161 protein-coding genes are annotated in these 173240 nt (G+C 73.1%); 88 read left to right on the forward strand and 73 right to left on the reverse strand.

Going from position 1 to position 173240, the window contains the following annotated elements:
• The first annotated feature begins 71 nt into the window (after positions 1–71).
• The 5 genes from ITX44_RS17030 (at position 72) to ITX44_RS17050 (ending at position 7217) form a co-directional block, all read left to right on the forward strand.
• Complete coding sequence (locus ITX44_RS17030; protein ID WP_205358083.1) at positions 72–551, forward strand: MarR family winged helix-turn-helix transcriptional regulator; 480 nt, start codon at positions 72–74, stop codon at positions 549–551.
• A gap of 133 nt (positions 552–684) precedes the next feature.
• Entirely contained in the window at positions 685–1872 is a 1188-nt protein-coding gene (locus ITX44_RS17035; protein ID WP_205358084.1) for an ROK family transcriptional regulator, read from the forward strand.
• A 145-nt stretch (positions 1873–2017) separates the two neighbouring features.
• The gene (locus ITX44_RS17040) at positions 2018–3859 is read left to right on the forward strand and encodes an alpha-galactosidase D (RefSeq protein ID WP_205358085.1); all 1842 of its coding nucleotides are present in this window, start codon (positions 2018–2020) and stop codon (positions 3857–3859) included.
• Between the two features lie 118 nt (positions 3860–3977).
• Entirely contained in the window at positions 3978–6395 is a 2418-nt protein-coding gene (locus tag ITX44_RS17045) for a glycosyl hydrolase family 95 catalytic domain-containing protein (RefSeq protein ID WP_205358086.1), read from the forward strand.
• A 135-nt stretch (positions 6396–6530) separates the two neighbouring features.
• Positions 6531–7217 carry a hypothetical protein gene (locus ITX44_RS17050; RefSeq protein WP_205358087.1) on the forward strand — a complete coding sequence of 229 codons (687 nt, stop codon included), beginning with the start codon at positions 6531–6533 and terminating at the stop codon, positions 7215–7217.
• A gap of 34 nt (positions 7218–7251) precedes the next feature.
• Here ITX44_RS17050 and ITX44_RS17055 read toward each other — a convergent pair whose 3' ends face one another.
• A complete protein-coding gene (locus ITX44_RS17055; RefSeq protein WP_205358088.1) occupies positions 7252–8097 on the reverse strand; it encodes a helix-turn-helix domain-containing protein in 846 nt (281 codons plus the stop codon).
• 138 nt (positions 8098–8235) lie between these two features.
• Here ITX44_RS17055 and ITX44_RS17060 point away from each other — a divergent pair, with 138 nt between their 5' ends.
• Positions 8236–8997: an SDR family oxidoreductase gene (locus ITX44_RS17060; protein WP_205358089.1), complete on the forward strand. Its 762-nt coding sequence runs from the start codon at positions 8236–8238 to the stop codon at positions 8995–8997.
• An 18-nt stretch (positions 8998–9015) separates the two neighbouring features.
• On the opposite strand, the gene ITX44_RS17065 is transcribed toward ITX44_RS17060, so the two are convergent.
• The 3 genes from ITX44_RS17065 to ITX44_RS17075 are packed head-to-tail and all read right to left on the reverse strand — an operon-like array spanning position 9016 to position 12048.
• On the reverse strand, positions 9016–10182 hold the full coding sequence (locus tag ITX44_RS17065) for an epoxide hydrolase family protein (RefSeq protein WP_205358090.1): 1167 nt from the start codon (positions 10180–10182) through the stop codon (positions 9016–9018).
• A complete protein-coding gene (locus ITX44_RS17070; protein WP_307795314.1) occupies positions 10148–11470 on the reverse strand; it encodes an MFS transporter in 1323 nt (440 codons plus the stop codon). The genes ITX44_RS17065 and ITX44_RS17070 overlap by 35 nt, the downstream gene beginning before the upstream one ends.
• A complete protein-coding gene (locus ITX44_RS17075; RefSeq protein ID WP_205358091.1) occupies positions 11467–12048 on the reverse strand; it encodes a TetR/AcrR family transcriptional regulator in 582 nt (193 codons plus the stop codon). Before ITX44_RS17075 ends, ITX44_RS17070 begins: the two co-directional genes overlap by 4 nt.
• Positions 12049–12277: 229 nt before the next feature.
• Here ITX44_RS17075 and ITX44_RS17080 point away from each other — a divergent pair, with 229 nt between their 5' ends.
• Positions 12278–12925, forward strand: coding sequence for a dihydrofolate reductase family protein (locus ITX44_RS17080; protein ID WP_205358092.1), 648 nt, complete (start codon positions 12278–12280; stop codon positions 12923–12925).
• Between the two features lie 28 nt (positions 12926–12953).
• On the opposite strand, the gene ITX44_RS17085 is transcribed toward ITX44_RS17080, so the two are convergent.
• The 6 genes from ITX44_RS17085 to ITX44_RS17110 all read right to left on the reverse strand — a co-directional run bounded on the left by ITX44_RS17085 (position 12954) and on the right by ITX44_RS17110 (position 17942).
• Entirely contained in the window at positions 12954–13811 is an 858-nt protein-coding gene (locus tag ITX44_RS17085) for an SDR family oxidoreductase (RefSeq protein WP_205358093.1), read from the reverse strand.
• Between the two features lie 41 nt (positions 13812–13852).
• Positions 13853–14392, reverse strand: coding sequence for a TetR/AcrR family transcriptional regulator (locus ITX44_RS17090; protein WP_307795315.1), 540 nt, complete (start codon positions 14390–14392; stop codon positions 13853–13855).
• Between the two features lie 165 nt (positions 14393–14557).
• Positions 14558–15145, reverse strand: a complete 588-nt coding sequence (locus ITX44_RS17095; RefSeq protein WP_205358095.1) for a YbhB/YbcL family Raf kinase inhibitor-like protein — start codon at positions 15143–15145, stop codon at positions 14558–14560.
• A 13-nt stretch (positions 15146–15158) separates the two neighbouring features.
• Positions 15159–15611 carry a MarR family winged helix-turn-helix transcriptional regulator gene (locus ITX44_RS17100; protein WP_205358096.1) on the reverse strand — a complete coding sequence of 151 codons (453 nt, stop codon included), beginning with the start codon at positions 15609–15611 and terminating at the stop codon, positions 15159–15161.
• The gene (locus ITX44_RS17105; RefSeq protein WP_236060782.1) at positions 15608–17047 is read right to left on the reverse strand and encodes an MFS transporter; all 1440 of its coding nucleotides are present in this window, start codon (positions 17045–17047) and stop codon (positions 15608–15610) included. The genes ITX44_RS17100 and ITX44_RS17105 overlap by 4 nt, the downstream gene beginning before the upstream one ends.
• A 19-nt stretch (positions 17048–17066) precedes the next feature.
• Entirely contained in the window at positions 17067–17942 is an 876-nt protein-coding gene (locus ITX44_RS17110) for a LysR family transcriptional regulator (RefSeq protein ID WP_205358097.1), read from the reverse strand.
• A 94-nt stretch (positions 17943–18036) separates the two neighbouring features.
• Between ITX44_RS17110 and ITX44_RS17115 the strand changes: the two genes are divergently transcribed.
• Positions 18037–18354: a hypothetical protein gene (locus ITX44_RS17115; RefSeq protein ID WP_205358098.1), complete on the forward strand. Its 318-nt coding sequence runs from the start codon at positions 18037–18039 to the stop codon at positions 18352–18354.
• An 88-nt stretch (positions 18355–18442) separates the two neighbouring features.
• Here the strand turns inward: ITX44_RS17115 and ITX44_RS17120 are convergent, their stop codons facing one another.
• Positions 18443–19324, reverse strand: a complete 882-nt coding sequence (locus tag ITX44_RS17120) for an SDR family oxidoreductase (RefSeq protein WP_205358099.1) — start codon at positions 19322–19324, stop codon at positions 18443–18445.
• 85 nt (positions 19325–19409) lie between these two features.
• Between ITX44_RS17120 and ITX44_RS17125 the strand changes: the two genes are divergently transcribed.
• Entirely contained in the window at positions 19410–19988 is a 579-nt protein-coding gene (locus ITX44_RS17125) for a TetR/AcrR family transcriptional regulator (protein WP_205358100.1), read from the forward strand.
• Between the two features lie 85 nt (positions 19989–20073).
• Here the strand turns inward: ITX44_RS17125 and ITX44_RS17130 are convergent, their stop codons facing one another.
• On the reverse strand, positions 20074–20376 hold the full coding sequence (locus ITX44_RS17130; RefSeq protein ID WP_236060784.1) for an anti-sigma factor family protein: 303 nt from the start codon (positions 20374–20376) through the stop codon (positions 20074–20076).
• Entirely contained in the window at positions 20376–20942 is a 567-nt protein-coding gene (locus ITX44_RS17135; protein WP_307795316.1) for an RNA polymerase sigma factor, read from the reverse strand. Before ITX44_RS17135 ends, ITX44_RS17130 begins: the two co-directional genes overlap by 1 nt.
• A gap of 135 nt (positions 20943–21077) precedes the next feature.
• On the opposite strand from ITX44_RS17135, the gene ITX44_RS17140 reads away from it, so the two are divergent.
• Positions 21078–21380: an anti-sigma factor family protein gene (locus ITX44_RS17140; RefSeq protein WP_205358101.1), complete on the forward strand. Its 303-nt coding sequence runs from the start codon at positions 21078–21080 to the stop codon at positions 21378–21380.
• 129 nt (positions 21381–21509) lie between these two features.
• Here the strand turns inward: ITX44_RS17140 and ITX44_RS17145 are convergent, their stop codons facing one another.
• Both ITX44_RS17145 and ITX44_RS17150 read right to left on the reverse strand, forming a co-directional pair.
• A complete protein-coding gene (locus tag ITX44_RS17145) occupies positions 21510–22871 on the reverse strand; it encodes a dihydrolipoyl dehydrogenase family protein (protein WP_205358102.1) in 1362 nt (453 codons plus the stop codon).
• A gap of 116 nt (positions 22872–22987) precedes the next feature.
• Positions 22988–23374 carry a DUF427 domain-containing protein gene (locus tag ITX44_RS17150; RefSeq protein WP_205358103.1) on the reverse strand — a complete coding sequence of 129 codons (387 nt, stop codon included), beginning with the start codon at positions 23372–23374 and terminating at the stop codon, positions 22988–22990.
• Between the two features lie 218 nt (positions 23375–23592).
• Here ITX44_RS17150 and ITX44_RS42210 point away from each other — a divergent pair, with 218 nt between their 5' ends.
• Both ITX44_RS42210 and ITX44_RS17155 read left to right on the forward strand, forming a co-directional pair.
• Positions 23593–23715 (forward strand): hypothetical protein, encoded by a 123-nt coding sequence (locus ITX44_RS42210; protein ID WP_265934231.1) that lies wholly within the window; start codon positions 23593–23595, stop codon positions 23713–23715.
• Complete coding sequence (locus tag ITX44_RS17155) at positions 23712–25130, forward strand: dihydrolipoyl dehydrogenase family protein (protein WP_205358104.1); 1419 nt, start codon at positions 23712–23714, stop codon at positions 25128–25130. The genes ITX44_RS42210 and ITX44_RS17155 overlap by 4 nt, the downstream gene beginning before the upstream one ends.
• Positions 25131–25151: 21 nt before the next feature.
• Here the strand turns inward: ITX44_RS17155 and ITX44_RS17160 are convergent, their stop codons facing one another.
• On the reverse strand, positions 25152–25904 hold the full coding sequence (locus ITX44_RS17160; protein WP_307795317.1) for a class I SAM-dependent methyltransferase: 753 nt from the start codon (positions 25902–25904) through the stop codon (positions 25152–25154).
• 326 nt (positions 25905–26230) lie between these two features.
• Between ITX44_RS17160 and ITX44_RS17165 the strand changes: the two genes are divergently transcribed.
• The 18 genes from ITX44_RS17165 (at position 26231) to ITX44_RS17250 (ending at position 49231) form a co-directional block, all read left to right on the forward strand.
• Complete coding sequence (locus tag ITX44_RS17165; protein ID WP_307795318.1) at positions 26231–27628, forward strand: radical SAM domain-containing protein; 1398 nt, start codon at positions 26231–26233, stop codon at positions 27626–27628.
• Between the two features lie 103 nt (positions 27629–27731).
• Entirely contained in the window at positions 27732–28523 is a 792-nt protein-coding gene (locus ITX44_RS17170; RefSeq protein WP_205358107.1) for an MTAP family purine nucleoside phosphorylase, read from the forward strand.
• Positions 28520–29185 (forward strand): TIGR04282 family arsenosugar biosynthesis glycosyltransferase, encoded by a 666-nt coding sequence (locus ITX44_RS17175; protein WP_205358108.1) that lies wholly within the window; start codon positions 28520–28522, stop codon positions 29183–29185. The genes ITX44_RS17170 and ITX44_RS17175 overlap by 4 nt, the downstream gene beginning before the upstream one ends.
• A complete protein-coding gene (locus ITX44_RS17180; RefSeq protein ID WP_205358109.1) occupies positions 29182–29982 on the forward strand; it encodes a TIGR04283 family arsenosugar biosynthesis glycosyltransferase in 801 nt (266 codons plus the stop codon). The genes ITX44_RS17175 and ITX44_RS17180 overlap by 4 nt, the downstream gene beginning before the upstream one ends.
• The gene (locus ITX44_RS17185) at positions 29979–31445 is read left to right on the forward strand and encodes an MFS transporter (RefSeq protein ID WP_205358110.1); all 1467 of its coding nucleotides are present in this window, start codon (positions 29979–29981) and stop codon (positions 31443–31445) included. Before ITX44_RS17180 ends, ITX44_RS17185 begins: the two co-directional genes overlap by 4 nt.
• A gap of 25 nt (positions 31446–31470) precedes the next feature.
• Positions 31471–33150: a radical SAM protein gene (locus tag ITX44_RS17190; protein ID WP_205358111.1), complete on the forward strand. Its 1680-nt coding sequence runs from the start codon at positions 31471–31473 to the stop codon at positions 33148–33150.
• Between the two features lie 130 nt (positions 33151–33280).
• Positions 33281–35971 (forward strand): hypothetical protein, encoded by a 2691-nt coding sequence (locus ITX44_RS17195; protein WP_205358112.1) that lies wholly within the window; start codon positions 33281–33283, stop codon positions 35969–35971.
• 144 nt (positions 35972–36115) lie between these two features.
• On the forward strand, positions 36116–36589 hold the full coding sequence (locus ITX44_RS17200; protein ID WP_205358113.1) for a hypothetical protein: 474 nt from the start codon (positions 36116–36118) through the stop codon (positions 36587–36589).
• Between the two features lie 95 nt (positions 36590–36684).
• Positions 36685–38151 (forward strand): aminotransferase class I/II-fold pyridoxal phosphate-dependent enzyme, encoded by a 1467-nt coding sequence (locus tag ITX44_RS17205; protein ID WP_205358114.1) that lies wholly within the window; start codon positions 36685–36687, stop codon positions 38149–38151.
• Positions 38152–38248: 97 nt separating this feature from the next.
• A complete protein-coding gene (locus ITX44_RS17210; protein WP_205358115.1) occupies positions 38249–38551 on the forward strand; it encodes a DUF8129 domain-containing protein in 303 nt (100 codons plus the stop codon).
• Between the two features lie 191 nt (positions 38552–38742).
• Positions 38743–39885, forward strand: a complete 1143-nt coding sequence (locus ITX44_RS17215) for a Rieske 2Fe-2S domain-containing protein (protein WP_205358116.1) — start codon at positions 38743–38745, stop codon at positions 39883–39885.
• A gap of 58 nt (positions 39886–39943) precedes the next feature.
• Positions 39944–41425 (forward strand): hopanoid C-3 methylase HpnR, encoded by a 1482-nt coding sequence (hpnR, locus tag ITX44_RS17220; protein WP_205358241.1) that lies wholly within the window; start codon positions 39944–39946, stop codon positions 41423–41425.
• A 137-nt stretch (positions 41426–41562) separates the two neighbouring features.
• The gene (fdh, locus tag ITX44_RS17225) at positions 41563–44829 is read left to right on the forward strand and encodes a formate dehydrogenase (protein ID WP_205358117.1); all 3267 of its coding nucleotides are present in this window, start codon (positions 41563–41565) and stop codon (positions 44827–44829) included.
• The gene (locus ITX44_RS17230) at positions 44826–45881 is read left to right on the forward strand and encodes a 4Fe-4S dicluster domain-containing protein (protein ID WP_205358118.1); all 1056 of its coding nucleotides are present in this window, start codon (positions 44826–44828) and stop codon (positions 45879–45881) included. The genes fdh and ITX44_RS17230 overlap by 4 nt, the downstream gene beginning before the upstream one ends.
• Complete coding sequence (gene nrfD, locus ITX44_RS17235; protein WP_205358119.1) at positions 45878–46918, forward strand: NrfD/PsrC family molybdoenzyme membrane anchor subunit; 1041 nt, start codon at positions 45878–45880, stop codon at positions 46916–46918. The genes ITX44_RS17230 and nrfD overlap by 4 nt, the downstream gene beginning before the upstream one ends.
• A 268-nt stretch (positions 46919–47186) precedes the next feature.
• Positions 47187–47894: a methyltransferase gene (locus ITX44_RS17240; protein ID WP_205358120.1), complete on the forward strand. Its 708-nt coding sequence runs from the start codon at positions 47187–47189 to the stop codon at positions 47892–47894.
• Complete coding sequence (locus ITX44_RS17245; protein ID WP_307795319.1) at positions 47878–48222, forward strand: CDGSH iron-sulfur domain-containing protein; 345 nt, start codon at positions 47878–47880, stop codon at positions 48220–48222. Before ITX44_RS17240 ends, ITX44_RS17245 begins: the two co-directional genes overlap by 17 nt.
• Positions 48203–49231: an iron-containing redox enzyme family protein gene (locus ITX44_RS17250; protein ID WP_205358121.1), complete on the forward strand. Its 1029-nt coding sequence runs from the start codon at positions 48203–48205 to the stop codon at positions 49229–49231. The genes ITX44_RS17245 and ITX44_RS17250 overlap by 20 nt, the downstream gene beginning before the upstream one ends.
• 36 nt (positions 49232–49267) lie before the next feature.
• Here the strand turns inward: ITX44_RS17250 and ITX44_RS17255 are convergent, their stop codons facing one another.
• The 10 genes from ITX44_RS17255 to ITX44_RS17300 form a co-directional block, all read right to left on the reverse strand.
• Positions 49268–49594, reverse strand: coding sequence for a gas vesicle protein K (locus ITX44_RS17255; RefSeq protein ID WP_205358122.1), 327 nt, complete (start codon positions 49592–49594; stop codon positions 49268–49270).
• On the reverse strand, positions 49591–49881 hold the full coding sequence (locus ITX44_RS17260; protein WP_205358123.1) for a gas vesicle protein: 291 nt from the start codon (positions 49879–49881) through the stop codon (positions 49591–49593). The genes ITX44_RS17255 and ITX44_RS17260 overlap by 4 nt, the downstream gene beginning before the upstream one ends.
• Entirely contained in the window at positions 49878–50672 is a 795-nt protein-coding gene (locus ITX44_RS17265; protein WP_205358124.1) for a GvpL/GvpF family gas vesicle protein, read from the reverse strand. Before ITX44_RS17265 ends, ITX44_RS17260 begins: the two co-directional genes overlap by 4 nt.
• Positions 50669–51139, reverse strand: a complete 471-nt coding sequence (locus tag ITX44_RS17270) for a gas vesicle protein (RefSeq protein WP_205358125.1) — start codon at positions 51137–51139, stop codon at positions 50669–50671. Before ITX44_RS17270 ends, ITX44_RS17265 begins: the two co-directional genes overlap by 4 nt.
• 7 nt (positions 51140–51146) lie before the next feature.
• The gene (locus ITX44_RS17275; protein ID WP_205358126.1) at positions 51147–51467 is read right to left on the reverse strand and encodes a gas vesicle protein GvpO; all 321 of its coding nucleotides are present in this window, start codon (positions 51465–51467) and stop codon (positions 51147–51149) included.
• A gap of 3 nt (positions 51468–51470) precedes the next feature.
• Complete coding sequence (locus tag ITX44_RS17280) at positions 51471–51722, reverse strand: gas vesicle protein GvpG (RefSeq protein ID WP_205358127.1); 252 nt, start codon at positions 51720–51722, stop codon at positions 51471–51473.
• Between the two features lie 45 nt (positions 51723–51767).
• The gene (locus ITX44_RS17285; protein ID WP_205358128.1) at positions 51768–52592 is read right to left on the reverse strand and encodes a GvpL/GvpF family gas vesicle protein; all 825 of its coding nucleotides are present in this window, start codon (positions 52590–52592) and stop codon (positions 51768–51770) included.
• A 66-nt stretch (positions 52593–52658) separates the two neighbouring features.
• Positions 52659–53120: a gas vesicle protein GvpJ gene (gvpJ, locus tag ITX44_RS17290; RefSeq protein WP_205358129.1), complete on the reverse strand. Its 462-nt coding sequence runs from the start codon at positions 53118–53120 to the stop codon at positions 52659–52661.
• Positions 53117–54178, reverse strand: coding sequence for an SRPBCC family protein (locus ITX44_RS17295; protein ID WP_205358130.1), 1062 nt, complete (start codon positions 54176–54178; stop codon positions 53117–53119). The genes gvpJ and ITX44_RS17295 overlap by 4 nt, the downstream gene beginning before the upstream one ends.
• 3 nt (positions 54179–54181) lie before the next feature.
• On the reverse strand, positions 54182–54802 hold the full coding sequence (locus ITX44_RS17300) for a hypothetical protein (RefSeq protein WP_205358131.1): 621 nt from the start codon (positions 54800–54802) through the stop codon (positions 54182–54184).
• A 331-nt stretch (positions 54803–55133) separates the two neighbouring features.
• On the opposite strand from ITX44_RS17300, the gene ITX44_RS17305 reads away from it, so the two are divergent.
• Both ITX44_RS17305 and ITX44_RS17310 read left to right on the forward strand, forming a co-directional pair.
• The gene (locus ITX44_RS17305) at positions 55134–55550 is read left to right on the forward strand and encodes a hypothetical protein (RefSeq protein WP_307795320.1); all 417 of its coding nucleotides are present in this window, start codon (positions 55134–55136) and stop codon (positions 55548–55550) included.
• Between the two features lie 57 nt (positions 55551–55607).
• Positions 55608–56006: a hypothetical protein gene (locus ITX44_RS17310; protein WP_205358133.1), complete on the forward strand. Its 399-nt coding sequence runs from the start codon at positions 55608–55610 to the stop codon at positions 56004–56006.
• A gap of 223 nt (positions 56007–56229) precedes the next feature.
• Here ITX44_RS17310 and ITX44_RS17315 read toward each other — a convergent pair whose 3' ends face one another.
• A complete protein-coding gene (locus tag ITX44_RS17315; protein WP_205358134.1) occupies positions 56230–56496 on the reverse strand; it encodes a DUF4235 domain-containing protein in 267 nt (88 codons plus the stop codon).
• A gap of 154 nt (positions 56497–56650) precedes the next feature.
• Positions 56651–57055, reverse strand: a complete 405-nt coding sequence (locus ITX44_RS17320) for an ArsR/SmtB family transcription factor (RefSeq protein ID WP_205358135.1) — start codon at positions 57053–57055, stop codon at positions 56651–56653.
• A 113-nt stretch (positions 57056–57168) separates the two neighbouring features.
• Here ITX44_RS17320 and ITX44_RS17325 point away from each other — a divergent pair, with 113 nt between their 5' ends.
• Positions 57169–59142, forward strand: a complete 1974-nt coding sequence (locus ITX44_RS17325; protein WP_205358136.1) for a heavy metal translocating P-type ATPase — start codon at positions 57169–57171, stop codon at positions 59140–59142.
• Between the two features lie 179 nt (positions 59143–59321).
• Here the strand turns inward: ITX44_RS17325 and ITX44_RS42635 are convergent, their stop codons facing one another.
• Complete coding sequence (locus ITX44_RS42635) at positions 59322–62021, reverse strand: PKD domain-containing protein (RefSeq protein ID WP_307795321.1); 2700 nt, start codon at positions 62019–62021, stop codon at positions 59322–59324.
• Between the two features lie 248 nt (positions 62022–62269).
• On the opposite strand from ITX44_RS42635, the gene ITX44_RS17345 reads away from it, so the two are divergent.
• The 4 genes from ITX44_RS17345 to ITX44_RS17360 all read left to right on the forward strand — a co-directional run bounded on the left by ITX44_RS17345 (position 62270) and on the right by ITX44_RS17360 (position 68983).
• Complete coding sequence (locus ITX44_RS17345) at positions 62270–62695, forward strand: TetR/AcrR family transcriptional regulator (protein WP_205358137.1); 426 nt, start codon at positions 62270–62272, stop codon at positions 62693–62695.
• A gap of 65 nt (positions 62696–62760) precedes the next feature.
• On the forward strand, positions 62761–64266 hold the full coding sequence (locus tag ITX44_RS17350) for an alkaline phosphatase family protein (RefSeq protein ID WP_205358138.1): 1506 nt from the start codon (positions 62761–62763) through the stop codon (positions 64264–64266).
• A 125-nt stretch (positions 64267–64391) separates the two neighbouring features.
• Positions 64392–64721, forward strand: coding sequence for a CU044_2847 family protein (locus ITX44_RS17355; protein WP_236060786.1), 330 nt, complete (start codon positions 64392–64394; stop codon positions 64719–64721).
• A gap of 5 nt (positions 64722–64726) precedes the next feature.
• Positions 64727–68983 (forward strand): S1 family peptidase, encoded by a 4257-nt coding sequence (locus ITX44_RS17360; protein WP_205358139.1) that lies wholly within the window; start codon positions 64727–64729, stop codon positions 68981–68983.
• A 38-nt stretch (positions 68984–69021) separates the two neighbouring features.
• On the opposite strand, the gene ITX44_RS17365 is transcribed toward ITX44_RS17360, so the two are convergent.
• The 3 genes from ITX44_RS17365 to ITX44_RS17375 form a co-directional block, all read right to left on the reverse strand.
• Entirely contained in the window at positions 69022–69708 is a 687-nt protein-coding gene (locus ITX44_RS17365) for a UdgX family uracil-DNA binding protein (protein ID WP_205358140.1), read from the reverse strand.
• A gap of 32 nt (positions 69709–69740) precedes the next feature.
• The gene (locus tag ITX44_RS17370) at positions 69741–69938 is read right to left on the reverse strand and encodes a hypothetical protein (protein ID WP_205358141.1); all 198 of its coding nucleotides are present in this window, start codon (positions 69936–69938) and stop codon (positions 69741–69743) included.
• Between the two features lie 135 nt (positions 69939–70073).
• Positions 70074–70487, reverse strand: a complete 414-nt coding sequence (locus ITX44_RS17375) for an SsgA family sporulation/cell division regulator (protein ID WP_307795322.1) — start codon at positions 70485–70487, stop codon at positions 70074–70076.
• 287 nt (positions 70488–70774) lie between these two features.
• On the opposite strand from ITX44_RS17375, the gene ITX44_RS17380 reads away from it, so the two are divergent.
• Complete coding sequence (locus ITX44_RS17380) at positions 70775–72475, forward strand: SpoIIE family protein phosphatase (RefSeq protein ID WP_205358142.1); 1701 nt, start codon at positions 70775–70777, stop codon at positions 72473–72475.
• A 97-nt stretch (positions 72476–72572) separates the two neighbouring features.
• Here ITX44_RS17380 and ITX44_RS17385 read toward each other — a convergent pair whose 3' ends face one another.
• Both ITX44_RS17385 and ITX44_RS17390 read right to left on the reverse strand, forming a co-directional pair.
• The gene (locus ITX44_RS17385) at positions 72573–74666 is read right to left on the reverse strand and encodes a ricin-type beta-trefoil lectin domain protein (protein ID WP_205358143.1); all 2094 of its coding nucleotides are present in this window, start codon (positions 74664–74666) and stop codon (positions 72573–72575) included.
• Between the two features lie 327 nt (positions 74667–74993).
• Positions 74994–75740 carry a TetR/AcrR family transcriptional regulator gene (locus ITX44_RS17390; RefSeq protein ID WP_205358144.1) on the reverse strand — a complete coding sequence of 249 codons (747 nt, stop codon included), beginning with the start codon at positions 75738–75740 and terminating at the stop codon, positions 74994–74996.
• Between the two features lie 112 nt (positions 75741–75852).
• On the opposite strand from ITX44_RS17390, the gene ITX44_RS17395 reads away from it, so the two are divergent.
• Positions 75853–76716: an NmrA family NAD(P)-binding protein gene (locus ITX44_RS17395; protein WP_205358145.1), complete on the forward strand. Its 864-nt coding sequence runs from the start codon at positions 75853–75855 to the stop codon at positions 76714–76716.
• A 43-nt stretch (positions 76717–76759) separates the two neighbouring features.
• Here the strand turns inward: ITX44_RS17395 and ITX44_RS17400 are convergent, their stop codons facing one another.
• Together ITX44_RS17400 and ITX44_RS17405 are read right to left on the reverse strand one after the other, a co-directional pair.
• On the reverse strand, positions 76760–77536 hold the full coding sequence (locus ITX44_RS17400; RefSeq protein WP_205358146.1) for an SDR family NAD(P)-dependent oxidoreductase: 777 nt from the start codon (positions 77534–77536) through the stop codon (positions 76760–76762).
• 228 nt (positions 77537–77764) lie between these two features.
• A complete protein-coding gene (locus ITX44_RS17405; protein WP_205358147.1) occupies positions 77765–78313 on the reverse strand; it encodes a carboxymuconolactone decarboxylase family protein in 549 nt (182 codons plus the stop codon).
• A gap of 125 nt (positions 78314–78438) precedes the next feature.
• Here ITX44_RS17405 and ITX44_RS17410 point away from each other — a divergent pair, with 125 nt between their 5' ends.
• Positions 78439–79059 (forward strand): CGNR zinc finger domain-containing protein, encoded by a 621-nt coding sequence (locus tag ITX44_RS17410; protein ID WP_236060788.1) that lies wholly within the window; start codon positions 78439–78441, stop codon positions 79057–79059.
• Between the two features lie 178 nt (positions 79060–79237).
• On the opposite strand, the gene ITX44_RS17415 is transcribed toward ITX44_RS17410, so the two are convergent.
• Entirely contained in the window at positions 79238–82912 is a 3675-nt protein-coding gene (locus ITX44_RS17415; protein ID WP_307795323.1) for a Kelch repeat-containing protein, read from the reverse strand.
• A gap of 158 nt (positions 82913–83070) precedes the next feature.
• On the opposite strand from ITX44_RS17415, the gene ITX44_RS17420 reads away from it, so the two are divergent.
• Positions 83071–83217 (forward strand): hypothetical protein, encoded by a 147-nt coding sequence (locus ITX44_RS17420; RefSeq protein ID WP_205358148.1) that lies wholly within the window; start codon positions 83071–83073, stop codon positions 83215–83217.
• Positions 83218–83555: 338 nt separating this feature from the next.
• On the opposite strand, the gene ITX44_RS17425 is transcribed toward ITX44_RS17420, so the two are convergent.
• The 3 genes from ITX44_RS17425 to ITX44_RS17435 form a co-directional block, all read right to left on the reverse strand.
• The gene (locus ITX44_RS17425) at positions 83556–85709 is read right to left on the reverse strand and encodes a SpoIIE family protein phosphatase (protein WP_205358149.1); all 2154 of its coding nucleotides are present in this window, start codon (positions 85707–85709) and stop codon (positions 83556–83558) included.
• A 198-nt stretch (positions 85710–85907) separates the two neighbouring features.
• A complete protein-coding gene (locus ITX44_RS17430) occupies positions 85908–86351 on the reverse strand; it encodes an NUDIX hydrolase (RefSeq protein ID WP_205358150.1) in 444 nt (147 codons plus the stop codon).
• Between the two features lie 271 nt (positions 86352–86622).
• Entirely contained in the window at positions 86623–87417 is a 795-nt protein-coding gene (locus tag ITX44_RS17435; RefSeq protein ID WP_236060789.1) for an SDR family oxidoreductase, read from the reverse strand.
• A gap of 101 nt (positions 87418–87518) precedes the next feature.
• On the opposite strand from ITX44_RS17435, the gene ITX44_RS17440 reads away from it, so the two are divergent.
• A complete protein-coding gene (locus ITX44_RS17440; RefSeq protein ID WP_205358151.1) occupies positions 87519–88139 on the forward strand; it encodes a TetR/AcrR family transcriptional regulator in 621 nt (206 codons plus the stop codon).
• Between the two features lie 10 nt (positions 88140–88149).
• Here ITX44_RS17440 and ITX44_RS17445 read toward each other — a convergent pair whose 3' ends face one another.
• A complete protein-coding gene (locus ITX44_RS17445; protein ID WP_205358152.1) occupies positions 88150–88704 on the reverse strand; it encodes an HAD domain-containing protein in 555 nt (184 codons plus the stop codon).
• 234 nt (positions 88705–88938) lie between these two features.
• Between ITX44_RS17445 and ITX44_RS17450 the strand changes: the two genes are divergently transcribed.
• On the forward strand, positions 88939–89469 hold the full coding sequence (locus tag ITX44_RS17450) for a hypothetical protein (RefSeq protein WP_205358153.1): 531 nt from the start codon (positions 88939–88941) through the stop codon (positions 89467–89469).
• A gap of 42 nt (positions 89470–89511) precedes the next feature.
• Here the strand turns inward: ITX44_RS17450 and ITX44_RS17455 are convergent, their stop codons facing one another.
• Entirely contained in the window at positions 89512–90417 is a 906-nt protein-coding gene (locus ITX44_RS17455) for an alpha/beta hydrolase (protein ID WP_205358154.1), read from the reverse strand.
• A gap of 71 nt (positions 90418–90488) precedes the next feature.
• On the opposite strand from ITX44_RS17455, the gene ITX44_RS17460 reads away from it, so the two are divergent.
• Entirely contained in the window at positions 90489–90965 is a 477-nt protein-coding gene (locus tag ITX44_RS17460) for a MarR family winged helix-turn-helix transcriptional regulator (protein ID WP_205358155.1), read from the forward strand.
• A gap of 4 nt (positions 90966–90969) precedes the next feature.
• On the opposite strand, the gene ITX44_RS17465 is transcribed toward ITX44_RS17460, so the two are convergent.
• Together ITX44_RS17465 and uvrA are read right to left on the reverse strand one after the other, a co-directional pair.
• Positions 90970–92010, reverse strand: a complete 1041-nt coding sequence (locus ITX44_RS17465) for an alpha/beta hydrolase (protein WP_307795324.1) — start codon at positions 92008–92010, stop codon at positions 90970–90972.
• 383 nt (positions 92011–92393) lie between these two features.
• A complete protein-coding gene (uvrA, locus tag ITX44_RS17470; RefSeq protein WP_205358156.1) occupies positions 92394–94862 on the reverse strand; it encodes an excinuclease ABC subunit UvrA in 2469 nt (822 codons plus the stop codon).
• A 707-nt stretch (positions 94863–95569) separates the two neighbouring features.
• Here uvrA and ITX44_RS17475 point away from each other — a divergent pair.
• Positions 95570–95932: a hypothetical protein gene (locus tag ITX44_RS17475; RefSeq protein WP_205358157.1), complete on the forward strand. Its 363-nt coding sequence runs from the start codon at positions 95570–95572 to the stop codon at positions 95930–95932.
• 148 nt (positions 95933–96080) lie between these two features.
• On the opposite strand, the gene ITX44_RS17480 is transcribed toward ITX44_RS17475, so the two are convergent.
• On the reverse strand, positions 96081–96554 hold the full coding sequence (locus ITX44_RS17480) for a YxiG-like protein (protein WP_205358158.1): 474 nt from the start codon (positions 96552–96554) through the stop codon (positions 96081–96083).
• A 659-nt stretch (positions 96555–97213) separates the two neighbouring features.
• Between ITX44_RS17480 and ITX44_RS17485 the strand changes: the two genes are divergently transcribed.
• The 24 genes from ITX44_RS17485 to ITX44_RS17600 all read left to right on the forward strand — a co-directional run bounded on the left by ITX44_RS17485 (position 97214) and on the right by ITX44_RS17600 (position 120900).
• The gene (locus tag ITX44_RS17485) at positions 97214–98278 is read left to right on the forward strand and encodes a LacI family DNA-binding transcriptional regulator (RefSeq protein ID WP_205358159.1); all 1065 of its coding nucleotides are present in this window, start codon (positions 97214–97216) and stop codon (positions 98276–98278) included.
• 106 nt (positions 98279–98384) lie between these two features.
• Complete coding sequence (gene araB, locus ITX44_RS17490) at positions 98385–100061, forward strand: ribulokinase (RefSeq protein ID WP_205358160.1); 1677 nt, start codon at positions 98385–98387, stop codon at positions 100059–100061.
• Between the two features lie 134 nt (positions 100062–100195).
• Positions 100196–100912, forward strand: coding sequence for an L-ribulose-5-phosphate 4-epimerase (locus tag ITX44_RS17495; RefSeq protein ID WP_205358161.1), 717 nt, complete (start codon positions 100196–100198; stop codon positions 100910–100912).
• Entirely contained in the window at positions 100909–102414 is a 1506-nt protein-coding gene (araA, locus tag ITX44_RS17500) for an L-arabinose isomerase (RefSeq protein WP_205358162.1), read from the forward strand. The genes ITX44_RS17495 and araA overlap by 4 nt, the downstream gene beginning before the upstream one ends.
• Before the next feature lie 655 nt (positions 102415–103069).
• On the forward strand, positions 103070–104176 hold the full coding sequence (locus tag ITX44_RS17505) for a substrate-binding domain-containing protein (protein ID WP_236060790.1): 1107 nt from the start codon (positions 103070–103072) through the stop codon (positions 104174–104176).
• Entirely contained in the window at positions 104176–105786 is a 1611-nt protein-coding gene (locus ITX44_RS17510; protein WP_205358164.1) for a sugar ABC transporter ATP-binding protein, read from the forward strand. The genes ITX44_RS17505 and ITX44_RS17510 overlap by 1 nt, the downstream gene beginning before the upstream one ends.
• 86 nt (positions 105787–105872) lie before the next feature.
• The gene (locus tag ITX44_RS17515) at positions 105873–106889 is read left to right on the forward strand and encodes an ABC transporter permease (RefSeq protein ID WP_205358165.1); all 1017 of its coding nucleotides are present in this window, start codon (positions 105873–105875) and stop codon (positions 106887–106889) included.
• Positions 106890–106967: 78 nt separating this feature from the next.
• Positions 106968–108536: an alpha-L-arabinofuranosidase B gene (locus ITX44_RS17520; RefSeq protein ID WP_205358166.1), complete on the forward strand. Its 1569-nt coding sequence runs from the start codon at positions 106968–106970 to the stop codon at positions 108534–108536.
• 193 nt (positions 108537–108729) lie between these two features.
• Positions 108730–109707, forward strand: a complete 978-nt coding sequence (locus tag ITX44_RS17525; RefSeq protein WP_205358167.1) for an NAD-dependent epimerase/dehydratase family protein — start codon at positions 108730–108732, stop codon at positions 109705–109707.
• A gap of 118 nt (positions 109708–109825) precedes the next feature.
• Positions 109826–110119: a gas vesicle protein GvpO gene (locus ITX44_RS17530; RefSeq protein ID WP_205358168.1), complete on the forward strand. Its 294-nt coding sequence runs from the start codon at positions 109826–109828 to the stop codon at positions 110117–110119.
• Positions 110120–110221: 102 nt separating this feature from the next.
• Entirely contained in the window at positions 110222–110671 is a 450-nt protein-coding gene (locus ITX44_RS17535) for a gas vesicle structural protein GvpA (protein WP_205358169.1), read from the forward strand.
• Positions 110672–110674: 3 nt separating this feature from the next.
• Positions 110675–111388: a GvpL/GvpF family gas vesicle protein gene (locus tag ITX44_RS17540; protein WP_205358170.1), complete on the forward strand. Its 714-nt coding sequence runs from the start codon at positions 110675–110677 to the stop codon at positions 111386–111388.
• A gap of 97 nt (positions 111389–111485) precedes the next feature.
• The gene (locus tag ITX44_RS17545; protein WP_205358171.1) at positions 111486–111740 is read left to right on the forward strand and encodes a gas vesicle protein GvpG; all 255 of its coding nucleotides are present in this window, start codon (positions 111486–111488) and stop codon (positions 111738–111740) included.
• A 75-nt stretch (positions 111741–111815) separates the two neighbouring features.
• The gene (locus ITX44_RS17550; protein WP_205358172.1) at positions 111816–112439 is read left to right on the forward strand and encodes a hypothetical protein; all 624 of its coding nucleotides are present in this window, start codon (positions 111816–111818) and stop codon (positions 112437–112439) included.
• Positions 112432–113703, forward strand: a complete 1272-nt coding sequence (locus ITX44_RS17555) for an SRPBCC family protein (protein WP_205358173.1) — start codon at positions 112432–112434, stop codon at positions 113701–113703. The genes ITX44_RS17550 and ITX44_RS17555 overlap by 8 nt, the downstream gene beginning before the upstream one ends.
• Before the next feature lie 36 nt (positions 113704–113739).
• Positions 113740–114222 carry a gas vesicle protein gene (locus ITX44_RS17560; protein WP_307795325.1) on the forward strand — a complete coding sequence of 161 codons (483 nt, stop codon included), beginning with the start codon at positions 113740–113742 and terminating at the stop codon, positions 114220–114222.
• Positions 114219–115133: a GvpL/GvpF family gas vesicle protein gene (locus ITX44_RS17565; RefSeq protein WP_205358174.1), complete on the forward strand. Its 915-nt coding sequence runs from the start codon at positions 114219–114221 to the stop codon at positions 115131–115133. The genes ITX44_RS17560 and ITX44_RS17565 overlap by 4 nt, the downstream gene beginning before the upstream one ends.
• Positions 115130–115378, forward strand: a complete 249-nt coding sequence (locus ITX44_RS17570; protein ID WP_372440938.1) for a gas vesicle protein — start codon at positions 115130–115132, stop codon at positions 115376–115378. Before ITX44_RS17565 ends, ITX44_RS17570 begins: the two co-directional genes overlap by 4 nt.
• A 23-nt stretch (positions 115379–115401) precedes the next feature.
• Complete coding sequence (locus tag ITX44_RS17575; RefSeq protein ID WP_205358175.1) at positions 115402–115806, forward strand: gas vesicle protein K; 405 nt, start codon at positions 115402–115404, stop codon at positions 115804–115806.
• Between the two features lie 46 nt (positions 115807–115852).
• Positions 115853–116341, forward strand: a complete 489-nt coding sequence (locus ITX44_RS17580) for a hypothetical protein (protein ID WP_205358176.1) — start codon at positions 115853–115855, stop codon at positions 116339–116341.
• A 672-nt stretch (positions 116342–117013) separates the two neighbouring features.
• A complete protein-coding gene (locus ITX44_RS17585) occupies positions 117014–118018 on the forward strand; it encodes a DUF1996 domain-containing protein (protein ID WP_307795326.1) in 1005 nt (334 codons plus the stop codon).
• A 98-nt stretch (positions 118019–118116) separates the two neighbouring features.
• Positions 118117–118689, forward strand: coding sequence for a sigma-70 family RNA polymerase sigma factor (locus tag ITX44_RS17590; RefSeq protein ID WP_205358177.1), 573 nt, complete (start codon positions 118117–118119; stop codon positions 118687–118689).
• Positions 118686–119417 (forward strand): zf-HC2 domain-containing protein, encoded by a 732-nt coding sequence (locus tag ITX44_RS17595; protein WP_205358178.1) that lies wholly within the window; start codon positions 118686–118688, stop codon positions 119415–119417. Before ITX44_RS17590 ends, ITX44_RS17595 begins: the two co-directional genes overlap by 4 nt.
• A 244-nt stretch (positions 119418–119661) precedes the next feature.
• Entirely contained in the window at positions 119662–120900 is a 1239-nt protein-coding gene (locus ITX44_RS17600) for a lytic polysaccharide monooxygenase (protein ID WP_236060799.1), read from the forward strand.
• 75 nt (positions 120901–120975) lie between these two features.
• Here the strand turns inward: ITX44_RS17600 and ITX44_RS17605 are convergent, their stop codons facing one another.
• The 9 genes from ITX44_RS17605 to ITX44_RS17645 all read right to left on the reverse strand — a co-directional run bounded on the left by ITX44_RS17605 (position 120976) and on the right by ITX44_RS17645 (position 129437).
• Positions 120976–122049, reverse strand: a complete 1074-nt coding sequence (locus ITX44_RS17605; RefSeq protein ID WP_205358180.1) for an MSMEG_0565 family glycosyltransferase — start codon at positions 122047–122049, stop codon at positions 120976–120978.
• Positions 122046–122882, reverse strand: coding sequence for a carbon-nitrogen hydrolase family protein (locus ITX44_RS17610; RefSeq protein WP_205358181.1), 837 nt, complete (start codon positions 122880–122882; stop codon positions 122046–122048). Before ITX44_RS17610 ends, ITX44_RS17605 begins: the two co-directional genes overlap by 4 nt.
• Positions 122879–123730 (reverse strand): carbon-nitrogen hydrolase family protein, encoded by an 852-nt coding sequence (locus tag ITX44_RS17615; RefSeq protein WP_205358182.1) that lies wholly within the window; start codon positions 123728–123730, stop codon positions 122879–122881. The genes ITX44_RS17610 and ITX44_RS17615 overlap by 4 nt, the downstream gene beginning before the upstream one ends.
• Before the next feature lie 25 nt (positions 123731–123755).
• A complete protein-coding gene (locus ITX44_RS17620) occupies positions 123756–125207 on the reverse strand; it encodes an MSMEG_0567/sll0787 family protein (RefSeq protein ID WP_205358183.1) in 1452 nt (483 codons plus the stop codon).
• 4 nt (positions 125208–125211) lie between these two features.
• The gene (locus ITX44_RS17625; RefSeq protein WP_307795327.1) at positions 125212–126297 is read right to left on the reverse strand and encodes an MSMEG_0568 family radical SAM protein; all 1086 of its coding nucleotides are present in this window, start codon (positions 126295–126297) and stop codon (positions 125212–125214) included.
• Between the two features lie 10 nt (positions 126298–126307).
• Positions 126308–126847, reverse strand: coding sequence for an MSMEG_0572/Sll0783 family nitrogen starvation response protein (locus ITX44_RS17630; protein WP_205358184.1), 540 nt, complete (start codon positions 126845–126847; stop codon positions 126308–126310).
• A 124-nt stretch (positions 126848–126971) separates the two neighbouring features.
• Positions 126972–127808, reverse strand: coding sequence for an amidohydrolase family protein (locus ITX44_RS17635; RefSeq protein ID WP_205358185.1), 837 nt, complete (start codon positions 127806–127808; stop codon positions 126972–126974).
• Positions 127809–127821: 13 nt separating this feature from the next.
• Positions 127822–129135: an MSMEG_0569 family flavin-dependent oxidoreductase gene (locus tag ITX44_RS17640; RefSeq protein ID WP_205358186.1), complete on the reverse strand. Its 1314-nt coding sequence runs from the start codon at positions 129133–129135 to the stop codon at positions 127822–127824.
• Positions 129132–129437, reverse strand: a complete 306-nt coding sequence (locus tag ITX44_RS17645; RefSeq protein ID WP_205358187.1) for an MSMEG_0570 family nitrogen starvation response protein — start codon at positions 129435–129437, stop codon at positions 129132–129134. The genes ITX44_RS17640 and ITX44_RS17645 overlap by 4 nt, the downstream gene beginning before the upstream one ends.
• Positions 129438–129716: 279 nt before the next feature.
• Here ITX44_RS17645 and ITX44_RS17650 point away from each other — a divergent pair, with 279 nt between their 5' ends.
• From ITX44_RS17650 to ITX44_RS17660, 3 genes are all read left to right on the forward strand, one after another.
• Positions 129717–130901 (forward strand): sensor histidine kinase, encoded by a 1185-nt coding sequence (locus tag ITX44_RS17650; protein WP_205358188.1) that lies wholly within the window; start codon positions 129717–129719, stop codon positions 130899–130901.
• Positions 130898–131617, forward strand: coding sequence for a response regulator (locus ITX44_RS17655; protein ID WP_307795328.1), 720 nt, complete (start codon positions 130898–130900; stop codon positions 131615–131617). Before ITX44_RS17650 ends, ITX44_RS17655 begins: the two co-directional genes overlap by 4 nt.
• 145 nt (positions 131618–131762) lie before the next feature.
• Positions 131763–133223 (forward strand): MFS transporter, encoded by a 1461-nt coding sequence (locus tag ITX44_RS17660; RefSeq protein WP_236060801.1) that lies wholly within the window; start codon positions 131763–131765, stop codon positions 133221–133223.
• Here ITX44_RS17660 and ITX44_RS17665 read toward each other — a convergent pair whose 3' ends face one another.
• Positions 133224–134171 (reverse strand): FadR/GntR family transcriptional regulator, encoded by a 948-nt coding sequence (locus ITX44_RS17665; RefSeq protein WP_205358189.1) that lies wholly within the window; start codon positions 134169–134171, stop codon positions 133224–133226.
• 121 nt (positions 134172–134292) lie between these two features.
• Between ITX44_RS17665 and ITX44_RS17670 the strand changes: the two genes are divergently transcribed.
• The 6 genes from ITX44_RS17670 to ITX44_RS17695 all read left to right on the forward strand — a co-directional run bounded on the left by ITX44_RS17670 (position 134293) and on the right by ITX44_RS17695 (position 141450).
• Positions 134293–135399: an enolase C-terminal domain-like protein gene (locus ITX44_RS17670; RefSeq protein ID WP_205358190.1), complete on the forward strand. Its 1107-nt coding sequence runs from the start codon at positions 134293–134295 to the stop codon at positions 135397–135399.
• Between the two features lie 138 nt (positions 135400–135537).
• Positions 135538–136596 carry a substrate-binding domain-containing protein gene (locus ITX44_RS17675; protein ID WP_205358191.1) on the forward strand — a complete coding sequence of 353 codons (1059 nt, stop codon included), beginning with the start codon at positions 135538–135540 and terminating at the stop codon, positions 136594–136596.
• A 93-nt stretch (positions 136597–136689) separates the two neighbouring features.
• A complete protein-coding gene (locus tag ITX44_RS17680; RefSeq protein ID WP_205358192.1) occupies positions 136690–137778 on the forward strand; it encodes a mandelate racemase/muconate lactonizing enzyme family protein in 1089 nt (362 codons plus the stop codon).
• A gap of 2 nt (positions 137779–137780) precedes the next feature.
• Complete coding sequence (locus tag ITX44_RS17685; protein ID WP_205358193.1) at positions 137781–138875, forward strand: ABC transporter permease; 1095 nt, start codon at positions 137781–137783, stop codon at positions 138873–138875.
• Entirely contained in the window at positions 138872–139867 is a 996-nt protein-coding gene (locus tag ITX44_RS17690) for an ABC transporter permease (RefSeq protein WP_205358194.1), read from the forward strand. Before ITX44_RS17685 ends, ITX44_RS17690 begins: the two co-directional genes overlap by 4 nt.
• Positions 139864–141450, forward strand: coding sequence for a sugar ABC transporter ATP-binding protein (locus tag ITX44_RS17695; RefSeq protein ID WP_205358195.1), 1587 nt, complete (start codon positions 139864–139866; stop codon positions 141448–141450). Before ITX44_RS17690 ends, ITX44_RS17695 begins: the two co-directional genes overlap by 4 nt.
• 150 nt (positions 141451–141600) lie before the next feature.
• Here ITX44_RS17695 and ITX44_RS17700 read toward each other — a convergent pair whose 3' ends face one another.
• Positions 141601–142068: an Lrp/AsnC family transcriptional regulator gene (locus ITX44_RS17700; RefSeq protein ID WP_205358196.1), complete on the reverse strand. Its 468-nt coding sequence runs from the start codon at positions 142066–142068 to the stop codon at positions 141601–141603.
• A 78-nt stretch (positions 142069–142146) separates the two neighbouring features.
• Here ITX44_RS17700 and ITX44_RS17705 point away from each other — a divergent pair, with 78 nt between their 5' ends.
• Complete coding sequence (locus tag ITX44_RS17705) at positions 142147–143184, forward strand: Glu/Leu/Phe/Val dehydrogenase dimerization domain-containing protein (RefSeq protein ID WP_205358197.1); 1038 nt, start codon at positions 142147–142149, stop codon at positions 143182–143184.
• A gap of 180 nt (positions 143185–143364) precedes the next feature.
• On the opposite strand, the gene ITX44_RS17710 is transcribed toward ITX44_RS17705, so the two are convergent.
• The 4 genes from ITX44_RS17710 to ITX44_RS17725 form a co-directional block, all read right to left on the reverse strand.
• Positions 143365–144888: an MFS transporter gene (locus ITX44_RS17710; protein WP_205358198.1), complete on the reverse strand. Its 1524-nt coding sequence runs from the start codon at positions 144886–144888 to the stop codon at positions 143365–143367.
• Between the two features lie 229 nt (positions 144889–145117).
• Positions 145118–145687: a TetR/AcrR family transcriptional regulator gene (locus ITX44_RS17715; protein WP_205358199.1), complete on the reverse strand. Its 570-nt coding sequence runs from the start codon at positions 145685–145687 to the stop codon at positions 145118–145120.
• Between the two features lie 294 nt (positions 145688–145981).
• Positions 145982–146656 (reverse strand): ATP-dependent Clp protease proteolytic subunit, encoded by a 675-nt coding sequence (locus ITX44_RS17720; protein ID WP_205358200.1) that lies wholly within the window; start codon positions 146654–146656, stop codon positions 145982–145984.
• A 43-nt stretch (positions 146657–146699) separates the two neighbouring features.
• Complete coding sequence (locus tag ITX44_RS17725) at positions 146700–147323, reverse strand: ATP-dependent Clp protease proteolytic subunit (protein WP_372440941.1); 624 nt, start codon at positions 147321–147323, stop codon at positions 146700–146702.
• Between the two features lie 213 nt (positions 147324–147536).
• Here ITX44_RS17725 and ITX44_RS17730 point away from each other — a divergent pair, with 213 nt between their 5' ends.
• A complete protein-coding gene (locus ITX44_RS17730; RefSeq protein WP_307795329.1) occupies positions 147537–148082 on the forward strand; it encodes a hypothetical protein in 546 nt (181 codons plus the stop codon).
• Between the two features lie 100 nt (positions 148083–148182).
• On the opposite strand, the gene ITX44_RS17735 is transcribed toward ITX44_RS17730, so the two are convergent.
• The gene (locus ITX44_RS17735; protein ID WP_205358201.1) at positions 148183–149130 is read right to left on the reverse strand and encodes a YhjD/YihY/BrkB family envelope integrity protein; all 948 of its coding nucleotides are present in this window, start codon (positions 149128–149130) and stop codon (positions 148183–148185) included.
• A 143-nt stretch (positions 149131–149273) separates the two neighbouring features.
• Between ITX44_RS17735 and ITX44_RS17740 the strand changes: the two genes are divergently transcribed.
• Entirely contained in the window at positions 149274–150635 is a 1362-nt protein-coding gene (locus tag ITX44_RS17740) for a phosphoribosyltransferase family protein (RefSeq protein ID WP_205358202.1), read from the forward strand.
• Between the two features lie 65 nt (positions 150636–150700).
• Here the strand turns inward: ITX44_RS17740 and ITX44_RS17745 are convergent, their stop codons facing one another.
• Entirely contained in the window at positions 150701–150946 is a 246-nt protein-coding gene (locus ITX44_RS17745; protein ID WP_205358203.1) for a DUF6296 family protein, read from the reverse strand.
• Positions 150947–151182: 236 nt separating this feature from the next.
• On the opposite strand from ITX44_RS17745, the gene ITX44_RS17750 reads away from it, so the two are divergent.
• The gene (locus ITX44_RS17750) at positions 151183–152964 is read left to right on the forward strand and encodes a SpoIIE family protein phosphatase (RefSeq protein ID WP_205358204.1); all 1782 of its coding nucleotides are present in this window, start codon (positions 151183–151185) and stop codon (positions 152962–152964) included.
• Positions 152965–153026: 62 nt separating this feature from the next.
• Here ITX44_RS17750 and ITX44_RS17755 read toward each other — a convergent pair whose 3' ends face one another.
• Together ITX44_RS17755 and fahA are read right to left on the reverse strand one after the other, a co-directional pair.
• Positions 153027–153782: a YoaK family protein gene (locus ITX44_RS17755; RefSeq protein WP_205358205.1), complete on the reverse strand. Its 756-nt coding sequence runs from the start codon at positions 153780–153782 to the stop codon at positions 153027–153029.
• A complete protein-coding gene (gene fahA, locus ITX44_RS17760) occupies positions 153779–155032 on the reverse strand; it encodes a fumarylacetoacetase (RefSeq protein WP_205358206.1) in 1254 nt (417 codons plus the stop codon). Before fahA ends, ITX44_RS17755 begins: the two co-directional genes overlap by 4 nt.
• A 234-nt stretch (positions 155033–155266) precedes the next feature.
• Here fahA and ITX44_RS17765 point away from each other — a divergent pair, with 234 nt between their 5' ends.
• Positions 155267–156901, forward strand: coding sequence for an SDR family NAD(P)-dependent oxidoreductase (locus ITX44_RS17765; protein ID WP_236060803.1), 1635 nt, complete (start codon positions 155267–155269; stop codon positions 156899–156901).
• A gap of 120 nt (positions 156902–157021) precedes the next feature.
• Entirely contained in the window at positions 157022–157426 is a 405-nt protein-coding gene (locus ITX44_RS17770; RefSeq protein WP_205358207.1) for a VOC family protein, read from the forward strand.
• A gap of 14 nt (positions 157427–157440) precedes the next feature.
• On the opposite strand, the gene ITX44_RS17775 is transcribed toward ITX44_RS17770, so the two are convergent.
• From ITX44_RS17775 to ITX44_RS17795, 5 genes are all read right to left on the reverse strand, one after another.
• Positions 157441–158721, reverse strand: a complete 1281-nt coding sequence (locus tag ITX44_RS17775) for a LacI family DNA-binding transcriptional regulator (RefSeq protein ID WP_307795330.1) — start codon at positions 158719–158721, stop codon at positions 157441–157443.
• Positions 158722–158860: 139 nt separating this feature from the next.
• On the reverse strand, positions 158861–159781 hold the full coding sequence (locus ITX44_RS17780) for a carbohydrate kinase family protein (protein ID WP_205358208.1): 921 nt from the start codon (positions 159779–159781) through the stop codon (positions 158861–158863).
• 216 nt (positions 159782–159997) lie between these two features.
• Positions 159998–162382 carry a phosphoketolase family protein gene (locus ITX44_RS17785; RefSeq protein ID WP_205358259.1) on the reverse strand — a complete coding sequence of 795 codons (2385 nt, stop codon included), beginning with the start codon at positions 162380–162382 and terminating at the stop codon, positions 159998–160000.
• 281 nt (positions 162383–162663) lie between these two features.
• Positions 162664–164292, reverse strand: coding sequence for a N,N-dimethylformamidase beta subunit family domain-containing protein (locus tag ITX44_RS17790; protein WP_236060805.1), 1629 nt, complete (start codon positions 164290–164292; stop codon positions 162664–162666).
• Between the two features lie 200 nt (positions 164293–164492).
• The gene (locus ITX44_RS17795) at positions 164493–165371 is read right to left on the reverse strand and encodes an alpha/beta fold hydrolase (RefSeq protein WP_205358209.1); all 879 of its coding nucleotides are present in this window, start codon (positions 165369–165371) and stop codon (positions 164493–164495) included.
• 34 nt (positions 165372–165405) lie between these two features.
• On the opposite strand from ITX44_RS17795, the gene ITX44_RS17800 reads away from it, so the two are divergent.
• Positions 165406–167469 (forward strand): AfsR/SARP family transcriptional regulator, encoded by a 2064-nt coding sequence (locus ITX44_RS17800; RefSeq protein WP_307795331.1) that lies wholly within the window; start codon positions 165406–165408, stop codon positions 167467–167469.
• 12 nt (positions 167470–167481) lie between these two features.
• On the opposite strand, the gene ITX44_RS17805 is transcribed toward ITX44_RS17800, so the two are convergent.
• Complete coding sequence (locus ITX44_RS17805) at positions 167482–168153, reverse strand: hypothetical protein (protein WP_205358210.1); 672 nt, start codon at positions 168151–168153, stop codon at positions 167482–167484.
• A gap of 215 nt (positions 168154–168368) precedes the next feature.
• On the opposite strand from ITX44_RS17805, the gene ITX44_RS17810 reads away from it, so the two are divergent.
• The 3 genes from ITX44_RS17810 (at position 168369) to ITX44_RS17820 (ending at position 171213) form a co-directional block, all read left to right on the forward strand.
• Positions 168369–169070, forward strand: a complete 702-nt coding sequence (locus ITX44_RS17810; RefSeq protein WP_205358211.1) for a hypothetical protein — start codon at positions 168369–168371, stop codon at positions 169068–169070.
• Between the two features lie 302 nt (positions 169071–169372).
• Positions 169373–169768: a TOBE domain-containing protein gene (locus tag ITX44_RS17815; protein WP_205358212.1), complete on the forward strand. Its 396-nt coding sequence runs from the start codon at positions 169373–169375 to the stop codon at positions 169766–169768.
• Between the two features lie 212 nt (positions 169769–169980).
• Entirely contained in the window at positions 169981–171213 is a 1233-nt protein-coding gene (locus ITX44_RS17820) for an L-talarate/galactarate dehydratase (protein ID WP_205358213.1), read from the forward strand.
• A gap of 65 nt (positions 171214–171278) precedes the next feature.
• Here the strand turns inward: ITX44_RS17820 and ITX44_RS17825 are convergent, their stop codons facing one another.
• Genes ITX44_RS17825 through ITX44_RS17835 form a run of 3 tightly spaced genes read right to left on the reverse strand, consistent with a single transcriptional unit; the run spans position 171279 to position 173069 of the window.
• Complete coding sequence (locus ITX44_RS17825) at positions 171279–171689, reverse strand: DUF6510 family protein (RefSeq protein WP_236060807.1); 411 nt, start codon at positions 171687–171689, stop codon at positions 171279–171281.
• 40 nt (positions 171690–171729) lie between these two features.
• The gene (locus ITX44_RS17830; protein ID WP_205358214.1) at positions 171730–172500 is read right to left on the reverse strand and encodes a ferredoxin reductase; all 771 of its coding nucleotides are present in this window, start codon (positions 172498–172500) and stop codon (positions 171730–171732) included.
• Positions 172470–173069, reverse strand: coding sequence for a sulfite oxidase-like oxidoreductase (locus tag ITX44_RS17835; protein ID WP_205358215.1), 600 nt, complete (start codon positions 173067–173069; stop codon positions 172470–172472). The genes ITX44_RS17830 and ITX44_RS17835 overlap by 31 nt, the downstream gene beginning before the upstream one ends.
• Positions 173070–173240: the final 171 nt, after the last annotated feature.

A 173240-nucleotide genomic window follows, 5' to 3' on the forward strand; every position in this document is an offset into this window, starting at 1 on the left:
TGTGATTGACGTATCAACCACTGCCATCATGCGGCGATATGATTGACGTGTCAATCAGCGAAGGGGTGACCATGACGCACACCACAGGAGCCCGGTCCGGCCGGTGGCTGACCCCGTACGAGCTGGCCACCTGGCGGGCCTTCATCGAGACCGCGGAGCAGCTCAGGAACGTCCTCGGGGCGCGGCTGCGGGAGGACTCGGGCCTGTCGGAGGGGGACTACGCGGTGCTGCTCGCGCTCAGCGAGGCCGAAGGGCGCCGGCTGCGCTCCTCCGCGCTCGCCGCGCACATCGACTGGGAGCGCAGCCGGCTCTCGCACCACCTCGGGCGGATGGAGCGGCGCGGGCTGATCGCCCGCGAGGAGTGCGAGGACGACAACCGCGGGGCGGAGGTCGTCGCCACCGCCGAGGGAATGAGCGCCTTCCGCCGGGCGACCGTCCCCCACCTGCGTGCCGTCCGCGAGCTCTTCCTGGACGCCCTCACCCCCGAGCAGCTCGACGCCGTCGCCGAGATCACCGCGGTCCTGCGCGACCGCCTCCCGCCGCGGCCCTGACACCCTGTCACGACGTCACGCCCTCACGTCCCCGTCCCGAGCGGGGCCGGCCCCACCCCAAGAAGCGGGACATCGGCCGGAGTTCTGCTTTTTTCATTGACAGCGGAAAAGAACTGCACCTACGTTTCCGGCCATGCGCTCCGCCTCCCCGAACGAGGCGGTCCCGGCGACGACGCCGGCCGCCTCCCTGGTCTTCACGACCGTGCTGTCCCACGGCCCGATCACCCGGACCGAGATAGCGCGGCGGACCAAGCTGTCCTCCGCCGCGGTCACCAAGGCGGTACGGCCGCTGATGGAGATCGGCTATCTCGTCGAGGACGTGGGCGAAGGGGCCCGGCGCGCCATCGGCCGGCCGGCCAACCCGGTGCGAGTGGACGGGAGCAGGGCCCTCTTCGTCGGCATCAAGGTGACCGGCGACGCGATCATCGCGGTGCTCGCCGACCTGTGCTGCCGGATCCTGACCGCCCGGACCGTACCGCTGTCCGGACGCCGGCCGGCCGCCGTGCTCGCGGACATCGTCGCGGTGCTGCACGACCTGCTGACCGAGGCCGACGCCATCGGCGGCCGGGTGCGCGGTGTCGGCATCGCCGTCTCCGGGGACGTGGACCGCGCCGAGGGCGTGGTCCGCTACTCACCGTTCCTGGAGTGGCGCGACATACCGCTCGCCGAGATCGCCGGGACCGCCACCGGGCTGTCGGTCACGGTCGACAACGACGTACGGGCACTGACCCGCGCCGAGCACTGGTTCGGGGCCGGCGTGGGACTGTCCGACTTCGCGCTGGTGACCGTGGGCGCCGGCATCGGCTGCGGCCTGGTGGTGCACGGCCGGGTGGTCTCCGGCGCCCACGGCGTGGCCGGCGAGATCGGCCACCTGCCCATCGACCCGCAAGGGCCCCTGTGCTACTGCGGCAACCGCGGGTGCGTCGAGGCCGTCGCCGCGGACCCGGCCATCCTGCGGGACGTCCGCGCGGCCACCGGCCTCCCGGTGGCGGACCTGGCCGAGGCACTGGAACTGGCCCGCGGCGCAGACCCGCGGGTCCGTGCGGTCTACGCCCGGGCCGGCGAGGCCATCGGCCGGGCCATCGCCTCGGTGGTCAACATCCTCGGCCCCGAGCGGGTGATCATCTCCGGCGAAGGCCTTGCCGCCTACGACCTGTTCGCCGCCGGCATCAGGGACGCCTTCACCCGGTCCGCCTTCGGCATCGCGGAGCAGTGCGACCTGACGACCCGTCCGCTGCCGTTCGAGGAATGGGCGCGGGGCGCCGCGGCGACCGCGATCCAGTCCTTCATCGGATCCATCACATTACGCGCGACGACGTAAGGAGTAGCGCTGACGCTGCCGAGCCGCGGCAGAGGCTGAGCCCCCGACCGTATCCGGGCACACGCAGGTCCGGTGCCCGGACGGTCCCCCCTGCCCGGCTGCCACCGCACGATGATCGCCCCGCTCCTTCACCAGGAGGTCCTCCATGCCGTCATCCTCGTCCTCCCCACTGCCACCGACGTCCGCGGGCCCGGCCCGGCGGGCCGCCAGAACCCTGCTCGTCCTCGCCGTCACCGCGGGCCTGGCCGCCGCCGTCCCCGCCGCGGGCAGTGCCGCCTCCGCGCCCACCACCCCCCAGCCGTCCGCCACCACCGGCGTGGCCGCCAAGCCGTACATGGGCTGGTCCAGCTGGAGCATGCAGTCCTCGAAGTACCCGGGCCTGAACCCGGACGGCGACTACAGCTACCTCACCGAGGCGAACGTGCTGAAGCAGACGGACGCCCTCGCCGCCAAGCTCAAGGACTACGGCTACACGTACGTCAACATAGACGCCGGCTGGTGGCGCAAGAACGACTGGACGCCCGAGTACGACCAGTACGGCAGACAGGCGGCCGACCCGCTCCGCTTCCCCCACGGCATGAAGGCGGTGGCCGACCACATCCACGCCAAGGGCCTCAAGGCGGGCATCTACCTGCCCGTCGGCCTGGAGAAGGAGGCGTACGGCGGCGGCAGCGTGCCGATCTGGAACGCCCCCGGCTGCACCACCGCCGACATCGTCTACCCCGACCTGCGCACCACCAACGGCTGGGACAGCTCCTACAAGCTGGACTTCGACAACCCCTGCGCGCAGAAGTACATCGACTCCCAGGCGCAGCTCCTGGCCGGCTGGGGCTACGACTTCCTCAAGCTGGACGGTGTGGGCCCGGGCTCCTTCAAGTCCGGCGACAACTACGACAACGTGCCCGACGTGGCCGCCTGGCAGCGGGCCATCGCCGCCACCGGCCGCCCGATGCACCTCGAACTGTCCTGGTCGCTGGACATCGGCCACGCCGCCGACTGGAAGCAGTACTCCAACGGCTGGCGCATCGACACCGACGTCGAGTGCTACTGCAACACGCTGGTCACCTGGGAGAACTCGGTCAACGACCGGTGGAACGACGCCCCGGCGTGGAGCGACAAGGCGGGGCCCGGCGGCTGGAACGACCTGGACTCGCTCGACGTCGGCAACGGGCAGATGGACGGCCTCAGCAACGCCGAGCGGCAGAGCTACATGACCCTGTGGGCGATCAACAAGTCCCCGCTGTTCACCGGTGACGACCTGACCAGTCTGGACAGCTACGGCCTGTCCCTGCTGACCAACCAGGAGGTCATCGGGGTCGACCAGAGCGACTCGCCGGTCGCCCGCCCGGTCACCTCGGTCGGCGACCAGCAGGTGTGGGGCACCCGGAACTCCGACGGCAGCTACACCGTCGCCCTGTTCAACCTCTCCGGCGCGCCCGCCTCGGTCACCGCCGACTGGGCCGACTTCGGCTTCACCGGCAACGCCGCCGTCCGTGACCTGTGGAACAAGCAGAACCTCGGGTCGTACAGGAACGGGATCACCGAAGCACTGCCGGCCCACGGCTCGCGGCTGTTCACCGTCAAGCCCCGCACCGCGCTGGCGACCACGGGTTACGAGGCGGAGTCCGCCGCCAACACCCTGAGCGGCAACGCCTCCGTCGCCGGATGCGACGCCTGCTCCGGCGGCCAGAAGGTCGGCAACCTCTACCTCGGCGGCAAGCTGACGTTCAACGGCGTCCAGGCGCCCAAGGACGGGATCTACACCGTCCAGATCTCCTACGTCAGCGGTGACCCCCGCTCGGCGACCGTCTCCTCCAACGGCGGCAACGGCACCGGCGTGAACTTCCCCTCCACCGGGGACTGGAACACGGTCCACGCCATCAGCGTCCAACTGGCCCTGAAGGCTGGCCCGAACACGATCACCGTCGACAGCGGCAACTGGTACGCGCCCGACATCGACAAGATCGCCGTGCCGCAGACCCTGTGAGGGCGCGCGGCCCTCGGCGCCCGGGCCGTACGCGCCCCCGCCCGACGGCCGCGCCCGCCGCACCCCCCCCCACACGTCGCACCCGCATCCGCCGTTCCCCCGATAGGGAGTGCAGAACGTGGACATCCAGCACACCGATCCGACCGAGCACCCCACCAGCCGCAGGCGCTTCCTGGCCCTGGCCGCCGCGGCCGGTACGACCGCCGCGCTGGGCGGCCTGAACGCCTTCACCGCGTCCGCCGCCCCGCTGCGTCCCACGCAGTCGCCCATGCTCTCGGCGGCCGACGCCGCGAAGAACCAGCTCTGGTGGCAGGCACCCGGCTCGTCCACCTCGATGATCGGGCAGGGGCTGCCGGTCGGGAACGGGCGCCTCGGGGCGCTCGCGAGCAACGATCCGGGCACCGAGTTCCTGACGGTCACCGACGCCGGCCTGTGGACCGGCGGACTCAACGACACGCTGCAGGACGACGGCCAGTTTCCGTACGGCCGCGACGACTTCGGCTCCCTGACCCTGCTGGCCGAGCTCACCGTCGCCGTCCCCGGCCACGACCTGGGCCGGGCGAACAACTACCGCCGCGTCCTCGACCTGGCCCAGGGGCTGGTCAGCGCCTCGTACGACATCGGCGGCGTCACCTACCAGCGGCAGATCTTCGCCAGCCGTCCGGACGACGCGATCGTGCTGCACTTCTCCCAGCAGGGCGGCGGCACCTACACCGGCACGGTCTCCCTGGCCGGCACCCACGGCGAGTCCACCGCCGCCGGTGACGCGGCCCGTTGCGTCTCCTTCGGCGGCACGCTCGGCAACGGCCTGAAGTACGGCGCCGCCGTCACCGCGTACAGCGGCAGCGGCAAGGTCGCCGTCGACGGCACGACCCTCTCCTTCACCGGCTGCAAGGACCTCACGGTCGTCCTCAGCGGCGGCACCGACTACGCGCCCGACGCCGCCGCGGGATTCCGCAACCCCTCCGTGGACCCGCGGGCGCTGGCGATCTCCAAGGTCCTGGCCGCGGCCGGCCACTCGTACGACACCCTGCTGCACACTCATGTCGCCGACTTCCGCCCGGTGTTCGGGCAGCTCGACATCAATCTCGGTACGTCCTCGGCCGCGCAGCGCGGCCTGGACACCTGGGAGCGGGTGCAGGCGCGCTACCGGGACAACGTCCCCGACCCGGAACTGGAGGCGGCCTACCTCCAGTTCGGCCGCTACCTGATGATCTCCGGGTCGCGGGGCACCCTGCCGATGGGCCTGCAGAGCGTGTGGCTGGACGGCAACGACCCGGACTGGATGGGTGATTACCACACCGACATCAACATCCAGATGAACTACTGGATGGCGGACCGGGCGGGCCTGTCCGACTGCTTCGACAGCTTCGCGGACTACTGCCTGGCGCAGTTGCCGTCCTGGACGGACGTCACGCAGCGGCTGTTCAACAGCCTCACCAACCGCTACCGCAACTCCAGCGGCAAGATCGCCGGCTGGACCGTGGCCATCTCCACCAACCCCTACGGCGGGGGCGGCTGGTGGTGGCACCCGGCCGGCAACGCCTGGTTGTGCCACAACCTCTTCGACCACTACGAGTACACCCAGGACCGTGCCTACCTGGAAAAGGTGTACCCGCTCATCAAGGGTGCCGTGGAGTTCTGGGAGGCGCGCCTGATCACCACCACGGTGACGGACGCGTCCGGGGCCTCGCGCGAGGTGCTGATCGCCGACAGCGACTGGTCGCCCGAGCAGGGCCCGCTCGACGCCAAGGGCATCACCTACGCCCAGGAACAGGTGTGGAACCTCTTCGGGCATTTCCACACCGCGACCGAGGTGCTGGGCCGCGACGCCGCCTACCGTGCGACCATCGACGGCCTGCGTGACCGCCTCTACCTGCCGGTGGTGAGCCCCACCACCGGCTGGCTGGAGGAGTGGATGTCCCCCGACAACCTGGGGGAGACCACCCACCGGCACCTGTCCCCGCTGTTCGGCCTCTTCCCCGGCGACCGGATCCGCCCGGACGACTCCACGCCCAAGGACATCCTGGACGGCGCGACCGCGCTGCTCACCGCCCGCGGCATGAACAGCTTCGGCTGGGCCAACGCATGGCGCGCCCTGTGCTGGGCCCGGCTGAAGGACGGCGACAAGGCGTACCAGCTCATCGGCACCAACCTGCAGCCGTCGGTCAACGGCAGCAACGGCAGCGCCATGAACCTGTTCGACATCTACCAGACCGAACCGGGCCGCGGCATCTTCCAGATCGACGCCAACTTCGGCACGCCGTCCGCGATCGTGGAGATGCTGGTCTACTCCCGTCCCGGCCACGTCGAACTGCTTCCCGCGCTTCCCGCCGCCTGGGCCGCCTCCGGCTCGGTCTCGGGCGTCGGCGTACGCGGCGGCTTCACCGCCGACTTCACCTGGAAGAACGGCAAGGTCGTCCAGGCCACGCTGACCAGCGTGCGCGGCGGCACCACCACCCTCGTCGCCGGCGCCGCGACCCGCAAGGTCAGCCTGAAGCCCGGTGAGTCCGTCACCCTCCGCAACCTGGCCTGACCCCCCGCCCGCCGCGAGCCGACCATCCCGTTCACGGTCGCCGGCTCGCGGCGGGCTCCGGACCATCCGTCCGAGGGCCGTCCGAGGCCGGAAAGACATTGGACGCAAGATCGTGGGATCGGCCATGATCCCGGCGTGCACATACCGAGACGACACGCCGAGGTCCTCGCCGCAACCTTTCTGACGGCAGTGCTGGCCGGCTGCTCGACGCCACCGGCCTTCCAGGCCGTGCCGGTGACCACGGGCTCGGCGGCTTCGTCCCCGTCGGCCCCCGCACCCCCCTCCTCGACCCGGGGCGCACCTGCGTCCGGGGCGGGAGCACAGCTCCTGGCCACCATCCTGCCGGTACCGGCGGGCGCGCATGCCTGGACCGTCCGCAACGGCGTCCTGGACCTGGACGGCTTCGCGCGCGGGCTCTTCGCCGCAGACGCCGTCTCGGGGGAGAAGGCGGTGCTCGCACGGCGACGCTTCGTCGTGGCCGCGCGGCAGAGCTGGTTCGGTACCGACGGCAGCCAGGCCGACATCTTCCTCGTCCGGTTCGCCGCACCCACCGGCGCCGAGAGCATGTACGAGTCCATGGCACACACGTGGCAGACCGGAAACACGCCGCATCAGACGATCTTCGCGGACCCCGCGGACCACGCCACCGGCGCCGTCAACAGCGCCGTCGACAAGCTCGGCAACGCCGGTGTCAAAATGATCAGTGTCCGCGGCGACGTGTTCGTCTACGTCCACTACTTCACCGCCGCCACGCCCGACCGCAGCGGGGCGCAGCACCTCTTCCGTCGCCAACTCGACGCCCTCCACGCCCTCGAGAAGTAGGGGGCGACCCGTCGCCCCCGCCGACGGCAGGCGGCTAGTGCTCGGCGGTCCGCGTCGGGGCGGGGGTCGTCCGGGCCATGGAGGCGAGGAGGCGGAGTTTCTCGTCGCTCTCGCTGCCCTGGTCGGCGTAGTAGAGGACCAGGAGCACGTCGTCGACGGGGAGCTTGTCGCGGTGGAGGTGGAGCTCACCGACGACGGGGTGGTTCACGGTGGCGGTGCCGCCGTCGAGGTTGCGGACGTCGTGGCGGGCCCAGAGGGTGCGGAAGCGTTCGCTCGACAGGGCGAGCTCGCCGACCAGCTCCACGAAGCGCGGGTCGTCGGTGTCGTCGCCGACGGATTTTCTGAAGGCGGCGACGAATCCCTCCGTGGAGCGGGCCCAGTCCTGCTGGAACGCCCGCTCCTCGGGATCGAGCAGCAGCGAGCGGAGCCGGTTGTGCGGGGGCTGGAGGCGCGGGGAGAGCGCGACCGCGAGCCGGTTCGACGCGAGCACGTCGAAGGCGCGCCCTTCCACGAAAGCGGGCACCTGCACGCTCGCCAGGAGCTGATGCAGCCGTGCCGGTACGCGCTCGGGCCTGCGGCGCCGCTGCGGCCTCGGGCGCGCGGCGGCCAGGCCGAGGAGGTATTCCTGTTCGAGCTCGTCGAGGTGCAGGACCCGGGCGAGCGATTCGAGGACCTGGAGTGAGGGGTTCTTGTCGCGGCCGCGCTCCAGCCGCAGGTAGTAGTCGGCGCTGATGCCCGCGAGCATGGCCACTTCTTCCCGGCGCAGCCCCGGGACGCGGCGATTCGCGCCCGCCGGAAGCCCGGCCCGTTCGGGAGTGACCAGGGCTCTGCGGGCCCGCAGGTAGCCGCCGAGCAGGTTGCCGCGGTCGTCGTCGGTCATATTTCGGATCGTAGTTCAGGGCCGCGTCGGCAAAGGGGGCCCTGACAGGACCCCGGAAAACGGGGGCACTGCCTCCACCCGGCGAAGGGATCGACACTGGAGGTGTTCCTTCGTATCCGTGCTGATCAGGAGCCACCCATGGATATCACCAACCGCACCGTCTTCATCGCCGGAGCCACCTCGGGCATCGGTCTGGAGCTCGCCCGCCGCTTCGCCGCGGCCGGCAGCACCGTCGTCGTCGGCGGACGGCGGACCGACCAGCTCGAGCACATCGCGGCCGAGGGGTTCGCCACCGTCACCATCGACGTGACCGACCAGGACAGCGTCGACCACGCCCGCGACACGATTCTGCGCGACCACCCGGCCCTCGACACGATCGTGACGATGTCCGGGGTCATGCTCCCCGAGGACCTGCGCGACCCCGCGCACTTCAGTGCCGCGCGGACCACGATCGACACCAACCTCCTCGGCACCATCCGCGTCATCGACGCCTTCACCCCGCACCTGATCGGGCGCGGCGCCGGCACCATCGTCACGGTCACCTCGGGCATCGGGTTCCTGCCGTTCCCGCCCATGCCGACCTACGCCGCCTCGAAGGCCGGCGTGCACGCCTACTCCGAGGCGCTGCGCGCACAGCTGGACGGCACCGGCGTCGAGGTCGCCGAACTGGTCCCGCCGGCCGTCGCCACCTTGCCGGAGCACGCCCGGGCCAACCCCCGCGCGCTCAAGCTGGACGACTTCGCCACCGAGGTGATGGACCTGCTCCAGGCCGACCCCACCCCGCACGAGATCCTCGTCAAGGGCGTGATGATGCACCGGTGGGCCGAGCGCGACGGCACCTACGACGAGCTGGTCGCCCAGCGGTCGCAGGCGCTCTCGATGCTCCCCGGCCGTCAGTGACGGCAGTCGGTGAGGCCGTCAGTGACCGGAGCGCGGGGCCGGCGGCCGGGCGGAACGGCGGTCGCGGAAGAACTCGGTGATGTCGTCCGCCAGCAGGCCGGGCTCTTCGTGGGCGGCGAAGTGCCCGCCGCGCGGCATGTGCGTCCAGCGCGCGATGGCGTAGGTCCGCTCGGCCCAGCTCCGCGGCGGCCGGCTCAGGTCGGCCGGGAACAGGGCGACCGCCGTGGGCACACTCACCCGCTCGACCCGCCTGGTCAGGCCCTGCGCGTACTCGTAGTAGGGGCGGAACGAGGTGGAGATCGTGCCGGTGAACCAGTAGAGGGACGCCTGCGTGAGGAGGAAGTCGTCGGTGAAGCGCGCGGACAGCTCGCCGCCGCTGTCGCTCCACGCGCGGTACTTCTCGGTGAGCCAGGTGAGCAGGCCTGTGGGGGAGTCGGCCAGGCCCTGGCTCAGGGTGAGCGGGCGGGTGCTCTGCTGGTGCTGGTAGCCGCCCTCCCGCGCCTGCCAGGCCGACACGGCGTCGAGGTGGGCCTGCTCCTGCGGGGTGAGGCCGGCCGGGTCGTAGGACGCCGGGGCCGCCACGGCCAGCACATGGATGCCGACCAGCGCCTCCGGGCGGGCCTCGGCGAGCCGTGAGGTGACGCCGGCGCCCAGGTCGCCGCCGTGCGCCGCGTACCGCTCGAAGCCGAGTTCGTCGTGCATCAGCCGGTGCCAGAGGTCGTGGGTCTGCTCCGCGCCGGTGAGCGCGGGCCGCTGCGGTGAGAACGCGAATCCGGGCAGCGACGGGACGATCACGGTGAAGGCGTCCTCGGCCGCACCGCCGTACCGGGAGGGGGCGGCCAGCCGCTCGGCGAGGGCGGTGAGCTCGAGGAAGGAACTGGGCCAGCCGTGGGTGAGGACGATCGGCAGCGCGTCCGGGTGCTCGCCGTCGTAGCGGAGGTAGTGCACGGGGGTGCCGCCGAGGTCGGCGAAGCGGGAGGGGAGGGCGTTGATCGCTGCTTCGTGGGCCCGCCAGTCGTAGCCGTCGGCCCAGTACGCGGCCAGGCGGCGGATCTCCACCGGGTCCGTACCGGCCGCCCAGCCGTCGACCGGCCACGGCTCGGCCCATCGTGTGTCCTTCAACCGGGCGCGGAGCCCGGCCAGTTCGGCGTCACTGACCGAGATCACGGGTGGGTTGCTCGGCATGGCGTTCTCCTTGGCGTGTTGCGGTTCCCGCCGTGACGGGTGGGTCTGTTGGGTTCGCCGGGGTGGTACGGACCGGTGGGCGGTCGGCGCGCGGGTCGCGGCGGGCGGCGCCGGCCAGGGCGGCGGACCCGGTCATGAGGACCGCGACGACGAGCAGGGCGGGGGCGAGACCGGTCCGGCCGGCGAGGAATCCGATCAGCGGAGGGCCGCCGACGAAGCCGCCGTATCCGATCGAGGTGATGACACCGACCCGGTCGGCGGCACGTACGGGCTCGTCCGCGCCCGCGCTCAGCGCGACCGGGAAGCCGAGCGCCGCGCCCCCTCCCCACAGCAGCACACCGGCGACCGCCGCCCAGGCGCCCGGCCCGAACGCGAAGAGGACGACGCCGGTGGCCGCGGCGGCGGCAGCCGCGCGCAGCGCCCCGGGCCGGCCCAGCCGGCCGATGACCGCGGGCCCGAACCAGCGGCCCAGCGTGATCGCGGCGAGGAACACGGCATAGGTCAGCGTCCCGACGGCAGCCGTGGCGTGGTGGCGGTCGATGACGGTGAGGCTGATCCAGTTGCTGCCCGCGCCTTCCGCGACCGCGAAGGCCAGCGCGATCAGGCCGATGGCCGGCGTGCGCGGGTCGCGCCAGGGAGCCGGGCCGAGGGGTGCCATCGCCCGGTGCGGACCGGCCGTGCGGGGTGCGGACCCGGGGAGCTCGGGGAGGAAGTGCCGGGCGGCCGCGGGCGTCGCGAGGGCGACGAGTACGGCGACCGCGGCGATGTGCAGGCTCACCGGAATCCGCCAAGCGGTCATCAGGGCGCCGAGACTCGCTCCGGCGACCGTACCGAGACTGAACCCGGCGAAGAAGCGCGGCATCACCGGACGGCCGAGCCGGCGTTCGACGGCCGCGGCGTGCACGGTCATCGCGACGTCCCAGATGCCGGTGGCCGCGCCCTGCAGGAACAGGCCGGCCATCAGCAGCGGCGACCGGAGGGCGTACCCGAGCGCCACCACGCCGAGACCGGCGCCGACCAGTACGGCCACGGCGCTGACCGCCCGGCGGGGCCCGATCCGGCCGACGACCCTCCCGGCCGGCGGCAGCACCAGCGCGCCGCCGGCGGCGATCACGAGGAGCATCAGCCCCAGCGACGCCGGGTCCAGGCCCATCCGGGCACGTATCTGCGGCAGCCGGGAGGTCCACGTCGCCCCGGCGACTCCCAGGGCGGCGAAGACCGCGTACGTCGATCTCACCGCGGCCGCGGTCTCCCGCGCCCGCGGATCGGCGGCGGCGGTCGCGGTCACGATTCCGGTCCGATGGCCTGGGCCAGGGCCCGTACGATCGCCGCCCGCGTCGTTTCCCGCGGCTCCGGATCCGCCGCGAGCAGCGCATGCATGATCAGCCCTTCGAGCAGGGCGTCCAGCGAGGCGGCGACCTCCGGTCCGGTGAAGCGGGCCAGCACCGCCCGGCTGTCCCGGGTCCACCGCTGCGTGAGCGCGCGCAGCGCCGGATCGCGCAGCGCGGCCAGGTGCAGTTCGAAGCCGAGCACCGCACTGCGGCGCCGGGACGGTCCTCCCCGCACGAGTTCCACCAGGACCTCGACCAGGTCCTCCCGCGCCTCCACCCCCGTGAACAGCCCCTCGAACTCCGCGGTCCGCCGCTCCACGTACCAGCCGAACGCCTCCGCCTGCAGCTCCGCCAGGCTCGCGAAGTGATACGTGACCGATCCGAGGGGTACGTCCGCGCGTGCGGCCACCTTCCGATGCGTGATCCCGGCCGCCCCGTCCGTCACGAGCACGTCGAGCGCGGCGTCCAGAATGCGGGTCCTCCGCTCCGGATCATGCCGCCGAGCCCGTCTCCCGCCGCCTTCCGTCCTCTCCATAGGAACAAATGTACATCCCTTGAGGAACAGATGTACGTAACGGCGGCGCTGTCGGTGGGAGGCGCTATGTTCTGGCCCGTGGAGACCTCACCGACAACCGTCCGGCTCACCGGAGACCGCGGCCGGAAGAGGTCCAATAATTGCGTCCGGCCGGCCCTGAACCTAGGCTCCCCCACGGCTGGCGATCACAGTCTGCAATCACATCGTTCCGAGGGCGGGAGGCCCTGGCGTGTCCCGAGTGAGAGTCCACAACTTCGCCGTCTCCATCGACGGTTTCGCCACCGGTGAAGGGCAGAGCCTCGACGCCCCGTTCGGCCATGCCGGCACGCGGCTGCACGAGTGGTTCTTCGGGACCCGGACCTTCCAGCAGCAGGTGCTCGGCAAGCCGGACGGGAGCACCGGGGCCGACGACGCCATCGCCCGCACCTGGAACGACGGCATCGGGGCGGAGATCATGGGCCGCAACAAGTTCGGCCCCCAGCGCGGGCCGTGGGAAGACCACGACTGGAACGGCTGGTGGGGGCCCAACCCGCCCTTCCACACCCCGGCGTTCATCCTGACCCACCACCCCCGCCCCTCGGTGGAGATGGAGGGCGGCACCACCTTCCACTTCATCGACGCCACGCCGCAGGAGGCACTGCGTCAGGCGCGCGAGGCCGCGGGCGACCTGGACGTGCGGATCGGCGGCGGGCCGACCACGGTCCGCGCCTTCCTCGCCGAGGATCTCGTCGATCACCTGCACATCGTTGTCGTCCCCATCGTCCTGGGCCGGGGCGAGCGCCTGTGGGACGGACTCGAAGGACTCGACCAGCGCTTCCAGGTCGAGTCCGTGACGACCCCCAGCGGCGTCACTCACATGACCTACACCCGGCCGTAAGCGACTGTCCGCCCGGTCCGCGGCCCCGCTAGCGGGCGATGCCGGCCGCGAACCGGTCGGCGACGGTGCGGGGTTCGCGGCCGAGCAGTTCGGCCAGTGCGGGGCCGACGCCGGCGAAGCGCCCTTCGCGGGCGGCCCGGAACGTGGTGAGCGTCATCCGTGCCATCGCCTCCGGCGTGCCGGCCGCGACCTTGTCCGCGATCCACTCCTCGTCGTCCACCACGACGCGCTTGACCTCCCGGCCGCCGACCCTGGAGGCGATGGCGGCGACGTCGTCGAACGTCACGGCCCGGGACGCGGTGAGCGTGACCGGCCCGTCGAACGTCCGGTCACCGGCCAGGACGACCGCTGCCGCTTCGGCCACATCGGCGCGGTCGGTCCAGGAGACCGGCCCGTCGGCCGGGGCCGTGATGGTGCCGGTCCGCTGCCAGGGGCCGAGCAGCCAGCCCAGGCTGTGGGCGTAGAAGCCGTTGCGCAGCGAGGTCCAGGCGACCCCGGAGCCGGCGAGGAGCGTTTCGGTGGCGGCGTGATCGCGGGCCGGGGGGAAGGGGCTGTCGGCCCCGGCGCCCTGGTGGCTGGTGTAGAGGATGCGCCGGACTCCCGCCGCGACGGCGGCCTCGATGCCGGCGCGGTGCAGGGCGACCGCGTCGGCGTGCGGGTCGTTGGAGGAGACGAGCAGGACCTGCTCGGCGCCTTCGAAGGAGTGGCGCAGCGCGACCGGGTCCTCGTAGGAGCCCTGTCGTACCCGTACGCCGCGCTCGGCGAAGCGTCGTGCCTTGTCGACGTCGCGGACGCTGACGCCGATCCGCTCCGCGGGGACCCGCTTCAGGAGGTGTTCGACGGTGGCGCCGTTCAGCGCGCCGGTCGCACCGGTGACAACGATCACGAGGGGGTTCCTTTCGTGCCCGCTCCGCGCGCGGGCGTGTCTCATCGGCCGCGCAGGAGCGGCAGCAGGATGTCGTCGACGAGGTGCTCGACGAAGCGCTGGTCGCACGGCTCGCCGGCGACGACCACGCGGTGCACGATCACGGCCGGGGCCACCTCGGCGAAGAGCTCGGCGGCGCCGGGCACCAGGTGTTCGCCGCGCCCGATCGCCTTGCGCAGCGGCTGGTCGGTCATCGCGGCCTCGTCGCGGCGCAGGATGCGGCGCATCTCCTCGGCGAGCCTCGGGTCGCTGCGCATGCCGGCGAACAGTGCCCCGAGCAGCCCGATCTCCTGCTCGGCGATCTGCCCCGCCAGCCAGGCGACGAGCGCGAGCAGGTTCTCGCGAAGGTCGTCCGCGGCGGGCTCGGGCGGCGTGGCGTGCGAGCGATGTTCGACCGCGGCCGCGACCAGGGCGGCCTTGTCGCGGTAGCGGCGGTAGATCGTCGTCTTCGCCGCCCTGGAGCGGCCCGCGACCGCCTCCATGGACAGATGCTCGTAACCGACCTCGACCAGCAGGGACAGCGTCGCCTCGAGGATCGCCACGTCACGACTCGCGTCACGCGGCCTGCCCGTTCCGGACGACTTGTCCGGCCCGCCGGCGCCCGGGCCACCCGATGCATTCACCAAGGGACGACCTCCTTACTTTCGCTACGCTACTGTAGCGTATCGAAAGTAGGCGGAACGGGGTCATGCCCCAACGGCGGCCCCCTAACGCTCGTGGATCCCGCTGATGCGGCCGCGTGCGAGGACCGGGGCCTCGATGGCGGCGAGCAGGGGGCGCGGCCGGGTTTTGAGGAGGGCGTCGCGGTCCGGGCGGTTCAGGAGGGTGCGGCCGAGTGCGTAGAGCTGGACGACGTAGCGGTGCGGGCCGTGGCCCTTGAGGGGTTCCGGTCCGTGGTAGCCGCGGCCGATGGTGGAACGCAGCAGGGTGACGCCCGGAGCGGGGTGCCGCTTGGACAGCGCGCCCGGCGGGAGTTCGTGCGGGCTCCGGAGGCCGGCCTCGTCGATGATTGCGAGGCAGTGGACGGCGGGCTTGCTGCCCAGCGGGCTGTCGATGTCCTCGATCAGGAGCAGGAGTTCGGCGGTTCCGGCCGGCGGCTCGCTCCAGGACAGGTGCGGCGAGAGGTTCTCGCCGCCGACCCGGGAGCCGGCGTGCCGGGGCGGGAGCGGGTGCGAGTCGGTGAAGTCGCCGCTGGTGATCCGAAGCGTTTCCGGTGCGGACAGGTTGGGTTGGTTCCACGCGTAATTGCCCTCGTCGGGGCGGCTGTTGCGCAGAAGAGTGCCCAGGAGTGTCATGCGTCTGCCTTGCCTAACTGGTCGGGGGTTCGGCTTCGGAATTCAGGGCCGCGAAGATGCGGGTAAGGGCGGACAGGTCGTCCGAGTCGAGGGCGGCGAGGGCGGGCGGCGGGTCGGTGAGGATCCGCTGGGCGGTCGCGGCGGCCTGCCGGCCGGCGTCGGTGAGGTGCACGAGTTTGCGGCGGTTGTCCTCGGGATGCGCTCCCCGGCGGACGAGGCCGCGTCGCTCCAGCCGGTCCACCGCGACGGTGGCGGCGGAAGGGTCGACCTCGACGGCCTGCGCGATCTCCCGCAGCGTCATCGGAGCGTCGGCGAGCCTGATCAGCAGTTCGGCCTTCCCCACGCCGAGGTCCAACTCGACGCGCAGCGCACGGCGGCGGTCCTCGCCCGCGATGAATTTCTGCATCCCCGCCCAGGCCTCGGCCGCCGGGGCGTCGTTGCCTGCGGTGCTCGCGTCGGAGTTCATCGGGTCATCTCCAGGGCTTTGGCGCTCAGCTGCGCACGGGTGCGTTCGGCATGGGCGGTGGCCCACCGCCCGGTCGAGATCAGGCCGAACAGTACGGTCGCACCGCCGCAACCGGCGAGTAGGGCCCAGGCGGCACGGCTCGACGCCACGAACCCGGCCGAGCCGCCCGCGACGATCGAACCGCACACCGCCACGCCGATCGCCGCACCGGTCTGCCGGCATGTCGAGGCGATCGCCCCGGCGACCCCGGCCTGGTCCCGGGGCAGGCCCGACAGGGCGGTATTGGTGACCGGGGTGCCGACCAGGCCGCATCCCGCGCCGAACAGGACGTAGGCGAGCACGAGGTACCCGGCACTCGTCCCGCGCCCGGCCCCGGTCAGCAGACCCGTACCCGCCGCCAGGAGCAGTCCGGCGAGCACCAGCGCGGGCCTGGGGCCCCGGGCGGCCACGACGCGTCCGGAGACCGTCGAGCACACCGCGAGCGCGGCCGCCATCGGAATCGTGAGCACTCCCGCGTGCAGTGGACTGAAGCCGCGCACATCCTGCAGATACAGCGTGTTGAGGAACAGGAAGCCGCCGAGCGTCATCAGCGCGACCAGCGCGATGAGCGTCGCTCCGGAGAAGGCCGGGCTGCGGAAGAACCGTAGGTCCACCAGCGGCTCGGACCGACGGGGCTCCAGCAGCACCAGCCCGGCCACCGAGGCGCCCGCCACGACGAACATCACGACGATCAGCGGGGAACCCCACCCGTGCCGCGGCCCTTCGATCACCGCGGCCGTGACCGGACCGAGGAAGGTCACGACGAGCGCCTGTCCGAGCGGATCGAACCGCTTGCCGCGCGTGGCCTTGGACTCGGGGACGTACTTCTTGGTCAGATACATGGCCAGCGCGCCGACCGGCACGTTGATCCAGAAGATGGAACGCCACCCCAAGGCGCTGACCAGCAGGCCGCCGAGCACGGGACCGCTCGCCAGGCTCAGACCCGCCACCGACCCCCAGGCGCCCACCGCGCGGGCCCGCGCGGCCGGCTCGGTGAAGGTGGTGGCGATGATCGACATCGCGACCGGGTTGAGCATCGACCCGCCGACGGCCTGGAGCGCGCGGAAGGCGACCAGGGCGCCCAGGGAGGGCGCGATGCTGCACAGCAGGGAGCCGAGCGAGAAGATCGCCAGCCCGGTCAGGAACACCCGCCGTCGGCCGAAGCGGTCGGCGAGCGAGCCCGAGAGCATCAGCAGACACGCGATCACCAGCGTGTAGGCGTCGATCGCCCACTGCAGACCGCTGACCGGCGTGTGCAGCGCCCGCTGGATCGAGGGGAGGGCCACGTTGACGATCGTCGCGTCGAGACCCGCCACGAACACGCTCAGGCAGCAGGTCAGCAGCACGACGGTCTGCCCGCGGGGCGAGAGCCCGCGCGGCATCACTGAGTCGCTCATAATGGTTAATGTACAACAACTATTGTTCGCCGACTCGCCGACACCTGAGCGCGGCGGTGACGAACGAGGTGACGAGGGGACGGCGGTCCTGCTCGTTCCAGGCGAGGACGAGGCGGCTGGGGGGCGCGTCGGACACCGGGACGCAGTGCAGGCCGGGCGGGAGACGTTCGACCAGCGAGCGGGGCAGCACCGCGATCATCCGGCCCACCGTGATCATGTGCATCATCTGGACCACGTCCGCGACCTCGGGACCGGCGCCGGGACCGGTCATGGCATCGGCGCCGTCACCGTTGTGGATGCCCTTCCAGAGCGGCAGCGTCTCCCCGTCCAGATCGGCCGTCCGCACCGACGTGTGCCCGGCCAGCCGGTGCCCGGACGGGACGATGACCACGCGGTCCTCGACGTGGAGCGTCTCGTGGGCCAGGCCGTCGAGATCGTCGAAGGGGGCGTAGAGCAGGCCCACGTCGGCCCGGCCGTCGCGCAGGAAGTCGGTGCGGTCGGCCGGGCCGCTGAACAGGATGTCCACCCGGCGGGCATCGGGCCGGCGGGCGTATTCCGCCAGGATCCCGGACAGCAGGCCGGCGTCTCCGCCGGGCTTGAGCACGAGCTGGAGGTGTGCCGGGCTGTCACCGGCGCGCCGGGCGTTGCGTACGGCGGCGCCGACCGCGTTCAGCGCGTGCCGCCCATGCTCCTGCAACGCCCGCCCGGCCGGGGTGAGTTCGACGTGCCGGCTGGAGCGGACGAAGAGTGCGACGCCGAGCCGGGCCTCGATCCGCCGGATCGCCTTCGACAGCGCCGGCTGGGCGATGGAGAGCCGGCCGGCGGCCCGGCCGAAGTGCAGCTCGTCGGCGACTGCGATGAAGTACTCGAGCTCGCGGGTCTCCAGTTCGATCATGCCCGCAGGTTATCGCCGATCCATTCCCCTGGGTTATCGGCGGATGTCGAACCGGTCTTGGACGCCTGCGGCGTACGCGATCGAGAATTGCCGCATGATCAACCACACGATGATCGTCTCCTTCGATCAGCCCCTCCCTGACACCGAGCTCGATCAATACCTCGCGGATATCGAACGCGTCATGCTCGACTCCGGTCTCGTGCAGTCGTTCGCGGCCCGGCGCCACGTCCCGATCCCCGGCGAGGAGGCCGTCCCGGCGCTGATCGCGACCGCGATCGTGCAGTTCGCCCTCGCCGACACCGAGGCGCTGGCCAAGGCGTTCACCGCGCCCGGCCTGCACGAGGTCATCGACCACTGGCAGTCGCGGCACCCGTACAAGGTCGCGTGGGCGAACCACGAGCCGCTGGCCTGACCGTCTCGGCACGGGTCCGCTGCCGGCGCCCGCGCCCGCGGCGGACCCGGCCGGCCCGGCGGACCCGGCCACTGGTCCCGGTCCCCGGTCAGGGCTGGATGTTCTCCAGGTCCTCCAGCAGGCTCGGGTGCTTCGGCTCCCAGCCGAGGGCCTGCCGGGTGTGGGCGCTGGACGCGGGCTGGTCCGTCGCGAAGATCTGGCCGAGCGGGCCGTACGTCTCCGGCGGCACCGACTGGACCGGCAGGCCCAGCCGCCGCCCGATGACCGCGGCGATGTCACGTACCTTGTCTCCCTCGTCGGCCACGGCGTGCCAGGCGGTGCCGGCCGGCGCCTGCTCCAGGGCGAGCCGGAAGAGGACCGCCGCGTCGAGCGCGTGCACGGCCGGCCAGCGCTGTTCGCCGTCGCCCGCGTAGCCGGACACTCCGCTCTGGCGTGCGATGTTGGTCAGCAGACCGGCGAACCCGCCCGTGCCCTGGTTGTGCACGGTGCGCGGCAGGCGTACGGCCGAGCTCCGCACCCCGCGCGATGCCAGGCCCAGAACCGCCGTGACCGCGCGACCGCGACCACCGACCGGTCCCTCCACCGCCGCCGGGTCGGCCTCGGTGGAGGGGCGGCCCGGCGCGTAGGGCGTACCCGAGCAGGCGACGAAGGGACGGTCGCTGCCGACGAGTTCCTCGCCGATGGTCGCGAGGGCGGCACTCTCCTCGGCGACCGCGTTCGCCACGGCCTCGGGGCTGCTGAAGTCGTTGGCGAACGCCAGGTGGATCACGCCGTCGGCCCGGGCGACGCCGGCGCGAATGACGTCCAGGTCGGCGAGACCTCCCCGCAGCGGCTCGGCGCCGGCCTCCTCGGCGGCCCGTGCGGACGCGTCGGAGCGGGCGAGTGCGAGGACGGTGTGGCCGTTGCCGAGCAGTTCGGCGACGACGGCGGACCCGATCAGACCGGTGCCACCGGTGACAAAGACGTGCATGGAACTCTCCCGCAAGTGATGGGACTCTTGTCCCATCAGCCTAGCAGGGTGATGGGACAAGAGTCCCATCGCGTAGGATGGGCCCATGGGGCGATGGGAACCGGGGGCGCGTGAACGGCTCGTCCTGGCTGCCGTCGACCTGTTCACCGAGCAGGGGTACGACGCCACGACGGTGGCGCAGATCGCCGAGCGTGCCGGGGTCACCAAGAGCACGTTCTTCCGGCACTTCCCCGACAAGCGTGAGCTGCTGGTGGCCGGACAGGAGACGCTGAGCCGGCTGCTGGCCGAGGGGATCGCCGAGGCACCCGGTGACGCCGGCCCGCTCGAAGCGGTCGCCGCCGGTCTCGAGCGCGCCTCGACCGCCATGGGCCCGATGAGCCGCGAGCTCGCCCCCCGCCTGAAGGCGGCCGTCGCCGCCAGCGCCGAGCTCCAGGAGCGGGACGCCCTCAAGACCGTCAGCCTCGCGGCCGCGATGACCAACGCCCTGATCGCCCGCGGCATACCCGACCCGACCGCGGCTCTCGCCAGCGAGATGGGCGTCCTCGCCTTCAAACGGGCGTTCGCCCAATGGTCCGAGGGCGACCGCGCCGCCGAGGACGAGTTCGCCGGGTACGCCCTGGCGGCCCTGGACGAGTTGCGCGCGGCGAGCGCGTCGCTGGGCTGAGCGGTCCTTTCACGGGGTGACCCGGGCGGGTCAGGCCCGGTCAGGTCGGATCACACGGTGTCAGGTCAGCCCCGGCCCGGCGCCGTCATGGCCGCGGCGGCCGAGAACCGTCGCCCGGGCTCCCCGGCGGGTCCATGAGCGAGCGGCCCCACTCGGTGAGGCGTTCCACGGCGTCGCGGTCGGGGGCCTCGCGGCGGGTGAAGGCGGCCTTGATCTCGCGATGGACCGCGGCCTCCAGGCCGCAGCGGCGGCAGTCCTCCAGATGGGCCTCGACGCGGCGCACGGTGGCCGCGTCGGTCTCGCCGTCCAGGTAGGACTGGAGCACGCGCTGCACCCGTAGGCAGTTCATCCGCCGGTGGCCGGCGCTCCCGGGCCGGAACCGGCGCATCACAGCGCACCTCGCTTCGGCGCCAGTCCGGCCGCGGCGAGCCGGATCCTTATCCGTTTGCGGGCCCGGTGCAGGCGGCTCATCACCGTGCCCTCGGGGATGCCGAGGAGTCGCGCGGCCTCGGCGTAGGTCAGGCCGTCGACGTCCACGAGCCGGACCACCTGCTGGTGCTGGCGGGGAAGCGCGGCGAAGGCGGCGTCGACGACCTCGTCGAACTGCTCGCCGACGACGACTTCCTCGGGAGTGGGGGGCGCGCCGTCCGGAGCGACGGACAGGCGTGTCAGATCGGCGTCGGGGTCGTCCAGCAGGTGCGGGCGGCGCCGCCGGTGCCGGTTGACCTCGGCGTTGCGCATGATCGTCAGCAGCCACGCGCGCGGGTGCCTGCCGTCGAACCGGTCGGCGGACCGGTAGGCACGCAGCAGCGTCTCCTGGACCAGGTCCTCGGCGTCCGCGGGCTGGGAGGTCAGCGACAGGGCCACCCGCAGCAGCACTTGCACCTCGGGCAGCACGTACCGCGTGAACATCCGATCGCGGGTGGCGGCCGGCGACACCACGTCCTCTTCCACGCGCCGGAAACCCGATGGCCGCCCCGGACATTCCCTCCGGCGCCGGATCGTCCCGCCGACCGGCCGCCGCGGGAGACCGGCCGCAGCCGCGCCGGCGGGTGGAATGCCGCCGCGCCGGCCGCGGGTTCCTCCTGCATGACATGGCAGGCGGGCCGGGGCCGGCTCCGGGAGATCAGGGCGCAGTGCCGCGAAGGGGTGCGCCACCTGCGCCTGCGCCGCTGTGTCGGCGCCTACGTCGACGGTGAGCTGCCGCCCGCCCGCCGCGCGGAACTGACCGCCCATCTGGTGCGCTGCTGGACGTGCAGCGGCCATGCCGAGACGCTGCGGCTGATCAAGCACTCCCTGGGCAACGGCCCGGTCCGGGCGCCCTCCGCACTGACCGAGGCACGGCTGCGCCGGTACGCCGTCCGGCTGGGCGCGGACTCCACGGACCGGTGACCGGAGCCCTGCCGTAAAGCCAGGAGCCCTGCCGCAAAGCCAATGGGGTGGACGGCCGGCGGGCGTCCCGTACCCGCCGAAAACATCGGCTCCGGGACGCCCGCCGTCGTGATCGCGCCGCCCGCCGGGTCAGCCGAGCTTGGCCAGGGCGTCCTCGACGGCGCGGTGGAAGGTCGGATAGGCGTAGATCATGTGGCGCAGCCGGGAGACGGGCACCTCGGCCTGGACGGCGACCGCGAGCCCGTACAGGACCTCGCCGCCGGCCGGGCCCATGCTGGTGGCGCCGACCAGGACACCGCGGTCGGCGTCCTCGACCAGCTTGATCAGGCCCTGGTTGCCCGCCTTGTGGATCCAGCCGCGGGCGGAGTACGGCAGCGGCGCGGTGCCGGTGCGCACCCGCAGCCCCTTGTCGCGGGCCTGGGCCTCGGTCAGTCCCACGGAGCCGATCTCGGGGTCGGCGAAGGTGACCTTCGGCAGCGCCCCGTAATCCGCGTCCGGGCCCGGGGTGCCCAGGATGTCGCGGATGGCGATCTCGGCCTGGTACATCGCCACATGCGTGAATGCGCCCTTGCCGGTGACATCGCCGACCGCCCACAGCCCGTCGCCGGCCCGCAGCTGCCCGTTCACCGCGACGGCGCGGGCCATCGGGTCCAGGCCGGCGTGCTCCACCCCGAGGCCGCTCAGGTCGACGCGGCGGCCGGTGGCCACCAGCAGCCGCTCGGCGGTCACCGTCCCCCCGTCGGACAGCCGCACCGAGAACCCCGAGGCCGGGCTGTGGTCGACCTGCTCGGCCCGCACACCGGTGTGCACCTGGACGTCCTCGGCGCGCAGCACCTCGGTGAGCAGGTCGCCGGCCTCCGGTTCCTCGGCCGGCACCAGGTGGTCGAGGACCTCCACCACGGTGACGCGAGTGCCGAAGCGGGCGAAGACCTGGGCGAGTTCGACGCCGATCGAGCCGCCGCCCAGCACGATCAGCGACGCGGGCGGCTCCTTGGCCGAGACCGCGTCCCGGTTGGTCCAGTACGGGGTGGCGTCCAGGCCGGGGATCGGCAGGATCTGCGGCCGGGTGCCGGTGGCCAGCACGACGCCGCGCCGCGCGGTGAACTCCTCGCCGTCGACGCTCACTTGGCGCGGTCCGGTGAGCCGGGCGCGGCCGCGCACGAAGTGACCGCCCTTGCCGGTGAAGCGGTCGACGGCGACCTGGTCGTTCCAGTCGTCGGTGGCCTCGTCGCGGATCCGGTCGGCCACCGGCTGCCAGTCGGGCACCACGTCGGCGCTGCCGGCGATGCCGGGAATCCGGCGGGCCTCGGCGATCAGGTTCCCGGCGCGGATCATCATCTTGCTGGGCACGCAGCCCCAGTACGGGCATTCGCCGCCGACCAGTTCGGCCTCCACCCCGGTGACGTGCAGCCCGGCCTCGGCGAGCCGTCCGGCGACATGCTCGCCGCCCGGGCCCATTCCGATCACCACCACGTCGGTGTGCTGCGTCATCAGCAGATCCCCTTTCTCGGCGCGTACGGGGCAGGTGCCCGCCCTGGGAACCCGTCCCGCACGCCCCGTCTTCCCTCCCGCCCGTGACCTCTCCTCTTCTGCCGCCCCACCTGCCGTCAGCGGCGCGCGCCGGCCAGGCGGCGCCACCAGGGGGTGCGGGGCGCGGCCTGCTCGCCGGACCCGGACCCGGTGGCGGCCTGGTCGCCGGACGCCGTGACGCGCTCGACGCGCACGCCGTGCCAGAAGGCGACGTGGCCCTTGATGTGGCCGGCCGCGGGGGAGGGGTCGGGGTAGTACCAGGCGGCGTCGCGGTTCTCCTGCCCTTCCACGACGACCGTGTAGTAGCTGGCGTTCCCCTTCCAGGGGCAGGTGGTCCGGGTGCGGCTGGTGCGCATCAGGTCCCGGTTGACCGACTCCGGGGGGAAGTAGTGGTTGCCCTCCACCCTCACCGTATGGTCGCTCTCGGCGAGGACCTGACCGTTCCAGACGGCGCGGTAGACCATGGGTTGCCTCCTCGGCTGATACGGCGCCCCGTCGCGCGGGGCGGGAAGAGGGAACCCGGTGGGCACCGGCCCGGATTCCCCCCGTCTGCCGGAATCGCGGGCGCGCCGTACGGTGAGGCGGCCGCATGATGACGGGAGGCGGTCGGCGGAAGGGTGCCCGCGGGTGATCGGGTTCCCCACCCGGACCGGAACGTCGCGGGCGAACGAAGAGGCGGATCATGATGCGAGCGGAACCGGCGGTGACCGCCGAGGCGACCGGGACCCGGGCGGTGGCGGGCAGCGACGACGTCCGCCCGACGGGCGCAGACGCTCTCGAGCGCACCCGGGAGCCGCGCGCGTGACCGCGGACGTCGACCTGGTCGTGATCGGTGCGGGCAGCGCCGGCCTGACCGCTGCCCGCACCGCTGCCCGGCTGGACGGCAGGGTGCTGCTGGTCGAGCGCGACCGTATGGGCGGGGACTGCCTGTGGACCGGCTGCGTGCCCTCCAAGGCCCTGCTGCACGTCGCCGGCCAGGTCGCGGCCGCGCGGCGGGCCGGCGACTTCGGCCTGACGGCCGACCCCGGGCCCGCGGACCTCGCACGGGTGATGGCGCGGGTCCGCGCGGCCATCGCGGCGATCGAGCCGCACGACTCGGCGGCCGAGCTCACTGCGCTGGGCATCGAGACCGTCCACGGCGACGCCCGGTTCACCGGCCCGCGGACCCTCGAGGTGAACGGCCGCCGCGTCGCCTTCCGTTTCGCGATTGTCGCCACCGGCTCCGCGCCCGCCCTGCTCCCGGTTCCGGGCCTGGCCGAGGCCGATCCGCTGACCAGCGACACCGTGTGGGAACTCGACGCCCTGCCCGGGCGGCTGGCGGTGCTGGGCGGCGGCCCGACCGGCTGCGAACTCGCCCAGGCGTTCGCGCGCCTCGGCTCGACCGTCACGATCGTGGAGGCCGCCGACCGGCTGCTGCCGCGCGAGGAGCCCGAAGGCGCCCGGCTGTTGCGCGAACGCCTGGAGAGCGAGCAGGTCACCGTGCTGACCGGCGCGCCCGCCGACCGCGTCGAACCCGGCCTGCTGCACACGGCGGCCGGGACCGTGCCGTTCGACCGGCTGCTGGCCGCCGCCGGCCGCACTCCGCGCACCGCTGGCCTCGGCCTGGAGGAGGCGGGCGTCGAGGTCACCGCACGCGGGCACACCCGGGTCGACGCGCGGCTGCGTACGACCAATCCGCGGATCTACGCCGCCGGTGACGTCACCGGCCGGTCCGCCTCCACCCATCTGGCGGGCGTTCAGGCCGCGGCGGCCGTCGCCGACGCCCTGCTCGGAGTGCGCCGCCGGATCGACTACCGGGCCGTCCCGTCGGTGACGTTCACCGACCCGGAGGTCGCCCGCGTCGGCCTGACCGGGGCCGAGGCCACCGAGCGGTACGGCGCCCGGGCCCGGACCCGTACGCTGCGGCACGACCGGGTGGACCGCGCGGTCGCCGACCGCCGCACCGACGGGTTCACCACCCTGGTCCTGGGCCCGCGGGACCGCATCGTCGGCGCGACCGTCGTCGCACCCCGTGCCGGAGAGACCATCGCCCACCTGGCCGCCGCCGTACGGCTGGGGTGGACGGCCTCCCGGTACGCGGCGACCGTCCACCCGTATCCCAGCTACGCCGACGGCCCCTGGAACGCCGCCATCACGGAGGCCACCGCGCGCCTCGACGCTCCTGTCCTTCGCCGCTCCGTCGCCGCGCTGCTCGCCGTACGCCGCCGGACCCGCCCGTGACCGCGGCCGTGAGCGCGGCCGTCACCCGCGCCGGGCGACGACCCGGCGCAGGGGGAGTTCCAGGCGGCGTCCGGAGGCCGCCCACGAGCCCAGCTTCTTCTTCGCCGCCCGGGTCCGGTCGGCGCTCAGGTGAGGCAGGTAGAGGGCGTCGACCAGCAGGTGTCCGTCGTCGGTGCCGGTGAGTGCGAGGGTGAAGACCCGCGGCTCGTCGGCGATCACCTCGAAGCCGGCGTGCCGCAGCAGGTGGGCCAGGCCGTCGCGGGCGTGCGGGTCGGGCCACGGCTGCCGGAGGGTGCCGAGCGTGGCCATCACCCGCGCCCAGCGGGCCAGCCCGGCGGGGGACAGGCCACGGGTGGCGGGGACCAGCGCGGCCAGCATTCCGTCAGGCCGCAGCACGCGCCGGATCTCGGCGAGGACCCGGTCCCGCGGGGTGAGCACGGGCAGGCACATCGCCGCGCAGACCGCGTCCACTGTCCCGTCCACCACGGGCAGGCGGGCGGCGTCGCCCCGGATCAGGGGGCCGCGGCCCGCCCGCGCGGCGGCGGCCAGTTCGCCCGGCGAGGCGTCGACGCCCAGCCAGTGGGCCCCGGCCAGCAGCGGCCGTACGGGGGCGGACCCGCACGCCAGGTCGAGCACCGGGCCGTCCCGGCCGCGCAGCGGCTCGGCCAGCCAGGCGTAGGGGGAGGTGTCCGCGCGGCCCAGGAACCGCTCGGTGATGCCGGGGCGCTCGTCGTGGTAAGCGGCGAGGTAGTGCCGCCACCTGTCCTGGTCCACTCCGGCCCCTTCCTTCCGTGATTCCTTCCGTACCGCTTCCCGTACCGCTTCCTTCCCCACCGCGCCGCCCGGGCCCGGCCGCCGGCGGGGAACCCGTACCTCGTACGTGGTCATTCCCGGCACATCCGCCCGCCCGAACCACCCGGTCCGCCTGAACCACCCGGGATCGGGGGAAGGATCACCCGGCGGCAGCGGGTTCCTCATGCGTGCCCCTGCCGGGCGCGACCAGGAAGGCGAGTCGGGAGCACGAGTCGGGAGCTGCGACGGCGATGGGGACGAGACGACCGTTGGCCACGCTACGCCACGGCTGGCGGGCATTCGAACGGGTGACACGGCCGGTGGACGAGCGGATCGCGGCCGCGCTGGACCGGCGCTGGGCGGAGCTGCCCGACGGGGTCAAGACCCCGGAGCAGGTGCTGGGGCGGCACGCGGTCGGCTGCGAGGGCACCCACGGGGTGTTCCCCAAGTGCGACCTCAAGTGCACGCCCTGCTACCACTCCCGCGACGCCAACCAGGTCCGCGTCGACGGCGCCCACACCATGGCCGAGGTCGAGGCGCAGATGGCCCTGCTGCGCGAGCGGCGCGGCCCGGTCGCCCACGCGCAGCTCATCGGCGGCGAGGTGAGCCTGCTGCCGCCGGACGACCACGCCGCCACGCTGGCCGTGATGCGCGCGGCCGGGCGGGAGCCGATGAGCTTCACGCACGGCGACTTCGACTACGCCTACCTGGAGCGCCTCGCCCTCGGCCCCGACGGCCGCAGACGCTTCGACCGGCTCTCGTTCGCCGCGCACTTCGACAAGTTCATGTACGGGCGGCGCGGCATCGAACGCCCGCCGGACGAGCGGGCGCTGAACCCCTACCGGCAGCGGTTCGCCGCGATGCTCGCCCGGCTGCGCCGCGACCACGGGGTGGCGTATTTCATCGCCCACAACATGACGGTCACCCCCGGCAACCTCGACGAGGTCGCCGGCGTGATCCGGGACAGCCACGCCATGGGCTACCGCATGTTCTCCTTCCAGCCCGCCGCCTTCCTCGGCGACGAACGCCGCTGGAAGGAGCACTACCGCGCGGCCACCCCGGACGCGGTGTGGGCCGAGATCGAACGCGGCGCCGGCGCCCGGCTGGACTGGCGGGTCGTCCAGCACGGCGACCTGCGCTGCAACCGCGTCGCCTACGGCTATTACGTGGGCAGGCGCTGGTTCCCGCTGCTGGACGGCGACGATCCGCGTGACGTGGCCGCGCGCGACGCCGCGTACCGGCACTTCCACGGCATGGCCTTCACCGGGGTGCCGCCCCTGCTGCTGGCCGCCCGGCTGGCCCGGCTGGTGGTACGCCACCCCGGCCTGCTCGCCACCACGGCGGGCTGGCTCACCCGGGCGGTGCGCCGCGTCGGCCTGCTCCGCCTGGCCCGCAACGGGTTCCGGGCGCGGCCGGTCACCTTCGTCATGCACCAGTTCATGGACGCCGAAGCCGTCGCGCCCGCCTGGGAGCTGATGCGGCGCGGTGAGACCGCCACGGACCCGGAGGTCCGCGCGACCCAGGAACGGCTGGCCGCCTGCAACTACACCATGGCCCACCCCGAGGACGGCACCCTCGTGCCGGCCTGCGTCCAGCACGCCGTCCTCGACCCCGGCGAGAACATCGCGCTGCGGCGCCTGCTGCCCCTCGTCGAGGTACGTACCGGCGCCCGCCCGGGCTCCACGGCCGCCGGACACGACGGCTGACCGACCGCCGGACCACGACCCCAGGACCGGCGCACCCAGGACCGACCGCCCCAGGACCGGCGCACCCAGGACCGACCGACCGGCGACCCAAGGAGAGGCACACGTGCGGGTAGGCATCATCACGGGCTCCGGCAGCTACAGTTGGCCGTTCCTCGACGAAGCGACAGCCCGGAGCGTCGACACCCCCCACGGGTCGGTCGACGTCACCGAGGGCACCGTGGGCGGCGTCGAGGTGGTGCACCTGTCCCGTCACGGGAAGGGCCACCAGCGGCTCTCCCACCAGGTCGACCACCGCGCCAACCTCGCCGCGCTGCTGGCCCTGAAGGCCGACGCGCTGCTGTCGTTCACCGTGTGCGGCGCGGTCGACCCCGCCGCCGCGCCCGGGTCGCTGGTGGTCTTCGACGACCTGTACTTCCCCTCCAACCGGCTGCCGGACGGCAGCCCGTGCACCTGGTTCGACACCCCCGGTCAGCAGGGGCGCGGGCACTGGATCCTGGACGCCGGGCCGTTCAGCGAGCCGCTGCGCCGTACGGTCGCGCGGGCCGCCCGCGACGTCCACGACCGGGTGGTGGACGGTGGGGTCTACGGGCACGTGGACGGGCCGCGGTTCAACACCCGGGCCGAGATCCGCGCCCTGGCCGCCGCCCAGGTCACCGCGGTCAGCCAGACCGCCGGGCCCGAAGTGGTCCTGGCCGGCGAGGCCGAGCTGCCGATGGCGCTGGTGGGCTACGTCACCGACTACGCCAACGGTGTCGCCGCCACGCCCGAGCCGGTGTCCGCGCTGCTGGAGCGGATGGCCGCCTCCACCGGGATCTTCGCCGCGCTGGCCGCCCGTACGCTGGCGGGCGTCGACCGCGTGCCGGCGCCCGGGTTCGTCCACCGGTTCGACGCGTGACCGGGCCCCGCGGCGCGGCCCTGATCATGGCCAAGGCCCCCCGGCCCGGCCGGGTCAAGACCCGCCTGCACCCGCTGCTCGGCCCGGCCGGCTCCGCCCGCCTCCAGGCCGAACTCATCCGCCACACCACCGCCCTGACGCTTGCCCAGGGCCTGGACACCTTCGTCGCGTTCGATCCGCCCGACGCCCGCGCGGACCTGGACCTCCTGATCTCCGACGGGGTGCGGCTGCTGCCGCAGCGCGGCGCGGACCTGGGGGAGCGCATGGCCGCGGCGGCCGGCGACGTCCTGAGCGGGCATGCCGGGCCGCTGCTGGTGATCGGCACCGACGCCCCCACGCTGACCCCCGGCCTGCTCGACCGGGCGGTGGCCGCCCTGCGCGAACCGGCCGACGTCGTCCTCGGCCCGGCCCTGGACGGCGGCTACTACCTGATCGGCCTCCACCGGCCGCAACCCGGCCTGTTCGCCCTCGACCCCGGCCTGTGGGGCGGTGACCGGGTCCTCGCCGCCACCCTCGCTGCCGCGGACGCCGCGGACCTGACCGTACGACTGCTGCCGCGGGTGCGCGACCTCGACACCCCGCAGGACGCCGCCGCCCTGCTCGCCGACCCGCTCCTGCCCGAGCCGATCGCCCGGCTGCTCACCCCCATGGAGGCGGCGTGACGCACCCCAGCGTGTCGATCGTCGTACCGGTCCTGAACGAGGCCGCCACGATCACCGGGGCACTGGCCCGGCTGCGCCGCGACTTCCCCGACTGCGAGCTGGTCGTGGTCGACGGCGGCAGCACCGACGGCACCGCCGAGCTGGCCGCGCCGCTGGCCACCGTCGTACGCGGCGAACGCGGCCGGGCCCGGCAGATGAACGAGGGCGCCCGCCGCACCACCGGCGAGGTGCTGTGGTTCGTCCACGCCGACACCGTCCTCGAACCCGCCGCCCTCGCCCAGCTCCGTACCTGCCTGACCGGCGACCCGGACGCGGTCGGCGGCGGACTGGCGCTGCGCTTCGACCGGCGCGGCCCCGGGCTGGACTACCTGGCCTGGGCGTCCAATCAGCGCGCCCGGCGGCTCCATCACATCTTCGGCGACCAGACGATGTTCGTGCGCCGCAAGGTCTTCGACGAGCTCGGCGGCTTCCCCGACCTGGCCCTGATGGAGGACCTGGAACTGTCCCGGCGCCTGCACCGGCGCGGCCGCCTGCACCTGCTGCCCGCCACGTCCACCGCCTCCGCACGCCGCCTGACCGCCCACGGGGTGTGGCGGATGATCGCGTTCATGCAGTATTTGAAGCTGCTGTACTTCGCCGGCGTCGACCCCGAGCGCATCGCCCGCCGTTACGCCGCCGGACCGCCCCGCCTGCCCCTCGGCCGTCTCTCCTTCGGCCGCCTGTCCCTTGCCGGCCGGGGCCGGCCGGCCCGGCGCTCGCGGAAGGGGGCCGCCGCCCGGCGGGTGACCGGACCGTGACCGACCACAGCCCGGCCCCCGCTCCCGCGGCCGCCGCCACCCTCGCCGCGCGGCTCGACCGGCTGCCGTGGAGCCGTACCCACACCGCGATCCTGCTCGCGCTCGGCGCGGGCTGGCTGTTCGACTCCCTCGAAGTGTCCCTGTTCGGCAGCGCGGTCGGCCCGCTGGGCAGCCACTTCCACGCCACCGTGTTCGAACAGGACGCGATCCTCGCGGTCTGGCTCGGCGGCATACTCATCGGCGCCCTGGCCGGCGGCCACCTCGCCGACCGCTACGGCCGCAGGCGCCTGTTCGTCCTCACCCTGCTGTGGTACGCGGCCTTCACCGTGCTCACCGGCGCGAGCTGGGCCCTCGGCGTCGTCTACGTGCTGCGGTTCCTGGCCGCGCTCGGCGTCGGCGCCGAGTACGCGATCATCAACGCGGCCGTCGCCGAACTCATGCCCGCGCGCATACGCGGCCGGGCCGGCGCGGTGGTGATGAACTTCTGGCCGGCCGGCGGCGTCCTGGCCGGCCTGCTGGCGTACCTGCTGCTGAACACCCTGGCCCTGTCCGACGCCGTCTCCTGGCGCTGTCTGTTCATCGGCGGCGGGCTGCTGGCCCCGGTCGTGCTGTGGTTCCGCCGCCACGTCCCGGAGTCCCCGCGCTGGCTCGCCGCCCGGGGCCGCCGCGCCGAGGCCGAGGCGATCGTCGCCGGCCTGGAGCGGGCCTGCGGGCTTCCGCCGCTCGAAGCTGCCGCAGGCGGCCGCGGCGCCTACGGCCAAGGCACGGACGGCCGGGGCGACGACGGTCCCGAGCTACGGCCGGGCGGCCTTGCGGCGCTGGGCGAACTGGTCCGCCACCACCCCGGCCGCCTCGCCCTGGGCGCCGTCCTGGACCTGGCCGAGGCGTTCGGTTACTACGGCATCTTCGCGCTGCTGTCCGTCGTGGTGCTGCCCAAGGTGCACATCGCCGACGCGCAGGTCCCGTTCTTCTACATCCTCGGCAACCTCGGGGCGCTGATCGGCGGCCTGGTCATGGCGCTCTTCCTGGACCGGCTCGGCCGGCACCGTACCGTCGCCGTCTCGTACCTGCTGGCCGCGGCGGGCGTCGGCCTGCTGGCCTGGGCGACCGCGTCGGGCAGCGGCACCTGGGTCACCCTCGCCTTCATGGCCGCGAGCGGCTTCGCCACCGCCGCCTGGACCTCGGCCTACCCGACCTTCACCGAGCTGTTCCCCACCCACCTGCGCGCGGCGGGCGTGGGCACGTCCGTCGCGGTCGGCCGTATCGGCGCCATCGTCGGCACCCTGTCCCTGCCGTCCCTGGCCACCCACCTGGGTGCCACCGCCTCCTACCTCCTCGTCGTCGCCTTCTGGCTGGTCGGCGCCGCCGCCGTCGCGGTCTTCCACCGGCGCGGCGGCATCGAAGCGGCCGGCCGCCCCCTGGAAACCCTCACCCGGCCCGCGCACCTGCCCGCGCGGGCCTGACCCCCCGTCCCTGGAGGGAACCGACATGCGGATCGCGGTATCCGGTGGCCCGTACGGCAACCCGTACGCCCTTGCCGCCTTCGTCGCCGACGCCCGGGCCCGCGGCTGCGAGCGCCTGTACTGCCTGGGCGACCTCGGCGGCTTCGGCGCGGAGGTCGACGCCCTGTGGCCCATCCTGACGGAGCACCAGGTCACCTGCGTCGCGGGCAACTACGACGTGGCGATCGCCCGGGGGGACACCGACTGCGGCTGCGGCTACCGCGACCCGCTCGACAACCACTACGCCCAGATCGTCTACGACCACACCCTCGCCACCACCGGCCGCGACTTCGCCGCCTGGATGGGCGAGCTGCCCACCGAACGCCGCGAGACCCTGGGCGGCCTGGACGTCCACTTCGTCCACGGCTCCCCGCTCGCCCTCAACGACTTCTGGTGGCAGTCCCTCCCCGACGACGAACACCGCGCGAAGGCGGCGGCCAGCGGCGCGGACGTCGTCCTGTGCACGCACAGCGGCCTGCCCTGGCAGCGCCGCGTCGACGACACCCTCGTCGTCAACGTCGGAGTGCTCGGCAAACCCGCCAACGACGGCCGGACCAACGTCTGGTACGCGGTCCTCGACGTCGACGACGGCCGGGCCACCGCCGAACTCGTCCCGCTCGACTACGACTTCCGTGCCCAGGCCGCCTCCATGCGTGCCGCCGGGCTGCCGGAGACCTTCGTGGAGACCATCGAGACCGGCTGGTGGACCACCTGCCTGGAAATCCTGCCGCCCGCCGAACGCTCCCGGGGCCGCTTCCACCTCTACCGTTCGACCCTGCCGACCGGTTTCCGCCCTGCGGACGACGGCTGGGGCGCCGGCGCACCGCCCCTGGACGAAGCCCCCGACCGCCCGGTCGTCCCGCTGTTCGGCACCCCGTGGTTCCCGCCCCGGCTGTGGATCTACACCAATTTCCACTGCAACCTGGCCTGCGACTACTGCGCCGTGGCGTCCTCGCCCCGCGCCGCCGCCCGCACGCTGCCCGCCGGCACCGTCCACGCCCTGGTCGACGAGGCCGTCGACGCCGGATTCACCGAGCTGTACCTCACCGGCGGCGAGCCGTTCCTCCACCCGGACATCACCGACCTCCTCGACCACGCCAGCCTCCGGCTGCCCACCGTGGTCCTCACCAACGCCATGCTGCTGCGCGACCGCCGGGCCGCCCGCCTCGCCGACCTGGCCGGCCGCAAGCTCACCGTCCAGACATCCCTCGACGGCGCCACGTCCGCCACCCACGACCGCCACCGCGGTGCCGGATCCTTCCACCGCACCCTGGACGGCATCCGCCACCTGCTCGACATGGGCCTCACCCCGCGCGTCGCCCTCACCGAAACCCCCGACAACACCGCCGAGATCCCCGCCACCGCCGACCTCCTGGCCCGCCTCGGCATCCCCGCCGACCACTTCGCCGTACGCCCCATGCTGCGCCGCGGCTTCGCCGACCACGGCGTCGAGATCGGCGAGGACACCACCGTCCCCGAACTGACCGTCACCGCCGACGGCCTGCACTGGCACCCCGCCGGCGCCGACCGCGCCACCAGCCCCGACTTCCACCTCGCCCCGGCCGGCACCTCCCTGAAGGAGGGCAGGCGCCGCATCACCGAACGCTTCTTCACCGCCCGCCTCGCCGACGGCACCCTGCCCCGCCCCGTCCACTGCGCCGTCTGAACTGCCCTTGGCCTGGCTGCCGTTACCCGCTGCCGATACCTCCCGCCCCGCCGTCCGGTGCGCGGGCTACTGTGCGGTACGACAGCGGTCGCGAGGCGGGCCGCGGGGGGCGGCCCGGAGGGAGAAGGCGTTGGGGGGCGTACGGGCGTGGCGTTTCGGCATCGGCCTGGCCGGGTGCCTGCTGCTGGTGGCGGGCGTCGTGAACTGCGGGTTCATGGCGCGTGCCGTCTGGAGTGCCGGTGCGGCCCGCGACGCGCACCACAAGAGTGACAGCGGGACATCCGCCGCCGATCAGCCGGACGAGTCGGATCTGCCGGCCGTGCCGGCCGACATCAGCGGCTCGACGCTGGTCACCGTACGGAAGGCGAACGCCCACCACTGGCGCGTGACGACGCGGTACCGGTTCACCCTCGGTGCCCGGGCCCCGCTGCTCGGCTGGCTGCGCGACAACCCCGAGGGGTTCGCCGACCTGCTGCCGCACCTGCCCGGTGGATACGCCACCGAGCACGCCGACACGAGCGGAAAAACCGACCTTCCCCGTACTTCCGGGATCAGCCAGCCTTCCCGGACCGCCAATGCCGTGGTCACGGCTTCCTCCAGCCGGCTCCTGGGCGCCGGGGAGATCCCTTCGCTCGCGTACGACTTGTCCTGGACCGACGCGAACGGGAACGAGGTGTCCTGGGCGCGTGCCCGGTGGACTTTCGCCTTCGACGCTCCCGGCCTGTCGGCGAGTGTCCACGGACAGCCGGACGCACAACAGGAGCACCGCGCGACGTTTCAGCTGGGCGGACCCGGGGTGGCGCGCGAAAACCTCTACATCCAGTTGTACGACCCCCGCACGTGGGCCGATCCAGGGCCTTTGCAGGGCTTCCTCCCGGTCCTCCTTTCCGCCCTCGTCGTCGCGGTGACCGCTGTCGTCGGCCGGTCGCTGCTGTCCCGTGCCGCGGAGCCGCTCCTGCCCGCCGCCACGCGTCCGCGGTGGCAGGCCGCCCTCTTGATCGGCGTCCTGCTGCTCGCCTCGGTGACCGTCCTCACGGACGTCGAGATCGTCGACTGGACCAAGGGCGCCATCAGGGCCGACGGCGCGGAGTTCACCGACATCTCGCCGGCGGCCGGCGCACAACAGGCGCTGATGGCCGTCAACTGGTTCGCCCTGCCGGTACTCGTGCAGGCGGTCCTCGTCCGGGCGGTGACCGGGCGACCGCCGCGAGCGGAGGACATCTGGCCGGTCACCGCGCCCGCGATCTGTCTGCTGCTGATGGAAACCGCGGTGGCCGGCTTCCCGGGCTGGGCCGGGGTCTCCTGGCTGTTCGTCATCGTGTCGGCCGCGGGAAGCGGGGTGCTGCTGCGCCGGGGGCCACGAGGGCGCCCCGGCCACCGCTGGGCGGCAACGGCCGCGGCTACCTCTTTGGCGGGCACCGCGGGCATGACCGCGCTCATCCGGTTCCCCGACGCCGCGGGGGCGGATCCGGGAAGAACCTTCTGGTCCCTCGCGGCCGGAGCCACCGCCGTCCTCCTCGTCCTGCCGTGGGCCATGACTTTCCTGGCCGGCAGTCGCCGCCTGGCGGGCGCACCTCGATGGTCACCGGCCGCCGTACTCCTGGCCGTTGCCGCGGTCGGCGCCGCCCTGCTGCCCTGGCGCACCGAGTCCTACGGCTGGATCGACCCGCAGCGGGCGAGCCTGGGCATATCCATGCTGGCCGACCTCGGCGGGCTGGCTCCTCCGGGCGCCACGCGTGTCACCTCCCTGCAACAGCTCACCGCTGCCTGGCAGATCGTCTGGATCGGCTGCGCCGTCCTCCTTCTCACCGTCCTGCGCCGCGCCGGGCAGGGCGCGGGCCGATGGGCGCCGGGCGCCCGGCTCTGGTGCACCGCACTGGTGTGGCTGGCCGCGACGTCCTCCCTGTCCGGCAACCCCATCACCGTGTTCGGCCGGTGGACGAGCCCCGTCCTGACGGTCCTGGCCGCGCTGTGCGTTCCCTGGCTGGTGCCGCTGCCCCGCGCGGCGCAGGCCCGCCGGCTGCACCGACTGTCGCGCGCCGCCCACGTACGCCTGGTGAACTCGCTGCTGGCCGGGCAACTCCTGGGCGCCGGACGGGGCGGATTCCTGCGCGATTCCAGCGCTCAACTGGCCGACGGCTCCCTCACTCCCGCGGACTGGAACGCCCGCTGGCAGTCCCTCAGCGGCACCGCCCCCGACCCGGCCGGTGCATTGACCCGCTTGCGCGGCGCGGCCCTCGGCTCCTCCGGCGGCTACGCCCCGTGGGCCAACGGGGCGACCGCGGCCGTGGTGACCCTTCTCCTCGGCCTGCCCTGGTCGGTGTCGCTGTGGTGGCAGGCGTGGACTCCGGACGGACTTCCGCAGGCGCTCACCACCACCTTGTCGGCCGTCACCGTGTGGGCCGCGTTCGGTTTCACCTACGGCTATCTCTACTCATGGCTGCGCGGCAGGGACCCCCTGACCAAGGCCGGATACCTGACCGCGGCCATGCTGCCGGTGCAACTGCTGCTGATGCCTTCCCAGTTCGACGGGATCCCGGCCGCCACCCAAGTGCTCTCTCTTTGCGGCCAGACCGCCCTGATCGGCCTGGGACTCGGCCTCTACTGGGAAGCACGCCTGGTGCGCGCGGCGGGCATGCCCTGGGGGTACGTACGCAACGCGCGGCGGGCCTCCTCCCTCGTCGTCCCCGCCACCACCGTCCTCCTGGCCGCCGCGACCACCCTCGCCACCGTCTTCGCCGACAACTGGGCCAACTCCCTCACCGATCAGCCCAGTCGCCCTCCGGCCAGTGTCAGCACCCCGACCCCGGGCGCGCCCTGACGCGAACACCGCGTCGGCCCCGGCCCGGCAATTCGACCGGCATGTCCGCGGTGGACCGGTCAATGCGTGAACCGTCATGGACCCACCGCTTTGCGCTGATTACCGTCGTGACTCCACATCCGACCCAATTTCGGAGGTACGTCGGTGAAAACACCGATCAGACGGCGTATCGCGGGCGCGCTGGGCACGGCTGCCGCGTTAGCGGGCGGCATCCTGGTGGCGCCCACCCCGGCGCACGCCGCCTGGGGCGCGACGTCCCCTGTGTCGATCCAGGTCACCTACCAGTACCCGACCGGCACCACGGTCCAGCTCGGCCACATCGACGGCTGGGTGCAGTTCGACGACGGCGGCGACTCGTTCCAGTACTCGCTGAACGTGTGCCAGCAGTCCAGCTACACCACCCCCAAGATCCAGGTCGCGGTGAACGCCGGCTGGGTCGGCAACACCTGGCAGCAGACCTTCCTGGAGTACCTCACGCCCCCCAACGGGTGCACCACGGTCACCGGCCAGGACACCTACGCCGACTTCAGAAACGTCGAGTTCGTCCTCTACGGCGACACCTTCACCCCCGCCCACACCACCGTGAGCAAGCAGGCCGTCCTCACCAACCCGTACTGACGCCCCCCCGGGCCCGGGCGCAGGCAAGGGCACCCGGGCCCGTCCATCAGGAGCGGGCACTGTTTGAAGGGGACGGGCCAGGGCAGCCGCAGGGCGTGGATCAGACGCAGGCACCCGTACTCGAAGCCCTGGCCGCCTACCACGCCAACGGCCATGTGGCGTTCACTCCGCCCGGTCACAAGCAGGGCCGCGGCGCCGATCCCCGGACGCTGGCCACCCTCGGCGCGGACGTGTTCACCGCCGATGTGCTGGCCAACGGAGGGCTGGACGACCGGACGTCGTCACGCGGCATCCTGGAGCACGCCCAGCAGCTCATGGCCGAGGCGGTCGGGGCCGAGCGGACCTTCTTCTCCACCTGCGGCAGTTCGCTGTCCGTGAAGGCGGCGATGCTGGCCGTGGCGGGGCCGCACGAGTCCCTCGTGGTCGGGCGCGACGCGCACAAGTCGGTGGTGGCCGGCCTGATCCTGGCCGGGATCAGGCCGCTGTGGGTCGATCCGCAGTGGGATCCCGGCCTGCACCTGGCCCATCCGCCGTCGGCGCAGGGCTTCGCGCGGGTGCTCGCCGAGCACCCCGAGGCCCGCGGCGCGCTGATCACCTCGCCGACCCCGTACGGCACCTGCGCGGACCTGGCGGCCGTCGTCGAGGCGCTGCACGCCCGCGGCAAGCCGCTGATCGTGGACGAGGCATGGGGCGCCCACCTGCCCTTCCACCCCCGTCTGCCGCGCTGGGCGATGGACGCCGGCGCCGACGTGTGCGTCACCTCCGTCCACAAGATGGGCTCGGGCCTGGAGCAGAGCTCGGTCTTCCACCTGCAGGGCGACCTCGTCGAGGCGTCGGTGCTCAAGAGCTGCGAGGACCTGCTCGGCACCACCAGCCCGTCCGTCATCCTCTACGCCGCGCTCGACGGCTGGCGTCGGCAGATGGTGCAGCACGGCCGGGCGCTCTACGACTCCGCGCTCGACCTGGCGACCGACCTGCGGGCCCGCATCGAGCAACTGCCGGGCCTGCACGTCCACGGCCGCGACGACTTCTGCGGGCCGGACCGGGCGGCCGACCTGGACCCGCTCCAGCTCGTGATCGATGTGTCGGGCCTGGGCATCACCGGCTACACGGCGGGCGACTGGATGCGCTCGCACCGTCAGGTCGACCTGCATGTGTGCGACCACCGCCGGGTCAGCGCCCAGCTCACGCACGCCGACGACAGCACCGGCGCGTCCCGGCTCGTGGCCGGCCTGGAGGAACTCGTCGCGGTGGCCGGGGACCTGCGCCCGGCGGCGAAGGTCGAGGTGCCCGACCCCGCCGCGCTGCGGCTGGAACAGGCGCTGCTGCCGCGCGACGCCTTCTTCGGCCCGGTCGAGCACGTGCCGCTGGACAAGGCCGCCGGGCGGGTCGCGGCGGAGATGCTGACCCCGTATCCGCCGGGCATCCCGGCCGCGATCCCCGGCGAACGGCTGGACGCGGCGGTCCTCGCCTACCTGCGCACCGGTCACGACGCCGGCATGTTCGTGCCCGACGCGGCCGACACCGAACTCGGCACCGTACGCGTGGTGGTCGAACAGTAAGGACAGCAAGGGCCTGGCCGTACGGCATGTTCGCACAGATGTTTGATCATCGGGTCGCGGGAAAGGCACGAAACGAGTCGACCTGAGGTGAATGCCGATGCTTCGTGCCAGTCGGGACGTAAACGATTCCGGTGCGGGGGAGGAGCCCCCGATCGCCGACTACGACCACATGACCGTGCGCGCCGTCGAGGGGTGCGCACGGTCGCTGACGTACGAGCAGCTGACGGCGGTGCTGGACTACGAGTGCGCGCACCAGGCCCGCACCCCGGTGATCCGGCTGCTGACCGCGAGGTTGCGGCTGCTCCGGGAGGAGCGGTCCGCGGGGGAGCGCAGCGGGGGGTACGGACCCGCGCCGCGGTCGTCCGTTCCGGGCCGGCACATCGGGGGCGCCGAGCCGTAGGCGGCCCGGCGGCCCGGCGGCCCGGCGGCCCGGAGCGGATCACCCGTACGGACGCGTTCGACGGGTGCCCGGGCCCGGCGGGCGGCAAGCATGGGGGAGGGAACGTGCGCCCTCGTGCCGTACCGGCACGCCCCGCAGGGCCCGGGCGGGACCTCGTCGTCCACCCGGAACGCCAACCGTGAGGGAGACGTATGACCGGGATCGAATCCGCCGGAGGCGTGGGCCCCGGTGCGCAGGCGGGCGTCGGCGGGCCCGCCGTCGAGTTCGACGCGCCGCGGGCGGACCTGCGGCGCGTGGGCATCGGCCGGGACTTCTGGTATCCGGTGGCCGTCTCGGGGAGCGTGCGCAAGGGCAAGGTGTTCGCGACGTCGTTCGCGGGCGAGCGGATCGCGCTCTACCGCGGGGAGAGCGGCGGTGTCCACGCGCTGGAGGACCGGTGTGCCCACCGCCAGGTGCCGCTCAGCATGGGCGTGGTGGAGGGCGACGCGCTGCGCTGCGCCTACCACGCGTGGGCGTACCGGGGCGACGGGCGCGTGTCCCAGATCCCGTACCTGTCCCGGGAATGCGCCCGGCCGCCGCGCGGTGTGCGGGCCTTCCCGGTGCGCGAGGCGTACGGCCTGGTCTTCGTCCACCCCGGCGATCCGGCCCTGGCGGAGGCGACCCCGCTGCCCGAACTGCCGTTGCTCGGCTCGCCGCGGTACACGACCATGACGTTCTCCCGCACGGTGCGCTGCCACTACTCCTTCATGCACGAGAACCTGCTGGACATGAACCACCAGTTCCTGCACCGCGGCGTGGTCGGCAGACTGCGCCCGGAACTGCTGGGGCACCGCAGCGACGCGGTGTCGGCGGAGGCGCGGTACCTGTTCACCCACGACGGGGGCCGGCGCGACCGGGGCGCCGGGCTGCTGGCCGGCGAAGGCGTCGGCCGCGGCGGTTCCGCCGACGTGATGACGATCCGTACCGAGTACCCGTACCAGCGGCTGGAACTGGTGCCCCAGGGCGCGCAGCGCCCGGCGCTGAGCCTGTGGGCGGTGTACGTGCCCGAGGACGCCGAGCAGCGCACCTGCCACGCGTACGGGCTGCTGACGATCGAGAAGCCGCGCGTGCCGGGGCTGCTGCGGATGGGCTGGCCGTTGATCAGGCGGTTCACCGAGCGGGTGTTCGCCGAGGACCGCGCGGTCGTCGAGGCCGAGCAGCGGGCCTGGCAGGAGCAGGGCGAGGACCGCAACCACGAGGTCTTCCCCGTCGTTCTCGACGTCCGCCGGGTGCTGCGCGCCAACGGCGTGCCGATCCGTCCCGCACGTCCCGCGACCGCCGACCTCGTCCACTGAGACCTCGTCCACTGAGACCTCGTCCACTGAGACCTCGTCCACCGACCGCGAGGTGACCATGCGCCTGCTCCTCGTCCATCCCAGTGCCCTGATGTACTCCGAGATCTTCCTGCGGCTGGAGCCGCTCGGCCTGGAACGGGTGGCCGGGGCGGCGCGCGACGCCGGCCACGAGGTCAGGATCGTCGACCTCCAGGTGAGCGACGGGCGGGAACTGGCCCGGGAATTCGCCACCTTCCGGCCGCACGCCATGGGCGTCTCCCTGAACTACCTGGCCAACATCCCCGAGGCGATCGGCCTCGCCCGCGCGGCCAAAGGCGCCGCGCCGCACTGCTTCGTCTTCTTCGGCGGCCACAGCGTGTCCTTCGTCGCCGAGGACGTGCTCGAACAGGCCGAGGGCGCCGTGGACGCGGTGGTGCGCGGCGAGGGCGAACCGGCGGTGGTCCCGCTGCTGGAGGCACTGCGCGACGGCGGCGTGGACGGGGTGCCGGGCATCGTCACCACCGCCGGCCGCGGCCCCGAACCGCAGATGATGCACAGCATCGACAGCCCCCTCCCCGCCCGCGACCTGATGCGCCACCGCCGCAGGTACTTCATCGGCGAACTGGATCCCTGCGCGTCGATCGAGTTCACCCGCGGCTGCCCCTGGGACTGCTCCTTCTGCTCCGCCTGGACCTTCTACGGCCGCAGCTACCGCAAGACCTCCCCCGACGCGGCCGGCGCGGAACTGGCGAGCATCCGGGAGCCGAACGTCTTCATCGTCGACGACGTCGCCTTCATCCGCCCCGAGCACGGCCACGCCATCGCCGCCGAACTCGAACGCCGCCGGATCCGCAAGCGCTACTACCTGGAGACCCGCAGCGACGTGCTGCTGCGCAACGAAGAGGTGTTCCGCCGCTGGACCCGGCTCGGCCTGCGGTACATGTTCCTCGGCATGGAGGCCATCGACGCCGAGGGCCTGGACCTGTACCGCAAACGGGTCAGCCCCGACGAGAACTTCCGCGCCCTGGAAGTGGCCCGCCGGCTCGGCATCAACGTGGCGATCAACCTCATCGTGGACCCCGGCTGGGACGAGGAGCGCTTCCGCCTCGTACGCGAATTCGCCCTGGCCGTCCCGGAGATCGTCCACCTGACCGTCATGACGCCCTACCCCGGCACGGAGATCTGGCACACCGAGTCCCGCCGGCTCACCACCCGCGACTACCGGCTGTTCGACATCCAGCACGCCGTGGTGCCCACCGCCCTCCCGCTCGACGCCTTCTACCGCGAACTCGTACGGACCCAGGCGGTCATCAACCGCAAGCACCTGGGGCTGCGCACCGCGGTGGGCGCCCTGCGCGTCCTCGGCGGCAACCTGGCCCGCGGGCAGACCAACTTCGCCCGCATGCTGTGGAAGTTCAACCGCGTCTACAACCCGGCCCGGCAAATGGCCGACCACCGGCGCCCGGTGCGGTACGAACTCCCGCTGCCGCAGCCGGTGGACATCGGCAGCCGCCGGCAACTGTTCGTCCACACCCGCCCGTCCGGTCGCCGCACGCAGTAGCCGCCGTCTTCCTCAACCAGCCGGTCGTACGCGTGGGCCACGTGTGGATCCCCGGTCCCGGGGCAGCCGTGGGCTGCGAGAGCGCCACCGCTGCCGCAGGCACGGCGGAGCACCTGGACGACCGTGGAGGAGCCGCTATGGGCGTGCGCGCCTGGGTACAGGACTGGCCGGTGTACCGGCAGTTCACCGGCCGGGACCCACTGGGCCGGGGGGCGACGGCGGTCTCCCCGCACACGCGCGAGCTGCGACCACGCACGGCGACGGCCGACCGGGTGGTGAAATCCGTCTGCCCCTACTGCGCGGTGGGCTGCGCGCAGAACGTGTACGTGAAGGACGAGCGGGTCGTGCAGATCGAGGGCGACCCCGACTCGCCGGTCAGCCGCGGCCGGCTGTGCCCCAAGGGGTCCGCGACACTCCAGCTGACCACCGGCAGTGCCCGCCGGTACGAGGTGCTGTACCGGCGCCCGCACGGCACCGACTGGGAACGGCTCGACCTGGACACGGCGATGGAGATGGTCGTCGACCGCGTGCTGCGCACCCGGCGGGAGACCTGGCAGGACGAGCAGGACGGGGTCCGCGTCAACCGCACGCTCGGGATCGCCAGCCTGGGTGGGGCGACGCTGGACAACGAGGAGAACTACCTCATCAAGAAGCTCTTCACGGGGCTCGGCGTGATCCAGGTGGAGAACCAGGCCCGGGTGTGCCACAGCGCCACCGTCGCCGGCCTCGGCACCTCCTTCGGCCGCGGCGGAGCCACCACCTTCCTCCAGGACCTGCAGAACGCGGACTGCATCGTCATCGAGGGGTCCAACTTCGCCGAGGCCCATCCGGTCGGCTTCCAGTGGGTGATGGAGGCCAAGGCCCGCGGCGCCAAGGTCATCCACGTCGATCCGCGCTTCACCCGCACCAGCGCGCTGGCCGACCTGCACGTGCCCATCCGGGCCGGCAGCGACATCGCCTTCCTCGGCGGCATCATCCGGCACGTCCTGGAGACGGAGGCGGACTTCCGGGAGTACGTCCTGGCCTACACCAACGCCGCCACCGTCGTGAGCGAGGACTTCCGGGACACCGAGGACCTCGACGGCGTCTTCTCCGGCCTCGACGAGGACAGCGGGCACTACGACGAGACGAGCTGGCAGTACGAGGGCGCCGACGTGCAGGCCGCGTCCGGTGAGCGCGACGAGCAGTACGAGCGGCGCACCGGCGGCGGCGCGACGATCTCCGCCGCCGGCCACTCCGAGTCCCACGGCTCGGGCGGCGCCTCGGTCGGCACCGAACCCCACCGCGACCCGACCCTGCGGCACCCCCGCTGCGTGTACCAGATCCTCAAACGCCACTACGCCCGCTACACCCCGGAGATGGTCGAGGAGGTGTGCGGCGTCCCCCGGGACACCTTCCTGGAGGTGTGCCGCGCCCTGGTCGACAACTCCGGCCCGGACCGCACCAGCGAATTCGTCTACGCGGTCGGCTGGACCCAGCACACCGTGGGCGCGCAGTACATCCGGGCGGCGAGCACCCTGCAACTGCTGCTGGGCAACATCGGCCGGCCCGGCGGCGGCATCCAGGCGCTGCGCGGCCACGCCTCCATCCAGGGCTCCAGCGACATCCCGACCCTGTTCAACCTGCTGCCGGGCTATCTGCCGATGCCGCACGCGCACGCACATGAGGACCTCGACACGTTCGTCGAGGCGGTGAAGGCCGACAAGGGCTTCTGGGGCAACATGCGCGCCTACATGGTGAGCCTGCTCAAGGCCTATTACGGCGACGCGGCCACCGCCGGCAACGACTTCTGCTTCGACCACCTGCCGCGGCTGACCGGGTCGCACAGCACGTACGAAACGGTGCTCGCGCAACTGGACGGCACCTGCAAGGGCTACTTCCTGATGGGCGAGAACCCCGCGGTCGGCTCCGCGAACGCGAAGATGCAGCGGCTCGGGATGGCCAACCTGGACTGGCTGGTCGTCCGGGACTTCTCCCTGATCGAGTCCGCGACCTGGTGGAAGGACGGCCCGGAGATCGAGACCGGGGAACTGCGCACCGAGGACATCGGCACCGAGGTGTTCTTCTTCCCCGCGGCCGCCCATACCGAGAAGTCCGGCTCGTTCACCAACACCAACCGCTGGCTCCAGTGGCATCACGCCGCCGTCGAACCGGCCGGCGACGCCCGCAGCGACCTGTGGTTCATGTACCACCTGGGCCGGCGCATCAAGGAACGGCTGGCCGGCTCGACCGCCCCGGAGGACCGCCCGGTCCTGGACCTGGCGTGGGACTACCCGACGCAGGGGCCGCTGGCCGAGCCCGACGCGCAGAGCGTGCTCGCCGAGATCAACGGCAGGACGGCGGACGGCGCGCCGCTGAGCGCCTACACCCAGCTCGAGGACGACGGCTCCACCTCCTGCGGCTGCTGGATCTACTGCGGGGTCTACGCCGACGGCGTCAACCAGGCCGCCCGCCGCAAGCCGCACACCGAGCAGGACTGGGTGGCCGCCGAATGGGCCTGGGCCTGGCCCGCCAACCGGCGCATCCTCTACAACCGCGCCTCGGCCGACCCCGAGGGCCGCCCATGGAGCGAACGCAAGGCCTTCGTGTGGTGGGACGCGGACGCCGGACGATGGACCGGCCACGACGTACCCGACTTCGTCCCCGACCGGGCGCCCTCCTACCGGCCGCCGCGCGACGCCACCGGCCCCGACGCCCTGAGCGGGGTGGACCCGTTCATCATGCAGGCGGACGGAAAGGGCTGGCTGTACGCCCCCGCCGGCCTGGTCGACGGGCCGATGCCGACGCACTACGAGCCGCAGGACTCCCCGATCCGCAACCCGCTGTACGGCAGGCAGCAGCGCAACCCCGCCCGCCAGGTGATCTCCCACGAGCTCAACCGCTTCCACCCCGGCGCCGACCGGCCGGGGGGCACCGATCCCTTCCCGTACGTGGTCACCACCTACCGGCTCACCGAGCACTTCACGGCCGGCGGCATGACCCGCTGGTCGCCCTACCTGGCCGAGCTCCAGCCGGAGATGTTCTGCGAGGTCTCGCCCGAACTCGCCGCCGAGCGCGGCCTGGAGCACGCGGGGTGGGCCACGGTCGTCACCGCCCGCGGCGCGATCGAGGCACGGGTCCTGGTGACCGCGCGGATGAGCCCGCTGCGGGCCGGCGGCCGCACCATCCACCAGATCGGCCTGCCCTACCACTGGGGACCCAACGGCTACACCAAGGGCGACGCCGCGAACGAGCTGTCGGCCATCGCTCTCGACCCGAACGTGCACATCCAGGAGGTGAAGGCGCTGACCGCCGACATCCGTCCCGGCCGCCGCCCGCGCGGACCCGCCCTGCCGGCCCTGCTCGCCGAGTACCGGCTGCGCGCCGGCATCACCGAGCGGACCGGAACGGAGGTCCGGGGATGAGCTCCCTCATCGGCCGCAACCTGCTCGCCGGCCCCGAGCCCGACCCCGCCGGCGACGCCGGGCACGGCCCCGGCCACCCGCCGCGGATGGGCTTCTTCACCGACACCTCGGTGTGCATCGGCTGCAAGGCCTGCGAGGTCGCCTGCAAGGAGTGGAACGCCATTCCGGAGGACGGCCTGGAACTGACCGGCATGAGTTACGACAACACCCAGGGCCTGGGCGCGGACACCTGGCGGCACGTCGCCTTCATCGAGCAGAGCAAACCGCTCGGCCATGCTGTGACCGCGGCCGACCACAGCGACATCGACGTCCTCGCGCTCGCCGCCCAAGGCTCGGGCACCCCGCCCGCCGAGGCGGCGGTCACGCCGACCACTCCGGCCGCCTCCGCCGCGTCGGCGGCCCCGGACGCGCCGCCCGCCCCGGACGCGGCGGCCGTTCCCGGCCCGCCCGCGCCCGACGGCCGCACCGAGCTGCGCTGGCTGATGTCCTCCGACGTGTGCAAGCACTGCACCCACGCCGCCTGCCTGGACGTGTGTCCCACCGGCGCCCTCTTCCGCACCGAGTTCGGCACGGTCGTGGTGCAGGAGGACGTCTGCAACGGCTGCGGCTACTGCGTGCCCGCCTGTCCCTACGGCGTCATCGACCAGCGCAAGGACGACGGCCGGGTCTTCAAGTGCACCATGTGCTACGACCGGTTGGGTGCGGGCCAGGAACCGGCCTGCGCCAAGGCGTGCCCCACCGACTCCATCCAGTTCGGGCCGCTGGACGAACTGCGGGAGCGGGCCGCCGCCCGGGTCGAACAGCTCCACGAGACGGGCGTGGCCGACGCCCGCCTCTACGGCGCTGACCCCGAGGACGGCGTGGGCGGCGACGGCGCCTTCTTCCTCCTCCTGGACGACCCCGAGGTCTACGGCCTGCCGCCGGACCCCGTCGTCACCACCCGCGACCTTCCGTCGATGTGGCGGCACGCGGGCGTGGCCGCCGCGACCCTGCTCGGCGGCCTGGCCGCCGTCTTCGCCGCGAACCGGATGCCGGGAGGAGGCGGACGATGAGCGACTCCGAGGTCCGCAGGGACGGCGTCCACGGCGAACGGCCCGGCCGCGACGCGCTGGTCGGGCAGGGCTTGGGGGAGGGCGGCCGGACCGCCCGCCGCCGCGGTCGCCGCCGCGGCCGGCGTGGTGAGCAACTGATGGTGCCCGAAGCCGAGTTCACCTCCTACTACGGCCGGCCCGTGATCAGCCGGCCCACCTGGCAGCCGCGTGACATCGCCGGCTACTTCTTCCTCGGCGGGCTGGCCGGCGCCGGCTCCGTCCTGGCCGCCGGCGCCGAGGTCACCGGGCGTCCGGTCATGGCCCGCGCCCTGAAGATCAGCTCGCTGGTCGCCGTCAGCGGGTCGGCGGCGGCGCTGGTCCACGATCTCGGCCGGCCGGAACGCTTTGCCAACATGCTGCGGGTCTTCCGGCCCACTTCCCCGATGAGCATGGGCTCCTGGCTGCTGTCCGGGTACGGCCCCGCGGCCGGCGCCGCCGCGCTGCTGGACGTCACCGGCCGGCTGCCCCGTACCGCGCGTGCCGCGACCGCAGGCGCTGCCCTGCTCGGCCCCGCCGTCGCCGCCTACACCGCGGTGCTCGCCGCGGACACCGCCGTACCGGCCTGGCACGACGCCTACCGCGAACTGCCCTTCGTCTTCACCGGCTCGGCCGCCACCGCGGCCTGCGGCATGGCCCTGATCGCCTCACCGGTCGCCGAGAACGGCCCGGCGGTCGGCGGGGCCCTGTTCGGCGTGGCGCTGGAGACCGCAGCGGCCAAGGCCATGGAACACCGGCTCGGCATGGTCGCCGAGCCGTACCGGCAGGGCCGCGGCGGCCGCCTGATGCGGGCGGCGCAGGGGCTGTCCGCGGTGGGCGCGGCAGGCGCGGCCCTGGCCGCACGCCGCAGCCGCACCGCCGCCGTGCTCAGCGGCGCCGCCCTGCTCGCGGCCTCCGCCTGCACGCGCTTCGGCGTCTTCCACGCGGGCGTCGCCTCGGCCGAGGACCCGAAGTACACCGTGGTCCCGCAGCGCGAGCGGCTGGCCCGGCGGGCCAGCTGACGGCTCCGGCACCGGTTGCGGGCTGGGCGGTCCGCCGGACGGGGTTGCCCCGGCGAGAGCCGGGTAGCCGCCACTTTGTGGCCGGAGTGAATCGCGGCATTCGCTCCGATTTGCGAGCAGTGCGTCTCGTGCGCCGGGCTCGTACGGCAGGCGCGGTCGGTCACCCACGGCCGACCGTACCCGCCGCCGGCGCTCCGGCCCGTCCGCACGCGCCCACCGGCGCCGCCCACACGCGAGGAGTACCCATGACGGACGACGAGGTCGTACGGTGACCGCCACCGCGGAGGCCGCGACCGAGCCGGCCCCGATCCGCCTGTGGCGGCTGCCCGGGGTGTATCCGCCGCAGGCGGACACCGGTCTGCTGGCGCAGGCGCTGTCCCGGGAGATCGTGGCGCCCGGGACCGAGGTGCTCGACGTGGGCACCGGCACCGGGGCGCTCGCGGTGCTCGCCGCCGGGATGGGCGCCCGGGTGGAGGCCACCGACATCTCCTGGCGGGCCGTGCTGACGGCCCGGCTGAACGCTGCGCGGGCCGGCCACCGGGTCGCCGTCCGCCGCCGCCACCTCGCGCATCCGCCCGACGGCAGGACGTACGACATGGTGCTCGGCAATCCGCCCTACGTCCCCGGGCCGCCGCCGAGGGGCGCGGCGCGCACCCGCCGGTCCGCCCGGGCCTGGGACGGCGGGGCGCGGGGCCGTGACCTGGTCGACCTGATGTGCGTGCGCGCGGCCGCTCTGCTGCGCCCGCACGGCGTGCTGCTCATGGTCCACTCCGGGCTGTGCGGCACCGGGCGGACGCTGGACACGCTGCGGCAGTGCGGCCTGAGCGGGCAGGTCACCGCCCGCGCCCGGATCCCGTACGGACCGGTCCTGCACTCCCGGCTCGGGTGGCTGCGCGCCCAGGGTCTGGTCGGCGCCGAGGAGCGGGCCGAAGACCTGATGGAGGAGCTGGTGGTGATCCGTGCCCAGCGCCCGTGACCACCCGCGCGCCCGTGACCACCCGCGCCGCATCTCCGTGGACCGCGAAGGCCCCCTCCTGATCGAGGGGCCGGTGGAGGTCGTCACCGACGACGGCACCGTGGCCGCCTCGGACCGGTTCGTCGTCGCGGTCTGCGCCTGCGGCCTCAGCGGCACGTACCCCTGGTGCGACACCAGCCACCGCGCCCGCGAACCCCGCCACGACAGGCACGCACCCTGCCCGGGGAAGAGCGCGGGCGAGACCGCGGCCGAGGGCCCGACAGCGGCGGCCGGGAGCGAGCCCCCGAACGAGAAGGGAACGCAGAAGGATGTGGACCACCCCGGCTGACCCCCCGACCGACCCGGGCCCGGCCGGCCCCGCCGTCCCGGCCGCCCGCGGGGCCCTGTCGCGGGCCACGGCGGACTGCCTGCGCGATCCCCACCTGCCGGTGCCCGACCTGCGCGCGGCGACGGCGGCCGCCGACCCGTACGGCGACGACCTGCAGCTCGCGCTCTACCTGCTGTACGAACTGCACTACCGGGGCCTGGCCGGCGTGCGCGACGACCGCGAGTGGGACCCCGCGCTGCTGGCGCTGCGCGCGCTGCTGGAGGACCGGTTCCTGGCCGCCCTGCGCCGGGACGTCCCGGCCGGACGCGGTGTCGACGAGGTCTTCGCCGATCTGCTGGCCGAGCCCGCCGACACCTCGGGCTCCGTGGCCCACTACCTCCAGCGGCAGGGCGACGTGGAGCTGTTGCGGGAGTACGTGGCGCTGCGCTCGCTCTACCACCTCAAGGAGGCCGATCCGCACGCCTGGGTGCTGCCCCGGCTGAGCGGACGGGCGAAGGCCGCGATGGCGGCCGTGGAATACGACGAATTCGGCGCCGGCCGCGCGGAGGACGTCCACGCGCGGCTCTTCGCCGACATGATGGACGACCTCGGCCTGGACCACACCTACGGCCACTACCTCGGCCGGGCCCCCGCCCCGGCGCTGGCCGTCGTGAACCTGATGTCCCTGTTCGGCCTGCACCGCCGGCTGCGCGGCGCGCTGGTGGGCCACTTCGCGTGGGTCGAGGTCACCTCCTCGCCCGGCTCCCGCCGCCTGGCCCAGGCCATGCGCCGTACGGGCGCCGGCCCGGCCGCTCAGCGCTTCTACGACGAGCACGTCGAGGCCGACGCGGTGCACGAACAGGTCGTGCGGCGCGATGTCATCGGCGGGCTGCTGGCCGACGAACCCGGGCTCGCCCCGGACGTGGCCTTCGGCGCCGAGGCGACGACCTTCCTGGAGGACCGCCTCGCGGAGTGCCTGCTGGACGCCTGGCGGAACGGGCGCTCCGCGCTGATCGACCGACGGTCCTGAGGGTGCGGGTCAGGGGCGCGGGAGAAGCGGTGCCGGTCAGTCGCGGGGGAGCAGCGGGCCCAGCGGACCGAGGTCGATATTGAGGTCCTCCGGAGTGAGACCGAAGTGCTCGCGCAGCTCGGTCACGCGCTCCTCCAGGGCCATCAGGGTCAGGCCGAGATCCTCCACCTGGTCGTCGGTCAGGCCGCCCTGGTCGATACGGCGCAGAGCCTGACGCTCCATCAGCTGCCGCAGCAGCTCGACGACGGTGAGGACCAGGCCGGCGAGGCCGCGTTCCACCGATTCGCGGTCCACGTCCAGGTGCCGCGGCACCGAACGGGACTCCGGGTCGCGACGTCCACGGCGGGGCTCGGGGGACGTCATGGCGGCTCCCGTCGTCCGTCCGCCTCTGCGGCAGGCGGGGGCGCCTCCCGGCTCACCGCGTCGTCCCACCCGGCCCGGATGGAGGCGACCAGCGCGCGCAGGGAGATGCGGACGAGGTCCACGTCCGCGATGCGCAGCGTGATCTCGCCGCTGATCACTACGCCGCCGGCCAGCACGCGGTCCAGCAGGTCGACCAGGGCGATCTCGCGTCCGGCGCCGGGACCCGCCCGCTCCGGCACGGGCGCCCGGGGCGCGGGCGCGGACTCGCCCGCGGGGACGACGGTCATGGCCGCTCCTCCCGGTTCTCCCGGCCGACGAAGGAGTACGGCGGCCACGGCCCGCTGACCTCCAGGCGTACGTCGGGGAACTGCTCCCGGCAGGCGGTGACGCAGGTGCTGAAGTCCTCGGCGCCGGCCCGCGGCACCAGGAAGGAGTCGTTGAGGATCATCCAGCCCTCGTAGCCGGCCAGCCGCTGGTCCTGCGGCCGGTGTGCCACCTCCTGTTCGGCCGTGTCGGCCAGGGCGGCCCGCAGTTGCTCGGCCCGCTTCTCAGCCCTGCCGTACGCGTCCTCGCGGCTGCGCTGCTCGGCCTTCCGCCGCAGCAGGTACGCCGTCCCCGGGGTGCCGCCGCCGGACTCCTCCGGTTCCGCGGCCGGGGCCGGCGCGCCCGGATCGACGTACGCCTTCACGCCCCACTCGTCGCGTCCCCGGGTCCGCGCGAAGGCGGCGGCGAAGTCACCGGCCCGGCCGGCCAGGACCGCCCGTACCGCGTCGTCGTCGTGGTAAACGGTGGCGAACTGGAGCGGGACGACGTCCGTGGCCCGGTGCAACTCCTCGATGACCTGGTGGTGGGCGCGTGCCGCGGCCTCCAGCCATCGCAGGTCCTCCAGGTGTTCCTTCAGCGGCTCCTCGGCGAAGTCGCTCAGCGGCACCGAGCCGGTCGCCGCCGCGAGACCGCCCTCGGCGACCAGCCGTACGGACTCTCCCGCGACCCCGGTCGTGTCCCCGGACAGCAGGTCCGTACCGTTGTCGCCGGCCGGCTCGGGCACCACCGCGTACACCCATACCGCGCCGTTCACGGCCGCCTCCCGCGGTCGGCCGAACGCCCGCCGTCCGGGCGGGAGTCGGGCTCGCCGGCCGGCTCGGGCCGCCGGTGCTCCTCCTCGGCCGCCGGCTCGGTCGCCTCTTCGGCGCCGGATGCGGTGACCTGGGCCGGTCCGGCGGACCGCTCGGCCTCCAGGTCGCCGACCCGCCGCCGCAGCCGCCGGTTCTCCTCCACGACGTCGCGCTCCTGCGAGGACAGCGCCGGGTCGTGCTCCCACCAGTCGATGCCCATCTCCCGGGCCCGGTCCACCGAGGCGACGATCAGCCGGATCTTGATGGTGAGCAGTTCGATGTCCAGCAGGTCGACCCGGATGTCCCCGGCGATGACGATGCCCTTGTCCAGGACCCGTTCCAGGATGTCGGCGAGGCTGGACGGCTCGCCGCGGCCGGGCTGTGCCGGGGCGCGGGTCGAGTTCGGTCCGGTCCACGCGGGCTGGTTCATGTGCGGGTCACTCCTTGTCCGCCCGTCCGCGGTAATAGCGTTCGTCGCGCCGGTACGACAGCAGTTCTCCGTCCTCGTCCAGGTCCACCCGGTACACCGCGAGGATGTCGGTGGAGTCGGGGATCCGGTGGGTCTCCACCACCTCGACGCCGACCCGCCAGCCCTGGTCCGTACGGTCCAGCGAGGTCACGCCCTGCGGCTCCCGGCCGGTCAGGTCCATGACCTGCTCGGCGGCCAGGCGTGCGGCGGTCGCCGCGGAGACCGGCCGCCGGGTGCCGCCGCCGTCCGCGCCCCGCCCGCCGCCTTCCTTGCGGCGCTCGGCCGTCACGGGTCAGACCTCCAGGCCGCCCAGCGGAGGCCCGGCGGCCAGCAGCCGCCGTACCAGGTCCTCCTCCTCCCGGGCGGCCTCGTCCGCCGAGAGCTCCCCGGACGCGCGGGCGCGGTCGACCTCGGCGAGGCGGCGGCGGATCGCCGCGGGATCGTCGATCTGGTGGCGGGCTTCCTCCTCGATCCGCTCGGCGACCCACGCCACGCCGCGCACGGGTGCGAGCGGCAGGGTGAGAAGTCCGGTGAACAGTCCCATGGTCTTTCCCGTCCGTCCTCTTGCGTCTCCCGCCGGTCTTCCGGCCTACTTCCGCGCCCGCTGCCGTCCGCTCCCCGAGTCGCCGGCGCGGGTGGGCCGGGCCGGACCCGGCGCCTCTGTCATGGCCTCGACCACGAAGTCGTACGGCGCCAGCGGGCCGAGCAGCCGCAGCCGGGCCCGGCCGCGCCACTCGGCGGCGAGCTGCTCCGCCGCCTGCTCGAAGGCCGGCCGCCCGGAGTCCGGCACCAGGAACGAAAGGTCCGCGATCGCGTCCTCGTCGGCCGGCTCCAGGGCCACCACGGCGTCGGCCGCCGGGGCCAGCCGCTCGCGCAGCCGCGCCGCGTCGGCCTCCCGCTTGCCGTCCAGGGCCTGGGCCACCAGCTCGCCGAGCCGCATCAGTTCGGACCGGCCGGCCACCTCGGACAGGCCCGCGACCCGCTCGCGCAGCTCCACGATGTCCGGGCGCTCGTCCAGCACCTCGAGCAGCACCGTGTCCCGCTCGTAGCGGGCCCGTACGGTGAACTGCGTACGTCCGCGCAGCCGGTCCAGCGCCGTGGTGAAGGCGTCGTGGCCGTCGGCCAGGACCCCCTCGGCCACGCTCGGCTCGTCGTCGAGGACCGTGCCGAACCGGAAGGGGAGCACCGGAACACCACTTTCCGCGAGGCTGTCCAGCACGCCGGCGTGCGCCCGCAGGTCCGCCGGGGTGCCCAGTGGCCGGTCGATGGTCAACGCGCTCACCGCGGCGGCGAGCCCGGCGGACCGTACCCAGCCCACGTGAACTTGCGGGTCGTCGCCCACCACGGGGTACGCCGTGACGTCCGGGCCGGTGTCCGGCTCCGCCACGACGCCGTAGACGTAAAGCGTGCTCATGGCCGACCTCCTCGTCGGCGTCGTCGGGTTCGCGGTGCCGCGCCGGTCCGGGGGCCGGGGCCGGAGTCACCGGCCGCGCTCCTTGCGGCTGGCCGGGCGGGTGCGGCGGGGACGCTCGGCGGGTTCGGCCTCCGCTTCCTCGCCCTCGGCGTCGTCCTCGTCGTCACTGCCGAGCACGCCACCGACCGTGTCCTTGACGGTGTCCTTGGCCCCCTCCAGCGCGCCCTTGGTCTTCTTCTCGGCGCCGCCCTCGCGGATCTCCTCCATCATCCCGGGCAGCCCCTTGGTCTCGGTGCCGCTGCGGGCCAGGTCCAGCCGGTTGACCGCCTCGGCGAAGCGCAGGTACGTGTCCACGCTCGCCACGACGACGCGGGCGTCGATGGTCAGCAGCTCGATGCCCACCAGGGACACCCGCACGTAGACGTCGATCACGAGGCCCTTGTCCAGGATCAGGTCCACGACGTCGACCAGGCCGCCCCCGGACGGGCGGTCCAGGTAGGTGCCGGTCTGGCCTCCGGCCATGGTCATCGTCGTTCACCCCCGTCCTCCTCCTCTTCGTCCTCGGGCTCTTCGTCCTCGTCGTATTCCTCGTCCCCGATGTCCTCGGAGTCGTCGTCCTCCTCCGGCTCCTCGTCCTCCTCGTCCCGGACCTCGTCCTGGTCCTGGTCCTGCGGCTCCCGCTCCTTCTCCTCGCCGCCTTCTTCGCCCTCCTCCTCGGCGCGTACCTCCTCGTCGCTGCGGGTCACCTCGCCGTCCATGACCTCGCCGCGCCAGCCGCGTATCTCGTCCTGGTTGAGGGTGGCCTCGGTCATGGCGTGGCGCCGGAAGTGCTTCAGCTCCAGCCGGGCCCGGCGGCCCTGGGCTCGCCAGATGTTCCCGGTCTTCTCGAAGAAGCCCTGCGGGTGGTAGACGAGCACCAGCAGGATCCGGGTGAGGTCGGGTGTGACCTCGTGGAAGGTGACGGCGCCGTCGACCTTGCCCTTCTCGCCCTCGGACTCCCAGAGGATGCGTTCGTCGGGCACCTGCTCGATCACCGTGGCCTTCCAGGTGCGGTGGGACCAGAGGACCTGCGCCTTCCAGTCCATTTCCGTCTCGGACTGCTGCTTGACGTTCTCCACCTTCTTCATGAAGGTCGGGAAGTCCTCGAACTGGGTCCACAGGTTGTAGACCACCTTGACCGGCAGGCCGACGTCGATGCTCTCGACGATGTTGCTCGCCTTGAGCGTCTTGCCACCGCCTCCACTGTCGCTGCCTCCGCCACCCCCGGTGACCTTCTGGGCGGCTTCCTTGGTCTTCTCCTTGGCCTGGGTGAAGCCGGCGCTCATCATCGACTTCGCCGGCGACTTGCCCTCGGTCAGGTCGCGGGCCCCGGAGAGGGCGGCCTTCAGGCCCGACCCGCCACCGTCCTCGGCGAAGTCGGTCAGCCGTTCGGTGACCTCGCCGAGCCGCCCCGTGACCCGGCCGACGGCCTTTTCACCGAGCGCGCCGATCAGGTCGCGGGCCTCCTTCATCAGGCGATCGGTGGGCAGTGCGCCGGCCAGTCCTCCGGCGGTGTCCTTGGCGGACCGCGTCGCTTGGTCAGTCATGCGTCAACGCTCCTCACGCCCCGATGTACGCGCACCACCGCGCTCGGTGCTCCCCGTACGACGCGACGGGCCGCGGCCTGCCGCCTTGCGGCTGTCGCCCTCGCGCGCGGTGCGCGAACTCCGTGCGGGTGCTCGCTTGGCCGGGCTCCGCTTGGCCTCGGCGTCACCCTTCTGCCGCGCGGCCTCGGACCGGCTCCCGCTCCGGGGAGCGGTACGCCGCTTGCCGCCTGCCTCGCGCTTCTCGCCGCGGTCAGGGGCCTCCTCACCGGTGTCCTCGGCCTCGGTTTCCGCGGCCTCCCCGTCACCCTGGTCCTCCGGGCCGGTGTCGGCCGTGCCGCGCAAGGCGGCGGTCCGCTCGGCGATCCGATCGCTCAGGGCGTCCATACGGTGGGCCGCCGCGGCCATCGCCGCCGCCTTCCCCGCCGCCGTCACGTTCCCGCGCAGATCCTCGCCGAGCTTCCCGAGGCCCGGCGACTGCAGGATCCCGCCCAGAGCGTCCCCGCCCTGCGCCCGCAACCGTCTGGCCACCACCGCCCCGGCCACCGCCAGCGCCCACTGTGGCTTGCGCATCCGTCCCAGCACATAACTCCCGGCCAGGGCTACAGCTGCCGGTCCCGTCTTCATGGCACCACTCCTCCCGGAGACCGTTCTCTGATCCGCTGCCCGATGAGACCGCAAGAAAACGGCACAAGCCGCGCTTTTCGCCCACCGATTTCCCACACCCAGGGTGACGACTGACGTGCGCTGTGTCGTGTGCGGCCCCCATGTCCGCCCTGGCACGCAAATGGCTGGCGCCGCCAATGCGATACGGTCCCGTCGCCGCCCCGCTTCCGCCTGAGGGGCGACCACGGGAAGGGGGACGCGGGTGGGGTACTGGGGATATTTGGTCGTGGCGAAAACCGAGCGCCGGGCGGAGGAATTGAGCGCGCTGGGTGAGGTACATGGACGCCTCAGGGTGAATGAACGGCTTCCCGGGCGCTGGCTGGTGTGGGAGCACCCCGGGGAGCCCGGGATCAACGGCGAGCAGTTGGCGGCCGCGCTGGCTCAGGAGACGGGTGCGCCGGTGCTGGTCGGCTTCGTCATGGACGGCGACTGTGTGGTCATCGAGGCTGCCGGTCCGGTGAGCGGGGCGTGGACGGCGTGCCTGGGGCCGCGGCTGATGGCGGGTTACCTCGCCGAGGACGGGCACCTGCTCGAGGACTGGTTCCTCCCGCCGGGGCAGGCGGCTTCGCGGTCCGCGGACTGGGCCCGCGAGGCAGGGCACACCGTTGATCCGGCCCCGCTGGCGGACCTCTTCCGGGCCGATGTCCACCCATGGGCCCAGGACAAGTTCCTCGGCCTCCTGGACGCGATCGGCCTCCGCCGGGCCTGAACCGGCCCGCACGTCGAACCCACCGGCGGAATGACCCTCTGCGGTGAAAGGATCACGGTGTACGCCCAGCGTGTCCGGCTGTTTCTGAGCTTCATCAGGCTCCTTGACGTCATGGCCGCGGAGCCTGCGGTTCAGCTGGAATATCTGCGGCTGAAGAACTTCCCCTCTCCTGAATCCGCCATGGTCGAATTCTTCGAGGATCTCGAAGGGTTTCAAGCATTTTTCGGGGACATGCTGGACGCGGGGACATTCGGCGCCGGGGAGCAAGAACTCTTCGAGCGACTGCTCCGCCTCGGCGACGCGATCGACTCGCAACCGGACTCGTGTACGCGGGGGGCGATCCTCTACGGCCGGCAGTGGAACGACGTGCGGGACACGGCGTTGCTGCTGAAGCTGTCCGTTTCCTCGAAGCCGGTGCCAACACCGCTGTACGACGGGGACGTTGACGCCCACTGAGGGAAGGCGCCCCCGGCGCGGGCCCGTTCGAGTTCGGCGTCGAACTCGAGGCCGAGGAGGATGACGGTGATCGCGGCGAGGCGACCACCCGGAGCAGCACGGCCAGCGGACTGCCGGGGCTGACCCGGCGGAAGCCGCGCTTGACGTTGGGCGGAAGTGTCCCGTGTCATCGAGCACTGCCTTGGTGCGTCGGGTTCGGTCGTCCGCGGTCGCGAGGGATGTCTCAGCCGGATGACGTGCCGGTCATACGGTGTGTCGCGGTGGCACCGGCCCGGTCCACGGTGGCCTTCACCACGGCGAAGATGGCCCCCTGAAGTGCGGCGGCGAGCAGCACCTCGCCCCAACTGCGGTCGATGTCCTTGGCGTCGGGGGCGTCGGCCTCGTGGCCGACGATCTTCCACACCTGCTTGAACACGAGTCCGGCCAGCATGCCGCTGCCGAGCCCGAGGGCCAGTCCGACGGGTTTGTACGCGATGGCCGCGGCTTTCATGACGAACCTCCACCGGAAGACGAGCGCCTTTGCGTTTGTCGTGCGTCGCCTGCCCGGCACGGACGGCGCAATGCGTTTGTCCGGCAGCAAGCGATACCCGCGTCGCACGTCAGGGCGCTGATCACGGGTGCGCCGGCGCCCCCGGCGGATCTCGTCAGGCGCTCGGGGCGGGCGTGGTCTCCGGAAGCGGCGCTTCGAGTGGGGGCGGGGTGTCGGTCAGGCCGAGGCGGAGGTGTTCGACGTGGTAGAGGGCCTGGTCGAGGAGTTCGGCGACGTGGTTGTCGTAGAGGGCGTAGACGACCGATCGGCCCTTGCGGGTGCCGGTGACGAGGCCGAGGTTGCGCAGCAGGCGCAACTGGTGGGAGCAGGCCGACTGTTCCATGCCCACTTCGGTGGCCAGTTCGGTGGCCGGCAGCGGCCCCTCGCGCAGGCGGGCGAGGATGAGCAGGCGGGAGGGGGTGGCCAGGGCCTGGAGGGTGGTGGCGACCTTGGCGGCGCCGGCCGCGTCCAGGCGTGCGCGCGGGACGTTGCTGGCGGCTGGTGCGGCTCCGTGACCCATGCGCCCATGGTACGGACGCCACGCCATGAATGCATGAATCAGTGTTCATCTGTTCCTGTTACCGTGGACGCGTCCGTGCACCGCCCGCCGTCTCGCGCAGGGGGCCCCTTTCGATGTCGTCCACCCTCACCCGCCCGGCCCCGGCCGCCACCGCCCCCGGGCCGGCGGCCCCCCGGCGCCGTACCCGGATCCTCGCGCTGCCCGAGGCACGCTGGGCCGCCACGGCACTGGTGCTGTTCCTGATCGCGCTGCCGCTGTACCTGACCGGTGCACCGGCCTGGGCCTGGGCCCCGCTGTTCGCCCTCACCTACGCCACCGGCGGCTGGGAGCCGGGCTGGGCGGGCCTTCAGGCGCTGCGGAACAAGACCCTGGACGTGGACCTGCTCATGGTCGTCGCGGCCCTCGGCGCCGCGGCGATCGGGCAGGTGCTGGACGGCGCGCTGCTGATCGTCATCTTCGCCACCTCCGGCGCCCTGGAGGCGATCGCCACCGCCCGTACCGCCGACTCGGTACGCGGCCTGCTCGACCTGGCCCCGGCCACCGCCACCCGCCTGCTGGACGACGGCACCGAGGAGACCGTCGCCACCGCCGGCCTGGCCGTGGGCGACACCGTCCTCGTACGGCCGGGGGAGCGGATCGGCGCCGACGGCCGGGTGCTGGACGGGGCCAGCGAGGTCGACCAGGCCACCGTCACCGGCGAACCCCTGCCGGTCGCCAAGCTGGAGGGCGACGAGGTCTTCGCCGGCACCCTGAACGGCACCGGCGCCCTGCGGGTGAAGGTCGAACGCGACCCGTCCGACTCGGTGATCGCCCGGATCGTGGCGATGGTCGAGGAGGCCTCGCGGACCAAGGCCCCCACCCAGCTGTTCATCGAGAAGGTCGAGCAGCGCTACAGCCTCGGCATGGTCGCCGCCACGGTGGCGGTGTTCCTGGTCCCGCTGGCGTTCGGCGCGGCGCTGACCGGGGCGCTGCTGCGCGCGATGACCTTCATGATCGTCGCCTCGCCCTGCGCGGTCGTGCTGGCCACCATGCCGCCGCTGCTCTCCGCGATCGCCAACGCCGGCCGGCACGGCGTGCTGGTCAAGTCCGCCGTGGTCATGGAGCGCCTCGGCCAGGTGGACGCCGTCGCCCTGGACAAGACCGGCACCCTCACCGAGGGCACCCCGTACGTGACCGACATCCGCCCGCTGGCCGCCACCGGCCTGACCGGGGACGCACTGCTGCGGCTGGCTGCGGCCGCCGAGCACCCCAGCGAGCACCCGCTGGCCCGCGCGGTCGTGGACGCCGCCCGCAGTCGCAGCCTGGACATTCCGCCGGCCGGCGACTTCGGCTCCACCCCCGGCGCCGGTGTGCGGGCCACCGTCGAGGGCCGGAAGGTCGCGGTCGGCAGCCCCGCCCGCCTGCTGGGCGCTGCCACCGTTGACCCGGCCGCCGTGGTGGCCGCGCGTCTGGAGGACGAGGGGCGTACGGCCGTGCTGGTCACCCTCGACGGCACCCCGGCCGGCGTGCTGGGCCTGGCCGACCGGCCGCGCGAGGAGGCCGCCGCCACCGTCGCCGCCCTGGCCGCGCTCACCGGCACCGCGCCGATGCTGGTCACCGGCGACAACCCGCGCGCCGCGGCCCGCCTCGCCGCCGAGACCGGCATCACCGAGGTCCGCGCCGGGCTCCTGCCGCAGGACAAGGTCACCGCCGTACGGGAGATGGCGCAGGCCGGACGCAAGGTGCTGGTGGTCGGTGACGGCGTCAACGACGCCCCCGCGCTGGCCGCCGCCCACACCGGCATGGCCATGGGCCGCGCCGGCTCCGACCTCGCCCTGCAGACCGCCGACGCCGTCGTGGTCCGCGACGAACTCGCCACCGTCCCCGCCGTCGTACGCCTCTCCCGCCGGGCCCGCCGTCTGGTCGTGCAGAACCTGGTCATCGCCGGGGCGTTCATCACCGGCCTGGTCGTCTGGGACCTGGCCGGCACCCTGCCGCTGCCGCTCGGCGTCGCCGGGCACGAAGGTTCCACCGTCATCGTCGGCCTCAACGGCCTGCGCCTGCTCGCCGACGCGGCCTGGCGCCGGTCCCGCACCGGGACCGCGTGACCGCCCCGGGAGCGCGTGATCGCCCCGGCCCGGTGGGTGCTGGTCGTTCCGGGCAGCGGCGGGCCGGCCGGCATCAAGCCGCTCGACCCGCCGCTCCCGTCCGTCCCTTGACGTCCGTCCGTCGACGTCCGTCCGTTCACGTCCGCCCGCTCACGCCGGGCGGCTCGTGATCGGATCGCTCAGCCGATGTTCACCGCCGTGTCGTCCACGACGAAGGACGTCTGCTTCGTGTAGTCCTCCGCGCCGGTGAACTTCAGGGTGACCGTCTGCCCGGCCCAGGGGGCCAGGCTGAAGCCGTGCTGCGCGTATCCGGTGGTGTGGTCGAGGTTGGAGTAGGTGGCCAGGGTGGACAGCACGGTGCCCGAGGAGTTGAGCACCTGGACCTTCAGGGTGTCGTACGCCGAACTCGTACTGGTCTCCGCCGTGTCGACGTGCAGCCAGAAGTTGAAGGCGTACGAGGAGCACCCGGTCGGCAGCGTGACCGACTGCGAGAGGGTGTCGGTGTGCGTGGTGCCGTAACCGTCCATCCAGGCATCCCACGTGCCGGAGTGCGGCGGTTCGGCCGACTTGTTGGCGACGACCCCGGTGCTCGCCGACCACGGCGACGCGGTGCCGGTCTCGAAGCCGGGGTTGCCCAGCAGCTGGTTCGACGGGCAGGTGCCGGCCGGGGTGACGCTCGTCTCGCTGCTCTGCGCGCCTTCGCCGAGCGAGTTCACCGCGCTGACCTTGTAGTAGTAGGTCTGGCCGTTGGTGAGGCCGGTGTCGGTGCAGGAGGGCGTGACGCCGGGGTTGGCGCAGCCGCCGCTGGTCAGCAGCGTCTCCGAGCCGGGGGACGTACCGCGGTAGACCCGGTACGAGGTGATGTCGACGCCGCCGTTGCTGGCGGGGGCCTGCCAGGACAGGGACGCCTGGCCGTTGCCCGCGGTCGCGGTCAGGCCGGTGGGCGCGCCCGGCGGTGTGCCCGCGATGGGCGAGGCCGTGACGCCGACGCCCGCCGATGCCGTCTTCGCCGGTGTGGAGCTGTCGGTGACGGTGAGGGTGGCGGTGTAGGTGCCGTCCGTGCTGTAGGTGTGGCTGGGGTTCTGCGCGGTGCTCGCGGCCGAGCCGTCGCCGAAGTTCCAGCTGTACGAATACGGCGGGGTTCCCCCGGTCCCGGTGCCCGTGAAGGCGACGTTCAGCGGGGTCTGCCCGGAGGTCGGGATCGCGGAGGCGGTGGCCGTGAGCGGGTTGCCGACGGCGCTGACGGTCACGGTGACCTTGGAGGTGGCCGTGTTCGCCGGTGCGGAGCCGTCGGTGACGGTGAGGGTGGCGGTGTAGGTGCCGGCCGCGGTGTAGGTGTGGCTGGGGTTCTGCGCGGTGCTCGCGGCCGAGCCGTCGCCGAAGTTCCAGCTATACGAATAGGGCGACTTGCCGCCGGTGGCCGAGCCGGTGAAGGACACGCCCAGTGGCGCGTTGCCGGTGGTCGGGGAGGCCGCGGCGGTGGCCGTGAGCGGTGTGCTGCCCTGGATCCACAGATCCTCCAGCGGGTCGCCGAGGCCCTGCTGGTCGGCCGTCGTCATCGGGAACGTCGACAGGCCGACATTGTCGTTGGGGTCGATGATGCCCGGGTGAACGTTCTCCATCACGCGTTCCATCGCCGCCAGCACGTTGTTCGTCGTGTACGCGACGTGCGTGAGGTAGTGCTGCTTCATGTACAGCGGCGACGCGACCACGACCAGCGGCACGCGGTAGGTGTTGCTCACGTGGTCCGGGCCGTTGTTGCCGTTCTGGGTGTCGTCCTCGGTCACCACGATGACCGTGTTGTCCTTGTACGACGCGTTGCCCATGAGCGAGTCGACGATCTGCTTGGTGACGCTGTCGTTCTTCGGGATGTCCTGGTACGTGCCGGGGTGGTCGTTGAACAGCTCCACGTACGAGTACGTCGGAAGGCCGTTGGTCGACACGAAGTTGAGGTAGTCGTTGGCGATGGTCTGGTCGTCGTCGTTCTGACCGCAGCAGGTGTAGTGGTTGTAGTTCAGCTCTTCGGGGATGTTCGTGCCGGGCCGGTTGACCGGCAGCGCCTCGATGGCGTTGGTGGCCGGATTGCGCCAGTAGCCGCTGCCGCTGCTGAGCATCCAGTAGAAGTCGCCGTTCATGATGAACGGGAAGGTGCCGTTCGCGTCGCCCTTGAGGAAGCGGTCGAACTGCGTCCCGGTGGCGGCGGGGTAGGACTGCTGCTGCGAACTGGACGAGGACTGGCCGGAGAACATCCACCAGTGGTTGGGGCCGCTCGGCGGCTGGGTGCCCGTGCTGTAGGAGTCCGCCAGGGCGTACGTCTTGGCCAGCGTGTGCAGGTTGGGCACCGAACTGATGTGGTTGGTGCTCTCCACGGTGCCGTTGCAGCCGGCCTGGACGGTGGTGGCGCAGTCGCCCAGGTAGTCGTCGAAGGTGTGGTTCTCCCGGTAGAGGACCACGAAGTGCGTGAACGGCGGGAAGTACGGGGCCAGCGGGTTGGTCGCGGCGGCCGCCGCCGTGGCGTTCGGCTGATCGGCGGTACCGGCGGTCGAGGTTCCGGTGCGGGCGGCGAAGTCGTGCGGCTGCGGGAACTTCTTGAACTCGGCTCCCGGGGCCGCGAACTTGGCGCCGGCGCAGTCGTAGTCGTCCTGCCGGTACGACTGGGGGCGGTGGCCTTCAGGAAGGTCCGTGGCATCGTCCGGGTCGGTGCCGGGGTTCCAGTTCTTGAGCGTGCACGAGCCCACACCCGACGCCGGGTGGGACCCGTTGGCCTGCGCCGAGCCGGTGGTGACGCCCGTGGGCCCGGCGAGCAGGCACAACGACAGAGCGACGGCCGCGGCGACCGCGCTCGCCAGTCTCCATCTCTTCGACTTCCATCTCTTCATGCGAACCCCTCCGGGGGCAGAGGCACGAGATGTACATGACACACAGCAAACTCATAGTCAGGGCGGTCTACGCGCGAGGAACAGGGGTCCGCCCCATCCCTGGACAACCCTTCACCCGCCATTTGCCGCGCCCATGACGAAGTGGGCCGGATGAGGCGGGTGGGGTGGAAGGGGCCGGTAGGGAGCCGAGACTCCCCGGGCTCCGCACATGTTCGGGGCGACCAAAATTTTGGCGTGGCCTGAATTTCATGCGAGAAGGAAGCGGCCTCCGGGAGCGCAAGAAGGCGCGGACGCGTCGTCACATAGCCGATACCGCCGCGCGGCTGTTCGCGTCGCGCGGCTATGACGACGTGTCGACAGCCGATGTCGCGGAAGCGGCGCAGGTCTCCGACCAGACGGTCTACAACTACTTCCCGGCCAAGCAGGACCTCGTCCTCGACAGATCCGAGGAACTGCGGGAGCGGTACGCGCGAACGGTCCGGGAGCGGCCGGCCGGGTCGAACCCGGCGCCGGGGCCGAGGAACGGATATTCACAGGTTTCGTGTTCCGCGCGGATGGACGTCCGGCGGCCCCGGGACGTGGGGCGGGGTTCGGCTCGCGGTCACTTAGGTGTTGCTCCGGGCAATCATCTTCTTGCATTGGCCACGTATTCGTCATCGCCGCGTGCCCGGTGACGAGCAACCTTGCCGTGCCCCCCTCCCCGCACGCGCCGCCAGGCGTGCCCGTGAAAGGAACACGGATGTCCGACGCCACTCACGACGTCACGCCGCAGGAAGGCCCCACCCGCAGACGGCTGCTGGGCGCCGCGGCAGCGGTCGGCGGGATGGCCGCCGCCGCGTCGGTCCTGCCGCCCAACCTGAGCCGCGCCGCGGCCGCCGAGCCCAAGTCCGGCGGGCGACTGTCCGACATCGAGCACGTGGTCATCCTCATGCAGGAGAACCGCAGCTTCGACCACTACTTCGGCACCCTGTCCGGCGTGCGCGGCTTCGAGGACCGCCACGCGCTGCGGCTGCCGAACGGGAAGCCGGTCTACTACCAGCCCGACAACCTGAACCCGGACGGCTACCTGCTGCCGTACCACATGGACTCCAGGACCACCGCGGCGATGGCCATTCCGTCGCTCAGCCACGCCTGGGACGCGCAGCACAACGCGTGGAACGCCGGCCGGATGGACAACTGGCTGCCGGCCCACCGCGACGCGGACGGCAACACCAAGGGCCCGTACACCATGGGCTACCTGACCCGCGACGACATACCGTTCCACTACGCGCTGGCCGACGCGTTCACCATCTGCGACGCGTACCACTGCTCGGTGATGGGCCCGACGCACCCGAACCGGTACATGCACATGACCGGCACCATCGACCCGGACGGCCTGGCCGGCGGCCCCGCGCTGGACAACAACGCGGCCAAGGGCACGTACTCGTGGACCACGTACCCCGAGCGCCTGGAGGCGGCCGGGGTGAGCTGGAAGATCTACCACGAGCCCTCCTCGGGCCCCGGCGGCAGCCCCACCGGCCTGCCGCCGCTCGCCAACATGAAGCAGTATCAGGCCGCGAAGGCCGGCGACCCGCTGTACGACAAGGCGATCGCCCCCAGCGGCTTCGGCCAGTTCGAGTACGACGCCATGAACGGCAACCTGCCCACGGTGAGCTGGCTGCTGCCGCCGTCGCTGTACGACGAGCACCCCGCCCGGATGCCCGCGGCGGGCGCCGACTGGCTGGCCGGCAAGATCGACGCGATCGCCGCCAACCCGGAGACCTGGGCCAAGACCGTCTTCATCCTCAACTACGACGAGAACGACGGCCTGTTCGACCACGTGCTGCCCCCGACCCCGCCGGCCGGCACCGCGGGCGAGTTCGTGAGCAAGACCTCGCCGACCGGCGTCGCCGGCGGGAACCTCCCGGTGGGCCTCGGCTTCCGGGTGCCGTGCGTCATCATCTCGCCCTGGACGGTGGGCGGTTGGGTGGCCTCGGAGACCTTCGACCACACCTCCGTGCTGCAGTTCCTGGAGCGGCTGACCGGTGTGGCCGAGCCGAACATCAGCGACTGGCGCCGCAGCGTCACCGGCGACCTCACCTCCGCGCTGCGGATGTACGAGTCGCGCCGCCCCGCGCCCGAACTCCCGCAGACCGGCGCCCGTTACAGCCTCGCCCAGTACGAGACGGCGAACCTGCCCATGCCGACCGTGCCGGCCGCGCAGACCGCGCCCCGCCAGGAGAAGGGCCACCGGCCCCGTATCTGACGCTACGTCAGGAAGCCGACAGCGGGGACCGGAACGGCCACCCTCCGTTCCGGTCCCGCGCCCTCGCCCCGCGCCTGTCGCTACGATCGTCCGTGCGGCAAGAAAGCGCTGAGGCTGGGGGGACGATGGCGCAGATCGTGAGCATCCCGCTCGACGACGGGAGCAGCCTGCACGTCGAGGTCGAGGCGCGGGACGAGAACGGCTGGACGCGCGCGGGGCGGGTCCAGGACGCGGCAAGCGCGGCGGGGCGCACGCTGCAGGAGGCCCTGGCGCCCATTCGGCCGGCCATGCAGACGGTCGTCGACCAACTGCGCGGCGGCATCAGCCCTCCTGACACGATCAGGCTGGACTTCGGGATCAAGTTCTCCGCGGACGCGGGCGTCGTGGTGGCCCGTACCGCGACGGAGGCCAGCTTCTCCGTCTCGGTGGAGTGGCACCGCTCGGGCGAAGGGTGACCGGCGTGGCCGCCGATGTGTCCGCGCTGTTCGGGGCCGTGGTCCGGATCAGGTCGGACAGCGGCGCGATCACCGGCGCCGGATTCCTCGTCGCGCCGGGCCTGGTGTGCACCTGCGCCCATGTGGTGGCCCGGGCCCTGGGAGCCGACCCCCGGTCCGCCGAACCACCGCGGGGCAGCGTACGGGTGGACCTCCCGCTGCTGGACCTCCGGCTGCTGAACCCGGAGCTGCCGGACCCGGCACCCGACGCGAGCCGGGCCGCGGGGTCCGCCGTGGTGACGGGCTGGCGGCCGATCCTCGCCGACGACACCGGCGACCTCGCCCTCCTGCGGATGGACCCGGCACCCCCGCGCGGCACGGCGGTTCCGTGGCTGGTGGAGGCCAACGAACTGTGGGACCACGCGGTGCGCGTGTTCGGGTTCCCGGAGGGCGGCGACCACGGCGTGTGGGTCGCCGGCCGACTGCGCGCGCTCCAGGGCGCCGGCTGGGTGCAGATGCAGAGCGAGGCGGGACCCGCCATCGAGCGCGGGTTCAGCGGCTCCCCGGTCTGGGACACCGACCTCGGCGGCGTCGTCGGCATCACGGTGGCCGCCGGTCTCGGCAGCCGCGCCGACACCGCGTACCTGCTGCCCGCCGCCTCGATCCTGCGGGCCTGGCCGGAACTGGCCGAACACGCGCTGCCCGCGTCGCCGTACCGGGCGCTGAACTCCTTCACGGCGCGGGACGAGCGGGTGTTCCACGGCCAGGACGAGGCGGTCGCCCGCCTGGAGACACTCACCTCGCGGCAGCCGGTCGTCGTGCTGTCCGGCCCGTCGGGCAGCGGGAAGTCCTCACTCGTACGCGCCGGGCTGCTGCCGCGGCTGAGCCGGGCCGGATGGACGGCCGCGGACTTCCGCCCGATCCCGGGGCTGAGCCCGGCCCGGACCCTGGCGGGCGCGCTGGCGCCATTGCTGGACGGTGAACTCGACGAGCAGGCGGTGACCGGGCTCCTGACCCGGGCCGGACACGCGGAAATCGCCGCCCGGCTCGGCCGCGGACACCCCGGCGGCGTCCTGCTCTTCGCGGACCAGTTCGAGGAGATCGTCACCGCCGATCAGGACGCGGCACGCGAACTGCTGGACCTGATCACCGCGCTGACCCTGGACGCGCCGGCCGCCACGCCGTTACGGGCGCTGCTCACGGTGCGTTCCGGGTCGCTGGACCGCATGCTCACCCAGCACAACCGCAGTGCCCTGGACGAGGGCGTCACCTTCCTGGCCCCCATGGGACGCGAGCAGTTGCGGACGGCCATCACCGAACCGCTGGCGGCCACCCCCGGCATCGCGCACGAGGCCGGTCTCGTGGCACGGATCCTGGACGACGCGGGCGAAGGGCCCGGGCGGCTGCCGATGGTGGAGTTCACGCTCACCCGGCTGTGGGACCGGCGCCGCGGCGGCATGCTCACCCACGAGGCGTACGACGGGTTCGGCGGAGTCGCGGGCGCCGTCGCCGACTACGCGGAGGAGGTGTACGCGAAACATCTGCGGCCCTCCGAACGCGACCCGGCGCGGCGCCTGTTCGTGCAGCTCGCCCGCCCGGAGGAGGACGGGGGATTCACCCGCCGGGCCGTACGCGTCGACGCGCTCGACGCGGAACAACGGCGCCTGGTACCGCGGTTGGCCGACCGCAAACTGCTGGTGACGACGCAGGCGGTGGACGGCGCCGAAATCGCGGACCTGGCGCATGACGCGCTCATCGACGGCTGGAGCCGGCTGCGGAAGTGGCTGGCCGCCGACCGCGACTTCCGGGACTGGCAGGAACGGCTGCGGGCGGCCCTGCGCCAGTGGGAGCAGTTCGGCCGCCGCACCGGCGCGCTGCTGCGCGATCCGCTGCTGACCGAGGCACTGTCCTGGAGCAAGGAACGGCCCCAGGACATCACCGCCGGCGAGCGGGCGTACATCGCCGCCGGCCTGGGCCTGCGGAAGCGGCGCTCCCGGCGCGGCCGCCTCGTCACCACCGGGGTGGCGGTCCTGGCGCTGATCGCCGCGACCCTGGCCGGCCTGACGTACAACCGGACCCAGGAGGTCACCCGCCGGCTGCACGCCCAGGCCGCCCAGCTGCTCGGGCAGGACGCCCAGCGCCGCGCCGACGACACCCCCGGCACCGCGGCCCTCCTCGCGCTGTCCGCGTGGCGCACCGACAAGACGCAACCCGAGGCGTACGGCGCCCTGTTCAAGCTCTACGCCCGGCTGCGGAACGTCACGGCGATGGACGAGCTCGGCATCGACCACGCGCTCGCGTTCACCGCCACCCCGAACGGCGGCGCCGCGCTCGTCGTCGATCAGCGCGGGGTCGTATCGGTCCTCACCGGCCTGCTGGGGCAGGTGAAGGTGCGTACCCTCCCGGCCCCCCGCATGAACCTCGACCGCACCCCGCTGGTGACCCTGAGCCCCGACGGCCGCACGGTCGCGCTGCTGGACGACCAGGGCGGCCTCGCCCTGGGGGACGTCGACCACCCCGACCGCCGGGTGAAGCTGTCCGTCCCCGCGGGCTGGAATCCGGGCACCGATCTCCGCGATCTCGCCTTCTCCCCGGACGGCTCGCGCCTGGCGGCCCTGTTCGCCGGCACGAACCCGAGCCGGACGGCCGAGGTCGACCGGCTGGGCCTGTGGGACGCCCGCACGGGGCACCTGGTCTCCGGCCGGCCCCTGCACGGCAGCGGCTTCGGCACGGTCCGGTTCGCCGCGCAGCCCAATAGCGTGTTGCTGGAACAGCAGGGAACGGCCGGCGGCGCGTACGTGCGGATCGACGTGCGCACCGGTGCGGAGGCCGGCTCGGTCGGCACCGAATTCCCCGCGGACGTCGGGCTCGGCGGGCGGGTCGTCGTCGACTGCACCCAGTCCGGGACGCTGCGCATCCGGTCCCTGACCGGCGCCGCGCTGCACACGCTTCACGCCCGGAGCTGCGCCGACACGCTGCTCGACGGCACGCGCCGCTACGCGCTCATCGAATCCGACGAACCGCTCGGCCAACCGGACATGGTCACCGTCAAACTGGTCGACCTGCGCACCGGGTCGGTCTCCTGGACCACCGTCCCCACCCACGACACCCTCGCCGACGCCGACACGGTGGTCGTCCCCCGCCCGGACGGCAGCCTGTCGGTCCTGGTGCTGAAGGGCAAGGAACTGCTGCGCTTCACCGCGCCCCGGCCGGGGCCTGCCGTCGACTACCCCATGCCCGTCCAGACCTCCGAACTCCTGCTCGGCGACACCGGGCGATTCCGCCTGCTCGCCGACGACAGCGTGGGCGAATCGCAGCTCCGGCTGCTCGACACGTCCGACGGTGCGATATCCACGCCTCCGAGCGACGTGCGGAACAGCATTCTTCGGGCCTGGGACACGTCGGACCCTTCCGCGGCGTCGGGGGCGGTCTTCACCTCGGACGACCGCCATTTCGCCACGCTCAGCGGCGGATCCCTGACCGTCTACTCCGTACCGGGCCTCACGCGGCAACGCGTCATCACCCTGCCCGTGCCGCGGGGCGTGCACGGGCAGGTCACCGGAACACTGGCCGCGGCGGACGACGGCAGCCTGCTGACGCTGTACGCCGGCGAACTGACCCGGTGGGACCCGTCCGACGGCCACCCCATCGAGCCGCCGCTCCCGCTGGCCCACGGCACCGACCTGACCTGGCTGGCCGCCAACGCCGGCCTCGTCGTGCCCCGCCCCGGGCATCCCACCCAGACCCTCGTACGGCAGCGCGGCGGACTGACCTGGCTGTGGGACCTGCGCACGCGCCGCTCCCTGGGCACCTTCCAGGCCGATCCCGACACCACCGGCAACCGGTCGACCGAACTCTTCGACGCGTCCGGAAACACGCTGGCCACCTTGAGCAACATGAAATCCGGCCACGCCACCAGGATCGAATTCCGCCGGCTCCCCGACTTCCGCCTCCTGGCCCCACCCGTCCCGGCCGGCGACGTCTACAGCCTCGTCGGATTCACCCCGGACGGATACCTGATGTCCGTCCAAGGCAGCACCTTGCAGATATGGCGCTGGGACGCCCCCACCGAAATCGCCGACCTCACCGTCCCCGACGACATCCGCTGGTACATCCACGGCCCCACGTCCCAAGCCGTCACCGCCGCCGGCTCCCTCCCCCTCCCCCTCACCCCCACCCAATGGCGCACCACCCTCTGCACCGCCGCCAACCGCCCCTTCACCCGCGCCGAACGCCAACTCCTCCCGTCCGGCTCGATCACGAGCGGGCTCTGTGGGGACTGAAAGCAGGGCCAGGTCGGCCGCATCAGGGCGCGGCGCAGCTAGCGGGCCGAGCGGGGAGCGGCTGCAGCGGACAGCAGGGCGGCGGCGGTGCGGAGGTCGGTGACGAGGGCGGCGTAGACCGTGTCGCGGTCGGTGGCGCGCAGGACGGCGGAGGGGTGGAGGGTGGCGACGACCGGGGGGTGGGCGTCGGGCTGGGCCGGGGTTGCGGTGGGGGAGAGGGGGAGCGGGGTGCCGCGGTCTTTTGTGACGCGGAAGGAGGGGCCGAGGAGGGCGCGGCCGGCGGTGGCGCCGAGGGCGACGATCACGTCGGGTGAGACCAGCCGCAGCTCGGCGTCGAGCCAGGGGTAGCAGGCGTGGGTCTCCCGGAGGGTGGGCGGCTTGTGGATACGGCGCTTGCCGCGCTCGTCCGGGGCCCACTTGAAGTGCTTCACCGCGTTGGTGACGTAGGCGGGCTCCTCGCCGAGCCCGGCGTCCGTCAGGGCCCTGTGCAGCAGCTTTCCGGCCGGCCCCACGAAGGGTTCGCCCTGCCGGTCCTCCTGGTCACCGGGCTGCTCGCCCACCAGGACGATACGTGCCGACTCGTCCCCGGAGCCGAAGACCGTCTGCGTCGCCCGCTCGAACAACGGGCAGCCCTCGCACCCGGCGGCGGCTTCGCGGTACGCGTCGAGGCCGCCGCCCGGCGGCAGGAACGGGCCCGCGTCGTAACGGGTCGCGGAGGTGGGCACGGTCGGCGCTCCTCCCGCTGCATTCCGCAGTCTCAGTCCTCGCCCCGGACGACCGCCGGGTCGTCCCCTTCCGGATACCGCCACCGCTCCGAGCCGTGGTGCCCGGTGCGGGCGGGAAGGGAGGTACGGGGCCGGCCGGTGATCTTCCCGGCGCTGGTGATGCGGTCCATGGGCCGGGGCGCCGGCAGGCCGTACGCTCCGTCGGACGGCGGTATGTGCTCGCTCGTCATTCGTCGCTCACCGTTCTCGTGCTTGTGGTGCTTCAGGATGTGCGGGTACCCGGATCACGGCGATTGAACCCGTTTCCACCGATTCGCGCCGCCGGATCCGCCCCCCAGCCCTTCCCGCGCACCGCCCCCGGCGGCTCACGCACAGTCCAGGATCCGGTCCAGCTCCCCTTCCAGCGCGTCCGGCACGGCGGCGAGGCGGTCGTACCGGGAACGGCGCCCGGCCTCCGCCACGAAGCGTTCGACATCGGTCCGCGAAAGCCGCAGGCGGGCCGGCTCGTCGGTCCGGCAGCCGAGGGCCAGCAGGACCCATCCGCCGGCGGGCGCCGGCGCGACCTGGACGTCCCCCTCTCCGGTGGGCCGGGTCAGCCCCGCGGCGAGCAGCTCCCACGAGAAGACCCAGGTGGCGCCCTCCTCCCCGGCGGGCCCCAGGGTCAGCCGCACGGCGAAGCAGTCCTGCGGGTGGTAGGCAAGCCACACCGGAAACCGCAGGTCGTCGGCGTAGGAGAGGAGCAGGGCCGCGGTCGCGGCATGGCAGTACGGATTCGGCACGGACGCCTCGCTCTACGTAGCCGCGGTGGTGGGCGGGGGGGATGGGCGAGCCGTACGGGCCGCGGGATGGCTTCTGACCGCGATGTACGCTGCCAAACAGCGCGACCGAAAATCCGTGCGACCGAAAATCCGTGCGACCGTGAAGCCGTTGCGGCCCGGCCCGGGTGGCCACGCGGCGAGCGGCGGGCAGCGGCGTCCCCCACGCGGCAGGAGCGGCGGCGACCAGTGCCTACACTTGCCGCGTCCGTGTGAGGGCGAGAACCGGGTGAGAGCGGGGTGAGAGCGGCATGGTGGCGGTGGACAGCGGCGACGGCATACGTACGCGACGTCAGGCTTCCGTGCTGCCGGAACTGCTCGAGGCGGCGGTGTGCGTCCTGGACGAGCGCGGCGCGATAGCCGCGGTCAACGCGCACGCGGAGCGCCTGCTCAGGATGTCCGCCGCCGATCTCGTCGGCCAGGACGCGCACGACCTGCTGCACCGCGACCGGCACGGGCATCCGCTGGCCAAGGCCCAGTGCGAGGGCGTAGAGGCGTTTCTGGGCCGCCGGGTCCGGGCCGGGCGGAGCTGGTACCTGCGGGGCGACGCGACGCTGGTGGAGCTGTCCTGGCTGGCGACGCCGTGCGAGCCGGGAAACGCCGACGCAGACACGGTCGTGATCTACTACGAGCCCGCGTCGCAGGCACCGCCCGCCGGCACCTCGAAGGACGAGGGGTCGGCGCTCTCGGAGATCGATCGGCTGGCGCTGCTGGCCGAGACGACCACGCAGCTCACCTCCACCCTGAGCAGCGAGGAGACGCTGCGGCGGCTGGCGCGGCTGGTGGTGCCGCGGCTGGCCGACTGGCTGGTGGTCGACCTGATCACCGAGGAGGACGAGGTCGCGCGGGTACTGGTCGCGCACAGTGAGCACGGCGCGCTCGCCTTCCGGGAGGACCTGCGCGGGCCGATGCCGCCGGTGCCGATGGAGTCCGGAATGCCGCTGTCACGCGCGCTGAGGGGCGCGGCCTCCACCCTGGTGACGCCGGCCACGTATCAGGGACCGCCGGACTCCGGCATCGCCATCGAACAGCGGCGGCTGTTCGACGTCACCGGCATGCACTCCGCGGCGATCGCGCCGATCAGGGGCGTACGGGACGTGCTCGGCGCGCTCACCCTGGGACGGTCCGAACGCACCGATCCGCTGACCGCGGCGGACCTGTCCCTGCTCGAGGACGTCAGCCGCCGCACCGGGATCGCCCTGGACAACGCGCGGCTGTACCAGCGGCAGCGCAAGGTCGCCGAGACCATGCAGCGCCACCTGCTCCCGCAGCTCCCGTCCGTGCCCGGCCTGCAGATGGCCGCCCGCTACGTCCCCGCGACGGACGAAGCGCAGGTCGGCGGCGACTGGTACGACGCCTTCACCCTGGCCGACGGCACGGCCGCCCTCGCCATCGGCGACGTCGTCGGCCACGACCTCGACGCGGCCGCCGGAATGGCCCAGGTACGCAGCATGCTCCGGGCGTACGCCTGGACCGGCCGCGAAGCCCCCGGCGCGATCATGAAACGGCTCGACGAGTCGGTCACCCCCCTGACGGGCGTGCCCATGGTCACCCTGGTCTTCGGCGTGTTGACCCCCGGCCCCGACGGCACCTGGCGGTTCGACTGGACCAACGCCGGGCACCCGCCCCCACTGCTCGTCACGCACGACGGCCAGGCCCGCTACCTCACCGAAGGACACGGCCCCCTGCTCAGCACCGGCCTGTCCACCACCCACGAGAACGCCTCCGTCGTGCTTCCCGCCCGCTCCACCCTCGTCTTCTACACCGACGGCCTGGTCGAGACCCGCACCGACTCCATCGACGTCGGCCTCGACCGCCTCCGCCGCCACGCCGCCTCCCTCGCCCACCGCCCCCTCCCCGCCTTCACCGACCTCCTCCTCCAACGCGCCCGCCCCACCGACAACTTCGACGACGTAGCGATCCTGACCCTGCGCACCCTCCCCCCGCAGTAGACCAACGGCCGCCCTCCGCCACCTGTCGCCGGCGTCCGGACACGACACAGGGGCCGCGCACCGCCGTGCGCGACCCCCGCGGGTGTGACGTGAGCGGTCAGGAGCCGAAGGCCTGGAGCTCCCAGAGGGAGTAGCCGTACTGGGTGGAGCGGGCGGTGCCGTACATGCGGAGGTAGCGGCCGCTGCCCGCGACGTTCAGGGTCTGGACGCCGCCGGTTCCGGTGGTGGTGGAGTAGACCGTGGTCCAAGTGGTGCCGTCGTTGGACGTCTGGAGCTGGAAGGACTTGCCGTACGCGGTCTCCCAGTTCAGCACGACCTGGCAGATCGAGTGGGTGGCGCCCAGGTCGACCTGGAGCCACTGCGGGTCGGAGAAGGCGCTCGACCAGCGGGTGCCGAGGTTGCCGTCGACCGCGCCCTGCGGGCCGAAGCTGCCGTTCTCCTGGGAGGAGGCGGTGGCGGTCTTGTTCAGCGCCAGGTTGGTGGTCCCGCAGGTGCCGCCGGTGCCGTTCACCGTCCAGGTGAACGAGGTGGATCCGGTGGCGCCGGTGCCGTCCTTGGCGGTCACGGTGACGTTCGAGGTGCCCGCCGCCGTCGGGGTGCCGGAGATCAGTCCGGTCGAGGCGTTGACGGACAGCCCCGCGGGCAGGCCGCTGGCGCTGTAGGTGAGCGCCTGGCCGGACGCGGAGTCACTGGCCTGGATCTGCAGGCTGGCCGCGGTGCCGACCGTGGAGGTCTGGTTGCCGGGGCCGGTGACGGTGACCGTGTTGCCCGGGGTGCCGCTGCCGGTGGGCAGCGTCCACAGCTGGCCGGCCGCCCCGGTGCACGTCTCGATGTCCAGCCGCGCGCCGGTGTTGCCGCCCGGATCGGTCAGGCACAGACCGGAGTTGGGGTTGACCAGCTCGCCGTTGGCCTGGTGGGTCCAGCCCTGGGCGGCGGTGGCGTTGCACGGGTACCAGTCGACGTTGGTGCCGCTGGTCTTGCCGGCGCTCACCACGTCCAGGCAGCCGCCCTGCACGCGCAGGGTGCCGTCGGTGTACGGCGACCACTGCTGGCCGGCGCCGTTGTTGCAGCCGGCCACCTGGATCGGGTTGCCCTCGGTGTTGAGCGCGTTCTGGTTGGCCAGGCACAGCCCGTTCAGGCCGCCGACCGCGCCGGTCGCCGTGGCGGTGCCGGTCGGCGTGGAGTTGCCGCCCTGCTCGTACACCGCGACGTACCCGACGCTCATGGACGCGCCCGACGTGGTGGCCGCGGTCGGGGTCTTGGTGCCGGAGATCCCGTCCGGGTAGTTGCCGCCCATCGCCAGGTCCCAGATGATGAAGAACCCGTGGTCGATGGCCTGCTGCCAGGCCGCGGTGCCGACCGACGCCTCCGTGATGGTGCTCTCCACGGTGCCGTCCATCAGGAACTGCAGGTACTCGGCACTGGTGTTCACCCGGTTCACGATCACCGAGTACGTGTGGTAGCCGGTCTGGCAGGTGGAGCCCGCGGCGGGACACGCGATGAGCGCGTGCCCGCTGCTGCCCGCCCCGTCGTGCAGGGTCTGGGAGGCCTGGTTCAGGCCGTTCACGTCCTCCATCATGTCGATCTCACCGGACTGCGGCCAGCCGCCGCCGGTGCGCATGGTGGAGCCCAGCGCCCAGAACGCCGGCCAGTAGCCCAGGCCGCTCGCGGGGTTCGGCTGCTGGATGGACGCGGTCATCTCCAACTGGCCGCCGGGCGGGGCCTGGAAGTCCGATCGCGTGCTCTCGATCCGGCCGGAGGTCCAGGTGCCGCCGTTGTTGATGGCCTTGATCACCATGTGGCCGTTGCCGTCGAGATAGACGTTGTTCGTCGAGTTGGTGGTCTGCTCGATCTCGCCGGTCCCGTAGCCGGTGCCGATGTCGTAGAACCAGTTGTCGGCCTTCGGCGCGGACCCGGCCGCCCCGGAGAAGTCGTCGCCGAACACCTGCGTCCACCCGGAGGGCGGCGGCGGTACGGTGTCGGCGCTCGCCGCCGGGGCGACGGCCAGCGTCGTCGTCACGGCGCCGGCCAGGGTGCCGGCGAGCAGCGCCAGCGTGGCCAGGAGCGAACGGCCCCTGGGCGATGCGGGCCGGCGCCCGAGGCGTACGGCGGCGCGCACCGGCTTCCCGGCCGGGTTGTGGGGACCCGGCCGCCGACCGGAACCCCGGTCGCTGTGCGGTAACACGTGCATGCTGCTGTCCTCTCAGCGCGCAAGCGCTTGCGCGGATCCGGGGCCCGGACGCGTCGGGTGCGCGGCATGCGGCGAGGCCGTGTCGCGCACGCGGTGCGTCGGGCCGGACGTGGGGGGTGGCACTTTCTGAGAGCGCTCTCTACCGAGGGGATGTCTACGGCGCGCCCGAGTGCCTGTCAAGGATTCCTGCGCGAGGAGGCGCGAATCGGCCCGGCGGCTCCGCGACTTGGCGGCCCGTGCGCGGGGAGCGGGGAACGGGCGCGGCGGCGGCCGGGCGGTGCCCCGGAACGCCGTCCGGCCCCCGCGACCCGTATCGCGGGGGCCGGCTCAGCCCTCGGCGGCCAGCCGGTCCAGCCACTCGCCCAGGAGATGCTGTTCCCCGCTGCTGAGTGTCGTCTGCTCGGGCAGCGCGGCGCGCAGGGCGCGGGCGGCCCCGGCCGGGCCCGCGTCGGGCACCGCCGGTTCCTGGTTGGTCACGGCGCCGACCATGGACTCCCGCAGCGTGGTGAGCAGGGCCGGGTCGCGCCGGTCCGCGGGTACGGACAGCCAGGTGAGCACCGCGCCGCGCGCCGTGGCATGGATGATCAGGGCGGCCAGGTCCTCGCTCACCCGGAGCCAGCCGCCGTGGGCGAGTCGTCGGATGCGGCCCCTCAGGATCGCCGCGCCGGCCTGGTACGCGGCCGACGCGGCCCGCGCCGGCTCGCTGTACATCACCGTGTAGAGGGCCGGGTTGGACAGCCCGAACTCGACCGCCAGGTCCCAGCCGGCCCGCAGGTCCTCGATGGGGTCCTGCGGGTCGGGGTCGACGTGCTTGGCCGCCAGGAAGGTGGCGAAGCCGTGCTCGGCCACCGCGTCGAGCAGCCCTTCCTTGTCGCCGAACAGCCGGTAGATGGCCGGTGGCTGCAGGCCCGCCGCGACCGCGACCGCGCGTGTGGTGACCGCGTCCCGGCCTTCGCGTTCCAGCAGGCCGATGGCGGCCTCGATGACCCGCTGCCGGGTCTGCTCGCGGCCGGTGGCCGAGGTCTGCGACGGGTCGGCGGCGGGGTCGCTGCCGCTGGGTGGACGTGCTGCCATGAACCAACGATACCAAGTAGGCGCTTCCAACGTTATTAACGGTGTTACTCTGAATGTGTTTCCAGTGGAAACAGATCGGGAATGACATCGGGATCGCAGTGAGGGGTGCACCATGATCATCGTGACCGGAGCGACCGGACAGCTCGGCCGCCGCATCGTCGAACGGCTGCTGACGCTCGTGCCCGCCGACCGGGTCGGCGTCAGCGTCCGCGACCCGCGCAAGGCCCAGGCCTTCGCCGACCGAGGGGTGCGGGTGCGGCAGGGCAGCTTCACCGAACCCGCCGGCCTGGCCCATGCCTTCGAGGGCGCCTCCCAAGTGCTCGTCGTCTCGGTCGACGCGATGGGCGAGGAGGCCGTACGGCAGCACCGCGCCGCGATCGACGCGGCCGTCGCGGCGGGCGCCCGCCGCGTGCTCTACACCAGCCACATGGGCGCGAGCGCCTCGTCGCACTTCGAGGCCTGCCGCGACCACGCCGCCACCGAGGAGGCACTGCGCACCTGCGGGGTGCCGTTCACCTCACTGCGCAACGGCTTCTACGCCTCCAGCGCGGTGCGTTTCCTCGGGCCGGCCCTGGACTACGGCCGGATCGTGCTTCCCGCGGACGGCCCGGTGAGCTGGACCGCGCCCGCCGACCTCGCCGACGCGGCCGCCGCCGTGCTGGCCGACGAGGGCCGCTTCGACGGCCCGACGCCGCCCCTGACCGCGTCCAGCGCGCTCACCTTCGACGACATCGCCCGCATCGCGGCGCAGGTCACCGGCCGCCCCGTCACGAGGGCCACGGCCCCCGACGACGATTTCCTGACGGACATGGCGGGCCACGGTGTTCCCGCCGAGGTCGCCGAACAGCTCCTGGGCGTCTTCGCCGCCGCCCGCACCGGCGAATTCGCCGCCGTGGATCCGACCCTGGCCGGCCTGCTCGGCCGCGAACCCCTCGCCATGGACGCGGTGCTGCGCGAGCACCTGTCCGGCACATGACGGTTCGCCGGGAGCGCCCCGTACAGAAAGCGCGGGGCCCCGGTCACCCCATGGGCAGCTTCACCCCCGTGAGCCGGGCGAGTTCGGCGAGCAGGCCGTCCTGGAACTCCTCGGAGCGGGCCGAGGAGTTCACCGCGCGCGGCCGCTGGTGGTAGAAGTACTCCCCGCTCACCGTGGCCGCCGGGTCGTCGGAGACGCTGAGCCACACCTGCGTGACATGGGCCAGGGAGAGGTCGTCCGGCGCGCCGGCTCCGCCCATCCTGGTGGGGACCCAGCCCGGCTCGACCGCGTTGCTGAGGACGTCCGGCCAGTGGCGGGCGACGGCGAAGGCGAGTGCGGTGTCGAAGAGCTTGCTGTCGGAGTACGCCTGCGCGCCCGCCCAGGTCCGGCGCTCCCAGTCCAGGTCGGCCAAGGAGTCGTCCCCGCCGCGGTGCATGCCGCTGCTGAGGTACACCAGCCGGGCCGGCCGCTCCATCAGTGCGGTGAGCAGGTACGGGGCCAGGACGTTGATCGCCAGCACATGGGCGTGGCCTTCGGGGGTGGCGATCCTGCGGCGCTCCCGGTAGCCGACGCCCGCGTTGTGGATCACCGCGTCGAACCGCCCCGAGGCGTTCGCCCGTTCGGCGACGGCGCGGGTCTGCGCGGCACTGCTCAGATCCCCGGCCAGTACGTCCTCGATGCCGGGCAGCGCGGCGCGCACGTCGTCGGCGCGCTCCTCGCTGCGGGCATGGCCGACCACCTGGTGCCCCTGCTGGAGCAGCAGTTCCGCTGCGGCGAGGCCGAGACCGTCGGCCGATCCGGTGACGAAGACACGGGACATGGTGTTCCTTTCGTTCCTTCCGGCGAGTTCGCGGGTTCCGCTCGCTTTCCAGCTTCGGAACCCGGCCGGGAGGTGTCCAACACCCTTCGTGTCGCGTCTGATGCCCGTTCGGTATGACGAATCATCGGCCGTGCGGTCCGTCGGCCCGGCCGGCCGCGCGGGGGCGTCCGGTCCGTCGGCCCGGCCCCCGGCGGCCGTGGGAGGGCCGGGCCGACGGAGTCGTGGGGGTCAGACCCACCTGCGGGGTTCGACCAGGGGCCAGTCGGTGGCGATTCCGGCCATGATGGCGAAGTAGTTGGTCAGCGTGTTGAGCGCCAGGTGGCCGACGACCTCGCCGATCTCGGCGTCGGTGGCGCCGGCGTCGCGCGCGGCGCGCAGGGTGCCGTCGTCGACCCGGCCGTGGCTGCGGGCGACGACGTCGGACAGGTCGAGCAGGGCCTGGGCGTGCGGGTCGGAGGACTTGGCGTCGCGGGCCAGCTCCAGCTCGTCCGCGTCGACCTCGGCGACCGTGGCGCCCAGGAAGGTGTGGGCGGACAGGCAGTACTCGCAGCCGTTGTGCTCGGCCGTGGCGATCGCCAGCTGCTCGCGGACCGCGACGGGCAAGGCGCCGTCGGCCAGCGCGCCGGACAGCGCCAGGTAGCCCTTGAGCAGGGCCGGGCTGTTGGCCATCACCTTGGCGAGGTTCGGGGTGGTGCCGAGGGACTTCTGCACGTCCGCCAGGAGGTCGGCGGCCTGGCCGGTCGCGGTGGCGGGGTCGAGGGGAGCGAATCCGGTCATGGGTACGGACCCTTCCTTTTCCAACGGTTGCATCCGCTCGAAAGCGTTAGAACCATGGCACGGCTCCCCGCGAGATGTCAACGGATGACAAAAGTCCCAACCGTTAGGTGAGGTACTGTCGAAGCATGAAGACACGTGCTCCGCTCCTCCTGGGCGAACCGCTGCCGGTGGAGCTGATGAACACGATCTGGGCCGACCGCGACGGCGTGTACGACTCACTCGCCGAACCGGGCGGCACCGAGGCGTGGCTGCGCGCGGTCGCCACCCGGGTCGACCTGACGGCCGGCGACGGCCCGGCGGACCTGCTGGCGGAGGACACCGAGCACCTCGCGCGCCCGCTGGCCCGGCTGCGCGACGCCCTGCGCGTGCTGGCGGCCGAGGTCACCGGCGATCCCCGCCCGACCGCGTCCCCGACGGCGGAGTTCGACGCCGCCGTCGCGACGGTCAACGAGGCCGCGGGAGCGGTCCCGCGGTGGTCGGTGCTGGCCTGGGTCGCCGGCGCCTCACCTACGCGCCTCACCCGGTCCGGTGGACCGACGGCCGCCGCCGTGATCTCCGCCATCGCCGAGGAGGCGATCGCCGTCTTCGCCCATGGCGACCGCCTGCGGCTGCGGGCCTGCCTGGCCCCCGGCTGCGTCCGTTACTTCGTCAAGGACCACCCCCGGCGCGAATGGTGCTCGCCGGCCTGCGGCAACCGGGTCCGCGCCGCCCGCCACTACCAGCGCCACCGGCACAGCCCCGTGTGAACCGGCGTCACGCATCGTCCCGGTACGCCGCCTTCCGCCCGTACGCCGACGGGCCGGCCGCCCCCGGGTGGGGACGACCGGCCCGTGCGGAGTCCGGCGAGGCGCCGCCGGGGAGCGGCCGGGTCACCGACCGCTCATGGCCCGGTCAGGGCCTTGTCACCGCTTGCTCAGCGCCTCCTCACGGCCGACCGGAGGCGCTCGGCGCCGCCACGTGCAGCGTCACCGGGGCCGCCGGCAGGGCGTACGGCGTGCTGCTGCCGAAGACCAGCCGGGCGGCGTAATCACCGGGGCGGGTGATCTGCGGGACCCCGGCGTCGAAGAGGACCGCGACGGTCGTGCTCTCGCCCGGCCGCAGCGTCACCTCGTGCCGGCTCTCGCTCAGCCAGGGGACGTCGGTGGTCGGGTCGACGCCGTACCCCGGCAGGGTCTCCACGACCGTGCTGGGGGTGATGCCGCCGGTCGAGCCGCCGAGCTTGTAGAAGCCGAGCGCGCCGGCGCCGCGGTAGGTGGCCGTGCCGGCGTTCGGCAGGGCGCTCCAGGCGCGGGTCCGCGGGTCGAAGGCGAAGCCCTGGTTGGTCAGGGCGTTGTCGCTGATGCCGCTGGAGATCATCAGCTCGCCGTTGGCCGCGGCGTAGGCCGAACCCCACAGCGCGACCGGCATGTCGGGCAGCGCGGACCAGGTGCCGGTCGCCGGGTTGTAGGCGTACGCGTGCTTGACGTCGCCGCTGTCGGTGGCGCCGCCGGCGCAGTAGAGCTCGCCGCCGATGCCGGCGCAGGACGTCCAGGACACGGGCTCCGGGTACGCGGCGATGGCGTGCCACGTGTCGGAGGCCGGGTCGTACATGCTCGCGTCGGTGACCCCGCAGGCGACGTCGCAGCCGCCGATCAGGTAGAGCTTCCCGTCGAGCACGGCGCTGCCGGCACCCGCGTGCGGCCTGGGCTCGGGCGCGCCCTTGGACCAGGTGTTGCTCGCGATGTCGTAGATCTCCAGCGTGGGATCGGGCGTGCCGTCACCCTGCCAGCCACCGGCGGCGTAGAGCTTGCCGTCGATGATGCCGTGGCCGGGCGCCTGCCGGGCCTCGGTGGCGCTGGCCAGTTGCGTCCACTTGCCGGCGGCCGGGTCCAGGACGTACAGCTCGTTGCTGCTGGAGTCGGCGCCGATGGACAGGCCGGTGTCGCCGAAGCCCGAGTAGACCTTGCCGTTCCAGGTGTCGGCAACGTTGTCCATCCGGACCTCGGGCAGGTCCGGAGCGGTCTGCCACGGGTCGTCGGAGGGCACGGCGGCCGGCGCGGCGGCGGCCGTACCGGCGCCCGCGGACTGCCGGGACCCGGTGAAGCCCAGCGGGTAGCTGCCCGGGACGCGCTGGAGCGCGGCGCCGGTGGCCGTGGCGCGCGCGGTGCCGCCGTTCTGCTCACCGATCAGGAGCATGGCGTTGGCGGTGCCGGTGTTGGTGACCCGCAGCGTCCTGACGGTGTGTCCGCCCCAGCGGGTGGACGCGTCGAGCGAGCCGGGGGTGACGGTCAGCCGGCCGGCCTTCAAGGAGTAGCGGGCCTGGACCGTGCTGTCCGCGCGGACCTGCACGTCCTGCGACCGGGTGACGTAGTTGTTCTTGGCCGCGGACAGGGCGTGCCTGCCGGGGCCGGGGACGAACAGCGAGTAGTAGCCGTCGCCGAGGGCCGGGTCGTCCGGGGTGGTGACCGTCTTGGCCTGCACCGAGGGGGTCTTGTCGTCGGTGACGGTGGCGTCCACCGCGCCCTGGCCGGTGTTGGCGTCCGTCACCTGTCCGACGACCAGGCCGCCGGGGGTCGGGGTCCAGTCGCGCTGTCCGACGAAGACGTCGTCGATGCCCCAGTACCAGCTCCACAGCGACGTGTAGTGGAAGCGGAGCTGCACGGCCGCCTTGCCGGCGTAAGCGGTGAGCGGGATCTCGACCTTGGTCGGTCCGCCGTAGTAGCCGTCGTCCACGGACGGCTCCCAGACGTCGGTCCAGGTGGCGCCGCCGTCGTCGGTGGCCTCCACCTTGATCGTCTGCCGGTACGGGTTGAGCGTGTACATCGTGCCGAAGGCGAGCTCCGGGGTGGTCTTCCCGGTGAAGTCGTACACCGGGCTGATCAGCTCGGAGTCCGTGTGCCCGCTGACGCCGGCCAGTTGGCTGTCGACGATGGCGAACCCGCCCTGGCCACCGGTCTGGTTGCCCTCGTTGCCCGGGTCGTCGAACGCCCAGCCGTTGGTGAGGCCCGCCGCGTTGACCACGCTCCAGCCCTGCGGCGCCGACGTGGTGGAGTCGAACGTCTCGGTGGGGCCGGTCAGATGGACGGCGTAGCCGGGGGCGGTGGCCCGCCACGGGTTCGCGGTCATGGCGACGGCGGCGGTCACCGGGGCCCCGGCGACGTGGACGGCCTTGGTGACCTCGTCGTAGCCGGGCAGGTCGGCGGCGAAGTGCAGCGTGAAGTCGCTGTCGCGCGGCAGCGTCACCTGGTACCGGCCGGTGACCGGGTCGGTCCACACCGCGTTCGGGTCGCCGTCCACGGTGATCTTCGTGTAGAGCGGCCAGCCGTGGCCGGAGCCGTCCCGCACCGTGCCGGAGACCGTCTCGCTGGGCACCTGCGTGAGCGTGAAGTTCTTGGTGAGGGTGCCGCCGTCGGTGATCGTGACGCCCGTGGCGCTACCCGTCGCGTAGCCGAACGCGGTCACGGTGACGTCGTGGCCGCCGGCCGGGACGGTGAGCGAGTAGTGGCCCTGCGCGTCGGTGCGCGCGGAGTCGACGCCGGTCTTGACCATGGCGCCGACGACGGGCTTGCCGGTGGCGCGGTCGGTGACGGAGCCGGACAGTACGCCGTGCGGTCCGGTACGGAACGCCTGCAGGCCGTTCGGGGTGCCGAGGCCGGTCGGCCCGTCGTAGCCCTCGGCGCCCCGGCACAGGTAGTCCGGGGTGCAACTGCCGTTGCTGCCCGAGGTGACGTCGTTGAGGCCGGTGCCGGCCGCGTACGGGTAGGAGTTGGGGTACGTGCCTGCGACCGGGGTGGCGGAGTCCGCGTACACGCTCGCGATGATCGGGGACGACGCGCTGGTGCCGCCGTATTCCGACCAGCCGCTGCCGCCGTACGTCTGGTAGACCGCGACGCCGGTGGCCGGGTCCGCGACCGCGGAGACGTCGGCGTCCGCGCGGTTGGCGCAGCCGGTGTCGTGCTGGAAGGCGGGCTTGGGCTCGTACAGCGAGCAGCCCGAACCGGCCTTGTTCCAGGCCGACTCCGACCAGCCGCGGGGGCTGTCGGGGTTGCGCGTCAGCGAGGTGCCGCCGACGGAGGTCACGTACTGCGAGGCGGCGGGGTAGGCCACGCCGTACCCGTAGTCACCGGTGGAGGCGACGACCGCGACGCCGGGGTGGTTGTAGTACGGGTCGAGCGCGGTGGCCTCGGCCGGGTCCTCGCCGCTGCCGAACCGGTAGTCCGTGCCGTAGGAGTTGGACACGTACTTGGCGCCGAGCGCGACCGCCTCGTCGACGGATTCGCCGAGCGCCGTGTCGCTGGAGTCGTCGCCCTCGACGAGCAGGATGTGGGCGTTGGGCGCCGTCGCGGAGACCATGTCCAGGTCGAGGGAGATCTCGCCCGCCCAGCCGCTGTCGGCGATCGGGTAGTTCGTGCCGCCGCGCTGGTCGACCTTGGTGAAGCAGCCGTTGGCCGTGGTGCACGGCGGCAAACCGTACTGGCTGCGGTAGACGGCCAGGTCGGCCTCGGCGTTCGGGTCGTCGTAGGCGTCGACGATGGCGACGGTCTGGCCGGCCCCGCCGTCGGCGGGAAGGCCGTACGCGCTCTGGAGGTCGGCCGGGCCGTAACCGGTCGGGGCGGCCACGAAGGCCCGCAGCCCCTTCGCCGGGGCGACGTCGGTGCGGCGCAGCGCGAAGCAGGCGAAGTCGCCGGGCTTCGGGGCGTCGCAGGCGGGGGTCCAGGTGGGGGTGCCGGTGGTGGTGCCGGTGGTCGGGCCGGTGGTGGTGCCGGTGGTCGGGGCCGGTGGTGGTGCCGGTGGTGGTGCCGGTGGTCGGGCCCGAAGGGGCGTCGGTGGGGGCGTCGGCCGGGGTGCCGGCCGTGGCTGTGCTGCCGGTGGCTGTGGTGCCCGCGGCGGTCGGTGCCGGCGCGGCCAAGGCGTTCGGGGCCTGAAGGCCCAGGACCGCCAGCGCGGCGACGGCCAGCGCCGCCACCGTTCCGGAGGTCCGTCGCCGCCCGGCCGCGCGGGCTGATCTGACTATGCGCAACGCGCTGCTCCCATGGATCCGGTGAGGCCGCCCACCCGCACGTGGGGCGACGGTGAATGTTGGTCACCGGGAGTCCATTAGGGCGTGTGTGATGTTGGCATGTCAATGGCACATGCAGGTTCCTTGCCGTGGTGGGGGCGTGTTTCGGGGGTGCACAAGTGCGCTGCTGCGGCGGGTAGTTGGGCAGGGCGTTGGGCGGGAGTACGGCTGGCGGTTCGGCCGGGCCCGCGGCCGGCTTCCGGTTCAGTCGCCCAACGGGAGCTCGAACCACACGGTCTTGCCGCGCCCCGCGGGGGAGTTGCCCCAGGCGGCGGCCAGCGTGGTGACGATCAGCAGGCCCCGGCCGCCCTCCTCCTGGTCCTCGGCGCGGGGGGTCGCCACCGCGTGGGCCGGCCGCGGGTCGCTGTCGCGCACCTCCACCCGCAGGTACGCCGGGTACTTGCGCACGCAGATCGACACGTCGCTGTCCCCGTGCACGATCCCGTTGGTGACGACTTCTGACATCAACAACTCGGCCTCGTCGGCGGTTTCGGCGAGCCGCCAGTCGCCCAGCCACTCGCGCAGCAGGTGCCGGGCCAGCCGTGCGCCCTGCATGTCGCGGCGGTGGATGCGCAGTTCGTGCACATTGGGCTCGACCAGCCGTGGCAGGCCCTCGTACCGGACGAGCAGCAGCGCCCGATCGTCGCACCGCCTGGCCGGCAGCCGGTCGGCATCGGCCACGAGGTGATCGGCGAGGCCTTCCAGCTCCGGTCCGGACCGCTTGAGCGCGGCCTCGAACGCGTCCACCGTCAGGTCCTCGCCCGGCCCCGCCAGCCCGTCCGTGTACAGCGCGATCACGGTGCCGACCGGCAGGGTGAGGCGGGTCTCCTCGTACGTGGCGTCGCCGGTGACGCCCAGCGGGGGACCGGCGACGGGACCGGTCCGCAGGAACTCCCCGTCGGGCGTGCGCAGCAGCGGCAGCGGGTGACCGGCGGTGGCCAGCCGCGCGGCCCCGGTGTCCGGGTCGAGCCACAGGCAGCAGCAGGTGGCGAAGACCCCGGTGTGCAGGCCGGCCAGCAGGACATTGGTCCGTGCCAGCACGTCGGCCGGACCGTGGCCCTCGGTCGCATAGGCGCGTACCGCGCTGCGCAACTGGCCCATCACGACGGCGGCTTCGGCGCTGTGCCCCTCCACGTCGCCGATCACCATGCCCAGGCCGCCGTCGGCCGACTCGATCACGTCGTACCAGTCGCCGCCCAGTTCGATGCCCGCGACGGCCGGCCGGTACCGGTTCACGCTCACCACGCCGGGCGGCTGCGGGAGGTTGCGGGGCAGCAGGGCCTCCTGAAGGTGCTCGGCGAGCGCGTACCGGGCGCCGTTGAGCTTGGTGCGCTCCAGGGTGTGGCTGAGCATCGAGCTCAGGCCGGACATGGCCAGCGGCTCCTTGAGCAGGCCGGCGCCGGTGAACCCGAGCGAGCAGGTGCCCACCGCCCGGCCGCCGGCGGTCAGCGGGAGGATGAGCCACGAGCAGCGCAGCCCCTCCTCCTCGTCGGCCCAGCGGTCGCGGGTGCGCGGGTCGGCCGGCGGGTACACCAGGTGCCGGGACCGGGCCAGGGCCAACGCCTCGGGGAAGGAGCTGTTCAGCCGCGCTCCGCCGAGGGACTTGAGGTACTCGCGGGCGCAGCCGTACGACCCCGCGACCACCAGTCGGTCGGCGTCGGTCAGCGCGATCGCCGCGGCGCGGGCCCCGAAGCCGGAGACCATCCGCTCGATCGCGGCCCCGGCGGCGGCCTCCGTGCTCGGCGCGTCCTTGAGCAGGACCGCGAGCCGGTGCAGGTGGAACAGCACGGACGCGGACGCCGCTCCCCGGCGGGGCGGGGCCCCGGACACCACGCGGGGGATCCGCGGCGGCACCAGCGACGCGCCGTCCCGGGCCAGCTCGCTCAGCCGCGCGGCCAGCCGGTGAGTACCCCGCGCCAGCAGACCGGTGTCCATCGCGGCCTCGGCCCGCTCGTCGAGCCAGTACGCGGTCACGGTGCCCAGGACGCGGTCGCCGTGCAGCAGCGGGGCCGCGGCAACCGTGTACGTGAAGGGAATCAGCACCGAAAGTCCCGGATAACGCTCCAGGATGTCATTCGAGGAGCCGATACGTACCTCTCCCGTGCGGTACGCATAGGCCGACGGGAAAATGTCGTCGGTCAACGGGATCTCCTCCGTGGCACCCATTCCCGTCGAGGAAACGGCCACCAGGGCGGCCCGCAACGCGTTCGCCTCCGGCACGAGCAGATACACCCCCACCGCCGACGCACCCAGGTCACGCAGCAGCCCCAACGCGGTGACGGACAGTACCGAATCCCGCTCCTCCGCGGGCCCGGACAACTCCTCACGGTCAAGGGTGCGAAGCTCAGCGTCACTCATGGGCACACTCCAGAGTTCGGCGCGCTCAGTAAAAGGTTACTGCGCGTCGGGTGAGGGTGCGCGGAGAGGAGTGCGGGGCCGCTTTTGCCGGGGCAAGCCGGGAATGGGGTGCGGGAATGAGGGGCGGTTGCCGCTGTGAACGACGTACGCGAATTCCGGTAGGGGCATGCAGGCCGGCGGTGCGGGACGCGGCCCGGTTCAGGTCCAGCCCTGCTCGGTGAGCGGTCCGTGGGAGTCCAGGTAGCCGCGCAGCCCTGCCGCCGGGTACTCGATGAAGTCGCTCGGCAGGTCGTGGGCGGCGAACCACTCCAGCGCCAGGCACTTGGCCGGCTCCCGGTCGACGGGTTCGCCGTCCCAGACGGTGGCCTCGAAGAAGAAGCCGATCCGCGGGTTCTCGCCTTCCTGGCGGTGATGCACGACCTGGACCAGGCGCAGGCCGGCGGGGTCGACGCTGACGCCGGTCTCCTCACGAAGCTCCCGTGCCGCACAGGCGGTCAGCGTCTCCCCGGGATCGAGCTTCCCGGACGGCATGTGCCACCGCCCGTATCCGTACGGGCCCCCGCGCTGGGACAGCAGGATCTTGTCGCCGTCGCGGAGGATGACGTGCGTGTCGATAACGGGCTGTGCCGGCTGATCGCTCATGGTTCCCGTGATGTCGTGTCGTCGTCGGTGACGCCCGAGGCTATCGGCACCGCCACGCCGGCGTCGGTGATTCCCGCACGCGCCATCCGATGGTGTGGCGCCGCCGACACCCAGCCCGGCTCATTGGCTCGCCCTCACCATGCGGGCAGCCTCCGACCGCCCCGCACCGGACGCCGCTACACACCGGCAAAGCCCTTACCCGGCGGGCATTTGGCCAATTCGCAGACGCTGCGTTCGGGGTGGACACGAGTCTGGCCCGGCGGGGTGGTGGTCAGGTGAGGGTTTCGCCGCCGTCGATGGTGATGATCTGGCCGGTGACGTAGTTGTTGGCCATGAGGAAGAGGGCCGTGGCGGCGGCTTCCTCGGCGGTGCCGACGCGGCCGAGGGGAGTGGTGGATCCGGCGGCGGCGATGGCGTCGTCGGTGTCGTGGCCCGGCACCGAGCGCAGGAGCGGGGTGTCGATCCGGCCGTAGCGGATGGCGTTGACGCGCAGCCGTGCGGGGGCGAGTTCCACGGCGAGCGCCGTGGTGAGGGTCTCGACGGCGCCGGCGACCGACAGCGGGGCGCTCATGCCGGGAGCGGGGCGGACCACCAGGATTCCCGAGCTGAAGGTGAGCGAGCCGCCCGCGGGCAGCCGGGTCGCCGCCGTGCGGGCCGCGGTGAAGGCCGCACCGAGGCGGGAGTCGAAGCTCGTACGGATCCGGTCGACCGACAACTCGGTCACGGGGCCGGTGCCCCCGACGCCGCCCGCGGTGACGTAGACGTGATCGACCTGGCCGGCCCGGTCGAAGGCCTCGGCGAGGACCCGCTCGTCCCCGCCGTCCCCGGCCACGGCCAGCACGGCGTCGTCGGCGTCCCTGTCCGGGCCCGCGCTCCGCACCCGGGAGACGGCGGCCGCCAGCCGGTCCGGGTCGCGGCCGACCAGCACGACGCGGGCGCCGACCGAACGCAGCAGGACGCCGGCCGCCAGCCCGATGCCCGAGCTCCCGCCGATCAGGACAGCGGTCGCGCCGGCGAGGGCGCTGGTCAGCGGCGAACGAACGGGGATGGGAGTCGCAGTGCTCAAGGGGGAACCTTCCGATGAATTAAACCATCTGGTTGTTTTACTTCCGGGCTCCATACTGCCGCCCGAGCCGACCGGAGTCAACCGGATGGTTTAATTCGTTCATGCCCTATGATGCGGAGGACACCAGACGGCGGATCTTCGAAGCCGCCGCCGCCGAGTTCGCCGAGCGCGGCCTGGCGGGGGCCAGGGTCGACCGGATCGCGACCGCGGCCAGGGCCAACAAGCAGGCCATCTACCTCTACTACGGCGGCAAGGAGAAGCTGTTCGCCGCCGTCCTGCGGGCCAAGCTGGAGGAGGTCCGCGTCTCCCTCTCCTTCGATCCCGACGCGCTGGCCGAGTCGGTCGGGCAGATCTTCGACTGGTACCGGGAACACCCGGAGCTGATCAGGCTGCTGCTGTGGGAGGCGCTGGAGGCCGGCGCCGAACCCGACGGGGGCGAACGGGAGCGCCGTGCCGCGTTCCGCGACAAGGCGGATGACCTCGTCGAGGCAGGTGTGGCCGACCACCTTCCCGAGGGCGCGCGCGTCCGCGCCGGCCAGGACCTGCTGTTCACCCTCATGGGGCTGATCGCCTGGAACTTCGCGGTGCCGGAGATGTGCCGCATGGTCCTGGACGAGGACACCCACCAGGCCGCCCTGGTCCGCCGCCGCGAGACGGTGATCGAAACCGCCCGTACGCTCGCCACGACCGCCGGCGCCTTCCATCCGGCGTCCGGGAGCTGAGCACAAGGGCTCAGCCGGTGGCCTGTGGATTACCTGACGAACCGGCGAAGTCGGCAAGATCCCGAAAGTCGTCCTCGCGCAGGCCGAGCCGCGGGTTGACGTGGTGCAGCAGTGCGGGTCCGCGGTGGTGGCCGGTCACGTACGCCTGATCCCGATCGCTCTGCTCGTCGTCCACCCACGCGAAGGCGCGGCCGTCGGCGTAATCCACCAGGGGAGCGGTCTTCCAGTGCACCCCGTCGGGCCGGTCACGGAACAAGGCGTCGCCGAAGTCGACGAAGGGGAGTTCGGGAAGACCGAGCGCCGGGGCGATCCACCGGTTGGCCTCCGCCATCCACGTGGTGGCCCAGCACAGTTCGTAGCCGAGCCGCAGCAGGGCCGGTCCGTGCGCCGGGTTGAGCCACACCCGCAGCGACCGCCGTCGGGACAAGGAGGCTCGCTCTTCCTCGGCCGTCTCACTGTTCCGGGGCACCCTGAGCGTGATGTAGCCGTCGGGGCGCCTCTGCGGCTTTGCGGCGTACGGGTTGAGCGGCCCGTCCACGTCGAGGAACAGCAGTGGTCGGCTCACGATCCCCCCGCCACGCTCGTCATCGGTGCCGGTAGAAGCGTAGCCAGGCAGGGTTCTCTTCGGCGCGTCCATTCGGTCGATCGAATGTGTACGTCCGGGGATCAGCGGCGGGCTCGGCCGCTTGCCCGCCCGTCGTACCCTCCTGCTACATTCTGGCGTCGCTGTTCACCGGCAGCCCCCACGTCGCCGGGGTGATGCGGTACCCGTCATCCGTACCGTTCGGGGGTCCATGTCGTGAGCGCCGATTACTCGCCGCCGCAGGCCGGTGGCCAGAACCCCTACGGCCCGCAGGCCGGCTGGGCGCCCTCCGGACCACCGCAGGTCGCCCGGGACCGGAGCGCCCTCGCCCTGGTACTGGGCGTGCTCGTGGCGATCGTGGCGGCGCTCGCCTACGGCGGGTTCCTGCGCGCGCTGGCCCATGACAACGGCAGAACCACCGAGTTGGGCTTCGGCCCGCTCGCGGCGGGCGTATTGGTGGGCATCACCGTCGGCAAGGCCGGCGGGCGCAACCGCCTGCTCCCGGTCGCGGCCACGCTGCTCGCGGCCTTCGCGGTGATCATCGGCCAGCTGTACGGCACCGCGCTGATCGAAAGCCACCTGGCCGCCCGGTTCGGCGGCAGCCTCTCGGTCACCGACATCTTCTTCCACCGCTTCGGCGCCCTGTGCAGGGTATGGACGCACGACCTCGACGCGAGGCGGATCACCACCTTGTGGATCGCCATGGCCGTCGCGTTCGGCCTGGCCAAGCGCCTCGGCGACAACTGAGCGCGGCCGGATCGCGACACCGTCGGACGGGACGCCAAAGCGCTAATCCGTGCTCGCGTCCGCGAGATGCGCGCGCAGGAATCCGCCGATACTGGCCAGCGCGGCCTTGCCCTCGTCGAGCACCTCGGCGAAGGCCTGGAAGACGTGGGGCACACCGGCGGTGACTTCCAGCTTCACGTCGACGTCATGGGCGGCGGCCGTCGCCGCGAGTCGCAGGGCGTCGTCCAGCAGGATCTCGTGCGAGCCGACCTGGATCAGCATCGGCGGCAGGCCGCTCAGGTCGCCGAAGACCGGGCTGATCTCGGGGTTCCTCGGGTCCGCGCCGCCGAGGTAGTCGTACGCGCGGGTCTTCAGGCCCTCCGCCGTGAGCACGGAGGGGTCGACCGAGGCCTTGCCGGTCAGGCTCCGCCCGCTCAAGGTGAGGTCGGTCCACGGCGAGAGCAGCACCGAGGCGGCCGGGAGCGCCAAGCCCTCTTCCTTCAGCCGCAGTTGGAGTGCCGCGGCCAGGCCGCCGCCCGCCGACTCGCCGGACACCGCGATACGCGACTCCGCGGTGTTCGCCAGCAGGCCCTTGTAGGCGGCGAGCGCGTCCTCGACGGCCGCGGGATACGGCTGCTCGGGCGCGAGCCGGTAGTCCACCGAGATCACGCGCACGCCGGCGTGGCGGCCCAGGCCCGCGGCCAGGCCGACGCTGGAACGGGCCGAGCCGAGGACGTAGACCCCGCCGTGGAAGTGCAGAAGGGTTCGAGAGGTGTCCACCCCGTCGACGTCGACCTGCACGACCGGGATCCCACCGAGGGTGCCCTCGGTCACGGTCACGTCCGGGGGCAGCGGTGCCGCGGTGAGCGCCGCTTCCATGGCGGCGCGCTGCACGGCGGGGTCCCCCTCGATGCTGAACGGCAGGTTGCGGAACATCCGGTTCAGTGCGTCGCGCTGCTGCTTGCTCATGTGTCTGTTCTCCCGTCCCAAGTACATGCCACGGAAGTATCTTCCGCGATATTTAACGTACACTAGATGCCGTGGCATCCAAAGCGAGCGATGAGACGGTCGACCTCCCGGGCTTCTTCTCCGACCTGGTCCGGTGCGAGACGCGTCTGTACAACGCCCTCAACGACCGTCTTCGCGAGCGCCACGGGATCGTCACCTCGCAGTTCGAGGCCCTGCGCTACCTCCGCGACCATCCCGGGTCCCGAGTGGCGGACCTGGCCGCGGAGTTCGCCGCCGGTGTCGGGGCCATCAGCAAGGGCACCGACCGCCTCGAGCGGCACGGATGGGTTGCCCGCCGGCCGAATCCGTCGGATCGCCGGTCGTCACTGCTGGCACTGACCGACGACGGCCTGCGCCTGGTCGACGCGGCGGAAGAGACCTTCGCCGAGCGGCTGGCCGAGCTGACCGCGGACGCGCTCAAGGGGTTTCCCCTGGGGGCTGCCGCGCAGGTCCTCTCGGAGCTGCGTTCCTTCCTCGAACGCGATCAGATCGGCACACCCACGGGCTGAACGGCTACCGGCGGGAGCGCTCGACCGTACGGCTCAGCCACTGGGTCCGGGCGTGGCGGGCCGCGCGGGTGAGGGCCGCGGCGGGGGCGACCGAGTCGAAGCCGTGGAAGGCGCCGGGCCAGACGTGGAGTTCGGCGTCGCCACCGGCCTGCCAGATCGCATGGGCGTAGGCGACATTCTCGTCGCGGAAGGTCTCCGCCGAGCCGACGTCGATGTACGTCGGCGGCAGCCCGCTCAGGTCGGTGGCGCGGGCGGGAGCGGCGTACGGCGACAGGTCCGCGGTGCCGTAACGCTCGCCCAGGTACGCCTGCCAGGCAACGGCCGTCGAGGACCTGTCCCACAGGCCGATGCCGGCCATCCGGTGCGCGGAGGGGGTGTCGAGGCGGTCGTCGAGCATCGGGCACTGCAGGAGCTGCCCGACGGGTACCGGGCCCTCGCCCCGCTCCCGATTGAGGTCCCGGTTGAGCAGAGTGAGGGCCGCGGCGAGCCCGCCGCCGGCGCTCTTGCCCCCGATGATCACGCGCTCACCGTCGATGCCGAGCTCGTCCGCGTGCTCCGCAGTCCACACAAGTCCCGCGTGGCAGTCCTCCAGCGGCCCCGGGTACGGGGTTTCCGGCGCCAGCCGGTACTCCACGGACACGACGGCCAGCCCCAGCGGGCCGGACCAGTCACGGAGGATCTTCGGCAGGACGGACCAGGCGTTGCCCATGATCATCCCGCCGCCGTGCATGTAGTACAGCGCCGGCAGCGGCCCGGTGGCGTCCGCCGGCCGCGCGTGCACCAGCGTGACGTCCGGCCTCCCCTCGCCCCCGGGCACGCTCAGCTCCTCGACGGCGAAACGGCCGTCGGCCCGCAACTCCGCCACGGTGGGCCGGGGCCGGCTCGCGGCGTCCCGTTCCCGCTGGGCGCCGAGATTCCCCGGAGTGAGCCGCTCCGCCGTCAGGTCACCCAGAGCCGCCAAGGCCGCGCCCAGTTCGACGTCGTACGGCGGGGCCGTCGGCCCGGCGACCACTTTGTCGGTCAGCGGGTCCCGGCGCCCGGTCACGCGGCACCGCCCCGGCGGCCGAACGGACAGCCTCGCGATACGGCGGGCACGCCGGGTATCGATGTCAGGGAGGTCACGGCCTCAGCAAACCACGGACGGTACTGGTCATGGCTGACGGTCGGGAGGATTGGCGACGGGCGAACGGGCGCGGGCCGGCCCGCTGACCCGACGTTCTCGCCGCCCAGCGCAAGGAACGCGCGCGCATCCGCAGCGGTAAAGGGAGGACTCGAAGGGGGAAGCCTGCACGTCAACACCATGGCTGCGAGCGACCTGAGCCCTCCGGCCTTCTGCGCCGCCATCGTCGAGCGGTTCGCCCGGGCAGGCACCCCGGTCTCCGGCGGGTAGCCCGGCAGCGAGCGCTGCGTCTGCCCTTCGCGTCGTCGTCAGGAGCGGGCGAGGCGGGCCGCGAGGTAGGGCGCGGTGGCGCTGCGGCGGGACCTGGCCACCTCGGACGGCGGTCCCGCCGCGACCACCCGGCCGCCCGCGTCGCCGCCACCCGGCCCGAGGTCGATGACCCAGTCGGCGGTGGCGATCGTGTCCAGGTCGTGCTCGACGAGGACGACCGTGTTGCCGGCGTCGACGAGCCGGTGCAGCTGGCGCAGCAGCAGGGCGATGTCCGAGGGGTGCAGCCCCGCCGTGGGCTCGTCGAGCAGGTAGAGCGCGTGCCCGCGGCGGGCCCGCTGCAGTTCGGTGGCCAGTTTGATGCGTTGCGCCTCACCACCGCTGAGTTCCGTGGCGGGTTGACCCAGACGCAGGTACCCCAGTCCTACCTCGCGCAACGTCTCCAGGCTGCGGGAGGCGGCCGGGACGCCGGACAGGAACGTGGCGGCGGCGTCGACGGACATTGCCAGCACCTCAGCGATGTTCTTGCCGCGGTAGGTGACTTCCAGCGTCTCGGCGTTGTACCGGGCGCCCTGGCAGGTCGGGCACGGGGCGTAGGTGCCGGGCAGGAACAGCAGTTCCACCGCGACGAATCCTTCGCCCTGGCAGGTCTGGCACCGCCCTTCGGGCACGTTGAAGGAGAACCGCCCGGCCGAGTAGCCACGCGCCCCGGCCTCGTCCGTCGCCGCGTACAGCTTGCGCACCGCGTCGAACATCCCCGTGTACGTCGCCAGGTTGGACCGGGGGGTCCGGCCGATGGGCCGTTGGTCGACCCGGACCAGCCGGTCGAACGACTCGACCCCCGACGCGTCCTGGACGTCGACCTCCAGCTGCGCCTCCTCGGGCTCCTCGGGCACGAGCCCGAGGTGGCCGCGGACGACCTCGGCGAGCACCTGCGTCACCAGCGTCGACTTTCCGGAACCGGACACGCCCGTCACCGCCGTCAGTACGCACAGCGGCACATCCACGGACACCTCGTGCAGATTGTGGCGGGAGACGCCGCGCAGGCGCAGCCAGCCGTGCGGTGTGCGCGGGCGATGGCCGAGCGGCCGGGCGCGCCCGAACAGGTACTGGCCGGTGGCCGACTCCTCGACCTGCTCCAGACCGGCGATCGGGCCGCTGTACAGCACGCGTCCGCCGCCCTCGCCCGCGCCGGGGCCGATGTCGACCACCCAGTCCGCCCGCCGTACGACGTCCATGTCGTGCTCCACGACGAACAGCGAGTTGCCCACCGCCTTCAGGCGGTCCAGCACGTCCAGCAGCGGTTCCGCGTCCGCCGGGTGCAGGCCCGCGGAGGGTTCGTCGAGGACGTAGACCACGCCGAACAGCCCCGAGCGCAACTGGGTGGCGATCCGCAGGCGTTGTGCCTCGCCGGGCGACAGGGTCGTCGAGCGGCGCCCGAGGCTGAGATACCCCAGGCCCAGGTCGAGCAGGACGTCGACCCGCGCGACCAGGTCGCCGCAGATCCGGACCGCGACCTCGGTCGTCTCCCCGGACCGGGCGGTCGACGTGGTGGCGTCGGCCTCGGACCGCCCCGCGACGGGCCGCAGCAGCGCCACGACCTCGGTGAGCGGCATCGCGTTGATCCCGGCGATGGAGCGTCCGGCGAAGGTCACGGCAAGCGCCTCGGGCCGCAGTCCGCTGCCGTGGCATACGGGGCAGGGCACACTCCTGACGAACCGGAGCGCCCGGTCGCGCATCTTCTCGCTCTTGGAGTCGGCGAGGACGTGCATGACGTGCTTGCGGGCGCTCCAGAACCTGCCCTGGTAGCCGTAGTCGACGCGGTCTTCCTCCGGCTCGATGTACACCGAGGGCTGCTCGTCGGTGTACAGCAGCCAGTCCCGGTCCTTCTTCCTGAGCCTGCGCCACGGCCGGTCGATGTCGATCCCCAGGCCGCTCACGACACTGCGCAGGTTGGCGCCCTGCCAGGCACCCGGCCAGGCGGCGATCGCCCCCTCGCGGATGCTCAGCGACGGGTCGGGGACGAGCAGGTCCTCGGCGACGTCGTGCACGACGCCCAGCCCGTGGCACTGCGGGCAGGCGCCGGCCGCGGTGTTGGGCGAGAACGACTCGGCTTCCAGCCGGTCGGCCCCGGGCGGATAGGTACCGGCGCGGGAGTACAGCATGCGCAGCAGATTGGACAGCGTGGTGATGGTGCCGACCGTCGAGCGCGAGCTGGGCGACCCGCGTCGCTGCTGCAGGGCCACGGCGGGTGGCAGTCCGGTGATCTCCTGCACGTGCGGTGCGCCGACCTGTTGCAGCAGCCGTCGGGCGTACGGTGCCACGGACTCGAAGTAGCGCCGCTGGGCCTCCGCGTAGAGCGTGCCGAACGCGAGCGAGGACTTGCCCGAACCGGAGACGCCGGTGAAGGCGACCATCGCGTCCCGCGGAACGTCGACATCGATGTTCCGCAGGTTGTTCTCAGCGGCGCCCCGGACACGCACGAACGCGTCGATCGAGTCCTTGCTCACCGTTCCTGCCTACCTCATCGCGCCGGAAACCGCGCGACAGGCACCGCCACCAGGCCCCGTCGTACCGGCTCCGGCGCCCCTCACCGGTGCCCCGCCGGCGCAGGCGGGCTGCGCGCCGACTCCTGGGGCGTTCAGCGGGCCGGCCGAATGCTGCCGCCGGACGCAGGTCCTCCTCGAGCCCGTCGCCCAAGGCCGCGCCGGCCAACGCCCGCCCCAGCCGAGGTGCCTGCTTGAACAGGTTGTGCCCGGCGGCGAAGAAGATCCCGTCGGCCTCCCAGACCGCCATGCCGTCTTCGCTCCACGGCAGGCTCGTCACCCAGCAGTGCAGGTACTCCCCAGGCTCGGGATCGAGGCACCGGTACGACCTCGGGCGTGTCACCCGGACGGGCCACGACAGCCGCCGCGTCTGACTTCGAGCACGGGAGCCTCCGTCGCGCCGACCGGGCGGTCCGGCGAGCGTGCGGAGTCCGTCGCCGCGGGACTGCCGGGGGGCGACCGGCGTCGAAATGGACAGTGAGGGCGTGAGCGTGCGTGGACTGGATGGAGTTCGCCCTCCACAGCCCCGACAAGGTGCTCATGGCCAGAGCCAACCTGAGGCCGCCGCGTCGTGTGCTCGCCTCATCGTGGGAGCTTCGCTGTGCGTTCGGGTGGGCCGCGGTGATGTACCGCATTGCGGTGTGAGACGAGATGCCGAACAGGCGCATTTGGTGAAGCGGGTCGTCGACCTCGAATGCCTCGTCGCGGATCCGGTCCTGCCGCAGCGTCGGCATCGTGAGTCCGGTGGGCCGGAAGATGGCGAGCCTGAGTATCTCGGCCCACAGAAGGACAACTCGGACGGAACGGACGTAGTCGGGGATGTCGTTGAGGACCAGTTCATCGACGAGGTCGTCGCCGTCGGCGTCGCGCACGGCGAGCGCGAGGCGCAGCATCCCGTGCAGCTTGCGCTGCACGGGCTTGCTGATGCCGGTGACCCGCGCGGCGTCGGCGTCGAGCCGGACCAGGTCGTCGACCAGTTCGCGGGGATAGGTCAGGCGGCGGCGGTCGTACTCCTCGGCCACGGAACCGAATGACCCGGCACGCTCGCGATCAAGGTGAAGCTCCTGCGGCGCATTCGCCATGGGACTGGACTACTGAGCCCGTCTCGGCTCGCTCTGAGCCGACAACGAATCCGGATGCGGTGGGACCAGCCCCGGCAGCCGGCCAGAAGAACGCTGACATCTACTCCGCGACGAACGGCGCATATCCAATCGGGACCTCGCTCACCTGAAGGTCGGAGAAGAGCAAGGTCAGGTTGTGCGCGTTGGTCTCAATGCGCACCTCGTGGAAGTCGATTCCGAGGACCTTCGACCAGCGACGGGCGGCCTCCGACTCGGGAAGGAGCTTGGCCCCCGGGTAAAGGCAGTGCCACTTCACGCCCCAGACGTATCCGTCGAGGTCGACACCGGCTTCGTGGTCGATGAGCCGGTCGTCCAACGAGACCCGCCAGGTCTCGGGGGGCACTGATGTCTCGCACCGCGCCTCAACGCAGTACCTGAAGAGGTAGCGCAGGTGGGACGGCGTGATGCCAGTACAGGGATCAGCCGTCGCGTAGACGATGACCTCGTAGTCGCGCAGGTAGTTGGTGTATCCGTGGTGCACGACAGCGTGATCGAAGGTCTCGTCCAGCGTCTGTTCAAGTACGGCGGTGTCCATGCCGCCCTTCTACCTCACTCGGCGAGACCTTCGACAACGAGATTTGCAAGCGCCGGACGTCGTTGCCCACAGGTCGTCCGGACAAGTCCTGGCCGGTCGCGCGGTCGATCGGCAGCGGAAGCCGGCGAGGGATGCGCTGGGTGAGCCGGTGGGCGGGACGGGCCCCGGCCGATGCCCGGACCTTGCCGCAGCCGTACACGTCGTAGGCGGCACTGTCGGCGTACGGATACGCCTGCCCGTACGCCTCGGCGCCGGGTACGCCTCTGGCCGCCCCGTTTCCGATGTGGGACGCGCCGCCGGCCGGTCGGCGTACATCACGCGCACCTCGTGGGGCGCCAGTCGCCGACCGCGCACAGCGGATCGTGCCGACCCCGCAGCACTTGAGCGCCGACCGACGCCAGGAGGCGACACTCCCGGGCGCCACGCCGGGGGAACCGTTCCGGCGGTCGGACGGCAACGGCGTACCCCGGTGACCCGGCAGGACAGAGGGAACCCCGGCATCGGTCCCGCCGGACGTACGACGCCACGACAGCCCCACCCCGGTCGACGTAAACGCACCCCACCCCCACCCCCGCAAACGCCCGCGGCGAAGCCGCATACGTGCCTTGACGGGGCAGTCTGTGAGCGCTAACAATGACTCCATCACGGATCGGAGAGCCATGTCCCAGACCGCGCAGAGCACAGGACCGCGCCGGGCGCCCACGATGACGGATGTCGCGCAGCGGGCGGGGGTGTCGCACCAGACCGTGTCGCGGGTGCTCAGCAATCACCCGAACGTGCGGGACTCGACGCGGGCCGAGGTGCTCCGGGCCATAGAAGAGCTGGGGTACCGGCGCAATTCCTCGGCCCGGGCGCTGGTGACCAGGCGCACCCTGACGCTGGGCGTGGTGGCGTGCAATCCGACGCTCTTCGGCCCGGCCAGCACCCTGTTCGGGCTGGAGGAGGCCGCCCGCGGCGAGGGCTATCTGGTCTCGGCGGTGACCCTGCGCCAGTTCACTCCCAAGGCGCTGGAGGAGGCCATCGACCACCTCAGCAACTGGGGAGTCGAAGGCATCGTCGTGATCGTCCCGCACCGCGCGGCCGTCGCCGCGCTGGCCGAACTGCGGCTGCCCTTCCCGGTCGTCACGGTCGAGGGCGGCCACTCCCTGCCCATACCCGGCGTGTCCGTCGACCAGGAACTGGGCGGCCGCCTCGTCACGGACCACCTGCTGGCCGCCGGCCACAGCACCGTATGGCATGTCGCCGGGCCCGGGGACTGGCTGGAGGCGGGCGCGCGGGTTGCCGGGTGGCGGGCAGCGCTGGAGGAGGCGGGCGCGGAGGTGCCCGAGCCGCTGGTGGGGGACTGGACGCCGCTGTCGGGCTACCGGGCCGGGCAGGAACTGGCCGGACGGGCCACCGCAGGCCGGGCACGCGGTCGCGGGCCGGAGGTCAGCGCGGTGTTCGTCGCCAACGACCAGATGGCCCTCGGCGTGATGCGGGCGCTGCGCGAGGCCGGCCTGTCGGTGCCGGGCCGAGTGGCCGTGGCCGGCTTCGACGACATACCGGAGTCCGAATTCTTCGCGCCCCCGCTGACCACCGTCCGCCAGGACTTCGCGGCCGTCGGCCAGGCCAGCATCCGCCTCCTGGTCAGCCGCCTGGAAGCGGCCACCGCCCAGGCCGGCGACGACGAGCGCGTCGTCATCGAGCCCCGGCTGATCGTCCGCGGCAGCACCACCTCATTGTGACCAGCCCATCGCGGCCGCCCCATCGTGACCATCGCACCGTGACCCGCCCGGGCGTCGCCGCCGTACCGGAGCCGACCGGCCCCTTCCCCCACGACTGGAGACGTTCATGACGACCGATCGCCCCGCCGCCCAGGCCGGCGGCCCCGCCGTCACCGTCGGCATCGACTTCGGCACGCTGTCCGGGCGCGCCCTGGTCGTGGCGGTCGACGACGGCCGGGAGCTGGGCAGCGCCGTGCACGAGTACGCGCACGGTGTGGTGGACTCCGCGCTGCCCGGCGGCGGTGCGGTCCTGCCGCCGGACTGGGCGCTGCAGATCCCGCAGGACTGGCGGGACGTCCTGCGGTTCGCGGTGCCGCGCGCTCTTCAGGCCGCCGGGGTACGGCCGGAGCAAGTGGTGGGCGTCGCCACCGACTTCACCGCCTGCACCGTGCTGCCGGCCACCTGGGACGGCACGCCGCTGTGCGAACTGCCCGGGTACGAGGGCCGGCCGCACGCGTTTCCCAAGCTCTGGCGCCACCACGCGGCCCAGCCCGAGGCTGACCTGATCGTGGCCCGGGCCGAGGAGTCCGGGCAGCCGTGGCTGGCCCGCTACGGCGGGAAGATCTCCAGCGAGTGGCAGTACGCCAAGGCGCTCCAGGTCCTGCACGAGGACCCGGAGATCTACGCCGCCGCCGACCGCTGGATCGAGGCCGCCGACTGGATCGTCTGGCAGCTCACCGGCGAGGAGAACCGCAACCTGTGCACGGCCGGCTACAAGGGCATCCACCAGGACGGCGGTTACCCGGACGAGGCGTTCCTGGCCTCTCTGCACCCGGACTTCGCCGGCTTCACCGCCAAGCTGGAGCACCCGCTGTCCCAACTGGGCACCCCCGCCGGCAAGCTCACCGCCGAGGCGGCCGAACTGACCGGCCTGCGCGAGGGTACGGCCGTCGCGGTGGGCAACGTCGACGCCCACGTCACCAGCGCCGCCGCCCAGGCCCTGGACCCCGGCCACATGCTGGCCATCATGGGCACCTCGACCTGCCACATCATGAACGGCGGCGTGCTGGCCGACGTGCCGGGCATGTGCGGCGTGGTGCGGGACGGGGTGGTGCCGGGCATGTGGGGGTACGAGGCCGGGCAGAGCGGTGTCGGCGACATCTTCGCGTGGGCGGTACGGACCGCGGCGCCGTACGAATACGCCGCCGAGGCGCGCCGCCGCGGCGTCTCGGTGCACGAACTGCTCACCGAGAAGGCCGCCGCCCAGCCGGTCGGCGGGCACGGGCTGATCGCCCTGGACTGGCACAGCGGCAACCGGTCGGTGCTGGTCGACCACCACCTGTCCGGCCTGGTCGTGGGCCTGACGCTGGACACCCGGCCGGAGGACATCTACCGCGCGCTGATCGAGGCCACCGCCTTCGGCACCCGGGTCGTCGTGGAGGCGTTCGGGCAGGCCGGGGTGCCGGTCACCGACTTCACCGCGGCCGGCGGACTGCTGAAGAACCGCTTCCTGATGCAGACGTACGCCGACGTGCTGAACCGGCCGGTGCACGTGCTCGCCTCCGAGCAGGGCCCGGCGCTGGGCGCGGCGATCCACGCGGCGGTGGCCGCCGGCGCGTACCCGGACATCCGGACCGCCTCGGCCGCGATGGGCCGCCTGAACCGCCACGCGTACACCCCCGACCCGGCGCGCGCGGCCGCGTACGACCGCCTCTACGCCGAATACCTGGCGCTGCACGACCACTTCGGCCGCGGCGGCAGCGACGTCATGCACCGCCTCCGAGCCCTGCGCAACCAGTCCTGAACCCGCCTCCGCCCGACGCCACGAAGCCACGAACCCACCTCAGCCGATCGTCGCCGCCTCCTCTTCCAGCCCCTCACGTGTTAACGCTCACTCCGGTGGTGTGAGCGCTCACCCACAATCGAGGTCCGCCTTCCATGAATAGCAACCCACCGCCGCCGACCGCCGAGGAAGCGGTCGCGTCGCTTCGGCAGCAGGTCAGCGGCCTGCATCAGGAGCTCGTCCGGTACAACCTCGTGGTCTGGACGGCCGGAAACGTGTCCGGCCGGGTGCCCGGCCACGACCTGTTCGTGATCAAGCCGAGCGGGGTGGACTACGCACACCTGACCCCGGACAGCATGATCGTCTGCGACCTCGACGGCAGGGTGGTCGAGGGGGACCTGTCGCCCTCCTCCGACACCGCCGCGCACGCCTACGTCTACCGCAACCTGCCCGAGGTCGGCGGGGTGGTGCACACCCACTCCACCTACGCCAGCGCGTGGGCGGCCCGCGGCGAGCCGGTGCCGTGCGTCCTGACCGCCATGGCCGACGAGTTCGGCGCGGAGATACCCGTCGGCCCGTTCGCGCTGATCGGCGACGACTCGATCGGCCGCGGCATCGTCGACACCCTCAAGGGCCACCGCTCGCCCGCCGTGCTGATGCGCAGCCACGGCGTGTTCACCATCGGCAAGGACGCCCGCGCCGCGGTCAAGGCGGCGGTGATGTGCGAGGACGTGGCCCGTACGGTGCACATCTCCCGGCAGCTCGGCGACCCGCTGCCGATCTCCCGCGCCGACGTCGACCGCCTCTACGACCGCTATCAGAACGTCTACGGCCAGCCCGCACCATCGACCGACCCAGGAGCCCGCTCATGACACGGACCGACGCGCACGAGGTGTGGTTCCTCACCGGCAGCCAGGGCCTGTACGGCGAGGACACCCTGCGCCAGGTCGCCGCGCAGTCCCGCGCCATAGCCGACCGGATCGCCGGGTCGCCGCAGGTCCCGGTGCGGGTGGTGTGGAAGCCCGTCCTCACCGACTCCGCCGCGATCACCGGCCTGGTCCTGTCGGCCAACGCGGACCCGGCCTGTGTCGGCCTGATCGCCTGGATGCACACCTTCTCCCCGGCCAAGATGTGGATCGCCGGACTGGACCTGCTGCGCAAGCCCCTGCTGCACCTGCACACCCAGGCCAACACCGAACTGCCGTGGGCCACCATCGACATGGACTTCATGAACCTCAACCAGGCCGCCCACGGCGACCGCGAGTTCGGGTACATCCAGTCCAGGATCGGCGTCCCCCGCAAGACCGTCGCCGGGCACGTCTCCGACCCCGCGGTGGCCTCCCGTATCCACGCCTGGATGCGCGCCGCGCTCGGCCGCCAGGCGCTGCGCTCGCTGAAACTGGCCCGGTTCGGCGACAATATGCGCGATGTCGCCGTCACCGAGGGCGACAAGGTCGAGGCGCAGTTGCGCTTCGGGGTGTCGGTCAACACCTACGGCGTCAACGACCTGGTCACGGTGGTGGACGCGATCGACGACGCGGCCGTGAGCGAGTTGGTCAAGGACTACGCGAGCGCCTACCGGCTGGCGCCCGAACTGGCCGTCGGCGGTGAGCGGCACGAGTCGCTGCGCTACGCCGCCCGGATCGAACTGGGGCTGCGGGCCTTCCTGACCGACGGCGGATTCGGCGCCTTCACCACCAACTTCGAGGACCTGGGGGGCCTGCGGCAACTGCCGGGCCTGGCCGTGCAGCGCCTGATGGCCGACGGTTACGGATTCGGCGGCGAAGGCGACTGGAAGACCTCGGTGCTGCTGCACACGCTCAAGACCATGGGCGCGGGCCTGCCCGGCGGCTCCTCCTTCATGGAGGACTACACCTACCACCTGGTGCCCGGCAACGAACTGATCCTGGGCGCCCACATGCTGGAGGTCTGCCCCAGCATCGCCGCGGACGTGCCCTCCTGCGAGATCCATCCGCTGGGCATCGGCGGCCGGGAGGACCCGGTCCGCCTGGTCTTCGACGCGGCGCCGGGGCCCGCCGTCGTGGTGGGCCTGGCCGACATGGGCGACCGCTTCCGCCTGGTCGCCAACCGGATCGAGGTGGTGCCGCCGGTCGAACCGCTGCCGAAGCTGCCCGTGGCGCGCGCGGTGTGGCGGCCCGCCCCCGACCTGCGCACCTCCACCGAGGCATGGCTGACCGCCGGCGGCCCGCACCACACGGTCCTGTCCAGCGCGGTCGGCACCGAGGAACTCGGCGACCTCGCCGACATGCTCGGCACCGAACTCCTGCTGATCGACGCCGGCACCACCCTGCGCCAGTTCACCCAGGAGATCCGCTGGAACCAGGCCTACTACCGCCTGGCCGGCGGCCTGTAGCCGTCGCCGGCCCCGAAGACCTCCGCCGGACGGAGCGCACACCCTGACGCGCCCCGTCCGGCGGAGCCATGCCGTCGCGCCGAAGTCCGTTGTGCCCGGCGGCCGTACGCCCGCACCTCCCCGACGGCCCTGCGCCCGCACCTCCCCGGCGGCCGTACGCCCGCACCTTCGGCGGCCGTGCGCCCGTACGCCCGCCGCACCCCCACGACGCGCGTGAACGCCGCTTGTTCGGCCCGTTTTTCTTCCGCGTAACACCTTGACGCCAGCCCCGTGAACGCTAACAATCTCTGCCAAGTGACGGAGCGCCAGGCAGCCTCGGGACCGCTTCCGGGGGCTCCGGAGCCGACGCCGCCGCGGGGCCGGCCCCGTTCCGGTCCCACCGGCGGAGGGAAGCGGCGGTACGGCGAACGGAAGACGTCAGGCACGGCCAGGGTCGCGCGGCCGCCGCAGTGCGGTGCGCGCGCCCGGGCGCACGGCCCGGCCCGTTGGGGCCGGGGGTACCCCCAGGCGGAGCTCTGGGGGACGTGGGGAAGAGTTCTGGTCCTCAATGTGTGAGCGCTAACAGCAGGCCGTGAGGCCCCTTCTGAACAGGACAATGATCATGCGTGATGTGCGGTCCGGTAGCCGGAGGTATGGACGCTGGGGTGCCGCCGCGATGGTGGTGGCCGTGGTCGCCACCGCGGGTGCGTGCAGCAAGAGCGGAGCGGGCGGTTCGTCCTCGTCCTCGAACAGCACCGGGAATGTGTCGAGCAGTTCGGCCGCGCCGGCGATCAAGGGTGACATCACCTTCAACGACACGAACCTCGCGAAGCTGGACGCGGCCCTGAAGTCGGCGCTGGCGGGCAAGGACCTGTCGAAGCTGCACGAGGCGATGGTGGTCAACGTCGCGGTGGACTACTGGAACGCCGGCAAGATCGGCTTCACCAAGGGACTGGCCGACCTCGGCGTCAAGGGCACCTACCAGGCCCCGGCCAACGGCCGCCTGGACCAGCAGCTGTCCATCATCCAGACGCTGCGCGGCCAGGGCATCACCGGCATGAGCGTCTCGGCCATCGACCCGACCGCCATCAAGGCCCCCATCGCCTCGGCGAACAGCGCCGGCATTCCGGTGCTGGCCATCGACTCGCCGCTGCCGAAGGAGGACGGTGCCGCCCTGTACCTGGGCACCCCCAACTACGAGGCCGGGCAGAAGGCCGGCGAGGCGATGAAGCAGGCGCTCGGCGGCAAGGGCCAGGTCGTCGTCCTGGTCGGCTCGCTGACCACGTCCAACGCGGTCGAGCGCATCCAGGGCTTCGAGGACGCGCTCAAGGGCTCGGACGTCAAGGTCGTGCAGAAGCTGTCCGACGGCATGGATGCCTCCAAGGCCCTGTCCAACGCGCAGACCGTGATCCAGACCAACCAGAACGTCAACGGCCTGTACGGGGTCTACTCCTACGACGGCCCCTCGGCAGCTCAGGCGGTCCAGGCCGCCGGCAAGTCCGGCAGGGTCAAGGTCATCTCGGACGACAGCGACCCGCAGACGCTGAAGTTCATCAAGTCCGGCGCCATCCAGGCCACCGTGCTCCAGCAGCCGTACCAGCAGGGCTACACCGGCGCCTACCTGCTCGCGGCGCTGAAGGTGCTCGGCAAGGACGCGACGCTGAACATCGTCAAGCCGTACCTGGAGAGCGACGGCAGCACGCTCAGCTCCGGCGTCGGCCTGGTCACCCAGGACAACCTGTCCGACTACCAGGCCAAGCTGACGCAGATGGGCCTGGGCTGATGCCCGGTCCGGTGAATGCCGCCCCCGGCACCGGAACCGCCCCCGACCCCGGGACCGGCGCCGACACGGCCGTCCGGCTGCGCGAGGTCTCCAAGTCCTACGGCCCGGTGAAGGTGCTGGACATCCCGCGGCTGGACCTGGCCCGCGGTCAGATCGTCGCGGTGGTGGGGGAGAACGGCGCCGGCAAGTCCACCCTGATGGGTGTGCTGTCCGGCACCGTGACCCCCACCACCGGCACGATCGAGATCGCCGGCGAGCCGTTGCAGGCCGGGCGCCCGGACCACTCCCGGGAGCTCGGCGTGGCGCTGGTGGCCCAGGAGTTCCCGCTGGTGGGCCAGTTGAGCGTGGCGGAGAACCTGCTGCTGGGCCGCCGCCCGGCGCGCGCCGCCGGTGCCGGGCCGGCCGGCCGGGTGGTCTTCGACCGGGCCGGCACCCGCGCCGAGGCGCGGGCGCTGCTGGCCGAGGTCGGCGTGAAGGGCGTGGACGTGGACCGGCCGGTGGAGCGCTTCCCGGTGCCGGTCCGCCAGATGATCGAGATCGCCAAGGCGTGGGGCCACCGCCCGGTGGTGCTCATCCTGGACGAGCCGACCTCCTCGCTCGGCCCGGTCGAGGCCGAACGGGTGCTGGACCTGGCCCGGGCGCACGCCGCGGCCGGGGGAGCGGTGCTGTTCATCGGCCACCGGCTGGACGAGGTGCAGGCGATCGCCGACCGGGTGATCGTCCTGCGCAGCGGCCGGCTGGTCGCGGACCTGACCCCGGCCGAGGCCACCGAGGAGCGGATGATCCGCGAGATGGTCGGCGCCGAACTGGCCCGCGCCGACCTGGCCCCGCCCCCCTCGGTCGAGCGGGCCACCACCTTGAGCGTGCGCGGCCTGACCGCGGACGGCCTGGGCCCGGTCGACCTCGACGTCAAGGCGGGGGAGATCGTCGGGGTGGCCGGGCTGATGGGCTCCGGCCGCAGTCGGCTGCTGCACACCGTGATGGGCGCCCAGCCGCGCACCGGCGGCACCGTGACGTTCGGCGGCCGCGACTTCCGGCCCCGCCATCCGGCCGACGCCGTCGAGGCCGGGATCGGCATGGTGCCCGAGGACCGCAAGGTCCAGTCGCTGCTGCCGGCGCACTCGGTGCGGTGGAACGTCACGCTGACGACGCTGCGCCGGATCAGCCGCCGCGGTGTGCTGCGGCCCAGGACCGACAAGGAGCACAGCGCCCGGATCGTCAAGGACCTCGGGGTGCGCCTGCACAGCCAGGAGCAGCCGATCGGCTCACTGTCCGGCGGCAATCAGCAGAAGGCGGTCTTCGGCCGCTGGCTGGCCGCCGAACCCGAGCTGCTGCTGCTCGACGAGCCCACCCGCGGGGTCGACGTCGGCGCCAAGGCCGAGATCTACGGCCTCATCGACGCGGCGGCCGAACGCGGCCTGGCCGTCCTGGTGGCCTCCTCCGAACTGGAGGAGCTGCTGTGGATCTGCCACCGCATCGTGGTGATGGCCCACGGCCGGGTCGTGGCCGACATCCCCCGGGCCGGGTTCGGCAAGGAAGTGATCATGACCGCGGCGGCCGGGACGCAACTGCCGCCCGCCACCGGCCAGCAGGGGAAGGCAGACGCATGAACACCCGTACGACTCCGGCCGCCGCCGATGGAAACCGCCGGCACTCCCGGGACAAGTCTCCGGAACCCGCACGGGAAGGCGAGCCCATGAACACCGGCACCGCACCGGCCCCGGCCAAGGAGGAGGCCGAAGCCGGCGCGCGGGCCTCGCTGACCCGCCGCCTGCTGGAGACCCCCGAGGTCGGCGTGGTCGCCGCCTGCGTGGTGGTCTTCGTGGCGCTCGCGCTGGACAAGTCCACCTTCGCCAGTGCCGTCAACCTCCAGGGCATGGGCTTCGACCTGGCCCAGTACGGCCTGATCGCCATCGGGGAGTCCCTGGTCATCCTCACCGGCGGCATCGACCTGTCGGTCGGGGCGCTGCTGGGCACCAGCGTCATCCTGATGTCCTGGTTCAACGTACGGGCCGGACTGCCGCCGGTGCTGGCGATCCTGGTCACCCTGGCGATCGCCGGCGCGGTCGGCCTGATCCACGGACTGGCCGTCACCCGGCTGAAGATGCCGCCGTTCGTGGTCACCCTGGTCACCTACACCGTCGCCCAGGGCGTCACTCTGGCCATCACCTCGGGCACCTCCATCATCGGCATCGGCGGCACCTTCAGCGACATCGGCCAGACGTACGTGGCGCAGATCCCGCTGCCGCTGATCCTGTTCGCGGTGGTGGCGCTGGCGGCCTGGTTCTTCCTGGAGCGCACCTACGTCGGCCGGCAGGTCTACGCGGTCGGCGGCAACCCGGAGGCGGCCCGGCTGGCCGGTATCCGCGGCGACCGGCGGGTGGTGTCGATGTACGTCACCAGTTCGCTGCTCTCGGCGTTCGCCGGGATCATGGTGCTCGGCCGGATGGGCGTCGGCTCGGCCAGCGGCGTCGGCGTCGGGTGGGAGCTGTCCGCGATCGCCGCGGCCGTCATCGGCGGGGTGAGCCTGGTGGGCGGCCAGGGCCGCATCCTCGGCATCGTGGCCGGCACGATCCTGCTGGAGCTCATCAACAACGGCCTGACCACGCTCCAGATCAACTCCAACTACACCAATATCGTGCTGGGTTGCGTCCTCGGCATCGCGATCACGGCCGACCGGCTGCGGGCCAGAAGCGTCGCCCGCCGCGGCTGACCCGCGGCCCGCCCCTCCCGCGATCCCCGCCGATCCTCCCTGATCCCCCCACCCATCCCCCCACCGAGGAGGACGAGCATGTCCGCATCCGTATCGCCCCAATTGTTACGGCAATTCCGGAAATGGGCGCTGGCTGTCGCCGCCGCCGTCACGCTCCTCGCGGGCGTCCTGGTCGGCGGCAGCCAGACCTCGCAGGCGGCCGGCTCGCTGCCCTGCGACCTCTACGCCGCCGGCGGCACCCCCTGTGTGGCCGCGCACAGCACCACCCGCGCCCTGTACAGCTCCTACAACGGTTCGCTGTACCAGGTCCGGCGCGCCTCGGACAACACGACCAAGGACATCGGCGTCCTGAGCGCCGGCGGCTACGCCAACGCCGCCACACAGGACTCCTTCTGCTCCGGCACCACCTGCGTCATCACCGTCGTCTACGACCAGACCGGCCGCGGCAACAACCTCACCCAGGCGCCCGGCGGCGGCGCGGCCGGCGGCCCGGACAACCTGGCCAACGCGACCGCCGCGCCCACCACGGTCGGCGGCCACAAGGCGTACGGCGTCTTCGTCGCCCCCGGCACCGGATACCGCAACGACCACACGTCCGGCATCGCGACAGGGGACAACCCCGAGGGCATGTACGCGATCTTCGACGGCACGCACTACAACGGCGGCTGCTGCTTCGACTACGGCAACGCCGAGACCAGCAACAACGACACGGGCAACGGCCACATGGAGGCCATCTACTTCGGCAACATCAAGGTCTGGGGCTACGGCGCCGGCAACGGCCCCTGGGTGATGGCCGACCTGGAGAACGGCCTGTTCTCCGGCGTGAACCAGCACTACAACGCCAACGACCCGACGGTGAACTACCGCTATCTGACCGCCATGGTCAAGGGCGGCGCGAACCAGTGGGCCATCCGCGGCGGCAACGCGCAGTCCGGCGGCCTGTCCACCTTCTACAGCGGGGTGCGGCCCAACGTCTCCGGCTACAACCCGATGCACAAGGAGGGCGCGATCATCCTCGGCATCGGCGGCGACAACAGCAAGGGCGCGCAGGGCACCTTCTACGAGGGTGTGATGACCTCCGGCTATCCGTCCGACGCCACCGAGAACGCCGTCCAGGCCAACATCGCCTCGGTCGGCTACGGCGGCTCCTCCACCGGCGGCGGCACGGGCTCGCTGACACCGGGCTCGCGGATCTCGCTCCAGGCCACGACCGCGTGCTGCACCACCGACTACGTCCGGCACGACGACAGCGACAGCAACGTGGTGATCTCCAACATCGCCTCCTCGTCCTCGGCCACGGACAAGGCGGACGCGACCTGGATCGTCCGGGCCGGGCTGGCCAACAGCTCCTGCGTGTCCTTCGAGTCGGCGAACGCCTCGGGGCAGTACCTGCGGCACCAGAACTACCAGCTGCATCTGAGCGGCAACGACGGCTCGTCCACGTTCACCCAGGACGCCACCTTCTGCCCCCAGTCGGGCAACAACGGCCAGGGGTACTCCTTCCAGTCGGTCAACTACACCAACCGGTACCTGCGGCACTACAACTACACGGTGTACATCGCCTCCAACGGCGGCTCCAACACCTTCGACAGCGCCACCTCCTGGAACGACGACACCAGCTGGCTCGTCGCCCAGCCCTGGAGCTGACCGAAGCCGCCGGTGACGATCCCGGCCGTCCGCGCCGTGCCGCTCCCCGGCCCGCCCCGGGGGCGGCACGGCGCGCCACGGGGGTTGACTGCGCAGCTCAAAGGCAGTTCCCTTGGGCGGGGCGTTCGAATGTGAAGGATTTTGGAAGGATCGGTGCTGTCCGCGATCCTTCGCGCAAGGGGAGGGAACCGCTGTGCGGGTCGTGGTCATCGGGGGCACCGGTCATGTCGGCAGCTACCTGGTACCGCGGCTGGTACGCCGCGGACACGACGTGACGGTCGTCACCCGCGGCCCCAGCGAGCCCTACCACCCGGACGCCGCCTGGGACGAGGTGAAGCGGGTCCACGCCGACCGGTCCGCCGAGGACGCGGCCGGCACGTTCGGCGCCCGCATCGCCGGCTTCGGCGCCGACGCCGTGGTGGACATGGTCTGCTTCACCCCCGACAGCGCCCGCGCGCTGACCGAGGCATTGCGCGGCGCCACGGGCCACCTGCTGCACTGCGGCACCGTGTGGGTGCACGGCGTGCCGACCGAGGTCCCGGTCACCGAGGACGCGCCCCGCAGGCCGTTCGGCGACTACGGCGTGCACAAGGCGGCCGCGGAGTCGTACCTGCTCGGGCAGTCCCTCGCCGGCGGTGTGCCCACCACGGTGCTGCACCCCGGACACATCAGCGGACCCGGCTGGGTCCCGGTCAACCCGGCCGGCAACCTCGATCCCGACGTCTTCGGGATGCTCGCCCGGGGCGAGGAGCTGTGGCTGCCCAACTCCGGCCTGGAGACGCTGCACCACGTCCACGCCGACGACGTCGCCCAGTCCTTCGAACTGGCCCTGCACGACCCCGCGGCGTCCGTCGGGCGGGCCTTCCACATCTGCTCGGAGCGCGCGCTCACCCTGCGCGGCTACGCGGAAGCGGTGGCCGGCTGGTTCGGCCGCCCCGCGATGCTCCACTTCGCCCCCTTCGAGCAGTGGGCCGCCGGCGTGAGCGGGCAGGAGGCCGGCCGCACGTACGAGCACATCGCCCGCAGCACCAACGTGAGCATCGACCGGGCCCGCCGCGTGCTCGGCTACGCCCCCCGCCACACCTCGCTCCAGGCCGTCCGTGAGGCGCTGGCCTGGCTCGTCGCCGCCGGCAGGATCGACACCGGCGGCCGGCCGCTCAGCCCCGCCTGATCCCGCGGCGGCTCTGTGAGCCGCCGTCGTGTGCATACGTTCGAGGGCCCAGGGCAGGTGACCGGAGGCCGCCCGAAGCGGGCGGCACGGCCCAAAACCCTCATCCCTGGACGGCATCATGGCGACGAAGGACACCGACCGCGACACCTCGGGCGAACGGATCCCGATGGCCGAGGCGCTGCGCGCGGTGACCTCGGGACTCGCTCTCATGCTCGAGCACCCGCCGGCCGGTGTGACGTCGCTGAAGTCCACGGACGAGGGCTGGACCGCGCAGGTGGAGGTCGTGGAGGTCCCCAGGATCCCCGACACCGCCAGCGTGATGGCCTCCTACCGGGTCGACCTCGACGCGCGGGGCGAGATCGTCTCCTACGAGCGCGTCGCCCGGTATCCGAGGGGCCGAGTGGACCACTGACCGGAAGGCAGCCGGCCGGGTGCGGAACGCACCGCGGGGGCACCGGCATGCCGTTTTTCACCTGGCTCCGCCAGGAGCCCAGCAACGAAAGGATGATGCGGTGTGAGCGTTGTCGCAGCCGGCAACTCATCCGTCGCCCGTGCCGATCAGGGAGGGGGCGGCTCGGGCACTCTCTACGACGTCCTGGAACTGATCCTCGATCGGGGGCTCGTCATCGACGCCTTCGTCCGTGTCTCACTGGTCGGCATCGAGATCCTCAAGATCGACGCGAGGATCGTGGTCGCGTCCGTGGACACCTACCTCCGGTTCGCCGAGGCGTGCAACCGGCTGGACCTCGAATCCGGCCGCAAGGCGCCCACCCAGCTCACCGACATCGTCGGCGAGGCCACCGAGTCCGGCGCGAAGGGCAAGTCGAAGGGCGCCCTCACCGGAGCGGTGGAGGCCATCACCGAGGGCCTGCGCGGTGACGACTCCGACGAGGAACGCGGCGAACGCAGCGAACGCAAGCCCGCAAGCAGCCGCCGTACCAGCGCTCGCCGACGGGAGGACTGACCGTTGCCCACGTACATCTACGCCATCGCCCGCGCCGGACACCCGGCGCCGCCCGACGGCCTCACCGGTGTCGGCGAACCGGCCCACACCATAAGGGTGTTGAAGGCCGGCGGCCTGAGCCTGGTGGCCGGCGACGCCCCGACGGGGCTGCGCGCCAGACGCCGTGACGTCTTGGCCCACCAGCTCGTCCTGGAACGGCTGCTGGACGACGGCCCGGTGCTGCCCATGCGGTTCGGCCTGGTGGCCCCCGACGACGACGAGGCCGTCGCGGCCATCGCCGCCCGCGAGGAGGAGTACCAGAGCCGGCTGACCGCGGTCGAGGGCTGCCGCGAGTACAACCTGAAGGTCACCCGGCAGCAGGACGACGCACTGCGGGAGGTCCTGGAAGAGGTCCCCGAGGCCAAGCGGCTCAACGACCTCACCCGGCAGGACCCGCAGGCCCAGCGGGAGAAGGTGGCCCTGGGCGAACTGCTCTCCCGCGAAATGGAGGCCCGCCGCGAGAGCGAGGCGCAGCAGGTCGCCGCCGCCCTCACCCCGCGCGCCGAGCGGACCAGCGTCGCGGCGCCGGTCGGCGACGGCTTCCTGAACGCCTCCTTCCTGGTCCGGCGGGACCGGGCCGCCGCCTTCCTGGAAGCGGTCCACGCGGAGGCCGAACGGCGCGGTGACGCCTACACCTTCCATCTGAACGGGCCGCTGCCGCCGTACAGCTTCGTCTGACGCGGAGCGCACGGCACGGGCACCGCACGGGCGCCGAACGGGCGCGGCCCGGCACTCGGGCAAGACGCCACAGCAAGCAACAGCGAGGAACAGCACGATGGGTCTCATCACCGGACTGCTCACCCTGCCCCTGGCGCCGCTGCGCGGCACGGCATGGGTGATCGAGCAGGTGGTCGTGCAGGCGGAGCGGGAGGCGTACGACCCCGAGCCCGTCCGGCGGGAACTCGCCGCGCTGGAACGCGATCTGGTGGACGGCCGGATCGGCGAGGCGGAGTTCGAGGAGCGCGAGGACCGGCTCCTGGACCGGCTGGAGGCCATGGAGGAACAGCAGCGCCGGCTCTCCCGCGGCTGACCGCCGCCGGCTCCGGCCGGCCCCCGCCGCCCCGCCGGCCGCGCCCCCTCCCGGGCGCCCCTGCCACGGCAGGCCATGACGAACAACGAGGTGACACCAGTAATGATGACGAACGCGAAAATCGGCGTGGCCGTGGTGGGCGGGTACATGCTCGGCCGTACCAAGAAGGCCAAACTCGCGCTGGGCCTGGGCATGTTCCTGGCCGGCAAGAAATTCGCCCTCGACGGCGACGCCCTGAGAAAGGCACTCGGCTCGCCGGTGATCGGCGAACTCAACGGCCAGGTACGCGAACAGATCGTGGACGCCACCCGTACCGCGGCCAAGGAAGCCCTCACCAAGCGCGTCGGCGGCATCGCCGACAGCCTGCACGAGCGCAGCCTCGCGCTCAACCGGGCCGACGACGAGGACGATCTCGACGACGCGGAGGACGACGAGCCGCGCGACGACGGCGACTTCGACGACGCCGACGAGCCCGACGACCGGGCCGCGAAGAAGAGCACCAAGTCCGGCGGCCGGTCCGTCCCCCGCTCGTCGTCCGGCGGTACGGGCAAGGCCCGGCGTACCGCGAGCGCCGCGGGCAAGGCGGCCGGCGGCAAGGGGCGGTCAACGAGCCGCACCACGACCAGAGCGGCCGACGGCGCGGGCAAGGCCGCGAGCGGCGCCGCCAAGCGGACCAGCGGAGGTGCGCACAATGCCTGAGTCCACGACCGGCACTCTCAAGGACACCCTCACCCGCGGCCCGGAGGCCGACCGGCTGAAGGAGGAGCTGTTCGGCTACCTCCAGGCGCGCACCCGCAAGACCGTCGCCGGCCTCGGCGACCGGCTCGGCCGCGGTGTGACCGGGCTGGGCGAGCAGGGGGTCACGGGCCTGGCCGGCCCGCTGGCCAAGGGCGTCGGCGCGCTGCGCGACGGCGGCTCGCCCACCCGCGCCGTGGCGGCCGCCGGCACCGAACACCTGAAGGACAAGGTGAAGGGCGGCTTCAAGGGCCTGCTGGGAAAGATCGGCAAGAAGTCCAAGGGCGGCGGCGGGAAGTCGAAGTCGGTCACCGTGGTGGAGGACATCGACGTCGGCGTGCCCGTGCGCGAGGCCTACGACCAGTGGAGCCGCTTCCAGGACTTCAGCACCTTCGCCAAGGGCGTCGTCAACGTCGAGCGCGCCGACGACACGACCAGCAACTGGACGGTCAAGGTCGCCAAGTCCACCCGCAGCTGGAAGGCGAACGTCACCGAACAGGTGCCGGACGAGCGCATCGCCTGGACCACGGAGGGCGCCAAGGGCAAGGTCCGCGGCGTGGTCACCTTCCACCCGCTGGGCGAGAACCTGACCCGGGTCCTGCTGGTCCTGGAGTACTTCCCCAAGGGCCTGTTCGAGAAGACCGGCAACATCTGGCGGGCCCAGGGCCGCCGCGCCCGGCTCGACCTGAAGCTCTACCGCAAGTACGTCATGACCAACGGCGGCCCGGAGGACGGCTGGCGCGGCGAGATCCACGACGGCGAGGTGACGACCAGTCACGAGGACGCCGTCGCGGAGGAGGAGCGCCGCGACCAGGACGAGGACGACGGAGCGGACGAGCCGGACGGGCCCGACGCCGAAGCGGCCGAGGACGACCGGGACCGGGACGACGACGAGGCCCGCGACGCGGAGGACGAGGACTACGCCGACGACCCCGACGCCGACGAGCCGGCGGACGAGGAGCGCGAGGACGACCTGCCGCGGGACGAGCTGCCCGACGACGAGTACGACGAGGACGTGCCGGACGACGAGCGCCCCGAGGACATCGAGGACGAGGCGGACGACAGGGACTTGGCGGAGTCCGAGGACGACCGGGACGCCGAGGACTACGCCGACGAGGACGAAGAAGCGGACGACGACGACCGGGAACCCCGGGACGAGGAGTCCGACGACACCGGCCGGGCCCGCACGGGCGGCCGCCGCAGGCGCACTGCCGCGGCGCGGCGCTGACGCCCCGGGGCACCGGCGGACAGAGGTGAACGACACGTGACCGATTCACTGGCCGGGCGCATGGCGCCGACGGCGGGGTCCCCGTACGGGCAGCCGCCCCCGGGGGCGAACCTCGCCGACATCCTGGAACGCGTCCTGGACAAGGGCGTGGTCATCGCGGGTGACATCCGGATCAACCTGCTCGACATCGAGCTGCTGACCATCAAGCTGCGGCTGCTCGTCGCCTCCGTCGACAAGGCGAAGGAGATGGGCATCGACTGGTGGGAGCACGACCCGTCGCTGTCCCACGGGGCCCGCCGCCGGCCGTCCGCCCGCGAGGTGGAGCGGGACACCAGGGACGAGGTGGAGCGGGACGGCCGGCGCGAGGTGCCGGCCGGTGAATCACTGGCCGAGGAGAACGACCGCCTGCGCGCGGAACTCGCCCGGCTCCGCTCGGACACTCGGTCCGCGGCGGACGAGGCGCCGGCGGCCGAACCCCACGAGAAGCGCTCCCAGGCGCGGAAGGAGGACCGGTCATGACCCAGGACCCCGCCGGTGAGCTGGTCTACGTGTACGCCGTGGCGCCCGCCGGGCCCGCGCTCGACGACGCCGTCGCCCGGGCCGGCGCGAGCGGCATGGCCGGCGGCCCGGTCCGTACCGTCGCCGAAGGGCCGCTCGGCGCGCTGGTCTGCGACGTGCCCGCCGAGCTGTTCGGCGAGGAGGCGCTCACCGCGCAGCTCAACGACCTGGACGCCCTGGAAAAGCTGGCCCGCGAGCACCACGGCACCGTCGCCGCACTGTCGGGTGCGGTGACGGTGCTGCCGCTGCGCCTCGCCACCCTCTACGCGGACGACGCAGGGGTACGCCGCATGCTGCGCGAGGGCGCCGAGTTCCTGACCGCCCGGCTCGCCCGGCTCGCCGGGACCATGGAGTGGGGGGTGAAGGTCTACGCCGACCTCACCGCAGTCGATCCGGCCGATCCCGTTGCCCCCGGCCCTCCCGGCGGTCCGGGCGCCGCGTCGGCCGCCCCGGGCACGGCGGGGGCGGGCCGGGCCTACCTGCGGCAGCGCCTGGACCGCCGGGAGGCGCTGCGGCGCGCGTACGCCGACGCCGAGATCCTGGTCGGCCGGGTCGTGGAGCGGGCCGGCGAGTTCGCGGTGGACCGGGCCTGGCACCGGCCGCAGCAGGGCGCGCTCGCGCCCACCACCGGGGAGAACATCGCCAACCTCGCCTTCCTCGTGCCCTACGAGCGGGCCGAGGCATTCCGCGCGGCCATGGACGCCTTCGACGGGGTACGCCCCGGCACGCGGGTGGAGGTCACCGGCCCCTGGGCGCCGTACTCCTTCGCCACCGCCGCGCCGGAGTCCGTACCGGAACCGGCCGCCGAGAGCCGTACGACGGACCACCCGCCCGTACGGGACCGCCCGGCGAACGGGGAAGCGCGGGCGTGAGCGGCGGACCGTGGCCCGAGGAGCCGTTCGCCGAACGGCTGCCGGACTTCTCGTATCCGGAGACCGGTCCCGCCGACCTGCCGGACCGCCGCGTCGCGCTCGTCGACCTGCTGGACCGCCTGCTGGTCGGCGGCGCGGTCCTGACCGGCGACGTGGTGCTGTCGATCGCCGACGTGGAACTGGTGCACATCGATCTGCGGGCGGTGATCCGTTCCCTCGGCCCGGACACGCCCGGGCCCTGGTAGGACAAGCGACAAAGAGGTGCACGATGACCGAGCAGACACCGTCCGGCGCCGACCCGTGGCAGCGGACGGCGTACGCGGCGGCCCGCGCGATCGTGCGGGAGTCGGCCGGCGCCGGCCGCGAGGAGGAGCCGGCCGGGGGCAACCGGCTGGCCGCCCGGCTCGCCACCGACCCGGAGGCGGTCGAGCGGGACCTGATGAAACTGGTGCTCACCCTGGTGGAGTTGCTGCGCCAGCTGATGGAGCGCGCCGCGCTGCACCGGGTCGACCAGGGGGGCCTGAGCGAGGACCAGGAGGAGCGCATCGGCACCACGCTGATGCTTCTGCACGACCGCATGGGCGAGTTGTGCGACCGCTACGGCCTGTCCATGAGCGACCTCAACCTGGACCTCGGCCCGCTGGGTTCGCTTCTTCCCCGCGAGGACCTGTGAGGACCGGTGCGGGTTTCACGTCCTGATGGGCGGTTAGGCGACCACTATGGCTGAGGAGAACAAGAATTCGGAAAGAACGCCCGCCAAGCGGGCCACCGGCTCGACCCGGACGGCCGCCGCGGCGGGCGGCGCCCGCAAGAAGGCGGAGAGCTCCAGCGGCAACCGGCGTCCCGCCAAGGCCACGGCCGAGGCCGCCAGGTCCGTCGCGGACACCGCCGGAGAGGCCACCGAGGCCCTGGAGAACGCCGGTTCGGCCCTCACATCCGCGGCCGACGCTCCCTGGGAACGCCTCGAATCGGCCTCCCGCACCGCCGCCCAGGGCGTCGACGCCGGCCGCCGCGCCGTGGTCGCCGCCTCCCGCACCACCGCCGCCGGCGCCCTGACCGCCTGGCACCTCCTGCGCGCCCGCCCCCTCATCGTGGCCGGAGCGGTCGGCTCCGCCGCGGCTCTCATCGGGGCCGGCTATGCGACTGGCCGCCACTCCGCCGCCCGTGCCTTCGGCCCCGTCACCCGCATCACGGGTGGGCGCATCTGACCTCTGCTGCGGTTCGCGGGTCGCCACCGGCCCGAGGGGGCTGTTGCTGTCGTGTCCGGACCACCGGTCGCATGTGGTTTCTCGCGCAGTTCCCCGCGCCCCTTTGGGGCGCGTCCGGCGAACCGCCAGCGGTTAGGCGGGCCCTGGGCACTTCTCTGCGTGCCGGGTTGCTGCGGGTGCGGGTTCGCCGGGAAAACCAAGGGGCGCGGGGCTGTAGTCAATTTGCGGCTGGCGCCGCGTGGGCGCGAGCAACCCAATTCCGTGGCGCGGGTCGCCACCGGCCCAAGGGGGCAGGTGCTGTCGTGTCCGGACCACCGGCCGGTGGACGGTTCTCGCGCAGTTCCCCGCGCCCCTATGGGGCGCTCCGGGCGAACCCGCACGCGTAGCTGCCCGGTTCGCCCGGGGATCTCCGAGGCCCGCCTGGCGGCGGGCGGTTCGCCGGGAAAACCAGGGGCGCGGGGTCCCCCAGACTCCGTCCGGGGGTGCCCCCAGCGCGATCAGCCCTCCCCCAGAGCCTTCGGCCTGGGAGGTACCCCCACCGTGGCGCGGGTAGCCACCGCCCCGAAGGGGCAGTTGCTGTCGTCTCCGGAACCACCGGCGGTGCCGGCGGGCGCTCCCGGCGAACCGGCCCGCCGCCGGGCGGGCCCATAGGCGTGTGGCACGCTGACAGCCGTGCGCAGACGATTCCGGGCCGGACGGACCACCGTGTCCCTGACCGTTTTCGCCGTGGCCGCGGTGGTCGCCGCGGTGCTGGTCGTGGGGGTCATGCGGCCGTCGGGCGGGGCGGCGCCGGCCAATGGGCCCTTTGCCGCCGACTTCACCGACATACAAGAAGTGGCACCGGATTCGGCGCCGCCCGCCGCGCAGGCGGGCGCGGCCACGGGAACGTACAGCGAGGACTGCGGCCGGGACGAAGAAGGGCACCACAACGCGGACAATGTGGTGGTCTCACCGGGATTGGCGGCCGGCGCCCACCACACGCACGACTACGTCGGAAATCTGTCGACCACCGCGTTCTCGACGGACTCGAGCCTGGCGGCCGCACAGACCACCTGCGCCGGCGGGGACCGCTCGACGTACTTCTGGCCGGTGCTGCGCCGCCAGGACCGGGCGTCGCCGCCGGGGGATCCGGGCTCGGTGGGCCCGCACGGGAACAGCGGGGCGTTGTTGCCGCCGGTGTCGGTGAGCCTGGAGTACCGGGGCAACGCGGTCAGCGACGTGGTGGCCATGCCGCGCTTCCTGCGGATGATGACGGGGGACCCGGCGGCCGGCACGCAGGGCCTCGCGCTGGCCCACGCCGCGTGGGGCTGTGCGGGCTTCCCGGACCGGCACACGATGCTGTACCCGCGCTGCCCGGACGGCGACCGCCTCACCCGTACCCTGGACTTCCCCGGCTGCTGGAACGGCCTGGACACCGACAGCTTCAACCACCGCACCCATGTGGCCTTCGCCGGCCCGAACGGGTCCTGCCCGCCCGGCACCTTCCCGATCCCGCAGCTCCACATCGTGGTCTCCTATGACGTGCCGCCCGGCGCCCCGATCGCACTCGACGCCTTCCCCGAGCAGCACCACAGCCCGGTCACCGATCACGCCGGTTTCGTGGACGTGATGACCGACGCCCAGATGGCCGCCGTCGTGAACTGCCTCAACCACGGCCGGCACTGCACAGCGGGCTGAGCACAGGGGAGTCCGGCCGAATTCCGCGCGGGAGTGAACCGCGACGCCGCCCCATCCGTGTCCACGGCGACCCACTCGGGAAAGGACGGAGTGAGTGAATGTCACAACTGCGGTCTCGCGCTCGGCAGAGCACGAGTGACGAGGCGCTGGTCCGTGCGCTGTACGAGGAGCACGGGCGGGCGCTGCTGGCGTACGCCACGCGGCTGACCGGCGACCGCGCCGCCGCCGAGGACGTGGTCCAGGAGACCCTGATCCGGGCCTGGCGCCACCCGGAGGTCCTCACCAACGGCAAGGGCTCGGTTCGCGGCTGGCTGCTGACGGTCACCCGCAACATCGTCACCGACCGGTACCGGGCGAAGGCGTCCCGGCCCACCGAGGTCGCCGAGGTGTCCGAGACGGCCGCCGCGCCTTCGGTCCAGCGCGACCACGCCGAGCAGATCGTGGACTCGATGGTGCTCATGGAGGCGCTCGACCAGTTGTCGCCGGACCACCGCGACGTCCTGGTGGAGATCTACTACCGCGGCCACACGGTCACCGAGACGGCCGGCCGGCTCGGCATCCCGGAGGGCACGGTCAAGTCCCGGGCGCACTACGCGCTCAAGGCGCTGCGCGAGAAGTACGCCCGCAGACCCGGCGGCACCCCCGCCCGGCTTCAGGAGGTGGTCGTGTGAGCAGCGCCCAGGACGGTTTCGCCGAACTGCTCGCCCCGTACGTCCTCGGCGCGCTCGACGAAGACGATCAACGGGAGGTCGACGCACACGCCGCCTCCTGTGACGAGTGCCGGAAGGAGCTCGCGGAATTGCGGGAGATGGAGGCGATGCTCGGCACCGTGCCCCCGGAGGCGTTCCTGGACGGACCGCCGGACGACGCGGATCTGCTGCTGCAGCGCACACTGCGGCAGGTACGCGACGAGCGCACGGCGGACCGGCGGCGCCGGTCCCTCACCTTGGGCGCGGCCGTTGCCGCCTCGGCCGCGGCGGTCTTCCTCGGCGGCTACCTGGCCGGCGGCGGTTCCTCCGACTCGCAGGCCGCGCCCGCACCGCCGCCCACCACGACCGGCGCGCCGGTGACCGCCACCCCGCCGGCCGGCGTACGGGCCGTGTCGGCCACCGACCCCGTGACGGGCGCCCGGCTGACGCTGCGCATGACCCCTGCCGCCGGCTGGGTACGGCTGAACGCGGCCGTGACCGGTATCCCGGCCGGCGAGCGCTGTCGCCTGGTCGTCGTGGACCGCTCCGGCCACCGCGAGGTCGCCGGGAGCTGGGTCGTCGGCCGCGCCCCGTCCGGCGGCGGCAAGGGCGCCGACCTCGACGGATCGGCCGCCACCGCCGCCCAGGACATCGCCTCGGTGGCGGTGGAGAACGACCACGGGAAGACGTACGTCAGCGCGTCCGTCTGACCGACCGCCCCGGCGCCCGGTGCGCGCCCGGCGGTTGCCCGGCCCCGGCGGGAGCCGAACTCCCGCCGGGGCCGGGGCTCGTGACTGCCGCCTTGCGCGGGCTGTTTACACGCACCTGATGGGCTGTTATGTTCGCCGTACGAAATATGGGAGCGCTCCCATATCGTGTTTCCCCCCACCACGCCCCGGGGACCCGGCTGCGGTGGCCAACGGCCTCGGGACGCTGCCGGAAAGGTCACCCACCTTGAAAAGGCGAAGGACACTCTCCCTCATAGCGGGACTGGGCACGCTGCTCGCGGCTCTGGGCTTCGTGCTCCTCGGCCAGGGCTCCGCGTCGGCGCACGGCGTCGCGATGATGCCCGGCTCCCGTACCTACCTGTGTTACGAGGACGCGCAGACCTCCACGGGCGCGCTCACCCCCACCAATCCCGCCTGCGCCGCGGCGGTCGCGCAGAGCGGCACGACCCCGCTCTACAACTGGTTCGCGGTGCTGGACTCCAACGCGGGCGGCCGCGGCGCGGGTTACGTGCCGGACGGGACCATCTGCAGCGCGGGCAACAAGTCGCCGTACGACTTCTCCGCGTACAACGCGGCCCGGGACGACTGGCCGCGCACGCACCTGACCTCGGGCTCGACCATCCAGCTCCAGTACAGCAACTGGGCGGCGCACCCGGGCACGTTCCGGGTGTACCTCACCAAGCAGGGCTGGTCGCCGACCACTCCGCTGGCGTGGGCCGACCTGGACCAGATCGGCAGTGTCACCAACCCGCCCGCGGTCGGCTCGCCGGGCACGGACGGCGGCCACTACTACTGGGACCAGGCGCTGCCCTCGGGCCGCTCCGGTAACGCCCTGCTGTTCATCCAGTGGGTCCGCTCGGACAGCAACGAGAACTTCTTCTCCTGCTCCGACATCGCCTTCGACGGCGGCAACGGCGAGGTCACCGGCATCCACCTCGGCGGTGGCACCACCACGACCGGCGGGACCACGACGAACGGCGGCACGACCACGAACGGTGGCACGACCAGCGGGACCACGACCGGTGGTACGACCACGAACGGCGGGACCACCAGCGGAACCACCACCGGCACCACGAACGGCGGTACGACCACCGGGACCACGAACGGCGGAACCACCGCCGGGACCACCACCGGCGGCACGACCGGCGGCACCGGTGACGGCACCTGCATGGCCATGTACTCGGTGACCAACTCCTGGGGCGGCGGCTTCCAGGGACAGGTCGAGGTCATGAACCACGGCACCTCGCCGAGCAGTCACTGGACGGTGAACTGGACGCCGGGTGACGGCACGACCATCACCCAGCTGTGGAACGGCACGCTGACCAGCAGCGGCGGCGCCGTCAAGGTGACCAACGCGGCCTACAACGGCACGATCGCCGCGGACGGCAACACCACCTTCGGCTTCACCGCCAACTCGACCGGCAACAACACGCCCAAGGGCTCCATCACCTGCACGTTCTCCTGACGCCCGCGACACCGGCGCTGCCCCGCACCGCGACCCTGCGGTGCGGGGCAGCGCTGTCCCGGGCCCCGGGCCGGCTCACAGCGAACGGTAGAAGTCCAGGTGCCGCCGGGCCGCCGCCTCCCATGTGTGCCGGGCGGCAAGGTCCCGCCCCGCGGCCCGGCGGGCGGGGGCGTCCTCCGTGAGGGCCACGGCGAGTTCGGCGGCCAGGTCCGCCGCAGTCGCGGCGAACCGGGCGGCCCCGCCGAAGACCTCGCGCAGCACCGGCAGGTCACGGACCACCAGCGGCACCCCGGCGGCCAGCGCCTCCATGGCCGCCAGGCCGAAGCCCTCCTTGACCGACGGGAAGGCGAACGCGCCCGCACCGGCCACCAGGGCCGGCAGGTCCTCCTCCGGCACCGGGCCCAGGACCAGCGGATCGGCGCCGAGTTCGGCGGCCCGGGCCGCCCAGCGAGCCCGGTAGTCGCGGTAGTCGAACAGGGTCTCGCCGCCCGCGATCACCAGCCGCACCCCGCGGTGATCGGCGCGCAGCAGCGCGTACGCCTCCAGCAGGTCCAGCGAGCCCTTGCGCGGCTCGATTCCGCCCACGGTCAGCACGTACCGTCCCAGTTCGCGCCGCCACCGCTCGCGGGCGGCCGGGTCGACCGCGGCGAACCGCTCGTACGCCACCGCGTTGGGGATGACCTCGGCCGTCAGGCCCCAGCCGGCGGCGAGTTCGCCGGCCACCGCCCGCGAGACGCAGATGTGCGCGTACGGTTCGACGATCGCCCGCTCGTGGCAGGCGGCCAGTTCGGGCGTGGTGAAGTGATCGAGGTGGTGCACGGTGCGCACGCAGCGGCCCACCGCGTTCGCGCTGATGCAGTCCTGGGCGTGCACCACGTCGTACGGCGCCGGGTCGAACGCCTCGCGCAGCACGGCGATCGACCGCAGCACGCGCTCGCCCACCGTCTCCCCGTCCGGGCCGTCGGGGAAGGGCACGATCCGCACCCGTACGGCCGGGACGACCGGCCGGAAGAAGCCGGTGTCGCCGCCGCGGCCGAGCGACCACACGGTGACGTCCTCGCCGGCGGCGGCCAGTGCCTCGGCCAGCGCGAGGGTGTGGACCACCCCGCCGCGCGGCTTGGTGGAGTAGCTGAGCAGGGCGATCTTCATGTGGCGTGCTCCCGGTAGGCGGTCGGGCGGCGTTCGCCGAGGTGCCGCAGGACCTGGCGGGCCCGGTCGATCTCCGCGGCCACGTCGAGTTCGGCGACGGCCAGGCCCGCCTTGGCCCAGGTGCGGGCGAGGATGTCACCGCCGGGCCCGACCACCTTGGCCTGGCCCAGGAAACGCATCCCGCCCATCGAGCCGGTCTGGTTGGAGGAGGCGAGCACCACCTGGTTCTCCGCGGCCCGCGCCTGGTCGTACAGGTCGAACAGCCGGGCCTGGCGGTCCTGGGCCATCCGCGGGGCCCGGTTGGTGGTGCTGGTGGGCCAGGCGGACAGGCAGGCCAGGACCTGTGCCCCGTCCAGGGCCAGCGACCGGGCGGACTCGGGGAAGGTCTTGTCGTAGTCGATGAGCATGCCGACGCGGCCGACCGGCGTGTCGAAGGCGTCGAACCGGTCGCCGGGCGCGTAGGCGGCGACCTCGCCCGCCGGCAGGTGCACCTTGCGGTGCCGGCCGAGGACGCCGTCGCCGCTCACGCACACCGCGGCGTTGTAGCGCTCGTCACCGGCGTCCTCGCAGTAGCCGACGCACACCACCATCTCGGCGGCGAGCGCGGCGATGCGCGGGATCAGCGGGTCGTCCGGCTTGAGCGCGGGCGGCAGCGCGTCCGGGTCGGGGTGCCGCAGGTCGGCCAGGTAGCCGCCGAGCGCGGCGTCGGGCAGCACCAGCAGCCCGGCGCCGGCCGCGCGGGCGTCCTCCACGATCTTGCCGATGCGCGCGAGGTCGAACTCCAGGTCGCGGCCGAAGTGGGCCGCCGCGGCCGCGATCCGGACGGTGCTCATGCGCTGGCTGCTCCTGCGTACGTGTAGGTTTCCGGGCGCCGGTCGCGCAGGTGGCCCATGGACCGGCGGGCGGTCTCCAGGGCGCGGGCGACGTCGAGTTCGGCGACCGCCAGGCCCGGTCCGACGCCGGTGCCGGCCAGGATCTCGCCGCCGGGATCGACGACCTTGGCGCTGCCGACGAAGCGTAGCGACCCGAACGTACCGGCTTGGTTGGCCGACAGCCACACGATCTGGTTCTCCAGCGCGCGGGCCCGGTCGAACAGGTCGAACCGGCGCTTCCAGCGGTCGTTCGCCAGATCGGCCGCGGGGGCGGTGCGCGCGCCCGGCCAGGCCGACACCACCACGCCGATCTCGGCGCCGTCCAGCGCCAGCGCGCGGGCGGATTCCGGGAACGCCTTGTCGTAGCAGATCATCATGCCGATCCGGCCGATCGGCGTGTCGAAGGCGTGGAAACGGTCGCCGGAGGCGTAGGAGGCGTCCTCGCTCAGCGGCTGGTGCACCTTGCGGTGGTTGCCGAGCACCCCGTCGCCGGTGACGCACACCACGCTGTTGTAGCGCCGGCCGTCCGCCCCGGCCTCGCAGTAGCCGGCGACCACCGTCATCGATCCGGCGAGCGCGGCCAGCCGGCGGATCTCCGGGCCGTCCGCGGCGAGCGCCGGCGGCCCGGCGTCCAGTTCCCCGTCGTCGTCCAGGCTGAGCAGGTAGCCGCCCAGGCACGCCTCCGGCAGTGCCAGCAGCCCGACCCCCTGCTCCCTGGCCTCCTCGATCAGCCGGCCGGCCGCCGCGAAGTCCGCTTCGAGGTCGCGGCCGAACGCGGCGGAGGCGGCCGCCATCCGAAGGGCGGTCATGCGGTCCCCCTGATCATGCGGGTGGTCATGCGGTCCCCATTCCGGTCACCGTGGCGGTGACCGCTTCAGTGATGTCTCCGTCGGGCCAGCGCAGCCCGACCCCGCGGCCGCCGGTCAGTTCCCCGCACACCGCGCCGGTCGCCGGACCCGCGGGCAGCGCGGGCGCGCCCGGTTCGTCCGCGGTGAGCACGGCGAAGCCGGGGAAGCAGGTCAGCCAGTCGCCCATGGTCGCGGCACGCGGCCGCGGCACGGCGGCCACGTCGAGCACCGCGCCGCAGCCGCTCGCCTCGGCCAGCATCCCCAGCGTCCCGGCGATCCCGGCCATGGACACGTCCTTGGCGGCCGCGGGCCGGGCGGCGGCCACCGCGCCCGTCATCGCGCGCAGTTCGCCGGAGCGGCGGTGGGAGGACGAGTCCCACTGCCGGCCCCGGTAGCCCGGCCGCCAGGCCCCGCCGAGGTCGGCGGTGAGCCGGACCGCGTGCCCCGGCCGGCCGCCACCGCCCGGCACCGGACGGCGGGTCCGGCCGAGCGCGGTCACCGACAGGGCGGCCGGCACCCCCAGTTGGGTGTGCCCGCCGAGCACGGGCACGCCGTACGCCCGCGCAGCCCGTTCCAGCCCGGCCAGGATGGCCGCCGCGTGCGCGGTGTCCCGGGCGCCCACCGCGTCCAGCAGGCCCAGCGGCGAAGCGCCCATCGCCGCCAAGTCGTTGACGTTGACCAGGACCGAGCACCAGCCCGCCCACTCCGGGTCCCGCTCGACCATCGACGGCACAATGGCGTCGCACGCGGCGATCACATCGGTGCCCGGGACCGGCGCGCCGTCGTCGCCGACGAAGCCGGGGCCGCCGAGCGCGGGCGTCCCGGCGGCCCGCAGACCGGAGAGCAGCGGTCCCAGCGGGGACTTGACGGCCGCCGAGAGGGCCGCGATCCGCTCGACCGGCCAGCGCATCAGGACGTGCGGCGCGCCCGCGACCGTGACGTCGCGCACCCGCTGCCAGCCCAGTCTCCGGAACAGCGCCTCGCCGCGGGCCTGCACCGTGGCGTCGAACCGCAGCACGCCCGCGGCCTCCGCCCGGGCGCAGGCCGCGCGGACCAGCGCCGCCCCGATGCCGCGTCCGCCGCGCACCCGGCGGGTCACGACCAGCCGCCCGCCCTGCCACCAGCCCAGGTCCGGCCCGTCGTCCACCGGGCCGAGCCGGACCCCGCCGACCACCGTGCCCTGGTCGTCCCGGGCGATCAGCACGATCGTACGGGGGTCGCCGTCGCGCCCGTCGCGGTCGTCGGCGGCGAACAGCTCCTGTTCGTGGACGAAGGTCTCCCGGCGCAGCCGCAGGTAGGCGGCCAGGTCCGCCCGGCCGTCCGCCTCCTCGATCCGGAAGGCGGGCCGGCGGGCCAGGGTGCTGCGGTCGCCGAGCAGCGCCAGGATGTCCTGCGGGTGGTCCACGGCCGGCGCGAGCGCGGATCCGTCGAGGTACACCGCGTCACCCGCCCGCTGCCGGCAGCACGCTGCACGCCCCGCACGCCGCGCAGCCGGCCCGCTGGTCGGCGCCGCGCATTCCGGCCGCGCTCAGCTTGTCCGCCACGCCGCGCGTGACGTACCGCAGCACTTCCGCGCTCGGCGCGCCGATCCCGTCGCGGGCGGCCAGCGTGCCGCGCATCGGCCGGAAGGGCACCACGAACGGGTACACGCCCCGTTCGATCAGCCGCCCCGCACCCGCGATCAGCTCGTCCGGGTCCTCGCCCAGGCCCACCAGCAGGTAGGTGGAGACCCGGTTGCGGCCGAAGACCCGTACCGCCTCGTCCCACGCCGCCTCGTACTCCGCCATGGGCACGGTCGACTTGCCCGGCATCCAGGCCCTGCGCACCTCGTCGTCCAGCGCCTCGGCGTGGATGCCGATGGCGGTGGCCCCGGCGTCCCGCAACTCCCGGATCCAGGCCAGGTCGCCGGGCGGCTCGCACTGCACCTGCACCGGCAGCCCGGGCACGGCCGCGAGCACCGCCCGCACCGACCGGGCCAGGGCACGGGCGCCGCGGTCCGGCCCGGTGGTGGTGCCGGTGGTCATCACCATCTGCCGCACGCCGTCCAGCCGCACGGCCGCCTCGGCGACCTCGGCGAGCTGCGCCGGGGTCTTGGCGGCCACGGTGGCGCCCGCGCGCAGCGACTCCTCGATGGTGCAGAAGCGGCAGCGGTCGGCCTCGGCGTAGCGGATGCAGGTCTGCACGACGGTGGTGGCGAGCACGTCGGCGCCGTGCAGGCGGGCGATCCGCTCGTACGGGATCCCGTCGGCGGTCGTCAGGTCGTAGAACCTCGGCCGCCGCACAGGGGTCAGGGTGAGCCCGGTGTCCTGGTCGCCGAGCCACACCCGGCCGTCGCGCACCGAGTAGGGGCTGTTCGGGTTGCGGGGGAGGGCGGCGCCGGCACCGTCGACCAGGACGTGGCCGTCGTCGCTGGGCCCCGCGCCGTCCGGCCGGCGCACGGGTGTCTCCAGCGCCACTCCGTGCAGGGCGAGTTCGGCGCGGGTCGCGATCCGCACGTCCACCGCCGTCGATCCGGTGCCAACGCTCACGGTGTGCCCCTCAGAGCTGGTAGGTGGAGTTGATGATGGCGCCCTTGCGCGCGTAGTGGATCAGCGCGTCCTGGACGTCGAGCGGGTGGGTGGGGATGACGCCCTCGATCAGGTCCTCCTCCCGGGCGCCGTGCAGGGACAGCCCGAACCGGCAGCAGTAGACCTTGCCGCCCTCGGTGATGAACGTCCGGAGCTGGTTGTTGATGTTGTGCTCGCCGGGGAACGCGGAGTTGCCGGTGGTCGGGAAGCCGCGGGTGGCCAGGCAGTTGAGGGAGCCGGGGCCGTAGAAGTAGATGGCGGTCTCGAAGCCCTTGCGCAGCGCGCGGGTGGCCTGGAGGACCGCGACGAAGGACACCGACGACTCGTGGGCGATGCCGTGCACGAGGGTGAAGTACGACTCGCCGTTCTCCGCCCGGTAGTCGGGGAAGACCTTGGTCGAGCCGTAGATGCTGGAGCCCTCGGGAAGCGAGGGGTGCGGGATCTCAGCCAGCGACTTCTGCTCGGCCTCGGTGAGGTCGGCGGACACGGCGGGAAGGGCGGATTCGGACATGGGTGTCTCCTGGCGGGGGGTTCGGGGGTCACGGAGGTACGAGGGCTGCGGAGGTACGGTCGCGGGGCCGCGGACGGCGGGTCGCGGATGAGGGGGCGGGTCGGTGCCGGAGTCGGGGCCGGGGTCAGTCGTAGAGCGCGGCGAAGGTGTCCCGGAAGACGCGCTCGCCCAGTTCGCCGCCGGCCGTCGCCGCGGCGAGCCGGGCGTACTCCCCGGCGAAGTCGCCCCACGGCTGGTCGCTGGCGAAGAGCACCCGGTCGTGGCCGATGCCGCGGTGCTCGATCTCCCGGGCCAGCCAGCGGGGCGCGAAGCCGATGGCCCAGGAGAGGTCGGTGTAGACGCGTTTGCCGGCCGCGATCCAGTCGAAGAACCGGCCGCCGGCCAGCTTGATGTGGCCGCTCATCCCGCCGCCGAAGTGCACCAGGTGCACCGCGACGGTGTCGGCGTACTGCTCCACCAGGTGGCCGACCTGGTCGATGTCGGAGGCGGCGCCGGGCGAGGTGTGCACGTGCACCACCAGGCCGTACCGCCCGGCGGTGGCGAAGATCCGGTCGAGCTGCGGGCGGCAGGCCGGGTCGGTGGGGCGCCCGCCGAGCAGGAAGCTGAGCTTGAGCGCCTTCACGCCCCGCTCGCCGGCCAGGGCGAGCGCCTTTTCGGTGCGCGCCTCGTCCTCCGGGCGCGGCGAGACCCACAGCCCGGCCCGGATCCGGTCGTCGCGCTGCGCGGCCTCGACGGCCAGTTCGTTGAAGGAGAAGGCGATCGCCGGGTCCGGCACGCCGTAGTTGGGGATGACCAGGGCGCGTTCGGTGCCCTCTGCGTCCAGGTCGGCGATGAGCTGTGCGACGGTGGCCCGGGCGGTGGTGTCCGGGCCGACCGGCGGCCCGCCGTAGAAGGGGTACGCGGGCAGTACGCCGATGTGGCGGTGGGCGTCGGACACGGGCGCGGTCGTCGTGGTGATCATGGCGCGGCTCCCCTCAGCCCACCGGCAGCGCGGTGGTCAACTCGGCGGGCGCGCCGGTCAGGGTGCCGCAGACATCGGCGTACCGGCGCGAGGCGTCGATGTGGTTCGCCAGGAACTCCGCGTCACGGCCCACCGCCTCGAACCGTCCCGACCCCCACGACCACTGCCAGGGCAGGCCCAGGAAGTACAGGCCCGGGGTGCTGGTGATGCCGCGCCAGTGCATCGGGTAGCCGCGGCCGTCGAAGGCCGGAACCTCGATCCAGCGGTGGTCGCGGGTGAATCCGGTGCACCAGATCACGCCGGTGATCCCGGCCTCAGCGAGGTCGAGCCGGGCCGGTCCCGGCGGCGGCCGCCACACGGGCGTGTACCGCGGCTCGTCCGGCGCGCCGATCCCGCGCGCGGCGATGTACGCGTCGATCGCGTCCTTGATGCCCTCGGCCACCGCGTCCGCGTGGTCGAGGTCGGCCGCCAGGCCGGCGCCGAACTCCAGCGCGCGGCCGTCGATCCCGGTCAGCCGCCCGTACAGCCGCATCCCGTCCCGGGCGAAGGCCCGCAGGTCGATGTCCCGGCCGCCGTCGCGCCCGGTGACGTAGTGGTTGACCCGCATCCGTACTGCGCCGGCGTCCTCGAACTCGTCGATGGACCTGGCGTAGTGCCCCATCTCGTCCAGCCAGGCCACGCAGTCCCGGCCGCGGTAGAAGCGGGCCACCCGCGGCGCGCTGCCCACCGCCAGGTGGACCGTGCGCCCCGCCAGGTGCAGGTCCTCGGCTATCTGGCAGCCGGACTGGCCGGTGCCGACCACCAGCACCGCGCCGTCGGGGAGCTGGTCCGGGCCGCGGTAGGCGGAGGAGTGGAGCTGCGCGATCCCGGCCGGCAGCCGCTGGGCCATCACCGGCACCGAGGGGGTGTGGTAGGGGCCGGTGGCCACCACCACCTGGCCGGCGGTGATGTCCCCCGCCGTGGTAGCCAGTTCGAAGATCCCGGCCGGCGAGCGCCGCAGCCCGGTGACGCGGACCCCCTCCACCAGCGGCGGCCGGAAGTGCGCCGCGTAGTCCTGGAGGTAGCGGACGATCTCGTCACGGACCATGAAGCCGTGCGGGTCCGTGCCCCGGTAGGGGAAACCCGGCAGCTTGCACTGCCAGTTGGGAGTGACCAGGCAGAAGGAGTCCCAGCGGCGCTCGCGCCACTCGTGGCCCACCTCGTGCGCCTCGATCACCACATGCTCGACGCCGCGCTCGCGCAGGCAGTAGCTGACCGACAGCCCGGCCTGGCCGCCGCCGACGACGGCCACCGGGTAGTGGGTCCCGCCCGGCCACCGCGCGCTCACCGCGGGCTCCCGTCGGCGTTCACGATCGACTCGACGGTGACCTTCGCCCCGGCCTGTCCCGCGTACCCCGCGGCGACCCGCTCGATCCGCGTGAGCTGGTCGGACGCGCCGGTGCAGGCGAAGCCGTACGTGGCCCGCACCCGGTCGCTCGCGATCCCCAGCGCGGTACGGCTGCGCCCCACGAAGTCCGCGAGGTCGTACACCGCGCCCGCCGTGACGTAGTCTTCGACCACGGTGGAGGGCGAGTAGCAGCGCTCGGTCGTGCCGTCGGGCCAGCGCACATGGAAATAGATCTCAGGCATGACGTCCTTCCATGCGGGGCGCCGAGGTGCCGACACCTCGCCGCCGCGTTGTGGGCACCACTTCAGCCAGCGGCGATTACCGGATGGCGTCATCCGGAATAAAGGGGCGTTACAGAGTCCTCACAGTGGGTGAGGGTGTGGGTACGCGCTGTTGCCTCCGAGGCAAAGCCGGCTCGGCCCCGGAACACGCTGAGCTGATGGGAAATCACCGCCGGTATAGGATTGCGATGCCCGTGCCGGTGGCCGTGATCACGCTGTTCCGCGATTCTGGGGGCGCCCATGCCGCACGACGTCCCGACCGCCGAGATATCGGTGAGCGCTGTGCTGGACGCGCGCCGCCCGGACATCCTGCGGGCGCTGGAGCGGCGGCTGCGCGAGACGGGCAGCGCGCTGGGCAGCGACCCTTCCGTACTGCCGGCCTGCATGGAGCGGGCGGACGAACTGCTGGCGGCCACCGTCAGGGAGCTCGACGAGGGGTACGACCGGGGCGGGGAAGCCGGCCTCGGGCGGGTCCCAAGCAGCTCGTACGGGCCGGTGGGCGCCGGGGGAGCGGCGGACCCGGCGGATCTGGTGGACCGGGCGGATGCCGTGGCTACTCCGGAGGAACGTGACGAGCCGGACGGCACCCCGGGCCGCGGTGGTCTGCTGATGGACATCGTGCTCAAGGAGTTGCTGCCGCTGGCGGTGCGACGCCCCGAGTTGGTGCCGGAGATCGGGCGGGCGCTGACCGTGCTGCACCGCAACCTGGCCGCGGACGGCCGGCCGCCCGGGGACTCGTACGACGCCTACATCGTGCGCAGCGCCCAGGACGCCCGGCAGCGCGAGCGGCGGCGGCTCGCCCGCGAGGTGCACGACGAGTTGGGACACGAACTGAGCATCGCCTTACGGCAGTTGGAGCTGAGTGAGCTGTACCGGGACGGCGACCCGCAGGCCGCCGCGGAACGGGTCGGCGGGGCGCGGGAGCACCTGGCTTCGGCGCTGCTGATCGCGCGGCGGCTGATCGCCGAGTTCTCCGAACCGCCGTCGGTGGACCTGGAGAAGGAGATCGTGTCCTTCGCCGACAGCGCGGGTGCGGGGCGTACCGCGGTGCATGTGCGGGTCGCGGGCAGCCAGTTGCTCATTCCCGACGGGCACCGGCGCGAGCTGTTCCTGATCGTGCGGGAGGCGCTGCGCAACGTGTTCGCGCACGCGGCGGCCGAGGCGGCGACCGTACGGGTCGACATCACGTCGGAGGCGATCACCGCGGTGGTGGCGGACGACGGCAGGGGGATCGCGCCCGGCGGGCCCGGGCAAGGGGCCGGGTCCGGGTCCGAGCCAGGATCCGGGTCCGGCGGACGCCGCGGCTTCGGGCTGACCTCGATGCGGGAGCGGGCCGCCGCGCTCGGCGGTACGGTCACGGTCTCCGGCCCGGTGCCGCCCGCGGGCGCCGGGACCCGGGTCGAGATCCGGCTGCCGCTGCCGTGACCACCGCCGCCGACCGCTCCGGCGCCGCCCGGATCACCATCATGCTCGTGGACGACCACGCGATCCTGCGCGAGACGCTGCGCGAATCGCTGAACGCCGAGCCGGGCTTCGAGGTCGTCGCGGACGTCGGCGACGGCAGCCGGGCGGTGGCCGCGGCCCGTGAACTGCGCCCGGACCTGGTGCTGCTGGACATCGACATGCCCGGCATCCCGGCCGCGCTGGCCGTGCAGCGGCTGTGCGAGGTCTCGCCCGCCAGCCGGGTGGTGATCCTGAGCATGTACGACTCGCCGGGCTTCGTACGGGACATGCTGCGGCTCGGCGTGCGCGGGTACCTGAGCAAGGACGTCAGCCGGCAGCACCTGGTGTCGGTGATCCGCAGCGCGATGAGCGACGACCGGGCGGTGCTGGTCTCCGTCCCGGATCCGGCCGCTCTCGGCGCCGTTGCCGGTACGGCCGAGGCGGAGGGGCCGCTGTCCGCCCGGGAACGCGGTCTGCTGGACCTGGTCGCCAAGGCGCTCAGCAACCGCCAGATCGCCGGGCGGCTCGGCATCACCGAGGGCACCGTCAAGCGCCACCTGCACAACATTTTCGGCAAGCTCGGCGCGGTGTCCCGTATCGACGCCGTGAACAAGGCTCAGGACGCCGGCCTTATCGCCCCGGCCCCCGTCGCCCGCCGCTCCGGACGCGACGCCGCGGACGGCCGCGCGAAGAACTGATCCCGCCGGATCCGGCCGGTGTCACTTTGGATGTACGGCGCCGAACCTGCGGTGTACCGGGGCCGGTTCGCGCTGGTGGGCGCCCCTACGGTGAATCAGGAGTGCTTGTGCCCCTGGAATGCCGGAAAATGAGAGGCCCACCCGCATGTCGACACTCGACGAAGTGTCCGCCACGAAGAACAGCCCGTCGCCCGCTTTCATGACCGGGCGGCAGAAAACCGTCCTCGCGGTATTGCTCGGCGCCCAGTTCATCGTGTCGGCCGATTTCTCGATCCTCAATGTCGCGATTCCCGTCATCGGCAAGGACCTGGGCTTCGCCCTGGCCGATTTCCAGTGGATCGCGACCGCTTTCGCGCTGACCTCGGCGAGCTTCACCCTGGTGTTCGGCAATGTGGCCGACCGGCTCGGCCGGCGCAGGATGCTGCTGACGGGGATGGGGCTGCTCGTCGCCGCGTCGCTGCTGGGCGGCCTGGCCGGCTCGCCCGCCGTGCTGCTGACCGCCCGGGTGGTCCAGGGCCTGGCCACCGGCATCGTCATCCCCGCGGCGATGTCGCTGCTCACCACGTCCTTCCCCGAAGGGCCGCTGCGCGACCGGGCGCTGGGCCTGAACGGCGCCCTGCTGTCGGCCGGCTTCACCATCGGCGCGGTCCTCGGCGGCGTCCTCACCGGCGTGGTGAGCTGGCGCTGGGCGTTCCTGATCAATGTGCCGGTGGGCGTCGCCGTCCTCGTGCTGGTCCCGATGGTGGTCGCCGAGAGCCGAGCCGAGCGCGGCGGCAGGCCCGACGTCCCCGGCGCGGTCACGGTGAGCCTGGGCCTGGCCGCGCTGATCTACGGCATCTCCACCCTCGGCGCCAAGGGCTGGGGCAACGCACCCGGCCTGGCCGCGATGGCGGTGGGCGTGGTGCTGCTCGCCGTCTTCGTCGCGGTCGAGATGCGGGTCGAGCAGCCGCTGGCCCCCTTGCGTTTCCTGTCCCGGCCCACCGTGAGCTGGGGCAACCTCGGGGGCCTGGCCACCTTCACCATGGAGACCGCGGCGATCTTCCTGATGACGCTGTACCTCCAGGAGACCCTGGGCTACTCGGCGCTGGCCGCCGGCCTGGTCTTCGCCCTCACGGGTGTCACCGCACTGCTCGGCGGTGTCGCCGCGCCCCGGCTGATCGCCAGGTTCGGCAGCCGGAACGTACTGCCCGCCGGCCTGCTCGTACAGGGCCTGTCCACCGCCGCACTGTTCTTCGTCGGCCACGGCCACGGCAGCGTCGCCCTAGTCATCGCGGCCACCTCGATCGGCGGCTTCGGCCACATGGTCGCCGTCGTCTCCTACATGGTCACGGCGACCTCCGGCCTGGCCGACGACGAACAGGGCCTGGCCACCGGCCTCACCTCCATGACCCAGCAGGTCGGCATCACCGCCGGCATCCCCGTCCTCAGTGCGATCGCCAACAGCCGCATCCACGCCCTCAAGACCCACGAAGCCGCCGCCGACGCGGTCCTCGGCGGCGTCACCCTCGCCGTCCTGATCGACGCCGCCCTCACCGTGACCGGCGCCCTCCTGGTCTTCGCCCTCCTGCGCCGGGCCCGCCCCCGTACGGAGCACCGCCCCGCGTGATCAGTCCGCGTCCGCCGGCCCGGACCCGCCGTCAAGTCCCGCAGCGTCGGCGGAGACGGAGACGGAGACGGAGGCGGAACCCGAGCCCGGGCCCGAGTCGGCGGCCCGGGCCGCCGGCGGTGTGGGGCGCCGGTGCAGCCAGGAGCGCAGGATGTGGTCGTTCATCGCGCGGGCCGCGCCCTCGGGGTCGTGGGCCTGGACGCGCTCCCAGATCAGGCGGTGCTCGGCGTTGGAGTCCTGACAGTCCTTCACCGTGGTCTCGCCGATGTAGCGCAGGCTGCGGAACGCCTCGGCGTTGATCGTACGGACCACCGCGCGGCCCACCCGGTTGCCGGAAGCCACCATGATCGTGTCGTGGAACTCCAGGTCCGCGCGCAGGAAGCGGGCCGGGTCGTGCTCCTCGGCCAGCATCAGCGCGAACGCCGCCTCTATCCGGCGCAGTTGACGGGCGTCGGCGCGGTCGGCGGCCTGCCCGGCCATCTCGGACTCCAGGGCGCGGCGGGTGGCGACCATGTCCTCCAGGATCGACAGTTCCGCGTCGTGCCGGACGCTCGCGGCCAGCACCACCGGGTTGAGCAGGTCCCACTCGTCGGAGCTGCGCACCCGGGTGCCGTGCCCCTGCTGGGCGTGCACCAGCCGCATGGCCTCCAGTGACTTGACCGCCTCCCGGATCACCGTGCGGCTCACCGCGAACATCTCGCACAGCACCGGCTCGATGGGCAGCGCGCTGCCCTCCGGCAACTCCCGGCCCACGATGCGGTCGACCAGGTCCTCCACCACAGCGGTGGCCAGCCGCTTGGGCCGGCGCGGCCAGGACGGCAGCTTGGGCGCGCTCTCCGCGGCGGGAGGGGCAGCCGGTCCGTCCGGCCCCGCATCGTGAAGCGGGTCGTGCGGCGCATCGTAGGGCGGCTCGTGCGGCAGATCGTGCGGCGGCTGAGCAGGGCTCATGGCATCCGTTCTCCGGTAGGTCCTCGGGCCGGAGCATAGTCGACGCGACCCCTTGACGGCATTCGTATTACGAATTACGTTGCAGCCGCTTGCTCGGCCCCCTGGTGACGAGAGGTTCCCCGTGCACATCACCCATGTCGAGACGTTCCGCATCCCGCTGCCCGGCCCCCGCCCGCCCTTCGCCTGGCGCAAGGGCCTGCTCGGGTCCTCGCCCGACGGCGAGGCGGCGGTCCTGCGCATCGGCACCGACACCGGCGCCACCGGCGTCGCGCTCGCCACCCGCCCCGGCATGGCCGCCGCCGTCGAGGACATCGCCGACCGCGTCCTGCGCGCCGAACTGACCGGCAAGGACCCGCTCCAGCGCGAACTGCTGTGGCACCGGGTCTGGGAGCTGGACCGGACCGAGGAGTTCCCGCTCCCCGTGCTCGGCCTGGTCGACATCGCCCTGTGGGATCTGGCCGGCCGGATCGCCGACCGCCCGGTGTGGCAGCTCCTCGGCGGCTTCCGCACCAAGATCCCCGCCTACGCGTCCACGGTCACCTTCCGGGACATCCCCGAGTTCCTCGACGTGGCCACCGCCTGCCTGGAGCTCGGCTACCAGGCGGTCAAGCTGCACGCCTTCGGCGACGCCCGGGCCGACGCCGAACTCGGCCGGCGGCTGCGCGAGCACGTCGGCGACGACGTGCCGCTGATGTACGACGGCTCGGCCGGCTTCGACCTGCCCGACGCGGTCCTGCTCGGCCGCGCCCTGCACGACGCCGGCTTCCTCTGGTACGAGGAGCCGATGCGCGAGTTCAGCGTGACCGCCTACGCCCGGCTCGCCCGCGCCGTGGACATCCCGCTGCTGGTCGCCGAGACCTCCGACGGCGCCCACATGAACACCGCCGACTTCATCGCCGCCGGCGCGGCCACCTTCGGCGTACGGGCCAGCGCCTCCACCCGCGGCGGCATCACCGGCGCCATGCGCACCGCGCACCTGGCCGACTCCTTCCGGCTGCGCGCGGAGGTGCTCGGCGACGAGATCCCCAGCCGGCACCTGTCGATGGCCATCTCCAACACCACCTACTACGAGTCGCTGATCACCAGCACCGACGTCCGCAAGAAGCCGGAGATCGACGGCGAGGGCTACGTGCACGCGCCCGTCGGCCCCGGCATCGCCCTGCCCGCCGGCCTGGACTACCCCGCCGCCCTGCTGCCCTACGTCGAGACCGCCGAGCCGTCGGCCTGAAAGGCCCCCGGAACACCCCCGGAACACCCCCGGCAACACCCCCAGGCACACCCCGGGCAACGTCCCGGCGCACACCCCCGGGCCCGCGGCATCCGCGCGCCCCTTCACACGTACACAGGACTTACAGAGAGGTAAGTCATGCGCTCCAGCCTCACCCGCCGCACCCTCGCGCTGTCCGCCGGCCTGCTCGCCCTGGCCGTCGCCGCGGCGGGCTGCGCCAAGAAGTCCGACACCCACTCCGCCGCCGGCCACGGCCTGTCCGCCGCGAAGGTCGGCGTCGCGCTGGTCCCCGGCGGACCGCACCCCTACTTCCAGCCCTGGAAGCCCACCCTGCAGAAGGCGAAGACCGACTTCGGCCTCGGCCAGGTCACCTTCAACGAGACCTCCGGCTGGGACCAGACCACCCAGAACTCCGTCCTGAAGTCCCTGGCCGCGCACGGCTACAACGCCTTCGGGGTGTTCGGGGTCTCCCCGGACAACATCAACTCCACCTTCAGCGACCTCAAGCGGCAGGGCTTCCACGTCGCCTCCCTCGGCTCCTGCCCGGCCGGCAGCACCGACGAGGCCGACTTCTGCCTGTCCACCGACGTCGAACAGGCCGCCTACAAGGCGGCCAAGGCCGCGATCGCCGCCATGGGCGGGCACGGCAAGCTGGTCCACCTGACCGGCAACAAGACCGACTCCAACACCGCGCGCCGCGAGGCCGGCGTGGCCAAGGCCGTCGCCGAGACCGGCGGCAAGGTCACCCTGGTGCAGACCGTCACCGACATCGACACGGACCTTCAGACCGCGCAGAAGGCCGTCGCCGACCTGCTCGCCGCCAAGGGCTCCGCCATCGGCGGCATCGTCAACACCGCCTACAACCCGGCCGTCGCCTCGGCCGCCGCGGTCAAGAAGGCCGGCCTGCCGATCAAGGTCGTCGCCATCGACGACGACCCGACGATCCTGGCCGACATCAAGGACGGCTCGGTGACCGCCTCCGTGGTGCAGAACCCGGTGGGCCAGGCGTACGTGGGCTCGTACGTCCTGATGAAGCTGGCCGGCGGCTGCACCATGCGCACCCCCGGCCTGACCGTCGACTCCGGCTCCTTCGTGGTCACTTCCGCGAACGTCGGCACGTACGACAACGACCGCCAGGCCAAGACCGCCCAGCTCAAGAAGGACTTCGACGGCAGCTACCTGTCCTGCGCCGCATGAGCCGACGCCTGAGTCGCCGTATGAGCCGACGTACAAGCCGCCGCGCACCTCACCGCGCAAGCCGTCGCGCACGTCCCTGACGAGGAGCACCCGTTGTCCACCATCACCCGCGCCGAGGCATACCTCGTCGACCTGCCCGTCGAGGCGCAACGCACCGACGCCGTCCAGTCGTTCCTGAAGCAGGAGACCGTCTTCGTCGAGATCACCACCGCCGACGGAGGCCAGGGGACGGGCTACTCGTACACCATCGGCACCGGCGGCACCGCCGTTCTGGCGCTGCTGCGCGACTACCTGCTGCCGCGGCTGCCCGGCCAGGACGCCCGGCGGGTGGAGGCGGTCTGGCTCGACCTGTTCTCCGCCACCCGGGCCACCGCGGTCGGCGCCATCACCTCCCTCGCCCTGGCCGCCGTCGACACCGCGCTGTGGGACCTGCGCGGCCGGCAGACCGGACTGCCGCTGTGGCTGCTGGCCGGCGGCGCCCGCGACCGCATCCCGCTGTACGACACCGAGGTCGGCTGGCTGCACCTGACCGAGGACGAACTCGTGGCCGGCGCCCGGCAGGCCGTCGAACGCGGCCTGCGCGGCATCAAGGTCAAGATCGGCAAGCCGTCCGCGACCGAGGACGCCGAGCGGCTGGCCGCCGTGCGCCGGGCGGTCGGCCCGGACGTGGACCTGATGGTCGACGCCAACCAGTCGATGACCGCCGCCGAGGCGGTCCGCCGCGCGGCGCTGCTGGAACCGGCCGGCCTGCTGTGGCTGGAGGAGCCGCTGCCCGCCGACGACATCGCCGGTCACGCGGCGCTCGCCGCCGCCACCTCCATCCCCGTCGCGGTCGGCGAATCCCTCTACTCGGCCGGCCAGTTCGCCCAGTACCTGCGGCAGGGCGCGGCGGGCATCGTGCAGGCCGACGTCGCCCGCATCGGCGGCATCACCCCCTGGCTGAAGGTCGCCCACCTGGCCGAGGCCCACAACGTGCCCATGTGCCCGCATTTCCTGATGGAGCTGCACGTGAGCCTGGCCGCCGCCGTGCCCGGCGGCCGCTATCTCGAGTACATCCCGCAGTTGACGGCGATCACCCGCACCCCGCTGACCGTCCGCGACGGCATGGCCCACGTGCCGGCCGCCCCGGGACTCGGCATCGACTGGGACCGCGACGCCATCGACGCGCTGCGAAAGGAATGACGATGAGCAGACCGCCGCACGCCCCGCCCTCCCCGCCCGCCGCCTCCGACGCGGCCCTCCCGGCCCCCGACCCCGCCGTCCCGGTGCCCGTCCGCGCGCTGCCGCTGTGGGCCAACCCGCGTCTGGGCCTGCTCGTCCTGCTCGTGATCCTGGTGGTGGTCTTCTCCTCCCTGCGCTCGGAGTTCCTCAACACGAGCCTCACCCTTGAGCCGATGCAGGCCGACCTCAGCGTCACCGTCGTGGTGGGCCTGGCCCAGCTGTCGGTGCTCTCGCTGGGCCATATGAACCTCGCCGTCGGCCGGATCGCCGCCGTCTCCGCCTTCGCGATGGGCTGGGCGTACGACAAGCTGTCCGTGCCGCTGCCGGTCGGCCTGCTGATCGGCCTGGCCGTCGGCGCCCTGGTCGGCGCCGCCGCGGGCTGGACCATCCAGGCCACCGGCGTCAACTCCTTCGTGGTCACCCTCGCCCTGGACTTCGGCCTGGTCGGCCTGGTCTCCCTGCTCTACAGCGGGGTCGGCGACGGCGTCGCCTTCCACGTCCACCCGGCCGGCATGGACTCGCTGCGCAACGACACCTTCAGCGACTACTGCACCGGCAGCGTCTGCGGCCCGCCCGTCCCGCTGATCGTGCCGATCGCCCTGGTCGCGGCGCTGGCCGTCGGGCTGCTGTTCCGGTACGCGCGGCTCGGCCGGGAGATCCTGATGACCGGCTCCGGCCTCAAGGCGGCGGAACTCTCCGGCATCCCCACCGCCCGCCGGGTGGTGCAGGCCCACAGCCTGTCCGGCCTGCTCGCCGCACTCGCCGGCTTCCTGCTGGCCATCAACAACGGCGCCTTCTCCGCCGACATCGGCAGCCAGTTCCTGCTGCCGTCCTTCCTCGGCCCGGTGCTCGGCGGCACCCTGCTGGCCGGCGGCGCGGTCAGCGTCATCGGCACCGTCCTCGGCGCAGCCATCACCGAGGTCATCCAGACCGGCCTGACCCTCCTGCAGTTCCAGGTGGAAAAGCTCAAGATCTTCATCGGCCTCGTGCTGCTCGCCGCGCTGTCCCTGGACCGCGTCCGGCACGTCGTCGCCGAACGCCGAGGAGGCGGCGCATGACCACCCTCACCCCGCCCGAACGGCGGCCGCGGCTCCCGCGCCTGCCGGAGCGGATCGCCGGCACCGAGACCACCCTCGCCGCGCTCGCCGTCGCCGGATACGTGGTGCTCGCCGCGACCACCCACGGCGCCGTCGTCTCCGGCGGCACCCTCACCGCGATCTTCCAGTTCCTGGCCGTGCCCATGGTGATCGGCCTGTCCCAGATGGCGGTGCTGAGCGTCGGCCAGATGAACCTCGGCGTCGGTGTGCTGACCGGTTTCTGCGCCATGGTCTGCGCCTGGCTGATGGTCGCGGCCGGCCTGCCCGCCTGGCTCGCGGTGGCCGGCGCGCTCCTCACCGGCGCCGCCATCGGCCTGGTCAACGGCCTGCTGGTGGTGCTCACCCGGATCAACGGGTTCGTCGTCACCCTCGCCACCATGACGATCATCGACGGCCTGCGGTACGGCGTGCACGGCACCGCCACGTACCAGGGCTACTCGCACCGGCTGGTCTCGCTCGGCCAGGGCTCGGTGCTCGGCGTGCCCACGGTGTTCCTGGCCGCCGTCGCCATCGCCATCCTCGTGGCCTTCTTCTTCCGCAGCGTCCCCCTCGGCCGGCGGCTGCTGGCCAGCGGCGGCAACCCGCTGGCCGCCCGGCTCTCCGGCGTGTCCAACGACCGCTCCCTGGTCGTCGCCCACCTCGTGTCCGGCCTGCTGGCCGGCGCGGCCGGCGTGATGGTCGTCGCGCTGTCCGGCTCGGTCAACGCAACCATCGGCGACGACCTGCTGCTGCCCAGCTTCGCCGCGCCCATCATCGGCGGCGTCGCCCTGGCCGGCGGGGTCGTCAGCGTGCTCGGCACCTGCCTGGCCGCCCTGATCATCCGTCTGGTCGACGTCGCCCAGGCCCAGTACTCCATCAACCCCGACTGGGTGGACCTCATCGTCGGCGCCGTCGTCCTCGGCGCCGTCCTGATCACCCAACTGCGCCGCCCCCGGGCCGGAGGGACCCCATGACGTATCTCGCGGACCGCCTGGTCAAGACCTTCCCCGGGGTCCGGGCCCTGGACGGGGCCACCCTGCGCCTCCAGCCGGGCAGCGTGCACGCCCTGCTCGGCGAGAACGGCGCGGGCAAGAGCACGCTCATCAAGATCATGACCGGGGTGCTGCGGCCGGACGGCGGCCGCATCCTCGTACCGCGCGACGACGCAGGGGCCCACGGCAAGGAGCCCGGGCCGGCGACCGACCTGGTGAAGGGCCCCTCCGACACCGACGCCGGCCTGCACGAGGTACGGTTCTCCGGCCCGCAGGACGCCCAGCGGGCCGGGATCGGCGTCGTGCACCAGGAACGCAACCTCATCCCCGCCTTCTCCGTCGCCGAGAACATCGCCCTGCAGTCCACCCCGCGCCGCCGCGGCCTGGTCGACCGGGCCGCGATGCGCGAGCTGGCCCGGGGCTGCCTGGACCGGCTCGGCGTGCGGCTGGACGTGGACCGGCCGGTCTCCGCGCTGTCGGTGGCGCAGATGCAGCTCGTGGAGATCGCCAAGGCGCTCGCCACCGACAGCCGGGTGCTGCTGCTGGACGAGCCGACCGCCTCCCTCACCGCGGAGGAGACCGAGCACCTCTTCGGCGTGGTCCGCCGGCTGCGCGACGAGGGCCGCGCGGTCGTGCTGGTCAGCCACAAGCTCGAAGAGGTCTTCGCCGTCGCCGACACCGTGACCGTCCTGCGCGACGGCCGCAGCGTCGCCGAGGCCCACCCGCTGGCCGACTACACCCAGGAGGAAATCGTCAACCTCATGGTCGGCCGCGCCCACGCCGCCCGCCGCCTCGACAAGGCCCCCGTCGCCCCCGGCACGGCCCCCGCCCTGCGGCTCGACGGCGTCGCCACCGCCCTCGGCCACCGGGACGTGTCCCTGTCCGTACGCCCCGGCGAGATCCTGGGCCTGTACGGACTGGTCGGCGCGGGCCGCAGCGAACTGGCCCGCGCGGTCCTGGGCCTGCACCCCGTCACCGCCGGCACCGTACAGGTCCACGGCCGCCCCACCCGCATCACCAGCGTCGGCCAGGCCCTGCACCGCCACCGCATCGGCTACGTCAGCGAGAACCGCAAGGAGGAGGGCGTCTTCCTCCAGCAACCCCTCACCCGCAATGTCGCGGTCACCGTGTGGAACCGCCTGTCCCGGGCCGGCCTGATCCGCGACCGCGACGAACGCGACCTGCTGACCACCTACCAGGAACGCCTCGGCATCCGCCTGTCCGGCCCGGCCCAGCTCGCCGGCCAGCTCTCCGGCGGCAACCAGCAGAAGATCAGCCTCGCCAAATGGCTCGCCGCCGACTGCGACATCCTCATCATCGACGAACCCACCGTCGGCATCGACGTCCGCACCAAGGCCGCCTTCCACGAACTCATCGTCCACCTCGCCTCCGACGGCCTGGCCATCCTCCTCATCTCCTCCGACCTCCCCGAAATGGTCACCCTCGCCGACCGCGTCCTCGTCATGCGCGACTACCGCCTCACCGGCGAGGTCGCCAACGACACCCACGACTACGACTCCACCAGCCGCGCCATCGGCCACCTCCTCCACGCCGCCGCGGTGTGATTCCGTCGGCGGCCCGAGGCTCATCCCCACACCTCGGCCAGCCAGCGGTTCCCGGACGCGGCCCCGTCGCGGTGCGGCACGTGGTCGGCGCCGGGGACGCGGACGAGGCGGGCGCCGATGCCGTACGGGACAGCCGCACGAAACAGGGTGTCAGCGCGCCGCCGGAGGCAGGGGCTCTGGGGCCGTCTTCCGCAGGTGCTGGTAGATGATCGAGGTGCGGAAGCTCACCACCTCGCGGCGGCTGGTGAAGCGGTCGAGGAGGAAGCCGTGGAGGTGGCCGATGCTCTGCGCGCTGACGTGGACCAGGAAGTCGTCGCTGCCGGTCATCGTGTAGACGGAGAGGACCTCGGGGAGGGCGAGGACGCTCTGCTCGAAGGACATCACGATGTCCCGGCCGAGTGGGCGCAGTTGGACCGCGACCATGGCCTGGACCCCGCGGTTGAGGGCGGGCAGGTCCACGTCCGCGTGGTAGCCGAGGATCACCCCGCGCCGCCGCAGCAGCCGGATCCGCTCCAGGCAGGTGGACGGCGCTATCCCCACCTTCCGGGCAATGTCGCGGTTGGACTGCCGCGCGTCGCTCTGCAACTCCCGCACGATCGCCGAATCAAGTTCGTCCATGCCCACCTCCGAGCCGCCGGTGCCGAACGTCGTTCGGTGCGGGGCCGCGGCGGCGGGGCAGAAGCCTAGCTTTCCGGTATGAGACATGAACAAGTGACCGTCCGCCGCGGAACCCGCTCCGGCCTCCCGATCGCTGTCGCCGTCCACTCGCGCGCTCTCGGCCCGGCCGTCGGCGGCGTGCGGATGCGCCGTTACGCCGACTGGCGCGACGGCGTGGAGGACGCGCTGCGCCTGTCGGAGGCGATGACGTACAAGACCGCCGCGGCCGGGCTGCCTTTCGGCGGCGCCAAGAGCGTGATCGCGCTCGGGCCGGACACCGAACCGACCCCGCGGCTGCGGCAGGCGGCGCTGGAGGACCTCGGCGACCTGATCGAGGAATTGGGCGGCGGCTACACCGCGGGCCCGGACGTGGGCACCGGCCCCGCCGACATGGCCGTGCTGCGCACCCGTACGACGCACGTGGTGTGCCTGCCCGAGGAGCAGGGCGGCACCGGTTCCTCCAGCGGGCCGACCGCCGCCGGTGTGGTGGCGGCCCTGCGCGCGGCCGCCCGGGCGGTCCTCGGCACCGAGTCCCTGACCGGCCGCACCGTCCTGATCTCCGGATACGGTTCGGTCGGCGCGCTGGTGGCCCGGGCCCTCACCGACGCCCGCGTGCTGGTCAGCGACATCGACCCGGCCAAGCAGGAGGAGGCCGGCCAGGACGGGCACGGCTGGATACGCCCCGAGGACGTGCTCAAAACGCGCTGCGACATCTTCGTCCCGGCCGCGGTCGGCGGCATTCTCACCCCCGACACCGTCCCGGGCCTGGCCTGCCGGCTGATCGTGGGCCCGGCCAACAACCAGCTCACCGACGACTCCGTCGCCGACCTGCTCGCCGCCCGGGGCATCACCTACGTCCCCGATTTCGTGGCGAGCGCGGGCGGCGTCATCTACATCACGTCGCGCGACCTGCTCGGCCTGTCCCACGAGGACGCGTACGCCCGGGTCACCGCCCTGGGCGCCACGGTCGGCTCGCTGCTCGCCGAGCCCCGCCCGCCGCTGCGGGCCGCGCTGTCCCTGGCCGAGGTACGCCTCACCGGCGCAGAACGCACCAACGAGCATCTGATGGCCATCTGACCGGCCGTCGGCTGCCGCGCCGCCCGTCATCCGGCCGAGGCGACGACGGCCCGTGCCCGTACCCCGACTGCCGTACCGGGTACGGGCGTACGCCGCACCGGGCCCGGGGCCGCGACTGCGCGGCGGCACCGGGCCCGGTCCCGTCGTGACCGTCGTGATCGGTGACGTACCGGCAGCGGGTCACGCCGAGGCGTCGCCCGCGGAGCTGTGCGCGGCGACGGCGGCCGGCTGTTCGGCCGGGCCGGAGGCGGCGGGGGAGAAGTGGCCGGGCATGGTGCGCGGGATCAGCAGCGCGGCCAGGAACGCCAGGACGGTCGCGACGGCGAGCGCGCCGAAGCCCCACACGTAACCGGACTCCTTCGGCAGCCCGCCGGGGCCGGCCTGCGCGGTCACGATGCTGGTCATCAGGGCCGCGCCGACGGCGCCGCCGATGGTGCGGATGTTGGCGTTCATGCCGGAGGCCACGCCGGTCTGGTGGGCCGGGACGGCGGTGACGATCAGGCTGGACATCGCGGAGAAGGCCAGCCCGAGGCCCACCCCGAGCAGCCCGGTGGCCACGCACAGCTCCCAGACCCGGTCGTGGGCGACGGTCATCAGGACGTACGCCGGCACGGAGATCGCCGACCCGGCCACCACCAGGGCCTTGGAGCCGAAGCGGGCGGTGAGCCGGCCGTTGGCGGTGCCGAACACGAACATGGTGAGCGGCCAGGGCAGCATGATCAGGCCGGAGGCGGTGACGCTGGAGCCGAAACCGTAGCCGGCCGACGAGGGCGTCTGGAGGAACTGCGGCAGGAAGCCGAAGGTCGCGTACATCCCGACGCCGACCAGGAGGGCGACCAGGTTGGTGGTCCACACCGCCGGCTGCCGCATCATGCGCAAGTCGACCAGGGGAGTGGCGGCGCGCTGTTCGGAGACCATCCAGGCGGCGGCCAGCAGCACACCGGCCACCAGCAGGCCGATCACCCGGGCCGAGCCCCAGCCCCAGTCGGAGGCCTGACTCAGCGCCAGCAGCAGGCACACCAGCCAGACCGACAACAGGACGGCCGGGGTCACGCTGATCCGCCCGCCCGAGCGGACGGGGGAGGTGTGCAGGAAGAACTGGGCGGCCAGGCCGGTGATCACGACGGCGATCAGCGGCAGCCAGAACAGCCAGTGGTAGTCCAGGGCGTTGATGATCGGGCCGGCCAGCACGATGCCCAGGCCGCCGCCGACCGCGGTCAGCGCGGCGAGCACGCCCACCGTGGCGGGGGCCTTGTGCGGCGGGAACTCGTCACGGGTGATGCCGAAGGCCAGCGGCAGCACGCCGCCGCCGATGCCCTGGAGCACGCGGGCGATGATCAGGACGCCGATGTTGCCGGCGACGGCCGCCAGCAGCAGGCCGACCGCGAGCGCGGCCAGGGTCACCACGAGCATCTGCTTCTTGCCGACGGCGTCGCCGATGCGGCCGATGATCGGGGTGAAGATCGAGGCGGACAGCAGATAGGCGGTCAGGACCCAGGTGGCGGCCGACTGGTTGGTGTGCATGGCCTGCTGGATCGTGGCCAGCACCGGTACGACCAGCGACTGGAGCAGGGCGTACGCGGAGACCGCCGCGGCCAGGATCGCGAAGGTGCCGGGTGCGGGGCGGCGCTCGGCCGCGGCCCGGGGTGGGGCGGCGGGCGCGGCCGGCGAGGGTGACGAGGATGCTGACGGGGATATCGACATGGGCGCTTCCGGGGGACGGGATGCGGAGCGGGACCCCGCTTGGGTAAGTGGAATATCCTCCACTTATCCCGATCCTAAATGGAGGAGCCTCCAGATAGCAAGCGGGCCGCCCGGGCGCATCGTCGCGCCGGACGCGCGGGGGTGGTGCGGGAGCCGCCCGGACGGGCGCCGGTCGCATCAATGGCGCCGGGCCGGATGGCGGCGACGGCTCGCCGCGAGCGTGGTGGCGTCAGTCCGCCGCGAGCCCGTCCAGGAGCAGGTCGAGCAGGCGCTCGGCCTGCTCGCGCTGGTCCGGGCCGCCCGCAGCCAGGGCGACGCCGGTGAGTGCGGCGAAGACGTCCTCGGGGGTGACGTCGGCCCGGAGCGTGCCGTCGGCGCGCCCCGCGGTCAGCAGCGAGGTGAGGGCCGCCAGCATCGCCTCGCGGGAGTGGGCGTACGGATTGCGGCCGGAGTCGATCGCGGCCCGCAGGGCGTCGGCCATGCCGGCCTTCGCGGTGGTGTAGTCCAGGAAGCGGCCGGTCCACGCGCGCAGCGCCGCCCGCGCCGGCCCGCTCGCCAGCAGCCCGGGTGCCGCGTCGCACAGCTTCACCAGCTCGCTGCGGTACGCGGCCTCGACCAGCGCCTCGCGGGTGGGGAAGTTCCGGTACAGGGTGGCGATGCCGACCCCGGCCTCCTTGGCGATCCGGTCGAAGGTGGGGGCCGGCCCCGGCTCCGCGAACAGCCGTACCGCCGCGGCCAGGATCCGGTCCCGGTTGCGCCGCGCGTCGGCCCGCAGCGGGCGTTCCGCCTGCCTCGTCATCCCCGTTGCCCCGTCATCCCGGCGATTTCCTTCCTGGTTCCTTCCCGGTTTTTCCCGCGCGACCGTTGCAGGGCCCCGCTAAACGGAGGGTACTCCACTCTCGTGTGCGGGGCGGTCCGGCGTACGCGGGAGCGGGCCCGGGCCCGGGCCCGGGCCCGGGCCCGCTCCCGTACGAGCGCCCCGGATACGGCAGTGGGCCGGCGCGCGGCATGCGCACCGGCCCACCAACGGCCGTGGCGGCCCCGGAAGGCCTGGAAGGCCCCGGAAGGCCTGGAAGGCTCCGGCGGAAGAAGCTCAGACGCCCATCGAAATGCTGCGGGCGGACACGATCCGGTCCACCAGCCCGTACTCCACCGACTCCTCCGCGGTCAGGATCTTGTCGCGCTCGATGTCCTGGCTCACCCGCTCGGTCGACTGGCTGGAGTGCTTGGACAGCAGCTCCTCCAGGGTGGTGCGGACCCGCTGGATCTCCCGCGCCTGGATCTCCAGGTCGGACACCTGGCCCGGCCCGGTCTCGGTGTACGGCTGGTGGATCAGCACCCGGGCATTGGGCAGCGCCAGCCGCTTGCCCGGGGTGCCGGCCGCCAGCAGCACCGCGGCGGCGGAGGCGGCCTGGCCCAGGCACACCGTCTGGATGTCCGGCTTGACGAACTGCATGGTGTCGTAAATGGCGGTCAGCGCGGTGAACGAACCGCCCGGCGAGTTGATGTAGAGGGAGATGTCCCGGTCGGGGTCGAGCGACTCCAGGCACAGCAGCTGCGCCATGATGTCGTTCGCCGAGGCGTCGTCGATCTGCACCCCGAGGAAGATCACCCGCTCCTCGAAGAGCTTGGCATAGGGGTCGTACTCCCGGTAACCCTGCGAGGTGCGCTCCACGAAGCGGGGCAAGATGTAGCGGGCCTCGGGCACGGGACCGTCGTACCGCGCCTGCGGTACGAACCGGGCGGCGGGGTCGGCTGGAAGGCTCATGAACCTGCTCCTGGGGAAGAGGACTGCGGACGCGGACGCGGTGTCACGCGCCGGTGCCGCCGCTGCCGGGGATGGCCGCCGCGCTGGCGATGACCGCGTCGATCAGGCCGTAGTCCTTGGCCCCCTCGGCGGTGAACCAGTGGTCGCGGTCCGCGTCCCTGGTCCACTGCTCGACGCTCTGCCCGCTGTGCAGGGCGGACAGCTCGGTCATCCGCTGCTTGGTGCGCAGCAGCTGTTCGGCATGGATCTTGATGTCCGTGGCGGATCCGGCGAGCCCGGCCGACGGCTGGTGGATCAGGACCTCGGTGTTCGGCAGGGCGAAGCGCTTGCCGGGCGCGCCCGCGGTGAGCAGGAACTGCCCCATGGAGGCGGCGATTCCCATGGCGATGGTGACCACGTCGTTCTTGATGAACTGCATGGTGTCGTAGATCGCCATCCCGGCCGTGATCGAGCCGCCGGGGCTGTTGATGTAGAGGTAGATGTCCTTGTCCGCGTCGGCCGCGGCGAGCAGCAGGAGCTGCGCGGTGATCTCGTTGGCGATCTCGTCGTCGACCGCCTGCCCGAGGAAGATGATGCGTTCGTTGAGAAGCCGGTTGTAGACCTGGCCGCCGAGCGCGCCCGTGGTCTCGGGGGTGCTCAGCCGGGGCATGGACGCCCGCTCACTCATGATGCTTCCCATCTGTCGTTCGCGTGGATCCGGTGTTCCGGCCGCCGGCCCGTCGACGGCCGCTCCCGTCCGCCTTCCGCCCTGTCGAAGCTACCCACTTCACCCGTACCACGGACCGCCTTCCCGCTGCTGTTCGCTTTGAGCGCAGCCCCTCTCCGGCCCGGTCCGCCCCGCCTGCGCCGCCCGGCGCGTGGCGCGCTGTTCAAGGCGGCGGTGCGGTCTCTACGGTGGAGCGGGCGGCGGTCCGGCCGCCGCGACGAGGGGGAGGCGGTCGGGGTGGAGGCGGAGCTGGCGGCACTGGCGTCATCGGGAGCCACGGCGCTGGTGAGCGCGATGGTCTCGGACGCGTGGGGGCAGGTACGGGACCGGGTGGCGCGGTTCCTCGGGCGCGGCGGCGACCCGGCGGGGGCCGCCGAGGAGCTGAGCGCGGCCCACGCCGAACTCGTGGCCGCCCGCGACGAGGGCGACGGCGACGCCGCCCAGGACATCGAGGCCGCATGGCGGGCCCGGCTGCGCCGGGTGCTGCGCGCCGACCCGGCCGCGGCGGCGGAGCTGCGTGCCCTGCTCGCCGAGCTGGAGCCGGAAGGCCCGCGCGGCGGCACATGGTCGAGCCACCAGACCATGAACGTCTTCGGCAACCAGTACGGTCCGGTGGTCCAGGCCGGCAACGTCTCCGGGGGCACCCACACCCACTTCCACGGAAACCCGTATCCGGCCCAGGAACCGCACCCGTCCCCGGACCGCCCGGACGGAGCCTGACCGAATACGACCGGATCTGGCCGGATTCGGCCGGACCGGGACCGCCTCCGGCCGTATCGCGTGACCGCCCTCGGGACCGTCACCGCCCTCCGGAGGACCCTCAGCGCGGGTCCGGGCCCCCGCCCGGCGTGCCCGCGGGCGGCCGGGCGGACCGCGGGCGGCTGCCGGCAGCCCGCGACGTGGCGGACGCGGCCGAGCGGACGGCCACCGCCCGCCAGCGGGGGCCGCCGAAGGGCGCGTGGTCCTGGGCGAGCAGCGCGCGGCGCGTGTGGGCCTCGGCGACGTGGCGGCCGAGAAGGGCGCCGCCGAAGACGACGAAGCCGACACCGATCAGCCAGCTCTCCACGACCAGGACCGTGCCGACCGGGCCGTAGGTGACCGCGTTGGTCACGATCAGCGGGGAGAAGACCAGCGAGGAGAACGCCCGCAGACCCACCAGGCCGGCCATGGTCAGCACCGCGCCCGGCAGCGTCGCCCGCCAGGTCACCTCGCGGGCCAGCAGGAAGCGCTGGCCCCACCAGAAGAAGGCGATCCCCGCGCAGACGGTGAGCACTATTCGGGCCGCGCTCTGCCAGGCCCCGTGCTCGAGCACGGTCCCGCTCTGCGCCTCGACGAACAGATACGCCGTCAGCACCGCGAGCCACACCGCCCGCCGCCAGCCGCTGTGCCACGGCGCGGCGGCCAGCTCCCACACCTTGCGGTAACCGGTCTCCACGCTGGCCGCGAAGGACAGCCCGAACACCGACAGCGACGCCAGGCTGAGCGCGCTGGTGGCGCTGAGCACCCTGCGGGGCGCGGCGAACAGCTTGACCACCGCCTCCGACGGGTGCTCGGTCAGCCCCATGCCGTCCACCACCCAGTGCGCGAATCCGGCGTGCTGGAACGGCACAGCCGCCGCGACCACCACCAGCAACGGCACGAGGGTGACCAGCCCGAGCGCGGCGAACCCCATCGAACGATGGAGCAGTTCCAGCTCCGCGCCCTGCTGCCACACCCGCGCCGCGACCGACCGCCCCCATGCCTGCCGCACCACGCTGACAGCTCGCATGAAGGGCGGATACCCGCCGTGCGCCGTCGCATCCGCCGCCTGCCGCACCCGTATGTGCCGCTTCGCCACAGGCTGCGCCGGACGCGCCCCGGAGGCACGATGGAAGGGGAGGCGGGTGTCCTGGCGAACGCAAGGAGGCCGCCGTGGAATACAGGGACCGTCGGGAAGCCGGACAACGGCTGGCCCGGGAGCTACTGCCCGAGGCCGGTCCGGACACGCTCGTCCTGGGACTGCCGCGCGGCGGGGTGCCGGTCGGCGAGGAGATCGCCGGCGAGCTGGGCGCCCCACTGGACGTGTGCCTGGTCCGCAAGCTGGGCGTGCCGCACCGGCCGGAACTCGCCGCGGGCGCCATCGGCGAGGGCGGCGTACGCGTGCTCAACGACGACGTGATCCAGCTCGCCGGGGTCTCCCCGCGGGCACTGGCCGACGTCGAGGCCCGTGAGCGCGCCGTCCTGGACCGCCGCGCCCGCGCCTACCACGAGAGCCGGCCCGGCGTGGACCTCGCCGGCCGCACCGTGCTCGTCGTCGACGACGGTGTCGCCACCGGCGCCACCGAGCGCGCCGCCTGCCAGGTGGTACGGGCGCGGGGCGCGCGCCGCGTCGTGGTCGCCGCCCCCGTGGCACCGCCCGGCTGGACCCAGCAGTTCGCGGGTCTCGCCGACGCGTGCGTGTGCCCGTACACGCCCTCCGGTTTCGCCGCGATCGGCCAGTTCTACGCCGACTTCTCCGAGGTCAACGACGCCGAAGTGGTGGCCTGCCTGGCCCGCGCCGCCCACCGCTCGGCCGCCGGTGCCGCCCCGGGCCGGCCCGCGTCCGCCGACCGGGAACGTGCCGACCGGGAACGCGCCCCGGAGCGGCAGGGTCGCGAGGTGGAGATCCCGGCCGGCCGGGTCGTCCTTCCGGGTGAACTGACCGTCCCCGAGGGCGCCCCCATGATCGTGGTCTTCGCCCACGGCAGCGGCAGCAGCCGGCACAGCACCCGCAACCGCTTCGTCGCCCACGAACTGGTCCGGGCCGGGCTCGGCACCCTGCTGTTCGACCTGCTCACCCCGCGCGAGGCCGAGGACCGCGCCGCCGTCTTCGACATTCCGCTGCTGGCCGCCCGCCTGCTCGCCGCGGTCCACTGGCTCCGCGCCCAGCCGCTCGCCCGCGGCCGCGACATCGGCGCCTTCGGCGCCAGCACGGGCGCGGCCGCCGCTCTGTGGGCCGCCGCCGACCCCGCCGCCGACATCGCGGCGGTCGTCTCCCGCGGTGGCCGCCCGGACCTCGCCGCCACCCGCCTGCCGCGCGTCACCGCGCCCACCCTGCTCGTCGTCGGCGGCCACGACCCCACCGTCCTGGACCTCAACCGCCAGGCCCAGAGTCACCTGCGCTGTTCCAACGACCTGGCCATCGTCCCCGGCGCCACCCACCTCTTCGAGGAACCGGGCACTTTGCCCGCCGTCGCCGAGCTGGCCGCCGACTGGTTCACCCGCCACCCGGCCCCGCACCCCCATCACCACTGAACTCACCACTGACCCGACATTCACCACTGACGCCGGCCGAAGTCGGACCACCGGCACGGCGTGGTTCAGCCCAGCGGCAGGGCCTGGAGGCAGCGGTGGCACAGCCGCCCCTTCGCCCCCTTCGCCGCCCCGGGAATCAGCCGCGCGATCTGCCCGGAGATGTGGAACCGGTACCGTCCGGATGAATCGGCATACACCGGTTCCCCGTCCACCCCGACCTCCGCGGTGAGATGGACCACGATCACCTCCGGCGGCGCGTGACCCCCCGGCGGGCCAGGCACAGTGACCGCATAACGCGACATGGCGAGCATGTCCGTCCTCCTCACGGGAACCAGCCCACCCAGCAGAGCGGTCCCCGTACGATCATCTCTCCGGATGCCCGACATGGCACCTACTCGAGCCCGCCGACGGGCCGGGCGGCCATGCCGTGCACCCGGAATCCCGGCGCCCCGGTGCCGCGGTGACGTGACGGTGGGCGAAACGGGAGCACCCGGCCGATGTGGGACGATGAGCCCGGCGGTCGGCGGAGCGGTGGAGGACGCGGGACATGGTCGATCCCGAGACGGCGGACGCGCACGGCGCGAGACCGGTGCCGGAGCCCGGAGGAGCGCGCGAAGTGAGCGGCGATCACGGGCCCGGCGCAGGAAACGACCTGCTCACCGGCCTGCTGGGCGCGGTGGACGCGGGCGCGTACGCCGTGGACGGCGGCGGGCTGATCCTGGCGGTCAACCCGGCCACGGAAGAACTGCTGGGCCGCCCGGCGAAGGCCCTGATCGGGCGGGACGCCCACGACCTGCTGCACCGCGACCGGCACGGCCAGACCCTGCCCCGCACGCAGTGCCCGATGATGCACGCGCTGCTGGCCCGGCGCACCGTCCAGGAGAGCCCGGGCTGGTTCGAACGCGGCGACGGCTCCCCGCTGCCGGTGTCCTGGCTGGTCACCCCGTTCCGGCTGGACGACGGGACGAGTGGCGCGCTGGTGGTCTTCCACCCGCACGGCGACGCCCCGGACCCGTACGCCTGGGAGGAACGGCCGGTCCCGTCCGCGCTGACGGAGATGGAGCGGCTGGCGCTGCTGGCCGAGACCACCACCCGGCTGACCTCGACGCTGGACGCCGACCAGGCCCTGAACCGGCTGGTACGGATCGTGCTGCCGCGGCTGGGGGACTGGGCGATCGTGGACCTGATCACGGAGAACGACGAGGTGCGGCGGACCGCGGTCGTGCAGTACGCCGACGGCGTCTTCGTCGAGCGGCGCGACCTCCAGGGCTCGCTGCCGCCGGTTCCCCAGGAGTCCCCGCTGCCGCTGTCGCGCGCGCTGCGCGGGGCCGCCTCCACGCTGGCCACACCGGACACGTACGCGGGCCGGCCCGACTCGGGACTGGCGGTGGAGCAGGGCCGGCTGTTCAAGGCCACCGGCATGCACTCGGCGGTGATCGCCCCGATCCGCGGGCCCCGCGAGGTGCTGGGCGCGCTGACCCTGGGCCGTGCCGGGCGGACCCGGCCGTTCACGGCGGACGACCTGCCGCTGGTGGAGGACATCACCCGGCGCGCGGGCGTCGCCCTGGACAACGCGCGGCTCTACCAGCAGCAGCGCCGGGTCGCCGAGACCATGCAGCGCCACCTGCTGCCGAAGCTGCCCCGGCTGCCCGGCCTGGAGATGACCGCCCGCTACGTGCCGGCGCCGGACGCCTCTCAGGTCGGCGGCGACTGGTACGACGTGTTCCCGCTGCGCGACGGCGCCACGGCCCTGGTGATCGGGGACGTCGTCGGGCACGACCTGGACGCGGCGGCCGGAATGGCGCAGCTGCGCAACATGCTGCGGGCCGACGCGTGGTCCCGCCGGGAGCCGCCCGGCACCGTCATGGGACGGCTGGACGAGACCGTGACGTACCTCGCCGAAGTGCCCATGGCCACAGTGGTGTTCGGGCGGCTGGAGGGCGACCGGGACAGCGGCTGGCGGCTGCGCTGGACCAACGCCGGCCACCCGCCGCCGCTGCTGATCGACCACGACGGCCGGGCCCGCTTCCTGACCGAGGCCCACGGCATCCTGCTGGGCACCGGCTCGGCCGCCGCCCGCCCCGACGCCGAGGTCGACCTCGGGCCGCGCTCCACCCTCGTCCTCTACACCGACGGGCTGATCGAGTCCCCCGACCGCTCGATAGACGACGGCCTGGCCACCCTGCGCCACCACGCCGCGAACCTGGCCCACCGCCCGCTGGAGTCCTTCTGCGACCTGCTCCTGGAACGCGTCCGCCCGCCCGGCAACGACGACGACGTGGCGATCCTGGCGCTGCGCGTCCCCCCGGCCGGGCCCCGGGTGGCCTGACCGGCCACCAAAGCTGTCCCAGGCGCCGTAGCCGCGGCTCACCCCCTGCGGGCAGCCGCTGCTCAGGTCCGCCCGCGCGCCGCCAGCCCCGCCACCACCGCCGCGCCCACCGCCGTCGCCCCGATCGCGGCGGCCGGGTGCGCCTGGTCGGTCAGCACCCCGCCGACCGCCGCGCCGCTGATCAGCAGCAGCACGCTGAGCCCCTGCCGGACCACGGTCTCGGTACGGCCGGGCACGCCCAGCGTGTCGATCAGGCCCACCAGGGTGCGGGTCATCACGGTGGTGGTCAGGCCCGGCACGGCCACCCGGCCCGCGGTGACGTTCTGGATCCCGAAGGCCGCCGCGCAGACCACGATGAGCAGGTCCCGTACCCCCTCGGCCGGGTTCCGGCCGGTGGCCGCGGTGATCACCGCGGCCACCGTCAGCAGCAGCGCCTCGGTGCCGGCCGAGGCGGCGACCAGTGGCCGGCCGGTGCGGCCGCGGGCCAGCACCGTACGGCACAGCACGCCGCCCGCCGCGAAGCCGGCCAGCGCCAGCACCGAGGGGGCGACCACGAAGCCCGGCGCCCGGGCGATGCCGAGCCCGCCGAAGACCAGGTTCCCGGTCATGTTGGCGACGAAGACCTTGCGGAAGTGCAGCACACTGACCGCGTCGATCATCCCGCTGAGCGTGGTGAGCGCCAGGAACAGCGCCGGGATCCCGGTGTTGGGCGGCTCCGCCGCCAGCGCGGGGGCCAGCAGCGCGCGCACCCGCCCCGCCGCCCCCGTACGCCCGCCCGGCCCCGGGTCCCCGTCCGCGGCCGGGCTGCCGCCGGTCACGGCCGGGCGGGTTCGACGCGCCCGGTGACCTCGCCGAAGCCGATCCGGGTGCCGTCCGGGCCGGGCGCAGTGGCGGTGATCGTCACCTCGTCGCCGTCCTCCAGGAAGGAACGGGTGGTCCCGTCGGGCAGCTTCAGCGGCTGCTCCCCGTTCCAGGTCAGCTCGATCAGCGACCCCCGGGTGTCCGGCTCGGGCCCGCTGACGGTGCCCGAGGCGAACAGGTCGCCGGCCCGTACGCTCGCCCCGTTGACCGTCATGTGCGCCAGCATCTGGGCGTACGTCCAGTACATGGTGGCGAACGGCGGTCGGGCCACCGGGTGCCCGTTGAGCCGTACCTCCAGCTCCAGTCCCAGCGCGCCCGGCCGCCGAGCGGCCCGGTCGTCCAGGTACGGCAGCGGCTCGGGGGCGCGGGCCGGCGGGTCGGTACGGGCCTGCGCCAGCGCCTCCAGCGGCACCACCCACGGGGACACCGAGGTGGCGAACGACTTGCCCAGGAACGGGCCGAGCGGCACGTACTCCCAGGCCTGGATGTCCCGCGCCGACCAGTCGTTGACCAGGCACACCCCGAAGACGTGCTCGTCGGCGTCGGCCAGCGCCACCGGCTCGCCCTGCCGGGTCGGGGCGCCGAGCACGAAGCCCACCTCGGCCTCGATGTCGAGCCGGCGCGACGGCCCGAAGTCCGGCACCGGCCGGTCCGGTGCCTTGCGCTGGCCGCTGGGCCGGACCACCGGGGTGCCCGAGACCACCACCGTGCCCGAGCGGCCGTGGTAACCGATCGGCAGATGCCTCCAGTTGGGCGTCAGCGGCTCCACGCCCGGGCGGAAGATCCGGCCCACGTTGGACGCGTGGTGCTCCGAGGCGTAGAAGTCCACGTAATCGGCGACCTCGAACGGCAGGTGCAGCACCGCCGCCGCGCGCGGGATCAGGTACGGCTCGACGGCCGCCCGGTGCCGCGGCTCGGTCAGCCACTCGGTGAGCGCCGCCCGCACCCGGGTCCAGGTCGTGCGCCCGGCCGCCAGCAGCGGCCCCAGGTGCGGCGCGGCCAGCGGCCCGGCCAGCTCCGCGGGCGCGCCCACCGCCAGCGCCGCGGCACCCGCGTCGAGGACGTGCTCCCCGTACGCGACACCGATCCGGCGGCGCGGGTCGTCGGCGGTGCCGAACACGCCGTAGGGCAGGTTGTGCGTCCCGAACAGCGAGTCGGACGGGACGGCGAACGGACTGTCGGTGCCGAGCGGGCGGGGCGTGCTCAACGGGACCTCCGGGGATCACGGAATCCAGGGATCGCGGAAACGCCCAGAGAGTATCGCCGGTGTCCGTCCCGGCCGGGTTTGGAGCTGCGTGGCGGCCGTACGTAAAGTTCGCCCCAAGGCCCGGCGGCCGACCGGTCCCGGGCCCCGGCCCGGACGGACGGCGGCGCGCGGGCCCGGGGGAATACGGATCACAGCGGGCCACCGGCCCGCCCGGAAACAGAGAGTGACGGCGGAATGACGGCGACGGTGCGGGACCTCGACGACCCCGGGCCCGGGAAGCCCGGGGCCGCAAGCACGCACATCCCCGGCGCCCGGGAGCCGGGTGCCGGCCCCGAGCCGTACGCGGACGCCGATCCGTACGCGGGCCCGTACTCCGACGCCGCCTACGCGGACGCCGACGCAGGCCCGGACACCGGCCCCGAACCGTACGCCGACGTCGCCGGGATCGACCCCGAGCGCCTGGCGGTGTGCCTGTCCGTGCTGGCCGAGCTGGACGACCTGCCACTGGACCACCCGGACGCGATCGCCGTACGCCGCGCCACCGCCGGCATCTACCGCACGGTCAAGCACCGCCGCCGGCAGGAGCGCCGGGCCGCCAAGACCGCCAACGACAAGGCCGTCACCGAGGCGACCGCCACCGGGGCGGCCGACCGCACCGACGACGAGACGCTGGGCATCGCGCTGCGCTCCTCCGTCACCACGGAGATCGCCGGCATCCTCCAGCGCCCGCGGTCCTGCTACATCTGCAAGACCCGGTACGTCGAGGTCGACGCCTTCTACCACCAGCTGTGCCCGTCGTGCGCCGCGGAGAACCGGGCCCGGCGCGACGCGCGCACCGACCTCACCGGCCGGCGCGCCCTGCTCACCGGCGGCCGCGCCAAGATCGGCATGTACATAGCCCTGCGGCTGCTCCGCGACGGCGCGCACACCACCGTCACCACCCGCTTCCCCAACGACGCCGTCCGCCGCTTCAAGGCGATGCCGGACAGCGACCAGTGGATCCACCGCCTCAAGATCGTCGGCATAGACCTGCGGGACCCCGCGCAGGTGGTAGCCCTGGCCGACTCGGTGGCCGCCGCGGGCCCGCTGGACATCCTGATCAACAACGCGGCCCAGACCGTACGCCGCTCCCCGCAGGCCTACCGCGAGCTGGTCGCCGCCGAGGACGCGCCGCTGCCGGCCGGTGAACTGCCCGGCCGCGAGGTGTTCGGCGCCTTCGGCTCCGGCGCCCGCACCGCCGCCGCCCTGCCCTCGCCCCGCAAGGAGGGCCTGCTCACCGCGGCCGACGTCACCGGGCTCGCCCTGGTCAGCGGCTCCGCCTCGCTCGCCCGGATCGAGGCCGGCACCGCCATCGACGCCGGCGGGCTGGTGCCGGACCTGGACGCGACCAACTCCTGGGTGCAGACGGTCGGCGAGGTCGATCCGGTCGAGCTGCTCGAAGTGCAGCTGTGCAATGTGACCGCGCCCTTCATCCTGGTCAGCAAGCTGCGGCCGGTCATGGCCGCCGCGCCGGCCCGGCGCAAGTACGTGGTGAACGTCTCGGCGATGGAGGGCCAGTTCGGCCGCGGCTACAAGGGCGCCGGGCACCCGCACACCAACATGGCCAAGGCCGCGCTGAACATGCTGACCCGCACCAGCGCGCAGGAGATGTTCCAGACCGACCGGATCCTGATGACCGCGGTCGACACCGGCTGGATCACCGACGAGCGCCCCCACCCGGACAAGGTCCGGCTGGCCGCCGAGGGTTTCCACGCCCCGCTGGACCTGGTCGACGGCGCGGCCCGGGTCTACGACCCGATCGTGCGCGGCGAGAGCGGCGAGGATCTTTTCGGCTGCTTCCTGAAGGACTACGCGCCCTCGCCCTGGTGAGTTCTCCCGGTGAGTTCCGGTGAGTTCTCCCGGTGGGTTTTCCCGGCGGACCGATGAGATCCTGCTCCGCCGTCCGTCCACCCCGGTGACACACCCGCACCGAGGGAAGGCGGACACACCGTGCCGAGCAAGATCTTCGTCAACCTGCCCGTGACCGACCTGACCCGCTCGATCCGCTTCTTCGAGGCGCTGGGCTGGTCCTTCGACCGCCGCTTCACCGACGAGCGGGCCGGCTGCCTGGTGATCGGCGACGACATCTTCGTGATGCTGCTCACCGAGCCGTTCTTCGCGTCCTTCACCAAGAAGTCGATCGCCGACACCAGCGACTCGACCGAGGCGATCATCGCGCTGTCCGAGGACACCCGTGACGAGGTGGACCGGATCGCCGACGCGGCGCTGGCCGCCGGCGCGGTCGAGGCGCAGCAGACGCAGGAGACGAGCCCGATGTACACCCGCAGCTTCTACGACCTGGACGGCCACCACTGGGAGATCTTCTGGATGGACCCGGCGTCCGTGCCGGCCTGACCGGAAGGCCCCGCTCAGCCGGCCGGCCGCGGCGGGGCGCTGCTCTCGCGCACCACCAGCGTGCTCGCCACCTCCACCCGGGTGGAGGCCGGGCGCTGCCCGGCGATCAGCCACAGCACCATCCGGGTGGCCACCGCGGCCATCTCCGGCAGCGGGGTGCGGACCGTGGTCAGCCGCGGCGTCACCCAGTCCGCGAACGGCAGGTCGTCGAAGCCGACCACGCTCAGGTCCTGCGGGACGCGCAGTCCGAGGGTGGCGGCGGCACGGTACGTGCTCAGCGCCTGCTGGTCGCTGCCGGCGAACACCGCGGTCGGCCGGTCCGGCAGCCGCAGCAGGTCCAGGGCGTGCCGGAAGGCCGGTTCGTGGGTGAAGTCGCCGTAGCGGACCAGCGCCGGGTCGAAGGCGAGCCCGGCTTCCTCCAGGGCCGAACGGTAGCCGTCCACCCGGGCGCGGGACGCCAGGCGCCGCGGCGGCCCGCTGATCACCGCGATCCGCCGGTGGCCGAGCCCGGTCAGGTGCCGGGTCGCAGCGAACGCCCCGGGCCAGTTGGTGGCGCCCACCCACGGCACCCCCGGCTCCGGCTCCTGCGCGGGGGACACCAGCGCGTACGGGATGCCCAGCGCCCGCAGATCGGCGTGCTCGTCCTCGGTCAGCTCCGGTACGACCAGCACCGCGCCCCGGGTCGGGCGGGTGGCCAGCGAGTCCAGCCAGCGCCGGGCCGAGCCCCCGCCGCCACTGTGGGTCGCGGTGACCACCATGCCCAGCCCCGCCGCGGCCAGCGTCTCCTCCGCCCCGCTGAGCAGCCCGGCCGCCCAGGAGCCCTCGATGTCGTTGAGCACCACGTCCACCAGCCCCCCGGCCGCCAGCGCGGTCGGCGCCGCCCGCGGCCGCGCCGGATACCCGTGCCGCTCCAGCAACCGCTGCACCCTCGCCCGCGTCGCCGCCGCCACATCCGACCGCCCGTGCAGCACCTTGGACACGGTCGACACGGACACCCCGGCCCTCCGGGCGATCTCGGCGAGTGTGGTGGGAGCGGAGGGTGTACCTCCGGCGCGCGGGGGCTCGGCGGGTGGGTCGCTGTCGTCCTGCGGACGCGTGGTGCCGGCCCGCGCGGGTTCCCCGGCTCGGGAGGGCGCGGCCCCGCCCGCCGGTGCTTCCCCGGCCCCGGCGCGCGCGGGCTGCTCCGACGAGGTCGCCCCGCCGCCCGCGCCCGCGGGCCGGTCCGGGCGGTTCTCCGCACGGCCGTCGTCCGCGCCGCCGTGCCGCGGGTCGTTGCCCCGATCGTTCACTGTCACCCGCCCTACCCCAGTTCCGTCTGCCGTCCCGTTCCCGGGGTCCGGGCCTTTCCCGGGGTCCGGGCCTCGCCCGGGCCTGCCTTCAGCGCATCCCCTGTGGAAGTGCTCGGCCGTCCCGGGGCCCGCCCCGCAGGGACCCTCAGCCCAGGGCCGCCCTCAGTTCCGCCGTGTCCGGGGGGTTGGCGCCGGGGCGGGAGACGGTCAGGGCGGCGGCGGTGGCGGCGTGGCGCAGGACCGCGGCAAGGGTGACGTCGTGGAGGGCGGCCAGGGCGGGGCGGGCGTCGGCGCCGAGGAGGCCCAGGCCGGCCAGGGAGTCGAGGGCGGCGGACATGAAGGAGTCGCCGGCGCCCACGGTGTCGGCGACCTCGGTACGGACCGGGGCGCCGTGCACCTCCTGGGTCGCGGTGAAGGCCGTCGCGCCCTCGCCGCCGAGGGTCACGAAGACCGCCGCCGGGCCCAGCCCCAGCCACCGCTTGGCCACCGCCCGCAGCGGCTCGCCCGGGTACAGCCACTCCAGGTCCTCGTCACTCGCCTTGACCAGGTCGGCCAGGGCCACGCAGCGCTCGACCGCGGCGACCGCCGCCGGGTGCGGGCCCAGCAGCGCGGGCCGCACATTGGGGTCGTAGCTGACGGTCGCGCCGGACCGGAGCCGGGCGGCCAGCTCCAGGACGGCCGCCGCGCCGGGCTCGGCCACCGCCGCTATCGAGCCGAGGTGTACATGGCGAATTCCCGCCGGTGGCTCGGTGGGCCGCAGCGTCCAGCGGATGTCGAAGTCGTAGCTGGCCCGCCCCTGTTCGTCCAGCGTGACCACCGCGGTCGGGGTGGTCACCTCCGGCCGGCCGTCGGCCAGCACCTCCACGCCGGCCGCGACCAGCCGGTCCCGGATCAGCGCGCCCTCCCGGTCGGCGCCCACCTCGGTGAGCAGCGCCGTCGACCGGCCCAGCCGGGCCAGGCCGTAGGCCACGTTGGCCGGGCTGCCGCCGGGGTGCGTGACATCGGGCAGCCCGGGGACTCGGACGATGTCCGCCACGCACTCGCCGATCACCAGGAAATCGGTCATACGATCATGCTCCCGCAGGGGTCGTGAACCGTGCCGTTGAGGCAGAGATGACCGGCACCGTACCGGCTGTGTGTTGCAGGGATCACCTTTCGGCCGCGGCGGGCGATCAACTTCGGACCGTGAACCGACCGCGATCGGACCGCGGCCGGTGGGTGAACCGACCGCGGCCGGGCACCCACCGGTCAGCCACCGGACGGGCGCCGGCCCCGAACGGACTCAGCCCTGCCAGCTCCACTCGGTGACCTCGGGCAGGTCGACCCCGTGCTCGCGGATCCACGCGTGGTGCCGCAGCCGCGTGTCCTCCATTCGCTGGCGCAGCGGCGCGGCGAGCACGGCCAGCCCCGGGACGCGGTCGATCACGTCCATCACCAGTCGGTAGCGGTCCAGATCGTTGCGGACGAGCATGTCGAAGGGCGTGGTGGTGGTGCCGATCTCCTTGTAGCCGCGGACGTGGATGTGCGGGTGGTTGGTACGGCGGTAGGTGAGGCGGTGGATCAGCCAGGGATAGCCGTGGTAGGCGAAGATGACCGTCTTCCCCGCGGTGAAAAGGGCGTCGAACTCCGGGTCGGTCATCCCGTGCGGGTGCTCGGCCTGCGGCAGCAGCCGGGCCAGGTCCACCACATTGACCACGCGCACCCGCAGGTCGGGCAGGTGGCGGCGGAGCAGCTGGGCGGCGGCCAGGATCTCCTGGGTGGGGATGTCACCGGCGCAGGCGAGCACCACGTCGGGCTCGCGCAGCCCGTCCTCGGTCCCGGCCCAGTCCCAGATCCCCGCGCCCCTGGCGCAGTGCGCGTTGGCCGCGTCGAGGTCCAGCCAGTCCTGGGTGGGCTGCTTGCCGGCCACCACCACGTTCACGTAGTCCCGCGACCTGAGCACGTGATCGGCCACCGAGAGCAGGGTGTTGGTGTCCGGCGGCAGGTAGACCCGGACGACCTCGGGGGCCTTGTTGAGGATGTGGTCGATGAAGCCGGGGTCCTGGTGGGAGAAGCCGTTGTGGTCCTGGCGCCACACGTGCGAGGTGAGCAGGTAGTTCAGCGAGGCGATCGGGCGCCGCCAGGGCAGCCGCCGGGTGGTGCGCAGCCACTTGATGTGCTGGTTGACCATCGAGTCCACGATGTGCGCGAACGCCTCGTAGCTGGAGAACAGCCCGTGCCGGCCGGTGAGCAGGTAGCCCTCCAGCCAGCCCTGGCAGGTGTGTTCGGACAGGATCTCCATCACCCGGCCGTGCCGGTCCAGGTGCTCGTCGGTGCCGAGCACCGTTTCCTGCCAGGCCTTGCCGGTGGCGCCGTAGACCGCGTCGAGCCGGTTGGAGGCGGTCTCGTCCGGGCCGACCAGGCGGAAGTCGCGCCGCTCCTCGGTGGCGGCCATCACCTGCTCCAGCAGCCGGCCCAGCACCCGGGTGGGCTCGTGCAGGGAGCCGCCGGGCTTGTCGACGGGGACGGCCAGGGTGCTCGGGTCGGGCAGCGGCAGGTCGCGCAGCAGCAGGCCGCCGTTGGTGTGCGGGTTCGCGCCGAGCCGGCGCTCTCCGTCGGGGATGTGCTCCAGCACCTGCTCGCGGGGCCGGCCGGAGGCGTCGAACAGCTCCTCGGGCCGGTAGGAGCGCATCCACTCCTCCAGTTGCCGCAGGTGCTCGGGGTTGGTGCGCACCTCGGACAGCGGCACCTGGTGGGCCCGCCAGGTGCCCTCCACCGGCAGCCCGTCGACCACGGCGGGGCCGGTCCAGCCCTTCGGGGTGCGCAGCACGATCACCGGCCACCGCGGCCGCTCGGTCGAGCCCTCGAGTGCCTCGCGCCGCAGCGCGTCGATCCGGTCCAGCGCGCTGTCCATGGCGGCGGCCATCAGCCGGTGCACCGCGATCGGGTCGTCACCGGTGACATGGATCGGCTCGTGACCGTAACCGCGCAGCAGATCGTCCAGCTCCTGTTCCGGCAGCCGGGACAGCACGGTCGGGTTGGCGATCTTGTAGCCGTTCAGGTGCAGGATCGGCAGCACCGACCCGTCGTGCAGCGGGTCCAGGAAGGAATTGCTGTGCCAGGAGGTGGCCAGCGGTCCGGTCTCGGCCTCGCCGTCACCGATGACGCAGGTCACCAGCAGCCCCGGATTGTCGAACGCCGCGCCGTAGGCGTGCGACAGGGAATAGCCGAGTTCGCCGCCCTCGTGGATCGACCCGGGCGTCTCCGGCGCGACGTGCGAGGGCACCCCGCCGGGGAACGAGAACTGCCGGAACAGCCTGCCCATCCCGGCGGCGTCCCGGGTGATGTCGGGGTAGGTGTCGGTGTAGCTGCCCTCCAGCCAGGAGTTGGCGAGCACCGCGGGGCCGCCGTGTCCCGGCCCCCACACGCAGATCGCGTCGAGGTCCCGGGCCCGCACCACCCGGTTGAGGTGGGTGTGCACGAGGTTCAGGCCCGGGGAGGTGCCCCAGTGGCCCAGCAGCCGCGGCTTGACGTGCTCGGGCCGCAGCGGTTCGGTCAGCAGCGGGTTGTCGTCCAGCAGATAGATCTGCCCCACCGCCAGGTAGTTCGCCGCCCGCCAGTGCGCGTCCAGCGCCCGTACCTCGTCGTCGGTGAGCTCCGCGGGCGGGGATGCCGGTTCGTGGGACATGTCTTCCTCCGGAGTGTGGTCGTGGACGGGCACCACGATCCGGTCCCCGGCGGTGACCCGGACAGGGCCGTACGGGGCAGCGGTCAGGGTCACTTGGTCCCTGCCCGCCGCACCCGCGGAACGATCCGCCCCGCACCCGAAATCCCTCGAACGGGTGTACGCGCAGGGCGGCCGGTACTCGGCCACCCAGCGCTCGGCGGCCCGGACGTCGCGTCCTACGGCTGCCCGGCACCCCCAGGCGTACACCGTCCCCACGGTGTCCGCCGGATGGTGTCGGCCGGTCAGGCGTACACCGTCCCCACGTTGTCCGTCGGCGCCGGCCGGTGCTTGACGGCCGGGCCCTGCGCGAAGGCCCGCAGCACGTTCTCCGTGGTCCGGGTGACGAAGGCGCGGGTGCGCGCGTCCATGCCGTGGTCGCGGCCGTCGTCGTGGGTGCCGGCCATCAGCCCCTCGACCCAGCGCATCGTGCCGGAGGCGAAGACGCCCGCGCCGCTCGGCACCGTGTAGTACGCCGAATCGGCGTGGCTGTGGCGGCCGTTGCACACCAGGGGCGAGTGGGCGACGATCTCGATCGGCTTCGGCGTCGGGAAGTCGGGGGTGACCCGGTCGTACTCCACACCCACCAGGTGGTCGAAGGAGTCGCCGCGCCGCACGCCCGTCCCCTCGAACACCCAGTGGTCCGGTTGCTCCACCACATAGGGCGCGTCCGTCGGATAGCCCTCGTAGATCACCCCGGTCAGCGACGACTCCGGGTCCGCGCCCGGCCGGTGCCTGAAGTCGGTGGTCGCCATGGTGGGGTGGTCGATCAGGTACGGGTCCACCGGGTAGTCGGTCTTGTAGCAGACGACCGTGCGCACCGCCCCGGTCGGCGCCATCTCCAGCCGCACCCGGCGGTAGCAGGTATTGGCGCCCAGGAACGCCAGATTGGTGCCGGTGTCGCGGGCCTGGGCCACGTACCGCCGCTGCTCGGGTGTCCAGTACTCGTCGTGGCCGAGCGCTATGGCGGCGGTCGCGCCGCGCAGCACCGAGTGCGCCAGGTGGACGTCCACGCCGGTGGTGTACGCCAGGGGTATGCCCAGCCGCTCGGCGAGCACCACCAGGGCCCGCTCGTACACCATGAATTTCTCGGCGCCGTTGGAGTCGTAGGGCCGGTCGAAGGAGACCGCGAGCGCGCGGTGCGTATAGGTGCCGTCCCGGCCCTCGTACAGGCTGTAGCCGCCCCACGTGTTGTACGCCTGCCAGGTCGCGGGGGCGTGCATCAGCAGGGTGCGCCCGACGGCGCTGACCGAGCGCACCACCAGCGGCACATAGCGCTGGTTGCCGTTCTCCGCCTCCAGGCGCAGCAGATAGGCGCCTTCCGGCCAGCCGTCGGCGCGCACCTGGAGGCTGGGTTCCCAGTCCGCGGTGATGGTGCGGGTGTCCACCGCGAGCTTCGGCCGCTGCTGGGTCCGGCCCGCCACCCGGTCCGACTGCCACACCAGCCGCGCCTGCGCGCCGCCGTACCAGCCCACCCGGAACGCCGAGACCCGAAAACCCGGCGCGGTGGTGGACACGTACAGCGTGAACTCCTCGCCCGGAAGCACGCTGACCTTGTCCGCGTACCCCTCCACGGCCTCCTGCGGCCCCTGCGAGGCGATCCGCCAGTCCGCCGTGCCCGGGTGCGCGCTCTCCGCGACGGCCGGCCCGGTCCGCGTCGCCCCGGTCCGCGGCTGCGAGCCGCCCGAACCGCTGTCGCACGCGGCCACCGTCACCGCCGCCACCGAGGCCGCCCCGGCCGCGGCGGCCCCCAGGAAGTGCCGCCGGTCCAGCCCCGCCCGGTCCAGCCCCGCCCGGCCCGGGCCCGGCTCGCCCTGCGGGTCCGCGTCGGGGTCGTCCGCCGCTGGTTCCTGCCGCTCGGGGTCGTGTGCCATCCGCCGTGTCCTGTCCGCTGGGGGTCGTGGTGCCGGTACGCGTACGGTGCCGCGCGTCGTCGTGGCGTGCGGGCGCCGGGCCGTACGGCCGTGGCCTGCGCGCACGCCTGCACGTACCCAGATGATCGTCCCGCCGTCCGGGTTGCCTCACGACTCCGGGGCGGCCGAAACGGGGACGGCCGGCCTTTCGTCCGCGGCGGTCAGCGCTTCATCAGGTCGAGGATCAGCGTGGCGATGTCCTCCGGAGCCTCCTCGGCCATGAAGTGCCCGGCCCGGGTGGTGAAGTGCTGGAGGTCGGTGACCCACGGCCGCCAGATCGCGGTGGCGTCGAACCCCAACTGCGCGCCCCAGTCCTGCTGGACGACCGTCACCGGCATCGCGAGCCGGTTGCCGGCGTCGAGGTCGGCCTGGTCGTGCTCGATGTCGACGGTCGCGGTCGCGCGGTAGTCGGCGACGATCGACGGGACGGCGTCGCTGCACGCGCGCACGTATTCGGCGCGCACGTCCGCCGGGATCGCGCCGGAACCCGTGCCCCAGACGTCGAGGAAGTGGCCGAAGAAGGCCTCGGCGCTGCCGGCGATCATCCGCTCGGGCAGACCGGGCGGCTGGGCCATCAGGAACAGGTGGAAGCCCACCGCCGCGCCCACCCCGTGGAGCACGTTCCAGGTGTCCAGCGTGGGCACGATGTCCAGGATTCCCAGCCGGCTGATCCGCTGCGGGTGGTCCAGCCCGGCCCGGAAGGCCACGTGAGCGCCGCGATCGTGCCCGACCAGCGCGAACCGGTCGAACCCGAGCGCGTCGGCCAGACCGACGACGTCCGCGGCCATCGTCCGCTTGGAGTACGTGTCCTGGGTGACCGCTTCCGGCTTGCCGCTGGCGCCGTAGCCCCGCAGATCCGGGCAGACCACGGTGTGGTGCTCGGCCAGGACGGGAGCGACGTGCCGCCACATCAGGTGGGTCTGCGGAAAGCCGTGCAGCAGTACGACGGCCGGTCCGTCGCCACCGACCGCCGCGTTCAGCTCGACGCCGTCGGCCACCTCGATCGCCCTGGTCTCGAAGCCCGGAATGCTCATGCCCATCGTTGCCCGCCTCTTCTCTCGAACCTTTGCGCCCGTGTCGCTCGTGCGTGGATGCCCGAACGACAGCAGCATCGGAGAGCCGGATCAGCAGCGGATCAGCGCCGGCGGCGGCAGCCCGGAGCCCGGCGACGGCGAGAACGAGAATGAGGGCATGGAGATCCTCGTCAAGGTGCTCGGACCCGTCGAAGTCACGGATGCCCGGGGCTGCCCCGTGGCGGTCGGCAGCCCGCGCCGTCGCGAGGTCCTGGGCCGGCTGGTCGCGGCCGGTGGCCGGGCCGTCCCGCTGCCGGCGCTCGTCGATGATCTCTGGGCGGACCCTCCGCCCACGGCGGCCGGGACGGTCCGCACCTTCGTCGCCGAACTGCGCCGCGCCCTCGAACCGGACCGTCCCCCGCGCACCCGCTCGCACGTCATCGAGACCGTCGGCACCGGATACGCCCTGCGCGTTCCCCGGGACCACGTCGACGCCCACCGTTTCGAGGACACCCTCGCTGCCGCGCGCGACGCACCCGGCGACCGGGCCGCCGGTGCGCTGAGCGAAGCGCTCTCGTGGTGGCGGGGCGAGCCGTACGGGGACCTCGACGCCTCGCCCTGGCTGGAACCGGAACGCGCCCGCCTGGCGGAACTCCACCGCCAGGCCGTCGAACTGCGCGCCCGGGCCGTCCTCGACCTCGGACGCGGCGCGCCCCTCGTACCGGAACTGGAGGTGTTCGCCGCCGCACACCCGTGGCGGGAGCACGCCTGGGCCCTGCTGTCCCACGCCCTCTACCAAGCCGGCCGCCAGGTCGACGCGCTGGCCGCGCTGCGGGACGCGCGGGCCGGGCTGCTGGACCGGTTCGGCCTGGAATCGGCGGACGCCCTCGACCATCTCGAACGCGACATCCTCCGGCACGCCGCGCACCTCACGCCCGCGCCCCGCGACGAGGACCGGCTGCGCCTGCTCACCCGCACCCAGGCGACCGGCACCTACACCCGGCTGCGCTCGATGAGCACCGTGGCCAGGGCCGCCGCGGTCACCGGCGGCACCAACCTCGTACTCGCCCAGGAACAACGCGCCGCGGCAGCCGCGGAAGCGGAACGTACGGGAGACCCCGGCCTCACCGCCCGCGTGATCGCCGCCTACGACGTCCCCACCATCTGGACGCGCGCCGACGACCCCGAACGGTCCGAGGCGCTGGTCGCCACCACCCGGCGCACCCTGCACCGGCTCGGACCAGGGGCCTCACCCGCGCTTCGGGCCCGCCTGCTGGCCACCGTCGCACTCGAGCACCGCGGCACCCGCGACCCCTGGGCCGCCGAGGCCGCGGACGAAGCCGAACACCTCGCCCGGGACCTGCACGACCCCAATGTGCTGGTCCTCGCGCTCAACGCGCGCTTCGTGCAGTCCTTCCAGCACCCCGGGCGCACCGGCGAACGCGACACCATCGCCGCCGAGCTCATCGATCTCTCCGCGCGGCACGACCTCCCGATGTTCGAGATCCTCGGCCACCTGATCAGGATCCAGGTCTGCGCGGCCCGCGGCGACACCCGGACCGCGCAACACCACGTCGCGGCGGCCGAGCGGCTCGCCACCGTCCACGAGTCCCCGCTCGTCCACGTGCTCACCGCCGCCTTTCGCACCATGTGCCTGGCGCAACGGTCGAACGACCCCGCCGAGGTCGCACTGGCCTATCGCACCCTGGCCACCGACCTCGCCGGCGCCGGCATGCCCGGAGTGGAAACCGGCATGCTCGCGCTCGCGCTCCTCTCCGTCCGGATACGCCACGGACGTCCCGCGCCAACGGACCCCGATCTGGACTGGGGCCCCTACCGCCCCTGGACCCAGCCCCTCCGCCACCTCGCCCGCGGCAACCTCGCGGCGGCCCGCCAAGCCGCCGCCACGCTGCCCCAGCCCCCTGCCGATCACCTCTACGACGCGCTCTGGGCCGTCAACGCCCATACGGCGATTGCTCTCCGCGACGCATCACTGGCCGCCCAGGCACACGATGCCCTCGCACCCCTGCGCGGCGAGATCGCCGGCGGCACAACCGCCATGATCGCCTTCGGCCCGGTCGACGACATCCTGGCCGCCCTCGATCGCCACCTCGGCTCGCGATAGCTCCGTACGACGTCAGTGGCAGTGCCACTGCGCCGCGAGTGCGGCCGGGGCGACGGCGGAGCAGTTGTTGCTGGCCGGGAAGGAGTCGGAGGTGACGAACTGCCAGCCGATGCCGGGCCCGTAGCGGAAGAACTGCAGCACCGAGCCCTCGTCCTGGAGAGCGACCAGGTCGGCGCCGGTGGCACCGGCAGCGCCCTGGAAGCGGGTCGCCGCGTACTGGTCGCTGCCGCATCCGCCGTAGTAGAAGCTGCCCGGCTTCGGCTGTACGTGGCTGACGTGCTCGGCGGTCTCCCAGGTCCGGGTCACCGCCGCCTTCACCTGGGCGGAGACGGCGAGGTTCCGGCACTCATTGCCGCCGGAGCCGGAGCCGCCAATGGACGACGCGGGGGTCACGTGCGTCGGGGAGGCCGGGTGCGCCGGGGAGGTGGCGCCCGGGTCAACGGTGCCGCTCGCCGTGGGAGGTGCCGGCGGCGTCGTTTCGCCTCCGGTGGCCCCGGTGGACGGCGTGGCGGACGCCGTCACGGATGGCGTGACTGTGGACGCAGCCGGGGTGGACGCGGCCGGGGTGGGCGTGGCCGAGGCACCGGCCGCGGTGGTCGGTTCCTTGACGCAGCCGGCCAGCACTGTGCAGCCCGCCACGGCGAGGGCGGCAAGCGCCGACGCCCTCCTGGCTCTGTTCCCCATCCCCCACTTGCCCCGATTCATGGAAAGTTCGCCATCCCGGTCGCGGCATCCTCGCACGGCCGCCGGCCCGCCTCAACGGATCTTCGTTCCGGATCGGCATCAATGCGCCGCACCGCCTCCGCCACCCCCTCGCGCCTCCGCGGACAGCCCCCCTCGTGAACGGCCCTGACCTGCCGCGATACCGTGCGTCGGCAATTGCGACGAGGAACGAGGTCATGACGGTGTCCGAGCGGAGCGACGACGCGGTGGCGACAGCCGTACGCCGGGCGCGCACCGCTCGTACGGCCCGGCGGGTCCTGGCCGTTCCGTTCTGGTCGCTGCTGGCGCTCTGCGTCGTCGCCTGGCCGCTGGCGGACGTCGCGTCGCCCGGCGGGGCGTGGAACGCCGTACGGGTCCTGGCGACCATCCTGCTGGTCCCGGTCGCCGTGGCGCGCGCTGTCCCCACCACCCGCTTCCTGCGTCTGCGGGACCGGGACGGCGCGGCCCGCCGGGGTGCCGGCTGCGTCGTCGCGGTCGGCCTCTTCCTCGGCACCTTTGTGCTCACCGGCGCAGCGCTCGTGCTCGGGCCCGAGTTGACCCCGACGGTGGCGGTCACCGCAACCGTCGCCGAATGCCACAACGGGCTCGGACGCGGCAGCACCCGCGAGTGCACCGGCAACTGGATCGCCGACGGCACCACGGTCTCCGGTCGCACCCTGCCCGTCGCGGGCACACCCGGCGGCACGGTCCGCATCATGGTCCGCCGCGACGACGCCTACTCCGCCTTCGCCCCGCTGACCGGCAACCGCCGGGCACTGGGCGCAGGTCTCGGTGCGGCCGGCGTCGTGCTCCTAGGGACGGCCCTGTACGCACTCGCAACGCGCACCCGCCAGGTCCGCCGGCAGATCGACGACGCACTCGCAGCGGTCACTCCGTAAGCCGGAAGGCGTGCGGGCCCGAGGTCGCGGCCGTCCGCATCCGGACGGCGAGAAGCACCGTGGTGACCGCTCGACGGCCGGGAGGGGCCCGAGGGCGTGCGGGCCCGAGGTCGCAGTCGTCGACATCCCGACGGCCGGAACCGGAACCGTCACCGCCTGACGGCCGGGAGGGGTCGGAGGGGTGGGGGTCCGAAATGCTGACTTATATTTGTGGGCCGCCAGGCCCGTAAATATGAGATTTCGGACCCCCACCCCGGAGGCCCCGACCCCCACCCGGCGAACCCGGGCCCTATGGTGGCGCCATGCAGTCGTACACCATCGGTCAGGCCGCCCGTCTGCTCGGCGTCAGCCCCGACACGGCCCGACGCTGGGCCGACGCCGGACGCGTGGCCACGCACCGGGACGACGCCGGGCGGCGGCTCATCGACGGGCGCGATCTCGCCGCCTTCTCCGTGGAGCTCGCGCAGCAGGGCGAGAGCGAGCCGGACACCTCGCGGACCACGGTCCGCAACGCCTTCCCGGGGATCGTGACCGCGATCAAGCTGGGCGACGTCGCCGCCCAGGTCGAGATCCAGGCCGGCCCGCACCGCCTGGTCTCCCTGGTGACCCGCGAGGCCGTCGAGGAACTGGGCCTGGAGGTCGGCGCGGAGGCGGTGGCCCGCGTCAAGTCGACCAACGTGCACATCGACCGCGCCTGAACCCCCTCCGCGCCTGATCCCGCCCCACGTACCGGAAACCCGTCGCCTTTGCGCCGGGCAAAACCCCGTACATCACACCGCCGCACGACACCTTGCCGCCGGGCCCCCGCGCGCCCGGCGACACCGTTTTCCGCGCCCATTGCGCCCGGCCCACCCCACAGCTGTTCACGGACGTGTTTAATGTTCACGTACGCGGCCCGAAGGAGATGCTCATGGCGCTCACGCCCGCCCCGTCCACCACCTCGCCCTCATCCACCTCTTCCCCCTCCACCGCCGCACCCGATCCCGCCCCGGCGCCCGGCCCGCAGGGGGCCGCCTCCCTCCCCGGCGACCGGATCGCCTCCGTCCGGCTGTCATCGGTGTACCTGCCGCTCGCCACCCCGGTCAGCGACGCCAAGGTGCTGACCGGCGTGCAGGCCCCGATGACCGAGATAGCCCTGCTCTTCGCCGAGATCACCACCAAGGACGGCCACGACGGCATCGGCTTCAGTTACACAAAGCGGGCAGGCGGCCCCGGCCAGTACGCGCACGCCCGCGAGATCGCCCCCGCGCTGCTCGGCGAGGACCCCAGCGACATCGGCCGGCTGTGGACCAAGCTGGTGTGGGCCGGCGCCTCGGTGGGCCGCAGTGGCCTGGCCACCCAGGCGATCGCCGCCCTCGACATCGCCCTGTGGGACCTCAAGGCCCGCCGCGCCGGGCTGCCGCTCGCCAAGCTCCTGGGCGCCCACCGCGACTCGGTGCGCTGCTACAACACCTCCGGCGGCTTCCTGCACGTGCCCATCGAGCAGGTACTGGACAACGCCACCGCCGCCCTGGAACGCGGCATCGGCGGAATCAAGATCAAGGTCGGCCAGCCCGACACCGCGGCGGACCTGCGCCGGCTGACCGCCGTACGCGAGCACTTGGGCGACGCCGTACCCCTCATGGTGGACGCCAACCAGCAGTGGGACCGGCCCACCGCCCGGCGCATGGGCCGCGCCATGGAGCGCTTCGGCCTGACCTGGATCGAGGAGCCGCTCGACGCCTATGACGCCGAGGGCCACGCGGCGCTGACCGCCACCTTGGACACGCCCATCGCCACCGGCGAGATGCTGGCCGGCGTCGGCGAGCACATGGCCCTGATCGACGCCCGCGCCTGCGACATCATCCAGCCCGACGCGCCGCGCATCGGCGGCATCACCCAGTTCCTCAAGCTCGCCGCCCTCGCCGACCACCACGGCCTGCACCTGGCGCCGCACTTCGCCATGGAGATCCACCTCCACCTGGCCGCGGCCTACCCGCTCGAACCCTGGGTGGAGCACTTCGAATGGCTGGAGCCGCTCTTCGAGGACCACCTGGAGATCCGCGACGGCCGTATGTACCTGTCCGCGCGCCCCGGCCTCGGCATCACCCTCTCCGACCGGGCCCGTGCCTGGACCCGCGAGAGCGAGGAATTCCGCCGCTGAGCCGAACGCCGCCGCTGGGCCCGGGGGCCGCCCCATGGCTGGGCTCAGCGGCCCTGAAGGCGGCCTCAGCCCCCGTTCATCGGAAAAGCCACGCTCACCGTGCCGCGCAGGTCCAGCCACACCGTGTCGGGGGAGCGCACCAGCCGCAGGATCACCTGCTCGCAGTCCGGGCAGCGGCCCACGAAGCCGGGGGCGTGCGCGTAGACGTGCAGCCGGGCCAGCGGCCAGGCGCTGCCGCAGCCGGTGCAGCGGCCGGCGGCCGTCGTGGTGTCCACCGCGAAGATCTCCCCGAGCGCGCCGGCCAGCGCGTTGCCGTCCTCGTACTGTCCCGCGTACGGCCCGGCGTACGGGTCCGCCGGGCGATCGGCGTCCACCGGGGCCGTGGGGGCCACTGGCGCTACCGGAGCCGCCGGGTCCGCCGGATAGGCGCGGTTCGCCGTCCGTACGGCGTGCGCCGGGACGATGGGCTCGCTCATGTCACCCTCCTCAGCTGTCCCCCCGTCTCAGGCCCCCTCCTCAGCCCCCACTGGGGCCGAAGCGTTCGGTACGGATCCGGTCGGGCGAGTGGCCGACCGCGACCAGCAGGTCGGCGGCGGTCTCCACGAAGCCGGTGGGCCCGCACACGTACACCGCGGGCTCGAAGTCCGGCGGCCATCCGTCGCGCACCAGGTCGGCCACGGTGATCCGCCCCGCCGGCCGCCGCGCGTCCGGCGGGGCCGCGCGCGTGTAGGCGTAGGAGATGTCCAGCCCGGGGTCGCCGCGGCTCAACTCGGCCGCGTACAGCCGGTCCTCCGGCGTGCGCACCGAGTACACCAGCCGGAAGGGCGTACGGCTGCCGACCGCCCGCCGGGCGCGGATCATCGCCATCAGCGGCACCAGCCCCGAGCCGCCCGCGACCAGCAGCACCGGCTCCTTCTGCTCCGGCCGCCACACGAACCAGCCACCGACCGGCCCGCGCAGCTCCACCAGGTCGTCGACCATCATGTCGTCCACCAGGTACGGCGACACCTCGCCGTCGTCCACCCGCTGCACGGTCAGTTCCACCCGCTGCCCGTCCGGCGCCGCGGCCAGCGAATAGCTGCGCTGCGTGCTGTAGCCGTCCTCCGCGGTCAGCCGTACGTCCACGTGCTGGCCGGCCAGGTGGCCGCGCCAGCCGGGCACGTCGAACACCAGGGTGCTCGCCCCCGCCGACTCCTCGTACCGCTCGGTCAGCCGGGCCGCCTGCCAGCGCAGCCGGTCGCCCAGCCGTCCCGGGCTCAGTCGCCCTGGTATCTCTGCTCGCGCCATGGGTCTCCGTAGTCGTGGTAGCCGGCGCTCTCCCAGAACCCCGGCTCGTCCTCCAGCAGCAACTGGATGCCGCGCACCCACTTCGCCGACTTCCACAGGTACAGGTGCGGGACCAGCAGCCGGGCCGGGCCGCCGTGCTCGGGCGCCAGATCCTCGCCGTCGTAGCGGTACGCGATCCACGCCTGCCCGTCCAGCAGGTCCGCCAGCGGCAGGTTGGTGGTGTAGCCACCATAGGAGTGCACCAGTGCGAAGTCGGCCGTGGTCTCCACGTCCTCCAGCAGCACGTCCAGCGGCACACCCTCCCACTGCGTGCCGAACTTCGACCACTTGGTGACGCAGTGCAGGTCCACGGTCGGCCGCTGGCTCTCCAGCGCCATCAGCTGCTGCCAATTCCAGCTGTGCCGGGCCCCTGTCTCGGTCCGTACGGTGAACTCCCACCCCTCCCGCCCCACCCTCGGCGTCGGCCCCGCGCTCAGCACCGGAAAGTCGGTCGTCTCGTACTGCCCCGGCGGCAACGTGTGCCGCTCGTCCCGCGGCCGCCCCCGGAACCCACGCGAAATGATCGCCATACCCTGCGCCCCTCCTTGCCTCCTCGACATACCTTCCCCCCATCCTCCGCCCACCCCCCCCCCACCGCACCCCCATCCGGAACCTCCCCCTCCGGGGGGAGCTACCCGAAGGGGGCAGGGCTGTGCCTGATCTGCGGCTGGCGCCGCGTGGCCGCGAGCTTCGCTTGGGGG

The organism is Actinacidiphila acididurans (assembly GCF_016918855.1).
In the GTDB taxonomy this organism is placed as follows: domain Bacteria; phylum Actinomycetota; class Actinomycetes; order Streptomycetales; family Streptomycetaceae; genus Actinacidiphila; species Actinacidiphila acididurans.

Bases quoted from the DNA above. Each gene is read 5' to 3' on its own strand.
- ITX44_RS17030 (WP_205358083.1), top strand. From the start codon at position 72: ATGACGCACACCACAGGAGCCCGGTCCGGCCGGTGGCTGACCCCGTAC.
- ITX44_RS17035 (WP_205358084.1), top strand. From the start codon at position 685: ATGCGCTCCGCCTCCCCGAACGAGGCGGTCCCGGCGACGACGCCGGCC.
- ITX44_RS17040 (WP_205358085.1), top strand. From the start codon at position 2,018: ATGCCGTCATCCTCGTCCTCCCCACTGCCACCGACGTCCGCGGGCCCG.
- ITX44_RS17055 (WP_205358088.1), bottom strand. From the start codon at position 8,097: ATGACCGACGACGACCGCGGCAACCTGCTCGGCGGCTACCTGCGGGCC.
- ITX44_RS17060 (WP_205358089.1), top strand. From the start codon at position 8,236: ATGGATATCACCAACCGCACCGTCTTCATCGCCGGAGCCACCTCGGGC.
- ITX44_RS17065 (WP_205358090.1), bottom strand. From the start codon at position 10,182: ATGCCGAGCAACCCACCCGTGATCTCGGTCAGTGACGCCGAACTGGCC.
- ITX44_RS17075 (WP_205358091.1), bottom strand. From the start codon at position 12,048: ATGGAGAGGACGGAAGGCGGCGGGAGACGGGCTCGGCGGCATGATCCG.
- ITX44_RS17095 (WP_205358095.1), bottom strand. From the start codon at position 15,145: ATGACACTCCTGGGCACTCTTCTGCGCAACAGCCGCCCCGACGAGGGC.
- ITX44_RS17100 (WP_205358096.1), bottom strand. From the start codon at position 15,611: ATGAACTCCGACGCGAGCACCGCAGGCAACGACGCCCCGGCGGCCGAG.
- ITX44_RS17105 (WP_236060782.1), bottom strand. From the start codon at position 17,047: ATGAGCGACTCAGTGATGCCGCGCGGGCTCTCGCCCCGCGGGCAGACC.
- ITX44_RS17110 (WP_205358097.1), bottom strand. From the start codon at position 17,942: ATGATCGAACTGGAGACCCGCGAGCTCGAGTACTTCATCGCAGTCGCC.
- ITX44_RS17115 (WP_205358098.1), top strand. From the start codon at position 18,037: ATGATCAACCACACGATGATCGTCTCCTTCGATCAGCCCCTCCCTGAC.
- ITX44_RS17120 (WP_205358099.1), bottom strand. From the start codon at position 19,324: ATGCACGTCTTTGTCACCGGTGGCACCGGTCTGATCGGGTCCGCCGTC.
- ITX44_RS17125 (WP_205358100.1), top strand. From the start codon at position 19,410: ATGGGGCGATGGGAACCGGGGGCGCGTGAACGGCTCGTCCTGGCTGCC.
- ITX44_RS17130 (WP_236060784.1), bottom strand. From the start codon at position 20,376: ATGCGCCGGTTCCGGCCCGGGAGCGCCGGCCACCGGCGGATGAACTGC.
- ITX44_RS17140 (WP_205358101.1), top strand. From the start codon at position 21,078: ATGACATGGCAGGCGGGCCGGGGCCGGCTCCGGGAGATCAGGGCGCAG.
- ITX44_RS17145 (WP_205358102.1), bottom strand. From the start codon at position 22,871: ATGACGCAGCACACCGACGTGGTGGTGATCGGAATGGGCCCGGGCGGC.
- ITX44_RS17150 (WP_205358103.1), bottom strand. From the start codon at position 23,374: ATGGTCTACCGCGCCGTCTGGAACGGTCAGGTCCTCGCCGAGAGCGAC.
- ITX44_RS42210 (WP_265934231.1), top strand. From the start codon at position 23,593: ATGATGCGAGCGGAACCGGCGGTGACCGCCGAGGCGACCGGGACCCGG.
- ITX44_RS17190 (WP_205358111.1), top strand. From the start codon at position 31,471: ATGCGGATCGCGGTATCCGGTGGCCCGTACGGCAACCCGTACGCCCTT.
- ITX44_RS17210 (WP_205358115.1), top strand. From the start codon at position 38,249: ATGCTTCGTGCCAGTCGGGACGTAAACGATTCCGGTGCGGGGGAGGAG.
- ITX44_RS17215 (WP_205358116.1), top strand. From the start codon at position 38,743: ATGACCGGGATCGAATCCGCCGGAGGCGTGGGCCCCGGTGCGCAGGCG.
- hpnR (WP_205358241.1), top strand. From the start codon at position 39,944: ATGCGCCTGCTCCTCGTCCATCCCAGTGCCCTGATGTACTCCGAGATC.
- fdh (WP_205358117.1), top strand. From the start codon at position 41,563: ATGGGCGTGCGCGCCTGGGTACAGGACTGGCCGGTGTACCGGCAGTTC.
- ITX44_RS17230 (WP_205358118.1), top strand. From the start codon at position 44,826: ATGAGCTCCCTCATCGGCCGCAACCTGCTCGCCGGCCCCGAGCCCGAC.
- nrfD (WP_205358119.1), top strand. From the start codon at position 45,878: ATGAGCGACTCCGAGGTCCGCAGGGACGGCGTCCACGGCGAACGGCCC.
- ITX44_RS17250 (WP_205358121.1), top strand. From the start codon at position 48,203: ATGTGGACCACCCCGGCTGACCCCCCGACCGACCCGGGCCCGGCCGGC.
- ITX44_RS17255 (WP_205358122.1), bottom strand. From the start codon at position 49,594: ATGACGTCCCCCGAGCCCCGCCGTGGACGTCGCGACCCGGAGTCCCGT.
- ITX44_RS17260 (WP_205358123.1), bottom strand. From the start codon at position 49,881: ATGACCGTCGTCCCCGCGGGCGAGTCCGCGCCCGCGCCCCGGGCGCCC.
- ITX44_RS17270 (WP_205358125.1), bottom strand. From the start codon at position 51,139: ATGAACCAGCCCGCGTGGACCGGACCGAACTCGACCCGCGCCCCGGCA.
- ITX44_RS17280 (WP_205358127.1), bottom strand. From the start codon at position 51,722: ATGGGACTGTTCACCGGACTTCTCACCCTGCCGCTCGCACCCGTGCGC.
- ITX44_RS17285 (WP_205358128.1), bottom strand. From the start codon at position 52,592: ATGAGCACGCTTTACGTCTACGGCGTCGTGGCGGAGCCGGACACCGGC.
- gvpJ (WP_205358129.1), bottom strand. From the start codon at position 53,120: ATGACCATGGCCGGAGGCCAGACCGGCACCTACCTGGACCGCCCGTCC.
- ITX44_RS17295 (WP_205358130.1), bottom strand. From the start codon at position 54,178: ATGACTGACCAAGCGACGCGGTCCGCCAAGGACACCGCCGGAGGACTG.
- ITX44_RS17300 (WP_205358131.1), bottom strand. From the start codon at position 54,802: ATGAAGACGGGACCGGCAGCTGTAGCCCTGGCCGGGAGTTATGTGCTG.
- ITX44_RS17315 (WP_205358134.1), bottom strand. From the start codon at position 56,496: ATGAAAGCCGCGGCCATCGCGTACAAACCCGTCGGACTGGCCCTCGGG.
- ITX44_RS17320 (WP_205358135.1), bottom strand. From the start codon at position 57,055: ATGGGTCACGGAGCCGCACCAGCCGCCAGCAACGTCCCGCGCGCACGC.
- ITX44_RS17325 (WP_205358136.1), top strand. From the start codon at position 57,169: ATGTCGTCCACCCTCACCCGCCCGGCCCCGGCCGCCACCGCCCCCGGG.
- ITX44_RS42635 (WP_307795321.1), bottom strand. From the start codon at position 62,021: ATGAAGAGATGGAAGTCGAAGAGATGGAGACTGGCGAGCGCGGTCGCC.
- ITX44_RS17345 (WP_205358137.1), top strand. From the start codon at position 62,270: ATGCGAGAAGGAAGCGGCCTCCGGGAGCGCAAGAAGGCGCGGACGCGT.
- ITX44_RS17350 (WP_205358138.1), top strand. From the start codon at position 62,761: ATGTCCGACGCCACTCACGACGTCACGCCGCAGGAAGGCCCCACCCGC.
- ITX44_RS17355 (WP_236060786.1), top strand. From the start codon at position 64,392: ATGGCGCAGATCGTGAGCATCCCGCTCGACGACGGGAGCAGCCTGCAC.
- ITX44_RS17370 (WP_205358141.1), bottom strand. From the start codon at position 69,938: ATGACGAGCGAGCACATACCGCCGTCCGACGGAGCGTACGGCCTGCCG.
- ITX44_RS17380 (WP_205358142.1), top strand. From the start codon at position 70,775: ATGGTGGCGGTGGACAGCGGCGACGGCATACGTACGCGACGTCAGGCT.
- ITX44_RS17385 (WP_205358143.1), bottom strand. From the start codon at position 74,666: ATGCACGTGTTACCGCACAGCGACCGGGGTTCCGGTCGGCGGCCGGGT.
- ITX44_RS17390 (WP_205358144.1), bottom strand. From the start codon at position 75,740: ATGGCAGCACGTCCACCCAGCGGCAGCGACCCCGCCGCCGACCCGTCG.
- ITX44_RS17395 (WP_205358145.1), top strand. From the start codon at position 75,853: ATGATCATCGTGACCGGAGCGACCGGACAGCTCGGCCGCCGCATCGTC.
- ITX44_RS17400 (WP_205358146.1), bottom strand. From the start codon at position 77,536: ATGTCCCGTGTCTTCGTCACCGGATCGGCCGACGGTCTCGGCCTCGCC.
- ITX44_RS17405 (WP_205358147.1), bottom strand. From the start codon at position 78,313: ATGACCGGATTCGCTCCCCTCGACCCCGCCACCGCGACCGGCCAGGCC.
- ITX44_RS17410 (WP_236060788.1), top strand. From the start codon at position 78,439: ATGAAGACACGTGCTCCGCTCCTCCTGGGCGAACCGCTGCCGGTGGAG.
- ITX44_RS17425 (WP_205358149.1), bottom strand. From the start codon at position 85,709: ATGAGTGACGCTGAGCTTCGCACCCTTGACCGTGAGGAGTTGTCCGGG.
- ITX44_RS17430 (WP_205358150.1), bottom strand. From the start codon at position 86,351: ATGAGCGATCAGCCGGCACAGCCCGTTATCGACACGCACGTCATCCTC.
- ITX44_RS17440 (WP_205358151.1), top strand. From the start codon at position 87,519: ATGCCCTATGATGCGGAGGACACCAGACGGCGGATCTTCGAAGCCGCC.
- ITX44_RS17455 (WP_205358154.1), bottom strand. From the start codon at position 90,417: ATGAGCAAGCAGCAGCGCGACGCACTGAACCGGATGTTCCGCAACCTG.
- ITX44_RS17480 (WP_205358158.1), bottom strand. From the start codon at position 96,554: ATGGACACCGCCGTACTTGAACAGACGCTGGACGAGACCTTCGATCAC.
- ITX44_RS17485 (WP_205358159.1), top strand. From the start codon at position 97,214: ATGTCCCAGACCGCGCAGAGCACAGGACCGCGCCGGGCGCCCACGATG.
- araB (WP_205358160.1), top strand. From the start codon at position 98,385: ATGACGACCGATCGCCCCGCCGCCCAGGCCGGCGGCCCCGCCGTCACC.
- ITX44_RS17495 (WP_205358161.1), top strand. From the start codon at position 100,196: ATGAATAGCAACCCACCGCCGCCGACCGCCGAGGAAGCGGTCGCGTCG.
- araA (WP_205358162.1), top strand. From the start codon at position 100,909: ATGACACGGACCGACGCGCACGAGGTGTGGTTCCTCACCGGCAGCCAG.
- ITX44_RS17505 (WP_236060790.1), top strand. From the start codon at position 103,070: ATGGTGGTGGCCGTGGTCGCCACCGCGGGTGCGTGCAGCAAGAGCGGA.
- ITX44_RS17510 (WP_205358164.1), top strand. From the start codon at position 104,176: ATGCCCGGTCCGGTGAATGCCGCCCCCGGCACCGGAACCGCCCCCGAC.
- ITX44_RS17515 (WP_205358165.1), top strand. From the start codon at position 105,873: ATGAACACCGGCACCGCACCGGCCCCGGCCAAGGAGGAGGCCGAAGCC.
- ITX44_RS17520 (WP_205358166.1), top strand. From the start codon at position 106,968: ATGTCCGCATCCGTATCGCCCCAATTGTTACGGCAATTCCGGAAATGG.
- ITX44_RS17530 (WP_205358168.1), top strand. From the start codon at position 109,826: ATGGCGACGAAGGACACCGACCGCGACACCTCGGGCGAACGGATCCCG.
- ITX44_RS17545 (WP_205358171.1), top strand. From the start codon at position 111,486: ATGGGTCTCATCACCGGACTGCTCACCCTGCCCCTGGCGCCGCTGCGC.
- ITX44_RS17550 (WP_205358172.1), top strand. From the start codon at position 111,816: ATGACGAACAACGAGGTGACACCAGTAATGATGACGAACGCGAAAATC.
- ITX44_RS17555 (WP_205358173.1), top strand. From the start codon at position 112,432: ATGCCTGAGTCCACGACCGGCACTCTCAAGGACACCCTCACCCGCGGC.
- ITX44_RS17565 (WP_205358174.1), top strand. From the start codon at position 114,219: ATGACCCAGGACCCCGCCGGTGAGCTGGTCTACGTGTACGCCGTGGCG.
- ITX44_RS17575 (WP_205358175.1), top strand. From the start codon at position 115,402: ATGACCGAGCAGACACCGTCCGGCGCCGACCCGTGGCAGCGGACGGCG.
- ITX44_RS17580 (WP_205358176.1), top strand. From the start codon at position 115,853: ATGGCTGAGGAGAACAAGAATTCGGAAAGAACGCCCGCCAAGCGGGCC.
- ITX44_RS17590 (WP_205358177.1), top strand. From the start codon at position 118,117: ATGTCACAACTGCGGTCTCGCGCTCGGCAGAGCACGAGTGACGAGGCG.
- ITX44_RS17605 (WP_205358180.1), bottom strand. From the start codon at position 122,049: ATGAAGATCGCCCTGCTCAGCTACTCCACCAAGCCGCGCGGCGGGGTG.
- ITX44_RS17610 (WP_205358181.1), bottom strand. From the start codon at position 122,882: ATGAGCACCGTCCGGATCGCGGCCGCGGCGGCCCACTTCGGCCGCGAC.
- ITX44_RS17615 (WP_205358182.1), bottom strand. From the start codon at position 123,730: ATGACCGCCCTTCGGATGGCGGCCGCCTCCGCCGCGTTCGGCCGCGAC.
- ITX44_RS17630 (WP_205358184.1), bottom strand. From the start codon at position 126,847: ATGTCCGAATCCGCCCTTCCCGCCGTGTCCGCCGACCTCACCGAGGCC.
- ITX44_RS17635 (WP_205358185.1), bottom strand. From the start codon at position 127,808: ATGATCACCACGACGACCGCGCCCGTGTCCGACGCCCACCGCCACATC.
- ITX44_RS17645 (WP_205358187.1), bottom strand. From the start codon at position 129,437: ATGCCTGAGATCTATTTCCATGTGCGCTGGCCCGACGGCACGACCGAG.
- ITX44_RS17650 (WP_205358188.1), top strand. From the start codon at position 129,717: ATGCCGCACGACGTCCCGACCGCCGAGATATCGGTGAGCGCTGTGCTG.
- ITX44_RS17660 (WP_236060801.1), top strand. From the start codon at position 131,763: ATGTCGACACTCGACGAAGTGTCCGCCACGAAGAACAGCCCGTCGCCC.
- ITX44_RS17665 (WP_205358189.1), bottom strand. From the start codon at position 134,171: ATGAGCCCTGCTCAGCCGCCGCACGATCTGCCGCACGAGCCGCCCTAC.
- ITX44_RS17675 (WP_205358191.1), top strand. From the start codon at position 135,538: ATGCGCTCCAGCCTCACCCGCCGCACCCTCGCGCTGTCCGCCGGCCTG.
- ITX44_RS17685 (WP_205358193.1), top strand. From the start codon at position 137,781: ATGAGCAGACCGCCGCACGCCCCGCCCTCCCCGCCCGCCGCCTCCGAC.
- ITX44_RS17690 (WP_205358194.1), top strand. From the start codon at position 138,872: ATGACCACCCTCACCCCGCCCGAACGGCGGCCGCGGCTCCCGCGCCTG.
- ITX44_RS17695 (WP_205358195.1), top strand. From the start codon at position 139,864: ATGACGTATCTCGCGGACCGCCTGGTCAAGACCTTCCCCGGGGTCCGG.
- ITX44_RS17700 (WP_205358196.1), bottom strand. From the start codon at position 142,068: ATGGACGAACTTGATTCGGCGATCGTGCGGGAGTTGCAGAGCGACGCG.
- ITX44_RS17705 (WP_205358197.1), top strand. From the start codon at position 142,147: ATGAGACATGAACAAGTGACCGTCCGCCGCGGAACCCGCTCCGGCCTC.
- ITX44_RS17710 (WP_205358198.1), bottom strand. From the start codon at position 144,888: ATGTCGATATCCCCGTCAGCATCCTCGTCACCCTCGCCGGCCGCGCCC.
- ITX44_RS17715 (WP_205358199.1), bottom strand. From the start codon at position 145,687: ATGACGAGGCAGGCGGAACGCCCGCTGCGGGCCGACGCGCGGCGCAAC.
- ITX44_RS17720 (WP_205358200.1), bottom strand. From the start codon at position 146,656: ATGAGCCTTCCAGCCGACCCCGCCGCCCGGTTCGTACCGCAGGCGCGG.
- ITX44_RS17725 (WP_372440941.1), bottom strand. From the start codon at position 147,323: ATGAGTGAGCGGGCGTCCATGCCCCGGCTGAGCACCCCCGAGACCACG.
- ITX44_RS17735 (WP_205358201.1), bottom strand. From the start codon at position 149,130: ATGCGAGCTGTCAGCGTGGTGCGGCAGGCATGGGGGCGGTCGGTCGCG.
- ITX44_RS17745 (WP_205358203.1), bottom strand. From the start codon at position 150,946: ATGCTCGCCATGTCGCGTTATGCGGTCACTGTGCCTGGCCCGCCGGGG.
- ITX44_RS17750 (WP_205358204.1), top strand. From the start codon at position 151,183: ATGGTCGATCCCGAGACGGCGGACGCGCACGGCGCGAGACCGGTGCCG.
- ITX44_RS17765 (WP_236060803.1), top strand. From the start codon at position 155,267: ATGACGGCGACGGTGCGGGACCTCGACGACCCCGGGCCCGGGAAGCCC.
- ITX44_RS17780 (WP_205358208.1), bottom strand. From the start codon at position 159,781: ATGACCGATTTCCTGGTGATCGGCGAGTGCGTGGCGGACATCGTCCGA.
- ITX44_RS17785 (WP_205358259.1), bottom strand. From the start codon at position 162,382: ATGTCCCACGAACCGGCATCCCCGCCCGCGGAGCTCACCGACGACGAG.
- ITX44_RS17790 (WP_236060805.1), bottom strand. From the start codon at position 164,292: ATGGCACACGACCCCGAGCGGCAGGAACCAGCGGCGGACGACCCCGAC.
- ITX44_RS17795 (WP_205358209.1), bottom strand. From the start codon at position 165,371: ATGGGCATGAGCATTCCGGGCTTCGAGACCAGGGCGATCGAGGTGGCC.
- ITX44_RS17805 (WP_205358210.1), bottom strand. From the start codon at position 168,153: ATGGGGAACAGAGCCAGGAGGGCGTCGGCGCTTGCCGCCCTCGCCGTG.
- ITX44_RS17810 (WP_205358211.1), top strand. From the start codon at position 168,369: ATGACGGTGTCCGAGCGGAGCGACGACGCGGTGGCGACAGCCGTACGC.
- ITX44_RS17815 (WP_205358212.1), top strand. From the start codon at position 169,373: ATGCAGTCGTACACCATCGGTCAGGCCGCCCGTCTGCTCGGCGTCAGC.
- ITX44_RS17820 (WP_205358213.1), top strand. From the start codon at position 169,981: ATGGCGCTCACGCCCGCCCCGTCCACCACCTCGCCCTCATCCACCTCT.
- ITX44_RS17825 (WP_236060807.1), bottom strand. From the start codon at position 171,689: ATGAGCGAGCCCATCGTCCCGGCGCACGCCGTACGGACGGCGAACCGC.
- ITX44_RS17830 (WP_205358214.1), bottom strand. From the start codon at position 172,500: ATGGCGCGAGCAGAGATACCAGGGCGACTGAGCCCGGGACGGCTGGGC.
- ITX44_RS17835 (WP_205358215.1), bottom strand. From the start codon at position 173,069: ATGGCGATCATTTCGCGTGGGTTCCGGGGGCGGCCGCGGGACGAGCGG.